Annotated in this window: 221 protein-coding genes (2 of these 221 only partly in view); 121 read left to right on the top strand and 100 right to left on the bottom strand. The window is 52.7% G+C overall.

The window, feature by feature from the left end:
• From PsAD5_RS16825 to dsrO, 4 genes are all read right to left on the bottom strand, one after another.
• Window positions 1–874 carry the 5' portion of a DUF1217 domain-containing protein gene (locus PsAD5_RS16825; protein ID WP_063292914.1) on the bottom strand. It extends 230 nt beyond the left edge of the window, so 874 of the gene's 1104 nt are visible here — the first part of the coding sequence; the start codon lies at window positions 872–874; its stop codon lies beyond the left edge, outside the window.
• 453 nt (window positions 875–1327) lie between these two features.
• Window positions 1328–4408, bottom strand: a complete 3081-nt coding sequence (locus PsAD5_RS16830; protein WP_063292915.1) for a molybdopterin-dependent oxidoreductase — start codon at window positions 4406–4408, stop codon at window positions 1328–1330.
• A 12-nt stretch (window positions 4409–4420) separates the two neighbouring features.
• On the bottom strand, window positions 4421–5404 hold the full coding sequence (gene nrfD, locus PsAD5_RS16835) for an NrfD/PsrC family molybdoenzyme membrane anchor subunit (RefSeq protein WP_063292916.1): 984 nt from the start codon (window positions 5402–5404) through the stop codon (window positions 4421–4423).
• Window positions 5405–5407: 3 nt separating this feature from the next.
• On the bottom strand, window positions 5408–6127 hold the full coding sequence (dsrO, locus tag PsAD5_RS16840; RefSeq protein WP_063292917.1) for a sulfate reduction electron transfer complex DsrMKJOP subunit DsrO: 720 nt from the start codon (window positions 6125–6127) through the stop codon (window positions 5408–5410).
• Between the two features lie 231 nt (window positions 6128–6358).
• Here dsrO and PsAD5_RS16845 point away from each other — a divergent pair, with 231 nt between their 5' ends.
• The 4 genes from PsAD5_RS16845 (at window position 6359) to PsAD5_RS16860 (ending at window position 8857) form a co-directional block, all read left to right on the top strand.
• Complete coding sequence (locus PsAD5_RS16845; RefSeq protein WP_063292918.1) at window positions 6359–6610, top strand: hypothetical protein; 252 nt, start codon at window positions 6359–6361, stop codon at window positions 6608–6610.
• A gap of 127 nt (window positions 6611–6737) precedes the next feature.
• Entirely contained in the window at window positions 6738–7451 is a 714-nt protein-coding gene (locus PsAD5_RS16850) for a sulfite exporter TauE/SafE family protein (RefSeq protein ID WP_193778159.1), read from the top strand.
• An 87-nt stretch (window positions 7452–7538) separates the two neighbouring features.
• Window positions 7539–8231 (top strand): ceramidase domain-containing protein, encoded by a 693-nt coding sequence (locus PsAD5_RS16855; RefSeq protein ID WP_063292920.1) that lies wholly within the window; start codon window positions 7539–7541, stop codon window positions 8229–8231.
• Window positions 8228–8857, top strand: a complete 630-nt coding sequence (locus PsAD5_RS16860; protein ID WP_063292921.1) for a DapH/DapD/GlmU-related protein — start codon at window positions 8228–8230, stop codon at window positions 8855–8857. Before PsAD5_RS16855 ends, PsAD5_RS16860 begins: the two co-directional genes overlap by 4 nt.
• On the opposite strand, the gene PsAD5_RS16865 is transcribed toward PsAD5_RS16860, so the two are convergent.
• Window positions 8838–9458 (bottom strand): chloramphenicol phosphotransferase CPT family protein, encoded by a 621-nt coding sequence (locus PsAD5_RS16865; RefSeq protein WP_063292922.1) that lies wholly within the window; start codon window positions 9456–9458, stop codon window positions 8838–8840. The two genes, PsAD5_RS16860 and PsAD5_RS16865, sit on opposite strands and share 20 nt — an antisense overlap.
• 162 nt (window positions 9459–9620) lie before the next feature.
• Between PsAD5_RS16865 and PsAD5_RS16870 the strand changes: the two genes are divergently transcribed.
• Window positions 9621–11228 carry a hypothetical protein gene (locus PsAD5_RS16870; protein ID WP_063292923.1) on the top strand — a complete coding sequence of 536 codons (1608 nt, stop codon included), beginning with the start codon at window positions 9621–9623 and terminating at the stop codon, window positions 11226–11228.
• Between the two features lie 29 nt (window positions 11229–11257).
• Here PsAD5_RS16870 and PsAD5_RS16875 read toward each other — a convergent pair whose 3' ends face one another.
• The 3 genes from PsAD5_RS16875 to PsAD5_RS16885 all read right to left on the bottom strand — a co-directional run bounded on the left by PsAD5_RS16875 (window position 11258) and on the right by PsAD5_RS16885 (window position 14478).
• Window positions 11258–11815, bottom strand: a complete 558-nt coding sequence (locus tag PsAD5_RS16875) for a cytochrome b (protein ID WP_063287933.1) — start codon at window positions 11813–11815, stop codon at window positions 11258–11260.
• Window positions 11816–11987: 172 nt separating this feature from the next.
• Complete coding sequence (locus PsAD5_RS16880) at window positions 11988–12668, bottom strand: response regulator transcription factor (protein ID WP_063287932.1); 681 nt, start codon at window positions 12666–12668, stop codon at window positions 11988–11990.
• Window positions 12649–14478: a sensor histidine kinase gene (locus tag PsAD5_RS16885; RefSeq protein ID WP_063292924.1), complete on the bottom strand. Its 1830-nt coding sequence runs from the start codon at window positions 14476–14478 to the stop codon at window positions 12649–12651. Before PsAD5_RS16885 ends, PsAD5_RS16880 begins: the two co-directional genes overlap by 20 nt.
• Before the next feature lie 225 nt (window positions 14479–14703).
• Here PsAD5_RS16885 and PsAD5_RS16890 point away from each other — a divergent pair, with 225 nt between their 5' ends.
• Both PsAD5_RS16890 and PsAD5_RS16895 read left to right on the top strand, forming a co-directional pair.
• On the top strand, window positions 14704–15066 hold the full coding sequence (locus PsAD5_RS16890; RefSeq protein ID WP_063287930.1) for a VOC family protein: 363 nt from the start codon (window positions 14704–14706) through the stop codon (window positions 15064–15066).
• Window positions 15067–15262: 196 nt separating this feature from the next.
• Window positions 15263–15916, top strand: coding sequence for a DUF4344 domain-containing metallopeptidase (locus tag PsAD5_RS16895; RefSeq protein ID WP_208988658.1), 654 nt, complete (start codon window positions 15263–15265; stop codon window positions 15914–15916).
• Window positions 15917–15935: 19 nt separating this feature from the next.
• Here PsAD5_RS16895 and PsAD5_RS16900 read toward each other — a convergent pair whose 3' ends face one another.
• From PsAD5_RS16900 to PsAD5_RS16920, 5 genes are all read right to left on the bottom strand, one after another.
• Complete coding sequence (locus PsAD5_RS16900) at window positions 15936–16307, bottom strand: nitrile hydratase subunit alpha (protein WP_057462313.1); 372 nt, start codon at window positions 16305–16307, stop codon at window positions 15936–15938.
• On the bottom strand, window positions 16304–16639 hold the full coding sequence (locus tag PsAD5_RS16905; protein WP_057462312.1) for a hypothetical protein: 336 nt from the start codon (window positions 16637–16639) through the stop codon (window positions 16304–16306). The genes PsAD5_RS16900 and PsAD5_RS16905 overlap by 4 nt, the downstream gene beginning before the upstream one ends.
• A gap of 54 nt (window positions 16640–16693) precedes the next feature.
• Entirely contained in the window at window positions 16694–17602 is a 909-nt protein-coding gene (locus tag PsAD5_RS16910) for an aminoglycoside phosphotransferase family protein (protein WP_063292925.1), read from the bottom strand.
• Between the two features lie 146 nt (window positions 17603–17748).
• Window positions 17749–18345: a HupE/UreJ family protein gene (locus PsAD5_RS16915; RefSeq protein WP_063292926.1), complete on the bottom strand. Its 597-nt coding sequence runs from the start codon at window positions 18343–18345 to the stop codon at window positions 17749–17751.
• Between the two features lie 235 nt (window positions 18346–18580).
• Entirely contained in the window at window positions 18581–19411 is an 831-nt protein-coding gene (locus PsAD5_RS16920) for a universal stress protein (RefSeq protein ID WP_063292927.1), read from the bottom strand.
• A 414-nt stretch (window positions 19412–19825) separates the two neighbouring features.
• On the opposite strand from PsAD5_RS16920, the gene PsAD5_RS16925 reads away from it, so the two are divergent.
• Entirely contained in the window at window positions 19826–20446 is a 621-nt protein-coding gene (locus PsAD5_RS16925) for a TetR/AcrR family transcriptional regulator (RefSeq protein WP_063292928.1), read from the top strand.
• 83 nt (window positions 20447–20529) lie between these two features.
• Here the strand turns inward: PsAD5_RS16925 and PsAD5_RS16930 are convergent, their stop codons facing one another.
• Window positions 20530–21030, bottom strand: a complete 501-nt coding sequence (locus PsAD5_RS16930; RefSeq protein ID WP_063287922.1) for a DUF417 family protein — start codon at window positions 21028–21030, stop codon at window positions 20530–20532.
• A 142-nt stretch (window positions 21031–21172) separates the two neighbouring features.
• Between PsAD5_RS16930 and PsAD5_RS16935 the strand changes: the two genes are divergently transcribed.
• The 3 genes from PsAD5_RS16935 to PsAD5_RS16945 all read left to right on the top strand — a co-directional run bounded on the left by PsAD5_RS16935 (window position 21173) and on the right by PsAD5_RS16945 (window position 23018).
• A complete protein-coding gene (locus PsAD5_RS16935; protein WP_208988659.1) occupies window positions 21173–21742 on the top strand; it encodes a TetR/AcrR family transcriptional regulator in 570 nt (189 codons plus the stop codon).
• Window positions 21743–21813: 71 nt separating this feature from the next.
• Window positions 21814–22152 carry a DUF1330 domain-containing protein gene (locus PsAD5_RS16940; RefSeq protein ID WP_063292930.1) on the top strand — a complete coding sequence of 113 codons (339 nt, stop codon included), beginning with the start codon at window positions 21814–21816 and terminating at the stop codon, window positions 22150–22152.
• Window positions 22153–22376: 224 nt separating this feature from the next.
• Window positions 22377–23018, top strand: coding sequence for an imm11 family protein (locus PsAD5_RS16945; RefSeq protein WP_063292931.1), 642 nt, complete (start codon window positions 22377–22379; stop codon window positions 23016–23018).
• Between the two features lie 153 nt (window positions 23019–23171).
• On the opposite strand, the gene PsAD5_RS16950 is transcribed toward PsAD5_RS16945, so the two are convergent.
• The 3 genes from PsAD5_RS16950 to PsAD5_RS16960 form a co-directional block, all read right to left on the bottom strand.
• The gene (locus PsAD5_RS16950) at window positions 23172–25202 is read right to left on the bottom strand and encodes a methyl-accepting chemotaxis protein (RefSeq protein WP_208986542.1); all 2031 of its coding nucleotides are present in this window, start codon (window positions 25200–25202) and stop codon (window positions 23172–23174) included.
• A 560-nt stretch (window positions 25203–25762) separates the two neighbouring features.
• Window positions 25763–29215, bottom strand: a complete 3453-nt coding sequence (locus PsAD5_RS16955; protein WP_063292933.1) for an indolepyruvate ferredoxin oxidoreductase family protein — start codon at window positions 29213–29215, stop codon at window positions 25763–25765.
• 337 nt (window positions 29216–29552) lie between these two features.
• On the bottom strand, window positions 29553–29978 hold the full coding sequence (locus PsAD5_RS16960; protein ID WP_063292934.1) for a cupin domain-containing protein: 426 nt from the start codon (window positions 29976–29978) through the stop codon (window positions 29553–29555).
• 128 nt (window positions 29979–30106) lie between these two features.
• Here PsAD5_RS16960 and PsAD5_RS16965 point away from each other — a divergent pair, with 128 nt between their 5' ends.
• Window positions 30107–30964: a LysR family transcriptional regulator gene (locus PsAD5_RS16965; RefSeq protein ID WP_208988660.1), complete on the top strand. Its 858-nt coding sequence runs from the start codon at window positions 30107–30109 to the stop codon at window positions 30962–30964.
• Window position 30965: 1 nt separating this feature from the next.
• Here the strand turns inward: PsAD5_RS16965 and PsAD5_RS16970 are convergent, their stop codons facing one another.
• A complete protein-coding gene (locus tag PsAD5_RS16970; RefSeq protein WP_063292936.1) occupies window positions 30966–32333 on the bottom strand; it encodes a hypothetical protein in 1368 nt (455 codons plus the stop codon).
• A 281-nt stretch (window positions 32334–32614) separates the two neighbouring features.
• Complete coding sequence (locus tag PsAD5_RS16975; protein WP_063292937.1) at window positions 32615–33205, bottom strand: TetR/AcrR family transcriptional regulator; 591 nt, start codon at window positions 33203–33205, stop codon at window positions 32615–32617.
• Window positions 33206–33292: 87 nt separating this feature from the next.
• Between PsAD5_RS16975 and PsAD5_RS16980 the strand changes: the two genes are divergently transcribed.
• From PsAD5_RS16980 to PsAD5_RS17005, 7 genes are all read left to right on the top strand, one after another.
• The gene (locus PsAD5_RS16980) at window positions 33293–33826 is read left to right on the top strand and encodes a redoxin domain-containing protein (RefSeq protein WP_063292938.1); all 534 of its coding nucleotides are present in this window, start codon (window positions 33293–33295) and stop codon (window positions 33824–33826) included.
• 154 nt (window positions 33827–33980) lie between these two features.
• Entirely contained in the window at window positions 33981–34382 is a 402-nt protein-coding gene (locus tag PsAD5_RS16985; RefSeq protein WP_063292939.1) for a nuclear transport factor 2 family protein, read from the top strand.
• 156 nt (window positions 34383–34538) lie between these two features.
• Window positions 34539–35309: an SDR family oxidoreductase gene (locus PsAD5_RS16990; RefSeq protein ID WP_063292940.1), complete on the top strand. Its 771-nt coding sequence runs from the start codon at window positions 34539–34541 to the stop codon at window positions 35307–35309.
• Window positions 35310–35383: 74 nt separating this feature from the next.
• A complete protein-coding gene (locus PsAD5_RS16995) occupies window positions 35384–35959 on the top strand; it encodes a hypothetical protein (RefSeq protein ID WP_063292941.1) in 576 nt (191 codons plus the stop codon).
• A gap of 39 nt (window positions 35960–35998) precedes the next feature.
• Entirely contained in the window at window positions 35999–36616 is a 618-nt protein-coding gene (locus PsAD5_RS28335) for an MBL fold metallo-hydrolase (protein WP_208988662.1), read from the top strand.
• Window positions 36600–36935: an MBL fold metallo-hydrolase gene (locus PsAD5_RS28340; RefSeq protein WP_208988664.1), complete on the top strand. Its 336-nt coding sequence runs from the start codon at window positions 36600–36602 to the stop codon at window positions 36933–36935. Before PsAD5_RS28335 ends, PsAD5_RS28340 begins: the two co-directional genes overlap by 17 nt.
• Before the next feature lie 169 nt (window positions 36936–37104).
• Window positions 37105–37491: a VOC family protein gene (locus PsAD5_RS17005; protein ID WP_063292942.1), complete on the top strand. Its 387-nt coding sequence runs from the start codon at window positions 37105–37107 to the stop codon at window positions 37489–37491.
• A 62-nt stretch (window positions 37492–37553) separates the two neighbouring features.
• Here PsAD5_RS17005 and PsAD5_RS17010 read toward each other — a convergent pair whose 3' ends face one another.
• The 3 genes from PsAD5_RS17010 to PsAD5_RS17020 form a co-directional block, all read right to left on the bottom strand.
• The gene (locus tag PsAD5_RS17010; RefSeq protein ID WP_057462294.1) at window positions 37554–37781 is read right to left on the bottom strand and encodes a hexameric tyrosine-coordinated heme protein; all 228 of its coding nucleotides are present in this window, start codon (window positions 37779–37781) and stop codon (window positions 37554–37556) included.
• Between the two features lie 149 nt (window positions 37782–37930).
• The gene (locus tag PsAD5_RS17015) at window positions 37931–38401 is read right to left on the bottom strand and encodes a DUF411 domain-containing protein (protein WP_057462293.1); all 471 of its coding nucleotides are present in this window, start codon (window positions 38399–38401) and stop codon (window positions 37931–37933) included.
• Window positions 38402–38454: 53 nt separating this feature from the next.
• Window positions 38455–38808, bottom strand: a complete 354-nt coding sequence (locus PsAD5_RS17020) for a hypothetical protein (RefSeq protein ID WP_063292943.1) — start codon at window positions 38806–38808, stop codon at window positions 38455–38457.
• A 237-nt stretch (window positions 38809–39045) separates the two neighbouring features.
• Between PsAD5_RS17020 and PsAD5_RS17025 the strand changes: the two genes are divergently transcribed.
• The 3 genes from PsAD5_RS17025 to PsAD5_RS17035 all read left to right on the top strand — a co-directional run bounded on the left by PsAD5_RS17025 (window position 39046) and on the right by PsAD5_RS17035 (window position 42497).
• Complete coding sequence (locus tag PsAD5_RS17025) at window positions 39046–39366, top strand: DUF1330 domain-containing protein (protein WP_063292944.1); 321 nt, start codon at window positions 39046–39048, stop codon at window positions 39364–39366.
• A 183-nt stretch (window positions 39367–39549) separates the two neighbouring features.
• The gene (locus tag PsAD5_RS17030; protein ID WP_057462290.1) at window positions 39550–40764 is read left to right on the top strand and encodes an MFS transporter; all 1215 of its coding nucleotides are present in this window, start codon (window positions 39550–39552) and stop codon (window positions 40762–40764) included.
• Between the two features lie 137 nt (window positions 40765–40901).
• Window positions 40902–42497 (top strand): ABC-F family ATP-binding cassette domain-containing protein, encoded by a 1596-nt coding sequence (locus PsAD5_RS17035; protein WP_063292945.1) that lies wholly within the window; start codon window positions 40902–40904, stop codon window positions 42495–42497.
• 41 nt (window positions 42498–42538) lie between these two features.
• Here PsAD5_RS17035 and PsAD5_RS17040 read toward each other — a convergent pair whose 3' ends face one another.
• The 3 genes from PsAD5_RS17040 to PsAD5_RS28675 all read right to left on the bottom strand — a co-directional run bounded on the left by PsAD5_RS17040 (window position 42539) and on the right by PsAD5_RS28675 (window position 45554).
• Window positions 42539–44758 carry a TonB-dependent receptor domain-containing protein gene (locus PsAD5_RS17040; RefSeq protein ID WP_084405991.1) on the bottom strand — a complete coding sequence of 740 codons (2220 nt, stop codon included), beginning with the start codon at window positions 44756–44758 and terminating at the stop codon, window positions 42539–42541.
• A 199-nt stretch (window positions 44759–44957) separates the two neighbouring features.
• Entirely contained in the window at window positions 44958–45395 is a 438-nt protein-coding gene (locus tag PsAD5_RS17045; protein WP_063293087.1) for a DUF488 domain-containing protein, read from the bottom strand.
• A 36-nt stretch (window positions 45396–45431) separates the two neighbouring features.
• On the bottom strand, window positions 45432–45554 hold the full coding sequence (locus PsAD5_RS28675) for a hypothetical protein (RefSeq protein WP_275078132.1): 123 nt from the start codon (window positions 45552–45554) through the stop codon (window positions 45432–45434).
• 148 nt (window positions 45555–45702) lie between these two features.
• Here PsAD5_RS28675 and PsAD5_RS17055 point away from each other — a divergent pair, with 148 nt between their 5' ends.
• Window positions 45703–46362 carry a helix-turn-helix domain-containing protein gene (locus PsAD5_RS17055; RefSeq protein WP_208988666.1) on the top strand — a complete coding sequence of 220 codons (660 nt, stop codon included), beginning with the start codon at window positions 45703–45705 and terminating at the stop codon, window positions 46360–46362.
• Between the two features lie 67 nt (window positions 46363–46429).
• Here PsAD5_RS17055 and PsAD5_RS17060 read toward each other — a convergent pair whose 3' ends face one another.
• Together PsAD5_RS17060 and PsAD5_RS17065 are read right to left on the bottom strand one after the other, a co-directional pair.
• A complete protein-coding gene (locus PsAD5_RS17060) occupies window positions 46430–47038 on the bottom strand; it encodes a hypothetical protein (RefSeq protein WP_063292948.1) in 609 nt (202 codons plus the stop codon).
• A 101-nt stretch (window positions 47039–47139) separates the two neighbouring features.
• On the bottom strand, window positions 47140–48048 hold the full coding sequence (locus tag PsAD5_RS17065) for a LysR family transcriptional regulator (protein WP_208988668.1): 909 nt from the start codon (window positions 48046–48048) through the stop codon (window positions 47140–47142).
• A 99-nt stretch (window positions 48049–48147) separates the two neighbouring features.
• Here PsAD5_RS17065 and PsAD5_RS17070 point away from each other — a divergent pair, with 99 nt between their 5' ends.
• Window positions 48148–48765 carry a flavodoxin family protein gene (locus PsAD5_RS17070; RefSeq protein ID WP_063292950.1) on the top strand — a complete coding sequence of 206 codons (618 nt, stop codon included), beginning with the start codon at window positions 48148–48150 and terminating at the stop codon, window positions 48763–48765.
• 110 nt (window positions 48766–48875) lie between these two features.
• On the opposite strand, the gene PsAD5_RS17075 is transcribed toward PsAD5_RS17070, so the two are convergent.
• Window positions 48876–49376 (bottom strand): AAA family ATPase, encoded by a 501-nt coding sequence (locus tag PsAD5_RS17075; RefSeq protein WP_063292951.1) that lies wholly within the window; start codon window positions 49374–49376, stop codon window positions 48876–48878.
• A gap of 348 nt (window positions 49377–49724) precedes the next feature.
• Between PsAD5_RS17075 and PsAD5_RS17080 the strand changes: the two genes are divergently transcribed.
• From PsAD5_RS17080 to PsAD5_RS17090, 3 genes are all read left to right on the top strand, one after another.
• Window positions 49725–50543 carry a TerC family protein gene (locus tag PsAD5_RS17080; protein WP_063292952.1) on the top strand — a complete coding sequence of 273 codons (819 nt, stop codon included), beginning with the start codon at window positions 49725–49727 and terminating at the stop codon, window positions 50541–50543.
• A gap of 94 nt (window positions 50544–50637) precedes the next feature.
• Complete coding sequence (locus PsAD5_RS17085; RefSeq protein ID WP_082596634.1) at window positions 50638–51075, top strand: DMT family transporter; 438 nt, start codon at window positions 50638–50640, stop codon at window positions 51073–51075.
• Window positions 51076–51093: 18 nt separating this feature from the next.
• On the top strand, window positions 51094–51942 hold the full coding sequence (locus PsAD5_RS17090; RefSeq protein WP_063292953.1) for an NAD-dependent epimerase/dehydratase family protein: 849 nt from the start codon (window positions 51094–51096) through the stop codon (window positions 51940–51942).
• An 11-nt stretch (window positions 51943–51953) separates the two neighbouring features.
• Here the strand turns inward: PsAD5_RS17090 and PsAD5_RS17095 are convergent, their stop codons facing one another.
• Window positions 51954–52493, bottom strand: a complete 540-nt coding sequence (locus tag PsAD5_RS17095; RefSeq protein WP_208981767.1) for a histidine phosphatase family protein — start codon at window positions 52491–52493, stop codon at window positions 51954–51956.
• 260 nt (window positions 52494–52753) lie between these two features.
• Here PsAD5_RS17095 and PsAD5_RS17100 point away from each other — a divergent pair, with 260 nt between their 5' ends.
• Entirely contained in the window at window positions 52754–53143 is a 390-nt protein-coding gene (locus tag PsAD5_RS17100; protein ID WP_057462073.1) for a winged helix-turn-helix transcriptional regulator, read from the top strand.
• A 4-nt stretch (window positions 53144–53147) separates the two neighbouring features.
• Complete coding sequence (locus PsAD5_RS17105) at window positions 53148–54113, top strand: D-2-hydroxyacid dehydrogenase (protein WP_063292955.1); 966 nt, start codon at window positions 53148–53150, stop codon at window positions 54111–54113.
• A gap of 6 nt (window positions 54114–54119) precedes the next feature.
• On the opposite strand, the gene PsAD5_RS17110 is transcribed toward PsAD5_RS17105, so the two are convergent.
• A complete protein-coding gene (locus PsAD5_RS17110; protein WP_063292956.1) occupies window positions 54120–55028 on the bottom strand; it encodes a DMT family transporter in 909 nt (302 codons plus the stop codon).
• A 214-nt stretch (window positions 55029–55242) separates the two neighbouring features.
• Between PsAD5_RS17110 and PsAD5_RS17115 the strand changes: the two genes are divergently transcribed.
• Window positions 55243–56439 carry an MFS transporter gene (locus tag PsAD5_RS17115; RefSeq protein ID WP_063292957.1) on the top strand — a complete coding sequence of 399 codons (1197 nt, stop codon included), beginning with the start codon at window positions 55243–55245 and terminating at the stop codon, window positions 56437–56439.
• A 41-nt stretch (window positions 56440–56480) separates the two neighbouring features.
• Here the strand turns inward: PsAD5_RS17115 and betC are convergent, their stop codons facing one another.
• Window positions 56481–57989, bottom strand: a complete 1509-nt coding sequence (gene betC, locus PsAD5_RS17120; protein WP_063292958.1) for a choline-sulfatase — start codon at window positions 57987–57989, stop codon at window positions 56481–56483.
• Window positions 57990–58146: 157 nt separating this feature from the next.
• Entirely contained in the window at window positions 58147–58695 is a 549-nt protein-coding gene (locus PsAD5_RS17125) for an RNA 2'-phosphotransferase (protein ID WP_063292959.1), read from the bottom strand.
• 177 nt (window positions 58696–58872) lie between these two features.
• Between PsAD5_RS17125 and PsAD5_RS17135 the strand changes: the two genes are divergently transcribed.
• The 8 genes from PsAD5_RS17135 to PsAD5_RS17170 all read left to right on the top strand — a co-directional run bounded on the left by PsAD5_RS17135 (window position 58873) and on the right by PsAD5_RS17170 (window position 66208).
• Window positions 58873–59259 carry a hypothetical protein gene (locus PsAD5_RS17135; protein WP_208986530.1) on the top strand — a complete coding sequence of 129 codons (387 nt, stop codon included), beginning with the start codon at window positions 58873–58875 and terminating at the stop codon, window positions 59257–59259.
• A gap of 32 nt (window positions 59260–59291) precedes the next feature.
• Window positions 59292–60017 (top strand): HupE/UreJ family protein, encoded by a 726-nt coding sequence (locus PsAD5_RS17140; protein ID WP_063292961.1) that lies wholly within the window; start codon window positions 59292–59294, stop codon window positions 60015–60017.
• Window positions 60018–60028: 11 nt separating this feature from the next.
• Window positions 60029–60796, top strand: coding sequence for a hypothetical protein (locus PsAD5_RS17145; protein ID WP_063292962.1), 768 nt, complete (start codon window positions 60029–60031; stop codon window positions 60794–60796).
• A gap of 586 nt (window positions 60797–61382) precedes the next feature.
• Window positions 61383–62453: a class II fructose-bisphosphate aldolase gene (gene fbaA / locus PsAD5_RS17150; RefSeq protein WP_063287890.1), complete on the top strand. Its 1071-nt coding sequence runs from the start codon at window positions 61383–61385 to the stop codon at window positions 62451–62453.
• 57 nt (window positions 62454–62510) lie between these two features.
• Window positions 62511–63404, top strand: a complete 894-nt coding sequence (locus tag PsAD5_RS17155) for a sugar kinase (RefSeq protein ID WP_063292963.1) — start codon at window positions 62511–62513, stop codon at window positions 63402–63404.
• Between the two features lie 559 nt (window positions 63405–63963).
• Window positions 63964–65169 (top strand): YadA C-terminal domain-containing protein, encoded by a 1206-nt coding sequence (locus PsAD5_RS17160; protein ID WP_063292964.1) that lies wholly within the window; start codon window positions 63964–63966, stop codon window positions 65167–65169.
• Window positions 65170–65187: 18 nt separating this feature from the next.
• On the top strand, window positions 65188–65685 hold the full coding sequence (locus tag PsAD5_RS17165; RefSeq protein ID WP_208981765.1) for an invasion associated locus B family protein: 498 nt from the start codon (window positions 65188–65190) through the stop codon (window positions 65683–65685).
• A 76-nt stretch (window positions 65686–65761) separates the two neighbouring features.
• A complete protein-coding gene (locus PsAD5_RS17170; RefSeq protein ID WP_063292965.1) occupies window positions 65762–66208 on the top strand; it encodes a PaaI family thioesterase in 447 nt (148 codons plus the stop codon).
• Here PsAD5_RS17170 and PsAD5_RS17175 read toward each other — a convergent pair.
• On the bottom strand, window positions 66199–66783 hold the full coding sequence (locus PsAD5_RS17175) for a TetR/AcrR family transcriptional regulator (protein WP_063292966.1): 585 nt from the start codon (window positions 66781–66783) through the stop codon (window positions 66199–66201). The two genes, PsAD5_RS17170 and PsAD5_RS17175, sit on opposite strands and share 10 nt — an antisense overlap.
• Before the next feature lie 180 nt (window positions 66784–66963).
• On the opposite strand from PsAD5_RS17175, the gene PsAD5_RS17180 reads away from it, so the two are divergent.
• The 11 genes from PsAD5_RS17180 (at window position 66964) to PsAD5_RS17235 (ending at window position 79666) form a co-directional block, all read left to right on the top strand.
• Window positions 66964–68094, top strand: a complete 1131-nt coding sequence (locus PsAD5_RS17180; RefSeq protein WP_063292967.1) for an efflux RND transporter periplasmic adaptor subunit — start codon at window positions 66964–66966, stop codon at window positions 68092–68094.
• Between the two features lie 3 nt (window positions 68095–68097).
• The gene (locus PsAD5_RS17185; protein ID WP_063292968.1) at window positions 68098–71328 is read left to right on the top strand and encodes an efflux RND transporter permease subunit; all 3231 of its coding nucleotides are present in this window, start codon (window positions 68098–68100) and stop codon (window positions 71326–71328) included.
• A gap of 372 nt (window positions 71329–71700) precedes the next feature.
• Window positions 71701–71880: a periplasmic nitrate reductase, NapE protein gene (napE, locus tag PsAD5_RS17190; RefSeq protein WP_057462105.1), complete on the top strand. Its 180-nt coding sequence runs from the start codon at window positions 71701–71703 to the stop codon at window positions 71878–71880.
• A 9-nt stretch (window positions 71881–71889) separates the two neighbouring features.
• Window positions 71890–72399: a ferredoxin-type protein NapF gene (locus PsAD5_RS17195; protein WP_057462106.1), complete on the top strand. Its 510-nt coding sequence runs from the start codon at window positions 71890–71892 to the stop codon at window positions 72397–72399.
• Window positions 72392–72730 (top strand): chaperone NapD, encoded by a 339-nt coding sequence (locus tag PsAD5_RS17200; RefSeq protein ID WP_057462107.1) that lies wholly within the window; start codon window positions 72392–72394, stop codon window positions 72728–72730. The genes PsAD5_RS17195 and PsAD5_RS17200 overlap by 8 nt, the downstream gene beginning before the upstream one ends.
• A complete protein-coding gene (gene napA, locus PsAD5_RS17205; RefSeq protein ID WP_057462108.1) occupies window positions 72727–75225 on the top strand; it encodes a nitrate reductase catalytic subunit NapA in 2499 nt (832 codons plus the stop codon). Before PsAD5_RS17200 ends, napA begins: the two co-directional genes overlap by 4 nt.
• A gap of 8 nt (window positions 75226–75233) precedes the next feature.
• Window positions 75234–75695: a nitrate reductase cytochrome c-type subunit gene (locus PsAD5_RS17210; RefSeq protein WP_063292969.1), complete on the top strand. Its 462-nt coding sequence runs from the start codon at window positions 75234–75236 to the stop codon at window positions 75693–75695.
• Between the two features lie 11 nt (window positions 75696–75706).
• Window positions 75707–76297, top strand: coding sequence for a cytochrome c3 family protein (locus tag PsAD5_RS17215; RefSeq protein ID WP_063292970.1), 591 nt, complete (start codon window positions 75707–75709; stop codon window positions 76295–76297).
• A 583-nt stretch (window positions 76298–76880) separates the two neighbouring features.
• The gene (locus tag PsAD5_RS17220) at window positions 76881–77768 is read left to right on the top strand and encodes a YadA C-terminal domain-containing protein (protein WP_063287989.1); all 888 of its coding nucleotides are present in this window, start codon (window positions 76881–76883) and stop codon (window positions 77766–77768) included.
• A 14-nt stretch (window positions 77769–77782) separates the two neighbouring features.
• Window positions 77783–78295, top strand: a complete 513-nt coding sequence (locus tag PsAD5_RS17225; protein WP_082596641.1) for an invasion associated locus B family protein — start codon at window positions 77783–77785, stop codon at window positions 78293–78295.
• A gap of 534 nt (window positions 78296–78829) precedes the next feature.
• Window positions 78830–79666 (top strand): methyltransferase domain-containing protein, encoded by an 837-nt coding sequence (locus PsAD5_RS17235; RefSeq protein ID WP_063292972.1) that lies wholly within the window; start codon window positions 78830–78832, stop codon window positions 79664–79666.
• 10 nt (window positions 79667–79676) lie between these two features.
• On the opposite strand, the gene eat is transcribed toward PsAD5_RS17235, so the two are convergent.
• The 6 genes from eat to PsAD5_RS17265 form a co-directional block, all read right to left on the bottom strand.
• Entirely contained in the window at window positions 79677–81044 is a 1368-nt protein-coding gene (eat, locus tag PsAD5_RS17240; protein ID WP_208988672.1) for an ethanolamine permease, read from the bottom strand.
• Between the two features lie 209 nt (window positions 81045–81253).
• On the bottom strand, window positions 81254–82027 hold the full coding sequence (locus PsAD5_RS17245) for a class I SAM-dependent methyltransferase (protein WP_193778160.1): 774 nt from the start codon (window positions 82025–82027) through the stop codon (window positions 81254–81256).
• Between the two features lie 299 nt (window positions 82028–82326).
• Complete coding sequence (locus PsAD5_RS17250; protein ID WP_063292974.1) at window positions 82327–84075, bottom strand: SulP family inorganic anion transporter; 1749 nt, start codon at window positions 84073–84075, stop codon at window positions 82327–82329.
• Between the two features lie 89 nt (window positions 84076–84164).
• The gene (locus PsAD5_RS17255; RefSeq protein WP_063292975.1) at window positions 84165–85838 is read right to left on the bottom strand and encodes a bifunctional protein tyrosine phosphatase family protein/NAD(P)/FAD-dependent oxidoreductase; all 1674 of its coding nucleotides are present in this window, start codon (window positions 85836–85838) and stop codon (window positions 84165–84167) included.
• 27 nt (window positions 85839–85865) lie between these two features.
• Window positions 85866–86750, bottom strand: a complete 885-nt coding sequence (locus PsAD5_RS17260; RefSeq protein WP_057462117.1) for an MBL fold metallo-hydrolase — start codon at window positions 86748–86750, stop codon at window positions 85866–85868.
• 148 nt (window positions 86751–86898) lie between these two features.
• A complete protein-coding gene (locus PsAD5_RS17265) occupies window positions 86899–87111 on the bottom strand; it encodes a YgaP family membrane protein (protein WP_063292976.1) in 213 nt (70 codons plus the stop codon).
• A 270-nt stretch (window positions 87112–87381) separates the two neighbouring features.
• Between PsAD5_RS17265 and PsAD5_RS17270 the strand changes: the two genes are divergently transcribed.
• The gene (locus tag PsAD5_RS17270; RefSeq protein ID WP_208988673.1) at window positions 87382–88587 is read left to right on the top strand and encodes a glycosyltransferase family 29 protein; all 1206 of its coding nucleotides are present in this window, start codon (window positions 87382–87384) and stop codon (window positions 88585–88587) included.
• A gap of 59 nt (window positions 88588–88646) precedes the next feature.
• Here PsAD5_RS17270 and PsAD5_RS17275 read toward each other — a convergent pair whose 3' ends face one another.
• The 5 genes from PsAD5_RS17275 to PsAD5_RS17295 form a co-directional block, all read right to left on the bottom strand.
• A complete protein-coding gene (locus PsAD5_RS17275) occupies window positions 88647–89315 on the bottom strand; it encodes a Crp/Fnr family transcriptional regulator (RefSeq protein WP_063287872.1) in 669 nt (222 codons plus the stop codon).
• A gap of 146 nt (window positions 89316–89461) precedes the next feature.
• Window positions 89462–90619, bottom strand: a complete 1158-nt coding sequence (locus PsAD5_RS17280) for a protein kinase domain-containing protein (protein ID WP_063292978.1) — start codon at window positions 90617–90619, stop codon at window positions 89462–89464.
• Between the two features lie 155 nt (window positions 90620–90774).
• A complete protein-coding gene (locus PsAD5_RS17285; protein WP_063292979.1) occupies window positions 90775–92388 on the bottom strand; it encodes a protein kinase domain-containing protein in 1614 nt (537 codons plus the stop codon).
• Window positions 92389–92547: 159 nt separating this feature from the next.
• Window positions 92548–93321, bottom strand: coding sequence for a crotonase/enoyl-CoA hydratase family protein (locus tag PsAD5_RS17290; RefSeq protein WP_063292980.1), 774 nt, complete (start codon window positions 93319–93321; stop codon window positions 92548–92550).
• A gap of 532 nt (window positions 93322–93853) precedes the next feature.
• Window positions 93854–94729 carry a hypothetical protein gene (locus PsAD5_RS17295; protein WP_063292981.1) on the bottom strand — a complete coding sequence of 292 codons (876 nt, stop codon included), beginning with the start codon at window positions 94727–94729 and terminating at the stop codon, window positions 93854–93856.
• A 296-nt stretch (window positions 94730–95025) separates the two neighbouring features.
• On the opposite strand from PsAD5_RS17295, the gene PsAD5_RS17300 reads away from it, so the two are divergent.
• On the top strand, window positions 95026–96048 hold the full coding sequence (locus PsAD5_RS17300; RefSeq protein WP_063292982.1) for a GSU2403 family nucleotidyltransferase fold protein: 1023 nt from the start codon (window positions 95026–95028) through the stop codon (window positions 96046–96048).
• Window positions 96049–96063: 15 nt separating this feature from the next.
• On the opposite strand, the gene PsAD5_RS17305 is transcribed toward PsAD5_RS17300, so the two are convergent.
• The 7 genes from PsAD5_RS17305 to PsAD5_RS17335 form a co-directional block, all read right to left on the bottom strand.
• Entirely contained in the window at window positions 96064–96342 is a 279-nt protein-coding gene (locus PsAD5_RS17305) for a hypothetical protein (RefSeq protein ID WP_153040724.1), read from the bottom strand.
• A gap of 525 nt (window positions 96343–96867) precedes the next feature.
• Entirely contained in the window at window positions 96868–97944 is a 1077-nt protein-coding gene (locus PsAD5_RS17310) for an alpha/beta hydrolase (RefSeq protein WP_063292984.1), read from the bottom strand.
• Window positions 97945–98185: 241 nt separating this feature from the next.
• A complete protein-coding gene (locus PsAD5_RS17315; RefSeq protein WP_063292985.1) occupies window positions 98186–98470 on the bottom strand; it encodes a hypothetical protein in 285 nt (94 codons plus the stop codon).
• 144 nt (window positions 98471–98614) lie between these two features.
• Window positions 98615–98878: a hypothetical protein gene (locus PsAD5_RS17320; RefSeq protein ID WP_063287863.1), complete on the bottom strand. Its 264-nt coding sequence runs from the start codon at window positions 98876–98878 to the stop codon at window positions 98615–98617.
• Window positions 98879–98911: 33 nt separating this feature from the next.
• On the bottom strand, window positions 98912–99649 hold the full coding sequence (locus tag PsAD5_RS17325) for an AraC family transcriptional regulator (RefSeq protein WP_208980887.1): 738 nt from the start codon (window positions 99647–99649) through the stop codon (window positions 98912–98914).
• Window positions 99650–100147: 498 nt separating this feature from the next.
• The gene (gene cyaB, locus PsAD5_RS17330; protein ID WP_057462130.1) at window positions 100148–100741 is read right to left on the bottom strand and encodes a class IV adenylate cyclase; all 594 of its coding nucleotides are present in this window, start codon (window positions 100739–100741) and stop codon (window positions 100148–100150) included.
• A 120-nt stretch (window positions 100742–100861) separates the two neighbouring features.
• The gene (locus tag PsAD5_RS17335; RefSeq protein ID WP_063292986.1) at window positions 100862–101461 is read right to left on the bottom strand and encodes a COG3904 family protein; all 600 of its coding nucleotides are present in this window, start codon (window positions 101459–101461) and stop codon (window positions 100862–100864) included.
• Between the two features lie 145 nt (window positions 101462–101606).
• Between PsAD5_RS17335 and PsAD5_RS17340 the strand changes: the two genes are divergently transcribed.
• Both PsAD5_RS17340 and PsAD5_RS17345 read left to right on the top strand, forming a co-directional pair.
• Complete coding sequence (locus tag PsAD5_RS17340) at window positions 101607–102209, top strand: TetR/AcrR family transcriptional regulator (protein WP_063292987.1); 603 nt, start codon at window positions 101607–101609, stop codon at window positions 102207–102209.
• On the top strand, window positions 102206–102652 hold the full coding sequence (locus tag PsAD5_RS17345; protein ID WP_063292988.1) for a hypothetical protein: 447 nt from the start codon (window positions 102206–102208) through the stop codon (window positions 102650–102652). The genes PsAD5_RS17340 and PsAD5_RS17345 overlap by 4 nt, the downstream gene beginning before the upstream one ends.
• 66 nt (window positions 102653–102718) lie before the next feature.
• Here PsAD5_RS17345 and PsAD5_RS17350 read toward each other — a convergent pair whose 3' ends face one another.
• The gene (locus tag PsAD5_RS17350; protein ID WP_063292989.1) at window positions 102719–103264 is read right to left on the bottom strand and encodes a hypothetical protein; all 546 of its coding nucleotides are present in this window, start codon (window positions 103262–103264) and stop codon (window positions 102719–102721) included.
• 157 nt (window positions 103265–103421) lie between these two features.
• On the opposite strand from PsAD5_RS17350, the gene PsAD5_RS17355 reads away from it, so the two are divergent.
• The 3 genes from PsAD5_RS17355 (at window position 103422) to PsAD5_RS17365 (ending at window position 105229) form a co-directional block, all read left to right on the top strand.
• The gene (locus PsAD5_RS17355; RefSeq protein ID WP_063292990.1) at window positions 103422–103799 is read left to right on the top strand and encodes a GFA family protein; all 378 of its coding nucleotides are present in this window, start codon (window positions 103422–103424) and stop codon (window positions 103797–103799) included.
• A 190-nt stretch (window positions 103800–103989) separates the two neighbouring features.
• Window positions 103990–104550, top strand: a complete 561-nt coding sequence (locus tag PsAD5_RS17360) for a hypothetical protein (RefSeq protein ID WP_063292991.1) — start codon at window positions 103990–103992, stop codon at window positions 104548–104550.
• Window positions 104551–104839: 289 nt separating this feature from the next.
• Entirely contained in the window at window positions 104840–105229 is a 390-nt protein-coding gene (locus tag PsAD5_RS17365; protein ID WP_063287855.1) for a MerR family transcriptional regulator, read from the top strand.
• A gap of 110 nt (window positions 105230–105339) precedes the next feature.
• Here the strand turns inward: PsAD5_RS17365 and PsAD5_RS17370 are convergent, their stop codons facing one another.
• Complete coding sequence (locus PsAD5_RS17370) at window positions 105340–105975, bottom strand: TetR/AcrR family transcriptional regulator (RefSeq protein ID WP_063292992.1); 636 nt, start codon at window positions 105973–105975, stop codon at window positions 105340–105342.
• Between the two features lie 254 nt (window positions 105976–106229).
• Between PsAD5_RS17370 and PsAD5_RS17380 the strand changes: the two genes are divergently transcribed.
• The 8 genes from PsAD5_RS17380 (at window position 106230) to PsAD5_RS17415 (ending at window position 113145) form a co-directional block, all read left to right on the top strand.
• Complete coding sequence (locus PsAD5_RS17380; protein WP_063292994.1) at window positions 106230–106928, top strand: putative metalloprotease CJM1_0395 family protein; 699 nt, start codon at window positions 106230–106232, stop codon at window positions 106926–106928.
• Window positions 106929–107161: 233 nt separating this feature from the next.
• Window positions 107162–107524, top strand: coding sequence for a DUF2946 family protein (locus PsAD5_RS17385; RefSeq protein ID WP_063287985.1), 363 nt, complete (start codon window positions 107162–107164; stop codon window positions 107522–107524).
• A gap of 260 nt (window positions 107525–107784) precedes the next feature.
• Window positions 107785–108156: a DUF2946 family protein gene (locus PsAD5_RS17390; RefSeq protein WP_153041400.1), complete on the top strand. Its 372-nt coding sequence runs from the start codon at window positions 107785–107787 to the stop codon at window positions 108154–108156.
• 35 nt (window positions 108157–108191) lie between these two features.
• Window positions 108192–109748, top strand: coding sequence for an ABC transporter substrate-binding protein (locus tag PsAD5_RS17395; RefSeq protein WP_063293090.1), 1557 nt, complete (start codon window positions 108192–108194; stop codon window positions 109746–109748).
• Between the two features lie 65 nt (window positions 109749–109813).
• Window positions 109814–110758: an ABC transporter permease gene (locus PsAD5_RS17400; RefSeq protein ID WP_063292996.1), complete on the top strand. Its 945-nt coding sequence runs from the start codon at window positions 109814–109816 to the stop codon at window positions 110756–110758.
• Window positions 110745–111614 carry an ABC transporter permease gene (locus PsAD5_RS17405; protein ID WP_063292997.1) on the top strand — a complete coding sequence of 290 codons (870 nt, stop codon included), beginning with the start codon at window positions 110745–110747 and terminating at the stop codon, window positions 111612–111614. The genes PsAD5_RS17400 and PsAD5_RS17405 overlap by 14 nt, the downstream gene beginning before the upstream one ends.
• Window positions 111608–112393, top strand: coding sequence for an ABC transporter ATP-binding protein (locus PsAD5_RS17410; RefSeq protein WP_063292998.1), 786 nt, complete (start codon window positions 111608–111610; stop codon window positions 112391–112393). The genes PsAD5_RS17405 and PsAD5_RS17410 overlap by 7 nt, the downstream gene beginning before the upstream one ends.
• Window positions 112390–113145 carry an ABC transporter ATP-binding protein gene (locus tag PsAD5_RS17415; protein WP_063292999.1) on the top strand — a complete coding sequence of 252 codons (756 nt, stop codon included), beginning with the start codon at window positions 112390–112392 and terminating at the stop codon, window positions 113143–113145. Before PsAD5_RS17410 ends, PsAD5_RS17415 begins: the two co-directional genes overlap by 4 nt.
• A gap of 70 nt (window positions 113146–113215) precedes the next feature.
• On the opposite strand, the gene PsAD5_RS17420 is transcribed toward PsAD5_RS17415, so the two are convergent.
• From PsAD5_RS17420 to PsAD5_RS17440, 5 genes are all read right to left on the bottom strand, one after another.
• The gene (locus PsAD5_RS17420) at window positions 113216–113641 is read right to left on the bottom strand and encodes a GFA family protein (protein ID WP_446737487.1); all 426 of its coding nucleotides are present in this window, start codon (window positions 113639–113641) and stop codon (window positions 113216–113218) included.
• Between the two features lie 5 nt (window positions 113642–113646).
• Complete coding sequence (locus tag PsAD5_RS17425) at window positions 113647–114684, bottom strand: phosphotransferase (RefSeq protein ID WP_063293000.1); 1038 nt, start codon at window positions 114682–114684, stop codon at window positions 113647–113649.
• Between the two features lie 84 nt (window positions 114685–114768).
• The gene (locus PsAD5_RS17430; RefSeq protein WP_063287846.1) at window positions 114769–115680 is read right to left on the bottom strand and encodes an SDR family NAD(P)-dependent oxidoreductase; all 912 of its coding nucleotides are present in this window, start codon (window positions 115678–115680) and stop codon (window positions 114769–114771) included.
• Complete coding sequence (locus PsAD5_RS17435; protein WP_057462147.1) at window positions 115677–116147, bottom strand: MaoC family dehydratase; 471 nt, start codon at window positions 116145–116147, stop codon at window positions 115677–115679. Before PsAD5_RS17435 ends, PsAD5_RS17430 begins: the two co-directional genes overlap by 4 nt.
• A gap of 7 nt (window positions 116148–116154) precedes the next feature.
• Window positions 116155–116988, bottom strand: a complete 834-nt coding sequence (locus PsAD5_RS17440; RefSeq protein WP_063293001.1) for an SDR family oxidoreductase — start codon at window positions 116986–116988, stop codon at window positions 116155–116157.
• A 347-nt stretch (window positions 116989–117335) separates the two neighbouring features.
• Between PsAD5_RS17440 and PsAD5_RS17445 the strand changes: the two genes are divergently transcribed.
• The 3 genes from PsAD5_RS17445 (at window position 117336) to PsAD5_RS17455 (ending at window position 120977) form a co-directional block, all read left to right on the top strand.
• Complete coding sequence (locus PsAD5_RS17445; protein ID WP_244271740.1) at window positions 117336–118595, top strand: acyl-CoA dehydrogenase family protein; 1260 nt, start codon at window positions 117336–117338, stop codon at window positions 118593–118595.
• 64 nt (window positions 118596–118659) lie between these two features.
• Window positions 118660–119850 carry an acyl-CoA dehydrogenase family protein gene (locus PsAD5_RS17450; RefSeq protein ID WP_063293002.1) on the top strand — a complete coding sequence of 397 codons (1191 nt, stop codon included), beginning with the start codon at window positions 118660–118662 and terminating at the stop codon, window positions 119848–119850.
• 11 nt (window positions 119851–119861) lie between these two features.
• Window positions 119862–120977, top strand: a complete 1116-nt coding sequence (locus tag PsAD5_RS17455) for an acyl-CoA dehydrogenase family protein (protein WP_063293003.1) — start codon at window positions 119862–119864, stop codon at window positions 120975–120977.
• 156 nt (window positions 120978–121133) lie between these two features.
• On the opposite strand, the gene PsAD5_RS17460 is transcribed toward PsAD5_RS17455, so the two are convergent.
• Window positions 121134–121925 carry an SDR family NAD(P)-dependent oxidoreductase gene (locus tag PsAD5_RS17460; protein WP_063293004.1) on the bottom strand — a complete coding sequence of 264 codons (792 nt, stop codon included), beginning with the start codon at window positions 121923–121925 and terminating at the stop codon, window positions 121134–121136.
• Between the two features lie 2 nt (window positions 121926–121927).
• Window positions 121928–122914, bottom strand: a complete 987-nt coding sequence (locus PsAD5_RS17465; RefSeq protein WP_063293005.1) for an NADPH:quinone oxidoreductase family protein — start codon at window positions 122912–122914, stop codon at window positions 121928–121930.
• 233 nt (window positions 122915–123147) lie between these two features.
• On the opposite strand from PsAD5_RS17465, the gene PsAD5_RS17470 reads away from it, so the two are divergent.
• Together PsAD5_RS17470 and PsAD5_RS17475 are read left to right on the top strand one after the other, a co-directional pair.
• Window positions 123148–125541: a plasma-membrane proton-efflux P-type ATPase gene (locus tag PsAD5_RS17470; protein ID WP_063293006.1), complete on the top strand. Its 2394-nt coding sequence runs from the start codon at window positions 123148–123150 to the stop codon at window positions 125539–125541.
• A 78-nt stretch (window positions 125542–125619) separates the two neighbouring features.
• Window positions 125620–126663 carry a helix-turn-helix domain-containing protein gene (locus tag PsAD5_RS17475; RefSeq protein ID WP_063293091.1) on the top strand — a complete coding sequence of 348 codons (1044 nt, stop codon included), beginning with the start codon at window positions 125620–125622 and terminating at the stop codon, window positions 126661–126663.
• Here PsAD5_RS17475 and PsAD5_RS17480 read toward each other — a convergent pair.
• From PsAD5_RS17480 to PsAD5_RS17490, 3 genes are all read right to left on the bottom strand, one after another.
• Entirely contained in the window at window positions 126660–127268 is a 609-nt protein-coding gene (locus PsAD5_RS17480; RefSeq protein ID WP_063293007.1) for a hypothetical protein, read from the bottom strand. The genes PsAD5_RS17475 and PsAD5_RS17480 overlap by 4 nt on opposite strands.
• A 109-nt stretch (window positions 127269–127377) precedes the next feature.
• Window positions 127378–127794, bottom strand: a complete 417-nt coding sequence (locus PsAD5_RS17485; protein WP_063293008.1) for an acyl-CoA thioesterase — start codon at window positions 127792–127794, stop codon at window positions 127378–127380.
• Window positions 127795–127825: 31 nt separating this feature from the next.
• Window positions 127826–128191, bottom strand: coding sequence for an STAS/SEC14 domain-containing protein (locus PsAD5_RS17490; protein WP_057462154.1), 366 nt, complete (start codon window positions 128189–128191; stop codon window positions 127826–127828).
• Window positions 128192–128443: 252 nt separating this feature from the next.
• Here PsAD5_RS17490 and PsAD5_RS17495 point away from each other — a divergent pair, with 252 nt between their 5' ends.
• The 8 genes from PsAD5_RS17495 (at window position 128444) to PsAD5_RS17530 (ending at window position 134189) form a co-directional block, all read left to right on the top strand.
• Window positions 128444–128704 (top strand): SHOCT domain-containing protein, encoded by a 261-nt coding sequence (locus PsAD5_RS17495; protein ID WP_063293009.1) that lies wholly within the window; start codon window positions 128444–128446, stop codon window positions 128702–128704.
• 673 nt (window positions 128705–129377) lie between these two features.
• Window positions 129378–129986, top strand: a complete 609-nt coding sequence (locus PsAD5_RS17500; protein WP_063293010.1) for a ferric reductase-like transmembrane domain-containing protein — start codon at window positions 129378–129380, stop codon at window positions 129984–129986.
• A 126-nt stretch (window positions 129987–130112) separates the two neighbouring features.
• Window positions 130113–130715 carry a peroxidase-related enzyme gene (locus PsAD5_RS17505; protein WP_063293011.1) on the top strand — a complete coding sequence of 201 codons (603 nt, stop codon included), beginning with the start codon at window positions 130113–130115 and terminating at the stop codon, window positions 130713–130715.
• Window positions 130716–130846: 131 nt separating this feature from the next.
• Complete coding sequence (locus tag PsAD5_RS17510) at window positions 130847–131173, top strand: ArsR/SmtB family transcription factor (protein WP_063293012.1); 327 nt, start codon at window positions 130847–130849, stop codon at window positions 131171–131173.
• A 45-nt stretch (window positions 131174–131218) separates the two neighbouring features.
• Window positions 131219–132268, top strand: coding sequence for an ACR3 family arsenite efflux transporter (gene arsB, locus PsAD5_RS17515; RefSeq protein WP_063293013.1), 1050 nt, complete (start codon window positions 131219–131221; stop codon window positions 132266–132268).
• A gap of 105 nt (window positions 132269–132373) precedes the next feature.
• Window positions 132374–132883 (top strand): NUDIX hydrolase, encoded by a 510-nt coding sequence (locus tag PsAD5_RS17520; protein WP_063293014.1) that lies wholly within the window; start codon window positions 132374–132376, stop codon window positions 132881–132883.
• Window positions 132884–132932: 49 nt separating this feature from the next.
• Window positions 132933–133550 (top strand): histidine phosphatase family protein, encoded by a 618-nt coding sequence (locus PsAD5_RS17525; protein WP_275078133.1) that lies wholly within the window; start codon window positions 132933–132935, stop codon window positions 133548–133550.
• 126 nt (window positions 133551–133676) lie between these two features.
• Window positions 133677–134189 carry an NUDIX hydrolase gene (locus tag PsAD5_RS17530; protein WP_063293016.1) on the top strand — a complete coding sequence of 171 codons (513 nt, stop codon included), beginning with the start codon at window positions 133677–133679 and terminating at the stop codon, window positions 134187–134189.
• On the opposite strand, the gene repC is transcribed toward PsAD5_RS17530, so the two are convergent.
• From repC to repA, 3 genes are all read right to left on the bottom strand, one after another.
• The gene (repC, locus tag PsAD5_RS17535) at window positions 134168–135469 is read right to left on the bottom strand and encodes a plasmid replication protein RepC (RefSeq protein ID WP_063293017.1); all 1302 of its coding nucleotides are present in this window, start codon (window positions 135467–135469) and stop codon (window positions 134168–134170) included. The genes PsAD5_RS17530 and repC overlap by 22 nt on opposite strands.
• A gap of 254 nt (window positions 135470–135723) precedes the next feature.
• Window positions 135724–136797, bottom strand: a complete 1074-nt coding sequence (gene repB / locus PsAD5_RS17540) for a plasmid partitioning protein RepB (protein WP_063287828.1) — start codon at window positions 136795–136797, stop codon at window positions 135724–135726.
• Window positions 136794–138014 (bottom strand): plasmid partitioning protein RepA, encoded by a 1221-nt coding sequence (gene repA / locus PsAD5_RS17545; RefSeq protein ID WP_063287827.1) that lies wholly within the window; start codon window positions 138012–138014, stop codon window positions 136794–136796. Before repA ends, repB begins: the two co-directional genes overlap by 4 nt.
• An 845-nt stretch (window positions 138015–138859) precedes the next feature.
• Here repA and PsAD5_RS17550 point away from each other — a divergent pair.
• Window positions 138860–139567, top strand: a complete 708-nt coding sequence (locus tag PsAD5_RS17550; RefSeq protein WP_208989126.1) for a GntR family transcriptional regulator — start codon at window positions 138860–138862, stop codon at window positions 139565–139567.
• A gap of 120 nt (window positions 139568–139687) precedes the next feature.
• On the opposite strand, the gene PsAD5_RS17555 is transcribed toward PsAD5_RS17550, so the two are convergent.
• Together PsAD5_RS17555 and gshA are read right to left on the bottom strand one after the other, a co-directional pair.
• Complete coding sequence (locus tag PsAD5_RS17555) at window positions 139688–140218, bottom strand: GNAT family N-acetyltransferase (protein WP_084405996.1); 531 nt, start codon at window positions 140216–140218, stop codon at window positions 139688–139690.
• The gene (gshA, locus tag PsAD5_RS17560) at window positions 140200–141804 is read right to left on the bottom strand and encodes a glutamate--cysteine ligase (RefSeq protein ID WP_063293018.1); all 1605 of its coding nucleotides are present in this window, start codon (window positions 141802–141804) and stop codon (window positions 140200–140202) included. Before gshA ends, PsAD5_RS17555 begins: the two co-directional genes overlap by 19 nt.
• A 786-nt stretch (window positions 141805–142590) precedes the next feature.
• Between gshA and PsAD5_RS17565 the strand changes: the two genes are divergently transcribed.
• Window positions 142591–143067: a hypothetical protein gene (locus PsAD5_RS17565; RefSeq protein ID WP_153040871.1), complete on the top strand. Its 477-nt coding sequence runs from the start codon at window positions 142591–142593 to the stop codon at window positions 143065–143067.
• On the opposite strand, the gene PsAD5_RS17570 is transcribed toward PsAD5_RS17565, so the two are convergent.
• Window positions 143064–143963: a LysR family transcriptional regulator gene (locus PsAD5_RS17570; RefSeq protein ID WP_063293019.1), complete on the bottom strand. Its 900-nt coding sequence runs from the start codon at window positions 143961–143963 to the stop codon at window positions 143064–143066. The two genes, PsAD5_RS17565 and PsAD5_RS17570, sit on opposite strands and share 4 nt — an antisense overlap.
• A gap of 121 nt (window positions 143964–144084) precedes the next feature.
• On the opposite strand from PsAD5_RS17570, the gene PsAD5_RS17575 reads away from it, so the two are divergent.
• Window positions 144085–144807: an SDR family oxidoreductase gene (locus PsAD5_RS17575; RefSeq protein ID WP_063293020.1), complete on the top strand. Its 723-nt coding sequence runs from the start codon at window positions 144085–144087 to the stop codon at window positions 144805–144807.
• A gap of 88 nt (window positions 144808–144895) precedes the next feature.
• Here PsAD5_RS17575 and PsAD5_RS17580 read toward each other — a convergent pair whose 3' ends face one another.
• Window positions 144896–146134, bottom strand: coding sequence for a serine hydrolase domain-containing protein (locus tag PsAD5_RS17580; RefSeq protein WP_063293021.1), 1239 nt, complete (start codon window positions 146132–146134; stop codon window positions 144896–144898).
• 214 nt (window positions 146135–146348) lie between these two features.
• Between PsAD5_RS17580 and PsAD5_RS17585 the strand changes: the two genes are divergently transcribed.
• Entirely contained in the window at window positions 146349–146702 is a 354-nt protein-coding gene (locus tag PsAD5_RS17585) for a hypothetical protein (protein WP_063293022.1), read from the top strand.
• Between the two features lie 29 nt (window positions 146703–146731).
• On the opposite strand, the gene PsAD5_RS17590 is transcribed toward PsAD5_RS17585, so the two are convergent.
• Entirely contained in the window at window positions 146732–147610 is an 879-nt protein-coding gene (locus PsAD5_RS17590; protein WP_208988675.1) for an AraC family transcriptional regulator, read from the bottom strand.
• Between the two features lie 343 nt (window positions 147611–147953).
• Here PsAD5_RS17590 and PsAD5_RS17595 point away from each other — a divergent pair, with 343 nt between their 5' ends.
• Entirely contained in the window at window positions 147954–148790 is an 837-nt protein-coding gene (locus PsAD5_RS17595; RefSeq protein WP_063287820.1) for a ferredoxin--NADP reductase, read from the top strand.
• Window positions 148791–148864: 74 nt separating this feature from the next.
• Here PsAD5_RS17595 and PsAD5_RS17600 read toward each other — a convergent pair whose 3' ends face one another.
• Window positions 148865–150025 carry an aromatic ring-hydroxylating oxygenase subunit alpha gene (locus PsAD5_RS17600; RefSeq protein WP_063293023.1) on the bottom strand — a complete coding sequence of 387 codons (1161 nt, stop codon included), beginning with the start codon at window positions 150023–150025 and terminating at the stop codon, window positions 148865–148867.
• A gap of 91 nt (window positions 150026–150116) precedes the next feature.
• Between PsAD5_RS17600 and PsAD5_RS17605 the strand changes: the two genes are divergently transcribed.
• Window positions 150117–150710, top strand: a complete 594-nt coding sequence (locus PsAD5_RS17605) for a TetR/AcrR family transcriptional regulator (RefSeq protein ID WP_063293094.1) — start codon at window positions 150117–150119, stop codon at window positions 150708–150710.
• On the opposite strand, the gene PsAD5_RS17610 is transcribed toward PsAD5_RS17605, so the two are convergent.
• Window positions 150707–152488 (bottom strand): ABC-F family ATP-binding cassette domain-containing protein, encoded by a 1782-nt coding sequence (locus tag PsAD5_RS17610; protein WP_063293024.1) that lies wholly within the window; start codon window positions 152486–152488, stop codon window positions 150707–150709. The genes PsAD5_RS17605 and PsAD5_RS17610 overlap by 4 nt on opposite strands.
• Window positions 152489–152777: 289 nt before the next feature.
• Here PsAD5_RS17610 and PsAD5_RS17615 point away from each other — a divergent pair, with 289 nt between their 5' ends.
• Entirely contained in the window at window positions 152778–153011 is a 234-nt protein-coding gene (locus tag PsAD5_RS17615) for a hypothetical protein (RefSeq protein WP_063293025.1), read from the top strand.
• Between the two features lie 8 nt (window positions 153012–153019).
• Here the strand turns inward: PsAD5_RS17615 and PsAD5_RS17620 are convergent, their stop codons facing one another.
• Window positions 153020–153586, bottom strand: a complete 567-nt coding sequence (locus tag PsAD5_RS17620; protein ID WP_057463867.1) for an invasion associated locus B family protein — start codon at window positions 153584–153586, stop codon at window positions 153020–153022.
• A gap of 129 nt (window positions 153587–153715) precedes the next feature.
• Here PsAD5_RS17620 and PsAD5_RS17625 point away from each other — a divergent pair, with 129 nt between their 5' ends.
• Window positions 153716–154069 (top strand): VOC family protein, encoded by a 354-nt coding sequence (locus tag PsAD5_RS17625; protein ID WP_063293026.1) that lies wholly within the window; start codon window positions 153716–153718, stop codon window positions 154067–154069.
• A gap of 112 nt (window positions 154070–154181) precedes the next feature.
• Complete coding sequence (locus tag PsAD5_RS17630; protein ID WP_063293027.1) at window positions 154182–154568, top strand: hypothetical protein; 387 nt, start codon at window positions 154182–154184, stop codon at window positions 154566–154568.
• Window positions 154569–154598: 30 nt separating this feature from the next.
• Here the strand turns inward: PsAD5_RS17630 and PsAD5_RS17635 are convergent, their stop codons facing one another.
• Window positions 154599–155861, bottom strand: coding sequence for a multidrug effflux MFS transporter (locus tag PsAD5_RS17635; protein WP_063293028.1), 1263 nt, complete (start codon window positions 155859–155861; stop codon window positions 154599–154601).
• A gap of 302 nt (window positions 155862–156163) precedes the next feature.
• Between PsAD5_RS17635 and PsAD5_RS17640 the strand changes: the two genes are divergently transcribed.
• Complete coding sequence (locus PsAD5_RS17640) at window positions 156164–157405, top strand: glycosyltransferase family 39 protein (protein WP_063293029.1); 1242 nt, start codon at window positions 156164–156166, stop codon at window positions 157403–157405.
• Window positions 157406–157413: 8 nt separating this feature from the next.
• Here PsAD5_RS17640 and PsAD5_RS17645 read toward each other — a convergent pair whose 3' ends face one another.
• Together PsAD5_RS17645 and PsAD5_RS17650 are read right to left on the bottom strand one after the other, a co-directional pair.
• On the bottom strand, window positions 157414–157863 hold the full coding sequence (locus PsAD5_RS17645; protein WP_063293030.1) for a GtrA family protein: 450 nt from the start codon (window positions 157861–157863) through the stop codon (window positions 157414–157416).
• Window positions 157863–159341: a UbiA family prenyltransferase gene (locus PsAD5_RS17650; RefSeq protein ID WP_084405997.1), complete on the bottom strand. Its 1479-nt coding sequence runs from the start codon at window positions 159339–159341 to the stop codon at window positions 157863–157865. Before PsAD5_RS17650 ends, PsAD5_RS17645 begins: the two co-directional genes overlap by 1 nt.
• A 498-nt stretch (window positions 159342–159839) precedes the next feature.
• Here PsAD5_RS17650 and PsAD5_RS17655 point away from each other — a divergent pair, with 498 nt between their 5' ends.
• The 6 genes from PsAD5_RS17655 to PsAD5_RS17680 all read left to right on the top strand — a co-directional run bounded on the left by PsAD5_RS17655 (window position 159840) and on the right by PsAD5_RS17680 (window position 165695).
• Window positions 159840–161468 (top strand): peptide ABC transporter substrate-binding protein, encoded by a 1629-nt coding sequence (locus tag PsAD5_RS17655; RefSeq protein WP_063287808.1) that lies wholly within the window; start codon window positions 159840–159842, stop codon window positions 161466–161468.
• Between the two features lie 94 nt (window positions 161469–161562).
• Window positions 161563–162486 (top strand): oligopeptide ABC transporter permease OppB, encoded by a 924-nt coding sequence (gene oppB, locus PsAD5_RS17660; protein ID WP_057463860.1) that lies wholly within the window; start codon window positions 161563–161565, stop codon window positions 162484–162486.
• Between the two features lie 11 nt (window positions 162487–162497).
• Window positions 162498–163427: an ABC transporter permease subunit gene (locus PsAD5_RS17665; RefSeq protein ID WP_193757828.1), complete on the top strand. Its 930-nt coding sequence runs from the start codon at window positions 162498–162500 to the stop codon at window positions 163425–163427.
• A gap of 11 nt (window positions 163428–163438) precedes the next feature.
• Window positions 163439–164293, top strand: a complete 855-nt coding sequence (locus tag PsAD5_RS17670; protein ID WP_063293031.1) for an ATP-binding cassette domain-containing protein — start codon at window positions 163439–163441, stop codon at window positions 164291–164293.
• Window positions 164294–164295: 2 nt separating this feature from the next.
• Window positions 164296–165156: an ATP-binding cassette domain-containing protein gene (locus tag PsAD5_RS17675; RefSeq protein WP_057463858.1), complete on the top strand. Its 861-nt coding sequence runs from the start codon at window positions 164296–164298 to the stop codon at window positions 165154–165156.
• Between the two features lie 131 nt (window positions 165157–165287).
• Window positions 165288–165695, top strand: coding sequence for a GFA family protein (locus PsAD5_RS17680; RefSeq protein WP_057463857.1), 408 nt, complete (start codon window positions 165288–165290; stop codon window positions 165693–165695).
• A 2-nt stretch (window positions 165696–165697) separates the two neighbouring features.
• Here the strand turns inward: PsAD5_RS17680 and PsAD5_RS17685 are convergent, their stop codons facing one another.
• Complete coding sequence (locus tag PsAD5_RS17685; RefSeq protein WP_063293032.1) at window positions 165698–166894, bottom strand: benzoate/H(+) symporter BenE family transporter; 1197 nt, start codon at window positions 166892–166894, stop codon at window positions 165698–165700.
• Window positions 166895–167184: 290 nt separating this feature from the next.
• Between PsAD5_RS17685 and PsAD5_RS17690 the strand changes: the two genes are divergently transcribed.
• Window positions 167185–168180 carry a UDP-glucuronic acid decarboxylase family protein gene (locus PsAD5_RS17690; RefSeq protein ID WP_063293033.1) on the top strand — a complete coding sequence of 332 codons (996 nt, stop codon included), beginning with the start codon at window positions 167185–167187 and terminating at the stop codon, window positions 168178–168180.
• 26 nt (window positions 168181–168206) lie between these two features.
• Here PsAD5_RS17690 and PsAD5_RS17695 read toward each other — a convergent pair whose 3' ends face one another.
• The 3 genes from PsAD5_RS17695 to PsAD5_RS17705 all read right to left on the bottom strand — a co-directional run bounded on the left by PsAD5_RS17695 (window position 168207) and on the right by PsAD5_RS17705 (window position 170801).
• The gene (locus PsAD5_RS17695) at window positions 168207–168866 is read right to left on the bottom strand and encodes an SDR family NAD(P)-dependent oxidoreductase (protein ID WP_063293034.1); all 660 of its coding nucleotides are present in this window, start codon (window positions 168864–168866) and stop codon (window positions 168207–168209) included.
• Window positions 168867–168935: 69 nt separating this feature from the next.
• The gene (locus tag PsAD5_RS17700) at window positions 168936–169865 is read right to left on the bottom strand and encodes a nuclear transport factor 2 family protein (protein WP_063293035.1); all 930 of its coding nucleotides are present in this window, start codon (window positions 169863–169865) and stop codon (window positions 168936–168938) included.
• A gap of 12 nt (window positions 169866–169877) precedes the next feature.
• Window positions 169878–170801 (bottom strand): alpha/beta hydrolase, encoded by a 924-nt coding sequence (locus PsAD5_RS17705; RefSeq protein ID WP_063293036.1) that lies wholly within the window; start codon window positions 170799–170801, stop codon window positions 169878–169880.
• 269 nt (window positions 170802–171070) lie between these two features.
• On the opposite strand from PsAD5_RS17705, the gene PsAD5_RS17710 reads away from it, so the two are divergent.
• The 6 genes from PsAD5_RS17710 (at window position 171071) to PsAD5_RS17735 (ending at window position 175567) form a co-directional block, all read left to right on the top strand.
• Window positions 171071–171697, top strand: a complete 627-nt coding sequence (locus PsAD5_RS17710; protein ID WP_063293037.1) for a class I SAM-dependent methyltransferase — start codon at window positions 171071–171073, stop codon at window positions 171695–171697.
• A 197-nt stretch (window positions 171698–171894) separates the two neighbouring features.
• Window positions 171895–172503, top strand: a complete 609-nt coding sequence (locus PsAD5_RS17715; protein WP_057462420.1) for a TetR/AcrR family transcriptional regulator — start codon at window positions 171895–171897, stop codon at window positions 172501–172503.
• A 148-nt stretch (window positions 172504–172651) separates the two neighbouring features.
• Complete coding sequence (locus PsAD5_RS17720; protein WP_063293038.1) at window positions 172652–173245, top strand: TetR/AcrR family transcriptional regulator; 594 nt, start codon at window positions 172652–172654, stop codon at window positions 173243–173245.
• Between the two features lie 61 nt (window positions 173246–173306).
• On the top strand, window positions 173307–173720 hold the full coding sequence (locus tag PsAD5_RS17725) for an Ohr family peroxiredoxin (protein WP_082596691.1): 414 nt from the start codon (window positions 173307–173309) through the stop codon (window positions 173718–173720).
• Window positions 173721–173767: 47 nt separating this feature from the next.
• Window positions 173768–174799 (top strand): NADP-dependent oxidoreductase, encoded by a 1032-nt coding sequence (locus PsAD5_RS17730; RefSeq protein WP_063293039.1) that lies wholly within the window; start codon window positions 173768–173770, stop codon window positions 174797–174799.
• Between the two features lie 90 nt (window positions 174800–174889).
• Window positions 174890–175567: a type 1 glutamine amidotransferase domain-containing protein gene (locus PsAD5_RS17735; RefSeq protein ID WP_063293040.1), complete on the top strand. Its 678-nt coding sequence runs from the start codon at window positions 174890–174892 to the stop codon at window positions 175565–175567.
• A 171-nt stretch (window positions 175568–175738) separates the two neighbouring features.
• On the opposite strand, the gene PsAD5_RS17740 is transcribed toward PsAD5_RS17735, so the two are convergent.
• On the bottom strand, window positions 175739–176287 hold the full coding sequence (locus tag PsAD5_RS17740; protein ID WP_208988677.1) for a TetR/AcrR family transcriptional regulator: 549 nt from the start codon (window positions 176285–176287) through the stop codon (window positions 175739–175741).
• 94 nt (window positions 176288–176381) lie between these two features.
• Between PsAD5_RS17740 and PsAD5_RS17745 the strand changes: the two genes are divergently transcribed.
• Complete coding sequence (locus PsAD5_RS17745) at window positions 176382–177701, top strand: DJ-1/PfpI family protein (protein WP_063293042.1); 1320 nt, start codon at window positions 176382–176384, stop codon at window positions 177699–177701.
• A gap of 140 nt (window positions 177702–177841) precedes the next feature.
• Here PsAD5_RS17745 and PsAD5_RS17750 read toward each other — a convergent pair whose 3' ends face one another.
• The gene (locus tag PsAD5_RS17750) at window positions 177842–181702 is read right to left on the bottom strand and encodes an autotransporter domain-containing protein (protein WP_208988678.1); all 3861 of its coding nucleotides are present in this window, start codon (window positions 181700–181702) and stop codon (window positions 177842–177844) included.
• Between the two features lie 337 nt (window positions 181703–182039).
• Here PsAD5_RS17750 and PsAD5_RS17755 point away from each other — a divergent pair, with 337 nt between their 5' ends.
• The 3 genes from PsAD5_RS17755 (at window position 182040) to PsAD5_RS17765 (ending at window position 184010) form a co-directional block, all read left to right on the top strand.
• Window positions 182040–182378: an MbcA/ParS/Xre antitoxin family protein gene (locus PsAD5_RS17755; protein ID WP_082831182.1), complete on the top strand. Its 339-nt coding sequence runs from the start codon at window positions 182040–182042 to the stop codon at window positions 182376–182378.
• Window positions 182375–183103: an RES family NAD+ phosphorylase gene (locus PsAD5_RS17760; protein ID WP_244272096.1), complete on the top strand. Its 729-nt coding sequence runs from the start codon at window positions 182375–182377 to the stop codon at window positions 183101–183103. The genes PsAD5_RS17755 and PsAD5_RS17760 overlap by 4 nt, the downstream gene beginning before the upstream one ends.
• A 151-nt stretch (window positions 183104–183254) precedes the next feature.
• Window positions 183255–184010, top strand: coding sequence for a hypothetical protein (locus PsAD5_RS17765; RefSeq protein ID WP_208988680.1), 756 nt, complete (start codon window positions 183255–183257; stop codon window positions 184008–184010).
• A gap of 179 nt (window positions 184011–184189) precedes the next feature.
• Here the strand turns inward: PsAD5_RS17765 and PsAD5_RS17770 are convergent, their stop codons facing one another.
• The 3 genes from PsAD5_RS17770 to PsAD5_RS17780 all read right to left on the bottom strand — a co-directional run bounded on the left by PsAD5_RS17770 (window position 184190) and on the right by PsAD5_RS17780 (window position 187863).
• Entirely contained in the window at window positions 184190–185002 is an 813-nt protein-coding gene (locus PsAD5_RS17770) for a hypothetical protein (RefSeq protein ID WP_063293045.1), read from the bottom strand.
• A 259-nt stretch (window positions 185003–185261) separates the two neighbouring features.
• On the bottom strand, window positions 185262–186635 hold the full coding sequence (locus PsAD5_RS17775; protein ID WP_063293046.1) for an alanine/glycine:cation symporter family protein: 1374 nt from the start codon (window positions 186633–186635) through the stop codon (window positions 185262–185264).
• Between the two features lie 313 nt (window positions 186636–186948).
• A complete protein-coding gene (locus PsAD5_RS17780) occupies window positions 186949–187863 on the bottom strand; it encodes a LysR family transcriptional regulator (protein ID WP_063293047.1) in 915 nt (304 codons plus the stop codon).
• A 105-nt stretch (window positions 187864–187968) separates the two neighbouring features.
• On the opposite strand from PsAD5_RS17780, the gene PsAD5_RS17785 reads away from it, so the two are divergent.
• Window positions 187969–188865, top strand: a complete 897-nt coding sequence (locus PsAD5_RS17785; protein WP_063293048.1) for an AEC family transporter — start codon at window positions 187969–187971, stop codon at window positions 188863–188865.
• A gap of 84 nt (window positions 188866–188949) precedes the next feature.
• Here the strand turns inward: PsAD5_RS17785 and PsAD5_RS17790 are convergent, their stop codons facing one another.
• Window positions 188950–191253: a hypothetical protein gene (locus PsAD5_RS17790; RefSeq protein ID WP_063293049.1), complete on the bottom strand. Its 2304-nt coding sequence runs from the start codon at window positions 191251–191253 to the stop codon at window positions 188950–188952.
• Window positions 191254–191622: 369 nt separating this feature from the next.
• On the opposite strand from PsAD5_RS17790, the gene mbfA reads away from it, so the two are divergent.
• Window positions 191623–192573 carry an iron exporter MbfA gene (gene mbfA / locus PsAD5_RS17795; protein WP_244272097.1) on the top strand — a complete coding sequence of 317 codons (951 nt, stop codon included), beginning with the start codon at window positions 191623–191625 and terminating at the stop codon, window positions 192571–192573.
• Window positions 192574–192579: 6 nt separating this feature from the next.
• On the opposite strand, the gene PsAD5_RS17800 is transcribed toward mbfA, so the two are convergent.
• From PsAD5_RS17800 to PsAD5_RS17815, 4 genes are all read right to left on the bottom strand, one after another.
• Complete coding sequence (locus PsAD5_RS17800; protein WP_063293051.1) at window positions 192580–193635, bottom strand: ABC transporter ATP-binding protein; 1056 nt, start codon at window positions 193633–193635, stop codon at window positions 192580–192582.
• A gap of 11 nt (window positions 193636–193646) precedes the next feature.
• Window positions 193647–194525 (bottom strand): carbohydrate ABC transporter permease, encoded by an 879-nt coding sequence (locus PsAD5_RS17805; protein ID WP_063293052.1) that lies wholly within the window; start codon window positions 194523–194525, stop codon window positions 193647–193649.
• On the bottom strand, window positions 194518–195399 hold the full coding sequence (locus PsAD5_RS17810) for a carbohydrate ABC transporter permease (protein ID WP_057462435.1): 882 nt from the start codon (window positions 195397–195399) through the stop codon (window positions 194518–194520). The genes PsAD5_RS17805 and PsAD5_RS17810 overlap by 8 nt, the downstream gene beginning before the upstream one ends.
• Before the next feature lie 140 nt (window positions 195400–195539).
• Window positions 195540–196811 (bottom strand): ABC transporter substrate-binding protein, encoded by a 1272-nt coding sequence (locus tag PsAD5_RS17815; RefSeq protein WP_063293053.1) that lies wholly within the window; start codon window positions 196809–196811, stop codon window positions 195540–195542.
• Window positions 196812–197091: 280 nt separating this feature from the next.
• Here PsAD5_RS17815 and PsAD5_RS17820 point away from each other — a divergent pair, with 280 nt between their 5' ends.
• Genes PsAD5_RS17820 through PsAD5_RS17840 form a run of 5 tightly spaced genes read left to right on the top strand, consistent with a single transcriptional unit; the run spans window position 197092 to window position 203937 of the window.
• Complete coding sequence (locus PsAD5_RS17820) at window positions 197092–197817, top strand: IclR family transcriptional regulator (RefSeq protein ID WP_057462437.1); 726 nt, start codon at window positions 197092–197094, stop codon at window positions 197815–197817.
• A 3-nt stretch (window positions 197818–197820) separates the two neighbouring features.
• Window positions 197821–198888: a Gfo/Idh/MocA family protein gene (locus PsAD5_RS17825; protein ID WP_063293054.1), complete on the top strand. Its 1068-nt coding sequence runs from the start codon at window positions 197821–197823 to the stop codon at window positions 198886–198888.
• Window positions 198889–198905: 17 nt separating this feature from the next.
• The gene (locus tag PsAD5_RS17830) at window positions 198906–200780 is read left to right on the top strand and encodes a thiamine pyrophosphate-binding protein (protein ID WP_063293055.1); all 1875 of its coding nucleotides are present in this window, start codon (window positions 198906–198908) and stop codon (window positions 200778–200780) included.
• Between the two features lie 2 nt (window positions 200781–200782).
• On the top strand, window positions 200783–202231 hold the full coding sequence (locus tag PsAD5_RS17835) for an NAD-dependent succinate-semialdehyde dehydrogenase (RefSeq protein ID WP_063293056.1): 1449 nt from the start codon (window positions 200783–200785) through the stop codon (window positions 202229–202231).
• Window positions 202231–203937, top strand: a complete 1707-nt coding sequence (locus PsAD5_RS17840; protein ID WP_063293057.1) for a dihydroxy-acid dehydratase — start codon at window positions 202231–202233, stop codon at window positions 203935–203937. The genes PsAD5_RS17835 and PsAD5_RS17840 overlap by 1 nt, the downstream gene beginning before the upstream one ends.
• A 55-nt stretch (window positions 203938–203992) precedes the next feature.
• Here the strand turns inward: PsAD5_RS17840 and PsAD5_RS17845 are convergent, their stop codons facing one another.
• Window positions 203993–205093 (bottom strand): TIGR03032 family protein, encoded by a 1101-nt coding sequence (locus PsAD5_RS17845; protein WP_063293058.1) that lies wholly within the window; start codon window positions 205091–205093, stop codon window positions 203993–203995.
• 99 nt (window positions 205094–205192) lie between these two features.
• Window positions 205193–207919 (bottom strand): autotransporter family protein, encoded by a 2727-nt coding sequence (locus PsAD5_RS17850; RefSeq protein WP_208988682.1) that lies wholly within the window; start codon window positions 207917–207919, stop codon window positions 205193–205195.
• 551 nt (window positions 207920–208470) lie between these two features.
• Between PsAD5_RS17850 and PsAD5_RS17855 the strand changes: the two genes are divergently transcribed.
• The 8 genes from PsAD5_RS17855 to PsAD5_RS17890 all read left to right on the top strand — a co-directional run bounded on the left by PsAD5_RS17855 (window position 208471) and on the right by PsAD5_RS17890 (window position 217169).
• Window positions 208471–209487, top strand: coding sequence for a cytochrome-c peroxidase (locus PsAD5_RS17855; RefSeq protein ID WP_063293059.1), 1017 nt, complete (start codon window positions 208471–208473; stop codon window positions 209485–209487).
• 11 nt (window positions 209488–209498) lie between these two features.
• Complete coding sequence (locus PsAD5_RS17860; RefSeq protein WP_063293060.1) at window positions 209499–211178, top strand: methyl-accepting chemotaxis protein; 1680 nt, start codon at window positions 209499–209501, stop codon at window positions 211176–211178.
• Window positions 211179–211465: 287 nt separating this feature from the next.
• Window positions 211466–212530 (top strand): cell division protein ZipA C-terminal FtsZ-binding domain-containing protein, encoded by a 1065-nt coding sequence (locus tag PsAD5_RS17865; protein WP_063293061.1) that lies wholly within the window; start codon window positions 211466–211468, stop codon window positions 212528–212530.
• Between the two features lie 172 nt (window positions 212531–212702).
• Window positions 212703–213932: an HlyD family efflux transporter periplasmic adaptor subunit gene (locus PsAD5_RS17870; protein WP_063293062.1), complete on the top strand. Its 1230-nt coding sequence runs from the start codon at window positions 212703–212705 to the stop codon at window positions 213930–213932.
• Entirely contained in the window at window positions 213929–215104 is a 1176-nt protein-coding gene (locus PsAD5_RS17875) for an FtsX-like permease family protein (RefSeq protein WP_057462445.1), read from the top strand. The genes PsAD5_RS17870 and PsAD5_RS17875 overlap by 4 nt, the downstream gene beginning before the upstream one ends.
• Window positions 215105–215113: 9 nt before the next feature.
• A complete protein-coding gene (locus PsAD5_RS17880; RefSeq protein ID WP_244272098.1) occupies window positions 215114–215833 on the top strand; it encodes an ATP-binding cassette domain-containing protein in 720 nt (239 codons plus the stop codon).
• 266 nt (window positions 215834–216099) lie between these two features.
• On the top strand, window positions 216100–216561 hold the full coding sequence (locus PsAD5_RS17885) for a c-type cytochrome (RefSeq protein ID WP_063293063.1): 462 nt from the start codon (window positions 216100–216102) through the stop codon (window positions 216559–216561).
• A gap of 2 nt (window positions 216562–216563) precedes the next feature.
• Window positions 216564–217169: a cytochrome b/b6 domain-containing protein gene (locus PsAD5_RS17890; protein ID WP_063293064.1), complete on the top strand. Its 606-nt coding sequence runs from the start codon at window positions 216564–216566 to the stop codon at window positions 217167–217169.
• A gap of 53 nt (window positions 217170–217222) precedes the next feature.
• Here PsAD5_RS17890 and PsAD5_RS17895 read toward each other — a convergent pair whose 3' ends face one another.
• The 4 genes from PsAD5_RS17895 to PsAD5_RS17910 form a co-directional block, all read right to left on the bottom strand.
• A complete protein-coding gene (locus PsAD5_RS17895; RefSeq protein ID WP_063293065.1) occupies window positions 217223–218314 on the bottom strand; it encodes a DUF2235 domain-containing protein in 1092 nt (363 codons plus the stop codon).
• 192 nt (window positions 218315–218506) lie between these two features.
• Entirely contained in the window at window positions 218507–219577 is a 1071-nt protein-coding gene (locus PsAD5_RS17900) for an ABC transporter ATP-binding protein (protein ID WP_063293066.1), read from the bottom strand.
• A gap of 23 nt (window positions 219578–219600) precedes the next feature.
• Complete coding sequence (locus PsAD5_RS17905; RefSeq protein ID WP_063293100.1) at window positions 219601–221808, bottom strand: ABC transporter permease; 2208 nt, start codon at window positions 221806–221808, stop codon at window positions 219601–219603.
• A 106-nt stretch (window positions 221809–221914) separates the two neighbouring features.
• Window positions 221915–222937 carry an ABC transporter substrate-binding protein gene (locus PsAD5_RS17910; RefSeq protein WP_063293067.1) on the bottom strand — a complete coding sequence of 341 codons (1023 nt, stop codon included), beginning with the start codon at window positions 222935–222937 and terminating at the stop codon, window positions 221915–221917.
• Window positions 222938–223250: 313 nt separating this feature from the next.
• Between PsAD5_RS17910 and PsAD5_RS17915 the strand changes: the two genes are divergently transcribed.
• Together PsAD5_RS17915 and PsAD5_RS17920 are read left to right on the top strand one after the other, a co-directional pair.
• Window positions 223251–224024 (top strand): response regulator, encoded by a 774-nt coding sequence (locus tag PsAD5_RS17915; RefSeq protein ID WP_063293068.1) that lies wholly within the window; start codon window positions 223251–223253, stop codon window positions 224022–224024.
• A complete protein-coding gene (locus tag PsAD5_RS17920; RefSeq protein WP_063293069.1) occupies window positions 224021–226618 on the top strand; it encodes an ATP-binding protein in 2598 nt (865 codons plus the stop codon). Before PsAD5_RS17915 ends, PsAD5_RS17920 begins: the two co-directional genes overlap by 4 nt.
• A 255-nt stretch (window positions 226619–226873) precedes the next feature.
• On the opposite strand, the gene PsAD5_RS17925 is transcribed toward PsAD5_RS17920, so the two are convergent.
• The 3 genes in view from PsAD5_RS17925 to PsAD5_RS17935 are tightly spaced (each overlapping or abutting the next) and all read right to left on the bottom strand, a layout consistent with a single transcriptional unit that may run on beyond the window.
• On the bottom strand, window positions 226874–228064 hold the full coding sequence (locus PsAD5_RS17925; RefSeq protein ID WP_063293070.1) for an NnrS family protein: 1191 nt from the start codon (window positions 228062–228064) through the stop codon (window positions 226874–226876).
• The gene (locus tag PsAD5_RS17930; protein ID WP_063293071.1) at window positions 228061–228873 is read right to left on the bottom strand and encodes an ABC transporter ATP-binding protein; all 813 of its coding nucleotides are present in this window, start codon (window positions 228871–228873) and stop codon (window positions 228061–228063) included. The genes PsAD5_RS17925 and PsAD5_RS17930 overlap by 4 nt, the downstream gene beginning before the upstream one ends.
• Window positions 228863–228939 carry the 3' end of an ABC transporter permease gene (locus PsAD5_RS17935; protein WP_084406000.1) on the bottom strand. 694 nt of this gene lie beyond the right edge of the window, so the window shows 77 of its 771 coding nt (coding positions 695–771); its start codon lies off the right edge, out of view; the stop codon is at window positions 228863–228865. The genes PsAD5_RS17930 and PsAD5_RS17935 overlap by 11 nt, the downstream gene beginning before the upstream one ends.

Raw genomic sequence — 228939 nt, forward strand, 5'->3', positions numbered from 1 at the left:
CCATTTCCTGGGGCATACCAAGAACAGTTCTTACAACTTGATAAAGAGCTGGTGAGCCGAGAATCTCATAGGCATCCGTGATATCTTTTGCCGTTCTTTGAAAGTTGAGTGCAAGTCTTACGCCTTCGTTCTGCTCACCTTCATCTTCTTCAAAGTTAACTTGGATATATTTTTCTATAATATTTTTAGTACTCTCAACGCGCTGCGCTTCCAGCCCATCTTTAAATTTCTCAACCGCATCTTTAAGTTCAGCAGGCTTTTTCAACTCATCCAGATCAAGATTTTCATCAAACCATTCAACTCGCTCTTCTTTTGGTCCATTGATGATTTCCTCAGGAATGTCGTAAGCTATTGTAACTACTTTATAAAGGGCTGGATCCGCCAGAAGCTGAATCGTCAAACCAACATTTCTCTGCATCTTTTGCAGATAGTAATCGGCAAGTCGGTCAACATCCTCAACTTTTTCACCTGGGACATTTGTATATCGGACAACTTTCTCATCCAGAGCTTCATTCTTACTCGACCAATCGAACGTACCTTCAATGGTTCCGTCTTTATTAAAGGGGAATGCTTCAGCCAGTTCCTTAAATCGACCATCGCTTAGCGTGTTCGCTAGCGCTTTTTCGTCTGACGTACCTTCAGTCAGAACTTTTCGGACCATGCCCTTCGCGTAGGCCATGTCTTCAAGGCCCATCGTTTTCATCATGAAATTATACAAGCGATAATCGTTTAGAAGATCGTCAACGGTCTCTACGTTCTTAAAATTTTCTTCGTAGTACTGAATCTCGCGTGCAATTTCTGGATCTTTTGCTGTTCGATCTTTTGCAGCAGGCAAGTCGCGATTAAGCACTGAAAATCGAAGATGAGTATCCATTGAATTGAACCCGATTACATAAAAACAGTTTGGGGTAGTCTGACTCGGTTGTCTTGTCTGAACCTGATGAACTTTGGTGCTGATCTTTTCTACGGACTGGTTTATTTAAACCATTGTAATGATTGCACTTCAGGCAGAAAAATCGAGCCATGCAGAGTTTGGTCCTGCCCAGTATCCAGCCTTAAGATTGGTTTTCTTGAGCTTCTCGTGATGTTGCAATGATTATTGGAGAATCGCCTCACGTAACCTCGTACCCCTTCTCCCACAAAAAAGACCTCCACCATCTTTGGCGAGGGTTGTCGGAGTTTTTCTGCCCGAGATGTGCCTCATACCGGGTTGGTGGGGCGTTTGGCTTTGGCTGTTTGTTGTTATCAGGCGCCGCTGGGGGCAGTGCCTGATGTTTTTGTTGGCGAATTCTTTTTACGAGAACCCTAGGTATTCTCCGGGGTTCGGCTAGCTCATTTTTTCTATACGCGCGGGGAGAGCCTGACGGGCGATGCTGCCGACGACGGGGTCGGCGAGCAGGGCCGGGCGTTTGCTGGTTGGGTCGGTGTAGCCCAGATCATTGCTGTTGGTGCCGAGGCCCCGCTCAGAATGTCCTTCCAAAATGACCTTTCCGATCTTGTGGGTGCGTGCGCCCAGTTCGCGGTGCCCGTAGCCGTGCTCAATGCCGATGGCACCCCGTGCGATGCCCTGGCGAACCAAGGCCTGCCCGCTGATACGGTTGCTTGGGGAGATGACGGTGATCCAGTCTCCGGTTTTGATGGAAAGCTGGTCCGCATCCACCGTGTTGATGGCGATGGCGTTGGAGAGTTTCAGATCATCCAGATACGGATTGCCTCCGGTACTGGAAGAGCGCAGCTGGGATTTGGTGCTGACAACGCGGAACGGCCATAGATCTGGCGGGAAAGTTTTGTCCACCTTAGTTCCATCAGCAAAGCTTGGGGCCTGCCATGTTGGGCAGCCAACAAACTTCTTGCCCGTCATGGAGTTTCGCGCGGTGCCGACAGTCTCGTTCCAGACCTGAATGCCTTTTTTGTAGGAGCGAGCAAATGTCTCGCCCTTGTAGGTTTTCGCCGCATCCTCATAGCGGCCACCTCTGTTGTAAACATAAGCAACACGGCGCCATTCGTCTGGCTTTAACGTGCTTTCTAAGTCCGCTCGGATGCGATCCACACCGGTGATCGTCATGTCGGCATCATCACTTTCTGGAACAGCTCCCCCGTCAAACGCCACGTTGGCACCGGCTCGCATCCAGAAATCCTCAGAGCGGTGCAGCGGGTGCAGGTTGCCGTCGGCATCCGGGATGGCTTTTTCTCCAAAGCCCGGCAAGTCCATGCGTTTGGCCACGTCGATGAAGAAGTTGTCCATGTCCATATGGCGTCCATCCGGTGTTGTGCCGGTCTGACAATCCACCACCGGCCAGCGGGCCGTGGAGACCTTGGTTGGCACACCGCCCCAGGCGGATGCCCAGCCCCATGCTTCGTAGAACACACGGTCCGGCACGATGTAATCGGCGAAACGAGAGGTCTCGTTGATGAATGGATCAATGGCGATGAACAGCGGCAAGCGCTTGGTGTCTTTGATCTTTTCTTTGACGTCGTTCTCCATGCCTGCAACACCGTAGACCGGGTTGGAGGACCATGTAATGACGGCCTTGGCTTTATAAGGATAGCCTTCCAGCACAGAGGTGAGCCATTGCGCGCCCATGGGTTGGGTGAAGGAATGCCATGGCGCCTGCGCAGGGTACGGGTTCTTGCCATCCGCAACCAAGCGCTTGAACTCGCTGGTTTTCTCGTAGGCGAAGCCACCGCGGCCTGCATCCACGCCTTTCACCTTCACCTTGCCGGGGAAGGCGAGCAGGTTATAGCGTGGGCCTTTTTGCACATCCTTGAAGCGACCGCCACCAGCTGTGGTGCCGCCTTTGGCGTTGAGGTTGCCGACCAGTGCGTTGAGCATGACGATGGCGTAGGCGGTGTAAAAGCCTGCTGCATGCATAGTGCCGCCGTGGCAATCGGCAGCTGCCTGTTTGCCAACGCTGGTGAAATCGCGTGCCAGAGAGATGATGCGTTCTTCCGGTACACCGCAGTCGGTGGAGTATTCAGCAAGTGTTTTGCGCAGTGCCTCCCGGCGCAGCAAGCTCAGACTGGTGGCTACGGGCACAGTAGAACCATCCAGAAGTCTCACGGTTCCCTGGTGGAACAGTGTGGCAGGGCGGCCCTTTGCAGGAGAAAGCTCTCCCGTTTGCGCATCAAGGCACATTGGTGCTTTTTGAGCATCTTCTTCCAGATCAGCTGTTACCATTCCTTGCCGCAGGAAGGAGCCGCCTTTTGGATGCTCGGGATCATCAATGACCAGATGCGTTGCATTGGACCAACTGGCCTCCCCTGCCGTCTGAGCTGCTGCGCCGGACGGTTGAGCCAGAAACTTGGCGTCATATCGTTCGTTTTCCATGATCCAGCGGATCATGCCCATCACCAGAGCCCCATCGGTGCCCGGCCTGATAGGAACCCATGTGTTGTCCTTGCCAAACGCATGATTTTGAGAGTTGGTGAGAACAGGGTCCACCACTGCATATTTGACCCCATCACGCCCACGGGCAGCGCCCATCAGCGTGCCCTGCAGCTTGTAGGGGTTGCCTGCATTGCCCGGGGCCGTACCGATGAACAGCATGTACTTGGCATGGCGATAGTCCGGCTTCAGGTGTGGCTGCTTCTTCAGGTTGTCCAACATGGCTGCATAGCCAGCCCGCATGGACAGGCCGCAATAGGAGCGGTGCCCCACAAAGTTGCGGGTGCCGTAAGCCATTTTGGCGAAGCGGGCAGCCATCATCAGGCGACCGTTTTTAAAGACCGGGATCACCACAAGTTGGTTGGCTTTTGGGCCGTATTCCGGATTTTCCGGATCAAGCGGTGTCTTCAGATCGCGGATCGCGCGCAGGCCTTCCACCTGGCCTTCCCCAAACAGGTCTCCCCCTTCAACGGTTTCCTCAATCAACTGGTCCCAGGAAATTTCCTTCCACTGGCCACTGCCGCGCTCTCCCACGCGTTTCATTGGCTTGAGAATGCGTTCCTTGCTGTTTTGCTTGGCGATGGCAGCGTTGCCGCGACCGCAAGCGGTGGAGCGTCCTGCAAGGCCTTGCTCATCATAGGCAGACAGGCCGGTGATCGCGTCTTTGATGGGCGTGTCGTATGGAATGTGCGGATTGGTGGAGAGTGGGCTGTACGGGTTTCCGGTGGCGCGCAGAATATCGCCGGAGGCTTTGTCGACCCGCACACGGATGCCGCAAACGCTGGTGCAGCCCATGCACATTGTGTAGCCGACCCGTTGATCGGGGTTAAGGATCACCTCTCCGGTTGTTGGATCAACCTTATATTCCGGTGGCAGCGCCCCTCCGGAAATGCCTTTGGCTTTCGCATCACCCAGCACGCCCTGATAGAAGTTTTTGCCCGTTTCAGCAAAGCCCCAGAAGGCAGCGCCAGCTGCGCCAAGAGCGGTTGCACCTTGAAGAACACCACGGCGAGAAATAGTCATAACTGGCTCTCCTTAGGCTTGAGTTTGCTTGCTGGCACGCACGGCCAGCAGGTTGATGAGAAGCGTGACAAAGATCAGGCTGAGGATCAGCAGGCCAGCAGACCCGGCAAGCGTCCGCAGAGCGTCCTGAGACAAAGCGGCTTCATGGCCGTAAAATGCGGTCTCGGTTTTGGACATGAGTTGCGCCCCGTTGAAGGTGGACCAGCGGAAAGCCAATGCCCCAAACACGGCCAGCGCCCCGCTTACACCGCGCAGCAGCAAAGAGGCCTTTGCACTCACAGCCAGAACCACTGGAACCACGACACCTGCGATGATGAATGCACCGAACAACCCAACAGGGGCATAGTCTGCCGCCAGAGTTGAGAGGTTGGTGTCGGTCAGCATCCAAAGGCCAAACGCGACCAGAGTTGCGGCACCTGTCACCACCAGCATGTAACGGCCATCACCCTTCTCACCATTGAGGCTATCAATGGTCATGGTGGCACCAGCACCGCTCATAAGGGCGGTCAGAATAAGCACAACGGGGAAGCCGAATGTGTTCCATACAGGACGCGCGGCAACCACGCTCATTTCACCAGCGGTGTACCCTAAAATGCAGAGGGCCAGAGCGCCAACAACCATGGTCAGCATGCGTTCACCGCCACACATGGGCGCGTTGCCACGACGGCCAGTCATGAATGCCAGCAAAAGCGTGGAGGCGATAAACAACGGCAGGAACCAGCTGCCCCACCACATGATGGAACCGGGTGCAGCACCACTGTAAAAGTGCATAAAACGTGCAGGCTGGTGCAAGTCTGCCAGCAATGGCAAACCGGAGGCCAATGCAAAACTGGTGGCGACAATCAGGGCGCCTTTGGCTTCTGCAACGCGCACAAGACGAGCATAAGCCAGCAGCAAAGCAGCCCCTGCGCCCGTTCCAACCAGCAGGAAGTAAGCGACCGCCCAGGGCCGCCAGACAGCTTCATGATCAAATGACATCAGATCAACAGCAGGCATAACTCACACCTCCCCATGTGCAGGCGTTTCAAGACCTTGGCGCAGATCACGGGCACCACCACCAACCGCAACGGTTGAGGCAAGCCTGTCATCCAGCCCGATGTAATAGACGTTTGGTCCCGTCTTGAATTCCGGTCGCAGGCCCCTGGTTTCATGCTGCGCCATCAGCTTGCGGATTTCGCTTTCCGGATCATTCAGATCGCCAAACACACGGGCGTTGCCAACGCAGGTTTCAACGCAGGCCGGCAGCAAGCCAACGGACGTGCGATGCACACACAACGTGCACTTGTCCGCAACGCCAGTTTTGTGGTTGATGAAGCGCGCTTCATAAGGGCACGCCTGCACGCAGTAGCCGCAGGCCACGCATTGCTCGGCATCCACCACCACAGCGCCCTCATCGGTTTTATAGGTGGCATTGACCGGACACACCGGAATGCACGGCGGCTCGTCACAATGGTTGCACAAGCGCGGTAACACGGCCTGACTTGGACCATCCGGGCCATCCAGCTCGTATATGGGGACAGCGGTACGGTGCTGGCCTGCGGGCACGTCGTTTTCAATGGTGCAGGCCACGGTGCAGGCCTGACAGCCGATGCATTTGCGTAGATCCACCAGCATGCCCCAGCGCTTGGGCTTTGCCTGTGCTCCAACAGCTGCCGGCGCTGCCACCGCAGCTGTTGAGCCTGCCATGGCCAGTTTGAGGAACTCACGTCTTGAATTCATGTCTCCCCCCGGAGTGTCACGGTTTGGGTTGTTCCCAAGCTACCGGGAGGCCAGCAACAAAAATATTGGGGAGGTTATCTGCGGACTTAGGGGAGTTCCCCTAGATGGGCGGGGCAACACCAGAGAACAAACCCCTGATCATCACAGATGCGCGTCTCATTCGTCCATAGGAGAGCAGCACATAAGTATGCCGCACAAACAAATGATCGTGGTGAATAAAGGAAAACAAACATGCCCGCTATCAATCTTACCGCTGCCTGGCAGGCCGTGCCTTCAGGCGTCTGGCAACCTCAACATCAGGTCGCTGGTGTTTGGAGAGACATCGATCGCGAAACATCAATTGCCTCAATCCCGTTGGTGCGGTCCGCACCGGGAGCTGGTGACCGCCCGATTTCTGGTCGTTTTACTGTGCCAGTTCATTCCACCTATCAGGCGCGCGTCTCTCCGCTCTCGCCCAACCCTGTCCGCCTAAACTCTGTTTAACCGTTTAGAGGAGCGAAGCTGTATTTTTTAATGCAGCTTCTCTTCAAGCAAATTGCATCATGAGGCAGTCGCTCTTATACAGATCAGAAGATTTTTCAGAATGTTCTTTTCTCCAAGGATTCCTCATTTGAGCATATTGATTATTGCCGTTTCTGGCATGCTTGCCGGGGTATTGTCCGGCATTGTTGGCACGGGGTCATCCATCATTCTCCTGCCTATTCTGGTGGCTGTGTTTGGCACCAAGGCAGCCATTCCCATCATGGCGGTTGCCGCACTCATCGCCAATTGCGGGCGCGTGATTGTGTGGTGGAGTGAAATCAACTGGCGCGCGGTGTTCTTTTACGCACTGCCGAGCATTCCCATGGCTGCTCTGGGCGCGAACCTGTTGATTGCCATACCGGAATCCGTTGGCAGCACCATCCTTGGCCTGTTCTTTCTGGTGCTCATTCCCGTGCGCTATCTGCTGCGCTCCAAAAACATCGGCTCCAAGCCAATCCACCTTGTGTTTGGCGGAACGCTTATCGGGTTCATCACCGGACTGGTCGCCTCTTCCGGCCCGCTTAGTCTGGCGGTTTTCTCCTCTTTCGGTCTTGTCAAAAGCGCGTTGATCGCAACAGAAGCGGCGGCTTCCCTGTTCGTGTTCGGCTCCAAGGCCGCGGCCTTCAGCTATCTCAATGTCATGAGCACGGACATCCTCATTGGCGGGGCACTGGTAGGCGGGTCGATCACCCTTGGCACCTATGCAGCCAAAGCGATCCTGAACAAGCTCAGCTCAAAGCATCATGATAGGATGATTGATCTGGTTCTGGCAGGCTCCGGCATCTCCATGATTATGCCTTGAATATTGCAGGTCGCACCCTACAATCGGCACACTTACAGATTTAGTCTTTCTGCTCTTTCAGCCTCTGACTTTCATTGAGACATTGCGATGCTTCCTGCTGACTATATTGACCTTTACTGCGAGCGAACCGCGCCGGGGTTCTGGAATGAACCGCTGAATGCGCTCAGCAATCTCAGCTTTATTGTGGCTGCTCTGATCGCGCTTTATCTGGTGCGTAAACGGGGCAACCCGAGCATCGCAGAGCTGGTGCTGATCGCGCTTGCAGCGGCTATTGGCGTTGGCTCATTCCTGTTTCATACATTTGCAAACACATGGTCAGAGTTGGCGGACGTTGTCCCGATCTGGAGTTTTGTAGCCTTTTACATCGTCACCGTGATCTATCGTGCGACCGGTGAAAACCTGTTCCGCACCTTGCGTGCCAGTGCCATTGCAGTGGGCATAACCGCCGCTATTTTCTGGTTCAGTTCGGATGCTGTATTGACTGATATTGATGCTGGCCCTGATCCGTTCAACGGCTCCCTGCAATACCTGCCAGCTATGGTCGCCCTGCTCATCGCAACCCTGCTGATGCACCTGCGCAAGCACCCGGCCCGGGCCTATATCACGCTCGCCACGGCAACCTTTGCGGTCTCTTTGATGTTCCGAACCGTGGACATGGCCCTTTGCTTCTCCGTCGCTTTCGGCACCCACTTCATGTGGCACCTGCTCAACGGCCTGATGATCGGCTTCCTCCTTGCAGCGCTGGTTCTCAAGATGCCGCCACAAGGAAAGGCTCAATGATCCGGTTGCGTGACTACATTGCGAACTGGGAGAGCTCACCACTCGCAGGACTTGGGCACACACCGTGGGCGATGACGACGAACGCTGCAAGCATCATTCAGGGCATGATCTCTCGCCTTGATAGCTCGTACCGCATCACCAACAGCACCGCTATTCACGAAAGCGCCGTGGTGGAAGATGGGGCAACGCTGAAAGACGCGGTGATCATCGGACCGAACGCCTTTGTGTCCTCCCGCAGCTATTTGCGCGGAGGCGTATTTCTGGATGAAGGCTGCGCGGTTGGCCCGTTTTGTGAGGTAAAGTCCAGCTTCATGTTCAAAGGCTCCAAACTCGCCCATCTCGGGTTTCTGGGAGATTCCATTTTAGGCGAAAACGTCAATCTGGAAGCTGGCGTTGTGGTCGCCAATCACCGCAATGAATGGACTGGGAAAGAGATTACGCTCCTTCAGGATGGCAACGAGATACCGACAGGTGTGAGAAAATTTGGCTCCCTGATCGGTGACAACAGCAAGGTCGGTGCAAACTCAGTTCTCGCTCCCGGCACCCTGCTGAAACCAGACAGTGTCATCCCCCGCTTGTCTTCAGTCGATCAGCAGGCGAAGCAGCTCATACCTGCGATGCTATAAGCTTGTCTCTGGCATTAAACTTTGCGCCTGACGCAATCACATTCAGAATTCTTTCCGCACACACTTCCGCACTCAGCGCCGAAGTGTCCAGCTCCAGATCATAAATCCCCGGCTTATGAACCTCTTCCTGCCAGCGAAGGACGGGTAACGGGATTTCGCCTTCCTCATTGGCCGTGAGATAGTTCCCATCACTGCCAGCTCGGCGCTGCATAATCTCTGCCAGTGGGCAAAAGACGCCGACGATCATCACGTCCAACCCTTCCAACTCCTTCAGATAATGCCCCCAGTTGCCGTCCAGCGCCGCATAGTTGTTGTGGTGGCCTAGATCAGCGATGACATCAAAGCCCAGCTCAGTATGAGCTGCGATGCTTTTGTAAAGCGCGTGATAGGAGCGGTAGATAAAGTCTTCCAGGTCAGGCCTTTCCCCTCCCGGACGCAGCCCTATCCCCGGCTTCATGTATTCCGGCGTCATGTGCTTGACGACGACGTCCACACCGAGATTTATCCAGGGCTCATCTGCCTGCTTTTGCAGTGCTGATACAATGGAACTTTTGCCAGACCTCGGTGCTCCATTGAGCAACACAATCCGCCCTTGTATCATCTGCTAGCCTCCCCTTTTCGAAGAGCATAACAAACCTATAGATTAAGACAAAACCCGTTCCACCCATCAACTCCTCCTTCACTCAGCTCGTGAAATTTGCCCGAAAACCAGCGCAATCAAGGCATTATCCGGCGCGTGGTTTGCTTTGGGTTGGAGAGGGTGATGCCGGTTGAGAAGCTGAGTGTTGAGCAGCAGAGATGGGCTGAGGATTTCTATCGGCATATGTCATGGACATTTCCGGAGGATGATCTGGTTGATGGAGACGAGGAAACGGGCACCCCAGATCCTGCTGTCACTGATTTCGAGCAGATTGCAGTGCTGGAGAAGAAAGTCGATGAGCTTTATGCGCAGGGCAACCTTATCAAGTTCTGCCGTGCCCTCTTTGGAGGCTTCAAGAAAGCACATAAAGCCACGCGTCAGGCAATCACCTCTGCCAAGTCCAAAAAAACGCGTGATATTCAGCCATTTGTTGCGGAGATAAACGCAGGCATCACATCGCTTAGTTTTTATGTAGGTGAGTTTGAAGATGCGCTTGCTGTGATTGGCGACCAAATTCCACTGTTACAAAACGCCCATGGCCAGCTTCAGCAACATCGTTTCCAGTTCATGGAATTGGCGGGCAAGCATAAGAACTACCAGAAAAAACTGCGCAACTTTGAAAGTGCTGATCAGGAGGTGCAAAAGCACTTTGACCAGATCACCACCCACCACCGCGCATCTCACGTGGACGATGCCAACAAGGCAATTGCCAGTTTTGAAAAAAGCCTGCTGAAGATGAAAGCGATAGTCGCGTGGTTGCAGGAAGCGCCCGTAATCCAGTCTGCAGCACCGGAGTTGGAGGCTTCGCTCAAGTTTGGCAAGAAGGTCACCAAAGCCCGTTCAGACTTACGTGCGTTTCACATCCGCTCCGGCTCGTTCAAAGACACCGAGGAACTGGTGATCTTCGAAAAACTGCATAACAGGGCGAGCGCCTACATTGTGGAAGCAGAGAAACTCTACGCCAAACGCGAATACCGCCGCGCTGAGGACATGCTTGATAATGCCAACATCACCATGACCGGGTTGGAAATTGCCTTTACCCGTGGCATCAACACAGCCGCTCAGGTGGAAGGGTTCCTGCAGGATGTGAAAGAGGCCCGGAAAGAAATCGATGGGCTGGATGCGCAAAAAGCCACGATCCAGAATCCGGAGCAGCTGCGCCACTACGAAGGCTATAGCGCCACCGCCTCAACACTTGCCATCCAGATTGAGCGGCTTCTAACCACCGGACGTGTGAAGGACGCCCGCTATATGCTGGAGGACCTGAACGCAACCATCGCCAACATGAAAATTGCGCTAGACCGTCTCAACCCGCCGCCAGAGAAGGTTAAACCAGAGCCAACCGCAGAAGCACCGCCGAGAGAACAGATTATCGAGGATGAACCTGTGCAGCGTCCACGGTCAACAAAACGTTCAAAGCGCGAGGAAGAAGCTGCCAGATACACAGCGCAGGTGGGCAAGGCGAAGAAAGATATCGTCGCCATGATGGTGCTGCGCAAAAGCGCCAAGTACAAAGGTGAGCTGGCGGACTTTCTGAGTTACAAAGCCATGGCGGACGATTCAATCGCGCGGGTGGAAGAGGCCATAAAACAAGACAATCTGGCAGAAGCCTCTGCCAGATTACAGGATATGAAGACCGCCATGTTCACGTTGGATGCGCTGCTCAAAGAAGCCAAAGCGCAAGCACAGGCGGATGCCGAGGGACTGCCCCCAATGCGCCCTCGGCGTTAGGGCTGCGATCAGCCCTCCCCCGCGTCCTGTTATTTTTTGCTGAGCAAACTCATGCGGCCCATGACGTCGTGACCATCCCAGTATTTGTGCTTGAGAACAGCGGCCACGTGCACAGCGACCAGTGCCAGCAAAGACCAGGCCAGCAACTCATGTGCTGTTGCAGTTGTGTCTTCCAGATTGATACCGGCGAAGGTTTCCATGGTTGGGAAGATCTTTGGCATACCAATGGTGAACCACTTCACACCGTGGCCGCCAAAATCAACCTCGGCCCAAGCAACCAGCATGGTGACGAGCGGCAGAAGGTACAGGCCCAGGTGACCCAGATGGGAGCCGATTTTTTCCCATGAAGTCAGGCCCGCAGGCAATGCAGGCGGTTTGTTGACCAAGCGGATAGCCACGCGCAGCAGCAATAAGCCCAGCAGGGTCACGCCCATAGAGATGTGGAGGTCAAACAGGCTTTCTTCCAAGGGGGTATCTTCCAGAGAATCCAGCTTCATGATGTAGCCGGTCACCCACATGGATAAAAAGCCAAGGGCCATTAGCCAGTGAAGGATCCGGGCGGAGCGCACATATTGTTGATCAGTCATAGTTTCTGCCAGTTCTTCTTATGGCAGCAACTTGTTGTTTGCAGTTGTGCTTCAGGCGCGTCTTAAACACCGCCTGGTTGCCGCCTCGTAACCCCGGCACCTCACCATGCTATCCTGAAGTTAACCTGAAACTTTGAGTAAAGTTTGCACCGCAAAGCTCCGAAATCCGCCTTTAAGCCTCTTCCACACCGCAACACCGGCCAGACCCTGTCGCGCGGTCGGCACTTTGGGTGAGCTGGTAAACGTCGACGAGGGTTTGCACTTCCAGTTTGGCGAGGACGTTGTGGCGGTGGATTTCTACGGTTTTGACGCTAAGGCCTAATGCATTGGCAATGCTTTTGTTTTGCAGGCCTTGTGCCAGATAACCCATCACCTCGCGTTCGCGGTTGGTGAGGCGGTCTACCTTCACTTTGGCCTGCGCTGTCAGGCAGCATTGGCTGGCGCGGTTTCGGGTCTCTGTGATCAGGTCTTGCAGTTTGTCGAGCAGGCCTTGCTCATCAAACGGTTTTTCCAGTACATCGACGGCGCCAAGGCTCATGGCACGCACACCATCACGCAGGTTCGCAAAGGCAGAGATGACGATCACCGGCAAGTGCTGGCCTGAGGTACGCAGCTTCTCTAAAAGCCCGAGGCCACTGGTGCCGGGGATGCGCATGTCGGTGATGATGACGCCAACGCAAGGGCGTAGATCAGAGCTCAGAAAATCATCAGCACGCTCAAAATCAACAGCCTTCAACCCGACAGACTCCACCAGACACACCAGCGCTTCCCGCATGGCGTCATCATCATCAATAATGATGATCACAGGCTCAGCCTCTGGTCCATAAAGCGGTTTAACTGGTTGTTGTGTCATGATTTCCCTCAGTTTGTGAGCAGCTTAGTGGTAGCCTCACTGTTGCGCATGTACCTGCCTCAAGCATCGGTTTCAGGGTCAACTCCCCATCGTGGCTGTCTACAATGCTAAGCGCGGTGGCCAGCCCCAAACCCAGACTGCCCTTGCTGGAATAAAACGGCTCAAACACCTTATCCTCCAGCTTTTTTGGAATGCCAGCCCCTTGGTCGCACACCATAAGCTCACAGGCTTCTGCAGTCTGTTCCAGCTGAATGGAGATCACTCCATCCTCAAGGCCAGCTTCCACCGTAGCATCAAGCGCGTTTTGCAGCAGAACCACCATGACCTGCCGCAATTGCACATCATCACAGCAGACGAACACAGGCTCATGGGGTGGGTTCCATTGCAGCTGACAGGCATGTTTGGCGGCGAAAGTGCGCATCAGCATCACCGTTTCATCCGCCAAATCGCGCAGGTCCACACGCCGCCGCGCCTCTGGCTGCTTGTTGAGGAAGCTGCGCATGGAGTTGATGAAGTCGGAGGCCCGATTGGCTTGCTCGGAGATGCGGGTCAGCTGTTTTTGCAGCGTTTCTTCATCCGCCGTACCACGGTCCAACCGCTGCCGCAGACTGTGGGCGAAGGTGGAGATGGCCCCAAGCGGTTGCTTTAGATCATGCGCCAGACTGCTGGCGAGGATGTTCATGGAAGAGACACGCCCGGCATGGGCCAGCTCGCTCTCCAACATCAGGTTGCGTTGCAGTGCGTTCGCCAGCTTGTCGCTTGCTGTTTCCAGCTGACGTGAGCGGCGGCGGACCAGAAACTCCACATGCCCGACATGCAGCAGAAAAGCTCCGCTGAGCAGGATAATCACGCCAAGCAGAAAGTAGTTCCGCTCCACCCAGTCCTTCAGGATCTGTCGCAGGTCCTTGTTGTAGGGGTAGAGCGCCAGATCGCGGTAAACGCGCTCAACCGCAGCATAGGAAACCGGCGCAATCCAGTTGGCGTGGCCGAGCCATTCATCCGTGCAGGCGCCATCTGGCATAGAAAGCAGGGCCTGCGTGATGCGCGTTGCCAGCTGAGGCGAGACGCCGGGCACCTTCAAAAACGCCCACCCCGGATAAAGTTCCGTGGTTCTGGCACAGGCAAACTCCGGGTCATACTGCTGGCCCAGAACACGAATTTGCGTTTTGTCCAGCTTGCCAGCGGCACTCATGCTCTCCAACAGACAGGCGCGGACAATGCCGATCTGCACGTCTCCCTTGACCACCGCCTCCACCACTGTTTGCTGCGGAAAGCCCAGTGGTTTAACGCGCAAGTCAGGCTCATCACCAAGGCTCTGCTGCAGGCTGTGTTTGGCAGCAAGATATCCGCCAAAAGCTTCTGTCGAGACAACGCCTGCGCTTGCGCCTTTCAGCTTTGTCAGGCCCGTGATGCCACTGTCCGTTCGCGTAAAAATCACCGACCCGAGGTCGTGCATCTCATTCTTATTGACGTGAGAGCGAGCACTGGCGATGCGGCTGACGCCCGCAATCCGTTCCAACTGAAACGAGTGACCGGGATTGGTGATGATGAAGTCCAGCTGGTCAGCTTGTTCAGCGATTTGTTGAAGGGTCAGAGGCAGATAGGAGAACTCCACATCCGGCAGCTCACGTTGTAAATGCTCAATGGTCGGTGCCCATGTGCGCTGGGTTTCCAAACTGCCGCGATAGGACAGGATGCCAACACGCACCATGTCAGAGCGCGCAAACACCGGACTGGCCGTCAGTTGGAGTACAACCAGCACAGCAAGAAAAAGTACAACACAAACAATGCGCTGAAGAAAGCTTCGCATGCAGCAGTTCCCAGGCTCAACGTATATTAGATAATCCGAAACAAACAGCGATCCTGCCGAATTGCAATAGGTATTTCACCTAGGGCGACGAAGCGCGGCAGGTTGTACCGCTTCTGCATTTACTTGGGGCCTGCCCTGTAGTTTACTCAGGGGAATGAAACTTTCACCTCTGCTGATTTTGAACACTCTGTCATTTACTGCAATCTATTAGGACCAGAACACCATATGATCGGCTATATCACTCTAGGTACCAACGACTTAGACCGTGCCTGTGCATTTTACGACGCCATTTTTGGGAAGATGGGTGCAACACGGGTCTTTGAAAACAACCGGCTCTATGCCTGGAGCTTTGGCGAGGGCAAACCACTCATCGTCCTCAACACACCTTATGATGGCGAAGACGCATCCGTTGGCAACGGCACCATGGTGGCTTTGCGGGTGGAGGATCGCGAAACCGTCGAGACCCTGCATACACTCGCCCTGCAACTGGGTGGCAAAGATGAAGGCCCTCCCGGTCCGCGAGGTGAAGCATTTTATGGGGCTTACTGCCGCGATCTGGATGGCAACAAGCTCAACTTCCACTGCTAACGGCCTTCAGATGTATCACAAAGCACAAAGGATTTGGCGAACCTGCGTAAACATGGCATTGGAATGATTATTCAGAGATTTCAAGTGCTCATACGGAAGGCCGCCAATGCTACGTTCTCTTCTTCTCACCGCGACTTGCGCAGTTTCGCTGCTGTCTCCTCTTGGTGCATAGGCTGATGAAGCAGAGAACGCCTTTGTGGAGGCCAACATCCTGTCGATCTTTTACCACGAGGTTGGCCATGCGGTGATCGACCAGATGCAGGTGCCGATCTTCGGGCAGGAGGAAGACGCCGCAGATGTGCTCTCCGTGCTGATGATTGACTGGCTCTATGAGGAAGAGGCCGCGCAGGAGCTCGCCTTTGACAGCGCATTTGGCTACATCAACGATCCCGAAGGGGAAGAAGAGGTGGCGTGGTGGGATCTGCATGGACCTGATCAGCAGCGCTACTACAACCATATCTGCCTGTTTTATGGGGCAGATCCGGATAAACGTGCTGAGTTGGCTACAGACCTGGAGCTGCCGGAAGACCGGGCAGAAATGTGCCCGTTTGAGTACGAGCAAGCTGCCAGCAGTTGGGGCGCTGTGTTTGATGAGATGAAGCCGGGCTCCGGCGTTGCGATGACTTTTCAAGCGGGGACTGGCGCGGACGCCGAGGTCATCAATCTCGTGCTTTCTGAGGAAATCAAAAGCCTGAAAGACGACATGTCTCTGCCCAACGAGGTCATCGTAAAGGTGGAAAGCTGTGGTGAGCCGAACGCGTTTTACGATCCTGAGGAGGTCTCCATCTCCTTCTGCACCGAGTTCATCCCGCACCTGAGATCCCTCTATCAGTCCAATCTGCGGAACTGATGTGCTTGTGTACTGGGGGTCATAACTTGAGCCCCAGTTTGCTGATCCAACTGTGGCGCATATCTCGAAGAGTCCATTTCAGCTCATCACTCGGGATGAAATACCCGCCGATGCCAGAGGAAAACAGCAGGTCATACGTGCGCTCGGTAGATTTGTGCAGCGCCTGCTCAACCTCATCAGCAGAGCCCTCCGGCTTAATGGGGATCATCATGCAGATGGTGTCGGGCTCTTGCTCAATCACCTCAACGCGTACGCCTGCATCAAACTCATAACCCGTTGTTTCGCCAAGCGTTCCTTTCGGATCTGCAATCAGGCGCTGGCGATACGCAGGATCGTTGATCATCCGTCGGTAGTCTTGCTCCGCAAAATCGCTGTTGTCGCGGTCTGTCATGCTTCCCTCTCCCCTTTCACGATGGAAGAGCGGATGCCAAGCAGCTTGACCTTGTTGTAAACCGAAGCAACCCAGACAAACATATCTCCGCTGGACCACAAATCCAATTGGTTGAGATCCAATGTTGTATCAAGTGCACCCTCTTGTTTGGCAGGGGGAATAGTCAGATAAAGCGTGTCTTTACGCTGCTGGAGGATCCGGACTTTAACGCTGGGATCAACCTTCACTCCCAGCTCCTTAAGCGCAGCAGCTGCATCGCGCTGCGCCAGTTTCGCGAATGCCGGATCCTCCCACATGCGCTGGGTCAACAACAACTCAAAGTCTCTTTCCATTGCTGCTCTTCCTGTTTGACTGCACAAGATCAGAGAGAGCCTAAAGGCAGGACCTTAAGTCTTCGTGGTAACAAGTCTTGCATCTGAGAGGATGGCTTCAATCACTGCTTTTGCTTCTCTTTGTTCCTCAGCGATATGGTCTTTTCTGGCGTAGTAGAGCGTGCGAACTGCCTTCCAGAGAGCCCAGCCTATGGCGCGATCCCAGGTATTTTGGTCGATGTTGACCGCGGTTTTGAAAATCTCGCGATTGACGCCGGAAAAGAACTTCCAGGTGATAACTAAGTCGCAGGCGGGATCGCCAACCGTGCATAAGCCGAAATCAATGACGGCACTGAGGCGGCCATCCCGTGTGAGGATATTCCCGTTTGAGAGGTCTCCCTGTACCCAAACTGCAGGCTTCTCCCTTTTAGACCGAAGCGCTTGCTCCCAGATCATCAGCGCTGCGTCGGCATCAATCAGGTCAGTCACACCAGAGAGGCAAAAACGGGTCTCCTCGTCATAGACGCTGAGGTCACCACCACGGTAGCAGTTGTGGTCTCCGGCTTCCGGCGCTCCTGTGGTATCGACAGCCCAGAGCGCATGCAGGAAGGTCGCGAGATCTCTCGCAAACTCGTTCATATCACGGACAGAATGAGCAGAGGCTGTCTCTCCCTCGATCCAGCGATAGACCGACCACGGATATGGGTAATCTGCATTTGGTTTGCCAAGGGCAGCAGGTGCAGGAACCGCCACGGGCAGATGTTTTGCCAGTTTTGGCAGCCAGTTAAACTCCTTCACGACCTGCGGAACATAGCCCGCAGCAGACGGCAAATGCACCTTCAGCTCATTGCCCAGGCGGAACGTGTTGTTGTCCCAGCCATCCTTCTCAACACGCTTGAGAGGCAGGGCGGCCCACGCGGGGAACTGCTCATCAAGCATCTTGCGCACCATCTCGGGCGCTATCGTCAAACGGCCATCACTCATTGAAACTCGCAATCACACATAAAAAATCAGCATTAAAAAAGGCGCGGTCGAGACCGCACCTTCAAGAAAGCAGAACTGAGTGTGTTTGCGAAGGGAAAGCCACAAAACCGGAGTAATCCCTTGAAAACTGTCGCTTTAAAGAAACACTAGGCGACGAACATCAAATAAAGGCCAAACAGCGCTGTAACCGCACCAAGCGCGCGCAGGAACATGCGTCCGCTGTTCCATTCGGTCAACGAGCCAAGCCCGATGCCGGATAAGCCAAGCGCGAAAGAGGAAACGGAAAAGCCGAGCGCATAGATCAACAGGCTGCTCGCATTGGCCTCAGTGGCATGCGCCGCACCGTGGAACACAGCAAACACGCCAACAATCAGCGCACCCACCACCACAGGCAGTTTCAGAGCGAACGCCACCAGCAGGCCGATCACGATAACAGACGCCAGAATACCCGTCTCCACATACGGCACAACAACGCCCATGTAACGAGCCCAGAACGCCATGAACATGACCAGCGTGAACACCAGCGGCCAGACAAGGCGCTTCTTAAGCAGAACCAGCGCAGCCCAAACACCAACACCAACCATGGTGAGGATGTGGTCCAGCCCGCCAAGCGGGTGCCAGAGGCCGTGAAGGAAGTCCGCTTTGGCCTGTGCCGTGGAAAATGCGGCAGCCTGAGCGGGCAGAGCAATCAATATCAATACTGCCAGAAGACCCGTTAAACCGGCAGTTTCTCTCAATTTCATCAGTGTAATTTCCAATATTGAGCGCGCGACGCCACGCGCAGTCTATGTCGTCAGGTATGGTGCAGGGTGACCGCACAAGGTGACGCCAAACTGACTTGTTTTCGGTGATCAAGCAATCAAACCACGTTCTTTTGAGAAAAACACACCGGATTGCTTGTAGAAAACATCATTGGAACTACTCAGTGAGAATGCAGCAGTAAAAAAGGGAGCCCGTGAGGCCCCCTTGGTGAGTGTCTTAGTGGGTCATCAGAACCGGGATCTTCATATCATGCAGCACGCGGCGCGTTGCCCCGCCAAACAGGTATTGCGCCAACCGGCTGTGGCCGTATCCGCCCATCACCAGCATGTCTGCGTTGAGACGTTCCACCGTGCTTAGCAGAGCTGCTGAAACGGAGCCGGAGACGTTGCTCATCACTTCCAGATGGATGTTGACACCATGGCGCTCGAAGTAACTACGAATATCCGTTAGTTCTGAATGCTTTGGCTCGTCATGCGGCGTGATCATCACAACAGAGACAGTGTCCGCATTTTGCAGCATAGACATGGAGGCATGCGCTGCGTTGGAGGCAGGGCCGGAGCCATCCCATGCCACAGCTATGTTTCTGGGTGCAAACGCTTTTTCATAGGCGTGCGGGACAATGAGCGTCGCGACACCGGTGTCAAACACCATCGCCTCAATCATGGCAGCACGCATCGGTTCCGGCTTGGCAGGATCATCCTGTCGTATCACGGTAACATCACTCAAACGCCCCAGATGCATCAGCTCGTCAAACGTGCCGCCAAGGGTGATGTCCGTGACGCGCGTTTCGCCATCTATGCCTGCACCGTCAAAGTGTTTTGCAAAGCCTTCCAATGACTTACTGAGTGTCGCGGCGGATTGTTCCTGCAAGCGCTGTTCATAATCTGGCGGCATTGGCCCGGCGGTACACAGGTAGTAGGAGGTCTCGTAGTTGGGCACGACGCCAATCAGATAGGCATCTGTCAGCTTGGAGAGTTCAACGGCAACGCGGGATGCGACCTGATCACCGGACGTGTCGGTAAGGGTGACGACTGTTTTGATAGACATATCTGAACCTCCAATTGACCCAATTCATGAAGCGCAGAATGCGAAAAGCACCCACCTGTAGCTCGAGTTGCCAAGAATACCCTTCCCGCCTCATAGAGTGATAGTTGGCCCCAAACAGCCACAAGTAAATTGGGTGCTATACTTAGCCTCCTACGAAATATTATAACCCTACGTACGCGCTATAACCTTAAGTCAACCTATGATAGACATAGACAAACAGAACAACAGGCTGATTTTTACATTTTTAATATTTGAAGGAGAACAGCACAAAACTGCCTTATTGTGCAGTCCGCCTGGTGGGTTTCAACGGAATCGGCATAAATTGAAATGTATCCAACTCATTGGATTTGCGTTTCTTTTTCTAAAGCCGAGCATCTGTGTTGAGGGCATTTTTGAATAATCTATAGTTTCAAAATGAGCTCGGACGAACCAGTTAAACCGGACATTCCAATTCCCGAACTCGAAAGTCTTTTTGATACGAGCATTCGTGTGTTTTTGGAAAAGGGGATTAAAGCTGCCACGATGAAAGACGTGTCGGAGGCGGTGGGCGTTTCTCTTGACACTCTGGAAGGCCGATTTACATCGAAACAGGGCCTGGTCGTCGCAGCACTCAGTTGGTACTACCTCAAATATAGCCAGCAAATGCAATCGGTTATGGCTCTGCATTCCGACATCTATTCCGCCATGCAAGCAGCCTTCATGGAATTTACCGAGCTGTGCTGCGATGAGATCAAAGCAGAGAAAGGCCTCTTCTGGCTGACGCTTATCGATCTTGGTTACGTGGATAAAGAGCTCTGGGAGCAGTTTCAGGGGCTGCAGTTCAATTGGGAAGATCAGATCCGCGACAAGCTCGTTCAATGCCAGAATGAACTCAAAGACCCGGGCGAGATCGAGCTGCTAACCGGGTACTTTATGCTCATTTTTGAAGGGCTCTACGAGATGGTAAAGTTCGGCATGCCCGAGGAGAAGATCTTCAAACTTATCGAGGTTTCACTGGAAGCTTTGGGGAGTAGAATGAAGACAGGCGGGCGGTAAAAGCCGGTACTTGCCAGCGTTTTGCGGGCAGCCCAATGGAGGCGTCATAGACGCCCCCATTTCAGTGCACAGTGAGGAGTTTTTTATTTTGCAGTTGCACTGAGGGCATTGCCCAGGGCGAACACGGATGCGAACAGCAGGACAATATCTTTCAAAAGGAACTGCCCCGGAATAACGGAGATCGCCAGCACGCCAGTGTCCGGAATGAACACGCCCGGCGTGGAAAAGAAGAAGCTGAAGGTCAACAGAAACGTGCCGATAGCACCAAGCGCACCGAAGACCGCGAATTTAGGCGCGAAGAAGCGTGTGGTGAGTAAAGCCGCGATGGTCAGCTCGGTAAGTCCGATGAGTTTGGACACAGCTCCTTCGGACAGGAATGAGTAAAGCCATCCAAGAAAGGGAGAATTCTCGACCAGTCCGCGAATTGCTCCGGCCTCATAAGCGGTAAACTTCATGCCACCAAACCAAAGGAACACGAGAATAAGGGCGGCGAAGATTCCGTTTTTCGCGATATCGGAGAACAAAGCACCCAGGGCGGCGTTGTCATCTGATTGAGTGGCAGGCGCGTGAGTAAGATCAGTCATTTCAACCTCCTGTGTTGAATTTGGTAGTGTGTTGCGGCGGGTCTTGCCAGCCTGTGCACTTAGGTATATGTATTACGGACCGATGTGTCCATAATGAATTACGGACTGATCGGTAACATTATTGTGAGCGGGAATTAATGTGATGGCGAGACCTCGGGAATTTGACCCCAAAACTGCGTTGGACAGAATACAGAGAGCTTTTTGGGAAAAAGGCTATCATGGCACCTCCATGCAGGACCTGGAGAGGATAACCGAGCTGAAGAAGCAGTCGCTCTACCGGGAGTTTGGCAATAAAGACGCCATGTACGCGCGGGCGCTGAAGCTCTACCACGAGCGAGATATCACCCATCTGGCACAGGTCATCTGCCGGGCACCCAACGCAAAACAACGGTTTGTAGATTTGTTTGAGGCTGTGCTGGAGCCAGTGCGCAACGGCGACCGCAGCGGTTGTTTCCTGTGCAACTCCGCCATTGAGCACGCCCATGATGATCAGCAGATCCAGCTCAACGCGCAGGAAGGTATCCAGAGCACGCAAGACCTGTTCAACACCGCCCTCGCCGTCTCCGAGCCCTACAAGAGTGATGATGCTTTGCGAAAGCAAAAGTCCATTCTATTGGCTGCAGGTTACTTCGGCCTGCGCGTCATGGTGCGCGGTGGCACGCCCTTGGCAGAGCTGGAAGAGACAGTCACCGTTCTGGTCGACACCATTTAGATGGGCCAGATTTGCTTAACAGGCGCAGTTATGTAGGCGTCGCCTCACTTTATAATTTCAGGATACTTTAAATGGCTGGTTATGTTCTTCACCACTACAATATTATCGACAGGTCGCGCATTGAGGAACTCGGCCCCAGATCCCTTCCTATTATCGAAAAATATGGTGGCGAGTTGATCGTCGCAACCCCAATAAAAACCCTTGCGGGATCAACATCCTACACGAATATGGTGATGTACAGATTCGAGAGTTTTGAGGCTGCTCTGACCTTCTATAACTCAGAGGAAATGGTGGAACTCAGAAAGTTCAGTAGCGAGGTCATCAAGGGATTTGCGACAGTCGTTCCGAGTCATTCGGAAACAGAAAGCGTTGTGAAATCAAGTTATTTCGCCAAAGAGGCCGCGAGTTGATCTTATTCCGCAGAGAATGCAACAGCTGGATGCAAACCGCTTTATCAGAGATGATCTTTTCTTTCTGCTTCGCACCATATTATCCTAACAATGCAAGTATTATGGTAGAACATATTTATTGAAGTAGGGAGTTCCGAAACCTCTTATTGGCCATCCGTTTATACTATACAGCGCGCCCAGAAGACAGGTGCGCCCAAGTTTTACCATACCGGGGGAATGCGTAAATGGCTTACCTGATTAATTTAGATTACAACAGCAGAGAACCTCAATTTGAGTTTCTGGATGAACCTCAAGATATGCCACTTTTTGGGCTTAGCAGTGGAAATATTCTTGATCCCAATCGTTTCCCGACCAAAGCAAAAGAGGAAACAAAGAAAAAGGTTATTCCCGATATCTTTTCCATGCCAGGACTGAATGCAGTCTCTCAGCGCTTCAAAGATCGGGTGGAAGAGTTTGAGCCGGGAGTTCATCAGTTTCTCCCACTTGAGCTGTTTAAGAAAACAGGTGAGCCGATTGATGGCAATTTTTACATCTTCAACTGCGGAAAACGTCTGGATGCGGTGTTGAACAAGCATTCTCCAGTGGGGTGGGGGAAGCCTGACGACTTTACGGGCAAGCCTAAGTTAAACATTCATAATGGCAATACCAACTACCTGAGCGTCTCTCGCATTAAGGGGCACCATTTTTGGTGTTCTGACTATCAACGCATTATTGGCGTTTATGTCTCCAATGAGGTCTTCAAGCGCCTTAGCAAGGAAAAGTTCAAATATTTCAAATTCAAACGCTGGCCCGAGCTTGATGAACCATGGTTGCCTGAAGAAAACATTGGCCCATTTCTCGAGTGGGAAGCCGCTCAACAGTATTGATCTGGCTTGAGTTAATGCAAGCCGAAACCGCAGATAGCGGTAAGTTGAAATTTTGCCATTCAACCACTTGATAAACATAGTTCGCCATTTCCCAACACAAAGGCTGGCAAAGCCTATAACCTCGCCAGCCGGATTTCTCATTAAGTTACAGCCTTATACGGACTGGACCTTGTAAAGGAAGTCATCGATCTGCTCACGCAGGTCAACAACCTCTTGCCGCACAGAAGAGGCGGTTTTGGAGACCAGGTCAGAGGACTGATTGGTTTTCTCTGCTGCTTGCGCCACCAGCACCATGTTTTCAGAAACGTTCTGCGTACCCGTTGCTGCCTGATGCACGTTTTCAGTGATCTCGGCAGTGGCCGCGCCCTGTTGTTCAACAGAGGCCGCAATGTTGGATGAAAACTCGTTAACCTGCCGGATGCTGGAGGTGATTTCCTGAATAGCTTCAACGGCATCCTTGGAGGAGCCTTGAATCTCCGCGATCTGCTGAGAGATTTCTTCAGTCGCCTTAGAGGTCTGGCTTGCCAACTCCTTCACCTCGGTTGCCACAACAGCAAAGCCCTTGCCCATCTCACCGGCACGAGCTGCCTCAATGGTGGCGTTGAGCGCTAGCAAGTTGGTTTGCTCGGCGATGTCCTGAATGAGATTGACCACCTCACCAATACGCTGCGCCGTGCCGTCCAGATCCAGCACTTTGGTGTTGGTGGCCTGTACTGCATCGTTGGTTTGGGTGATCACCTTGTTGGTGCGGGCAATCTGCTGCGCAATCTCTTCAATGGAGGTTGAAAGCTCCTCAGAAGCAGAGGCCACCGTCTGTACGTTCGCTGTTGCTTCTTCAGAAGCCGCAGAGGTTGCTGTGGTTTGAAGGTTTGTGTTCTCGGCAATATCCGCCAGATCTTTAGAGGTCTGCTCCAGCTCATCAAACCGACTGTGAATGACCGTCAGAGCGGTTTCTGCGGTGCCGGAGAACGCCTCAATCAGTTTGGATGATTCCTTCTGACGCTCCACCTCGCGCAAATGCTCCTTCTCAGCTTCTGACTGCAAGCTCTGGCGTTCTGAGACCGCAGTTACAAACACTTTCAAGGCGTTAGCCATCTGACCGATTTCGTCAGAGCGGCCAGTATACTGCACCTCATCGGAAACATTGCCATCAGCAAGAGATTGCATTCGGTGGGTCAGATTGACGATTGGACGGGCAATGGAGTTGCCGATGAACCATAAAATAATGCAACCGATCAGGCCGGAAACCACCGCTGCAATCAATGCCATATCGCGTGTATTGCGGGCACCGGCTGTCAGCTCCTCAGTGGTGACGGACATGCCGGCAAACCAGGACTGATCTGTCGTACCCAGTTGAAACTTCTCGAAAATAAACAGGCGGTCACCAACCTCTTGCATGTTCGCCTTGTCGCGGACACCGCTCATGATACTCGCAATAACCGGGCGGACTTTCTCGCCCAAAACAGAGCGGTCGCTGTGGCTGACCCAGAGCCCGTCTTCGCTGACCACGGCCAAACGGCCAGTGTCATAGAAGTTGGCGGCACCCATTTTTTCTTGCAGCTTGTCGAAGTCAACATCGATCACCACAACACCAACGGCCTCGCCTTTTGCGTTCAGGATCGGGTCCAGAACGGAAGCTGAGAGGATTTTTTTGCCTTCAACATCAAAGGTGTAAGGCTCAGTCACGAATTGGCTTTTCTGCTGTATCGTCCTGCGCATACGCCGTTGAACATCAGCGCGGCCAATGTCTGCTGTCAGGGACTGAACACTGCCATTTTCTATGTAGAAGTAGGGAACGAACTGGCCAGTGTCAGAAGCGTACTTCTTGCCAACGTAATCAGCATCTTTGCCTGCAACATCCGGCTGCAGGAAAACGGCGATGCCGAGGATGTCCGTTGTCCCGCGCAAAGCTGCTTCTGTCATGAGCGCGATGTTGGTGCGCGAAGCATCTCCGCTGTCGATCTCAGCGCCGTAAGTGCGTGCAAGTGTTGTGGAAATAACCTGCGACTCTTTTAAAAGATCCTGCGCTGTGACAGCCAGTCCGGATGCAACCGAGTTGAACAAGGCCCGGCTGTCTTGCTCAGCCGTTTGCATGCTGAGGTAGGTTCCGATCGAAATTACGAGCGATGAGGCAACGAGAAGAACCGCTGCTGATGCGCTGACAATGCGATGACTTAGTTTCATTTTCTGCTTCGCCATACTGTAGAAATCAGTACGGGTTCCGCCATCTCTCACTCATATGATGCTGGTTTCAACCACCTCTGGTTGATTAACCCTCTCCTTGCGTAAATACAACAATAGCCATTATTATAGTTTTGTTAATATTTATCTGAATTTATCATCATAATACATACAAAGATAAGCTTAGATCAGATATTATTCCTGATAGAGAACCCATTTTATTGGACAATACTAAAATAAAACTATTATCACTATTAGGGATTATCCTAAGTGCGCAATACATGCTTTGAATTTAAACTTTGAAAAATTCAAAACTACAGAGGTACTAGTACCTACAGCTTTCACTCAGAGCATCTCATCAACGGTAGGTTGCTGCCACGTCTCCGCGGCACGTCTTGAACTGAGGGAATAACGGCATGATCTTGTGCGACCCTGCAGAGGGGGCCAACTTTCTACAAAAAAACGCTGAGCCCGTTTGCGTTGCTATGTAAGCTCCAAAACCAAAACGGGGTGAAACCCGCAGACCTCACCCCAATTCCACCAATTATCTCAGAAGGTTACATTCAGGCAGGCACCTTCTCCTGCTTTGCGTTGTTTTGTGCGTTACTAAGTGCAGATATGCGTCGTTCGCGAAGCTTCAGCGCTTTTTCCGCATTGCCCGCACGGACGTGGCCATACCCGCGCACTTTCACCGGCCAACTCAACAGATCATGCGCAGCTTTCTCACCAGCCTCCGCCAAACGAGTGCAGACCAGATCCATGTCTGCCTCATATGATGAACGCATTTCATTTGCCAAAACGCGCTCCTCATTGTTGCGGAACGGATCAAGGAACGAACCGCGCAGACCTTTGAGGCTGGAGAGGACCGAGAATAACTTCATCATCCACGGCCCGAACTCAGTCTTCACTGGCAGGCCGGTCACACGGTCTTTTTTCGCAAAGGGACCGCCGCCAATGTGGAAGCGCACTTCCAGATCGCCCTCGAAAGTTTCCGCAAGGCTCTGCTTGAACTGTGGCTGTGAGAACAGGCGCGCGACTTCAAACTCGTCCTTATGCGCCAGCAGACGGAAATATTGCGTCGCGGCGGTGCGAAGTATCAGTTCGCCCGCTCCGGCCTTTTTCAGCGCAACCAGCTTTTGACGGTAAAACCTGCCAAGGCTGCTGCCTTGATACTCCTTGAGGCGGTTCACCCGGTCCTCAATCAGCTCTTCCAGCGGCAGCGGGCGGTCCAGCTTCACCACTTGCGCAACCGGTGCTCGTGCTTTGGCAACCCGCTCCGGGTCCAGCACCATCAGGCGGCCCCAGTTGAAAGCCTCGAAGTTTTTGTCGCGGGCAACACCGTTCAACTCAATGGCCTGACGGATGGAACCGAGTGTCACCGGAATGAGGCCGCGCTGCCAGGCGGCACCAAACAGCATCATGTTTGCCATCACCGCATCGCCGCACAGGTCTTTCGCAGCCTGCGTGGTGTCGAAATAATCCAGCCGGTCGCCAACAGCCTCGCTCAGCCGCGCCTGCAGGTTGGGCGTGTTGATGTCCCAATCCGGGTTCTTGGAAAAGTCGATGGTCGGCACTTCTTCCGTGTTCACCACCACCTGAGCGGACCCCTTGCGCAGTGTTATCAGCGTCTCGTCACCTGCTGTCACCACCAGGTCGCAGCCGATCACCACATCCGCTTCGCCAACCGCCAGACGGGCGCTTTGCAAGCCATCGGCGGACTTGGCGATGCGCATATGCGTCATCACCGCCCCGTACTTTTGCGCAAGGCCCGTCAGGTCCAGTGTAGAAACGCGGCTGCCATCCAAATGCGCTGCCATGGAGAGGATCGCCCCGATGGTGACAACACCGGTGCCACCAATACCAGTCACCAGCAGTCCTGTTGCGCCGTTGATTGCGGGCAACTCCGGCTCTGCCAACAGTTCATCGCCAACGCTTTCAATCTGACGCTCTGCAGGTGTGGTGGCCTTTTTCGGCTCTGCACCATGAATGGTCACGAAGCTTGGGCAGAAGCCCTCAACACAAGAAAAATCCTTGTTGCAGCTGGATTGGTTGATCTGCCTCTTGCGACCCAGAGGCGTTTCCAGCGGCTCAATGGAAAGGCAGCCAGACTTCTCACCACAATCGCCACATCCCTCGCAGATGTCCGGGTGAATGTAAGTGCGGACCTTCGGGTCCTCCCACTTGCCGCGCTTGCGCAAGCGGCGGCGCTCGGTGGCGCAGGCCTGATCATAAATCAACACCGTCACACCCGGTATCTCACGCAGATCGCGCTGCACCGCTTCCAGCTCTCGTCTGTGGTGCACCTCAACGCCTGCCGGAATGGATTGAGCTTCCACCCGTTCCACATCCTCGGTCACCACCACCACCTTCTTCACGCCTTCATTGAGCGCGGCGGTGATGAGCTGGGGCACAGATTGCTCCCCATCAACGGGCTGTCCGCCCGTCATGGAAACAAAGCCGTTGACCAGCAGTTTGTAGGTCATGGTTGCATCAGCCGCCACGGCCTGACGCATGGCCAGAAAGCCCGAGTGAAAATAAGTGCCATCGCCCATATTGGCGAACACGTGCGGCTCATCCGTAAACGGCGCCTGCCCCACCCAGTGCATGCCCTCGCCGCCCATTTGGGAGGGGGCCTTGGTCTTCACCGGGTCATTGAAATACGCAATGGTGTGGCAGCCTATGCCTGCCAGCGCGCGGCTACCATCGGGCACTTTGGTGGAGGTGTTGTGCGGGCAACCGGAGCAGAACGAGGGACGACGCACCGGCCCCGGCTTCAGCTTGATCGGCACCGGCACCTTGGCCTTAAGCCCGTCATCCTCCAAAAACTCCGCGATGGCGGAGGCCACCTGATTGGCCGCCAGAACGCCGGAGTTCGGCAACAAGCCCTTGCCCTGCACCTTTAACGATATGCCCGCATCAAACAGGATGGTTTTCAGCTGATCCTCAACAACAGGACGCTTTTCCTCCACCACGAGGATTTTCTTGAGACCTTTGGAAAAGGCCTCGATAATCTTGGGATCCAGCGGCCACACCATGCCGATCTTCAGGATGCGGATGCGGCGCTTTTCCGTTTCAAGAGACGTAAGGCCCAGCTCATTCATGGCCTGACGCAGGTCGGAGTAGGATTTGCCCGAGGCGATGATGCCCACCTCCGGCTCATGCGCATCGTGAGTGATCTGGTTGATGTTGTTGGCCTGCGCAAACGCCAGCGCGCGTGGAATCTTCTCTTCCAGCAGCCGCTTTTCCTGCTGCACGGGCAGGTCGATCTCACGAATCCAGACGCCGCCTTGCGGGTCTTTCAAGTCCGGCTTCACCACCTCAATGCGGTCCAGATCCACCTCCACGGTGGATGCGCTTTCCACCACATCCGTCACCAGCTTCACGCCCACCCAGCATCCGCTGTAGCGGCTCATCTCCACGGCCAGAATGCCGTAGTCCAGAATGTCCTGCGGGTTGGCTGGGTAAAGCACCGGCATGCCAGAGGCAATCAACGCATGGTCCGACTGGCCTGCCACGGTGGAGGACTTGGCCGCGTGATCATCCCCACACAGCGCCACAACACCGCCCTTGGGGTGCGTGCCTGCAAAGTTGGCATGGCGGAAAGCATCGCCAGAACGGTCCACCCCCGGCGTTTTGCCGTACCAGAAGCCAACCACGCCATCCTTGTTGCGCATCTTCATGTTGCCCACGTGCTGTGAGCCCCAGATCGCCGTTGCCGCCAGATCCTCATTCACGCCCGGCTGAAACACGATGCTGTGCTTATCCAGATGCAGCTGCGCCCGCCACAGCTCCATATCGTAACGCCCAAGCGGAGAACCGCGGTAACCGGAGATAAAAGCACCCGTATTCAGCCCCGCCAGCTCATCACGCATGCGCTGCTGCAACGGAAGGCGCACCAGTGCCTGATTGCCTGTGAGAAAAACAACACCGCTGGTCTGGGTGTACTTGTCATCCAGCGACGGGGCGTTGTGGCTCTTGGACGGGGTCGGCACACTGCTTTTTTCTTCAGAAACCATCAGGTAACTCTCACAAATGTCTGGCGTTGCCGGGGTGCGGCAGGAAATTATCTGCGATGAAAAGACCCAAGATTTTTTGGAGATTTGATTATGAGGTGCGGCCTACTCGCAATATTACGTAGACCCATACTGCATGAAATATCAGCGGATGTACAATAATCCCTTTGAATACAACAGATAACCAAACTGAACGCCCTGAAGCCTCTGATTTCCTTGAGACTTCAGCGTCCGCTACGGCAGTTTCGGCTAGGCTCAGCACACCGGCCAACACACAAAAATGGAGCCCGAAAGGCCCCATTTCTGATCGAAAACTCAAGCATTTACAGCATAGTCCGCCTTACTGCGGCAGCAGGACGTCGCCTTTGCCGTTTTGGACGACCAGCAGGATGCAGTCTTTTGGGCCGACGCAGGCGTCATCGTGGAACTCTTGCCCCGGCTGCATCACATGTGAGCCCACGGGCAGCACTTCTTTTTTGCCAGCGCGGGTGTGTTCCCACTGTCCCTGCACGGTGATGGCGTTGTAGTCGTTGGAGTGGCCATGCTCCCCCACGTGGAAGCCGCCTGGCATCTTCAGGTACATGCCATAAGGGCCGGTATCACGGTCGCCCCACAACACAGAAATGTGGATCGGCGTGTTGCCAAACTGGGTCCACTCAATGTCTTTCAGCTGGGTCATGTGGTCATCATCTCCACCAGCAAAGGCGGTGGTGGACATGGCAATCAAGGCTGCGGTGCTGATGGCTTTCAGGACTGTCTTAAACATGGCTAATCCTTGTAACTCTCTGTTTTCATGCGAGCAAAGAGATGTGCTCTCGGTGTGAGGCTGAGACTAGCGATTGCCCTGATCCTGTGAAATATGCATAGTTGCAGCGAACAAGGGCGGACATGCATATGAAACTGAGCGCAGACGATCTTCTGGTGATTATGCACCTGACCCGCGAGCGAACGTTGGAGAACGCCGCCCTCGCGCTTGGCAAGGACACCTCCTCTGTTTTTCGCGGGATCAAGCGCATTGAGGCCAAGGTGGGCGAGCCACTGTTCACCCGCTCTCGCGCTGGTTTCAAGCCCCTGCCTCTGGGTTTGGCGCTGTGTGAGCAGGCCGAGCAGATCCATGCAGGGCTTTCTGCCGCTGATGCCCTGCTGGGTGGTGAAGATGTCGGGCTAACTGGTCCACTGCGGGTAACAACCACCGACCTGCTGCTGCAAAGCGTTATCCACCCCCGCCTTGCAGCGTTTCGCGAAGCCCGCCCGAACCTGCAGCTGGAGTTCAACGTCACCAACAGCTTCGAGAACCTGAGCGAGCGGCGCTATGATGTGGCCCTGCGCCCCACCAGCCAGCCGCCGGATGATATGATCGGCCTCAGACTGGCCACCATCGATTATAAGCTTGTTGGTGCACCAAAATATCTGGATGGGTTGGGTGAGCTTGATTTTCAGGAGTTCTCATGGCTGATCCCCGGTGACAGCCTGCAAGCGCACCCGGCAAATGACTGGTTTCGCGGCAAAGTCCCCTCACCGGCCAGCCTCATCCGCTATGACAGCATGAGCCTGCTGGCGGATGGTATCCGCAATAGTCTGGGCGTCGGCATCTTGCCCGACATACCGACGCTTCTTGATGGCCTGCGCGATGTCGGAGAGCAACCCGCCATCTACCAGACCGACTTGTGGCTGCTCTACCACCCCTCAAATCGCGGCAATCTCAAGATCACCGCGTTTGATGGATTTGTGAGAGGGGCATTGGGGGCTTAGGTCAAAGGACGTCTGCCATCAGATTTCTCCGCACACCCCACTTGCGAGTTTCCAGAGCTTTGCGGCTGTTTTCAGAAAGATCACCCGCCAGCACAAACCGCACGTTTCTGGTCTTAACATCCTTGGCCGCAAGGCTTCTGGTCACGTTCCAGACGGTCTTTGCGTTGTAGGAGGTCCAGCTCAGATAGTCGTAGGGCAAAACGATGTTCGCCGTGCTGTCAGTCTGGTAAGCCACCACCACATCGTGATGCACTTCCACCTTCTCAATCTTGCTGTCATCATGCAAACGCCCCAGCATCTCAACCAGCATCAGCGCAGAGAACGCTTGCGGCCGGGACAGCGCACCGGACGCATGCTTCATGAGAACTTCAATGCCCTCAAGGTCTTTCGCCTCAATCACAAGGCCCGTGAAAATGGTCTTCTCCGTGGGTGTAAAGTGAGCGTTCAGCAGAACGCCCTCAGTGCTTTCCTTGGAGATGCCAGCTTCCGCCAGTCGCTCACGGTTGATATCGGCCATCTCGTCGGGTGTCTTCAGCAGCGTTTTTCTGGTCAGACTATCAGCCGTCTTAAGGCTGCTGATAATGATGCTGCCCACACCGGGCACAAAGCTCAGCCCCTGATCCACGCCAAACTGTCCCGCGGCATGATAGTTCGCCAGCTCCGTCAACTCATCACGCAACGGGGTGAAGTGAGTGTACGGATCCACCTTCATCTCAAAGGCCAGCTTGCGGATCGCCTCCGGACGGCCAAAGAAGCCGCTGATGAACCCGTCTTCTTCACGCTCCGCTGTTTCCGGTGGCATGTTCCCGCGCGTTTTCACAAAGGTCGCCGCTTTGCCCACGCCCTTGCGCACGGATTTCACCATGCCCTTGGCATTGCCATACACGTTCTTGGCTGCGGTGACTGGGGCGGTCACCGTTGTGTAGACCGACTTGATTGGCGTGATGACGGCTGTGCCTGCACTTCTGGCAAAGGTGACTGCCTTGTTTTTTTCGCGCAGTGCTGCCAGTGCGTTCAGCTCATGGACATGATCTTCCATAAACTGCTTGCCCTGCACGGTGTAGGCACCATCTTCCGTTTTGATTGCGAAGGTCAAATACCGCCCATTGCTCGGCGCCGCCTCGCTGATTGTGTAGTTTTCGCTCCGTAGCGGCACAGACAAAACATCTGCCGCTGCAAAGTACTTCGGCGGCTCTTCGAGCTTTTTAAACGCAGCCGGACGCTTCGCTGATTGCTCCGGCATCACATCACTGGCAGCTACTTCATTGTGCGAAGGACTATCAAACAACCCATGCTTATCCTGATGACTTGCACAGGCCGAAACAGACAAAAAAATAACAAGCGTAAATGGCTTTTTGGCAGATAACATAAGATCTCGTTGGCCCGGAGAGGAAGGTATATTAGCAGTAAAATCTCATAAGCTAGGTAGCGGCACAGTTATGCGGTAACGTGTTGTGATATTTATATTTTTTACAATTCACAGTATAGCTCTTGAAAAGAGACTCGGCAGCACTTCAAAAACCATACCCTCAGTTTCCAAAGCTTTCATGACAACGCCCCGCAAACTAAACTTTATCTGTTAAAACTCAGAATTTCGAACCAGCAAGTAAAGAAACGCGCAGCACTCTAGCCGCTGCGCTCAATCTCTCCTCACACCGCCAATATCATCTTCGCGCGGAAGGCAAGGCCAGCTTCTGTGGTGTCCTGGTCGAGTTCGGCGCGGGCGCGGAGGACCTGGCCCTGGCGCAGGTCGAACATCAGGCGGGCACGTTCTAATGAGGGGAAGTCAGCGGGCAGGTTGCCCAGCTCTTTTTCCTTGTCAAAGCGGGAGGCGAGACGCTCATCAGCTCCGGTTATCGACCCTTGAAGTCGCTCGGTGGTGCCTTCCACCTGACCCACTGTTGTTGAAACGCAGTTACCCAGAAAACACCCCTTGCTGCCGCTTTCGTGGTTGCTGGCGTAATCAATGGTTGAGCGCATGAAGGCGATCACTGCCTTTTTAATATCCGGCTCTGTTTCAAACGCGACCAGCGGTGCGCATCCGTCATCGTTGGAATAGCGGTCGATCGCTTCCAGATAGAGCTGATGCTTGTCTCCAAACACCGAATACAGGCTTGGACTGTTGATGCCCATGGCTGTCGTCAGGTCCTTCATGGAGGCTCCGTCGTAGCCTTTTTTCCAGAACACATTGATGGCAGCTTGCAGGGCTTCGTCTCGGTTAAAGTTTCTTGGGCGTCCCATTTATTTTGTACCATTCATTACAAAACGATTGACTCTTGTTTGAGTTAGTGTTTAATAACGTTCATTACAAAACTCAAGGAGGCTTTTGTGAAACATACAGCATTAGCAGCGGGACAGCCGTTTCCGCAGCTTACAGTGAAGGCTGTTGGTGGCGGCGAACTCTCGCTCGGCATACCTGATGCTGGCTTCGACTGGCAGCTGATTGTGGTGTATCGCGGGGCTCATTGCCCACTTTGCACCCGTTACCTGAAGCAGCTCAACGAAAAGCTGAGTGACTTGCATCGCCTTGGCATTGAGGCGTTGGCGGTTTCGGCAGACAGCCTTGAAAGAGCACAGCGCCAACTGGCAGATGTGCAGCCGGAGTTTCCGGTCGGATACGGTCTGAGCCTTGAGCAGATGCAGGAACTGGGCGTTTACATCTCCAAGCCTCGCTCACCTTTGGAAGCTGAAGCCCCCTTTGCGGAGCCTGCCCTTTTTGTGGTGAACGACAAGCAGGAGGTGCAGCTGGTAGACATCTCCAACGCCCCGTTTACACGGCCAGATCTTGGATCGTTGCTAGGAGGGCTGGAGTTTATCCGCAGCCCCGCCAACGCGTATCCGGTGCGTGGCACGTTTAAGTAAATCCAAGGTTTTTTGAGCAGTTTTCTGTAACTGCCAACCTCGTAAAACTCAACTAACACACTGCCCTATATGCCGACTTAACTCAGCCGTAACAAGGTCTGGGAACACTCGATAACACTCTGGTGGTCGTGAAAAGACGAAGAAAGATAAGAAAATGACAAAGGCAACGCACACTGCAGAAGGCATCCGCGCAGCAATGGATCACCTGATCGACCGCGCCACCAACTATGACATTGACGCCTTGCAAACCATCTATCACGATGACTTCCACACCACGCTTGTTGCGCCAGACAGCAGCGTGACCACCTTCAACAAGCAAGAGTTTATCGAGCACTTCCGCAAACAGGCTGAAGCAGGCAAGCACCAGCTGAACACATGGGCAGAATGGCACGATTTCCATATTCTCGGTGACACCGGCGTTTCTGTGCTAACCCGCAAACACAGCGGCATGAACAACGAAGAAATGAAGCTGCTCTGCAACATTGAATGGCGCTTTGAAGATGGTCGCTGGCAAGTGCTGCGCGAAGCAATCTTTATGCAGCCGCTGGACAGCTGATAGCAAGACTTCCCTTCCAATGAGCGACTTAGGGGACGCCCCTAAGTCAACACCGTGGCGGAGCAGAGGTTCCTCCGCTCTCTGGTCGCGCCGGAGCCTGAAGGCATGCGCTCATGGCGGTTTCGCCTTCTTTTTGAACCTCACTGGAGAATTCTTATGAGCAATCGTCTGGCAAACAAAGTTGCCTTCATCACCGGAGGCAACAGCGGAATAGGGCTTGCCACCGCTAAGGCCTTTGTGGCTGAAGGTGCAAACGTCGTCATTTTGGCCCGCACACAGGCAAAAGTGGATCAGGCAGTCGCCAAAATTAGTAAAAACGCAATGGGTGTTGTTGGTGATGTAGCCGATTTGCCTTCTCTACGCAGAGCCTTTGAGCAAGTCAAAGAAGTCTATGGCCGAATTGATGTTGTCTTTGCCAATGCGGGTGTTGCACCCGCAACCCCGCTGATTGAAACCGGCGCGGAACAGCTGGACCGTGTGTTTGACGTCAACTTCAAAGGCGCTTTCTTCACCGTGCAATACGCACTGCCGCTTTTGGCACCTGAGGCCTCCGTGGTGCTCGTGGGCTCTTGCATCAGCGAAATGGGCACGGCGGGTTACTCAGCCTATGCCGCCTCCAAAGCTGCGGTGCGCTCCCTCGCCCGCACGTTGACGCCAGACCTTTATGAGATCGGCGCACGCATCAACGTTCTCAGCCCCGGCCCGATTGATACGCCTGCTCTTTCCAACGGCGGGCTTACTGACGAGCAGGTGAAGGCCACAAACGAAGCCTTTGGCAATCTTCTGGCCGCAGGCCGCGTTGGACAGCCAGAGGAGATGGCAGCCGTCGCCGTGTTCCTCGCCTCCTCAGAGTCTTCCTTCATGCGCGGCGCAGATGTGCAGGCGGATGGAGGCATGAACCAGATCAGGCTGCCTCGCGCGTCCTGATAGCGGCTTAGACATGCTCGCCCATCCCGCAAGCGGGGTGGGCTTCTCATTCAACATTCTCAAGGTTTTACATCATGCCATCAGTCAATCCCGGCACTGTCATACTCAACGGCGAAAATCCTTTCATCTGGCTGAGCGAAACCAAAGACGGCCCACGCACATCCGAGGCAAGTCTCTGGACCATCACATATTCCCCCAAAGGGGCAGGCCATGCTCTGTTCATCAAGAGTGAACTGACCAACGATGAATGGCGCATCTACACCGACAATGTGGAGATGACCCGCTGGCTGCAATCCACCGTGCAGGGCATGCTGGGGCCAGACACCAAAGACCAGAGCATCCCAACCATCAACGCCGAGTTTGACCGAAGCGGTGACACCCAAAAAGCATGGAGCCAGACCATCCGCAGCGCAGAGGACGAGATCGTGATGTCATGGTTCGATATGCACCAGCCTCTGCTCGTCAGCGACGAGACTCTCAGCGATCTGCCGCTCCGCCCTTATGGCGTGAGCGCGGTGATGATCCCGGCGGAAAAGGCAGTGCTCACCGTCAATGGACAACAAGCCCGCGGTCAAATCTGGCCTATGGATCTGGATGGTCACCCCTTCACCACCGGCGCTCTGGCCTTCTCAGAAAGCTGGCGTGCGTAACCCCCACTCATCTCATCCACAAGACAACAGGAGATCAAAATGACACCGTACACAATGACCCGCCGGCGCGTGATGCTGACCTTGGCTGCCACGGCTGCCAGCACCATGCTGCCACCCATCAGTTTTGCAGGTGAGCTGGCCACCATGAAGCTTGGCGGGCTGGAACTTTCCACCTTCTCAGATGGTTACTTCAACCTGCCCAACAACTGGTTTGGCAATGCGAATGCGGAAATCCTCGCAACAGCAGGCGATCCTGTTGTTGTTGGCGCTAATGTCTGGCTGATCCGTGCGGGAAAACGGCTGGTGCTGGTTGATACGGGGTCAGGTGTCGTTTTTGCGGAGACAGACCCAAATGTAGGCAAGTTGGATGCCTTGCTCGCCGCACAGGGCATCAAGCAGGATGAAATCACAGATATCGTCATCACCCACATGCACGCTGATCATATTGGTGGATTGCTGGGTCCAAATGCCGGTGGTTTCAGCAATGCAAAAATCCATATGGCAGAGGCTGAATGGACCTTCTGGACAGACCCGGCATTGGCAGAACGCGTTCCAGATGAAATGAAACCTCTCGTCGAAGTCGCCCAAGCGATCGCAGCGCCTATCAAAGATCGCGTTATGACCTATCAAAGATCGCGTTATGACCTATCAAGGTGAAACAGACTTGGGGGACGGACTGGTGCTTGTGCCACTTCCTGGCCACACACCAGGACACAGCGGTCTGCGCATTGCTGGTGGCGGCAAGGAACTCTGGATCATCGGCGACGCCATCATCTCGGAGGTTTTGCAGTTCAGGAACCCTGAAATCACATACGGTCTCGACATCGATCCGCAGCAAGCCATCAAAACACGCAGGGACCTGCTCACTCGCCTTGCAGAAAGCGGCACCCCACTGGCAGCCACACACCTGAGCTATCCCGGCATGGGCCATGTCACGCAGGACGGCGATGGCTTCATCTTCAAGCCCCTGAGCTAATCGCTTGGGTCGCGCCTCACTTTGGCAGCAGTTCAGCCGGTTGCACGCACCTCTTCAAGCGGTGTGCAATCGGTTTTCTTGCTCAGGATTATCAGCTGGCTTAGCATGACCGCCTGTATTTTCAGGCGCATCATGCGCTGACAAGTCATTTGAGCAAGGTGATTTTGAGATGAAACCCACCAGCATTTCTGAGCTGACAGCAGAGTTTGGCGTGATCCTGTTTACGGAGAACTTTGAGCTCTGCGTGCAGTTCTATGAGCACACTCTGGGCCTGCAAGCTATTGAACGCACGCCGGATCTGGTCAATCTTCGCTTTGGTGGCAGCTATCTTATGGTTGAGCGCGGCGGGCACGGCAGCCCCACGCAAAAACCGCGCAGACAGAACTCGAGTGTCCTGCGGTTCAACACAGACGACATGGACACAGCCATTGAGCTCCTGAACGCTAACGGACTGGATGTTCAGCCGCAGTCATTCGACTGGGGCACAATCGCAGCCTTTACCGATCCGGATGGAAACCTGTGTGAGCTGAAATCCCCGGCCCTCGTGGAAGCGTGACAGAGCATCTCCCCGAAAACCTTAGGGCCATCGGGGATGTGTTTCAGCGCAGAAAGCTGAGCTTATTTCCAGTAGTTGTTGGCCGCTGCAACAGTGCTGAAGTGCTCAGCAATGGTTTGTGAAGCTGCTATCAGAGACTCTGAATCATATTCATACATCAAGCGCATGGCAGAGCGGACTTCGGCATCCGGCTGCATAAATTTGATAGCCATACGGGACAGTTTGACTGCAAGCTCATAGCCCTCTTGCGGGTTGGCTGTTTGCAGCGTTGGGAGCCAATTCTCATCCATAATTCGCATCCTTTTGATTTGGCGATTTTGGAAGAGTCAAACAGGCGAGAGACAAGCGCAATCTCCCCAATTTCCATTGGGATTTGTAGGAGGGGTGCCGTCATAGAAACAGGCAGAAGCACGCCGCTCCTGCCTGTAGTCGCAAAAGATTAGTTGCCGACCTTCTGGTAAACGGCAGGCTTTCCGCCAGTCACCTTAGGTAGCGCAAAAACGGTGTACTGAGTGTCCTCATCCGGTTCACCCATGCCCAGAGAACCCATTGGCATGCCCGGAACTGAGAGGCCTTTGATGTCCGGACGCTCCGTCAACATGCGGTTTACAGCATCCAGCGGCACGTGCCCTTCAATCACATATCCATCCACGATAGCGGTATGGCACGCTTCCAGATTTTCAGGCACACCCACCTGTTGTTTGACGCGGTAAAGATCATCCGTCTTCTTCACAGTCACATTGAAGCCCGCATCTTCAAGCGCATCCCCCCAAGCTGTGCAACACCCGCAACTCGGAGATTTGTAAAGCGTTACGTCCTTTTCACCTTCAGCATGCGCAGGCAGCATTAAAGCGCTTGCACCAAGAACAGCAGAGAACACACCAGCAAACAGATTAGTTTTGGAGATCATGAGTCTATCCAATCCAGTTTATTATTTATTTCAGTCAGTTAGAGTCTTGAGGTCTAAACAGCTGAATGGATTGGAGGCCTGTCTATACCGCTGATTTGAGCAGAGTACACCGGTAGCAAAACCGGCACAGACATGCTGGAGCTGCGGTATAAAGGAGAGATTGCATTGGTCTGATCCAGCAGCCCAAGCGTCGCCATACAGGCAGTCATACCTGTTGCCATGGCTGTCTCTGTTTCACAGCAGCAACAAGATGATTTATCAGAGATCATATGCTCCATGGCAGCTGCATTCTGCTCAACCAGAGCGAGCTTTTGTGCTGCACTGTTAGACGCCATTTCGCCCTGCATGCTCATGGCATAGGGCGTGGTGACGAACAGCGTCAATAATATGATCAGCACACGAAACATGGCTGCAACCTAAGGGCACATTACGGCAGTTTCAAGTTAAACTGTTGTAATCTCCTGCGTAGGACAGCGTGACATTTATGCGCACCAGATTTTTCATTTCTCCCGAAAAAACGCTTGACCTCAACTTAACTTGAGGAAGTACTTGAGTGTCATCTCATCACAAGCGGGCTGAGGCTGTTCCCCCCAATTGGCGTAATTTTGCGCTTTTGCCTCACCTGACTAAACTGGAGTACTGACATGAGTGAACCAAAAGCCGCCTACCTTGTTGCCAGCAGCTTTATGCCAAAAGATCATGGCTCAATCGACGCATATGGCGAAAAAGCCGTTCCACTATTTGAAGCTGCAGGTGGGGAATGCATCATCTTTGGCGGACCCGATCAGCCTTTTAAACATCTGGAAGGCGTATGGAACACAAACGCGCAACTGACGCTTTTCCGGTTCCCAAGTATGGAAGCCCTCAAGACGCTCTGGAACTCCCCTGAATACCAGGCAATCAAACACCTTCGCACAGACGTAATCCCGCCAAACTTCACGATTGCTGTGGAATCCAGCATCTAAATCACATCCCCCCAAAGGCATTAGGGCGCTCTGTCTCCCCAGGATACGGCAGAGCGCCAGCCTTCACGCAAAGCGTGCTGTACGGGCAACAGACGTGCTTTATTTCGCAGAAACGCTGGGTTTAGCAGACAGGGCCATGATCTGCCGATAGGCTTCAAAGATTGTTTCTTAGAGATTTTATTGATGTCTGTTTCACGCCCCATCCTGTTTTATCAACTCAGCCTCACCAGCTTTCAGTTCCCCCGTGCCATGCTGGGCGTGCTGTTTCCCTACCTTGTAACTGTCTACCTTGCTGAGAGCCCGGAACGGGTGAGCTATGCAATGACGGCTTCTATGCTGCCCAACCTGTTTGTGCTGCTGTTTGCCGGGGCCGTCGCTGACCGTCTGAACAAGCGCAAGCTGCTTGTTTTGCTGCACATCGCCAATGCGGTCCCCGTAATAGCGTTGACTGTGCTGCTTCATTTCGGCTTTGTCGGGTTTGAAGGCCTGATCCTCTTTGCGCTGCTCTCTGGCACCACACTGGCATTCGTTCAGCCTACGCTGGATGGCATGCTCAACCACATATCATCCATGCTCATCGGGCGCAGCGTGACGCTTTCCGTAGGGATGCTCTACCTCGTCACGCTGGCAGGCTTTGCACTTGCCAGCAGTGTGGAGTGGGTTGGTGTTGCACCGCTGCTTGCCATCTCCAGCACGCTCTTTCTGGTTGGCATTATAACAAGCCTGCGTTTGCCAGACACGCCAGCACTTGCGGCAAAAGAAAGACCCAGCATCCTTAGCGAAATTCGTGAGGGACTGGCTTTGGTGTTGTTTTCCAAAACCCTAAGATTGCCGGTGTTTCTGATGAGTTCAGCCGGCCTCATACTGGGCGGTCCCTATGCCGTTCTGGTGCCGCTTATGTTACGGGATACCTATCACGCCACAGGCTTTGACTTTGCGTTTGCCTTCGCTGTTTTCATGGTTGGCGGCGCATGCTCCAGCGGCTTGCTCCTCAAACTGGGAGCAATCAGAAATCCAGTCCCACTGCTTGTTGTGGGTTACAGCATGGGCGGCTTTGCACTGCTGTTTTGGGCGATGTCTCCACCTTACTGGGCTTTTCTTGGCAGCATCTTCTTTTGGGGCGTTGGCGGCGGTATCTGCCTCAACATGAGCCGCATCATCTTGCAGGAGCAGGCGCCCTCAACCCACAAATCCCGCGTGCTCAGCGTCATGTATCTGGGTGATGAAGGCGGTGCTCCTGTTGGCAGCCTTATAACTGGCGTGTTGATCACCACCCTCAGCCTGTCCAGCGCCTCCATCATTCCCGGCGTTGTGGTGCTCTTCATCTCCCTCCTCCTGTTGCTTGCGCTAAGCGCACGGCGGAGTGAGGCAAAAGCAACACAGGATGCGGGGCAATGACGGGCAAGCTGTATGTGCCTTGACTTCCCGTGCAAACCGCATAATCTCTGGCCCGATCAAAACGCGAGGAGATAAAGCGATGAACAAGAACAGGACAACACATTCAACCTGCCCTGTTTCTGTAAGAGTTCATCACCATGCCTTTATCTATCTCACTCAATCATCTGTCTTGCGCACGTCCTGACGGTACTGCACTTTTTTCTGATCTCAACCTTCAGTTTGCTCAACACCGCACTGGCCTGATTGGCCGCAACGGCACTGGCAAAACAACACTGCTGAACCTCATCAGCGGTGCGCTGACACCTGCTTCCGGCTCAGTTTCCGTGCAAGGGTCCGTCGGCTTGCTAAAGCAGCAGCTGCAAAGCGGACCAGAAGAAACACTTGCAGACCTGTTTGGCATCACCGAAGCTCTGCGCGTCCTGCAAAAGGCTGAGGCAGGAACTGCCAGTATGGACGAGTTGGCTCACGCAGACTGGACGCTGGAAAGTCGCATGGAAGCGGCCCTCGCCCAGATGGGGCTAGAAATTTCCACTGATCACCCACTCTCCGCTCTCTCCGGTGGGCAGATCACCCGTTGCAGGTTGGCGGCACTTCAGTTTCATGATGCAGATTTTCTGCTGCTGGACGAGCCTACCAACAATTTGGATGCAGATGGGCGGCAGGCTCTAGGCACCTTCCTCGCCAAGTGGCGCAAGGGTGCGATCATCGTCAGCCATGACCGTGCCTTGCTGGAGCAGATGGACTGCATTGTAGAACTGACCACACTGGGTGCCTCCGTGTTTGGCGGCAACTACAGCTTCTACAAAGCGCAAAAAGCACAGGAACTGGCTGCCGCTGAGCAAGATCTGGCATCTGCTGAAAAGCGTATTGGCGACCTGAACCGCAAGATCCAGAGCGTTGCCGAGCGCAAAGCTCGCAAGGATGGAGCTGGCCAACGCGCCCGCGCCAAGCGCGACCAGCCCAAGATCCTTCTCAACGCCATGCGCAACAAGGCTGAAAACAGCCTTGGAGAGAACGCTAATCAAGCATCCCGACTGCGCGAGGAGGCGGAACAGCACTCCAAAGCCGCCCGCGAAAAGATCGAGGTTCTGGAACAGCTCAGCATCAGCATCGCCTCCTCTGGTATTGCCAGCGGCCAGCGGGTGCTAACAACTGAGGGCCTGAGCGTGGGCTATGAGAAAGATCAGCCTTTGCTTCACGATTTTTCACTCGTGATAACGGGGCCGGAACGCATTGCCATCAAAGGCGCAAATGGAACTGGCAAGACCACGCTGCTGAAGACATTGACAGGTAAGCTCCCGCCCCTGTCCGGCACTTGCCAGCTGCACCCCTCTGCCCGCGTGTTGGACCAAAGTGTTAGCCTGTTGAACCCAGAACTGTCGGTGCTGGAAAACTTCCGCGTGTTGAACCCGGAGCAGGATGAAAACACCTGCCGTGCTATCCTCGCCCGTTTTCTTTTCCGCGGAGATGCCTCCACACAGCAGGTCCAAACCCTCAGCGGTGGCATGATGCTGCGCGCCGGCCTCGCTTGCGTGCTCGGCGCAGCCCAGCCCCCCAAACTGCTCATCCTGGACGAACCCACCAACCACCTCGACCTCACCGCCATTGAGGCCATCGAATCCGCCCTCACCACCTACAACGGCGCCCTCCTTCTAGTAAGCCACGATGCCACGTTTCTGGAGAGTATTGGGGTGACAAGAGAGGTGGTGTTGGGGGAGACGGTGAGGGTGTGAAACAAAAAAGCGGAGGCTCATCACCTCCGCTCTCAAAACGCTTAGAACTTGTAGCTCACTGAACTCTTGAAGTTGACGCCCTTCTCAGGCGCTGCTCCATCAGCAAAATAAGGGCGGTAGTTTTTGTTGAACATGTTCTCAATGGAAGCACGGGCCTCCAATCCCTCAAAACGCCCCTCTTTTGGAGTCCATGTCAGAAACACATCATGGACTGCATAGCCTTTACTCGGACGATACAGGCTGGTGTAGTTATCTGGCACCCGGTCCTGAGCATCGACAAAACGGCCCTTCCAGCCAAATGTGATGTCCGCTTCTGGTACCTTGTAGCCCAGGCTGACGACCAACTTTGCTGGAGCAACTTCAGAAACGTACTGGTCCGTGGTTGCATTGACGTCTTTAAGTGTCCCATCATGCTTACCCTGCATTCTGGAATACGCAATGCTGCCGAAGAACCGCTCACTGTCGTAATACAACTCGGCTTCAAAGCCCTGCGTATAGTAGCCAGCAAGATTTCCATATGTTGGCGCAGGAGCGTCGTAGCTTCTCGAGTTCTCACTCAACAATCGATAAATGTTGTTGGAGACATCATTGCGATAGATCGCCATACGACCAGTAATCGTGTCGTTCTGTATCAGCACATTCTTGAAGGTTGAAGCTACACCGATACGTTTGGCAGAAACACGCTCATTTTGCAGTTGCGTTGCCGTCGCACGTGAGCTGCCAACATCATAGAACTCATCAACCAGTGGGGCACGAAGCTTATAAGCATAGTCACCAAAGAGTTTGATGTTAGGTGTCAGAGAGTAAACTGCACTGATGCTAGGAGAGAATCCAAAGCGCTCTACAGTACCGTAATCATGGTTCATCTCTGGATTGTTATATTTAGGTGCAAGGTTGGCTTCACCTTTGGAATGAATGTAGTCATAACGCAGCCCCGGCGTCAGTTCTAATCCAGCAAAGCCAATCGTGTATTCACCCCAGGCAGACCAAATTGTCTGCGTTCCACTCGGAATATTATAAGCCTGCAAGTGCCCATCATTGTACTCAGGCCGCCCGACATAACTCTTCTTAAAAGCCATACTGTCGCGAATTTCGTGGCGCATTTGCACGCCATATTTCAGCGTATTTTCAAAGTCACCCCAATTAAAGGCGGAGGTGTTTTGAAGGTCCAGTTTGTAGATGGAATAGTCCAGTGTGCTGTCATCACCCCCGACATAAAGGCCTGCGCTATAGTCCGGATCAGAGACGGGTACCCGACGTGTGTCATGCTGGGCTGTCTTGGAGTAAGAAGCCTTGAACGCCAAATCAATAAGATCGCTGTCTGGGTTATATTCATAAGTCCCGCTCAATGAAGTATCCTTCATCTCACGGTCAACAGCCTGAGTTTTCAGGTATTCTTCCAAAGAGCCATACTTATTCAAAGACCACTGCGAAGCCGTAATCAAACCACGTCTGGCAGCCCATGGTTTGTAGTCATCGCTGTAAGAATGTATGCCACTTAACTCAAAGAAGTGGTCCTCACGCTCCAGGCTTGCTTTGAAGTGCCCAGTCAACATGCTACCCGCAGAAAGCGTCAGATCTTCGTCATTACCTGCAACTGAGTAGTCGTCGTTGGTTCGGTGCGTTCCAGCAACCAACACTTCAAAGCCTTGCTCCTCCGAGCGGGCATAGGTGGCAGCTGATTTTACGAGTTCATTGCCGTTGGAAGCAAAGCCGACTTTCGCAAAAGCGCCATACGACTGGCCATCACGCAACATGTCCGAAGCGCTCTTAGTTGTCATCTCAACAGAGCCTCCGAATGCACCATACTTTTCAGCGGATAAAGTACCCTTGGTGAGATCTATGACCTTAAGCAGTTCAGGATCGATAAAGACCGATCCCTGCTGGTATTTCTCAAAGGACTTTTGAGCGCCATCAATGGTGATTTCAATATCTTCTGTGTCACCAAAACCCATAATGTTGATGGATTGCCCGAGAACACGGCTGTTGCCGATCAACTCAATACCAGGGAGGCTGGAGAGCAAGCCAGGAATCGTCGCGGACTGAGTGCGGTCAATCAGGTCACTTGTGATTTCGGACTGCGCAATAGTGTCCTTGTTGTCTGTAGACCCGGTCACAACAATCGGGTCCAGCGCGTCGGTATCTTCGCCTTCTTTCGATTTATTGGATTGAGCTTGAGCAGATTGCACAGATAGTGAAAAAGCGCAGGCGACAAGCACTAGGGTACTGCAAGCCTGCTCCGGTCTCGGAGAGAACTTCATTATATTACCGATGTTTATAGAAAGAGAGATTGGCTTGCGGCTGGCCTCTAACTATAAAACATGAGGTATATAATCAAGTTTTATTTTTGGAGTTTTGGATAAATATTTCTCAACACTTGCAAGTGGTAGAAATCGATTCCTACAGTTCTGCGATAATTGACGCACTCACGAAATCTGAAACCAATCAGCTTCCCCGAAGTCAAAGGTGCGTCACCTTCAGTGCTCCGCCCCAGCGGCTGTTGAGGTAGTTGGCGACGAGGGAGCGGTGGCATTGGTGGGGGAGGTGTTCGGAGCAGAGGAGGCAGGCGCCTTCGAACATATCTGCCTTGAACTTGCCCTCCACCTTGCGCTGGGAGAGCAGGCCCATGAAGCGGTCTTTGAAGATGGTCCAGTCGCCCTTCTCTTTCTTGAAGGCTTTGAACATATCCTGATCCGGTGCCAGCAATGGCTCGTGCTCATAGCCGATACCGCCAATGGCCTCCAGGAAGAAGGCCAGATCATTAGACTTGGCAAAACCAGCCAGCTGAGAAGTGTTATTGAGGCGCACATCAATCACCTTCTTGACGCCCGCACTTTGCAAGCGGCCAAAGAAGTTCTCTGCTGTTGTTTTGGTGAAACCGATTGTTGTCAGGGTCATATCAATCACTTTATCTCTCAGCCAAGCAAGTCTGTTTTAGTTCATCCGCAATGCAGGCGCCATGCTGGTGATCAAAAGCAGGGCCATGCTCACGTTGAACAGAGCAATGCGATTGCCTTTTGCCAGCAGAGTTCGCAGGGCTGAACCAGAAAGCGCCATATGCTGATGCTGGGAATGTTCACCACAGCAAAGACCGCAATCAGCAACATCAAGCTGGTCATGTAGTTCTCAGCACTGGTGTAGGAAACAGTTACAATCAGCGCCACAGCCCAGGCCTTTGGGTTGAGCAGTTGGAATAGGAGATTTGTTGGCTGGCAGGGCTCTGCAAGATGGCTGTCTCCAAGTAGGTGAAGGGCCTGCAACAACCTCTCTGCTCTGCGGATTTTGTCAGTTTGATGAGGAGCTTGACCATCCGATCCTCTCCAGCCTACCGTCTTCCCTACGGCTACGCTTGCAGGATCTGGGCTCGGAGCCTTGGTTAGCAGCAACGCTCAAACTCATAGCCCTGGAAGCAAACTTTAACGGGCAAGGCTCTAATGCCATTTTAAACCGATTGATTGAAACAATCGCCATTCAGAGTACGCGAACGCTCAACGCCCAACCCAGCGAAGATGCACAGACAGGCTTTATCGCGGCGCTTGCTGACAAGTCCCTCGCGCGCGCAATCACCCAGATCCACCGCGCACCCGAGCAGAACTGGCAAGTCACCAGCCTAGCCGAAGTTGCAGGCATGTCGCGCGCCAGTTTCGCCCGCCATTTCATTCGGCGCGTGGGCAAATCACCCATGGAGTATGTGCGAGACTGGCGCTTGATGCGCGCGCGCAGCCTACTGACTGACACCAACCTCAGCAGCGATGAAATCGCCACCCGCTGCGGCTACAACTCCCTCCCCTCCTTCTCCAAACTCTTCAAAAAACGCTTTGGCATGGGGCCGGGAACATTTCGGAAGAATGGCGAGAGAGAGTAAGAACCCTGTAATTTATGAAGCAAAAGCCTCGGTATTTACCGAGGCTTTTGTCGATCATATTTATAATTTACTGATTATAAGTCATATTTGCTACAAGAGACGGAAGCTTCGTTTTCATCTGTTTAATCGCATATTTTTTTGTAGGCACCAGTTCCACCGTTACTTTTTCGTCGGAGAAATATCCGCCCTTTTCGCGAGTTACGAGCTGTATAGTTCCGATATGACTGATCTCATTTGCGCTAACTGTAAAGCTTGGCGCACGTTGAGAAAGCTGCTTAGATGATGCTGGTATGTATCCACCAGAGAGAAGCCCACCAAAATTTATTGAGTATTGTTCTTCACAAATTATCCTACTAATCCAATAATCTCCAGCTGGAAGCGCTTTATAGCCTGGTCTGGATAGTAAACTCTTAAATAAAACCGCCTCACCATCGCTAAACTTATAAACTGTGTTTGTCCTTTTACTCTGGAAAAACAAGATAGGCAGCCTGCACCGACGCGAGCCGTAATGCAAATCTGTAAACACTATGCCTTTGCCAGCTTTCAATTCTTTGTTTATTTCTGCAATGGCTTTTATGTTTTCCGTTACTTCGTTAGGGCCACCGCTAGTCGTAGTACAAGCGCCCAATAATAATAATCCAAGAATAGATTGCTTTTTTAACATTCCAACCAACATCAGAGTACTTTCAATTTAACTCAAAATCATCATGGCTGAAGAAAGCACCCAGAGCATACCCCAAGCTGAACTCGTAAATTTACTCAATTAATAGGTGTAGATTAATGCCAACCCCCAAACCGTGCTTGTGCTTCCGATACCACGAGATCGCGGAACCATTTGTGGGCGGGAGAGGTTCGGTTGCGGATGTGCCAGATGGCGCTGATGCCAACGTCGACGACAGGGGCTGGGCACTTGCAGGAGGCGAGGCCGGATTTTATGCCACCGCAGATCAGTTTGCGGGGCATGGTTGCAATCAGGTCTGTACCTGGCAGTGTCGCAGCAAGGGCGTTGAAGCTGGGGGCAGAATAGACCGTCTGCCGCTTGAGGCCCAACTCAGCCAATGCACGGTCAATGAATGTCACTTCGTCAGCGGTTACCAGCATGTTGGCATGCGGTGCCGCGACATATTTTTCCAGCGTGTCCGGAGCATCTCGCGTTTTAGGATCGTAGAACACCACAAACTCATCATCAAACAGCGTTTGCGCAACAAACTCATGGGAGTCTGGTGGTGGCAGCGGGGTGAACAGCAAATCGGCATCGCCATCCACCAGAGAGGCGACCTCGTGACGATGAGACAGGCGACAACGGAGAGTTACACCAGGAGCCTCCTGCCGTAAGCGCTTGATTACTGAGGGGATCAGCAGGTTATGGTCTTCATCACGGCAGTCGATCACAAAGCGGTTGGTTGCGGTGGACGGATCAAACTTTGACGGTTCACCGATCAACGCCAGCGTTTGCAGCAGCTCTTCCACCATGGGCATCAGAGCATCCATACGCTTTGTCGGCACCACGTTGCGGCCTGCTTTGACGAACAGCGGGTCTCCCAAAAGCCCCCGCACCCGTTCTAATCCATGGCTGACGGTGGACTGGTTCACGCCCATCATCTGCGCAGCCTGCGTCACTGATCCGCTTTCATGGATCAGCTTCAACATCATCAGGGCGCGGCCATCAAGACCTAAATAATTCATTTTCTGCATAGTTCTTATTGAATTAATGCATTTGTATTCATTAAGCCAGCCCCTCATGTATCGGCAGAACGCACACTCTCAATTTCAAAGGAACAAAATATGCAGGATAAGAGAGTTTCTGTCGCTGTTGCCTACCACTCTGGTTTTGGTCACACCGAAACGCTGGCGAAGTCTGTCGTCAATGGCATCAATTCAATTGAAAACGCAGATGGTGTGCTGGTCGATGTCACTGGTTTAAAAGGCGACTTTGCCATTTTGAACAACGCTGATGCCATCATTTTCGGTTCACCAACCTATCTGGGCTCTGTCAGCGGTCCCTTTAAGATGTTCATGGATGAAACCTCCAAGGTCTGGTTTGACCGTGGTTGGCAAAATAAGCTGGCGGCTGGCTTCACGGTATCGGCTTCACAGTCTGGCGATAAGATGACTACTCTCGTGCAGATGTCTGTCTTTGCAGCTCAGCAGGGTATGATTTGGGTTGGCGCCAACGATATGGCAGGTAATAACTCCAGTGCTGGCTCCGTTGAAGACATCAACCGCCTCGGTTCTTATCTGGGCATGATGGCACAAGCTAACGTGGATGAAGGGCCAGATGTAGCGCCACCAAATGCAGACCATCGCACGGCAGAATCCTTTGGCAAGCGCATTGCGGAAGCATCCCTGCGCTGGGGCAAGGCTCCGGCCACTCAACCACAAGAGCTGGAAGCAACGGCTTAAGGCTTTACTGACAACGTAAAAGTCGACCCTACAAAAACGCCAAGCAGCATAAACTGTTGTCTCAACGACTTTTGCAAAACTGGCCCCTCTTTGCCGAGGGGCCTTTTTCGTCAGGCGGCCTGAAAGTCGTGCAGGATGACATTGAAACCTTCATCAACGGTTGGCGCCTGAAAGTATTTGGTGAACTGCTCAAACTGAGCTTCACTGACCGTAAACTGATGCTCGCCTGCCTCATTACGGACCCAAAGGCGTTCCTTACATACCTCATCAGGCACGGAGAGATAATGCAGCTCGTGGGCGACATTAGCAGCCTCAAACAAGCTCTTCATCCACTTGCGATCCCGCATCGTGTTGGCCTGAAAGTCCAACGCAACAGAAACACCGTGCTGCAGCAGACCCACAATGTGCGGGCCAAGCGCTTTTTTCACGCGGGCAGAATACTTCACGTAGTCCTCCAGCGTATTCAACTCATCGGGAAAGAGCGTCGCGTTCCAATGATCTTCGCTGATCAGCACAGCATGATGATCATTCACCAAATGTGTGAGAAGAGTGGATTTACCAGAGGCAATCTTTCCGCATACCAGAAGCAGCTTTGTTTCCTGAGCAGTCATAATTACCTCCGTAAAAATCTATTCCAAAATTATAGATCTATCATACTCATATTCACCTCAGGTTGCACAATGTGACATAGCACCCCGAATCCATAAAAATCTTAGGCATTTCTGCCATTTATGCGAAGCCTTTACATGCATCACATCTCATAAAATAAGTATTTACACCTATTTATGAGTGAATAGATTTCCGTCAAAATGCCTGCCGCTGGCAAGTGAAGCATAAGGTGATAGCCCCCAATGCCAGCGGATACGGCTATCTTCCTTTGTCGAGGTACAAAAAACAATGGACGACGCTTCTGGTTGTCGACCGATCACCGGTGAGGTTCTGATCAGGGAGCCTTACCAATGATAGAGCTTCTCCTTGAGCCTCAGGTTTGGCTAATCTTTCTTACCCTGTTTGGACTAGAGCTGATTTTGGGCGTTGATAACGTCGTGTTCATTTCGGTTCTGTGTGAGCGCCTTCCCGCACACCAACGCACGATTGCCCGAAACCTTGGTATCGGACTGGCCGTGCTTGCTCGTGTGGGTCTTGTGTTCTCCATCAGTTGGGTGATGTCCCTCACCTACTCGCTGTTTCAGGTCAGCACCGTTGATATCAGCGGTCGTGACCTGATCCTAATTGGCGGCGGCGCATTCCTGCTGGCCAAGAGCGTGGCAGAGTTGAAACACCTGTTGGTGGCGAGTGATACCGAGCACGCGCCTCACCTGGCAAACGGCATGACGGTCGTGCTGCTGCAAATCGTGGCGATGGACGCCGTGTTCTCCATGGACTCGGTGATCACCGCTGTTGGTTTGACGGATGATTTGCCAATCATGGTCGCGGCAATTCTGGCATCTGCTGTTGTCATGGTGCTGACAGCTGGCGCAATCAACCAGCTCGTCACAAAGCACCCGGGCCTGAAAGCGCTGGCCCTGCTGTTCCTTATTTTGCTCGGTGGTCTTCTCATGACTGAGGGCTTCGAGATCCACATCAACAAGGGCTATGTCTACTTTGCGATGGCCTTTGGTTTGCTGTTGGAGATCGTCCACATTCAGCTGAGCAAGAAGATAAAGGCTGTTCAGGCACGCCGGAAGTCCAACATCCGGTACCTGACCAAGCCTTCAAGGCCGGGCCGGGTGGAAAACAGGCAAGCAACCCGCTTCGGCAGTTTAGCGAACCTATAGGGTTTGATCAGCATTTCTGCATAGGCAGAGCAGGTGGAGACCGATACAGAGGGGATTAGCTGCTCTAATCTCTACAAGAATCGGATCTCTGTCTGTGCTGGAATTACTCGCAATTTGCTTTATCGGTCTGCTCGGCGGTGTCGCCGTTGGCCTGCAAGCGCCTATGGGCGGTATTATGGGCCAACGCGTTGGCGGAGCTGCCGCCAGTGTCATCATTCATGCAGGCGGATTAATCGCTTCGCTTGCCCTGCTGTTTGCGCGCAAGGGTGAGCAGATCAGCGAGTGGCGCACCATTCCGTGGTACATGCTGGCTAGCGGTGTCTTTGGCCTCATTCTCTATCTCACCATCACGCAGACCCTGCCAAAGTTGGGCGCAACATCAGCTGTGCTGCTCATCATCGTCGGGCAATTAATGGCTGGCATGGTCATCGACCACTTCGGCCTCTTCAACCTGCCCATCCGCTCCATAGACCTCAGCCGCGCCCTCGCCGCCATGCTGCTGATCTCCGGCGCTTATTTGATGGTGCGGTAAGTCTCAGGAGCCTCAGAAATGCAGAAGGTCATTGTCACAGGAAGTTCTGGTCGCATTGGCAGCGAGATCGTCTTAGCTCTCAAGCCATCTTATGAAGTTATCGGCATAGATCGCGTCGCGGCACCAACAACAGCACACATTGCTGACATCTCAGATGCAAAGACGATGCAGCACCTCTGTCAGGGCGCGTTCGCGGTGATCCACTCAGCCGCTCTCCATGCACCGCATGTAGGCGTGTTCTCGGAGGATGAATTTCGCCGGATCAATGTAAAGGGTACAGTTGCGCTGGCTCACATGGCGCGTGCGGAAGGTGTTCAGCGTTTCATTTTCACCAGCACCACAGCTCTTTACGGTCAGGCCAACACGCTTGCAGACAAAGCAGCCTGGATCACAGAGCAGATAGAACCACAGCCACGCACGATCTATCACCGCACCAAATTAGAAGCCGAAAACCATTTGGCACCACTGGCAAGCGATACGTTCAAGGTGAGAGCCCTGCGCATGTCACGATGCTTTCCGGAAGATTCCGCCCTGATGGTCGCCTATCGGCTCCACAGAGGTATCGACAAACACGACGTTGTCGCAGCGCACGTGGCTACACTCACTGATGACGGAAAAGATTTTGATCGCTTCATCATCTCCGGACAAACGCCCTTCCTGCTTGAAGATGCGGAGGAGTTGAAGATAGACGCGCCTGCCGTTATCGCCCGGCGATCCCCCGCGATTGTAAAACTATTTCAATCACAAGGCTGGACATTGCCCAAGTCGATCGACCGTGTTTACGACGCCAGTTATGCGAAGCAAGAGCTGAACTGGGAGAGCAAGCACGACAGCTTTAATTTCGCTGCCACGCTTAACGCTGTCTGATAGATACGCCCTTACACCAGCACCTGCTCAGCCCCCTCGGAAAGGTGATAGATACAGCCCTGTTTACAGGAGAGCTGCAGGAGTTCCAGTATGTTGAGGCCCATATAGAGCCCGCGTAAAATGATGGAAGTCATGCCGTGTGTAACTACAATGGCAGGCTCAGTCAGCTCCTCCAGAAAGTTCTGGACGCGTCCTGAAATCGCTTCGAAGTCTTCGCCTTGCGGACTCGCGAAGTACCAGAGACCACTCTCGTAGCCATCTCCGACTAGGTTCTTCACTTCCTGCCTCTTCAGACCTTCCCAGGCGCCCAAGTGGATCTCCTTCAGCCGGTCATCCAGCTTCTGCTCAATCTCTGGCCCCAGTGCCAACTGCGCCGTGTGCACTGCGCGGGGCTGAGGGCTAACGAACGCAGTAGACGGCAGGGCGTCAACACGTGAGAGAAGCTTGCTTTGCAGCAGAGCTTGCTCCTTGCCCTTCTCTGTGAGTGGAGAATTCTGGTGCCCCTGAAATCTGCCCGCTACGTTCCATTCTGTTTGACCATGCCGAAGCACGAAAATTTCCGGGTATCTCGCCAAAAGACCATCCAACTCAAATCATATAAATCGAAGCTACAGATATTGGCGGGAACCTGAAGGCGTGTCCAGAGCGTTTTGAGAGGGCTCAAGCCTTACGCAAGGCTAACTGTTAGGCTGAGCTTATTCAGCTCTAGCTCACTGAAACTTCGTTTGATTTTGATTAAAAGCTGATATAGCACCTGTAAGTGTGCGTCCTACCCGCATCACGAGTGATACGAACAAGCGTGTAAGCAAAAATGACAAGTGACAGTGCAGCTCATATCGGCTCAATAGAAGCAGTCGCCACCACCGTAGCAATCATCGGCGGCAAGTGGAAACCGATCCTGCTCTACCATCTCGTAACCGGTTCCAAGCGTTTTTCCGAGTTGAAAAAACTGATGCCCGGCGCCTCCGACAGGATGCTCACCCGTTCTCTTCGAGAACTGGAAGAACACTTCATCGTTCGCCGTGAGGTGTTTGCTGAAGTGCCCGTGCGCGTGGAATATTCGCTGACCAAAGACGGTTTATCGCTTATTCCGGTTCTCAACGCCCTGAGCGATTGGGGGCAGGCCCGCAATGGCGTGGATGATGAGAGTGCCGAACCATCCTCCATCTTTGACGCATTGCTTCCAACATTTTCAGGGTAACCATATGAAGATTGCTTTTCTGGACCGCAGCACTATTGGACCGAGCGTCCACATCTCCAAACCAACCTTTCCGCATGACTGGGTGGAACATGACAACACCTCTCCTGAGGAAGTGCTGGAGAAGCTGCACGGGGTTCAGATCTGCATCACCAACAAGGTGCCTCTTTCCGCCGATGTGCTGAAGCAGCTGCCAGACCTGAAGCTGATCTGCATTGCAGCAACAGGCTACGACAAGGTGGACATCGCGACCTGTGACGAGCTGGGCATCGTGGTGTCCAATGTGCGCGGTTACGCGGTCAATACCGTTCCGGAACATGCCTTCGCTCTCATCTTCGCTCTGCGTCGTTCGCTGGTGGGATACCGCGAGGACGTGGTCAATGGCGAATGGCAGAAGTCAGGCAAATTCTGCTTCTTCAACCACCCGATCAAAGATCTGTCCGGCTCGCGCCTGGGCATCATTGGCTCAGGTACATTGGGCAAGGGCACCGCGCGGATCGGCGAAGCTCTGGGTATGGACGTTGTATTTGCCGGGCGCAAGGGAGCAACAGATGTCCGCTCTGGCTACACCGCCTGGCAAGAGGTGATCACCAGCAGTGATGTCATCTCCCTGCACACGCCGCTAACTCCAGAAACACGCGGTATCATCTCCACGCCTGAGTTTGAGGCGATGCATCAAAAGCCGATCCTCATCAACACGTCTCGTGGTGGACTGGTGGATGAAGCTGCTCTCGTGAAGGCGCTCAACAACGGCCAGATCGCGGCAGCGGGATTTGACGTGCTGACCACAGAACCACCGCAGGAGGATAATCCCCTTCTCAGCATTCTGGAGCGCCCGAACGTGATTGTAACCCCGCATGTGGCCTGGGCATCAGAGGAAGCCATGCAAACCCTATGGGACCAGCTGATCTCTCACATGGAAAGCTTCCAAAAGGGCACGCCAACCAACGCTGTTGGCCGAACAGGCAGTTAAAGCCTCTTAGCTGGCAGCCATGACGATGCCTACCCCACCAAGGGTAACAAGCACGCACCCTGCCAGCTCAATCGGCGTAATCTTCTCGCGAAAGAACATCCATGATGCAGCCAGCGTAAACACCAGCTCAATCTGAGCCAGTGCACGCACATACGCCACTTGCTGCAATGTCATTGCCGTAAACCAGCCGATGGACCCGGCAATACCTGCAAGCCCAACTAGGCCGGACAAGCGCCAGTTCCGGATTGCTGCGCGTAACTCTGCAGGACAGGTCACGGTCATCCAGCTGCCCATAACAACGGTCTGAAACGCTGTCACACACACCAGCGTAAACGCCGCCTGCAGCAAGAAAGAGTCAGCCTCAACGGAAAGCGAAGCTGTGCGGTAGAACGCGGCGGATGCCCCAAAGAACGCTGCCGATGCCAGACCAATCAATGCTGGTTTCCCAACCAGAGTGGACAGCACCATAGCCCCTGTTGGACGTTGCTTCCCAAAGCTGATGAACAACACCCCGATGATCCCTAGCGCAATCGCGCCCATGCCTAGCGGTGTCAGTTGCTCTCCCAGCAAGATAAAGCCAAAGAGTGCCGCCTGAACCGGCTCAGTTTTGGAATAGGCCGTACCGACAGCAAAATTGCGGTAAGAGAACAGGTGTACGAGCAGGAAGGTGGCAATTATCTGCGCCAAACCGCCAAACGCAGCAGCCCAGTAGAATGTTGTCCCCACATCGGGAACGGATTCTCCTGTTAGCTTGAGGATCACAGCAAGGTAAAACACCGCAATAGGGAAGCCAAAGCCGAAACGAATAAACGTGGCTCCTGTGGTTCCAATTTTGCCTTTTAGGTGCTTTTGCAGTGCCGACCGCAGGTTCTGGCTAAACGCCGCTGCAATGGTGATTGGAATCCAGAGTTCCATTTTGATTTATCCTCAATCCAACACATCCAGCATACGGACAAAGCCCTATATGCTCCATAGGTTTCTTGAGGCTGAACAGTCTGCGAACTCACCAACTCTTGAGAAATATAGAACAGTTATTCGAGTGATAATAGCGGCGTGATACCTGCCCAATTAAATAAAGATAGTTTTTTCTTTCTAAATATGCTCCATTGAACTGCAAGGGGGAAACGGGATGAAACTGTCTGTTTTGGTGTTCGCAAATTTTATTGCATCCATTGCCATGGGGATCGCGCTGACCATCGTCCCCTGGGAACTGTCAAGGTCTCTTGGCGGTGAGAAAGTCCTTGCCTTTACAGCAACCTATGCCACTGCTTTGCTGATCTTTCTCGCACCAGTCTCCGGCAGAGTGGTGGACAGGTTCTCACGTCGCTCAACCCTGATGATTTGCATCGCGATAATGGCAGGTGTCTTACAGATTGCATCCGTCGCCTATGGCAACTCATTTCTTAAAATCGCCAGTTTAAGCACGTTCTACTTCGCCTCACAGGTCTTCTTTCTGTTCTTCTACAACGCCCTGACAGCGTTCATTCAGGAAGTGTTTGCGGAAGGTGAGCGCGGAAAAGTCAATGGCTGGATGCAGGTGGAAATGCAGGCCTCCACCTTTGTGGTGGGTCTGTTGATGATCTACGCTGTGAACAGCAACGACTTCCAGTTCCTGTTGCAGTTGAACAGCGGCCTGATGCTGCTTTCCGCCCTACTGTTTTGCTTCATTCCTTACACACAGCAAGCAAGACCGGCCCGTGCACGCGTTTCCCGCACCGTCTTCCGCAGTATCTTCAAACGGAAGGATTTGGTACTGCTGGGAGTTTGCGCCAACATTACATTCGTGGCTGTTATGATGCTCAACCTAGTGCATCCCATCTATTTGAGCGGTGTACTCAAACTGGATGTATCCGCCCTTGCAAAACTCTCTATTTCCTATGGCTTAGGAGCAGCCCTCTCCGGCTTTCTCATCAGCCGGTTCGTTTCAACAGGGTCCGCCATAAGGATAATGCGCATTTGCCTAACGGTCTTCAGTCTTGCGCTGCTCACAATCAGCCTGTTCCCAACTCTTCCAACCATTGTAATTGGCATGGGAATACTTGGTGCTATGGGGTCAGCCAATCGCGTCGCTTTCAACACATATGTTATGAGCAAGGTTGAAAAGGATATTTTTGGCAGCTACCTCTCTGTCATCAGCTCCCTGACCTACGTCCAGCGAACCCTCTTCGGTTTCCTGCTCTCCATGCTCATCGTGGGGTTTCCTGCCTCAAACTACTATTGGTTCGTCTTCGCCATCAGTTGCTTCGGGCTTCTCTTGCTGCAAATACATGCTGTACTTGCTTCTACGCAAAAGCTGGAGCTCAGCGAACCTATTGAAGTCAATTGAGGTCGTTTCTGTGGGACCTCAATCAACCCCTCCAACTAAAACTAATCGCCTCTAGGGAAGCGCTGGCTTTCTTCTAAAATATTCAGATCCATGTGGTTGCGCATGTAGCGTTCGGAGGCTTTTTGCAGGGGCTGGTAATCCCAAGGGTAATGTCCGCCCTGACGAAGCGCTTCATAAACGACCCATCGACGCGCCTGACTGGCACGAACATCTGCATCAAAACGGTCCAGATCCCAACGCGCAGCAGCTTTTGTGCGAAACTCGTCTGCGACACTTTGATGTTCAGGGTCTTGAGCCAGATTATGAAGCTCATGTGGGTCTGCTTCCAGATCAAACAACTGATCTTCATCCAACAGGCATTTGTTGAACTTCCAACGGCCCTCGCGCAGTGACACCATAGGTGCATAAGAAGCTTCCGCCGCATATTCCATCGCAACAGGTGAGGTGCGCGTCTCACCCTGCCCCAGTCCAACCAGCGTTTCTCCGGTGGTCCACGGCATCACCTCTGCCATGCTGATGCCCGCCAAGTCACATAGCGTCGGGCACACATCAATGTTGCTTACGGGTGTCGTCACCAAACCGGGCTCCATCTGTGGAGCAGAAACCATCAAGGGCACGCGTGCGGAGCCTTCAAAGAACGACATTTTGAACCACAAACCGCGCTCACCGAGCATATCGCCATGGTCTGAGACAAACAGGATGATCGCTTCTTGCCTCGTGCTCTCCAACGCAGTCATCACCTCACCGATTTTATCGTCGATATATGAGATATTCGCAAAATAAGCGCGGCGGGACCGGCGGATGTCTTCCTCTTTGATATCAAAGGAACGCCAGTCATTGGCATCAAAAATGCGTTTTGAATGCGCATCGTGCTCCTCGTAAGGCATTGCGGGAACCTCTGGCAGAAGATGCTCACAATCCTCATAGAGATCCCAATATTTCTTCCGTGCCACATAAGGGTCATGCGGATGAGTGAATGATACCGTCAGGCACCATGGCCGCTCATCATTGCCCCGCGCCAGATCATAAACCTTACGCGTGGCGTGGTACGCGACCTCATCATCATATTCCAGCTGATTGGTGATCTCGGCGGTGCCAGATCCGGTTACAGACCCCATGTTGTGATACCACCAGTCAATCCGCTCACCTGGCTTGCGGTAGTCAGGCGTCCAACCAAAGTCAGGCGGATAAACATCTGTGGTCAACCGCTCTTCAAATCCATGAAGCTGATCGGGGCCAACAAAATGCATCTTACCCGATAAACAGGTCTGATACCCTGCCCGGCGCAGGTGATGCGCATACGTCGGCAAGGAGGATGCAAACTCTGCCGCATTATCATAAACACCAGTCGCACTTGGCAACTGACCTGACATAAATGAGGCCCGTCCCGGCGCACACAGCGGAGACGCCGTATAGGCATTCTTAAAACGGGTCGAACGCTCCGCCAGCTTCTTAAGGTTCGGCGCATGCAGCCAATCAGCCGGACCATCAGGAAACAGAGTTCCGTTCAACTGATCGACCATAAATATCAGAATGTTTGGTTTGCTCATTGGGTACCGGCTGAAATCTGGTGAGAAGGAGTGACCTCCACGCTCAATCACCTACGCTCTGGCATCATCGCCAAGCGCAAGAACTGAAACGCGAGTCAGTAATACCCCCTATGCATACAACGTCAGTCAGGCGATGAATAGAGACCCTAAGCGAAGGTTATCTCGAGATAAACTCGGGTATGACAACATCTGTCAGCCATACCCCGTTGTCGGATTGATAGAACTGCACACCGCTATGATGCATTCGTTCTGAATCGACCAGAAGCACAATGGGCTTGCCATGGCGTTGACCAACTTTGATCGCTGTCGCTCTGTCTTGGGAAAGGTGAACGTGATGACGCGATTGGGCCTTCAGGCCTTGCTTCATAATTGAGTCCCAGTTTTGCTCAGCTGTACCATGATAAAGGACGCCTGGCGGCGTCACGGGGATAAGTTTCAGATCCACTTTGACGGAATGTCCCTGATTTGCGCGGATGTGAATTTTATCATCTGACAGCTTAAAACGTTGCTTGTCGCTTTCAATCACCACTTGCTCAATCATTTCAAATGTCAGCTCGACCTGAGGTTTTGCACGTTCGATCAACTCGTTGATGTTTGCCCAACCTTCCGGGTCAAGCTGCAAACCGATTTCCTCTGGCTTATGTCGAAGGATGAAACTTAGGTACTTGCTGGCCGCAACGGCATCGGTATTGTTTATTTTGGGCATGAAGCTTCTAACTTTTTCTTGGCAATAAATACGAGAATCATTGATAAGCTATCGTGGTAGCATGGGTTTTCCAAGGCACTCAACTTTCCTGTCTTTTTCTCTGCCAAGGTCCATGGTATTGCCATAGTCCTCTGACTATTCAGCGCATTCCATGTTTGAGAGTTGACCGACAACTGCATGCCGTTTCGTGTTGTGACATTGCTGAGATCTGCCCTGCTCACGTGCATCACTTTGATGCTCGTGTTTTCTGTCATGGGCCGGCCAACGCCTTCGCATGATCTGGGTGCTCTGGCGCAAACCACCTATCAGCAGCATGTGGTTGCGGACACGCATGATCAGGAAGCAGGCCACAGCCACGACGTGTTTGAAGATGACCTGCAAATCTCCGGACATCTGCACGGACATAATTCTGCTGATCATTCTCATGAAGCACCGGCTGAAGCACATTTCACGCGTCCTGTGATTTCTGCTGAGGTTGGCAAGCATGTAGCGCAGCCCGTCAAAAGCTTGCGATATGACCTCGCTTCAAGGCTGGAGCGCCCTCCCCGACCATTCCTTCTGTAGCACCAATCCTATAAACTACAGATGGATTTTCCATGACATTTCCTCTTCAGCGCGCAGGCGCTGAGCGGTGGACGCCCGTGCGTTTGCTGCTGCTTTCCTGCATCCTGCTGCTGGCACTCACGTTGCCTGCGGCAGCCCATGGCATCGCGACCGGTGACAAGGGCTATATTCAAGAGATCTCCGGGATCAACATCATCCCCTTCATGTATCTGGGGGCCAAGCACATGGTCACGGGGTACGACCACATCCTGTTCCTGCTTGGGATCGTGTTCTTCCTCTACAAGACCAAAGACATCGGCGTTTATGTGAGCCTGTTCGCGATCGGCCACTCCACCACGATGCTGCTTGGAGTCTACTTCAACATTGGCATCAACGCCTACATCATTGACGCCATCATTGGCTTCTCAGTGGTCTATAAAGCGCTTGATAATATGGGCGCCTTCCGGGTCTGGTTTAAGTATCAGCCCAACACCCGCCTCACCACACTGGTCTTCGGGTTCTTTCATGGCTTTGGCCTGTCCACCAAGATCCTCGAATACGAGATCTCACCGGATGGTCTGGTGCCAAACCTCATCGCCTTCAATGTGGGCGTCGAGCTGGGTCAGTTACTGGCCTTGAGCGGCATTCTCATTGTCATGGGCTATTGGCGGCGCACGCAGACCTTCTGGCGTTACGCCTATTCCCTGAACACCACCATGATGACAGCAGGCTTTGCGTTGGTAGGATACCAGCTCACGGGCCTCATTCTATCTTTTTAATGTGAGGCACCATGCATAATACAACTCCACCAAAGCGCACTGAGCTGCCATCTTCCGCGCAGCTGAAACGCTCCACCATTATCGCAGCGTTGTCTGCTCTGGCTCTTCTCATCATAGTTATCCTGCCCTCTGAATACGGGGTAGATGCCACCGGCATGGGCCGCGTTCTGGGCCTGACAGAGATGGGTGAGATCAAATCCCAGCTGGCAGAGGAAAGTGCAGCCGATGCAGCGGCTACTGCGGCTTCTGCACCGACAGCCTTCACTCAGCCAGCGGCAACCACTTCACCGGAACTGACCAACCGCGTTGACGAGATTGAACGCAAGCTGGCTGAGGTGATGCTGAAACAGCAGTTGCGCGAGCGTGTGACTGCCACCTCCCGCCGAGTTGACACAAAGACTGTTGCACCAGCGAAAACTGTTGCTGCAGTACCCGCGGCTCAACCTGTTGCCCCGACACCTGCCATCAAAAGCGATCAGACCACCATTCAACTTGATCCCGGTCAGGGTGTTGAGGTGAAGCTGGTGATGAAGGCCGACAAGAGTGCAGCGTTTCGCTGGACAGCAAACGGAGGCACATTGAACTTCGACACACACGGTGACGGGGGTGGTCGCTCCATCTCCTATGTGAAAGGACGCGGCGTGCCGCAGGATGAAGGACAGATCACGGCAGCATTTGATGGCAACCATGGTTGGTTCTGGCGTAACAGAACTAACAGCCCTGTTACTTTATCACTGCAAACACGCGGAGAATACGAGTCGTTTAAACGAGTAAAGTAAGCGACTCATCAAGTTGACCTAATCGTCAATTCGGGTGGTTTTTCTGTAGTGTCCCGGCAAAATGCCTGCAAAACCGAAAAATCACCCGGGTTTTCCCCTTAAGCGCACAATATTCGGCGACAATCTGTCATGGGGTTCAATACCTATTACTCGAGGTAATACTGATATATGTCTCGCCAAAGCGCTTTGGTACAAATAATATTGCAACTAACCCGCACGTTCCCCTCAGTTAGTTTGTGATTTGTCATTTGAGGGAATTTTAAATCGTTATAACGTGGTCAAACCACGCTTTCGTGCGATTGCATCAACTACGTATTCCTACTTATTTCATTCCAACGCGTTTCGATGCACTTTCCCTTCAAATCTTTTTGCACCCGGTGAAAAGTTTTTCACCTGCAAGGTTTGCCGCCACCCTCGGCAAGCCTAATTCGGGGCCTTACTGCCAGCTATACCCCCTTTTAGCTGGTGCGTAACAACCGAACCACATGAGTAAAAGCGAAGTCCGTTCCCTGCTGTTATAGACAGCATTCCCTCCTCCCGGGCTTCGCTTTTTACTCACTCAACATGCGATCGGGAGACCTTTAAGGTGACGAAGCTGCGTCCAGGCGTCATTTTTGGCGAAGAATACAAAACCCTCATTCAGGCAGCACGCGAAGGGCAGTACGCTCTTCCAGCAGTAAACGTAGTTGGCTCCAACTCAATCAACGCAGTGCTCGAAGCTGCAGCAGCCAACAAATCCGACGTAATCGTACAGCTCTCAAACGGCGGCGCACAGTTCTATGCTGGAGCAGCCATGCCGGATAGCTTCCAGGCCCGTGTTCTTGGCGCAGTTTCCGCAGCCCAACACGTGCACCTGCTGGCAAAACACTATGGTGTATGCGTTGTGCTCCACACAGACCACGCAAACCGTAAGCTGGTGCCTTGGCTGGAAGCTCTTATCTCGCACGGTGAAGACTACTTCCGTGCAAATGGTCGTCCACTCTTCACGTCTCACATGCTGGACCTTTCTGAGGAAACTCTGGAAGACAACCTGTCTGAAAGTGAGCGCTTGCTGAAGCGCATGGCTCCACTGCAGATGAGCCTTGAGATTGAACTCGGCTGCACCGGTGGTGAAGAAGACGGCGTTGGTTCCGACGACGACATCGGATCTGACAATCCGAAACTGTACACCCAGCCAGAAGACGTACTGGAAGCGTACAACCGCCTCGACCCACTGGGCCACTTCTCTGTGGCAGCATCCTTCGGCAACGTGCACGGCGTGTACAAGCCAGGCAACGTGAAGCTGCGCCCTGAGATTCTTCGTGAAAGCCAGAAACTGGTTCGCGAAACCCACGGTCTGGGTGAAAACCCACTGCCACTCGTGTTCCACGGTGGTTCCGGCTCTGAAAAAGCAAAAATCGCAGAAAGCCTGGGCTACGGCGTGTTCAAAATGAACATCGACACCGACACCCAGTTCGCATTCTCCGAACAGGCGGGCGCTTATGTGTTCGAAACGCCAAATGCGTTCAAACACCAGATCGACCCAGAGACCGGTGTCCCTTATAAGAAGGTCTACGATCCGCGCAAGTTGCTGCGTGAAGGTGAAAAAGGAATCGTCACTCGTTTGACAGAAGCCTTTGAAGACCTTCGCAGCACTGGTAAATCCCTGGCGCAGTAAGAATGACCTCACAGGCCACACGTTGGGGGTGTGGCCTGGACTTTAATGGAGTACAGGATGAAAGCGCTATTTATTGGCCAGTCCTATATTGACGTGACCTTTTTGTCAGAGACCATGCCGGAAGGTGATGAGAAGGCAATTGCTCAGGATTACGCCGTCAGCTTTGGTGGCAACGCTGTCACCGCGGCTTTCGTCTGCGCAAAGCTGGGCATCTCACCTGACCTGCTGTGCTCCATGGCAGATGACTGGTTGTCTCGCATGTTCCGCGACATGGCGGCCAAGTATTCCATTCCGATCCACGGTGCTAAAGTGAAGGAAAGCTCTCTCTCCTTCATCATGCCAAAGGATGGCAAGCGTGCCATCGTGCGTTGCCGTGACAACGACTTCCTGCATCCGGTTCCTGAACTCAACCTCGCTGGTTGTCAGGCGCTGCATGTAGACGGTCACATCCCACACGCTGCTCTGCATTACGCAAAGCTGTGCCGCAAGCATGGCATCCTGACGTCTCTGGATGGCGGTGCCGTTCGTGAGAACACCGAGGAGCTACTCGACTACATTGATGTCGCGATCGTTTCTGAGCTGTTCTGTGAGCAGCTGGAAAAATCCCCGGAAGACACACTGGAATACCTGCGTGCCAAAGGCGTGAAGGTCGGTGGTGTCACTCAGGGCGAAAAAGGCCTGCTGTGGTACGAAGACAAGTGCCCGATCAAGCGTTTACCAGCTCTGAAAGTGCCAAAAGAACGCGTCATCGACACCAACGGTGCGGGTGATACCTTCCACGGCGCCTATGTTTACGGCTACCTGGCAGACCCTCAGGGAACCTGGGAAGACCATTTCAAACTGGCTCGTGCGGCTTCCGCACACGCCATTCAGTTCCTCGGCAACGAGGCCTCTCTGCCAACCGTCCTCGATCTGGACAACGTGCAGAAAAACTTTCCTGCGAGCGACTAATCTAAGCGGCTTTGCCATGGGTGAAGCCATTTAGAGCCAAATAAAAACAATAAGAACGAACAATAACAATAATAGGCCCCACACGGGCACATGTTCATGTGGCGCTCGCACACTCAAAAAGCCCCGTCTCTTTATGAGGCGGGGTTTTTATTTTGTCTTTTTCATATGTAGCGCCAAAGATCCGGACCAGCTTCCCTTAGTTATTGTCAACTATACCCCCTTGATTCAGGCGGATTAGAAAAGGTGGAAAACCCCAGTCTGCAGATATTTTTTGCAGGATCACACCAGTGAAAACCAAGATATCTCTGGCTTCTCATTCCCGACTTTTAATAACGTTGAATATTACGGGCTCAGTTTCACTAATATTCTTCACGAATTCCAGAGAATATAAGTAAGCACATGATGAAGCCCATTGATCGCAGGCTTCTTTCACACAAACACAAATTGCATACAAACAACTGCTCGCCTGACGCGACAGAACAATTTCTGCATGCCAATTACACAGTTTCCGGCAGCAGTATTTAGCTCAGTTTCTATTGTTTAAAACAGGGTTTATACTATGACTCATCTCAAATATTCATGTGCTCTGGTCGCCTTGCTGGCGAGTGCAGGCATGGCACACGCAGGCACAATTACTATCACCACAGATGGCAGCAATGTGGTGACTCATTACACAGGCTCGTCAGACAACGCTGACACAGCCCTTGTTGAGACATCGCAAACCGGTATTGCCGACAGCGCAGACGTTGATCGCATTTTCGCAAATGAAATCAAAGGCAACGCCGCAGATATTGCCAGTAACAGCCAAACTATTTCCGACTTTGAGACCCTGTTTGGAACAGTGCAGACAACAGCACCAGCGGCAATATCTGATGGCGTTAAAGATCCGCTGAAGAACAACACAGGCACGCCTTTGGAAGAAGTCCGCGATATTGAAGCTGCGCTCAAAGATGGCGCAACAGCCAAAACCGAGTGGAAAGCTTACCTGGACCACGTTGAGGCAAAAGCAGCTGCTGGCGAAGAGATCACCATGGATGCTCCGACAGATCCAGTGGCGGGTGACTTCACAAGCGGCGCGCTGCCTGCGAACATGGCGGCAGATCTGGGTACGCTTGATACTGCAGTAGACAACTACGCGGCGGAGCAATTACCACACGAGAACTACAGCACCTTCACCACGGCCAATGGCGCCAATGCATCTGGCCGTGCAACAGCTCAGGCACTGGAAAGCGGCGAAGGTCTGGCGAATGGCATTCTGGCATCCTTCAACGCGGTAGATGCTAAAATTGGCGACATCAGCACATTGCCAAGCGACCTTCAGGCACCAACCCCGGCGGATACCACCGTTGTCTCGGCTGTGACCAAGCTCAACGAGAAGGTCGGCTCTCTGGCTGATCTGAACTCCACCTTTACCGGCACAGCCCGTAACAGTGTTGTGGCAGCAGTCAACAGCAATGCTGAGCGTATTACTGCCAACAGCGCAGCTATTTCTGACAACAGCTCCCGCATCGTTTCATTGGAAGAGGACGTTGATGAGCTGCAGTCCGGTGTTGCCATGGCAATCGCGATTGCCAATGCGCCGATCATTCAGGGCGGTTACAACGGCCTCTCCCTCTCTGGTGGTTTCGGGCACTTCAAAGGCAAGTCTGCTGGTTCTATGAAAGCCGCCTTCATGCCAATGGACAACATGGCGATCACCGCCTCCGTCGCGACCGACTTTGACGACAACGTCGCCGCCGGCGCAGGTCTCGGTTTCTCATTCTAAGTTTTCAAGGAGAGGCACATGAGCCGACTTCTTTCATTTTTCTTCGTAGCCTTCGCCATGGTTTTCCATGGCGGGGGTGTTCTCGCACCCACTTCTGCTCAGGCAAAAGAGGAGTGGTCCGTTCAATGCAGCAAGCAACAATGTCAGATGTACGCCGAGATACGGCTGCAAAACGGCACCTTGTTTAACAACATCGCGTTTCGCAAACTCAATGCCACCACATACGCGGGCATCCTTAAGCTGCCCCTCGGTATTCACATCCCAAGCGGCATCAACATCGGCATTGATGAAGCGGCGATCATTCAGGCCAAGCTGATCACCTGCAATCCTGATGGGTGCGAAGCTGCCTTTACAGCAAATCAAACGGTGGTGGATTTTCTGAAGCGGGGAGACAAAATGTCGATCCTCGTCCGCAAGGCAGGAGATCGGAAGCAGCTGGCTCTCAATTACTCCCTGATCGGCTTCACCCGTAACTGGAACGCATTCCACAAGCGCATGGAAATGCTGACACCGTAGCCAGAAGGCCAAATAGATTTCTTAGGAGGAGTAAGTTATTGATATGCCTTGCACCTGTGGGAGGACCTAGGCAGCCGTGACATACTCATCCAACACCGACAATTCCATATCCATTCGCGATGAAACCGAGTTTCAGCGGTTTATCGGATATGAGCTGGAGCTTTTCCCAAAGGAAGGCACGGCAATCTGTGCGTTGGATATTGATGCCCGGTTTGCCAATCGCAGTGGAGTGGTACATGGGGCGATTGTGACCATGTTGCTGGACAATGCCTGCGGTGGATTTTGCAACGCAACGGTGGATCCCACCGGGAAGCAACCGTTTGTGACGCTGTCACTGACAGTCAACTTCATCGCACCTGCCATCTGCAAGCGGTTGGTTGCGAAGGGCAAAGTCGTTGGTGGCGGCAAATCAACACTCTTTGCCGAGGCGGAGTTGTTTGACGAGAATGATCAGCTGATTGCAACGGCCACCGGCCCTTTCAAACGCGCACCACAGCGCGAGATGCGGCTTGATCAGTCTTGAGTCTCGCGGGGCTTTGGTCCGACGCCATCAAAGAAGGTCGTCATGAGCAATGCCGTGACTTCTCCGATATCCGCCTTTTCTTTCACGATCATATCCCAGGCAGAAAACAACAGCACGTCATAGGTATTCATCACCCACCGCGTCGGCAGCTCCTTGCGAATGTCGCCATCTTCTTTCGCTTGCTCAACCGAGGTGATTGTCTCTTGCTCCATAAGGGCATAGCGTGGATCTTTGCTCAGAACGCGTTCCCCATCCAGCCAAAAAGAGGAGAGGAAACGTAGCCGGTCTGCAAGCGGAAGCATCAGCTCAACAGCCCGCATCATCGCTTGCTTCCCGCGAAGACCTTCTTTCTCCATAGGCGTCAGCGCGTGAATAATATCCTCAAAGCTGACCTTCAGGACCTCCTCAATCAACGCTTCCCGAGACGCAAAATGTCGATACAGCGTGGCGCGACCAATCCCGGCAATCTCAGCGATCTCCGTTAGTGAAGCCATTGGATTTACTGGTAATTCTGCCAAGCCAGCTTCAATCAGGGCCCTGCGGGACTTAACAGCCCTTTTATCACGCAATAACATTTCATCCTCATTTTATGAGACGCACTTGTCTCACATATAATTATTATGATACACAACCTTCTCATAAATCAAGATCAGAGATGATCTAGAGGCGTTCACTCAGCGATAATCGGGCATTCCGTAGGCCTAAACCAAACTCTGAAACCTGCCTCAATTAAACATATTGCTCAGGAGCACTGAATGTCCAAACGGATTGTGTGGTTGTCAGCGGCATTGGTGCTACTGGGAACTGTCGGTACCTATGTTCTTTCGCTTGAAGACACAAGTGATGTCGACATCGGAGAAAAGGACGTTGTTCTGCCTGTGGTCAGCTATGTGACTGCGCAGGCAGCCGATAACACCGGACATATTTCTGTTTTTGCCGAAGTGCGCCCGCGTTGGACTGCGGATCTAAAGGCGCAGGTCTCTGGCAAGCTGTTGTCCGTGGCTCCTCAGGCCCTTGAAGGTAAGAAAGTCTCCAAGAATGAGGTGATGGCGCAGCTGGAAAAGCACACTTACGAAGCCCAGCTGGAAGATGCCAAATACCAGCAGTCGACTGCAGAATTCAATCTGAAGAAAAAGCAGAACAAGCATGTGCTTGCGCTGAAAAACTGGCGCGCAGTGAACCCGAAGGAAGCCCCACCGGAAATGGCCGTCCATATTCCGGAACTGCGCGTTGCAGAAAAAGCATTGGAAGCTGCTGTCCAGAAGGTAAAAGTCGCGCAGTATGATGTGAACACGACCACCATCAAGGCCCCCTTCAGCGGGTTTGTGACAAAACGCCATGTGAGCATCGGCCAAAGCATCTCTGTAGGCGATACCTTGTTCACCCTGTTGGACGCTGAGCAGTTGGACATCACCGTCTCTCTGGACCAAGCCCAATGGAACCTGCTGGAAAAGGCGTGGCAGGAATTTCCGGCGAAGATCTATAATGCTGACAAGGAACTGGTCGGGCTTGCCAGAATCCAGCGCGGTGGTGGCTTCCTTGACCCTAAATCGCGACGTTATCAGCTCTTCCTCGAGATCGTGAAATCACCAGAAACCACTGTTTTGCCGGGCGAGTTCGTGAAAGTTGAACTGCAGAGTAAAACAGTCAACGACAGCCTGAAATTGCCTGCGACTGTGCTCACTCAGGAAGGGTTCATCTGGTTCTTAAACAACAAGGACGAGCTGCAGCGCTTTGAAGCTTCTGTCGTGTTCCGCAATGACACAGACATCATCGTGAAGATGCCGAATGAGCTGCAAGAGATGGATGAGAAGCGCGTTGTTCAGCTGCCGATGGCCGCGTTCTTACCGGGCCAGCACGTCGCCCCAACTCCAGCGGGGCACTAACACATGGCGTGGCTCACAAACTGGTTTATTCGAAACCCGGTCGCGGCGAACCTCATCATGGCGTTCATCTTGATTGTCGGGGTGTCCTCTCTCATGAACATCCGTATTGAGGGCTTTCCCAAGCTGCCTGCGGATACCGTGACAATCACGACCGAACTGCCCAACGGCTACACGGAGCAGGTTGATAAGCAAATCACCCGCAAGGTGGAAAAGGCGCTGGAAGGCCTGAGCGGCGTCAAAAACATCAGCTCAATTTCACAACCGGGTTCGTCTGTTGTCTCCGTTCAAAAGACAAGCGACACCAAACTATCCACCTTGCTGGATGACATTCGCTTGAAAATTGATGGCATTTACAATCTGCCGAAGAAAGCGGAACGGCCTGTCATTGAAAAACAGAGCATGGATATGCCAGCCATGTTTGTGCAGGTCTACGGAGATGCGGATTTCAAAACCCTACAGCGCATCGCTCGTCAACTGCGCAACAAGCTGCTGGCCAGCCCAGAAGTTTCTCGCCTCAAACAATGGGGTTTGCAGACCGAACAGATCAAGATCGGTTTAGAGCCATATACGCTGGAACGTCTGAACCTGACCCCTGAGCAGGTCATGAACCGTATCCGCGAGTCTTCTCTTTACTATCAGGGCGGAACGCTGAAGACCGAAGGCGGCTATATCTCTTTGCGCGCAGATACTCAGGCCTATTATAAAGCCGATTTTGAGCGCATTCCGATCATTGAGTGGGAAGACGGCACCACAACCACTCTTGGCGATATTGCCAAGGTGGAAGACGCCTTTGCTGACATTGATATGGAAGCACGCTTCAACGGCAAAGAGTCCGTTGGATTGGAAGTGCTGATTGGTCGCAAAGACAACCTTATTCATGTCTCAGAGGATGTGCAGGCCATCATAGCTGACTTCCGCACAACTCTGCCGACTGGTGTACAGGTGGGGATTTGGGGCAACTCCAGTGATTACATCGAGGATCGCCTGAGCCTGCTCAGCTCCAACGCGTTTCAGGGTCTGGCTCTGGTGGTGTTGATTCTGTCGCTGTTCCTCAACATCAAGCTGGCCTTCTGGGTCGCGATGGGCATTCCAATCTCTCTGGCTGGTGCGTTTGCTGTGGCGACAACTGGTTGGGTCGATTATTCACTCAACGACATCACAACCTTCGGCCTCATCATCGCACTTGGTATTCTCGTTGATGATGCCGTGGTGGTTGGTGAAAGCGTCTTTGAGCAGCGCAAACGCTATGCGGACCCGCGCAAAGGTACGGCGGCAGGCGTACATAAAGTGGCCGTTGCGACGATATTTGGCGTGCTGACAACCACGGCGGCATTCTTCCCGATGCTGCTGATGAACAGTGAGCTGGGTAAGATCCTCGGCAGCTTCTCAGGCATTGTTATTCTGGCTCTGTTGTTCTCCCTTTTCGAGAGCAAGTTCATTCTGCCCGCTCACCTCGCTTACATCTCTTTGGAGGAGAAGAAGCAGAACATCTTCTCGCGAGGCTGGGGTAAGGTGCAGGGTGTGGCTCGTGGCAGCTTGTTCTGGTTCCGCGACACCATCTATTTCCCGGTGCTTAGATGGGCCATCCGGCAACGTTATGCGGTTCTGGTTGGCTTCATTTCTGTGGCAGTGCTCGTGTTCGGCCTGATGTGGAAGGGCAAAATCCATTCTGTCTTCTTTCCGGAGATTCCCGGTCAGTACATTGTGGTGAACATGGAGATGGATCCACGCGCACCGTTCGATCTGACACAGAACAACATCTCCACGATTGAAAACATCGCAAATGCTGTTGACCGGCAATATGCCGAGCAGCAGCCGGACGTGGGCGGTGTGTTCCAAAACATCTTCCGCATCGTATCCGACAGCACAAATGCCACCATTTATGCTGAGCTGCGCCCGTTGGACGAGCGCGGGGATGCAAAGACAAGTGACATTTTGCGCGACTGGCAGGACCGCACCGGTACTTTGGAAGGTGTTTCCAAACTCACCTTCTCGGGCTTTGAAGAGATCGGTGGTGGGTTCAAGATCCGTTTGTTCGGTGAAAACTCTGAGCAGTTGCAGCTGGCAAGTGAAGAGCTCATGACAGAGCTTGGCAAGCGAGCTGGCGTCAGCAACCTGCGCGACACGTTCAAAGCCGGCCAGCCAGAACTTCGCCTGACACTGAAACCGGAAGCACGTCATCTCGGTTTCACACCAGAGCGGCTGGCAAGTCAGGTGGCGCACCAGTTTGGTGGCGGGGAAGCACAGCGCATCCAACGTGGCGATTCAGAGGTTCGCGTGATTGTTCGCAACACGCTGGATGCACGTGATGCCATTGAGGACCTGTTGCAGTCCCGTCTGCGCGGGGCCAACGACAACTGGGTCACGCTGCAATCAGTTGCCAACATCGAAGCGCGTTATGTGCCCGGATACGTGCACCGCAGAAACGGCGATCAGGTCGCCACAATCGAAGCTGACATCAATAAACAGATCGTTGCTCCTGCTGAGCTGGGTCAGGATATCTTCACCTCCGTTGTGCCCCAACTACAACAGAAGTATCCCGGTGTTAAAATCAAGCAGGGTGGCGAGCTGGAGGAAATGGGTGAAGTTAAGGGCAATATGAACCGCGCCCTTCTCATCACCTGTTTCCTCATCTTTGTTCTATTGGCGATCCCGCTGAAGTCCTACTTCAAGCCGTTGATCATCATGTCCGTGGTTCCGTTTGGAGTGGTCGGTGCAATCCTCGGCCATGCCATCATGGGCATCCCGTTCAGCATGATGTCGATCTTCGGCTTGCTGGCTTTGATCGGCGTGATCGTCAATGACTCTCTCGTCATGGTCACGCACTACCTTCACCTGCGTGAGGACGGTGTAGACCATATTGAAGCAACGGAGCGTAGCGGCGTGGATCGCTTCCAGGCGATCTTCCTGACAACAGCAACAACGGTCGCCGGCTTGATGCCGCTCATGAGCGAAACTTCCGAGCAGGCCATGTACCTGATACCAGCAGCCGTCTCTCTGGCATACGGGGAGATTTTCGGGACACTTATTACTTTAATCCTGATTCCAGTACTGGTCGCAATTGCGGAAGATATTCGCGTCTTTCTCTTCGGCAAACGCGATAAGGCATTGGAATATGCGCAAATGGAGCGAAAAGAGGCCCTGGAAGCGGAGGAAAAACACGCGATTTCAGAAAAATCCCCAGAGAATGACAAAGATACAAAACCTGAGGGTTTTCCTCTAGAAAAGGCCTAAACGGACCTTACGACACGGCCTCCCCTTGCGGAGGCCGTTTGCTGTTGAGGACTGCCCTAACGAAATCTGCTAGTTAACCCACTGTGAATCCGCAGAATTCCAGCATTAAATATATATAAGAAATCACTTAAGTATTGAATTTCGTAATATTAGAATATTCTAATATAAATTATATATTAGAAATGCAGCATGCACTTATATATTGCGGAATATCAAAGAGAAAAAATCTACTAATCCGGAATTGATTGCACTCAATTTGTGCTTTTTACATTTACTCTAGGTTCCTGCGCGTACGAGCGGGCACGTATAACGTTACGGTGTCTGCTCCAATCAAATAGCTGCAAGAGGCGGCTGTTAGTACGGAGTACGCACATGGCTGGCTTAAGCCAAAATACCCAGACCACCACTCCAGCAGTGAGCAAAGGCCGCGAGAGAGTAGCATTCCTGTTTCTGGCAGTTGTTCTTGCGCCAGTTCTGATGACTGCAGCTGTTGGCGGATACGGCTTCCTTATCTGGATGTCGCAGATCCTGTTTGGCCCACCGTCCTTCTAAGAGGTAGTCGTGGCCAAATTATCCCGCAGAGCATTCTTTACCCGCTTAAGCGCTACCCCAGAGGTGGTGTCTCCGGTTCGTCCGCCTTGGACAACGGAACAGCGGATTGAAGACAAATGCATCGGCTGCTTTGAATGCGTCAAAGCCTGCCCGGAAGCTATTTTGTTCAGCGCGGATAATCGGCCTTACCTCAAAACCGGCGTTGGAGAATGCACGTTCTGCGAAGAGTGCGCAAAAGCGTGCCCAGAGGAAGGTCTGTTTGATCTGACTGTGGCACCCTGGAGGCTCACAGCAGAAATTCAGCAAGGGGCATGTCTGCTTGGAAAGGGCGTTTCCTGCCAGACCTGTACCGACAGCTGCGATCCAAGAGCCCTCCGGTTCGATATGCGTGTCGCACCTACAGGAAAGATTCAACTGGATGCAGACCAATGCAATGGCTGCGGAGCTTGTCTCATTTCCTGCCCCGTAGATGCGATCGTCATGAACGACCAGAGCCGAGAAAGTTTAGCAAATGCGTAATGCAACAACCGTAGAGCGCGAAGAAGAAGCCGGTGTCTGGCACATTTCAAGTGTGCTGCTCCAGGCCGATCCTGCCAAGCGAGAGCAGATATGCGCTGCGATTGAACAGATACATTCTGCTGAAATTACAGAAGTATCTGACTCTACAAAGATAATTGTGACGCTGGAAACACCGAGCGAACGCGACCTCGCGAACGCATTGAGTGACATGCAGCAGTTAGATGGCGTGGTTACTGCTTCGCTCATCTTCCACCAAACCGACACCACCGACCTCAATTCAATTGTGATTTCTGATCAGGGTGACATGCAACCCGAGGGGACTTGCTCATGATTAAACTAACAAGACGCGCTGTCATTAAGGCGCAGGCTGTTGCAGCGGCAACTGCCGCAGCCGGGGCAAGCCTTCCGGCGCAAGCAGCAAACATTGTAACGGATGCAAGCAAAACAGACCTGAAATGGTCCAAAGCTGCTTGCCGCTTCTGCGGTACCGGTTGTTCCATCATGGTTGCGACCAAGAATGACCGCGTTGTTGCAACACATGGTGATGCTCAGAGCCCGGTTAATCGCGGCCTGAACTGTGTGAAAGGTTACTTCCTTTCCAAGATCATGTACGGCAAAGACCGTCTTGAGCAGCCACTGCTGCGTAAAACCGATGGCAAGTACGACAAAGAAGGCGAGTTCGAGCCAGTATCCTGGGACGAAGCTTTCGACATCATGGCTGTTAAAGCAAAAGAAGCCATGAAGAAGAACGGCCCTTACGCGGTTGGCATGTTCGGCTCAGGCCAGTGGACGGTTTGGGAAGGCTATGCAGCTTCTAAGCTTTGGAAAGCTGGCTTCCGCTCCAACACCATTGACCCGAACGCACGTCACTGCATGGCTTCTGCTGTAGGCGCATTCATGCGTACCTTCGGTATCGATGAGCCAATGGGTTGTTATGACGATTTTGAGAACGCAGACGCATTCGTGCTCTGGGGTTCCAACATGGCTGAGATGCATCCGGTTCTGTGGACCCGTCTGACTGACCGCCGTCTGTCTAACCCGGATGTTAAAGTTGCTGTTCTTTCTACATACCAGCACCGCAGCTTTGACCTTGCTGACATCCCAATGGTCTTCACTCCACAGACCGATCTTGTGATTGCGAACTTTATCGCAAACTACATCATCGAGAACGAAGCCGTAGACATGGACTTCGTTAGCAAGCACACCAACTTCCGCCTTGGCAATCAGGACATCGGTTACGGCCTGCGCCCTGAGCATCCACTGCAGCAAGCAGCTAAAAACGCTGACAAAGCTGGTGGTTCTAAGGAAATCAGCTTCGAAGAGTATGCAGAATTCGTTAAGCCATACACTCTCGAATACGCTGAGAAGATGTCTGGTGTTCCTGCAAACCGTCTGCTGGAGCTGGCAAAGCTTTACGCCGATCCAGACAAAAAGGTTATGTCCCTTTGGACCATGGGTGCGAACCAGCATACCCGCGGCGTTTGGGTCAACCAGATGTTCTACAACATCCACCTTCTCACCGGCAAAATCTCCAAGCCAGGCTGTGGTCCGTTCTCACTAACCGGTCAGCCATCCGCTTGTGGTACAGCACGTGAAGTTGGTACCTTCTCACACCGTCTGCCAGCAGACATGGTGGTGAAAAACCCAGCTCATCGTAAGTACGCTGAGAAAATCTGGAAGCTCCCAGACGGTACTATTCCGGCAAAGCCAGGTTATCACGCAGTTCAGCAGTCCCGTATGCTCAAAGACGGCAAGCTGAACTTCTACTGGACCCAGGTCACCAACAACATGCAGGCTGGTCCTAACGTTGTTGAAGAGATCTACCCAGGCTGGAGAAATCCAGAGAACTTCGTGGTTGTTTCCGATCCGTACCCAACAGTATCCGCAATGGCTGCTGACCTCATTCTGCCAACCGCAATGTGGGTAGAAAAAGAAGGCGCTTACGGCAATGCTGAACGCCGTACTCAGTTCTGGCACCAGCTGGTTTCTGCTCCGGGCGAGGCAAAGTCTGACCTTTGGCAGACCGTTGAGTTCTCCAAGCGCTTCAAAGTTGAAGACGTATGGCCTGAAGAACTGATTGCAAAACAACCAGAAGTACGCGGCAAAACTCTGTTTGACATCCTGTTTGCAAACGGCAACGTCGACAAGTTCCCGCTTTCTGAAACCAGCGATGAATATAAGAACGACGAAGCAAACGACTTCGGCTTCTACATTCAAAAAGGTCTGTTCGAAGAATACGCTGCCTTTGGCCGTGACCATGGGCACGATCTGGCACCGTTCGAGCGTTACCACGAAGAACGCGGCCTGCGCTGGCCTGTTGTGAATGGCAAAGAAACCCAGTGGCGCTTCCGCGAAGGGTCTGACCCATACGTTGGCGAAGGCAAGGGCTACGAGTTTTACGGTCATAAAGACGGTAAGGCACGCATCTTCGCGCTTCCTTACGAGCCGCCAGCAGAAAGCCCGGATGAAGAGTATGATTTCTGGCTCTGTACAGGCCGTGTGATTGAGCACTGGCACACTGGCACTATGACCCAGCGCGTTCCTGAGCTGTACAAAGCTGTTCCAGATGCTCTGTGCTACATGCATCCTGATGATGCAAAAGCGAAGGGTCTGCGTCGTGGTTCTGAAGTGCGCGTTGTTTCCCGTCGCGGTGAAATCACAACACGCATCGAGACCCGTGGCCGTAACAAGCCGCCAAAAGGCCTCGTGTTCGTACCGTTCTTTGATGCAAGCCAGCTCATCAACAAGGTGACACTGGATGCAACAGATCCTCTTTCAAAACAGACCGACTATAAGAAGTGCGCGGTCAAGATCGTAGCCGTGTGAGGTACGCCATGAAACTTCTGAAACTCCTTGTAGCCAGCTTTATCGCTGTGTCTGTCTTTGGTGGAGCAAGCTCATTTGCTGCTGACACCATCTCCGAAATGCGCAACGCGGACATCCTGACTCAGGATGCCGCACCGCGGATCCCGAAAGTGGTGAACTCTGACGAACGTCAGGTGCGTAACTACCCTGAGCAGCCACCATTGATCCCTCACAAGATCGACGGCTACCAGATCGACAAGCGCCTGAACAAATGTATGACTTGTCACAGCCGTACGGCAATTGAAAAGTCTCAGGCACCAATGATCTCCATCACGCACTTTATGAACCGTGATAATCAGTTCCTGGCGTCTGTTTCCCCTCGCCGTTTCTTCTGCACCCAGTGTCATGTGCCTCAGACTGAAGCCAAGCCACTGGTTGAGAACACCTTCGTTGACGTTGATGACGTGCTCGAAGGTAAGGCCGGCAAGTAGGAGCACACCGTATGTTTTCAGCTATCAAACGGTTCTGGCAGGTTATCCGCAAACCTAGTGTCCATTACAGCCTCGGCTTTTTGACACTTGGCGGGTTCGTCGCTGGCATCATCTTCTGGGGTGGTTTCAACACCGCCCTGGAAGTCACCAACACAGAAGAATTCTGTATTGGGTGTCACGAAATGGAAAACACTGTCTATCAGGAACTCAAGACCACCATTCACTATACCAACCGGTCTGGTGTGCGTGCGACTTGCCCTGATTGTCACGTACCTCACAACTGGACCTCCAAGGTTGCCCGTAAGATTCAGGCATCCAAGGAAGTTTATGGCAAGATCTTCGGCACAATCAGCACACCGGAGAAATTCGAGGACAAGCGTCTTGAGCTGGCAAGCCACGAATGGGCTCGCTTTAAAGCCAACGACTCTCTTGAATGCCGTAACTGTCACAGTGAAGAATCCATGGACTTTACACGCCAGAGCCTGAGAGCTTCTGAGCAGCATGAGAAATTCCTCGTGACTGGTGAGAAGACCTGTATCGACTGCCACAAAGGCATCGCACACAAGCTACCTGATCTGAGCCTGCTGAAAGAGGGTCATTAAGAGTGAAGCTTGCTTGATTGGTTACGGTCAAATCTCGCAAATTCACTCAAGCAAAGACTTTAGAACTCAATGCGTGTTTGCAAGTGCGCGCGGCGAGTTCTAAGACCCATCACATGCTCAGACAAAAGAACCCCGCGGTTTGAAACCACGGGGTTTTTTCTTGTCCACATTTATTCCATAATTTTATCAATTAAAATTATATGAAATATACTCATGAGGAAAATTTCTGAAAAATGCCTCAGAGTCACCTCAATTCCCGCAATTTTGCGAGAGTTTACAAATATTAACCATTGCAAGTCTTGCCTGAAATTTTTTGAATATTTTCACCCTAGGGTTACTCCTAATTTCCTTAGGGAAGGTCTCCAGCCTTATACCAGTGCTTTTTAACACTCCGATAAAAACTGGGGGCCATATGCTCCTTAAAAATCGAGCGTATTAGAACACACCCCATCTGCAACCCATTGTTTTTGCGGAACTAATAAACTCGTCCTCAATTCAGGTGTACGTGCATGACGTTGCAGCTGAAAACTTTAGACCGGGCAAAGCACATACAAGCTTCGCCCCTCTGAAAGGACATAAAAAGATGAACGCTTTGAAGCTTTCTGCTGCAATCGTGGCCCTCGTTGCCGGCATGAGCACCGCTCAAGCTGCAAAAATCGATGTTTCTGATGGCACTGTGACAACGAATGACAAAACAATTACCGTAGATGCAGGAACAGATGCTGAAAGAACTGAGTTCCATCCTGGTCAATCTGGTAGAGCAACAGATATCACTGCAACCATAAGTGATATTGATGAATCAGATTTAAGCGGTACGCTCGCAACAAAGATCAATAATAAGGCAGATCAGAGCGCACTGAATGCTCAAGCAAAACGCATCACCAGTAACGATAGCGACATTTCACGTATCAAATCTGATATTGGTCACACCAATCGTCGCATATCTAACAACACTAGTCGGATCTACGCCAACGCTAGAGACATCGTAGGTAACAAGAGAAACATCCAAACTAATCGTGCCTTCATTGGTTCAAACGCACGCGGTATCCAATCTAATCGCGCATTCATCGGTTCGAACGCACGCAATATTCACATTAATCGGGCGTTCATCAGTTCAAACTCCCATCGTATCGATACCAACAAGCAGAATATTGCGACCAATACCGCCAATATCTCCACAAACGCCGCAAACATCTCTTCCAACACCTCCAGCATCGTCTCACTGGAACAGGATGTTGACGAGCTGCGCAGCGGTGTGGCGATGGCGGTGGCGATTGCCAATGCGCCGGTCCTTCAGGGTGGCAAAAACGGTATCTCCGTTTCCGGTGGTTTTGGACACTTCAAAGGCAAAGCTGCATCTGCTCTGAAAGTGGCGTTCCTGCCAACCGAGAACATGGCTGTTACAGCTTCTGTAGCCACAGACTTCAGCAACAACGTCACTGCTGGTGCTGGCCTGGGCTTCTCCTTCTAACAAGGATGTAGATCATGAAACCAATCTGGATCCTGCTGACAGCGGCAATGCTCTTTTTCTTTCAGGGTGTAAATGCGTACAGCACCACTGAGCCTTCCAATGAAGAGGATTGGTCAGTCAAATGCAGCAGTGACCTGTGTCAGGTCTACGCTGAAATCCGGCTTGAGAACGGTGCGCTGGTAAATTCCATCATGTTTCGCAAACTCGAAGCAGATGTGTATGCAGCTATTATCAAGCTGCCGCTCGGGATCCACATCCCCAGCGGTATCCAGATTGGCATTGATGATGATGCCTTGTTCGACGCCAAGCTGATCACCTGTCAGCCAGACGGGTGCGAGGCGGCGTTTAACGCCAACAAGACCATCGTCAACTTCCTCAAACGCGGCAAGGCCATGTCCATTGTAGTCACCAAGACCAATGACCGCAAAAAGCTGGCGCTGAACTACTCTCTGATCGGCTTCACCCGCAACTGGGAAGAGTTCACCAAACGCATGGCAGTCTTGCTGCCAGATGAGACAACCGGCTGATTTGCCCTGCCAAGACCCATGGTTGAAGCTTTAAGCTTTGGGGTCTATATTGAGGAAGATAGGAACGGGAGGCTCTCGCCCCCCATTCCCGTCGCTAGATGACTTTAATAAGAGCTCGGAAGAAGATGGTCAGTCGATTCCGGGCTCTTGTCATGCGCAGCTTAAACTTAAGCTTAATCGCAAGGTTCATCCAACATACCACCTCCTTACCAGGCCTTGCTACGATCGGAGTGCCTAACTCTCTCCGATTGCGCGGACTGACACGCGCTGCTGCTTTGCAAGGAAGTGGCAGATAGCAGCCTAACAAGCCCGCAAACACTGCGCGTCCCCGGATCATCTCCCGCACAAAACACCTAGCTTCATCTTTGGGTATCAGGTCTCGCAATCTCATGAGGCTTCCCGATAACTCGCGTGAAAAGCAGCCATCGCTTAACGCTTTGTTTTGTCTGTCAGACCATGAAGTTTGCCCCTGCTGTACAGCGTAAACTAGGATTACACAGAGCTATAACGCGCAGCAGCAGGAGGGTGACGTCGTTGACCGACCGAGTGAAGAAATCAGAGCACCTCTCAAACATCGCCGCCTTTTATTCCGGCAAGCTTGCGGACACGAAGGGCAGAAACACCTTCCAGCAAGCACTGGCTCCTGATTATGATGCGCAAGAGATACCCGAGCACTTGCTCGGGTCCAGTTTCGGCTGTGGTAATCCGCTGGCTTTCTCGCAGTTCAAAGAAGGGGAGACGGTGCTCGATCTTGGCTCCGGCGCGGGACTGGATCTTATCCTTGCCGCCGAGAAGACAGGTCCATCGGGTAAAGTCATCGGCATTGATGTCAGTGAGGATATGATTGCGCTGGCTAAACGCAATTGCGAGCAGCATGGCCTCCATAACATTGAACTCCATCAAGGTGTTATTGAGCATCTGCCATTCCCGGTTCAGTCCATGGACTGGGTCATCTCAAACTGCGTTATCAACCTGTCCACCGACAAAGCTGCTGTGTTTTCTGAGATCAACCGCGTGCTCAAGCCGGGCGGCAAACTTGTGATCTCAGACATGCTGGCGGAGGACTTACCGGACTGGCTGCATATGCATCAGGATCTTCTGTCCGCCTGTATCTCTGGCGCGGTCTCAGAAGCAGCTTATTTGGAGTACGCAGGAAACAGCGGTCTCACTGCGCTGACCGTTCTGGACCGTATGACCTATGAGGATGCCGTCCTGAAACAGCTCATCAAAGACGAGCTACCCGTTGCATTGGATGAACTGGCCAAACAACTTGGGCTTTCAACAGATGTAATGCTGGACAAGGCTGTCACCGAACTCTCAGGTAAAGTGAAGGCCATCAAGCTCTATGGCGAAAAGCCAGCGTTAGGCTGAGGTGAGAGTCTTAAGCCCTTCTTCGACCCAGCAAAACATAATAGCCAACACCCAGCCCCATGAGGGCCAAAGCAATCAACGCAGCCACAAGATCATACGCAAAGCACGAAGTAAGTGCCAAAAGCGAAAGAGCGAGCGTTACATACGCCGTTTTTTGCCCACCCGGCGCACGATAAGGCCGGTGCAACTCGGCATAATCTCGTTTTAGCAAGATATAACTCACGCTTTGCAGCGCATAGGAGAGCGTCGCACCGATCACTGCAATGTTGATCATTAACTCTCCTTTACCCGTCAGCGAGCAGAGGAAGCCGATCACACCCGGTATTATCAGCGCCCAGTGTGGCACCTTTCGTGAGCTGATCGCGGACATGAACCGGGGCAAATATCCTTCTCTCGACATGGCAAAGACCAGGCGGCTGTATCCAAAAATGATAGAGAAGAACGAAGCAATCAGTCCTGTAAGCCCGATCAGATTGACTATGGCGGCCAGAACGGAATCTTCGCCGAACACATGATCAAGCGCATCTACCAGTGGCGCGCCGTAATCTCCCACTTCCACAGCGGTCGCAGCACCGGGAATAAACACAACAATAAGCAGCCCATTGGCCAGTAGAAACAACATGGCCCCAATGATACCGCGCGGCAGATCAACCGCTGGGTTCTTGGCCTCCTCCGCTGCAAGAGGTACGCCTTCCACCGCTAGAAACAGCCACATGGCAAACGGAAGGGCTGCCCAGACTGAAACTTCATCGAATGCCAGCAGGTTTTGCTGATCAGAGCTGAAATGAACAGAGGCCGCCAGATTGGCAAAGCTGAAATGCGGCACCAGCGCCACCAACGTCACCACAATCGCCAGCACAGCAAAAGCCGTCACAACCAACATAAAACGCAGGGCCTCACCAGCTCCAAGCAGGTGCACACCGATGAAGACCACGTAAAACACTGCATAAACCAAGGGGCCATTGATACCCCAAAGCGCTTCAAGATACTGTCCAATGAAGATCACAATCGCGGCTGGCGCGATGGAATACTCCAGCAAAACCGCAAGCGCCGTTGCAAAGCCGCCTGTATCTCCCATCACCTTCCGCGAGATCCGATAGCCCCCTGCGGCACTCGGCAAGGCGGCAGACATCTCTGCAAGGCACAGAACAAGGCAGAAATACATCAGCCCCATCAATACCACTGCGATGACCATGCCGAACCAGTTCGTCACCGCAAATCCATAGTTCCACCCGGCAAAACTGCCCGAAATCACATAGGAAACCCCGAGTGTCGCCAGCAAAAACCAGCCTGCGGCTCCCTTTTGAAGCTGTGATTTCTCTTCGTGTTTCATTGCAATTGATGCCCATGAACGGATCGAAAGCCTGGAGTAAGCCACCAGCTTACTACTCCTGCCCCAACGCCCAACACCCGCTATTTCTCTCGGACTGCCCCTAAGCAACAGTTGGCGTAATGTTGACCCTCTCGTCTTTTCTGCATTAATTCCCATCAGCGGGAGTGTATTGAAACGAGCAGCCTGATCATTGGCGAGGATATTCAGGCTCAGCTAGGTTTTTGGGATGACCTTTGCATTGGGAGGGCCGAAGCTCACTTAATCCTAGCGATTGTCAAATGGGTTTTGACTTGAAATGTCAGTTGACCCTCGCGATTAGCATGAGGCTGCAAAAGGGCTTTAAGTTCATTGTGAAAGTCTTGGCGGCGGACGCCCAGCTTTGCCAGCGCGAAAGTATCACGCGAATGCTGGCACAAGATAAAGTCCTCAACGGTTTGCCGGAAAGGCTGCGAAACATACTCTTTGGTTTCAAGGAGATTGATATAGTCCAAATGTTTGGCTTGGGTCGCCCGCCATTTGTTAGAATTTACCTCTTCACCTGTGATTTGAGACACCCATTTTGCCAAAAATTGTTGCCACTCATCATGCCACGGCGGCTGAAACGCTGCATCGCCCTGAATGATTGCAAGAATATGATTTTCACTTAAGTGGTTTGCAAGTTTAGGGAACAGCCTGCTTGGTTCCATCCAATGGATGCTTGATGCAAAAGTGACTGTGTCAAACTTACCCGTCAAAGGCGCCCTTTCGGCTGTCGCCTCCACCCATTCAAGGTTGTCTGTCCCACCGTTTTCCAAGGACCGGCCTAATTTGATCATGTTAGCGGAGGGGTCGACGGCACAAACCTGATCAAAGACTTTCGTCATTGGTCTGGCAATTTTGCCCTCGCCGCAGCCCAGATCCAATAAGCGGTGTGTTGCGGAAGACCGATCAATGATGCACTCGTAAATTTGCTGAGCGTAAGGAGGGCGGCGCGGGTAAAAACCGGCAACTTCAGGTGCTTTGAATGTGGCCCCGGCAATGTCGGACAATGGAATTTCTCCGAAAAAAGGCGCACCATCCCTAGCCTCGTTACCAAGAGAGAGCTGGTATGCTTTAAGTGTATGATTATACTCAATTGCCCTGCGCCGCTTGAGTGGTTCGACTTGAACGTTAGTGCATAGTTGGCTTTTGGTCCACAGGCACGCTGCTCCTGCGAATGCCTGTGAGCTGATGAATGGCGGCAAGTAGGAGAGCTGGATCATCTCGTTGCTAACTACACCCCCGAACATAAAAACCCCGTGGAGGGGATCCACGGGGTCTCTTGGGTCTGCCTGATAAGGGGGGTGAATCAGGCAGGCGCCTGAGCGGTTTGGCGGGTACAGACGGAGGCGAGCTCCTCTTGGGCCTGATATTGGGAGAGGAACACTTTGCCCGTCAGCTCATCAAGAAAGTGCGAGCGTTGCAGGCGGTCCATTACCGGGCCTTTCACCTCTGAAAGGTGCAGCGTGATGCCTGCGTCTTGTAACCGGTGATTGATGGCTTCCAGAGACTCCAAAGCACTCAGATCCACCTCATTCACCGCAGAACATTGCAGCACCACATGCTTGAGGCACTCATCATCCACCGCACGGTCGTAGATGTAATCTTCCAGAAAACGCGCGTTGGCGAAGTAGAGGCTTTCATCAATGCGGATAGTCAGCAGCTCTGGCGTTGTCAGCACTTCATGCCGGTTGATATTGCGGAAGTGCTCGGTCCCCGGCACCAGCCCAACCTCTGCAATGTGAGGCCGGGAGGTTTTGTAGAGGTAAAGCCCAATGGAGAGGATCACGCCTGCAGAAACACCTGTCTCAACACCAAAGCCGAGGGTCAGCAAAATGGTGGCAGCCACGGCTGAGAAATCAGACTTGGAGTAGCTCCAGCTGTGCTTAAGAATGCTGAAATCCACCAGAGACAACACAGCCACAATGATGGTTGCAGCCAATGTGGCCTTGGGCAGGAAGAAGATGAGCGGTGTGAGGGAAACAGCAGCAATCGCCAGACCAACCGCCGTATAAGCACCAGCAGCAGGCGTTTCAGCACCCGCATCAAAGTTGACCACGGAACGGGCAAACCCACCCGTTACAGGATAACCACCTGTGAAGGCTGCTCCAAGATTGGCAGCACCCAGACCAATCAGCTCCTGATCAGGATCGATACGCTGACGCTTTTTGGCTGCCAGCGTTTGCGCCACGGAAACGGACTCCACAAAACCAATAATGGAGATCAGCAGCGCAGGTATAAACAGTGCGCCGATCAGCTCACTGGAGAAGCTTGGCATGCTGAGCGGCGGCAGGCTTTGCGGCACAGCACCGACAATCTTTACTCCGGCTTGATCTAAACTGAAGATCCACGCCACAGCTGTCGTCACCACCACGGCAGCGACCGGTCCAGCCTTGGTCAAAACATCTGCAAGGCGTGGCTTCAGGCCCATGTTCAGCAGCATCGGTTTCATGCCCTTGCGCACCCAGAATAGGAACAAAGTGGCCGAAACACCAATCAGGATCGTCGCCAGATTGGCTTCGCCCAGATGATCCCAGATGGAAAAGACAATCTCCACCAGCGTATGCCCTTTCGCATCCACGCCCAGAATGTGTTTGAGCTGGCTGCTGGCGATCAAAACACCTGAGGCCGTGATGAAACCGGCAATTACAGGGTGGGAGAGGAAGTTGGCAAGGAAGCCGAGTTTGAACACGCCCATCAGCAGCAAAATACCGCCGGACAGCATGGCAAGGGTCAGTGCAGCAATGGCATAACCTGCTGTGCCACTGTCTGCGATCTGGCCAATCGCGGCTGCCGTCATAAGCGAAACAACAGCGACAGGGCCCACGGCCAGCGCACGGCTGGTGCCGAAGATGGCGTACAAAATAATCGGTAGAATTGACGCATAAAGCCCAGCTTCCGGCGGCAGGCCAGCGAGCAAAGCATAAGCAAGAGACTGCGGGATCAGCATGATCGTCACAATCACTGCTGCAATCATGTCATTAGAAAAACTGTCTTTATTATAGTTTCTGCCCCAAGTTAAAACGGGCAAATATCGCCGAAAGGCCGAGGAGAACATGGGTCTGCCTTCAAAGTGCATAGATTAATCCGGGGAAGCAGCTCCCCCGGATACATGATATTAATTCAGCAAAGGCCGCAATGCTTATTTTAGCTAGCGCTAACCTTCTCAGGCTTGATCATCCATTCCTTGCCGCGCAGCATTGCCCACCAGTAAACCGGTGGCAGGATCTGCTCTTTCAGGATCCAGGCTGCGCGCGTCGGCTTGGTGCCATCCAGCAGCCATGTCGGAAAGCTTGGCAGCAAGGTGCCGCCGTACCCAAACTCAGCAAGCACGATCTTTCCGCGCTCCACGGTCAACGGGCAGGAGCCATAGCCGTTGTACATCGCTGGTTGTGAGCGACCTTCGATGTCTGCAACAAGGTTTTCGGCAACGATTGGTGCTTGCATGCGAGCTGCGGCAGCTGTTTTTGCATTGGGTGCGTTCATCACATCACCCAGCGACCAGATGTTGCTGTGCGTTTTGTGGCGCAGCGTTATATGATCCACATCCACCCATCCAGCTGCATCCGCCAGTGGCGAGACACGGATGAAGTCCGGTGCAGATTGCGGTGGGCACACGTGGATCATGTCGAAGTCAACTTCCACCCGCTCAACCGGCGTGTCCGGCTTGGCCACATCAAACCAGGCCTTCTTCCCAGGGCCGTCAATGGCGACCAGATTGTTGAAGAAGTTGAGGTCTGCGTTGTACAGATCGATGTACTTCTCCAGCGCAGGTACATACTCCTTCACACCAAACAGCACGCCGCCCGCATTGTGGAACTGAATGTCGATGTTCTTCAGCACGCCTTGCTTGCGCCAGTAATCACCGGAAAGGTAAAGCGCTTTTTGCGGTGCTCCGGCGCATTTAATTGGCATCGGCGGCTGGGTGAAGAGCGCACGGCCCTCTTTCATGTTGCTCACCAGTTGCCACGTGTAGGGTGCCAGATCGTAACGATAGTTGGAGGTGACGCCGTGCTTGCCAAGCGTGGAGACCAGCCCTTCCACCTTGTGCCAGTCCAGCTTCAGACCGGGGCACACCACAAGGCGATCGTATTTCACGACGCGGCAACCATCCAGAATGACCGCATTGTCTTGCGGTTCAAACGCAGCCACCGCGGATTTAAGCCAGTGCACGCCTCGCGGAATCAGCGAGCCCATGGTTTTAGCGGTCTGGGAGGCATTGAAGATGCCACCGCCAACCATGGTCCAACCCGGCTGATAGTAATGAATATCAGCAGGATCAATGACAGCGATCTCAAGATCGCTCTTACGGGATTTCAAACTCGCGGCCACGGCAATGCCAGCAGCACCGCCGCCCACAATCACCACATCAAACGAGGCATCTGCACGGTCCGTTGGTGTTCTGCCTCCATTGGCAATGCGGCGCACGACGCCTGCCATGTCATAGCCAGCGGACTTAGTGGCTGCCAGAATATCGGCCACGGTCAAAGTCTCAGCCTGACTGAGAGACCACAGCGTGGCACAGCGCGTGCCAGTGCGGCAGTAGGCCAGCACCGGGCGCGGAATTTCGTTCATGGCCTTGCCAAAGGCCTCGGCGTCTTCGTCAGACACCTTACCGGAAATAACCGGCAGATAGCGTGTTTCCAGACCCAGCTTTTTCGCAGCTGCTTCAATCTCGTCAAACACCGGCTGGTCTGCACCTTCCCCGTCCGGACGGTTGCAAACAATACTGCGGAAGCCCAGGTCCGCGATCTTCTGAACGTCTTGCGCAGTAATCTGCGGACAGACAGAAAGTGATGAGCTGATACTCTTAATGTGCATGATGTTTCCCCTCCTCACATCATCAGATCAAAGTGCGTTGACTGGCACTTTGAGCATTGGAACGCCGTCTTCATCGGTCGGCACTGCACCTGCACGCATGTTCACCTGCAAAGACGGAATGATCAGCTTTGGTACGTCCAGCTGTGCATCACGCTCGGTGCGGAATTTGATGAAATCTTCGCGGGAGTGGCCTTTACCAACGTGGATGTTATGTTCTTTCTCCGCGCCCACTGAGGTTTCCCACTCAATGTCGCGGCCATTCGGGCCGTAGTCGTGGCACATGAACAGGCGCATCTCGTCAGGCAACGACAGTACCTTCTGAATGCTGTCATAAAGCGTTGCAGCATCTCCGCCCGGGAAGTCCGCACGAGCAGAGCCGCCATCCGGCATAAACAGGGTATCGCCCGCAAACGTCGCATTGCCCACAACGTGAACCATGCAAGCGGGAGTATGACCCGGTGTGTGAATGGCAAACGCAGTCATGGTGCCGATCTGATAGCTGTCCCCGTCCTTGAACAGCTTGTCAAACTGGCTTCCGTCGCGCTGGAATTCAGTTCCTTCGTTGAACACCTTGCCGAATGTGTCCTGAACCACGGTGATGTTCTCACCAATGCCGATTTTGCCGCCCAACTTCTCCTGAATATACGGAGCAGCAGAGAGGTGGTCGGCATGAACATGGGTCTCAATCAGCCATTCAACCGCCAGGCCATTGTCCTGCACGTATTTGATGATCTCATCCGCATTGTCATAGGTGATGCGGCCCGCTGCATAGTTGATGTCCATAACGGAATCGACGATGGCAACAGAAGATGAGGCAGGATCCTTCACTACATAGCTAATTGTATTGGTGCCGGGGTCAAAAAAGGCCCTGACTTCAGGCTCGACAGCCATGTTCACGGGGTAGTTCGTCATAACTTCCTCAATAAGTTAACGCGTGCGCAGTGGCGGTCGATGGTACGTGCACTTGTTTGTTTTCGTGTTCGACCGCCTGCACAGCCGCCTAAGCATTTCTTATTATATTTTTTTGTCGGAAATCAGTTTGTGATCTCCGGAAACATGCTTAAACGCGGCAGGTTTTAATTCCAAAAATGGAGTAGAACGGGCAAATCCGCACGGCGGAAACCAGCAGCATTACAATGCCAACAATGATTGCGCCATAAAAGAAAAGTGGCTGCAGAAACAAAGAAATGTTGGTAGACAACGGCAGTGCAATCAGCACAACACCGACAATAAAACGAAGAATGCGATCAATAGTTCCAACGTTAGCCATCATAGTCTCGTCCTCCAGGTACGTGGCCTAACGGATAACGAGTCTTCGCAAAGGCTTCAGTGACGAAGTCACCAAACTCCGCTCCAAACCCTTCTTTTCTTCGAAGCGCCTTAAAAATCAATGCGAAATGCCCAAAGGTCATAATGCCAGCTGGCTATCCCAGAACAATCCATAGGTTTCAGAGATCCAATTTCTGGCTAGCATAGCGTTGAAGGGCACAGCCGGAAGATTCGATTGCCCGAGGCGTGCGCCAGAAAGCAGTTGGGGTTCCAGTTGACCGAAGTCTCCGTAGCAAACAAAGATTTTTACACTCAGCTTCACAAATCAAACCCCGGGTACGGCACCTCCTCATCCTACCTGATGGACGTTATCCTGCCGCTGGCACAAGACGTGAAGCCTGCAAGAATTCTGGATTACGGCTGCGGAAAAAGCTCATTGATTGAAGAGCTTGCGGCGAACCTGCAATGCACCTCACACCGCTACGATCCTTGCATTTCAGAATACAACGATATGCCCGATGGGCGTTTCGATCTTGTCCTGAACACAGATGTGCTGGAGCACGTGCCGGAGGATGAACTGGACGACGTTTTGGCGGACATTCAGGCCAGATCAGACAATGTTATCTTCCATATCCCAACCCTTTACGCGACAGCCTTGTTGGCGGACGGCTCCAACGCACACTGCACCGTGCATTCAGCACCGTGGTGGCAGGAGAAACTCTCGCAGCACTTCCCGTATGTTGAGGTTTTGCGCAGCACTAATAACGACCAGCAATTTTATGTCACGTGGGACGCCTCTGCTGAAGCGCGGCAGAACCTGAGACAGGTTTACCGACAGCGCAGGCGCGCCAACTCGGTGGCAAAGCGCAAACACATTCTGCGCATGCTGCGGATGAAGATGTTGAAGGGGTACGTGCCGAAACACGAATTGCAGAACGATATTGCTGGCAAACGCATCGCCGTCGTTGGCAACGCACAATCCCTCAGCAACAAAGAGTATGGACCTGAAATTGACGGCCATGACATCGTGATCCGGCTGAACCGCAGTACAATTCCGCACACCAAAAGCCATGGGCAGAAGCTCTCATGGGTGGCAACAAGCCTCGATATTCCCAAAAGCTTTGTGTATGGCGAGCAGGCGCGGCGGGTTATCTGGACACCGGCTGAACGTAGTTTCTCTCTGCCCCATTGGCTCGCCAGACATAACGATGTTGTCTACCTGATGAAACCCGCAGAGTTGAGGAGTTATCAAGCGCGTACAGAGAAGAAGCCGAGCACCGGTTTCCGCCTATTGGGCCTGCTGGAAGAGCTGGGCGGCTACAAACATATCAACATCTACGGCTTTGACTTCTTCGCCTCCCCCACAAACACCAACCACATTGAGCCCAGCAAGGCGCGGGCGGATCATGATTATGACCGCGAGCATCATGAAGTTCAAAAATGGATGGCTCGCGACCCGAGGGTTTCTCTTAAACTCTGAAGCCTAGTTTTTACGCGTATTCTCATCCTTAAATCGAAACCGCGTTTCGGGAATACGCTCTAGGCTTTTGCCAGAACTTCCAGTCCAGCGCGGTCAACAATCTCGATGGTTCCGCGGGATTGGGTTATCCAGTCACGGCGCTGGAACTCGCGCAGCTGGCGGGAGATGACCTCGCGCGCCGTGCCCAGTTCTGCTGCCATTTGCTGGTGCGTGGTGGCCACCTGCTTGCTGCTGCCAGCAAGTTCCAGCAGTTTTTGCGCAAGGCGGATGTCCATGCGTTGGAACGCAATCTCTTCGATCACCAAAAACAGATCCGTGATGCGCTTGGAGTAGGCGGAGAACACAAAGCGGCGGAAGGTTTCGGATTGGGCAATGAGATCATCAAACACCATGCGCGGAATAGCGACCGCCTGCGTATCCGTTTCCGCGATGCCTTCTGCTGAATAATCCTCATAGGCCAGCAGACAGGCCGTCGTTAGCACGCAGCTTTCACCTGCATGCACACGGTAGAGAATGATCTCGCGTCCACCTTCAGAAAGCTGCTGCACGCGCACGGAACCTGAAAGCAAAAGCAGGAGGTTTTCCGGGGCTTTACCAGGACCAAAGATGATGGTGTCGGCAGGCACAGAGACAATGGTGCTACGATTAACCAGAATGTCCCTGATGTGATTTTCCAGCTTGGAAAGGCCTTGGAATCGATCGATCCAATTGGCAGCAGCGGTTGTCATGGTTTCCTCCCGAAACGCCCCCAAGAATGCGTATATTCTTGGCATAGTGCATAAAAGCGTTTAGCGCAATCAGGGCCTTTAGCAGAAGAATAATCTAATGACCCTGTGCTACCAGCTGCATTCAGGAATAAATTTTCACTTCAGCCTTATTCTGCGCGTTCGCCGACAACACCCAAAGCCTCTTCAGCTGACAAGCGCTCTTCCGGAGATAGCTTCAGCAAACCTTTAATCGCGCCCTTGATGTTGTCCGGTGTGCCGTCCAACCGCGCTTCCAGCTTTTTATCCAGCAAAGATTGATCATTGCTGCTGCCACTGCGGAACTCCTGAAGTTCATCAATCAGCTCCTGCTGCGCATTTTTGCCAGCAGCTGCCGCAACAAGCACAAGACCACCTGCCCAGGAATCCACCTTAGAAGACAGCTCGGCCCCATCAACAAACCGTTCAGGCGGCTGGTTGTTTGGCGTACCGCCTATCTCCATTTCAAAATGCTGGCCATCCTCACAATCGGCGGCAACACCCTCATGCGCCGTTGCATAGTCAAAGCTGGTGATCACCGGTTCTGTGCTGTCTTCCTCGCGAAACTGAATGGTGTCGATGTTCAGATCCTGATGGAAGATGTTCCGCTTTTGCAAAAACGAAACTCCGGCCAGAAGGCCCCCGGCGAAGTCGTTGAGCGGCTCTTCATCCATGCCTTTGTCTTCTGGGAGACGGTCATCCAGCGACCCACCCTTCAGTTTTTCACGGATGGCGAATGGCTCCCCGAACTCCGTCAGGCCTGCGCCTTTCAGCTTCAGAATATTCTCACTGCCGGGCGCCTGATCAAACTCACCAAGTGCGGTGAGAATCTTGGCTTCGTGCACCAACAGCTCAGCCCCGACAAAGGTGGGCGGGGAATCCGGTCCGGCGGAATACGCGTTTGGCCGCTTGATCACAGCATCTTCCATGTACGGATAGTCTTGCACCACGCCAGACGCATCATAAGACAGCACATTTTCCGCATTGGCCGCACCGCCTGTGACAGGAGGACTGACCTTGCCTGTCACATCCATGGCATGCTCTTCAGAAATGCCAAACATGTTGCCATAGGGCTGTTTGCCACCATTTGTATTGCCATGTTGAAAGGCCGAGGGCACGGAGTCCGGCTCAATGACCATGGTTCCGTCTGGTTTGGTTTGCACCTTGATGGGGCTGTTATCCGGAGGCGTTTCACGTGCGTTTGCAGAGCCCGCTGCAGCTTGTGCTGGCGGCAGATCAATGCTCAGGACTCTGGCGACAGCTCTCATCCACGTGTCATAGTCAGCCATTGTCACCTCGGAAAACGTCACCAGCCTTGCGAACCACTCGAGATCTCCTCGTTTCAGCCTGCAGTATCGGGAAGTATCGTTGTTCGCCTATGCGCTGAAAAGCAAACAGCCAAAACAGCGTATAGGCAGCCCTACCAAAATAATGAGAATTGCAGCTACTGCTGCTCATCCTCTGGCTGATCTTCAATCAGCGCCAATGCTTGCTCAGCGGTCATTCGCTCATTCAGATCGATCTTCAGAAGTCCTTTGATCACGGCCTGAATGTTTGGCGGTACATTTGCGATGCGCGGCTCAAGAAAGGCATCATAAAGCCCCTGATCTCTGCGTCCGTCTTGTGCACGAAACTCTGCGGTCTCATCGAGGAAAGCTTGTCGCCCCTCATTACCGATTGCCGCTTGTAACATCAGAACTCCGCCATTCCAGGAGTCGATCTTGCCGGTCATCTGGCCATTTTCATCGTATACTTCCGGCGGTTGAATATCGGGAGAACCACCTCTCCTATAGCCAAAGTCCCGGCCATTTTCGTGGTCAGAGGCAATGCCCTCATGTGCTGAGGCTGTATCAAAATCACTGATAACCGGCACAGTGCTGTCATTTTCGCGAAACAGAATGTTATCAGCCTTCAGGTCCTGATGAATGATGTTCCGATTTTGCAAAAACGCCATGCCAGAGAGAACGCCCTTTGCAAAATCATTCAGTTGCGGCTCTTCCAGACCGCGATCATCAGGGATACGATTTGCAAGTGTGCCGCCATTCATTTCTTCCATGATCAGGAACGGATCACCAAACTGCGAAATGCCAGAGCCTCGATATTCGATGATATTCTCTGCCCCCTTCGCATCTTTAAAATGAGAGAGAGCGGTCAAGATTTTGGTCTCATGCACAATCTGATCGGCACCAACAAACTGCAATGAACCATTTGCCTCTTCCATCGCATGGCATCGTTTGATAGCGGAATCTTCAATATCCGGGAACTTTTGCAGGTATCCTGTCGCGCCACTCGCGAACACACTTTGCAGCCGCTCGTTGCCAACCTTATTGGGCGGTGTGAGCAGACCTTCTACATTCATCGAATGTTCAGTAGGTTCATAAGTCACCTTATCACGCCGACCTAAACTGCGTTCCCGTTTGGCTTTAATCGTGGCTGGAACAGAGCGTCGATCAATAACCATGGTGCCATCATTTTTCCGGTTCAGGCGGATAGGGCTACCTGCCTGCGGCATCTCGTTGTAAACCCGGCGTTCCGGTGGCTGCTCGCCCTCTCCTGGCTGCGGATCATGCTGGTGCAACTCGCGATGCTCGGGCCGTTCCAGTTCCTCAAATTCCTCGTCATCCATATCCTCCTGTTCGCCCGCTTCATAAGGTGGCGGAGGATCGTAAGGCGGCGGGGCCTCAAACGGGATTTCCGGTTGCCGCAAGTCTACACCGCGCTGCTCAACACCCCGCTCAATGTCGCGTTCGTCCTCATCATCTCCAAGCGCCAAAAACTCGCCTTGCTCTTCGATAATGCGGCCTTGCTGATCGTGCGTGGGCCGTTGCTCAATGCCTTCCTCGATGTTTTCCTGCTCTTCATCCTCAACGATGGCCATAAACTCGCCGCGCTCTTCCTCAGGCCCATCAACAATCATGTCTTCAACGGCATTGTCACCTTGCGGAGGGATCTCACCCAGCCGGACATTCAATGCCCGTTCCACAGCATCCAGCCATTGCTCTTGCTCTGGCGGCAGGTTTTCCTGATTTCCAGCGGGGTTTTGGGGTTGGGCAGGCACGGCATTCCTCCGACAATCGGTCCTGAGAGATACAATATATCATGCGAAGAAAAATGCCTTCCGCTAAGTAATGTTTATTGGAGTTTAGGTGTAGGCAGTCTTAGCGAGGCCCGCAAAATTGTGCAGCCTGCGTTTACCCAGTCGCAATCAATGTGCTCGTCAGCTTTCTACACCTACCCCGTGGCGTCCCTTGCCGTGGCTGAAAGCCGTTGCGCCGGAAACGGTCTCTCCGCTGGAGATTACCGAAAGGCCGCGCCGCATCTCGTTCCTGATCGCTTCTGCTTCTGTCATGTCCCACTGTTCAAACATGGAAAGCCGGTCACTGCGCATGCACATTTGCGGAAATTGCGCCATATGCGCCGCCAATTCCTTCGCCCTGGTGAGAGCCTCCCCGTCTTCCACCAGGCGATTGACGAGGCCAAAAGCCACGGCTTCCTCGCCGCTCACACTGCGTCCTGTCAGGATCATATCTGCGGCGCGGGATTGGCCGATCAAACGCGGCAGGCGGATGGTACCCATATCAATCAGTGGCACGCCAAACCGCCGGCAATAGACGCCAAACACCGCAGATTTTCCGGCAACGCGCATATCCGCCCAAAGCGCCAGCTCCAACCCGCCAGCCACTGCATGGCCCTCAATCGCCGCAATCACTGGCTTTGATAGCCGCATTCGAGACGGGCCCATCGGCGCGAAATCGCCTTCCTCTTGCAGGGTATTAAGCTTGCCTTCTGAAATGGCTTTAAGGTCAGCCCCAGCGCAGAACGTGCCTTGAGACCCGGTGAACACGGCAACGGAGAGGCTGTCGTCCTCATCAAAACGAGTAAAGGCATCCACCAGCAGCTGCGCCGTCTCCCCATCCACCGCATTGCGCCGTTCAGGTCTATCCAGCGTAATAACCGCCGTCGTCCCCTCAACCTCAAAACCAACCGCCATAAACCCCTCCCCTGAAATTCAGGAGAAGCCTAACAGAACTTGCCAAGCCCCGTCAGCCATTCAAAGGTGGAGTGTGGGTCTCTATTTGGCAGAGCGTTTACGGGGGATTTATTGCTTGGGCTTTCTTCTAAAGATACGCCCAAGCACGACATCTAAGACCTTTTCGAGGGCAAAGAAGGCTGCACCTGTTCCCAGTATTATGAGGATGGGAATGCGTGTGAGAAAATACAGAAACTCTCAAATGACAAGAAGCCAGCCAAGTATGCCTGTAACCACAAGTGTTTTACTAGGCCTCTTCTTTCCGCCTTCATTTTCCAATAGCTCCTCCCCTCTTCCCGACCTAAACAATATTTGGGGAGAGGATCCAATATTGCAAGTATAGGTTGTTTCTACACTCAAAGCATTTGGGGGTTCGGGAAGATTGGTCATGTGGCTATCGGTATAGACATTTTCAAATCAAAATGTCTATACCGATTCTGAGCATCCAGATCTTCAGAGCTGCGCCAGCAGCAGGCGCAGCTTCTCCAATATTTTACAAGCTGAAGGACGCCAGAGCGCTTGGAGATGTCGCATTGACCAATGAGAAGACCTGTTTGGCGAGCTCAGTCTGAACGTGCTGCGCTTTCTCGCGCGCCAGATCTAAATTCATGTCCTTATCAACGTTTGCGGCAGCCTCAGAATCGACTGGTTCCGCTGGCTGAGACAACCCAGCAATCTTCTCATCACGGATCACACTAATGCTGTTATAAGCCTGATCAAGTGCACCTTGCCAGCTAGCAACGGCTTCTCCCAGAACACTTACAACGCTCTCGGCATCATCACCCTCAAGCATCTCTGAGAAATCGAATGTAAGTACGTTTATCCCTGCCAAACCTGCATTTTCAGCAGCTTTCCCTTGAAGAACCCAAGTCTGCACGCCAGTTAAATCGTTTGGCTCACCATCAGTGCTATCTGGCAGAATATTTACCAGCTCCTCGAGAAGGTCCTCATTCCGGAGGAAGGGATTGGCTGGGTTAAATTCTATGCCATTAGCAAGAATGCCCTGCATGCCTTCCTGAAAATTTCCAAGGCGATCAGCAAGACCTGAATAGTCTCCGTTGTTTTCCGCAAGTGAGGAGTTCATAGAGGTAAACGCGGCTCGAAGTGGAGCAAACTCAAACTGAAGTTCCGCAGCATGATACTTGAGCGACATCTCTGCCAGCACATTTCTAGTTTCTTCAGAAATCAGGCTATCCGAAGTTCCTTCACCAATTGCAACAGGCTTAAAGTCAATCCCTGATGCGTTCGCTCGAAGGGTCTTGAGGCCCTCATCGGTCTCCGGTTGCACCGCAGAGGAGTTGGGTAGCTGCACAGGGTGCTGTGTTTCGAACAGCTGAACACTGCTAGTATTTAAATCAACAGAATTCATGTTTCTGTCCCTCTCTGGAAATAATGGGACATCTCGGTAAATCCGAGTCTGCAGAAGAGCATCATGCACTTTCATCGAAAGTCTGCAGCAAACCTGACAACGGAATCTATTTCAAAGAAAACAACGCAATCAAAGCTGCAAGTATTCTACCACAATACATGCATAAATCACATGAATTATAATAAGCCACGCAGTTCATTACTTAGGAAAATCGATTTCATCAGGTCCGGCCTCAATACACCTGGAACTATATAATGGTATAGACACTTTAGGAACAAACTGTCTATACTGCCTACATGACAGATCTTCCTCTCGCCTATCAGAATCTCGCCGCCGATTATATTCAGAAAACGCATGATGACAGCAGGGCTTTGCGGGGCTCGGTTTATCAGCAGGCGAAGGGGAATGTGGAGAACATTTTCGTCAAGATGCCGGTCGGTGCCGGGCGCAAGAGCCTGTATGTGGGGCCAGCGTTGCAGCCGGAAACACAGGCGAAGGTCGAGCAGATCAAGTATGCCAGCGAGCGGGCGCGAGCGCGGCGTAAGGACCTGAGCGTACTCAACAAAGTCGGTGTGCTGTCGACACACAGCTATGCGGGCCGCGTGCTGGATGCCATGGCCTATCATGGCCTGTTCCGCAATGGCGCCATTCTGGTGGGGACGCTGGCTTATCAGTGCTACCCGCTGCTGTTGGGGTGTACGTTACCATCCACACAGTTGGCGACGGATGATGCAGATCTGGTGGCTGCCTCACTGGCCATCAAAGCAGATGAGGGCATCGATATGCTCTCGATCTTGAAAGACGCCGACCCGAGTTTTGAGCCTATTCCGGAACTGGACGGACGCGCCAAGCCATCGCGTTTCCGCTCTCGCATCGGGTTTGTGGTGGACTTGCTGACCCCAACCCGCAAGCGCGGCGAAAAGCAACCGCTGGAGCTACAGGGGTTGGATGCGGGAGCCATGAGCCTGCAATATCTGGCTTGGTTGATTGACGAGTCCACACCTGCCGCCCTGCCCTTCGGGGCGGGCATTCCGGTGTATGTGCCACGACCAGAACGCTATGCCGTGCACAAGCTCATCATCTCACAAAAGCGCGCGCATACAGCGACAAAGGTGACGAAGGATCTGGCACAGGCCAAAGCTCTGATCGAGGTCATTGGGCGCACCCGCCCCGGCATGATCAGCGACGAACTGCTGGCGGCACAATCCCAAGGCAAGCAAGGTTGGAGCGATCCCATCGTAAAAGCCATGAAAGCCCTCTGGCCCGACGGTTCATGGCAGGAACACCCTGAGTTTGAGGAGTTTGTAGAGGGACTGTAGGCCCGCTTTCAAAACTCACGCCATGAACAGATTGCTGATGTTGCAGTCTTGCGAAAGATGCCCTTTCTCCCAAATGGAATAAACAATATTCCCAGCAGTATTGAGGACAGAAGGCCCTAACTCATTTCCGTTCATATCAACGGGCACAAAATGAAACTGCTGAGAAGTGTTTGTACCGCCCCTATCAAAAATCCGATAGCACATATCCGGCTTCAGCTCTCCGTCCATCTGTCCTTTGATAAACGCGGTTTTCAAATACCCGTAGCTATCAAACTCACCGTTTCCAACCCACATAACACTCCCCTTAGTATTGGCCTCACTAGCATCAAAGCTGAGAGTATCGCCTGCATACATACAGAGCATCTCTACCTTTATAGGGAGCTAAAGTCACGATAGCAGCACACCGACCTCTGAGCATTCAGGGGGCTTACTGCCCCTCAGGTTTCTTGAAGACTTAAGGAAGACGCGTTATATTAGGCAAGTGGAACGGGAAGCGCTAACTCCCCGCTCCGGTTGTTAGGTTATCCTAAAAAGAGCCCGAAAGTAGACTGCCAGTCGTCTTCGGGCTCTTTTTACTTTGAACCTCAATTCAAATCTCACCTAACCACCACCTCCTTTGACCAGGCTTTGCTTCTGTCGGAGTGCCTAACCTCTCCAATTGCACGGACTGGCGCGTGCTGCTGCTTCGCAAAGGGGTGGTATAGGAGAGCCTATGCTGACAGGAACAGACCGACAACATTATGATTTATCTAGCTTATTATCACTGGTTTATTTTAAAGGGCGAGATCTACTAGTTTCGAGTACTCTCAGCTCACACCCTCAACTCGCCTCAGTCACACTCACATGTTTCATCAGGAAAGCATGGAACACCGCGTCAAACTCCTCCGGCTTTTCGATGTAGGCGGTGTGGCCGCAGTTCCTGACCACGTAACGCTCAACGCTTCCACCATTTGCCTCATAGCGGTCCAGCGCTTGGGAGGTCTGGGTGACCATCGGCTGCGGTGGGAAGGCCTCTTCGCCGGGCCAGCTGGGGAGGAAACCGAGTTTGCCTAATGAGCCCAGATCAAACATGGAGGCATCAGAGACAACGAGATCATCCGCGCCATGCACCCAAAGCACAGGCGGTTTGGCCTCAACATCACAGAACCCCAGAGGGTTTGCCTGACGGGTGGGTACAAGTGCATTGGTGCTGCCATAACGGCCCGGAGCGACACCCGGCCAATTGGGCGAGGGCACCACATCCCCCGGATAGGATTTGTCGCCGGTATGCTGCGCAAACACGGTTGTCATGTAATCGCCTAGCCGCGTGGGCTGGAAGGGCGGCTTCCAGACAAACGTATTGAGGATGTTGCGCGGAGAAAAATCACTCCCCGTACTGCTGTCTTTGCCCATAAGCAGCTTCACAAACTCAGGGTTCACCGCCGCAGCCCCGCTGCCTGCCCCGTCTTCAAAACACGGCGAGCCATCCGCTTTGCAGCACCCAAAGCCAAAGGGAGAGGACGGGCTGACTTGCGTGAGAGACAGCACTCGCTGCGGATAATCAGCAAGAAACTGCCAGAGCACTCCGCCGCCGAGCGAGTGGCCAACCATATGCGCAGCCTCAATCCCCAACTCGTCCATCAGCGCGGCAAGGTCATCGGAAAAATCCTTGGTGCCACGGGTTGCATCCACCACAGCGGCAGGGTCAGCGCCTGCATACCCGCGCAAATCTGGCGCAATGGCACGAAAAAACTCGGGCAAGCGCTGCATAGTTTCTTCAAACCACGTGGCAGCAGAAAGACTGCCATGAATAAAGAAGATCGGCACACCGTCTTCAGGGCCAGAGAACAGCACCCGCGTGGTCAATCGCTTAGATTGAACAGACCGCGCTTCGAGAAGTGTTGGAATCTCAATCATCTTCACCCCAATGCTTTGGTGCACATTACGAGCTGGCCCAAGGAAATGCCTGGGACAAACACGCAGGACCAACGGCTTAAAGCAGTTTCGTTGCCCTCAAATAAAGGCAAACCACCTCAAATAGCTAAAATTTGAAGAATGATGGCGGCGCGAATGCACCAATGTCAAGATACCACGCCATGCACGTATGGTGGGCAGAAACGGGAGAGCAGGCGACAAAGGCAGAGGCGTGCGGTTCCCGTCACCGTGCCCGCTTGGCAGGTGTCGCGAGGGCTTTGATTTCCAGCAGGGCTTTTACTGCGATTTTGCGACTGGTCAGGCTGAGTTGCCGCTGCCAGGCGTCTTCATGACGCGACCAGCGGAACGCATTGCTCTTTAAGATTCGGCAGATCTCCTCGCTGGGTTGCTCATCAAACACAAACTGAATGCGGTTGATACGCGGGTTTTCTCTCACCGTCAGCCCAGAAATACGAATGCTTCCCGGTTCAACCAGTTGCTGTTGTTGCCGAGGATTGTCTTGGTGCATAGCCTCGATCCTTTTTCTATATGCTATTCCTGAACAGACAGAGACGGGATGCCAACGGGCAGGTCTGATCTGATGCCAGTTAATTGACCCGTTGAACTCCCTCTCCGCATCACCCGGCACAGGGGCGTGGTGCTGCAATCACCCTCAATCTACGTAGGTAGGGTCACCTGAATGTTGAAGCAGGGCGAGAACCCGTAGACTGCGATCCTGCAGGTCCTCATTGTGTCCCATAATTGCGTGATTGATAGTGAGCAGCATGTCGTATTCCCGTGTGTGCTCCAGCCGGCTAGTCAAAACGATGTTCAGAGCTTCCACGAGGTTCTTCAATTGGCAGGATGCAAGTTGAAGGCCTTCTAATTCCTGATGAAAAGAGGTTTCGTCCTCTCTGATAATATTCAATTCCGACATTCCGCCTCACCCCGTATTTTTTAAATTAATGACCTATTCCGTGTTTTTATTATCCCGCGAATGCCTCCGGTATTTTGCAGGAGACACCCCAAACTGCCGCGTGAACGCGCTTATGAAATTGTTGTAGTGGCGATAGCCAATGTGCTGCGCGATTTTAGAGAGCGAGGCATCGCTCTGCTCAATCGTTTTGCGTGCAATCTCCAGCCGCTCATTGCGGTAGACCTCAAAAACCGTCCCTCCGAAAATCTTCTTGAAACCGCTGTTCAGGCGCTTCTCGCCAAGGTTCACTTTGTACGCCAGATCACTCAAAGACAGCGGCGTGCTGAGGCTGCCCATCAGCAGCTTGTAGGCTCGCTGCACACTCGCCACTTCGTACTCGTTAAGCATTCCGCCAGCCGACACCTGATTGCTGAGAAAGTTGGCTTTCAGAGCCAGCAATTGCAGCACGGCGCCTTCAATAAACAGGTTCCGCATGGTCCCAACCAGCGGACTGCTGATCACAGACCGCACAAGCCGCCGCATCTCTGGTGTCGGGCGAAACTCCAACAGGTTAAACTCCGGCTCGCTTCGCTTCAGAAACGGAAGGAACGTGGCAGGAATGTCGTCTTCAAGAGCCCGTGCGAGGAACTCCTCTGAAATTGAATAGGAGAGCAACTGCAGGTCGGTGCCGCGCGCAATCTGAAATTTGGTGGTAGAGGGGCCGTATCTGACAAAATTAGCCCGATCCGCACTCAGACTAAATTGCCCAACCCCGGAGACTGTTGCAACCAACGAGCCTTGTAAAAGAAAATTTCCGGATATCGTGCAGGCTTCGTTTCTAAAAGAAGTATAACAAGCGCTAAAATCCCGTTTTGGAAGTATTTTGGCAATCCGAACCTGAAGCTCTTGGTTGTATTCAATATTGCTAATTATAGCAGAGACGTTTTCGTTGTTTACGTAGAGTGGAGCAGATGCGTCAAAGTACTTTCTGAAATGACCGTCACGTATATAGGTCCACTCTGATTGCATTAAATATTCCACTCATAACTATTCCAAAAATAAATTCATTATGCATTTATACCTAGTGCATAATTTTAGTATCAACTAAACAGCGAAACTTAACCCCAGTATTACCCTTGCGAATATTTTCGGCCTTCAAGAATAGAAAAACGGGCACAATTACTTACGGGTATGAACACCATAGTTTTCAAATGGATGCGCACAGGCCCACAGTACACACCCCGCAAATGGGTGTGTTTTAAAGCTAAATCAGTAAATCCTGAAATGAATTCAGGCCTTTTTCAAAGCCTGCTGCATGGCGCGGTAGGATTGGGTTTGCAGGGCGTTTGAGGAGAGGTTGAAGCTGTTGGCCAGTTCGCCGATCTCCTGCTCGTGCTGAGATAGCATGTCGGCGTCATCTGTCATGATAGCCAGTTCAACAAAACGGCCAAGGTCAGGGACTTCATCCAGCGTGATGTGGAACTTGCCGAGAAAGTAGATGTCGCGCTTCTTTTCCAGCCGCTCGACCTCCTCAAACCCCAAAGACAGAATCATGGCGTTCGTCTGATCTGCATCTGCCATATCCATGGAGATACATTTGTCCGGCCCCGGCCCTTTGCTGATCCAGAGTGCACGGCCTGACGGGCGCATGACACGCAGCACGTGTTGCTGGTTGTTGTTGGCAAGGCGCCTGTCTGCAAGGTCATAAAAGATGTCTTGCTCGGTATTGCCAAGGGTGAAGGGCACGGCTCCACGCGCTTCCAGCTGACTGCGGATCACTTCAAGATCGGCAACAGCGTATTTGCGCTCCACTTCATAGATACCTTTGAAGTGATCCCCCGGATCACACAGCATGCCTTTGGTTTGAAGATCGGTCCCAGTCATCACAGGCTCCCTAAGCTCATAAGAGTATCCTTAAAAAGCGTTTGAGAGGGATGCAAGAGCGGAAGCATCACGGACCACTGTTACGTGACCCGTGATGTATGTTTGTGTCGCTAAAGGCCCTTATGGTCGGGAGGCATATTGGGTGCCGACCTTGTAGCGCTTCATCTCGCTGTCGGTCATCCAATGCACATCTTCCGGCGGCGCGGCTTCCAGTGTGTACCAGTAGAACAGCGGATCGATGCCGATGTTTTTGTAGTACTTGAGATACTTCTCGTGCTCCTTATGCGTTTTGGACAAGTCCAGCGCGTTGTAATCCTCAGCACTCCATGAATGCACACCAATGCGCGCGCCCTTCACCACAACTCGCTTTTTACCCGCAAGGAAGAAGTCCGTCCCACCAGACGCGATAATACCGTTTGACGGAATAACCGTGGTCAGCCCGCGTTCATGAACTATGCGGCCCGCCTCCAGATTGGCGTAATCATCATCGGAACCCGGTACATCCACCATGACGATGCGTTTGATCTTCGGGTTCTCATCCAAAGCCGCCCGCAAATCAATCGGCGTGGACGAGCTGATGACTCCATTCATCAGCAGTTCTCCATCCACGGCCTCAAACCGTGCAATCTCGTAGTCATCTTCAATCGAGCCACACCCGGCCAGCACCAGCACCAACAACGCCGCTGCGGGCCAAACTATCATCTTCTTCAAAGCCACCATTCCAAATCCATCAAGTCGTTCTTGTTGGCCTAGTGCTTCTCATAGGTGGGATGAAGGCTGGGTGATCGTCTGCTTGCTTATCAGTATCACCGTCTCCTGTGGGATTGATTTGATTCAGAACGATCATTCTGCTATCAACTGAGTCATGCCAAGAAAAGCCAACATAACCACACAGAACCTGACCGACCGCGCACTGGAGCATTTTTGGGAGAACGGCTTCCATGCCTCCTCCCTAGATGACCTTGTGAAATCAACAGGGGCCACCCGTCACGCCATTTACGGCGCATTCGGCGGCAAAAAGCAGATGTTCCTCGCGTGTTTCCAACGCTATCAGGACCTCGTTGTCTCACCGGCGTTCACTCAGGTAGAGCAGCCTGATGCAACGCTGGAGCAAGTCGCAACCTATTTTGAAGCGCAGATCAGCCGGGCGGAGGAAACCGGCCTTCCGGGCCCGGGATGCTTTGTCGCCAACTCAGCAACCGAGGTTGCACCGCACGACACGGACGTTCTGGCCAAGGTGGAAGAACACAACGCCCGCCTCAAGCTGGGTTTTCTCAATGCGTTGCGCAACGAAACGCCTGCACCGCACCAGCTGAGCGCTGAAGAGCTGGAATTGCTTGCGGGAGTGCTGGTGGTGTTCACCAACGGCCTCTGGTCCACCTCCCGCCTCACCCAAGACGGTGATTTTCTGCGCGCCAGCACCAGACAATTTTTGGAAACCATCAGAACACGGATTTCGGCCCCATGACTGCTATCGCTCCCCCAAATCTCAAAGGAGCCTTCTGGCTCGCCCTGCTGCTAAACCTGCTTTGGATCAATGCTTCCGAGGTCTTTCGCTATTTCGCCTTCGTCATGCCATTGATGCGCAGCTCACTTCCGCAAATTCAGGACGTAGCCCCCATGAACCTGCCGGTGTTTATGATCTGGGGCGTGTGGGACACAGTGCTGGTGCTCGCAGCAACCGGCCTCAGCTGGGTGCTGCTGGAACGGTTCGGCCCAACCATCCGCAACGCGCTTTACGCAGGCAGCGTAATCTGGGCAACAATCTTCGTCATCCTCTGGCTTGGCCTTTGGAACATGAACCTGGCCACCACCCAAGTCGTCCTGACCACCTTGCCGCTGGCCTGGCTGGAAATGATCGTATCCGCCCTTATCGTGAGATGGATGATGGTGCGGGGCTGTTTGGATTGAGCCACTTCAAGGATGCTGGCAAAACTCTCGCCAACATCCAAAAGCAATTCCAATCGGGCACAAAGCCTAGTTTTTCATCTTGTCTGTCTGATGCAATACGACTTGCGCCAAGCCACCTGATTGCGAGCCAGAGACTTCAACCTCAACGCCTTTTTTGACATAGCGATATCTATACTTGCTGTCGCTTTTTACTTTTTTCCAACCACGCTTAACCAGCTCACTTCTTATCCAGCCGGCCAGCATATACACGCCACCACCAACACCGTTGCTGGTCACCATGCAACGGTCAATCCAAGAGTGGAAGACAAAGGTCACCCCCCTTGAACCCGGGAATCTGCTGCCTCCTTCGTCCTTCGGACGGAAGTAGGCAGGAAAGCCCAGACCAAAGGTTGGCTTGTATCCATACTTTGCAAACTTCGCTTTATCTGGTGCTTTGTTACTCGCCGCAAAATCGATACATTGGTCGATAGCTCCGCCGATTGAAGCAGAGAATGTTTTGTTGCTGCGATCAACAATCTCTTCAACGGTTGGGCGAGGGCCTTGTTGCGCGGTTGTGGTACAACCTGCAGCTAACAAAGATAAAGCCAGTACGGCACAAACATGTTTTTTCATTTTCTCACAAAGGGCTAGAGAATATTTTTATGCTAAATGCATATTTATACTCTGCGCTTGCCCCAACCTTATTAGTGTAAAGCGCTGCTCTAAACTTCCTTGCCCTCAATACATGTCACGCAGTACCCTGCCCGACGGATAACGGGGGAGTGTTGAGATGAAGCAAATCACGGGTGGGTGTTTGTGCGGGGCGGTTCGGCTTGTGGCATCTGGGGAGCCGGACAGGGTTGGCGTTTGCCATTGCATGGATTGCCGTAAACATCACGGCGCCGTTTTCCATGCCTCGGCGGTCTATCCTGAGGAGAAGGTCAGTATTGAGGGTAAAGTGAACGCCTATCAGGGCCGCTTCTTCTGCCCAAAATGCGGATCTTCCGTCTATTCAACCAGTGAAGGCGAAGTCGAGGTCCACTTGGGCGCTCTGGACGAACCCAACCAGATGACCCCAACCTATGAGCTCTGGACCACCCGCCGCGAAACCTGGCTACCAGAGTTCCCGGTTGCAAAAACCTATGAGAAGGATCGTGTTGAAGAGTGAAAAGGTTGCAGTCACGCTTCAGCAAGAGCGCTGTACCCCTCTAATCATTTCTTTCTATAAATCCCTCAAAAAACATCTAATCACGACCTTTAAGCCTAACAGAAATCAATCTCTTGATCGTGCTTCAAAACCCAATGACTATAGCCTTGAGCGTTTCACTTGAGGAATGTCTATAAAGAGGTTGCCGAGGATGCCAACTGCAATAAAAGCACCTGAACTCCCCAAGAAGTGGTCGAGTAGCAGTATTCCAAGCGAACATGAAGCAAAGCAAAGTATCAAGATCCTTCAGGCTCGCGCGAAACTGGCCGGAGATTCACAAGCCCGCAAGCTGGCTGATCTAACGCTGCAGAAACTTGGAAATTTTTTGTTATTTGAAGCGAAAAAAGGGGATCAGAACAAGCAAAAGCAAGCGGATGAAATCAAGCCAATGGTCATGAAGCTCTTTGAAAAGGCGCATGAACTAAGTGCTCGTTTAAAGTTGCCATCCGGGTCTTTTGTTGTGCGGGTTGCCAAGCAATCCAAGCCAAAATTTTATCACAACGCCTCAAGTGCCGGAAAAAAGGCCGTTTGGACTTTTAGATACGAAGATGTGGGATTACCATCAGTGAATGGGACATTCGATATCACCATGGACCGCAGCTATGCATCCTTAAAAGGGGATGAGAACAAACAGGCCAAGAAGATTGGTGATGAAGCTGTTGCTGAAACAAAGAAGATTACAAAATCAAGAGACGTAAAGCTGGTGAAGTAAAGCGCTCAGCTTGTAGCAGAGCCCCATTCATGAAGCATATCTTCAATGGCAGTCTGGTTTCGGCAATGCCAAATGCACTGGTTTGTGGCGCTTTCCAAACAGGTCCTGATATTGCGGCGAAGTCTTGAACCATTTTTGAGACTGCGAACTGCGAAGCGGTATTGCTGAAGCGGCCAGTCCGAGTTTCCTGCAGGCAGTTCCCGGCGTGTCTTGCCGATGTTGCGCCACGGACGCGCTATCAGGCGCCATGTCCTGACCAGCTCAAGTGGATCAAGGCAGGAGTGATCACATGTTCGCGATTGGCGAAGCGTCTAAGCGCAGTGGCGTTGCTATTGAAACGATCCGTTATTACGAGCGCGAAGGCATAGTTATCAAACCTGCCCGCGGGGATAACGGACGGCGCGCCTACTCCGAAAAGGAGATCGGGCAGTTACGCTTCATCAAACGCTGCCGGGATCTGGGGTTCACCATCAAAGATGCACAAGCGCTTCTCAGCCTCGGTGAGCAGCAAGACGAGAACTGCAAAATCGCTCATGACATGAGCAAGGCGCATTTGGAGTCTGTCCGCCAAAAAATCGAAAGCCTTCGACAGTTGGAAAAAGCGCTCGAAGAGCTCATGGGAAACTGCGCTAGCGGTAATCTGCAGTGCCCTTTGCTGGATCGTCTGCACGCAGACTGAAACGTCTAACCGGCCTAATCCGTAAAAACATAACAACGCAGAAAAACGCTAAATCGCGCAAAGCAACGCACATTTCAACGCAAACGAGATATCCCCGTTTAGCGCGGGGGTTAAGTCTCTTCCAGCAGCGCTGGATCAGCCACCACGGCGCGCAGCACCAGGTCAGAAACGCTGCGGGCGATTTCTTTCAGATCCTTGTCGGTTTGCTCGGCGCGCGGTGAGTACCAGAAGCATGGGCCGTTCATCAGGATGATGATGGAGTGCAGTGTGATGGAGACCGATTGCTTTGCAAACACACCAGCCTCAATGCCTTCCGTCAGCACACCGCGATACAGGTTCTCATAGGCACGGCGCATTTCGATGATTTGCTCGATCATCTGTGTTTCATGAGGCTTGGCCGCGCCACGAAAAAACATGCGGGTGTCTTCGCTGACAACACGGTGATAGCTCAGGAACTTGAGGATGCGCAGCACATGGGCAATGGACATGGCGCGCAGCTTCTCGACAGGGGGGATGTGTTGCGCTGCAATGGGGCTAACCCGTTCCATAAGCAGGGAAACAGAGCGCAGGCGGACGGCATAAAGCAGTTCACCCTTGGAGCGGAAATGGTGGTAAACACGCCCCTTTGTAGACCCAAGCAGACCGGCAATGTCATCAATGGAAGCCACATCCGGCCCCATTCTCATGAAACACTCCGCAGCAGCGTCCAATATCTCCTGCTGAGACCGGCTCAAATCTTCGATCATTCCCGTATTCCCCTAAAGGCTCCCGCTGCCTTCCCTTTAACGCAGTTTACTTGCAATCTGAATCCGACAAACTGCTTTAAAGCATCTTTCTTGCGCCCAGTCCTACCCGAATACCAACAGGCACATTTCAGGAATGCGCTGTAAATACACAGGTTTACAGCCTCCATCTGAGCCAAAACCCTAGCATACCTAACGAAATTGTGTATCAGAAATTCCTTTACCTGAAGCACCAGTCCCTAGTATAAGTTCAACCTATGATAGATGGAATTGGATCCTCATTTACCGGACTGGCTCGCTCAGCGTCTTACAACGCAGTTCAGCCCGCACGCGTAAACCAGCAGGAATCCACGTCTTTTTCCGTTGAACATGCGGTTCCAAAAGACTCCGTCACCATCAGAAGCGACCTTTCTGCCAACCCGGTAGCGGCCTCCTCTTCCTCTGAAAAGTCCAAGAATGAAAACGGACAGCTTTCCGATGGAGAACAGGAGCAGGTTCAAGAGCTTAAGACACGTGATGCGGAAGTTCGCGCGCACGAACAAGCCCATGCAGCAACAGGCGGTGCCTACGCTGGAGCGCCGAGTTATACCGAGACTCGCGGCCCGGATGGTCACAGCTATGCCATTGGCGGCGAAGTCTCAATCGACTCTGCCCCCGTTTCCGGTGACCCGGAAGCCAGCATTGCCAAGCTGAACACGGTCATCGCAGCAGCCCTCGCGCCCGCTCAGCCATCCGGTCAGGATCAGGCCGTTGCAGCGCAAGCCCAGACGAATCTGGCACAGGCCTATACCGAGCTGCGCGAGAAGAACCTTGGCGGCAGCGAGGAAGAGCAGGAAACCAGCGAAATCAGCGGGTTACAATCTCTGTTGCAGGTTCAGGAATATCCTGAAACCGCCTCTGATCCATCTGCATTGCTGCTCAATGCAACTCAGGCTTATCAAGCCGCGGCAGTTTAACGCTCACCTGAGCATTCTTCACCCAGCAGCAATCCTCAGCACCCCACAAGCGTGCAACAACGCCATGAAATCATGATGTTTTTCGGAGTTTTAAAATAACTCTACGAGCTAAATACCTGACAGAACTTGTTAAAATATTTTCATAGAGTCGCAGTGCATATAAGTAAAAGTCATTGACTTGGTTTTTGTAGTGGCCTAAGGCGGAAATGTACTTAGCGTCACTCGAGTTTGCTGTGAAACTGACAAAAGCCAAAGCGACTGTATTTGCTGCACTGTTTGTGTTGATGCAGCTTGTTGCGCCTCCCGGCATGATGGTGTCCGGCGGTGAGGACGGCTTTGAGATTGTCATCTGCACCGCGCAAGGTATGCGAACAGTCCTTCTTGACGAGCAAGGCAACGAACTCCCGCAAGCTGAAGAACAGAAGGCCTACGACAACTGCGCATTTGGCAGTGTTGTTGCAAAGGCCCTCAGCACGTCTCCTCACACAGAGTTTGGCGGGTCACCCCTTCCTATCGATGTAGTTTCACTGCCAACAAGCGTTGCGCTTGCTGAAACAACAGTGCGCATCGCAGCACCCAGAGCACCTCCCGTCTGAGCATAAATTGGTTTGTCCCAGCCTTTCTTATTGTGGCTAATTTGCTGACATAAAAGGGCTATTTTCTCAAAGGACATTCCTGTTCCGTCATGCAAACCCATGGCAATTTCAGGTTTTCTGCAGGCTGCTTGTAGAAAAACCAGCGCCACATTTGCATGCATTCGGACCTGCAGAGCTCAACGCCTGCAACAGCTCATCCCTCAATCTCGGCAATGTCTGAGGTTGGCTCTGATTGCTCATCAAATGCAAGGTGCGTTCACTTGGCTTTGAAACCATCCACCGTACTGGCCTGCTGGCTCGCAACATGGTTTGTGATCCTGCAGCTTGTTGCGCCACCCGGCATGATGCCGCGCGCGGGCGCGGATGGTTTTGAAATTTCGATCTGTACTGCACAGGGCCTTCAGCAGATCTTCTTTGAAACTTCTGATGAGGATGAGGAGCAAAAAGACAAAAAGAACAATGCGTTCTGCGTTTTTTCCCTTGCCGCGCTAAAGTCTCCTTCTTCCGCTCCTTTGGGCGTGTTCATCCTTGAAATCACTCAACCGAAGCATGTCTTTGCCCACAACGAGGTGGGACACTACGCAATTTTGCGGCGAAGCCATGCTCCAAGGGCGCCTCCTGTCTTTGTCTGATTTTCGCTCGATTACAGATAATGATTGGAACTGAAATGAATAAATTCAAGCAACTCCTTGGCGTCAGCGGTGTGCTCGCAGCGTCTCTTCCTGCTCTGATTTCCGGCGTGCCAACAGCACAGGCGGAAGACATTCAACAGCTGCGCATTGCGGTGAAAAAAGATCGCTACAGCGTCGACCCGAAGAAGTTCAACTTCACCACCCGTCGACCAGCCGGGCAGATTGTTGAAACGGCTGTTAAACCAGACGAAAACTTCATTCCGCAAGGCGTGTTGTTTGAGACTTGGGACTACAAAGACGGCATTTACAGCATCAAGCTGCGCGAAGGCATCAAGTTCCACGACGGGCAGACCTTTGACGCCAAAGCCGCCATTGATGCGCTGAAGCTGTACGATCAGGGCCGCTCCGACTTCCTGCAGATTGATCAGGAGAGCTTTGATCAGACCGGGCCTTACACCTTCACGTTCAAGTCCGAGATCAACTCCTCTCTTGTCATTGAAAACATGACCCACCGTGGGGCATCGCTGTTTTCCATCAACGGTGAACGTGCAGAAAATCCAATTGGTACAGGCCCTTACCTGCTGGATAGCTACAAGCCAAAGCAGTCCATCAGCATGAAACGCAATGCGGATTATTGGGGGGATGCGCCGAAGGTTGAAAACATAACCTATCATTTCATTGCAGATGATCAGGTGCGTTTGCTGGCCCTGCAGAACAAAGAGGTCGACATCGTCGCTGAAGTCACTCCTCAGATGCTGCTGAGCCTGCCAAAAGACGGTTCCGTGGTGGTGCACCAGTCTCGCCCAATCCGTTACGTGGCGCTGCTGACCAACCTGCACGGCAAAGCGCCATATGACACGCTGAAGGACAAGCACGTGCGGGAGGCACTGGCTTATGCCATCAACCGCGAGCAGCTGGCACAAGTGCTGTTCAACGGCAAAGGCGTTGTTGCAAAAGGCATTTTGCCAGACTGGATGTTTGGTCTTGGCGACAAGCACGTGGACGGCTTTGACTACAACACCCAGAAGGCAGAAGCGCTGCTGGATGAAGCTGGCTGGACCAAAGGCAGCGATGGCATGCGCAGCAAAGACGGCAGGCCGCTGAAACTGCGCCTTGTAGCCGCTTACCCGAACGTTTCCAGCGTACGCCCAATGCCAGAGCTGCTGGAGCAGATGTTCCGCGGCATCGGCATCGACATTGAGCTGGTTCAGGTTGATGATTCAGGCGTTTACGACGACACCTATCTGGCAACCGGAGAAGCGGATCTGTACATGGAGTTTGCCTCCAACAACAACGCAGACCCAACCTACCTGCTGTACAACCTGTTCCACTCCAAAACCCCGTGGGGCTACCAGTACACCGCACCGGGTGGCAAGCTGGACACCATCCTCGACAATGCCCGTCAGGCGCAGAGCCGCGAAGAAGTCATTGAACTTGTTCGCGAAGCGCACCGCGAAATCGTGCAGACCAAACTGGCTGCTATTCCAATCCTGATGGTGCCAAACTTCAATCTGTCCCGTCCGGGTCTGAGCATCCCGATGTTCGAGCACGCTGACTGGATCGATTACGGTCAGGTTATCCAAACCAAATAAGAGATGCGCAGCACAGGTCATTGCAACACCATGATCTGTGCTGCCTTTTCACGAAAGATCAGCACATGAAGCAGTTTGTTTTCAAGCGCACGCTTTCGGGAATTCCAACTCTGTTTGGCATGACCCTGATTGGTTTTTTAATCATCGGCCTCACCCCCGGTGATCCTATTGAGATGGAGCTGCGCCGCCTGGGCGTGTCGTTCACCGCGGAGCAGGTGGAGGCGCTGCGGGTGGAATATGGCTTGGATAAGCCCCTGATCCAGCGCTACTTTATCTGGCTGCTGGACCTGTTCCGGCTGGATCTGGGCACCTCCATAGCCTCAGGCCGTCCTGTGTTGGAGCTGTTTAAAGAGCACCTGCCCATCACGGCAACGCTGTCCGTTCTGGCATTCGTCAGCTCGCTGGCCTTGTCATTGGTGCTTGGCACAGTAACTGCTGTATCACAGCGCACATCGGTCTCTACCAGCCTTTACGTGCTGACCATGTTTCTGGTCTCCGTGCCCTCCTTCTGGCTGGCACTGTTTCTGCTGGCGGTGTTCGCACTGGGTCTTGGGTGGTTCAAACTGCTGCAATTCGGCAATGCGCAGGACCTGATCCTGCCCGTGATCACGTTGACCCTCGGCAACGCGGCGGTGATGAGCCGCCTTGTGAGGGAGCGGATTATCGCCGTGATGAGCGAAGATTACATCCGCCTTGCCATCACTAAAGGCCTGTCACGCCGCGCTATTTTGGGCCGTCACGTGCTGAAGTCCATTCTGCCGCCACTCATCACCAACTGGGCCATCTCTTTCGGTTCCCTGCTGGGTGGGTCTGTGATTATCGAGAATATCTTCAACCTGCCCGGTCTGGGGCAACTGGCGCTGCAAGCCATCGCGGAGCGGGACTTTGCGATCCTGCAGGCGTATCTGCTGTTTATGGGGCTGGTGTTCTTTCTGGCAAACTTTGCGGCGGACCTGACGAACCATTGGCTCATGCCTCACATCAAGGAGGATGACCATGGCGTACGTTGATAGTGCAAAATCTACCCCCCTCTCGCGGGCAACACAGCTCCTCAGAGGCAGAACCACATTTTTGTTGGGTGGGCTCTTCCTGTGCTTCTTCATCATGCTTGCCATTGGCGGCGAAGCCTTCGCCCCCAACCCACCCAACCAGATTGACCTGCTGCACCGTCTCAGCGCTCCCAGCCTGACTTACCCAATAGGAACCGACCATCTGGGCCGGTGTATCCTCTCCCGCCTGATGGCAGGAACCGCACTCTCCCTTGGCACAGCACTGACAACAGCCGGACTTATCCTCGCCATCGCCCTGCCCGTGGGCCTGCTCTCCGCCCTTTGCAAAGGCTGGGTTGATGCGGTTTTGATGCGGATTGCGGATATCTTCCTCGCGTTTCCCATGCTGGTGTTCGCCCTCGCCATCATCGGCTATCTGGGCGCCTCCCTCACCTCCGCCGTCATCGGCGTCGCCCTCGCCTGGTGGCCCAGCCTCGCCCGTTTGGTCCGCACGTTAACGCTGGAAGCCGCCTCCAAAGAGTACGTTTTAGCCTCCCGCCAATGCGGACAAAAGCCGCTCAGCATCATCGGGCGGCACATCCTTCCGCAAATCTTACCCCCGCTGCTGGTGGTTCTTTCCCTTGAAATGGCTGGGCTATTGCTGGTGCTCTCCTCCCTCAGCTTCCTCGGCCTTGGCGCACAACCACCTGCTGCGGAGTGGGGCGCCATGCTCAACGAAGCACGGCCTTTCTTCGCAGAGCGCCCAAGCGTGGTGCTGGCACCCGGCATCGTCATCATCCTCGCCGTTCTCAGCTTCAATCTGGTGGGCGAAGGTATCCGCTTTCAGCTGGACAAGAGGAAACCCTACAGATGGTAGAAATCCCCCTTCTTCAGGTGCATAACCTCACCATTTCCAACAGTGCGCAGAACAACGAGCCGCTGGTTGAAGGCGTCAGTTTTGATCTTGCAACCAACCAGAGACTGGGCCTGATTGGCAAATCCGGCTGCGGTAAGTCATTGACCTGCCACGCGATTACAGGCGCGTTGCGTGCTCCTCTGGCAGCTTCAAGCGGGTCCATCCGGTTTCGAGGCAACGACCTTCTGGCAATGCCGTTTGCTGAGAAACAGAGGATCAGAGGCACAGGCATCTTCTGCATTTTCCAAAGCCCCGGCAGCGCATTGCACCCCAGCCTGACCATTGAAACACAACTGCTTGAAACTGCTGGAAACGTCTCACTGCACGGTCAATCTGCACACCATGCTCTCCTTCAGGCACTCGAAGCGGTTTCACTGCCACAGCACTGCCTGAAGCAATACCCCAATGCCCTGAGCGGCGGCATGAAGCAGCGGGTGATGATGGCTATGGCTTTGATTTTAAAGCCAACTATTTTGATAGCTGATGAGCCGACCACTGGCCTTGATGTCATCACCGAGCACGAAACGCTAGAGGCTCTCAACGTGGTGCAACAGGAAACCGGCTCCGCTCTGCTGTTCGTCAGCCATGATCTGCGCATTGTCCGCCAAACCTGCACCTCTGTGCTGGTGATGGACGCTGGCCAACTCGTTGATGCCTGCGATCTGAACCAACCAATCGCCCCGGATTGCCACCGTGCGACCGCAGAAATTACAGACGCTATGGAAAGACTTCAGCTATGACCATGCAAGCAAGACACCTCTCCATCGCCTATGGCTCCAATCAGGTGCTTTCCAAAGTCAGCCTAACCCTGCATCCCTCCTGCACAACCGGCCTTGTAGGCCGCTCCGGCTGCGGAAAGTCAACGCTCGCCAAGGCGATGACGGGGATCATCCCCGCACCGCATGAGACGCTGTTTCACAACGACCAGATCTTCTTCCCCGACCTCAGCAAAACCGGAGATATCATCCACTACATGTGGCAGGACCCTCTGGCAGCTTTGAGCCCTTTCTTGAGTGCACTGGACCTAATCTGCGAGCCGCTCAAAGCCATCCATAAGCTGCCCAAGGCTGAACGCCAGCGACAGGCACAAGACCTGTTAGATAGGGTTGGGTTGGATGCAACCTGCGCAGCCAAGCGACCACATCAGCTTTCTGGTGGGCAGTGCCAACGTGTTGCGCTGGCACGCGCTTTGGCGGTTAAACCGCGGTTTCTTGTGTTGGATGAGCCGCTCTCCGCGCTGGATCTGGTGACGCAGGAGCAAATAACCCCCCTGCTGCGCAAGGTGCGGGCAGAGATGAACATGGGCCTCCTGATCATCTCACACGACCTGCAAACACTGGCAAAACTGGCCGATGACATCGCGGTGATGGATGGCGGAAGGATTGTAGAACACAAGGAAACACAAGAGTTTTTCGCAGCCCCTGAGCACCAGCTCTCTCGCCGTTTTGTCGAGATCTCGAAGTACTCAGCCCCTGCGGCTGCCCTTAACTGAACTTCGCTATCATGCCCGCCTAACCCTATTTAGGCGGGCATTGTTGTTTGTGGAGCACTTCTTTTAGGCTTCACGCCTTCTCAGGCTTCCAGTCTGGCTGGGTTTCGAAGATCGCCGCTGTTTCTGGCAGGGCATCCCAATGCGGTTTGTCGCGGTCAAAGATGACGACCTCAATTTCCAGATCATCCGCGTTGTCCATGGAACCGAGCGGCAACGTCATGTGGTCAGGTGCGTTGGTGTTGCGGCCATAGATCGGACTTCCGCAACCTGGGCAGAAGGCTTTGGTGACTTTTGAGCCGTTGGCAGAGGTGTAAAGATACTCGCCCAGCTCGCCGGAGATATTCACCTGATCAGCCCGGAACATGGCACCAACCGTATGGCCGGTCCCACTCACCCTGCGGCATTCCTCACAATGACATTGAGCCGTAACCACCGGGGCGCCCTCAATTTTGTAGGACACCGCCCCGCACATACAACGCCCGGATCGCTTGTTCACACTCGTTACTCCACCAGTTCGCCAACCACCTCACACGCCATACCGGCGATGAGAGGGACAGCTTTTCGCATCATTTCTGCGGCTTGCGGGTTGGAGGCGTTACCCGCTTCCGCACGGGCCACAACCCCTTGAAGAATAGCGGCTAATCGGAACATAGAGAACGCGAGATAGAACTCCCAGTTCTCAATCTCGCTAAGCCCGCGACGCATACAGTACTGGCGTACGTACTCCTCTTCAAGCGGAATACCGAGCGCCACACGATCCAGCCCTGCCAAACCGCGCAAACCTTTGAAAGACGGCAAACGCCACTGCATGCACTGGTAGGCAAGGTCCGCCAGCGGATGGCCAAGCGTAGAAAGCTCCCAATCCAGCACAGCCACAATCCGTGGCTCTGTGGGATGGAAGATCAGGTTGTCGAGTCGGTAATCCCCGTGCACCAGAGAAGTCGAACCATCATCCTCCACCATGTTCGCTTCCAGCCACTCCATCAGCCGGTTCATGGCTGGAATCATGACGGTTTCTGAGGCCTTGTACTGTTTGATCCAGCGTCCGGTCTGCCGCTCAAAGTAATTGCCGGGCTTGCCATAGTCCATCAGACCAACGGCATTGGGAGAGACATCATGCAGCGCGGCCAACACCCGGTTCATCTCTGCGAAGATCGCCATACGCTCTTCATTAGAGCACTCTGGCAGCGCAGGATCCCAGAAAATCCGCCCTTCAACATACTCCATCACAAAGAACATTGTGCCGATTGGAGAATCCTCCGCAGACAAATGATAGGTCTTGGGCACAGGCACATCACTGCCCGCCAGAGCCGTCATCACCTGATACTCGCGATCCACCATATGGGCGGATTTCAGCAAGGTTCCCGGAGGTTTAGCCCGCATGACGTAGGTCTTGTCAGAGGTCGCCAGCTTGTAAGTTGGGTTGGATTGGCCGCCCGGAAATTTCTCAATCTCCAGAAGCTCACCAAACTCCGGTATGTGCTGCTTCAGATAGGCCTGTAGCGCTGGTTTCTCTAATGTATGCAAGGCGTTCGTCATGGGCTCCCCTCCTCCATGAAACATCCGGTTGCCTGACGGTTCTTCCGTCCCGTGAACAGTCAGGCTCCTTATCGGCTTTTAGGCTCAGGCGTTGGCCATTGCCTTTACCAGCTTGGCGACACCTTCCATGGCGCTGTTCACCGGCTCCGCATCCGTGCGGTCAGCAATACGGCCCCAATTGGCAGAAATTGCCTCTGGTGTACGGTTGCCCTCAGCCAGATGAATGCCTTGTGTTTCAACCATTTCGGCTAGTGTGTAAGTGCCGGCAGCGGCCACAAGCACCTTACGGGTTGGCGCAGCCTCAGAGCACAGGAACACCACTGCAGGCGTGATGTTCTCTGGCGCAAGCATCTTCAGCGTGCCAGCATCCATAATAGTTTCTGTCATGCGTGTGCCGGCAGAAGGTGCGATGCAGTTGATGTGAATGTTGCTTTTTGCCCCTTCAAGGCCAAGCGTATTCATCATGCCCCAAAGGCCCGCTTTCGCAGCGCCGTAGTTCGCCTGCCCAAAGTTGCCATAGATGCCGGATGGAGATGTAGTCATGATGATGCGGCCATAGCCCTGCTCTTTCATCACGTTCCAGACGGCCTTGGTGCAGAGCGCTGCGCCATTGAGGTGCACGTCTACCACTTTGTTCCAGTTGGACATTTCCATCTTGGCAAAGGATTTATCGCGCAAAATGCCAGCGTTGTTGATGAGAATATCAACGCGCCCGAATGCTGCAACAGTGTCCGCCACCATAGCGTTGACAGCAGTCTCATCCGTCACATCCGCAGCATTGGCGATTGCTTTACCGCCTGCTGCTTTGATCTCCTCAACAACCGTTTCAGCAGCGGTTGCGGACGAACCGGAGCCATCAACAGAACCGCCCAGATCATTCACCACCACCGCAGCGCCGCGCGCAGCAAGGTCCAGCGCGTAAAGACGACCAAGCCCACCGCCTGCGCCCGTAACAATCGCTACCTGACCGGCAAAATTTATCGTGTCCTGCGTCATGCAGCTACCTCCTCAAAAAACGTCATTGTCAGCCATTGTGCGACCAACGCGGGGCTTTCGACACCCTCAATCTCAATTGAAAGACCAAACTCCTGAAGGATCTGACCATCTCCCTTGCGGGTCAGATTATCCAGAGTGAAACGTCCCCGAATGCGCTTACCACTGGCGACAGGATGTAAAAAGCGGATTTTATTGAAACCATAGTTGATGCCCATGGTCCGCCCCTTCACATCCGGCAGGGTTTCTATGGCGAATTTGCTGGCGAGTGAGAGTGTGAGAAACCCATGGGCGATGGTACCGCCAAACGGGGTTTCAGCCGCGGCGCGCTCAGGATCCATATGGATAAACTGCTCATCAAAGGTCAGTTTGCCAAAGGTGGAGATCATATACTGATCCACCTCCACCCAGTCAGACAAGCCGATCTGCTGGCCAACCCGGGCCTCAAGTTCTTCTATGGTCAGTTCCATAAGCCCCTCACTGTCCAAACAAATTGGTGCCTGTGGCGATATGAATGCCACCATCCAGCGGGATCACTTCTCCCGTGACATAAGACCCGCCTTTGCCACAAAGGAAGAGCGTCGCGCCCGCGATGTCATCAGGGTGCCCGATCCGGCCAAGTGGCACGCCTTTCCCGACATGCGCTGCTTTTTCGTCCGTTCCCGTTGCAAACGCTGTCATGTTGGATTGGAACGGTCCTGGCGCGAAACCGTTGAATGTAATGTGTTCTTTCGCCAGTTCTTTTGCGAGGATACGCGTCAGCTGGTGCACTGCGGCCTTTGAGGCTGAGTAAGAGTAAGCGCCATCCCCAATCGGCGTGGAGCCCATGACCGAGCCCAGATTGATAACCCGGGCCGGATCTTCCGGTCGTCCACTGGCTTTCAGCTCTGGCAATAGCGTCTGCGTCAAATGGAACAGGCCTGCCACGTTGACATCCATCACCTTCTTCCACGCAAAATACGGGAAGGTGCCCAGTGGCTCACCCCAGGTGATGCCAGCATTGTTGACCAGAATATCAAGCTTTGGACTGCGCTCACGCACAGTTTCAGCAAGAGCCAACACGCCCTCTTCAGAGCCAACATCTCCCTGAAACGCTTCAACAGATCCGGCAGCCGCCGGATTGTTGGCTTTCAGGTTCGCATTGATCTCCTGTGCTGTCTTCTCAACCACGTCCAGCTTGCGCGAGCAGATGAAGACGCGGGCGCCACCTTCTGCCAGTGCAGTGGCAACCATGCGGCCAATGCCGGTTCCACCACCTGTTACCAGCGCTGTTTTGCCAGCGACACCAAACAGTTCCTCAAGATATCCCATGAAGACACCCTACCTCCCATAGTGTTCTTCGATCTGCCACCGCCTCTCACGCGACTTGATTCAGGCGTTTCTTCATTCAGATACCGCCACCCACGTTTTGGGGAGGCCACCTTAAACCAATGGTCAAGCGTGCTCATCTTCGCGCGCAGTTGACAACATACTCAGTAGTATGTTTCCGTATATCAACAGTTGTAAAGCAAAATTTTTAGCTCGTTTCTTTTGTCTCTCCGGCCTGGGATTTTGATTTTGTGTGGGAGCTCATGATCACTTATCCCTCTGATAATAAGTGGAATTTCCCCACGGGTCTGTAAAGATAAAAGAGCTCAGATGTCTTGGGAGGGTCAATCATGAGCGACACTTTATTAGCCGAACGTCCAGCTATGGACCTTGGAGTAAGCCAGCGTGTAGCGCCACTCATGGAACAAGTGCGCAGCATGGTTCGCGATGAAATCATGCCCCTCGAGGATGAATTTCATGATGAAATTCCAGTGGGAGACCGCTGGCAACATACTCCGCGGCAAACAGAAATTCTGGAAAGTCTCAAGGCCAGCGCACGCGCCAAAGGCCTTTGGAATTTCTGGCTGACAGACTCCAAGCGCGGCTACGGCCTCAGCACCGTTGAATACGCCTATCTGGCTGAAGAGATGGGCAAATCTCCGCTCGCACCAGAAGTATTCAACTGCAACGCCCCTGACACCGGCAACATGGAGGTGTTTGAGCGCTATGGCTCCGAGGCGATGAAAGAAACCTGGCTGAAGCGCATGCTGGAAGGCAAGATTCGCTCAGCCTACCTGATGACTGAGCCAGACCACGGCTCATCCGACGCCACCAACATCCGCATGTCCTGCGTGCGAGATGGAGACCATTACGTGCTGAACGGCGAGAAGTGGTGGTCTTCTGGCGCTGGCGACCCGCGCTGTGCGGTCTACATCACCATGGTTCACACCCCGACAGACGGCACCAAGCATCAGCAGCATTCCATGATCGTGGTAGACGCCAACACACCGGGCATCACCAAGCTGCGCCCGATGCAGGTGTTTGGCCATGACCACGCCCCTCACGGACACTTGCACTTGCGGTTTGAGGATGTACGTGTCCCTGTCGAGAATCTGCTTCTGGAAGAAGGGCGCGGTTTTGAAGTGGCACAAGGCCGCCTTGGACCGGGTCGTATCCACCATTGCATGCGAGCAATTGGACAAGCGGAACAAGCGCTTGAGCTGATGTGTAAGCGCTCCATCAACCGTGAAGCCTTTGGTAAGCAGCTTTACAAACTGGGCGCCAACTTCGACATCATCGCAGAATGCCGCATGGAGATTGAGCAGGCCCGCCTCCTCTGCCTGAAAGCTGCATGGATGATGGACAATGCCTCCGCCCGCGAAGCAGCATTCTGGATCAGCCAGATCAAGGTGGTCGCCCCGCGCATGGCGCTCAAGGTGACGGATGAAGCCATGCAGATGTTTGGCGGTCAGGGCATCTCTCAGGATACCCCACTGGCAACCAACTGGATGAACCTGCGCACCTTGCGCTTTGCGGATGGCCCGGATGCCGTGCACCGCAACTTCATTGGCCGCTCTGAGCTGCGCAAACACACTCAGGAAAAGATCTGATAAGGCAGGAGAGCCACCGCTCTCCTTATCCTTTGCATCTGCACTCCAAAACAGGGAGAACGCAATGACATCACTTGATGACTTCCGCATGGAAACAAGGGCTTGGTTGGAAGAGAACTGCCCGCAAGACATGCGCAAGACAGTCACCACAGAGAGCGACATCTGCTGGGGTGGCCGCAACTGGACCTTTAAGTCCGAAGCACAACAGCAATGGCTGGAGCGCATGGCCGAGCGTGGCTGGACCGTGCCAAGCTGGCCGAAAGAGTACGGCGGCGGCGGCCTGAACGGTGACGAAGTCAAGATCCTCAAAGAGGAGATGACGCGTATTAACGCCATGTCTCCACTGGAAAGCTTTGGCATCTGGATGCTTGGTCCCGCTCTGCTGAAATACGGCTCTCACGAGCAAAAGCTGCAGCACCTGCCCCAGATTGCCCGCGGTGAAATTCGCTGGTGTCAGGGCTACTCAGAGCCCGGATCCGGCTCCGATCTGGCATCAGTCCAAACCAAAGGCGTGGATATGGGCGACCACTTCCTCGTCTCCGGCCAGAAGATCTGGACCTCCTATGCGGATCAAGCTGACTGGATCTTTGCTCTGGTGCGCACCGAACCGGATGCGAAGAAACACAAAGGCATCTCGTTCCTGCTGTTTGATATGACCAGTAAGGGCGTTTCCACCAAGCCGATCCGCTTGATTTCCGGCAGTTCTCCGTTCTGCGAAACCTTCTTCGATGACGTGAAGGTGCCTATGGAGAATGTGGTTGATGAGCGCGGCAACGGCTGGACAATCGCCAAGTATCTGCTGACCCATGAACGCGAAATGGTCAGCAATCTGGATGCGATTTTTGGCGGTTCCGCTGGCCTTTATGAGACTGCGATCCACTCAATCGGGCTGGATGAGACAGGCCGATTGGATGATCCGCTCCTTCGTGCTGATATCGGGGAGTTCCTGATTGATGAGATGGCGCTGACCGCACACCTTGCTGCCGCAAAAGACTTCCACCGCGCAGGTAACCAGCTGGGCGCCCGTTCTGCAGAGCTGAAGTATCTCGGCACAGAACTGAACAAACGCCGCCAGAGCCTCGTTGTACAGGCTGGAGGGCTCGAAGCCTTGTCTGGGCCGGAAGAGAACAACGGCATCGGCAATCAGTCTGCTTCTTGGCTGCGCTCTAAAGGCAACAGCATTGAAGGCGGCACCTCGGAGATCATGCTTTCCATCATTTCAAAAGCAGTGCTACGCCTGCCATCATTGGGTTAAGGAGAGAAAACATGGAACTTTTCAGCTCTGAAGAAACCCTTCTGAAGGACTCCGCCTCTGGCTTTATGGCAGAAAACGCCTCCGTGCAGGCACTGCGTGATCTGCGCGACCAGAAAGAGGCGCTTGGCTTCAATCAGGAGCTTCACAAAACACTGGCCGACATGGGCTGGTTTGGCATGTTGCTGCCAGAAGACGCAGGCGGATACGACTTTGGCCACCGCGCTGCGGGCCTTGTGGCTGAGGAAATGGGCCGCAACCTGACGGCCTCTCCGTTCCTCTCCACCGCTGTTTTGAGTGCAATTGCACTGCGCCAGTCTGGTGGGGATCATCTGAGTGAGTGGGGACCAAAGATTGCCGCTGGTGAAGCTGTTATTGCACTGGCAATCGACGAGGGAGCAAAGCACAACCCATCCCGCATCAAAGCCACGGCAGAACCGGACGGCAACGGCTTCATTCTCAACGCCAGAAAACGTGCGGTGTTTGATGGTTACAACGCCGACCGGCTGATTGTTGTTGCAAAAACCGGCGAAGACACTGGGCTTTTTCTGGTAGATCCAAGCGCGGCGGAAGTTGAGGTAGAGCGCAACGCTATGCTGGACAGCCGCAATGCCGCAAACATTCAGATCAGCAATTTGCATCTGGATGGCAAGGATTTGCTGTGTCCGCTTGATAAGGGCACGACCGTTCTGGAAGCCACGCTCCGCTCAGGTCGTGCGATTGCAGCGTCAGAACAACTTGGAGTTGCAAGAGAAGTTGCAGAGCGCACAACGGCATACCTGAATGAAAGAAAACAATTTGGTGTTCCAATCGGCATGTTTCAGGCACTTCAACACAGAATGGCCGACCTTTATTGCCAGATTGAACAAACAGCTTCACTCGTCTCTTTCGCGTTACGCGCAATAGATACAACCTCCGATAAGGCAGAGGCTCTTTCCCGAGCAGCCAAAGCCAAGGTTGCTAAAGTTTCTCGCGTGGCAACAGAAGAAGCGGTGCAGATGCATGGTGGAATCGGTATGACCGACGAAGTTGACGTCGGATTGTTCATGAAACACGACCGGGTGTTAACAGAGATGCTGGGTGACAGTGCTCACCATATAGACTTTCTGCTAAAAACACGGGGTCTTTAACTGTATAATCCGTAATTCTACTTGTGATTATTTCTAAAGTAACTTCATAATTGAAGCCATCTGGTCCACCCCTTTGGATCAGCGAGAGCCAGTCCGCAACAGCATTGCCCGGTGTTGCAGACTGGCTCTTTCCATTTTTGGCTAACCAAAACCATCTCAGATCTTCATACCCGGCATGTTGAGGGAGGATGTGTTTCCGCCATCAACAGCGAGGGCCTGGCCGGTGATGAAGCTGGCATCGCGGCTGGCAAGGAAAGCGATTGTTGCTGCAACTTCAGCAGGATCACCATGCCGACGCAGTTCCGCTCTTGAGCCGAGCCTGTCTTCTTTGCCAACACTGCGGGCGTGATCAAACACAGGTTTTGTCATGCCGGTCTCAATAAGCCCCGGACAAACCGCATTCACACGCACGCCGTGCTCGCCAAAATCGCAGGCAGATGTTTTTGTAAAATTGATGAGCGCAGCTTTGGAAGCACTGTAGGCATTCCCGCCAGCACCGGCTCTGATTCCAGCAACGGATGCAGTATTCACAATAGAACCGCGGCCTGAAGCCTTGAGTTGCTCGCGGGTGTACTTGGTAAATAACATTGCGCCGAGTACATTCACCTCATAAACTTTGAGCCAGTCGCTAAAGTCCTCATGGCTGCCGCCCCAGGAACCTTCGCAGATGACCCCGGCATTGTTGCAAAGAACGCTTATACCGCCAAAGGTGTTCTCAACGGCATCCACGCAGCTCTCAACCGCTTCTTCATTCGCAACATCAACGACATAGACCCGCGCACGGCAACCTTCTGGCAACAGCCCTGCGGTTTCATCAAGGCCGTCCTCATTCAGGTCCACCAGAGCGATCGCGGCCCCTTCTTCCGCCAGTCGGATCGCGGTTGCGCGGCCAATGCCGCTGCCTGCGCCCGTAATCAGGGCTGCCTGACCTGCAAATCTGGGTTGCATCTTCATTCCCTCCCGGTTTCCAGAACAACCTTGCCTACCACACGTCGCTCCATGAGGTCTCGAAGCGCCTGAGGAGCTTCCTCCAGAGAATAGCTCTTACTAACAGTCGGGTTGATTTTGCCTTCCTGGAACCATTTAAACAGCTCTGAGAAGTTATTAAGGTCCTTATCCGGCTCCCTCATGCGGAACGCCCCCCAGAACACGCCCATAACAGCACAGCCCTTTAGCAGAGGCAGGTTGGTGGGGATTGATGGGATATCGCCAGCAGCAAAGCCTACAACCAATGCGCGACCATTCCAGGCTGTTGAGCGGAGTGCCTGTTCGAAAAGCTCTCCGCCAACCGGATCGTACACAACATCAACGCCAGCCTTGCCCGTGATCTCCTTAAGACGCTCTCTCAGGTCCTGCGTGGAGTAGTTGATCAGCTCATCCGCACCTGCTTTTCGCGCAGCTTCCAGTTTTTCGGCAGAGCTGGCCGCAGCAATCACCTTGGCACCCATGACTTTGCCCAGCTCGACAGCCGTGAGCCCAACACCACCGCCAGCGCCCAACACCAGCAGTGTTTCTCCTGGTTGCAATTGTGCACGTTGCTTCAAGGCATGCATGGACGTGCCATAGGTCATCGTAAAGCCAGCAGCAACATGAGCAGACATAGCTTCAGGCCGCTTCATGACAGCAGACGCATCAACCACAACTTCTTCTGCATAGCCACCTTGTTGCAGCAGAAGCGCCATCACCGGATCACCCGGCGCAAACTGAGTGACGCCCTCACCCACCACCTCAATTCTGCCAGCAACCTCACCACCTGGCACAAATGGCATTGGCGGCTTGATCTGATATTTTCCCGCAATCACCAGCGTATCAGGGAAGTTGACGCCCGCAGCTTCCACCGCGATCCGCACTTGCCCTTTTTTCGGCTCTTTACGTTCAACGTCTTCCACACGCAGAGCCTCTGGTGGTCCGTATTCTGAGCAGACAACAGCACGCATGATTTCCCTCCCAAATCAAAACATACCCGTGAGTATGTTACGGAAACACAGTGAGCGCAACCACAACGCTAGGCGCAAGTCCCCTCCCCTCTCAGCAAACCTGAATAATTTGAGCAAGACGCTTCGCAATCAGGAAACCACGGTTCATGGAAGCTCTCCTTGTTCTCATCATCCGTTTACATGCAACAGCGAAGATATTCCCATGATGAGTGCTCAATCCATGGAAAGACCGGATGGCTGAACAGGATAAGCCCAGCTTAGCTGATGAATTCAAACGCCTGGAAAGCTCACCGGAAGGACTGACGGGATCAACCGCATCCAACCGGCTGAAGCAATATGGCCCCAATGCGCTGGAAGAAAAGAAGACCAGCAAACTGGCTCAGCTGCTTTTGACATTCTGGGGGCCTATCCCGTGGCTCATCGAAATTGCGGCGATCCTGTCAGCCATCATCGAGCACTGGGCCGACTTCACGATCATCCTGTTTATGCTGATCCTCAACTCTGGCATCGAGTTTGTTCAAAGCAGCAAAGCAGCTGACGCGCTGGCGGCACTAAAATCATCCATGGCACTCAAAGCCCGTGTGAAACGAGACGGGAAGTGGGCTGACATTCCAGCAGAGGAAATCGTTCCCGGTGACATCATCAATCTGGAAAACGGAGACATCATCCCGGCAGACTGCATCTTGGAACGAGGGCCATACCTTGCGGTCGACCAGGCAGCCCTGACGGGCGAGTCTCTCCCGGTCGATAAGCAGATCGGTGATGTGGCGTATTCCGGTTCAATCATTAAACAGGGCACCATGCAGGCACTTGTGACTGCGACGGGTGGCAACACATTCTTTGGTAACACGGCAAAGCTGGTTCAGTCCGCGGGCAACATTTCTCATTTCCAGAAAAGCGTTCTGGGCATTGGCAAATTTCTCATTCTTGGCACAGCCTTGCTTGCTGCGCTCATCATCGTCAAACAGCTTTATTTGCAGCAGAGCATTCTGGGCATCATTGAACTGGTGCTTGTGCTGGTGATCGCCTCAATCCCGGTTGCGATGCCCGCAGTTCTATCTGTCACCATGGCTCTGGGTGCACTCACACTTTCCAGAAAGAAAGCCATCGTTTCGCACCTTCAGGCGATTGAAGAGCTGGCAGGGGTGAATGTGCTGTGCTCCGACAAAACTGGAACGCTCACCAAAAACGAACTCACGCTTGGCGAGCCAGTTCTGTTTGACGCGAAGAGTGAAAAAGAGCTCGTCGTCATGGCGGCCCTTGCATCCAGTACAATAGAAAAAGACGTCATTGATCACCTGATTGTCAGCAAGGCTGAGCGGGGTGTACTGGAGCTTTACAAGCAAAACACATTCACGCCGTTTGATCCCGTAAGCAAACGAACGGAAGCGGGCGTCTCTGGTCCAAGCGGAGCGTTCAAGGTCATCAAAGGTGCACCGCAAGTGGTCATTGATCTTTGCGCAAATGCACCGGAGGAGAAGGCCGCTGCCAGCAGTGCCGTGCACGAGTTTGCCGTCAAAGGCTTGCGCACACTCGGTATCGCCAAGACCAACGAAAACCACGAGTTACGCCTGCTTGGGATCCTCTCTCTTTTTGATCCACCTCGCGACGATTCCAAAGCTGTGATTGAAGAAACCCAGAATGCCGGAATCACCGTGAAGATGGTGACAGGTGATGATATTGCCATCGGCAGAGAGATTGCCGGACAGCTGGGGCTGGGCACCTCGCTTGAAAGCGCCAGTCAGGTGTTCTCTGAGGCAAAGGACATGGACAACCTGCCAGCCAACATCCGCGAGGAGATCGTCAACGCAGATGGCTTCGCCCGCGTCTTTCCCGAGCACAAATACGGTATCGTCAAAGCGCTTCAACAGTCCGGAGATTACGTCGCCATGACAGGTGACGGCGTGAACGATGCCCCGGCATTAAAGCAGGCAGATGTGGGTATTGCCGTTTCAGGTGCAACAGACGCCGCCCGATCTGCCGCTGATCTGATCCTGACGTTGCCCGGTCTGTCCGTCATCACAGATGCAGTAATAGAGGCACGAAAAATCTTCGCGCGGATGATCAGCTACGTTGACTACCGCGTGGCTATGACGATCAACCTGATGGTGTTCGTCTCAGCCAGTGTGTTGCTGTTGGAAGAGGTGCCCCTGACCGCCATCATGATTGTGATGCTGGCATTGCTGGACGACATCCCAATCATCACCATAGCCTACGACAACACAGAGGCTGCACCAGCTCCGATGGAATGGCAGCTTGGAAACATGTTGCGCACAGCAACGGTGCTTGGGCTCATTTCAGTTGTCGAGAACTTCGCCCTGATGATGGCCTCCCGGCATTGGCTGGATGTACCCGCTGCGGAGTTGCAGAGCGTCATGTTCCTGCAGCTGGTTGTCGCCGGGCATTTGTTGTTGTTTGTCTGCCGGCATGATCACTGGTTCTGGCAGGCACCACGCCCTTCAGCGAAATTGCTAATGGCAATTATCACCACGCAATTGCTTGCGGTTGCCATCTGTCGATCCGGCTTCCTTGTTCCCGCGATCAGCTGGGACTTGATCGGCATCGTCTGGGCACAAGCCATCCTCTGGATGTTCGTGCTGAATGTTGCCAGAAAGCTCTGCCGCTAAAAGAAGTGCAACACGCTCTTTTACTCGCCACGCAGACAGACTAGATATAGAGCATTGTCCGCAATTGGAGTTGGCGCGTTGCCGAGCTTACCCCTTCCCTTTTTCACTGCCCTGTTTTTGTGTTTCATCCTGTTACGCCTCATGGTCGGGTATGGACGAAAAATACCGTCGCTGCTCGTGGCGACTATCAGCCTTTATGCAATTCAATCTGTCCTACTCGGTATCAAATGGGGGATGGGTGGGCTCCCCCTCTGGTCGCTCATAGGGCTGGCGTTGTTGTTGCCACCCGCGACCTGGCTCTCATTCCTTCAACTCACTGATCGCCTTTCGAAGAAGGCTGTCGGCTGGACGATTGGCGCGACAGCTGCAACTCTTAGCTCTCTCACTCTCGCACCCGGCTTCAACGCCCCGGTGCTGATTGATCTTACAAGTGTTGTTGTCTATCTCGGCTACGGACTGTTGTTCTTCCGGTCTGCAACGACCAGGCAGTGGGAATGGGCCAGCCATCTGCCCATCGATCAAATGCTCCCGGCACGCCAGACCCAGCTGATCGCAGGCGCTATTTTCTCAACTTCCGCACTTGTTGACCTCGTCGTAGCAGCGGACTTTGCCGTGAACAAGGGGACCAATGCAGCAACCATCGTTGGCACTGCAAACCTCTTCATGCTGCTTGCACTGGTCACAATCGCTGTTCTGTTTACTCGCAAACCAACGACTACACCGCAGTTGCCAGAACCTGAAACAACGACCGCATCAGCCTCCGAGGAACAGATTGTGCTGGTCGAAGCTCTCGATCAACTCATGCAGAACGAGCACCTGTACCGGGATGAAAACCTCTCCCTCGACAGGTTGGCTCGCAAACTCCGTGTGCCGGCTCGCCAGATTTCGACAGCTGTCAACACAGTGCGTGAGATCAACCTGCCGCAATACACCAATGGGTTCCGAGTGGCTGAAGCCTGTCTTCTGTTAGAGACAACGGACAAGCCCATCACCACCATCATTTACGATGTTGGCTTTACAACGAAGTCCAACTTCAATCGCGAGTTCCAACGTGTCACAGGCAAGAGCCCGAGTGTATGGCGGAAGGTGAGCCGTACTGCGCAGAGTGTGGAGACGGCCTAAAAGATCTCTAGCAGGATGCTCGTGGCGTGCTTCCACCCCTTCGCCAAGTTGATGCTGGACACGAGCTTCTCAACATTGATGCGGATGTTTTCCTTTGGAACATCTGCATCAAATTTCAGATAGACCGCGGCCATCTCTCCAACCAAATCGAAGCGCGAAACACTCCCGTCGAAATAGATGACAGACTTCTCTGAGGTGATAGCGAAGTCCTTAAACTGCCCCACAAAGTCACCCGCTAATCTGTCCATCTTAACGCTGATGTTCATCGAATTCGGCAGCCTGAGCGTCGCCGCCGGGTCGCACCAACCAAGCCTCCAGGACCCGCGTCTTTCAAATTTAATGGTCATAAGACCGTCTTCATTCTTGGATGTTGTAGCGGTTAGAGAGCAACCTCTTGCATCGCTTGTATCAAGCTTGATGTCGCTTGAAATGCTATTGCCTCCGACGATGCGCAGACCCAGATTGCTTCCTGAAATCGCGATCGAATGCACACCTTCAGGGCTGAGTGTCTCAGAGGTTTCCATGCCTGTTGAGAATGTGACGTAAGCCGCAATCGCTATTACGCCAATCGCGATAAGGGCTTTGGTGCTGTGCTTTGTTGCCATTTGATAACTCCATGATTTGCCTGTTGGAACCATGGGAGTTTGGCGGATTGCCTGCGACCTAGAACGCGATTTAGGACCAGAATAGCCTTCCTGAAACACGATGGAGGACTTAGTTCCCCTCTACGAGAAGCGCTGTAGCCGCCGCCCGCACGTCTGGCGGAAACGGGCAGGCATGGCGGGCTTCCCTATCCAAATGCGCGCATATCAATTCAGTGGTCGCAATCAATTTCAGCGTTTCAGTATTATGCATTTCATGGAGGATATAGAGCGTCTTTTCATGAATGTCCGTCACCCCGGATCGACACACAAGCAAGTCTCCTGCCAGCGCTTCGGCATGGTATTTCGTGGTTTGTTGAACGGCAGCCATACCCCTGTTGTACTCTCGAAAATAGGTAGCGCTTAGCCCGGCTTGTGAGAACAGATGCCAGTTGGCCTCATCGAACTTCTCGGTGTACCACTGAACATTCATGTGTCCCATATGGTCCAACTGATAGGGGTAAACTACACCGCGATAGGTCTCTATCAACGCTCTGTCCTCACCGCCCGATGGGCCTAATTTATTCTCTGACCCACTCCCAGGCCTTGTCGAGATTTGCCATATCGAAGTGCTTTTCACCTATGCCAAGCATGGCTGCAAACGGACTATCAATCGCGACGAGCCACTCCCAAATCTTCCGATCAGAGACTATTGCGATGCGATGAAAACTTTTGATGTGGGTCATCGCCCACTTCAAATCTTCGTAGCCAGCTTCAATGCCCCACTTCGCTTGATCGTTCAAAATCACCAGCACACTGACATTTGCATGTTTGTCAAGGACGTTCTCAACCTGCGAAATCAGCTCCATTTCTTCGTTAAGATCGACCTTTCCATCCACCTCAAAACCGAGGATGTTCTCCGAACTTTCTGGGAGTTTTTTGATCATTCTGGCACCTCTTTTTCCTGTCAGTATGCTACCTGAACCACGCCTTCCATCCTGTTTCATTCCACGGATAGTTTCGACGTAAATTGGAAATCTCTTGCCAATTCGAAAAGTTGACAGCTGTCCACTTTTATAAAAGTGTAACCGTTATCCGCAGGTGAAGCGGTTGAGACAGTTGATTACAAATGTAATTTGAAAGCTGTGCCGGTACTCCCCATTCTAGTGATGTCTAATAAATATCCCAAGGAGATCACTATGTTTCATCAAGCAGGAATGCACGGATTTCACTTTTTCCCATTCCCAATCACTCTAATTCTCCTGCTCATCATCGGCTTTTTAATCGCCCGGTCCTACGGCTATTTCGGAGGTTCCAACACTGCTCGCAAGGTTGAACCTGAAGAGCCAAAGTCCCAAACCTCAGAAGCTCTGGACATACTCAGCAGACGTTTTGCGACTGGCGAAATCGATGAGGAAGAGTTCCAGAAACGTTCTCAGGTTCTGCGTTTGAACCTGTAACATCCTCCAACATCGGCACTCAATTCGGGCAACCTGAGTGCCGATATCCCTTCCAGAGCAATGTTGTCAGTTGGCAACTCACACGTATTCAGCTCTGATGACCCGTCCGTTTGGTAGGTTAAAAACCTGCACATCTCGCGCAAAGCCGATAAAACCGAGTATCAATCCGATGCTTTGAGGCCCAGTTTTCCTCTCATACTATCCAAGCCAACATTCGCAGCACACAACTCACTCAACAGTCTGTCGCAGATTTGCGGCGGGTTTCTTTTCAGAGGCCCTCAGCTGTTACTGCTGTTTGCAACCACGTTTGCATCAAAAACAACGCAACTCTTGTTAAAGTGTAATAGAGGAAGCCTTTCGCTAAACACATGCAGAAAGGACAGTTTGCGGGCCATTGTCGGAGCTTCTTAAATTATCTAATGCCTCCAATATGTTGGGCCATAACTTAACCGACACCACGAAGCAGCTAGATCTCTAACCCAACCAAGTTCCACGACATTTTGTTACATCTGATTTCTTGCGGAAAAGACAGAGCTGATCCAGTGTTTAGACAAGGTTGAACGCGAACTCCGCAGTCGCAATCGGCCGCACACTGCTGACTTCCCACGTACCCCAACACCGCGAAATCAGCAGTGTGCACCTTACAACTCAGTGCAAACTCATCCGGGCGACCATGTCTTACCTTCGAGCAATTTGGAACTCACCATTTACCTTCTGGTCTATCCTTGCACTCCCGGGGCTTGCTATCATCGGAGAGCTTCTCCGTGAAAGCGACAAGTTGGAGCACCTTCTCCTTCCAACTGGAGAGTTTGCCGCTCGTTTTCTCATCATAAGCCTCATGATCACGTCGCTGATGTTCCTGACAAACGGTCAACGATGGGTGCGTTGGCTGATGGCACGGCGGCGGTATATTGGCGTAGCTGCAGCTTGCTATTCAGCTCTGCATGTCGCTATCTACCTGCTGGATAAGGGATCTCTTGGCCCTATCCTGCAAGATCTCGTCAAAATCGGGATCTGGACTGGATGGCTGGCTTCTCTCATTTTCATTCCGCTCACAGTCACCAGCAATGATTGGTTCATCGCCCAGCTCGGATCCAGATGGAAGAACCTTCAGAAACTTGCTTACGCAGCAGCAGTCCTCGTGTTCGCCCATTGGGTCCTGGTAGACTACAAATTTGGGCCAGCACTGGTGCATTTCACACCGCTTCTACTCTTAGAGCTCTACAGATATGTGCACGTCACCAATAAACGAAAAGAGCGTAAGCTCTCCGCCCACGCTTAAATCCCAAGCAAGCCTCCAACTAAGCCCGCCTCTTCCCAAAGGCGGGCTTTTCTTTGCTCTCCTTTTGTAGTGAGGACAGTTCCTTCAATCACAGTTAAGCTGTTGAAATGGAGGAGGGACCATATAATGACTACAACCGATTTTCAGAAAATAGAGAGCGCAAGCCTTACGCATCCGACTGCCTTGAAGCTTAGCCTGCCAGATCCATTACCTGATGATATTCAGGAGCTTTTTGGGAAATGTCAGAGCAAACTCGGGTTGATCCCGAACGTGCTGATTGCCTTCGCACATCGACCAGAAAAGCTCAGGGCGTTTTCTCAGATGTATAATGAGCTCATGCTTGGAGACTCTGGCATTTCCAAACTGGAACGAGAGATGATTGCTGTCACCGTTTCGTCGATCAATTCCTGCTGGTATTGTCAGGTCGCCCATGGCGCTGCTGTTCGGGAGTATTCCAACAAGCCGGAACTGGGTGAAGCTATGGTGATGAACTATCGCTATGCTGATCTGACTGACAAGCAGCGTGTGATGCTCGACTTTTCTACAAAGATTGCGAAGACGTCCTCTGAGATTGTTGAGGGTGACCGGCAAGGCCTTCGGGATATTGGGTTCTCGGAAGAAGACATCTGGGACATTTGCGAAGTCGCGGCCTTTTTCTCCATGTCCAACCGCATGGCCTCTGCAACAGGCATGCAGCCCAACCCAGAGTATCACTCCGCAGCACGATAGAAGTGAGCAGGGGAGGGGAGTTTCAGCTGTCAACTCGGCTTCAAAAAAGTTGACAGCTGTCAACACAGAAAGGCCTTGCCAGTGGGTGAGGAGAGGAGTATATCGTGTATCGACGATATACGGAATCAACGATGACAGAAAACACCTGCGTTACGGAATTTGCACCTGCCTCTTTGAATGAAGCAGAAGAAGAAAAGCTCGCCGTCCAGGCCAAAGCCCTGGCGCATCCAGCGCGTGTCCGCTTGCTGAAGATTATGGCGGCTCAACCCGGTTGTGTCGGTGGAGATCTCGTGAACTCTATCGGTCTGGCGCAATCCACTGTGTCTGAGCATCTTCGCATACTGAAGGATGCAGGCTTCATACTGGCGGAAGTTCAGCGCCCGCGCATTTGTTATTCAGTCAATCGGTCTGAGTTGAAGAACTTCAACTTCCTCTTTGAGAGCAGCTTCAAACTCTAAAATTTATCGACATTCATCGTCTATCGACGATAGGCAGGAGAAATCATGGGTACTTTTGAACGCTACCTCTCAGTCTGGGTAGGTCTTGCAATGGCTCTGGGGGTAGGGGCAGGCCTCCTTCAACCTGGCCTTTTTCAGATCATCGGTGACTTGCAGGTCGGCGGGATCAATCTGGTCATCGCAGTTCTGATCTGGCTTATGATCTATCCAATGATGGTGCAGGTCGAGTTCACCGAGGTTCGCAATTGCTTTGTGAAACCAAAGGGCCTCATCGTAACGCTGGCCATGAATTGGCTGGTGAAACCCTTCACCATGGCAGCTCTGGCCGTGCTGTTCATGCGCCATATCTTTGCGCCGTTCATTCCGGCAGATTTGGCGGATCAATACATCGCAGGCATGATCTTGCTTGGCGTTGCTCCTTGCACAGCGATGGTGTTTGTCTGGTCGTATCTAACAAAGGGCAATGCAAGTTATACGGTGGCTCAGGTTGCAACCAATGACCTGATTATGATCTTTGCTTTCGCGCCAATCGCGGCGTTTTTGCTGGATGTCTCAAACATCATCGTCCCATGGGATGTATTGTTGGTTTCAACCGCACTGTTTGTTGCGTTGCCATTGGGGGCAGGGTGGTTGACCCGGCTCGGCCTCAAAGACAAACAACACCTTTCTTCATTCAGTGCAGGGATGAAACCATTCTCGATTGCAGGTCTGGTGGGCACGGTGTTCTTGCTGTTTGGTCTTCAGGCGGACAACATCATTTCATCACCAGCAGACATCGTTCTCATCGCGATTCCGCTTCTCATCCAAACTGTCCTGATTTTCTTCGTCACCTACTTCTGGATGCGGAAGTGGCGCCAGCCGCACAATGTTGCAGCACCCGGCGCGATGATCGGTGCGTCGAACTTCTTTGAGTTGGCCGTCGCTGTTGCTATTAGTCTGTTCGGCGTCACCTCCGGAGCAGCCTTGGCAACCATCGTTGGTGTACTGGTTGAGGTGCCGGTGATGTTGGTGCTGGTTTCTTATGCCAATCGGACTCGCGGGCAGTTCTCTAAAGACGATCAGGTCCCGGCTTCAACAGCTCATTCCAAAACTTAAGCGTGAGGGCAGGGGAGTGATCTCCTGCCCTTCGTCTCTCTTGGTTTTTCGTTCTTCTCTGAGTATGCTCATGGTCTATTGCACCAGTTATTTTATGAGCAACTTATGACCCCCAACAATATTCCCGTTCTCAGCAACGGCGTTTCCGTTTTTCTTCTCGACCTGAATGCAGAGGAGCCGCAGGTCTTGCTTATGCGCCGCGCTGATACTTTGCTCGGCGCCTGGTGTCAGGTCGCAGGCAAGGTTGAACCAAATGAGACCGGCTGGGAAGCAGCATTACGAGAGGTGAAAGAGGAAACCGGTTTGGTCCTCACCGAACTCTGGTCTGCTGATCTGTGCGAGGAGTTTTATGTTGCGGAAAAAAACATCATCCAAAAACTGCCAGTATTCGTGAGCTTTGTTTCCAGCGAAACGCCAATCACCATCAATGAGGAACACGATGCCTATCAATGGTTTTCATTTGATGATGCCATGGAGCTGTTCAGCTTTCCCGGCCAGCGCCGCGTTCTTGAATATCTCCAGGCCGAGTTCGTAACACGCAAAGCAAGCCCACATCTTCGGATCGAGTTACCGACACAGCAGAATGAGGACGCCAGCGAAGTTTTGAGCTCCTGACACTCCACATTCTCTATTCATGGAAGTGCCGGAACTCTGGTGGTATTCAATGCTGAACGAACTCATTCTTCTGAGACACGGTGAAAGTGAGCACATGCTGGAAGGTGTTGTGGGCGGTTGGACAAATTCGACACTTACACCTCTCGGCGTCACTCAAGCAAAGCAAACTGCCGATTACTTGGCAAAATCTGTTCCAACTCCTGCCTTTCAAATTTTTACCAGCGATCTGACACGCGCAGTGCAAACTGCGGAATGGATAACTCAGAAAACCGGAAATCCGTTCACCAAAGCCGGGCAGTTGCGTGAATTGAACAACGGCGTGGCAAAAGACCTCTCAAAAGCAGAAGCCCAGAAAATCTGGAGCTCACCAACCGAACCAGTTCTTGATTGGATTCCTTACGATCAGAGTGAAAGTTGGCGGATGTTGTATTCTCGAATTGCGACCTACATGGAATTCTTAGCGAATGCCAACATGGAGAGGCTCATAATCATTAGCCACGCAAACTCCATCATTTGCATCATCAACTGGTGGCTTGGCCTTTCAAGCGATATTCACCTACAGAACATTACGCACGACATCAGACCCTGCAGTCTCACGCATTTGACACGAGAGAAGGATGGTTCTTCCAGAGTGGCAAAATTAAACGATGTAAGCCATCTGATGTGATGACCAAAGATCTAGGTTCAACCTAGCGATGTTAAGGAGGAGGCGGGTAATTGACCACCAGGATAAGAGATAAATCTGCTTCTCTTGGCTTAATCTGAATCCTTTACCATTTTCAATGAGACCATTATGTCCCAAGTCCCTGTTTTTTGCGACGCCGCAACCGTATTTCTCATCAACAAGAACACTGAAGAGCCACAGGTTCTCCTGCTTCACCGCCTCAAACCACCAGTTCATACCTGGAGTCAGATTGTTGGGGGTATCGAAGCAGGAGAGACAGCCTGGCAAGCAATGCTACGCGAAGTGAGAGAAGAGACTGGCATAGTGCTCGACAACCTTTGGTCCGCAGATGCTGATATTCGTTTCTACATCCCAGAAAAGAACAGCTTCGTAATTCTGCCAGTGTTTGTTGCAGATGTTCCTCACGATACCCCAATTACGATCAATGAAGAGCACGATACCTATCAATGGTTTTCCTTTGCGGATGCAAAGGCGTTGGTGAGTTTTCGGGAACAACGCAATATGCTTGACCTTATCGAAGACGAATTCATCACCCGCACACCAACACCACACTTGCGGATCCATCTACCCCATCCGCAAGAAACCGGCATTGCAGACCCTTACCCCAGAGCCAGTCCATAAAGCGACTTGTGCAGGGCGAGTTTTCCGTCCTTGGCGCGGTCAACACAGGCGCGGAAGTAACCCGCCGGTCGCGAAATGCCTTCAGGATCGCGCAGGGTTTTTTCAACCGTCACCACCAGAACCGCCGCAGCCATTTTTTCGCCCAGTGTCACAACCGCTTGCTTCCAGCCATCTTCGGAAAGGCCAATCGCCAAACGAAGCTGCTCGCCAGACTGCGCAAGCTCGAACCAGCTTGAAAACTGCATGCCCAGCATTTCCTGGGTCTCTGTTGTTGCGCTATCAATCAAACCAATGGAAATAGCAGATAAATGCTCACTTAAACCGTTATCTAACTGACCAGATTGCCGAGATTGCAATTGAGCTGGAGCATTGGATTTGGCAGAGAATTTGCTTGATTGGTCTTTTTCAAGAGCAATCTTCGAAGCTTCGTTAGAAGCGGAGTTGGTATTTGAGTAGCCATCGTTAGATGGCTGCCGTATTTTACTATTTATATGAGTTTGATGGGTTGTAATATTATAAGGGGTGACATCAATGTCATGGTCGCCTGACATTTTGGCATATTCATTGAAATCTAAAGCAGTTTGCTCGTCCCCGGTTTTGTCTTCTGTGAGCTCTTCCACAAGCAGTTCATAGAGTTTTGAAACCTTGTCTGCCCGCTCAAGAAGCAGCATTGGCGTTTCCATAATGGCAGAGAGTTCTTCCAGGAACACGGTACAATCCACGCCTTCGCTTTGCCCGGTCCGGCAAGCGTCAACGATTGCGCGAGACAGCCGGTTAACAGTCCGCTTTGCTTCCTGCTCTGCCCGCACCCGTGCTTGAAACTCTTCCCCAATCCGTTTGATCTCATCAATCCGCTGGCGTGCCGGCGAAAAGTCAAAACCATATCCACGGTCAATCTCACCACTTGCACCATTGCGGTAGATAAAACGACGGCCTGTTGAACTGTCGCGGTATGCCAGTATGCCCACCTCAACCAGTCGCTTAAGTGCACGGATCACGGTGCGCGTGGAGCGGCACACGTATTCAGCCAACTTGTCATTGGAGATCGCGACCAGCGGCCGGCGGTCCTGTTTCCAGTCATCTGCCCGTGTCAGGCCGATCAGAATATCGAGAATATGGTAGGCGGTACCATCAATCCCCAGAGCAGGGGCTGCCTTTTTTAACGTGATCGCCACCTCGGCTTTTGTTGTTTTGACGATATCATTCGCCATTGCCAGTCGCTGGCTTTCCAACATGCCGGGTGTCATTTTGCGAAAGGACGCAACACCGGTGCTTTGCATAGCTAACCCATTCACCGAGGGAAGACCCAAGGTGTTATCCAAGTAAGATTGGGGATTGAGCGCCCGAAAAAGCAAAAATGCGCCACAAAGGGTTTCAAGAAAGCATTGCTGACTTGATTCGCACCGCGCGTTCGTCGTAGGATGATCGTGCTAAAGATGGTCCTCGACGAGTGCTCTTCACTCTCTTGGGCGACGATTTTAGGGCCTTGCTGATTGCCGTCAGCAGGGCCTTTCGTCATTCAGGGGTTACACCATCAGGCATCCTCCCCCTTCGTGTCTTCAAATTTGGCAATCAGACCGGGCAGCTCTTTCAGCAAGAAGGAGCCAAAGTCACTCTGCGTTTTGCTATCAACGGAGAAGACGGTCGCTTTGCCAGTGTGCTTGACGAGCACATGCTTGTTTCCAAGCCATTCAGAAGATTTCGCGGCGCGGGTATGAGCTGCAACAGCAATCTCACCAGAAGAGGACGCAGAACCTGCCTCCATCTCGCTTGGCGTTTCCTGCAGCAGCTGCAACACTTCGCTAAACCGCTCATCGCTGTGCAGCTCTGTGAATGAGTCCAGCGCAAACAGCGAGGCAATCGCTTTTTCGTGGTTTGGCGCCAGCTGGCCCTCGTGGAAGAAACTTGCCATCTCTTCCCAACGTGGCCGTCCGATTTTTGGGGCAGGCCCAATCACACGCAAAAACTCCTCAGGCATGGTTGCCGCCAGCTTGCGGAGTTTGGAAACGAGAGACTTGTCTTTGCCAATGGCTTTGACAATGAGCGTCTGCGGGTAATCTTGCGCAAGGCGGAATACAAACAGGCAGGTTTCAATGAAACTCAGGTCTTTCCGTTCATGGTTTTCCTGGCCTTGAGCAACCAACAATTCTTCATCAGAGAGCGGCTTGATGACACCGCGGACGGGCTTGCCCAAAGCGCGGCAGGCTTTCCAACGACGGTGACCATAAGCAATCTGGTAGATGCCGTCTTCATCTGGCGCAGGACGCACCAGAATTGGCACTTGCTGTCCAGTCTCCGCAATAGACTCTTTGAGCGCCTCAAATGCCGGATCAAACGCAACTTCCATACGGTCCGCAACAAAGGAGGGTTGAACCTGTTCCGTGTTCAGTTCCACCACATTGTCGGAGGTCGCCATTTGCGTGTTCAGCGTTTTCAACTCTTCACGCAGTTTGTCGCGTTCGTCTTTGATCAGGTTGATCTCGGCTGCGCCAATAGCACCGGACGACAAACGGGGGCGAGGCGCTGTTGCATCCGCAACCATGCCTGCCATACCGCCGCCTGAAAACAGCGTGTCTAATGCGTTTTTCCGGTCCTTAGCTTTGTTCATAGTGTTCGACCCCAAGAGCTGCGGAGAAGATCTTCAATTTCACGGTTTACCGAATCCATGGATTCAAGCGCACGCTTAAGCGTTTCGCGGCCAATGGCGCCCGGTTCCAGTTCGTAAAGCGATTTCTTTTCAAGGCCCGCATTGGCAACCGCGGTGGATTCCAAAGCGGGCGATGTCAGCACATCCTCACCAAAGAGGGCACGTAACAAGCCAACCACACGGGTTTGCGGGCTGTCATTTGGATTGTGACGGGTCACAAGGAAACGCATCCAATCCAGATTCATTTCGCCGCCATTGTTCTCAATCACGGCCATCAGGTCAGAACTCATGCCGAGGAACTGGTTACAGCTTGCAAGGTCCAGCATCTGCGGGTGCAGCGTGATAAGCAATCCGGTGGATGCAAACAGCGCGCCCAGTGTGAGGAAGCCAAGCTGTGGCGGACAATCGATCACAACAACATCGTAGCGATCATCAACTTCGTTCAGAACGTTGCGGATGCGGCGGAAGAAGATGTTTTCGCCGGTAGATGCGCCAGAAGCGATCGCTGTTGGCACAATGTGCTCGAACTCAGCCAGCTCAAGGTTGGCCGGAACCAGATCCAGATTGTCAAAATAAGTCGGGCGGATTACGTCACCCAGTGTCCGACGGCCTTCATCATAACGCAGAGCACCAAACAAGGTGCAGTTTGGCTCAACATCAAACTCAGGCTGCACACCAAACATCGCGGAAAGCGAGGCTTGCGGATCAAGATCAATCGCGAGCACACGGTAGCCGCGCAGAGCCAGATAATGGGCAAGATGCGTGCTGGTAGTGGTCTTTGCGGAGCCACCTTTAAAGTTGGCGCATGCAATCACCTGCAGCTTTTCACCGTCGCGACGGCGCGGCAGGATATTAACGGCTTCATCGCCTTTTTTACGGGCGGCAAGCACTTCACGGATCGCGTTGATCTGCTGCAACGTGTAACTGCGGCGGCCATTGGCAAGGCGGGTCGGCGTCGGGCCTTCGCCGTCCAGATCCAGCTGGCGAATGGTGCTTTCAGAAACACCGATAAGACGGGCAACATCGACAGAAGAGAACGAGCGCAGCAATTTATGCGCTTCAGGCGGATAAAGTTCTTGTCTTAACCGGTGCAGCTGGCCAGAAAGGAGCTGCGAATAACGGGAGATCTTCTCAGACGGAGTTTCCTCACGCAAAAGAGTGTTGTTGCCGTATTCCACTTCGCTTAGCCCTCAAACGGTTCTAGTCATCTACAAACGGAAAGTGCGCCCATATGGCCCGTGTTTGCGTCGAAAGGGTAACCAACCTGTAGTTCAGTTCAATCCCTTTTTGGTTAATCCTCATTAACACTTATGATCAGCGTTTTTCTGAGAGGCATAATATCTATTATTTTCAATTAGTTATGCTGTTTCAAAAACTCAAAAACGAGGCGTGCATAAAATCGACAAAACAACCGATCCATTTCTCCAGAAACATATTCATGCGTCAGCTCGCTCCGACTCAATCATCCAGCTTCTGATTCTCACGCCTCCTCACAGAGCAATAACACTGCGTGGAGTAGGGAGGATAAGTTTTCTGAAACACCAGAGATAAGCTGAGCAATTCATCGCGTATTGGGGGGAGATATTTTGCGATCTATAAGTGATTTCCACTTAGAGCGTTGCTAATAGTTTCTGCCGTTTATACGCGAAGAAGTGAGCCGGCAGAGTATAGTTGAGATTATTTTATTAAAATAGCGAATAAACTCTATTTCTGTTCATCGAACTCTAAGTAAGTCTGATTCATATGCTCAATGAATAAGACCGTACTTACACATTTTTTTAAAAATAATCGATAATTCGACGATATTTCCAATAAAACGCTCTCGTTTTATTGGAAAGTTATGTCATTCCTACGCAATTTCATTGCTTTTATAGTTCAGATATTGTTTTACAATTGATGTAATAAGAAGGCCAATTCATATTTGCAATTTAACTTGGCCGGATAACAAAACAAATGACCTAGTTTCCATACCGACGAAAAGAAACGCCAAATTGCATAGATAATAATTGTAAGGCAGATAACTTTGAAAATAGAGGATACCTTAGAAAGAGCCGTAACATCGGTCACTGCACAAAACGTCCCGTCATCCGCCTCTCTCATTGACAGGGCCTACGCGCACCTGCGGGCGGCAATTTTGTCTGGCCAGCTTGAGCCGGGCAGTAAATTGCGCATTCGCGAGATGTGCAGCACATTTGATGTTGGGCCTACACCTGTACGCGAAGCACTTTCCCGTCTGGTGTCTCAAGGACTGGTTGCCACGCAATCTCATAAGGGATTTTATATTCCAGAACTTTCGCAAAAAGAGTTTCAGGATATTATTGATCAGCGCCGCCTTCTTGAAAGCGCAACGGTGAGAACCGCCGTTGAAAAGGGCGACGCTCAGTGGCGCGAAAGCGTGCTGGATGCCTACCATGCTCTGCAGGAAATTGAGCGGACATGGCAAGCTTCACGGCGTGATTTCTGGAATGAATGGGAAGAAGCCAACCGCGTGTTTCATATGACGTTGGTTGAGGGAGCAGGCTCCAGTTGGGCAAGCCGGTTCCTGCATATGCTTCATGACCAGTGCACCCGCTACCGCGCTGCCATGCGCCGTGCCGGGTTTATTTCAGAAGGCGTTCAGGATGATCACACTCAGCTGATCAATGCTGTGCGCACTGGGGACGGTGAACTGGCCGAGCAAACGATCAAAGCACATGTTGATCGTCTACCTGCTCTTTGCATGCCATCTTAGAGCGCGTTCCGTTTGATTGGTTTCAATCAGACGACAAGAATTCGCTCCACCAAAGATATTAGAGCGCGATGCGTGAATGTTAATGATCGCGACGTGCTCTAATGGCTTGATATATTGAATTTATTGTCGGTGAGAGACTTGTTCTCCCACCGCAATAGCCGGTGAGTGATCCAGAATTGCCTCTGGTGAGCGCAAACGCTGCCAGGTTTGATGAGCATCAGCCTGTGCAGTGATATCCTCGTATCCAAGCGCGCTGTAAAACTTCAACGCAGGCTGATTGATGCGGTGCACTTTCAACTCGTGCCTGCAGCCATAATTTTCCAGCAAAAACTGAAGTGCCTTTCGCCCGAACCCGCGTTTGTGGTGGGCGTAGTCTATGTACAGCGAATGCAGGAAGTGCTCTGGCGTGAAGTAGCCAATGAAGCCGATACGCTCTCCTGCCTGCTTCAAGACCCAGACATCCTCCCCCTCAACAAGGCTTTGAAACTGGCTGGCATCTACGAGGCTGGTGTAGTCATAGGCAAACGTACGGCTCGCTACGCTCTCATAGAGCGCAGCGAGCACGTCGTGGTCGTCAGATGTGTAGGGCTGGATTTGGAGCAAGCCTTGCCTTCCGTGTTCAGGGTCAGGCTTTACTGGCCGTCCAGACATTCTGGCGGCAAAACTTCCGTTTTGTTCTGCGAATCCAGGAAATGATCGAAGCTGTGGTTACTCGCCTGCGTTTCAACCTGCTCATAAGCGGCGCGGGACTGAGACACCATCGCGTCCTGGAACTTCAGACGTTCACCAGACAGCGGCATCGCTTTCAGGTGGTCCGACTGGTTCTTGGAAAGATCAGCGATGAAGCCGGTGTAAGAGCCCTTCTGCTTCACGCCCTTGAGAATTTGAGCAGATGGTGTGAGCTCAGGATTGTCCAGCTTGGCCGCTTGTGCGTTCACAGCATCTGTATGGCCTGTACCACCGTACACTTCATCCATGATCTGAGCTGTCAGACGCATATCATCAAGAACCTGATGGCCTGCTTCACGCAGTTCCATACCACCATCCCCGTAGGCTGGTAGCATCAGGTTTGGCAGACGACCCTGCCAGGCAACCATGCGCTGCTGATCGTTGAGCGCCTGCTGCTCTCCAGAGGAGATACATGGAGACGGAGCAAGGGTCATATGGGTCAGGAAGGCATTGAGGAAGTGCGCCTGCTGCTCACAAATCCCAATCGGATTGAGCGGATTGATGTCGAGAGAGCGCAGTTCGATGTATTCAACACCACGGCGACACAGCGCAGCAATCGGGCGCTCGCCTTCCTTGGTGTTTCGCTTAGGCCGTGCAGAGCCGTACAGCTCGTTTTCAAGCTGCAGCTGGTGCGTGTTGATCTGCTTGTAATCGCCTTCTTCCGCCACACCAATTTGCTCGTACTGGCGCACAGACGTTGCAAGAGCGCCGCGCAGGCCTTCAATGTAATCGCAAAGAGAATTGTAGTGAATGTCCAGCTCACTCTGCACGACGCTGGTGTAACCCAAATCGCTCATGCGCAGAGACGTTGCATATTCGCCGAAATAAGTGTCATCACCCAGCATGGACAGGGTCGGGTGCGGGGAGGCCAGATAGCTTTTGTCTACGGCAGGAGAAGCCCCAAACAGGTAAAGCACCAGCCAGCCATGACGTTGCAGGTTACGGATCAGGCCGAGATACCCGGCACTGCGGAAGTCCTGAAGGCTTCCGCCGGAGGTACACTGCTCATGAAACTCGTGCCAAAGGCCATCGGAGATGGAGAAGTTGTAGTGGATCCCGGAGATCGTCTGCATACGCTTGCCATAGCGATGCGCCAGTCCCTTGCGGTACAGCGTTTTGATCTGCGCCGCATTCGAGTTTCCATACTCCGCGATGCGGATCGTCTCATCACCGGCGATTTCCGGCGGCATGGACGCATTCCACAAATACTCGCCATCATCCGTCTTACGCGCTGCAAAAGCCTGCAGTTCTTTCAGAAAATCCAGGCTCTCTGCAACAGAATGCACAGCAGGTGTGATAAACTCCACCTGAGCCTCAGAAAAGTCTGTCGTGATAAATTTGTGCGTTAGCGTTTTACCCAGAGATTCCGGGTGATCACGCAATGACATAAAGCCATCTCTGCCAACACGCAGAGCTTCTTTTTCGATCCCCACGCGGAGTTCAGCAAGACCTTTTCGTACTGTGCTATTTTCCAACAGCTTCAGCGTGGCTTCACCTAATTTTGTCATTCTCGTTCCGTTAATCTGCGCAAAACGGCTATATGGGCTCAAAGTATCCTTGTGCACCTTTCGGTTCACTCTCTCATAGATACTTCCTAATTTCGTGGATGCAAGAGTACAAAACCTGTCGAATTTTCCTTAGTGTTTTATGCGCAACGTCCATCATTAATGCGTGAACCAAGTTCAATTCGAGAATAAAATTAAACTGAGAAAATGAAGAAATTACCCGTCTGACTATCAACATGCCAACAAGATGTATTCCTTAACCCGCTTCAATAATCAAAAAAAATATACTTTGGCAAAGCACAGCCTATCCACGACCTAAACTGCTGATTTCACCATGAAAGCTCCAGATTATCTTCACTAGCAAAGACATAGAACAGGAAACAGCACACTTGCATGCACCGAAATACAATCCTCTGGTTCATAAAAAAACCGAGCATTCCTAAACCGCCTTACAAAGTTCGTGTGCATTTTGAACACTCTATCTGATATTTCGAACGCCGTGCATCATGCTGCACAGCCAGAAACTTCCATGCAAACCTTACTCGGCATCTAAACTTTGCTTGCTTTAAGCTGAAGCATTCTCAGGAAAGTCACAGTCGCTCATCCCGCATAAAACAGTCTGGTCCTTGCGAGTATTATCGAGAGTTACGGCGGGTCTGCTTGCAAAATCTTCAGTGGATCCAGTGTTGGATAACTCCTTGTCTTTCGGTGAGGTCACCACCACTCCTCACCATTTTTGAGGCTATCAGCAAAACAACCTCAGCAATTCTTATGGGTGTCATCCTTTTCATGTGCCCGTTACCTTTTGCAGATCGTCCTGAAGAGGCCCACGACTTGCAAATCAAGCTCCCTTTAAGCACTCTCGCAATCACTCTTCCCCTCCTGGCAGGGTGCGTTTCTGATGAAGAGCGCCTGCCACAGGCCTATTCGCCCTCCATAGAGATTCCACCGGGGGCAACGCTGATTACGGTCAACACCACGCCTGATGGTGCCTTCTGTTTTCTGGAAGGGTATCGGTCATCCATCTTTGTAAAGCACACGCCCGGCCCGATGGTTGTTCCTGCCGGATTTGAGAGCAGAAATCTCATTTGCGAGTTGAAAGGCTACAAAACCACACAAGGCGCTGTGCTCCCCGGCCCACCACCGCCAGATGGAGACAAGATCATCATCCAGCGTGTTTTCATTCCGGTTGGCGTGAATGTCCCCAACTCCAGCCCCGCAGGCGCTGTTGTGCCAGATGGCTTTGTTGGCACATACCGCCGTTAACCCAGCACCGCCTCATAGCGGGTTTTGAAGTTGGCTGTGAGGTAATTCATCAATTCCCGCACCCGGTGCAGTTGGTGCCGTGTTGGCGGGCTCACCAGCCAAAGCGGTGTTGTCTGCTTCCATCCGGACAGCATTTCCGTCAACTCGCCGCGTTTGATGAGTGCATCGGTGTAAACATCCGCAAGGCGTGCAACCCCCAAGCCCGCAGCGGCTGCCTGGCACATGACGCGGCCATTGGAGATCTGGAATCCTTTTTCCGCCTGCACCACAATGCGCTCTTGTCCGCGCGTGAAAATCCATTCCTGCACACTGCCGGAAATGAAAGGTAGACCTTTCAGATCAGAAGGATGTCGGATTTTGGAATGAGCTGCCACAAAGGACGGGGACGCCACATAGCGGGTTGTGATGGTGTGCAGCTTGCGGGCAATCAGGGTGCTGTCTTCTAAATCTCCCATCCGCAACACAAGATCGTAGTCGGTCTCCAGCAAGTCTTCCCGAATGCTGGAAAAATCCAGTTTCACCTCAATCCCCGGATTGGCGTGCTGATACTCAATCACCAGCGGTGCAATCAGCTCCTCTCCAATCAAACCGCCCACAGCGTTCATACGAATGGGGCCCGTGAGGCTGTCCGTCGCCTGCGATGCCAAATCAGATGCATCTTCAATCTGCTTCACGCCGGTGCAGCACATTTCATAGTAACGCTCACCAATTTCAGTCAGGCGCAGTTTGCGGGTGGTTCTAAACAGCAGCTGCACATCCAGCTGCTCCTCCAACTGGCTCACTTGTTGGCTTAAGCTTGCTTTTGAAAGGCCCGTTTCATCAGAGGCTAAGGTAAAACTGCCATGTTCTGCCACAGCCAGAAACGAGCGAAGGCCATTCCAGTAGATATTGTTCATCTCAGCCTAACAATCATTTCGGATTACCCATATTTATCAGCGTGATCATTTTTGTACAATCGCCGCAACACGACGCAAGTTCATCTTGCTCAAGAAAAAGCTAACTAGGCAGGAAAACAAAATGACAAAGCCACTAATCATTATCACCGGCGCAAGTTCCGGCATTGGTGCAGCGATTGCGACATCTTTCAGCGCTGCTGGTCATCCTCTTCTTCTGCTTGCACGCCGGGTTGAGCAGATGGAAGCTCTGGGTCTTCCAAACACACTGTGCCGCGGCGTTGACGTCACCAGCCGTGAGCAGCTGATTGCAGCTGTTAAGGAAGCGGAAGAGAAATTCGGCCCTGCAGACGCACTCGTCAACAACGCTGGCTGCATGCTGCTGGGCGATCTGTCCGTTCAGGATCCAACTGAATGGGACCGCATGATCGACCTGAATGTGAAGGGTGTTCTCAATGGCATCCACGCAGTTCTGCCAGGCATGAAAGCGCGTAAAGGTGGCTCCATCATCAACGTCAGCTCCATTGCAGGCCGCAAAACATTCCCTGCACACGCAGCTTACTGCGGCACTAAGTTTGCCGTTCACGCCATCAGCGAAAACCTGCGTGAAGAAGTGGCAGCAGACAACGTGCGCGTCATGACCATTGCTCCGGGTGCGGTACAGACTGAATTGCTGTCTCACACCACATCTCAGGACATCATTGATGGTTACGAGCAGTGGAAGAAAGAAATGGGCGGCGTACTGGACCCACAGAACGTAGCTGACACTGTGATGTTCGTTTACCAGCAGCCACAGAACGTCAACATCCGCGAAGTTCTGCTTGCAGCAACAGGCCAGCCTGCATAACGCAGAGCAACCAAGATTTTATAAAAGCCGGCTCTTTCCCAGAGCCGGCTTTTTCTATGGAGCGAATTCTTATCAATCAGAACGCGTTTTAAGAGTTTGGCACGTCGCTCAAATGACGGGCGATGGCCTGAAACAGCGCGATCGACTTCATCTTCACCATCTCCTTATCGCGTTGATAAGAGGGATAGGTCGAGGTCTTAGCGATCACCACATTCCGAGCCGGGTTGATGTAAAGAAACTGACCGTGAATACCGATTGCGGTGAAGTCACCCTGATCAGAGTCCAGCGGCAGCCACCACTGATATTTGTAGCCAAGCGGTGAGGGGCTCTGCGGATTGTTGTAGCCCGGCATCAAGCGCGGCTCGTCCGGCGTGACCGATGTGTTGATCCACTCTTCCGACACGATGCGCTCGCCTTTGTGGTTCAAACCACCACGCTCCAGCACCATTCCCACACGCAGCATATCACGCAGGCGAATGTTCACCCCGCCAAAGACAACCGGTTCACCTTCCTGATCCACCATGATTTCAGCGGAGGATTCAGCACCGATCTTGGACCATAGCTTTTCGTTGAACCACTCTTTGTAAGGTTTGCCAGTCGCTCCACGCAGCACCCAGCCCACAACATGCGTATCAATGGAGGAATAGCGATTGTAAGTGCCCGGCTCCAGCTCACGCGGCACATCCTTGGTGAACTCATCCTGAGAGCCCAGCAGGATTGCGACGACAGACTGGACGATGTCTGAATTCAGATCGGCGTAGTTCTCGTTCCAGCGGACACCCGACGACATTTCCAGCACGTCCTTCAGACGAACACCGTCATAAGCCGTACCCTTGAGCTCCGGCACATACTTGACGACCTGATCTTCCACACTCTCGATATGCCCTTCATCCAGTGCCACCCCAACAAGGATGGAAGCCATGGATTTGGAGACGGACATCTGAATGGCATGAGTCTCCGCGGTGTTGCCGCGATCATAATACTCATGGATCAGCTTACCATTGTGCATGATGGCAAGGCCGGTGGTGTGAGAATCCAGAATGTAATCTGCTGTAGAGGCTGCCTCGCCCTTATACATAAAGGTCGCTGGCATCGGTGATACCTGATGCGCCCGCGGCAACTCATAGGTCTCATCTGGCGCTTTCACCGAGGTACTGGAATACTCTTTGTAAAGCGACCTGAATTTCTGATCGATGTTCTCAGGTTTGAATGCATCCGCATAAGCCATCACGGCACGGATCTCGGCAATGTCTTGCCGGAAGTAAAAAGCACCCACCGCAAGCAACAGCACAACGGCCAGAACACCCCAGCCAATCTTCTTCAACATGACGTCCCCCCATTCGCGGTGAAAGGTCAAAACCTCCAGAGCGAACCCAAACCTTACGCATAGGTTAATCGCTTGTAAAGCGAGCCGCTGGCAACTTAAGAGCGGTGTATTACCCAATTAAACGCAATTAAAACATAAGCGCTCACACAACCTTTGCGGGTTTCCTGTTTAATGGCTGCGACCTTCTTTTCTCCAAGTGGTGGGAGCAACTGGTATGCAGACAAAAGCAAAAACAACCCTTCTTGCACTGAGTTTCCTCGTTTTCTCAACAGGTTACGGCCTCGCGCAAATCAACAACTTTGCGGATGATCCTGTCGCAAACGAAAACGCCAATCCCTTAAAGTCAGAATACCCCGATATTGTAAGCCCAGTTTCTGATTGTCCCGACATCGCAGAAAAATACCGCACCGGCGGCGCTGGCGCCGATCCATTGGGCTATCCGCCGAACTTTGGTTTCACCAACATGTCCGCCGCTGATCAGGAGGCCTGCATCAAGGAAATCAACAAGGATGGCAACATCAATGAGAAGCAGGAAACCCAGGAAGAGAACAACATCCTGCAGAATTGAAGATGGGCTCATGCTTCTCTAAGAGGTTGTTATTGCAACGGTAAATAGATCTCGACAACGAGATCTTCAGGAGCGGTGTTGGTTGGGCTGTTCCAAAACACCTCATAACATGGATGGTCCGCGGCCTCTTCACCTGAGTTCGGCAGCCACACACCATAAAGGTAACAGAAAGCCGCCTGCAAACCTGCATACGGCCCCTGATGGCGTAGCACAGCACAGCGTCCAGATGGAATGCTATGTGCTTCAAGTCCCTCAGTATTTTCAAACTGCGGCGGAACAACAGCACCCACACGAGAGCGTAATTCATTTGGCGGGACGATTGAAGGATCGTCATAATAAATGCCAACAAACGGCCCACATTTACGGATCACACCACGAGAAGACAGCATCGCAGCTAACTTACTGAAAACTATACCCATGTCAGAGTAGGGGCCGCGATGATAAAGGACCTGCAATGTCTTTTCAGGCACATCTCTGATTTCCACCGGATGCATCGAAAAGATACCGTTTTTTTCCGAGGCAACCGCAGGAGCAACGCTTTTATCCTCACGGAACTGACCGGGCGCAACGCCATATTCTCCCTTAAACGCACGAGAAAAACTCTGTGCACTCGGGTAGCCATATCTCTCCGCAATCTCGGTAACAGCTTGTTTTGTCTGGATAAGATCTAACGCGGCTCTATTCAACCGGATGCGGCGGATTGAGCTCGCCAGCGTTTCACCGCGCATGCTCTGGAAAACACGATGCCAGTGAAAACGCGACATGCAGGCAACATCAGCCAATGCATCAAGGCTAAGATCACCATCCAGATTTTCATAGATATATTCAAGAACACGTAGCATTCGATTCTCATAGGCCGCCTTGTTCTGCTCCGCTTTCACGCTCCAGCTTCCTCTGTCTGTTGTCATTTCCACCCTTACAACACAAGGGGAGTGAACATATCTTGCTATTTTGACCTTGAAGCAGGCGAGTTGGGGTGATTCATGAACAAATCGAGGCAATCATTACTGGCGGCTTGCTTTGAGTAGTTCCACCTATTGCTGCATTCACTTACCAACTCACCTTACACGCTTTCTTTCAGAAACTGACAGTTCTTTGAGCCCCGACGGTGACTTAGTCACTTTCACGAGCAAATTTCTGAAATTTTACTTATAAAACGGTTGCTTTTCGGACCTTGGCTCGGATAAAGCGGAGGCAACAACTGGCCAAGTATCGGGCTATGGCCTAATCAAAACAATCTAAGGATTGCAAATGACCGACGCAGCGTTGGCCCCAGCTCCTGTGCTTGATCAGGAAGCCAAGACCGAATTTCCTATTCCAGCAAACGTATTTGCTGAAAAAGTAGTGTCCGTTAAACACTACACTGACCGTCTGTTTAAATTCCGCATCACGCGCCCAAGCTCCTTCCGTTTCCGCTCTGGCGAGTTTGTCATGATCGGCCTGCCAAATGCTGAGAAGCCGGTTTTCCGCGCATACTCCATTGCAAGCCCATCCTGGGATGAAGAGCTGGAGTTCTTCTCCATTAAAGTTCAGGATGGTCCGCTGACTGAACATCTGCAGAAGATTCAGCCAGGCGACACCGTTCTTATGCGTAAGAAGCCGACCGGCACGCTCGTAAATGACGCCCTGATCCCAGGTCGTCGTCTTTACATGTTCTCTACCGGTACAGGCGTTGCACCGTTCGCATCCCTGATCCGTGATCCAGAAACCTATGAAAAGTTTGAGGAAGTTATTCTGACCCAGACTTGCCGCGAAGTGAATGAACTCACCTACGCGAAGGAACTGGTTGAGGAAGTGAAGAACGATCCACTCGTTGGTGAATTCGCAGCTGGTAAACTGCGCTTGCATACAGCAGCGACCCGTGAGCCATATCCTTGTCAGGAACGCATCACCACTCTGATCGAAAACGGCAAGCTTTTTGAAGACCTTGGCGTGCCAAAGCTGGATTCTGCGATTGACCGCGGCATGATCTGTGGTTCTATGGAAATGATCAACGACACCAAGGCGATCCTTGAAAAGCATGGCCTTGAAGAAGGTTCCAACGCAGCACCATCCACATTCGTGGTTGAGCGCGCGTTCGTTGGCTAAGCTAAATGCTTTGAATTTTTGCGAGAAGCCCGCTGTACATGCAGCGGGTTTTTCTTTTGTCTGCACTTTGCAATTTATGCCTCTTCCGTCATTTTCATTGCATCTTCAAGGACCTGGTTAAACCGATCAAGTGCCCCCTCAAAACGACCGAAAGTCAGATGCGTGTTGGCACCGGACGCAAACCCTTGCTGAATCTCTTCGCCCAACTCAAAATCTTCAATGAGGGTCGTTGAGGTGATCGCCTGATTGCGGACCCAATGCTTCTGCATTTCATCAGTTTGCGGCATAGAATTCGGGACCAGTGTCGCCAACCGCACCCGCGTACGGTCAACGGCCAGCGGTTCACAATGCACCCAAACGATATGGTCTTGCTGAACAAGCAGCTGCGTTCCCGGCAAGACAGAATAGATGATGTTGGCGTGCTCACGAAGTCTCCACTCCTCCGGAGGTTTATCTCTCAATTCAAACAGAGTGATGCGTGGTAACACGGACCGCATGTTCCCTCCCAACATCTGATAGCTGGACAGATTCTCCGGAAAGTACGGGCCAATCGTTTTGCGGTGGGCTACGCGGAAATGATAGGCTTCGATCCCACCTTCAATCAGCGTCTTCCAATTGGCAGCAATTTCAAAGGTTTCTTCAACCGCAATTCGGTGATCAGCAAGCTCCAGCCAAGACAGGTCATCGGAGAGTGGAGCGAGGCTCTGTTGGATTTCCTCCACATGTGTGACGTTCGGATCAGCGATAACCCAGATAAAACCATGGGCTTCCAGAACTGGAAGTTCCTTCAGGCCATATTGAGAGCGATCCAGATCCGGAAAGCCTTGTTGCTCCTGTGGCACCGCTACCAAGTCGCCTTGGTTGGACCATGTCCATGCATGGTACGGGCAGGAAAACCTTTGTTTACAGCCAGTTTCCTCTCTCACCAGCTTAGCACCACGGTGGCGGCACACGTTGAGGAACGCATGAGCTTTGCCCTTGGCATCTCTGGTCAGAAGAACAGGCCGTCCGGAAACGGATCGACTAAGGAAAGCGTTTGCTTCTGACAGTTCTGCTGATTGCGCAGCGGCGACAGGCTTGCTGCGAAACAAAGCGGTCATTTCCTGAGCAAAGCGATCAGAACAGTTGTAACGCGTCACCGGGGAGTGCGTGACTTTCTCATCCAGAAACTTTTCCTTTCTGGCATCCAAACCAAGCAATTCAGCAATCAAGCTAATTTCTTCATCCCGTGTCATGGCAAATCCTCCACTTACCGATCGGTAAGTATAGACTTACCACTTGGTAAGTTGTCAAGTTTATCCTATACAGATGGAAAGGGAGCAGGATTTGGATCAGCACGCAGAAAGCCCCAGAACACGTTACATCACAACGGCAAGCGCGGTCTTCGCACAGAAGGGCTATCACGCTGCAAGCCTCGCAGTCATTGCAGACAGGCTTGGCGTGACCAAACAGGCACTGCTTCATTTCTTTGGCTCAAAGGCTCGGCTTTATGAGGAGGTGCTGAGCGCGCTTTCTGATCGGCTGCTATGTTCAATCGAAAACGTCGAGGGAACTACACCAGAAACTAAGCTGCGCATATTCTTCCTCCACCTCTCAGAGGATGCGCTTTGCAATGTGGAGGACACGCAGCTGGTCGCCCGAGCTCTGCTGGATGCCCAGACCACCTCCGAAAACTGGCCAATGAAACCATTTCTGGATGCTCTGGGCGCGCTGGCTCACAAGACGAAGCGATGGTCAAAAGCCTCAGATGCTGAGCTCTTTTGTTGGATTTACCAGCACATAGGTTCAATCCAACATTTTGCTATCTCACAGACCACACTCAAGGGCATGTATGGAAAAGAAGCTTTCGACGTGCTGAAGGAGACGCATCAGGCACAACTCCGTGTGGCTCTTGCTGATCTGGAGGAAGACCCGGTTTAGCCGTTCAACTCAAGCCGCTCGTGAATTTGAGCAATCTCATTTTTCCATTGCACTTGCAGGTGAGGTGACTGCCGGTTAGGCCGCCGCGACAGATCCGCTTCCATCAGCGTTTCCAACTCAATCAACCGCTCTAGCAGTTCATCTTCCCCAGAATGATCTGTTTCAGGCGCCGTATCCTCAATCCTACTCTCAACAGCAGGTTGCTCAATGACAGCAGCTTTGATGGCTTTCACCTGAACTTCTGCGATCAACGCATACGCGGCATCCACATCATTGACTTCCTGCAGACGCCCATTTTGCACGACCCAGAACCGGTTACACGTCGCCTCCACCAGATGCCTGTCGTGCGAAACCAACAAGAAAGAACCGTTAAACGACTGAAGTTGGTTTGAAAGCTCATTACGTCCGTAAAGATCCAGATGGTTGGTCGGCTCATCAAGCATCATTAGGTTGGCTTGCACCTGAGACAGAGAGACAAGCAACAAACGCGCACGCTCACCGCCGCTCAATTGCGAGACTTTCTGTGACAACTGATTGTATTTGAAACCAGCCGCAATAATGGTCTTCTCGCAATCAGGAACTCGCAGATCAACCCCGAGGGCTTCTCCGACAGACACCATCCCCTCAACCAGATTAGCTTCCCCCGGAAGCTGTTGAAGTGTCTGATCATAAAACGCAATCCGGCATCGTGGATGAACCCGGACGTCGCCTGCCTCACTCGTCCGCTTCTCCCAGCAGCAGCGCAACAGGCTGGATTTACCCGTCCCGTTCGCTCCCATAACCGCAATCCGGTCACCGGGCCGCACAGCAATGTCATCGACATTGTATAGGAACACATCCGCCACAGGCGGCGTCACGTTCAGGTCGTTCAACTGAACCAGGCGGTCAGCCTGAATTTGCTCTCCGGCAATGGAAAGGTTCCACGGATAAGCCTCGACGGCATCAGTCTGGTCGTCCTTCATGCGGTCGACCATCTTTTCCATGGACTTGGCTTTGCGTGACAGGTCCTCGTTGTCGAACGTTCGCCCCCAATCCGCAAGGCGTTTTGCACTGGCCTCAACGCGCTTGATCTCTTTTTCTTCAGAGTCACGCCGGGCGATACGTGCTTGGGTCAAAACTTCATGTTCTGCCAAGGCCTTCGTGCAGGGCAGGTCAAAGGCATTTAGTTTGCGATCCTGAAGAATCCATGTGCGATTGGTGACGGAATCGAGCAGGGTTGCATCGTGTGAGATCACCAGAAAGCTGCCCTTCCATGATTTCAGGAAGCCTTCGAGCCACATGATTGTTGGCAGGTCCAAGTGGTTGCTTGGCTCATCCAGCAACAGCAAATTCGGCTCAATCATCAAAGCACGTGCCAGCATGAGGCGTGTCATCTGACCACCGCTGAGGTCCTTACAAAGCACTGTGGACTGGTGAGGCTCGAATCCCATTTCCGGCAGCATCACATCCACCTTCCAGTCCATCCAGTCGCGCTTATCCTTTGGCAAAGCCTCACGAACCGCCTCAGCCAGCGTCAGTTCCATCAGTTGTTTGGGAAGATGCTGCTCAACACAGGAAACGACAGCAGCACGGGAGACCGAGATGCTGCCCTCGCTAGGCTCACCGCGACCAGCGAGGATGTTGAGAAACGTCGACTTACCGCACCCGTTGTGGCCTACCAGCCCAATCCGGTCGCCTGCATTCAGCCCGAAGGACAGATTTTCAAACAACACACGCTCTGGCGACTGCTGCCACAGACCACTGCCGGTTATCAATGGATTGCTACTGGACTTCGCCATGGGACCGTGCCTCCCAACACATAAAACACTAGGAAACGGATTAGAGAAAAATTACGGAGCTTCCAAGAGGGCGAGAGGTGTAATACAGCAAAGACACTTCAACTTAAGGGAGAACAGAGGATTTCACGTCACACATAATCACAAAAAACAGTGTGAATCCCTTGAATAACCGCCGCAAACTAGGGGATCTTGCTCACATGCGGTTTGCAGAGCTGTTCTACATTGCAGAAAAGACTGATGGCAGTGTCACTGCCATAAATTCCAGCATTTGAAAGAATAGAAAGCTTACATGACGACCTCTATGCAACCCTCATCAAACCCCAAGCAGAGCATTGGAGTGGTATTCTCCGTTGCCGCATCCGCGCTTGCCCTTACAGCTGCAATTGGCCTTGCCTATCTTGCAAATCCGAACCCGGCTTCAAAACTGCATCTTGCCAACACTGAAGTCTCACATTGCACCGTTGCCGGCGCTACAGCTGTTTTGGGTCTTCGCGGTGAATGGAACTGCATTGCTGCGCAGTGACCACAAGCTTACTTTGAGTTTTGCGCTCGCATCTCGTTGTAGGCTTTTGTAAAACCGGTGGCTGAAAAGTTGATGCCAACCTTTTTGCCTGCTCTGGACATCATCACAAATCGTCCTTGATCTTTTGCAGCTTTCATCGCGTTGATGAAGGCCTCTTCGGTTTTGCCTTCAATCACACAGCCTTGCGCCATACAGCGATTGACCCGTGCAACCGCCTGAAAATCACCGATGTTCACGCCAACACCCGGAGCCAACAGAAAATCGAGCGGCAATACATATTGCACCATATCGCTCTTTTCTTTGGGACTGTAGGTGAGTGTCATCAGCAGAATATTCTGGCCACTCTCATTATGAACCACGCGCTGCTTAATCTGGCAGCTCATGCCATTCACGGCGGGGTCATAACACTCCAGCATCCAGTCTCCGTGTTGCTGCGTGGTGACCTTGGGACTGCTGGCAACAGCCGCATCACCTTTGGGGGCTGATTGAGCAAAGCCCGGCGTAGCACCAAGAAAAGCAACAACTCCCAGAGCAAGAGCTGCAATTGTACGAAGGGGAAAACCAAAAATCTTCATTTGAATATCTTGCTTGCAACTATAACGATAGGACTGAGTTATCTATCTCACCAAACTAGTTTTGTTGCAATATTGGAGATTTGCGGGAGGTCTTTGGGAAAGAGCCCCTGTTTTCCTTAGGGATTTGAAATTATGAAATCTGGAAAAATCAATTACATCGAGTTGCCAGCTGCTGATCTGGAAGCCGTAAAGGCGTTTTACACCAATGCACTCGGTTGGACTTTCGAGGACTACGGCCCTGACTACGCTGCCTTCAATGATGGTGACTTCAATGGCGGTTTCTTCAAGGCAGACCTGTCGTCCTCCACCGCAAGCGGTGCGGCGCTTGTGGTGCTTTATGCCGAAGATTTGGAAGCTCTGCAGGACACACTGGTGAAAAACGGCGCAAAAATCTGCCGAGAGATCTTCACCTTCCCGGGTGGGCGCCGGTTCCATTTTCTTGACCCCAACAACAACGAGCTTGCTGTGTGGTCAGACAAATAACAGGCGAAGGCATCGCTGACCTGTAATATTAGTGGGGGTGAATTGAGGGATTCACCCTTCTCTATGAATAGGCGTAGCTTCCAAGCGAAATCCAGTTTCTCAGGAGATTCGCGTGCGGTTCGCCAAAGCATCAGACGCCGGTCAGTTCAGCCCACTCAGTTCTAAAGGGGCTTCTCTCGGAGTTCTCATTGCATCTGCAATGCTCCTTGTCGGCTGTCAATCCAATGTTTTTGGCCCCGATCCGTCGAACCCTCCCTCTGATGCATATGTTGTTTCTATCGAAACCAAGCCATCTGGCGCGCAATGCATTTTGGATGGATATGCTGAAAACCTACACGTGAAAAGCCCCGGACAGCTCGTCATTCCAGAGGAATACAAGGACGCGCAAATCGTGTGCACAAAGGAAGGTCACGAGGAAGTCCGCGATGACTGGTACCCCGGTGCAGACGTAGAAATGCCAGCTGTTTCCTGGGTCAGGACACTTCCAAAGAAACAGTAGTTTCTATCTCTTGAACTTTCCTAGCAGCGCTTATGCGCTGGCCTCAGCTGAGATCGTATTTGACGATGCGATCTTCTCTGCCTTCTGCACCCTTGCACCAATAACCACCAGCACAAGTGCGATTCCGCCAAAAACGCAGAACGCAAAGGACAATGGCAGCAAGGTCTGATCGTAAAAACGCCCAACAATCACAGAGAGGATGAGCGCAATAAACGTGGTGGTCGCGCCAACCAACGTTGCAGCCAAGCCAGCGATATGCCCGAGTGGTTCCATGGACATGGCGTTCAGATTTCCGTTCAACATCGGCTGACAAAAGAACGCCAGCGAAAGATAGGTCATGAACAACCACAGATCAGGCGTAGTATCAATGAGGAGCAGATACATCGCAAAGCTGAGGCTGGTGACAATCTGAATTGTCAGCGCAGCACGGCACATGTTCTGTAAGCCGATACGTCTGACAATACGGCCATTGACGATGGACGCCATGCCAAACACGACGGCAATTCCGGAGAAATAGAGCGGGAATGTTTCGTGGACGTTGAAAATATCTGCAAACATCGGCTGAGCAGTGCTCAGATATGTCATCATCGTACCAAAAACAAAGCCTGAAGCCGCTGTATAGTACAGCGTCGCTTTATGGCTTACGACTTCTTCGAGACCTTCCCAAAGCACTCTGGGCGTAATTACCCGGCGATTTTCCGGTTTCAGTGTTTCTGGCTGACGCATTGCCAGCCAGATGCAGCCCACAGACGCCATAATCAGCATGATGACAAAGATTGCCCGCCATCCCGCAGCAAACAGGATGCCTTGACCAATCAACGGCGCTAATGTGGGCACAATAATAAACACTGCTGTTACAAACGACAGGATGCGCGCCATTTCCGCGCCGACATACTTGTCGCGAACAATCGCCATAACAACTGTGCGGTGAGCGCTGGCTCCGACACCTTGAAGCAGACGCCCGAAAATCATCATAGGCAATGATGTCGCCGTGGCTGCAAGGACGGCGCCAATTGCGAAAACAACAGACCCTGCATAAACCGCCGGCTTTCTGCCAAAGCGATCAGAGACGGGGCCAAAAACAAACTGCCCCAGGCTTAATCCAAGAAACAGCGCAGAAATGATGAGCTGGACGTTGTTGGAATTTCCGACATTCAAATCTTTGCCGATGACTGAAAACGCTGGCAGCACGGCGTCAATCGAAAGCGCAGTCAAGCTGGTCAGCGTAGCCATGAGGGCAACAAATTCAACCGTTCCCAGGCTCGCACCTGCGGTTTTCGGAGAGTCCGACATCTGGATATTCCTGTTTCAATCCTGGCCGTTTTGAAGGTTTATTTTTAAAAACCAACACCATGGATCTACCGCGATTGCGGCATAGTCTGTGGGAGCAATATCTTTCACCTATCAGGCAACAAACGTGAAATCAAGAAATGAGATGAATTGTAATCAATGACGTTCCTTGAGGAGTTAGCACCGAGAATGTCTTTAGTGCGGTTACTTGTGCGAGAGCCTCGCGTCAATTTTGATCCCCTTACGGATCTTTAAGAAGACACTAGGATTCGTGATGTTATTACTCTCCCATATTTGGGGGTATTATGATTTCGATTGACCGTTTTAGAGGCGCACTCCTCACAACAATTCTTGCTGGTCTGGTTTCCATTCTTCTGGCAGTCATTATTTTCCGCATGATTGGGGAGCAGCCAGAAACCAATTCTTACGCCTTACTTGCAGAGGCTTTTTTGCAAGGCCGCTTTGAGGCTTCGCGCTGCTTTGATCTGGACTGTGCGCTTTTCGAAGACAAGATCTTTGTCATATTCCCCCCCGTACCAGCCTTAATCGCTCTGCCATTTGTGGCACTGTTTGGTGTAGGGTTTCATCATTTTATTGCTCTGGGACTGATTTGCTTTTTCATTACCGGCTTGGTGTGGTGGCAAATTACGCGCAACTACCAGACGGACTACCGACTGGCTCTATTGCTTGTCGCAGCGTTTCTTTTTGCGACACCGCTGCAATACACCGTGCTCCGCGCCGATGGTGTCTGGTTCTTTGCGCAAGCTGTCGCTGCGATGTTGACGTCACTGGCACTCTGGTCAGCGCTCATCAAGAGAAGTGCTTGGCTTGTGGGATTGTTTATCGGTCTCGCATTCCTCACCCGGCAGATGAGCATTCTTTACATGCCGTTCCTTTTTGTTCTGATGACCCCACCGGACAGGTCCATCTTTGCAATCAATGCTGAGAGTATTGGGCGCCTGCTCAAACTCGCAGTCTTTCCTGCAATCGCGGTAGGCATCTACTTTGCTTACAATTACGCCCGCTTCGGCGATCCTATGCAAACTGGATATGCATATATCTTCCCACCAGAATGGGATGCATTGGGTGATCCATCTGCAAAATGGATTGAGGCCCGCGTTCAAGAGCTGGGTCTGTTCCATCCGGACTACCTGCTCTTCAATCTGGTCCACTTTTTCGTGCAAGGACCGGATGTAGAGTTTTCAGGCAAGTATCTGACGAAGATCAGCGGCTTTGGCGACAAGGGTATAGCGCTCTTCATCGGCGCCCCGTTCCTGCTTTACTTCTTCCTCGCCAAATGGAACCGGGAATACCTTTTTGCAGGGCTGACGATCACTCTCATAGCAGGAGTGACACTGTTCTACCACTCCAACGGCTTTTCTCAGTATTCCGTGCAGCGCTACGTGCTGGACTGGCTCCCGCTCATGATGCTCTTCGTTGTGCGCACCGTGCGACAAGACAACATGGGGATTTTCACGATGCTTGTGGCGCAAGCTTTGTTTCTCAACGTCGCCATGCAAGCGCTTGCTTTTGCGGCAAACGGTTGAGCCAGGTTCTATCGGGATTTGCGGAAAGTGATCACCTTATGACCCAGATAGTTCGTCACCGCTCCAACAGCGATGGCAACACCATGTGCGAGTGCTTGCGCGATAAAGAGCGGCAGGGTTGTCATGAGCATTGCATTTAAACCAACAGACAGCCCAAGCACGATGAGAGCAGAGAACAGGTTCACCCCAAGAAAGATCAGTACCTGTCGTTTGATGCTCTCGGGTTTCTGCGCCCCTACAAACACAAAATGCTTATAGAGCGTGTATCCAACACTCATTCCAATGAAATAAGCCAGCAACACCGCCAGCCAGAACGGCATGAACACAGACAGTGCAATCCGCAACAGCCAATTTACAAAAGCAGCAAGACCACCAGCTAGCAAAAAGCGGATGATCTGCCTGAACTCTGGGCTGGTGTCATAAGAAGATTTCAGCGCAGCAAGGCGAGCGGCAACCATCAGATCAAATAGCCTCCGAACCAGGCAAACAAGAACAGAATGGCCAGAATACCACCAAGCACGAGGCTCTGCTTATCCTTTAACGCGAAGACCACAGGATCATCGTTCAACTCCAGTCTCTGGCATTTCAGCCAAACGCGACCAAGCCAAAGAAACAGAATGGGTGGCATGCCCCACAAAAGCACAGCTGCAGAATAAAAGTTGGCGTTGAATGCTTCATTGGTCAGGTAAAGCACCATAACCAGCGTTGCAGCCAGTCCACTTGCCGAGCCGAGTGCAAGCAACATCGGCAAATCTCTGTTTCGATACCCGCGCCCGGACATCTCCCCATTTGTACCAGCCTCCACATGGCGGCCAAGCTCCGTATGGCGTTTTGCCAAAGACAGCGAGAGGAACAAATACATAGAGAACACAAAGAGCCAGGGGGAGGGCGGCACATCAACCAGCGTTACACCAACCCCAAGACGCATTGTGAACAGTACGGCCAAAACAGCGGTATCGAGCAATGGTACGCGCTTCAGATAAAAAGAGTAGGCAACCGTTGTTATTAAATAAGCGAAAAGCCCCAGTACGACGAAGGGCCCTAACGCCGCCCCGATAGCAAAGCTCAGAGCAAACCCCAAAGGGATAGCCAGCATTGCATGGGCAATCTTCAGCTTGCCCGATGCCAACGGCCTTGCCTTCTTGCTCCAATGCTGACGATCTGCTTCAAGATCCCAAAGGTCGTTCAACAAATAAGTGGAGCTTGCAAGAATGCCGAGAGCCACAAAGCCCAGTACCGCACTCGCCCATGCTTCAGGGTTCAAAGCCTGACCACCCAGAATAAGAGGCACAAAGAGCAGTGTGTTCTTTGCCCACTGGTGGAGGCGCAAACTCTTCAGGAGAGGCCGAAAAAAACCATCAGGTCTTGCAAAGGTCTTTTCGACCTCACCACATCGCATCGCTTTTTGAGATAAACTGTCGGAAGGGTGAACGATTAAGGAGCGGACAGCGCTTTTAAAGACAGGCAGATCGGAAATACTATCACCAGCATACGCAAAACCATCCGGGAACCTTTGTTCCAGATAGTTCGCTTTGTTGCCTGATTTCAGATTGATCTTGCCGTTGCTGGCGTGAACTTCATTAACAAAACCGAGCCGATTAGCAACTGCGATAGCCAGAACTTCATCAGCGGCAGTCGCCATATGAACGTCACGTCCTTTACCAGCTTCTGCACGAGCATAGGCAACAACATCTCCGTTCAACGGCAGATTATCGATTTTTAAATCTACGCGAATGGCCAGTTGCTGTTTTACATAAGCGCGCCCGCGAATGAGCCAATAAAAAACAACGAATAAGTTCAATGGGTTGAATTTGAGGAACAGAATGAGTGCTTCAAAAAAGCAATCCGTCCGTATCAGCGTGTGATCAAGATCTAAAATAAGCGGCAGTTGTAATTCAGGTTCCGCCGACCTCTGAAGTCTCTGAATATCTTCCATATGCCCCACCCGAAGACTCTGCCCTGCAAAGAGTATGGGTTATGAATACCTAACTAATTACTCTCAATTTTGGTTAATAGTGTCTGCGAATGATTCAGATGTTTTTTCTTGGAAATTTTATTGGACGCAAAACTACTTAAAAAGCTTACAAAGCCTAGGATTGTGCAAGGTTCATAGCCAAACGATCTAGCTACATTTCCCCCAGGATATGATGCAGCGGGCATTTCTTGCGAAGAATACAATTGAATAAGAGAAAAACTACGTTAGAGTGCGTACCGGGATATGCGTATCTGCCAGCAGCGAGGGGAACTGAGCATAAAGCCACTCGTGGGGAGCTGCTAACAGGCGAAATAATTTCTATTTTGCGTTGCTCTCAGGAAAATATGCAATTTTTTGAGTTTGCCCTTCAATTGAGGTGAACTCTAGATCCTATTGAGAAATGTATCCAAGTCGGCGCTGTTGGGGAACAGGCGACCGATGTAGTGAGGAGATTCCTAGATGAAATTCAGCAAAAGCTCTCTTTTGGCGAGCGTAGTCGGCACCGCATTGCTATCTACCTCTGCATTTGCTGCCGGTGTTCATCCAGAAACAGGCGAGAAACTCGCTGACGACCAGACTTTCACATACCGTATTCTCGACGAGCACTCTTCATTTGACCCACAGGTCAACGAAGACGTATCTGGCTCCGAGATCTCACGTAACTTGTTTGAAGGTCTTTACAGCCAGGACAACCTTGGCAACCTGGTACCAGGTGTTGCTCTGAGCCACACTGTTTCTGACGACAACCTGACTTACACGTTCAAGCTTCGCGACAATGCTAAGTGGTCCGATGGCAAGCCTGTAACTGCAGGTGATTTCGTATATGCATGGCGCCGTTTGGCGAGCCCGGAACTCGCATCTCCATACCAGTGGTATGCTGAGCTGATGTCCGTTGAGAATGCAGACGCGATCGTTAAAGGCGATATGAAGCCAGAAGAACTCGGCATCAAAGCTATCGACGATCACACTCTTGAAGTAAAGCTGACAAAACCACTGCCTTACTTCACTGCAATGACCACACACTCCAGTACTTTCCCATCTCCTAAATGGGCGATTGAAGCACATGGCGCTGCCTGGACTAAGCCGGAAAATATCGTTTCTAACGGCGCTTATAAGCTGGTAAAGCACGTTCCGCAGGAAACTGCTATTATGGAGCGTAACACCAACTACTGGGACAACGAGAGCACAATCATCGACAAGGTTGAAACCCTTGTAATCAACGATGAAAACATCGCTCTAACCCGTTACCTTGCTGGCGAAACCGACCGCACCGAAGTTCCTGCAGGTCAGTTCCCACGTTTGAAGAAAGAGTATCCAGATCAGGCTGTGGTTTTCCCACGTCTCTGCTCTTACTACTACACCTTCAACCTGTCTGATTCCGGTCCGGAAGAGTTTAAAGATGTTCGTGTTCGCAAGGCACTGGCATACGCTCTTGACCGCCGCGTCATCACCGACGCAGTTCTTCAGGGCGGCCAGTTCCCAGCTTACACCTTCACTCCTGCTGTAACAGCTGGCTTTGAAGTTCCAAAAGTGGACTTCGCTGGTTGGTCCCAGCAAGAGCGTGATGCAAAAGCGAAAGAACTGCTTGAAGCTGCTGGCTTCACCAAAGACAACCCGCTTGAGTTTGACCTCGTTTACAACACTTCTGAAGGCCACAAGAAAATCGCTATTGCGATGACCCAGATGTGGAAGCAGAAGCTTGGCGTTAAAGTCAACATGAACAACATGGAATGGAAGACATTCCTGAACGAGCGTGGCAACCAGAACTTTGAGCTTGCTCGTGGTGCATGGTGTGGCGATTACAACGAAGCATCTACCTTCCTTGATCTGATGGATTCAGAATCCGGTTACAATGACGGTAAGTTTGTGAACGCTGAAGTTGATGAGCTGCTGTCAGGCGCAAAATCAACTGCAAACCCACAGCCAAACTACACTCGTATTGAAGAGATCATGTCTGCAGAAATGCCAGTCATTCCGATCTACCACTACACCAACGTTTACATGATGAACGCACAGTTGAAAAACTGGCCGATCAAAAACGCTGAGCAGAACTGGTACGCTAAAAACCTCTACAAGGTTGCGAAGTAATCCAGCAATCAAGAGCACCGGTGTCCCAGACGCCGGTGTTTTTGCATCTTTTTGTTGCTGAATCACCCGTTCTTCATACGAGACACTAATAACAATGCTCAGCTACATCCTACGAAGAGTGGCTATCGCAATTCCTACATTGCTGCTGCTCATAATAATCTCATTCTTGCTCATGCATGCGGCACCCGGTGGCCCATTCACATCCGAGCGTCCGCTCCCTCCTGCGGTTCTTGCCAACATTGAGGCCAAGTATGGCCTGAATAATCCAATATATGTTCAAATCGTCAACTATATTGGTGGAATCATTACAGAATTCGACTTCGGCCCATCCTTTAAGTACAAGGACCGAAGCGTAAATGACATCATCGCACATGGTTTTCCAGTCACACTGACCTACGGCTTCCTGTCGTTTGCAGTCGCAGTCATTGTTGGAGGCGCGCTAGGTATCGCAGCAGCGCTCAAACAGAACAGCTGGCTTGATTACTTTGCCGTTGGTGTTTCTATCGGTGCACAAGTGCTGCCTAACTTTGTTATGGCACCAATCCTTGTTCTGGTGTTCACGTTGTGGCTGGGCTGGTTGCCTGGTGGCGGCTGGAACGACGGACAGTGGAACCACCTGATCTTGCCGGTGATCGCACTTTCTACCAGCTACATGGCATCCGTTGCGCGTTTGACGCGGTCCTCCATGCTGGAAGTGTTGCATACCAACTTTATCCGCACAGCCATGGCTAAAGGCCTGCCGTATAGAGTTATCATCTTCAAGCACGCGCTTAAGCCTGCTTTGCTGCCAGTCATGTCTTATCTCGGCCCTGCGTTCGTCTCCATGATCACAGGTTCCGTTATCATTGACATGTACTTCTCAACCGGTGGTATCGGCCAGTTCTATGTGAACTCAGCACTCAACCGAGATTACGCTGTGATGATGGGCATCACGATCCTCATCGGTGGTCTCACCATTCTCTTCAATCTCATTGTCGACATCCTGTACGCATGGGTCGACCCGAAGATTAGATACTGAGGGCTGAGCACATGATGGTAGATGTTCAAAAAATGGAGCAGTTGGCAGACAATCTGGCTGCTCAAGAAGAAGTCGTAGGGCGTTCTCTGTTCGCTGATGCCCGTCGCCGCTTTTTCAAAAACAAGGCTGCAGTGGTCAGCCTGATCCTTTTGTGCGGTGTATTCCTGTTCTCAACCCTCGGTCACATGATCGCAGTTTGGTCCAACGAAGAGATCGATTGGGGTATTCTGGGTCAGATCGCAGAGCTCGGTGCACCAAACCTCGAGAACGGTCACTATTTTGGGGCCGATGAACTTGGTCGGGATCTGTTCGCTCGTGTCATTCAGGGAACTCAGATCTCGCTAATGGTCGGCATCGTCGGCGCCTTGATCGCTGTTATCGTTGGCACATTGTACGGCGCGATCGCTGGTTACTCTGGCGGCAAAGTCGACAACGTGATGATGCGTATCGTCGATATTCTGCAGTCCATTCCTTACATGTTTGTTCTGATCCTGCTGCTGGTGGTGTTCGGGCGTTCAATCTTCATGCTCTTCGTGGGTATCGGTTTGATCTCCTGGCTTGATATGTCTCGTATTGCACGGGGACAAACGCTGACGCTGAAGAACAAAGAGTTTGTTGAAGCTGCAATCGCGACTGGCGTAAAGCCGATTACGATCATCCTTCGTCACATCGTGCCGAACCTGCTGGGCGTTGTGGTCGTGTACTCAACCCTTCTGGTCCCACAGATGATCCTGACCGAGAGCTTTATTTCGTTCCTTGGTCTGGGTGTTCAGGAGCCTAACACCAGCTGGGGTGCGTTGATTGCTGAAGGCGCTGGAACAATGCAGTATGGCACGTTGTGGCAGCTGGCATTCCCAATGTTCTTCTTCATCATCACTCTGTTCAGCTTTTTCTTTATCGGCGACGGTCTGCGCGATGCGCTTGACCCTAAAGACCGGTAGGAGGTGAAATCGTGGCACTCTTGGATATCCAAAATCTACGGATCACCTACAACACTCCGGACGGAGTGGTAGAAGCCGTAAGAAACGTAAACCTGCAAATCGACAAGGGCGAGACCCTCGCGATCGTGGGTGAATCCGGCTCTGGTAAAAGCCAGACGGCCTTCGCGACCATGGGGCTTCTGCCTCATAATGCGCAGGTTTCCGGATCGATTAAGTATCAGGGTCAGGAGATCATCGGGCTTTCTCATGAGGGAATGAACAAGCTTCGCTCCAATGAGATCGCAATGATCTTTCAGGACCCAATGACCTCCCTAAACCCGTATTTGCGCATCTCGGACCAAATGGCTGAGACGCTCATTTACAACTCGCCAGACGGCAAGCGCATGAAGAAGAAAGATGCGATTGCTGAATGTGTGCGGATGCTCGAAGCAGTGAAGATCCCGAATGCAAAAAACCGCATTCATCTTTACCCGCATGAGTTCTCCGGCGGCATGCGTCAGCGTGTGATGATTGCAATGTCTTTGCTGTGTCGTCCAAAACTGCTGATCGCAGATGAGCCGACAACCGCACTGGATGTGACCGTTCAGGCACGCATCATGGATCTGCTGGTGGAACTTCAGGAAGAGTTCCACATGGCGATTGTTCTCATCACCCATAACCTCGGCATAGTGGCAGGCTCCTGTGAGCGCACCATGGTGATGTACAAGGGTGAGGTGATGGAGCAGGGCTCTACCGTAGATATCTTCGGCAAGCCAAGTCATCCATACACGCAAGGTCTGCTGAGCGCTGTTCCACGTCTGGACCAGGACGAAGAACGTCTGGTTACGCTGGATCGCAGCTTTGAAACCCAAATGGCGGAGGGCTGATTTTGAGCACGAAAGAGCCAATCTTATCCGTTCGCGACATGCGGGTGGAATTCAAAATCAAAAAGCAAAATGCTTTGCCTTGGCATCAGCCAGACATTCTGCGTGCGGTTAAAGGTGTTTCCTTTGATCTGGCAGAAGGGGAAACCCTCGGCATCGTTGGTGAATCCGGCTGTGGGAAGTCCACTCTTGCCCGTGCGATCATTCGTATGATCCCATCTCAGGGCGGCGAAGTGTTCTGGCAAGGCCGCGACCTGATGAAGATGAACGAGAAAGACCTTCTGGCGACCCGCAAGGAAATCCAGATGATCTTTCAGGATCCTCTCGCATCACTTAACCCACGTCTGACTGCTGGCCAGATCATCGCGGAACCGCTGAAAACGCACTATCCGAACACATCCAAGGATGAAGTGAAGAAGCAAGTGCGTGAGCTCATGGAGAAAGTTGGTCTGTCCGCACGGATGATCAACCGCTATCCGCACGAGTTCTCTGGCGGGCAGTGTCAGCGTATCGGAATCGCGCGTGCGCTGATCACCAATCCTAAGCTGATCATCTGCGACGAGCCTGTTTCCGCGCTTGACGTATCTGTTCAGGCACAGGTGGTGAACTTGCTGATGGACCTGCAGAAAGAGCTCGGCCTGTCTCTGCTGTTCATTGCACACGATCTGAGTGTGGTGAAGCACATCAGTAACCGCATTATGGTTCTTGAGTTTGGTGACATCGCTGAGATCGGCGAAGCACATGACGTGATCCACAATCCGCAGAGCCCTTACACCAAAGAGCTGATCAATGCGGTGCCGATCCCTGATCCTATTGCGGAACGCAAGCGCATCGCGGAACGGCGTGCGTTGGAGGCAAAAGCCTAAAAGAATTTGTATCCTGGATACAACAGACGGCGGGGCAAATGCTCCGCCGTTTTTTTATGTTTTGCATTTGAAGACCGACGCTGCCACATTGCCGCTCCAACCAGTTATATCTGCCCTTCAAGGCCATCATTATGCGCGAAACTCATAAAGGCTCCTGCCTGTGCGGGACCGTTCAATTTCAGATTCAGGCCACCTTTAAGAAGTTCTATTTCTGCCACTGCAGCTATTGCCGCAAAGGAACCGGCTCCGTTCACGGCTCCAATCTCTTTTCCTTTGATGCAGATTTCGCCTGTACCAGTGGAGAGGATTCCATAAAGTCCTACAATGTGCCGTCCACCCAGCACCGCAGAAGCTTTTGCGAAGAATGCGGCTCTCCAGTGCCCACACATGATCGCGAAAACAACTTCCTCGTTGTGCCTGCCGGGTCACTGGATACACCTGTCGATACCCAGCCGACCGCGCACATCTTCATGGCCAGCAAGGCAAATTGGGATGATCATCTGGAAGACGTCACGAAGTTTGATAAGTTCCCTGAGTAGTCCTAGGCTTTGTCTGTAACCTGTTCACTCGGCGAGCCCTTCTGCTTCCAGTCCATCCAGAACTTAAGCCCCATACCGACCAGAAGCCCCCAGAATGCTGCCCCAATGCCAAAGAAGGACAGACCGGACGCAGTGATCAGGAAGGTCAGAATGGCAGGCTCACGACTTGGCGCGTCTTTCAGCATGCTCTGAACCGAGACGGTGAGTGTTCCAATCAACGCCAGTCCGGCAACACCGCCAATCAAAATGCGCGGTGCCAGTTCAACCACACCGACAAACCCGGCAGAGAAGATGCCGAAGATGATATAGACAACTCCCGCAATCACTGCGGCCCAATACCGCTTTGCAGGGTCTTTGTGAGCATCCTCATTGGCACATATGGCAGCAGTGATGGCAGCAAGGCTGATCCCGTGCCCGCCAAATGGTGCACTGAGGACGGAACCAACACCTGTCCAGCTGAAAAGCGGCCCGGGAACGGGCTGATACCCAAAGGAACGAAGGATCGAGACACCCGGAATATTCTGGGACGCCATTGTGACGATATAGATCGGTATGCCAATCCCAATCAAAGCAGAGAGTGAGAACTCCGGTATGACAAACACGGGAGCTTGCACCAGCTTCAGCGAGGTAAGGCTTGAGGTATCTGCATGGAAATAAAGCACAACAAGGAAGGCCAACAAAGCAGCTGGAACGGCCAGTAACTTGTTAATCTGCCCCGCAACAAACCATGCCAGCACAACAGGCAAAGCGAGGGCAGGGATCTCGGCCACCGCTTCAAAGGGTACAAGACACAGTGGCAGGATGACGCCTGCCAGCATGGCTTGGGCCAGAGTAACCGGGATCAGGCCAACAATGCGGCCCAGAGGCTTCCAAAGCCCAGTTATGACCACAAGCAACCCAGCAAACACAAAGGCACCGACAGCGGCTGCAAATCCGCCCTCTGGAAGACCGGAGGTCGCCAACAACGCGGCACTGGGTGTGGACCAGGCGACGGAAATGGGCACACGCTTCCACAAGCTGAAGCCGATACCGCAAATCCCCATGGCGATGGCAAGTGCCATAAGGCCAGAGGTTGCTTGTTCTGCACTTGCGCCAACCCCGCTCAATCCATGCAACACAATGGCAAATGAACTGGCGAACCCAACAAAAGCAGAAAGAATACCAGCGCTGGTCGCACTAGCTGAAAGGGAGGAAGACATTAGGGCCCTGCAACAAGCTGTTGGCGTGAACCTCTCAAATTTGGGGAACAGAGAAGCCGCGCGAGGCGTGAGGAGATCTACTGGTAATGCTAACAGCCATGGTGCTGTGAGCAAGCCTTCAACCAGCACATTTATTTGAATTTTGCTCAACAAACACGTGTAGGGCATCATCCCATTGAAAATACTATAATTTATCAGGACCCAATTATCGGGAGAGGTTTTTCAATATTTACGTCCGAAGGCAGCCTGATAGGCTTTTCCAATCTTTGGCGGTATTGCGGATTGGCCTCATGTTCTCACTTGATGATCGGCGCAGAATTCTTGTGACAGGAGGTTCAGGCTTTCTGGGCTCCTATCTCAGTGAGACCCTTTTGGAGGCAGGGCATGAAGTGCTGTGCCTCGATAACTTCTTCACCGGCACCCGCATGAATGTGGAACATTTGCTGGATCACAAACGGTTTGAGCTGTTACGACACGATGTGTGCCAGCCGCTGTTTGTTGAGGTGGATGAAATCTACAATCTCGCCTGTCCGGCTTCTCCCGTTCACTATCAGTTTGACCCTGTGCAGACCACCAAGACCAGCGTGCTTGGTGCCATCAACATGCTGGGGCTGGCAAAGCGGGTTAAAGCCAAGATCCTGCAGGCCTCCACCTCTGAGATCTACGGTGATCCGCAGGTCCACCCGCAGCCGGAAGAGTATTGGGGCAACGTCAACCCCATTGGCGTACGCTCTTGTTATGATGAGGGAAAACGCTGCGCAGAGACGCTGTTTTACGACTACTACCGCCAGAACAACATCAACATCAGGGTCATGCGGATTTTCAACACCTATGGCCCGCGTATGCACCCCAATGACGGGCGTGTGGTTTCCAACTTCATCATGCAAGCGCTGACAAACAAGCCGATCACTCTGTATGGCGATGGCATGCAAACGCGGTCTTTCTGTTACCGGGATGATCTGGTGGACGGGATGATCAAACTGATGAATGCACCGGATCACATTTCCATGCCGGTCAACATCGGCAACCCCAAGGAATTCACCATCAAGCAACTTGCAGAGCTTGTGCTGGAGCTAACCGGGTCCAAGTCCCGGATCATCAGGGAGCCTCTACCTCAGGATGATCCGCTCCAGCGCAAACCTGACATCACCCGCGCCCGGGATTATCTGGGCTGGTGCCCAACCACAGAGCTGCGCGAGGGTTTGGCCAAAACTATCCAATACTTTGAACAGCTTATGTCCAAACAAGGAGAGACAGAGGCAAAGAAGCTTATGCCTGCGGAGTAGGGTAGCTCTTTCGCAAATGCAGTTTTCTACCACCCCATCGGGTGATGGTCGCTGAAGAATCCGCCATTTGGTCCGGCTTCTGGCAGTGTGGCGAGCCATATTCCGGTTTCGGCACCTTGCTCTGGTGTCCGTGGCGCAGTTTCACCGCCCATTCGGGTTGCGACCCATCCTGGGCACATGGAGTTGATCTTCACGCAAGACGGCAGTTCGCGTGAAAGCGCAAGGGTTAGGGCATTGAGCGCTGCTTTCGCCACGCCATAAGCGCCGGGGCCAGCCAGCCCTTCAGTGAAAGACCCCCAGTTGGAGCTCATGTTCACAATGCGCCCGTATTGCCTGTCGATCATAGCTGGAGCCGCACGTCGGATCAGGTGATACGGACCATGCACCATCACTTGCATGCTTTGTTCAAACTGTGCAGGGTTTTCCAGCATCGGCTCTTCATAGAGAACACCTGCGTTGTTCACCAAAACATCAATAGTCCCAATATCATCAAAGGCCTGTTCGATGGAGCGCAAGTCCGCAACATCCAGATGCACATGCCCGCAGTCAAGCTGCTTGGCAGCTTCCGCGCCTGCTTCCGCATTGCGCGAGCCTATAATGACGTCAAGGCCTTCTTTTTTCAGTCCTTTTGCGATGGCATACCCAATGCCCCTGTTACCACCGGTAATCAACGCACGTCTGGCCATCTGGCACCTCTGATCAGTTCACACCAACATTCACTGCAATTAAATAAGTAATTCATTTTCATATTATCATCAAGGCTCGCCAATGAGAAAGTGATCCGGGTCTCTTCCCTCATCCAAGTCGTAGGCAAAGCGGAAGGGTTCTGGGTTAAAGTACTCGCGATAATACTGAATTTTACCATGAGGCACGTGGAACAAGCCGCCATAAATCTGGTTGTATTCCCGTCCTGTGGTCAGAATCTCGACCTCACCCGTAAACTCCGCAAAGAGCCATTCAGGCGACATCATTGGGTAGAATTTCAGGTTGGAGGTGAAATCCGCTTCTCCAGCATTTTCCGGCCACGCGCTGTAGTGCTTGATCAGGTTGGCCTTGCCTTCCACCACATCTGGAAAGCCATCAGGCGAGTAGGGCATATCTTGCACTGCCCTTTCAGACCAGACATCGGCAAGAGCCTCCATATCCTTATTTTCCAAAGCTTTGAGGAACTTAACGACAGCAGCTTGCGCCTTGCGTCGTTTCAGGAAAGCAGGTGGATGGGCTTTGGCTCTGTTCTTGGCTGTCTCCAATATATCACCATTGCCATTCTCACTCTTCAGCACAAAACTATGCTTGAAGATACGCCAGTGATTGCTGCGCTTATGCAGGCGGAACTGATAGAGGCCCTCGACCTCCCAAACCTTGTCACCGACATACAGCTGCCCCGCAACCGAGCACGAGGCGTTGGCGATGCCTTCCTCGATGCGGATATTGAAATCATTGAGAGAATGGCGCATCAGGTCGAACCCCGGCAGCAGCTCTGCCCAGTCCATCAACTGTTGTTCCCGCGTCTTCTTATGCGCTGTGCCACCAAGCAGCGAGCTGTAGTCCATCTCCACGTGGTCGCTATAAAGCAGGCCAAGGCTCTCATAATCCCCCCGATCAAAACAGTTCACAACGCCTTCCAGCACCGTGGTTATGGCGGCGGTGTCTTTTGCTGTTTCAAGGTCGGACGGGTCGCTCATCGAAGATCCTGCTCAAAGCGTGGAAAGGAAGTGTTCAGCGACAGCTTCCAAAGCCCGGTCAATGGGTTGGGTCTTGTCATAAAAGTCAAACTGGCGGACATCCTCAAACCACAACGTTGTCGCCCGGTCACCCATACGTCGCGCAAACTCCTTTGCGCCTTTGGGGATCGCGGCAGCCTCACTGTGTACAATCAGGGTTGGTTGATTTTGCTTGTCCGCCGTGTGCACACCATCAAACGTTAGCCACGCTTCCCACGAAGCCAGATTGAACTTGTTGTCAAACTCCGGGATCAGGCCACGGTCTTCCTCGGTGTAATACTCCACGTCAAACATCAGTGCGGTGTCATCAACTTTACTCGCGGCTACAATGTAGCGCGGCTCTTCATGGGTCAGCGCATCGCGGCCCACCTTCATCAAGTTGCTGACGCCTTCCACACCGCCGTAAACCTCTGAGATAATTTCCGAATTATGAAGCCAGGGAGCGACAAGTGCCAGTGAGTGGACGTGCCGGTTTCCACCTGTTGCAGCGCTCATGTACCCTGCTGAAGCACAAATCCCCAATCCGCAGATCCTGTCCGGATTCACATCCAGGCATCGTCCCATAAAATCAATAGCCGCGCGAATATCATCCGTCTTGCGGACAGGGTCTTCCAGATACTTGGTTTTGCCATCATGCGCAGAAAGACCCCAGCCACGAAAATCGAATGCCAGCGCTACAAAGCCACGCATGGCAAGCTCAGAGGCGTAAAGACCTGCCATCTGCTCTTTCACTGAAGTCCAGGCTCCGGTGACCACAACCCCGGGAAGCTTGCCATTGGGCGGTCTTTTTTTCGGGAGGTAGAGATCTCCGTGCAAGACTTCACCGTGACACTCAAACTCCACGGGCCGTACTTCAACCTTGTCCAGATTATTACCGAGCTTCTTCCTCTCAGGCATTGGCTGATCCTTGGTTCTTTGCGCAATTGTTAAAGACTAGGATCAACCAAAGACCAGAACAGGCCTTTAACAGGCAACATGGGCTTGTCCGCATCGTAAAAACGTAACTGCACGAACACTGCAAAATCGCTTAAACTCCTAGCAGACCAGAACCGGACGCTGGGTCATTCGCACAATCCATTGAATGTAGTTTAGAATTAGCTAAATTATATATTGCTTTCTTAGCCGGCTACTCCCATATAAGCCGTGTTGCAGAAACGAGGCCTGAGATGAACGAGAAAGTCGCGCACTGGAATGCGGTTTATGATGCTCGCGAAGAAGAGTATCTGACCTGGTATGAGACCCAGCCAACACTGTCTTATCAGCTCGTCACCCAGCATCTCAAACTTGGCGAAACCTTCATTGATGTGGGTGGTGGCGCCTCTAAACTGATAAGCATACTGCACGCTGCAGGTTATGGACCGCTTGCCGTTCTCGATATCTCATCTGTCGTGCTGGAAGCTGGCAAAGAGCGTCTTGGCGGCGTTGCGGATGATGTAGAGTGGATCAACGCGGACATTACCACCTGGACACCAGAGAAGACCTATCAGGTCTGGCATGACCGGGCTGTCTTCCATTTCCTCACGGAGATTGAAGACCAGAAAGCCTATATAAACGCGCTGGTTAAGGCTGTTCCCGTTGGTGGCACTGCAATCATCTCCAGCTTTGCTGAGGATGGTCCTGAGAAATGTTCCGGTCTTCCTGTGCAGCGGTACACTTCGCGCACACTTGCCGCGAAACTCCAGGCGCTTGCGCCGGGTGTCTTTGCGCTGACAGACGCACAAACACATACTCACATTACGCCAAAGAAAAACCAGCAGAATTTCCAGACAAGTGTGTTCGAGCGCGTTGCGTAATATGTAAAAGACCGACTTGAGAACCCTGTAAGCCCCTATTAGAACGGCGGAATTCAGCAAGCGATCTATATTTATCAGAAATCATAGATGGCGATTTACCATCATCTTGGCAAAATGTTGTCCCATCATGTGTTTCTAATCAGACTGCTTGCAGAGTTGAGTATGTAGCAGGCGACGATTTGGGAAAGAGGCGAATTATGAGTGATACGAACAGGTCCCACTCCGAGTATTCAGAGGACTTCCTTGTACCTGCTTCCAAATCTTCCATTCTCGAAGCCGCTATAACCTGCTTTGAGAAGTTCGGTTACTTTGAGACCACTTACGCTGATATCGCCGCAAACGCTGGCCTGAAGGTGAAGGATGTAACGCAGGTCTTTCCTACGAAAGATCAGGTACTTGCCGAATACATCACCACCTATGAAGATGCCCTGCGCATTCAGCTGGATGACCATGACAAGGACGAGGAAACGCAGCTGCAACAGATTTACTTCATCTGCAAAACAGCGCTGATTTTCCTGCGCACCCACAGGGTGATCACCGCCATCTGGTTTGAGTTCTATCGCCACAACGTGGCCAAGGTGGTTCTGCGCCGCTTCTTCGGGCAGATCAAAGCCCGGCTTTCCGATCTGGTCAAGGAAGGCATAGAGCAGGGTAATATCAAAGAGAAAGACGAGCACGACGTGGTGGAAGCTATAATCGCTCTCGTCGAAGGGACTTTGATCATTTCCCGTCTTGAAGAGTCGACAGACTTCGAACAGCGCTTCGACAATTCATGGTCGATCATGGAAGAGGGGCTGCGGGCATAACTCAGCCCCGGCCTTCACCCCAATCATCAACAATCCCCGCTGGTCCACTCAGGGAATTACCCGCATTGAAGTCCTTGTGAATAGACGTCATAAGGGATATTCCGAAGTGGGCTAGACGACCGGTCTATTTTTAATTAAAACACACCATATGAAGATGAAGAAAAGCGAAGCCACAAGACTACACATCTTGGAAACCGGACGTAAGTTGATAGCAGAGCAGGGTTTTTCCAGCATGGGCCTGAGCGTACTGTTAAAAACCGCCGGCGTTCCGAAAGGCTCATTCTATCATTACTTCGAGTCCAAAGAGCACTTTGGTTGCGTACTCGTCCAACAATACCTAGATGAATATATGAGAAGCTTGGATGCCCTGCTTGCGACAGAGGCTCTGAGCATGCGTGAAAAGCTGTTCCAGTACTGGCACCTTTGGGAGAACTATCAACACTCCGAGGATGCATCGAAGCACTGTCTGATCGTAAAGCTAAGCGCGGAAATAGCAGACATTTCTGAAGATATGAGAGAGCTGTTGGCCCAGATGACCACCAGAGTAGAGAAACGTTTAGGCGACATCATAGAAGCCGGCATCAAAGACGGTTCTATAGCACCCAAGTTAGAAGCCAGAATGGCCGCTCAGGTGCTCTACCAGATGTGGCTCGGCGCCAGCCTCATCGGAAAAGTTACACGAGATAAGAAACCACTCCAGAAAGCACTGGAGGTCACAGAAATAATGCTGCCTGCTGCATAACGCCATCAACCCGTATGAACCCTAGTCCATCAGACGCCAGTCCAAAATCTAAGGTGAAGATATGAAAGTCTTCTATGACACTGACACTACAGCAGAAAACGGACGCTCCGCCAAACCGACGTTGAGCGACGAAGCTGCTAAAATTCGAGTGACCCCTCCAGGAGTTGAAGGCCCTGGCATTACACCGGAAGAACTCTTCGCAGTGGGTTATGCCTCTTGCTTTGAGCATTCGCTAAAAATGGTTTCCGGACACAAGGAATACCCGTTGAACTCCATTGAAGTGCGTGCCGAAGGCAATGTTATCGAAAAAGCAGAGGGTGGATATGTGCTGGATATTGACCTGCACCTGGAATTCTCTGGTTTGACCCGTGAGCAAGCCGATGACGTGATCCAGACAGCACACACACTTTGCCCGTACTCCAACGCGATTTGTGGCAATGTTGACCTGCGCGTTTACACCAAGCTGAATTCATAAAATCTAATAATAACAAAGCATTACTGACATTAATTGAGGAACCTGAAATGCCGCAGAATACCGAAGTGAACCGCCAGATTGTGCTGGCGGAACGCCCTGTCGGGGCTCCAACATCCAAAAACTTCCGTCTTGAGGAAGCCGCTATCCCGACACCGGGTGAAGGCGAAATGCTGCTGCGTACGGTTTATCTGTCTCTGGACCCGTATATGCGCGGTCGTATGAGCGATGCCAAATCCTATGCAGATCCGGTGGAAATCGGGGATGCCATGGTCGGCGGAACTGTTTCTGTCGTGGTGAAATCCAACCTGAAGAACTTCAGCGAAGGCGACTGGGTGGTGAGCCTGGGTGGTTGGCAAGACTACTCAATTTCCAATGGCGAGATGGTTTTCAACCTTGGCAAAGAGCCAGCAATGCCATCCTGGGCACTGGGTATTATGGGCATGCCGGGCTTCACCGCCTACGCTGGCCTGTTGGAAATTGGCGAGCCGAAACCGGGTGAAACCATTGCTGTTGCAGCAGCTTCCGGCCCAGTTGGCGCAACCGTTGGCCAGATCGGCAAGATCAAAGGCTGCCGCGTTGTTGGCATCGCAGGCGGTGCGGAAAAGTGCAAGCACGCCGTTGATAACCTTGGTTTTGACGTTTGCCTTGACCGCAACTCTCCAACCTTTGCGCAGGACCTGAAAGCTGCTTGTCCGGACGGAATTGACGTTTATTTTGAGAACGTTGGCGGTGCTGTGTTTGATGCGGTTTTGCCGCTTCTCAACGCAAATGCCCGTATTCCGCTGTGTGGATTGATCTCTCAATACAACGCAACAAGCCTGCCGGATGGTCCGGATCGTATGGGCCTGTTGATGGGCACTTTGCTGGTAAAGAAAATCCGCATGCAGGGCTTCATCATCTTTGACAGTTTCCCAAATCTTTACCCTAAATTCGCAGCGGATATGCAGCAGTGGATTGCAGAGGGTAAAGTGAAGTACCGCGAGCAAATGGTAGACGGTTTGGAAAATGCGCCGGAAGCTTTCATGGGCCTCCTGGAAGGTAAGAACTTCGGCAAACTCGTCGTAAAAATCGGCGACTGATCTCAAAACGAGAATAACAAAAACAACACGAACACCAGTGCCACGGCACTGGTGGCTACTCCCCCTATGCCTGCTGAAAGGTAGATCACAATGAACGTGCTTATGGTCCTCACATCCCACGACAAGCTGGGCAACACAGGCGAAAAGACCGGTTTCTGGCTGGAAGAGTTCGCGGCCCCTTACTACGTCTTCAAAGACGCTGGCGCGACAATCACTCTGGCCTCTCCTGTTGGCGGCCAGCCTCCGCTGGACCCGAAAAGCGACCTGCCGGATTTCCAGACTGCCGCAACTGACCGCTTCAAGGCAGATGCAGCTGCAAATGATGCTTTGGCCAACACGGTGAAACTAGACGGTGTCTCTGCTGATGCATTTGACGCTGTGTTTTACCCGGGTGGCCATGGTCCGCTGTGGGATCTGGTCGATAACACAGCCTCTATCTCTCTGATCGAGCAGCTGTATTCCGCTGGCAAACCAGTCGGTGTTGTCTGTCATGCCTCCGCCGCACTGGTCAACGCTAAGGCTGCAGATGGCTCTGCGCTGGTCAACGGCAAGAAGGTCACTGGCTTTTCCAATACAGAAGAAGACGCTGTGCAGCTGACCGATGTTGTGCCGTTGCTGGTGGAAGATGCCTTGCAGGAAAAAGGCGCGATCTATGAGAAGGGCGCTGATTGGGGTTCTTTCATTCTGGAAGATGGCAACCTGATCTCCGGCCAGAACCCGGCTTCCTCTGAAGCTGCAGCAAAAGCAATTCTGGCGCGTTTGAGCTAACCCTCCAGCGTACCTCGAACATGAAAACCGGTGCGGAGTTATGCTCTGTGCCGGTTTTTTATTGTCCGCTCCATGACGGGCATAAGTCCCGCCAGTTCAGTTTGCGTTCCTTTGTGCGTTCGTTTGCGTTCTTTACGTTTTGCGTGCGTTGCAAAGTAAAATAAGCCGCTCTTACGCAGCCTGCCTGGCACCTAGCAGAGCTTTGACCACCGCCTCCATCTTTTCTGAATAATCCTTCGCATCTGCAGAGGTAACAAAGACCCCTTTGGCAGCCAGCACGAGGACCATGGTCGTCTCTGCAGGAGAAGGCGAGAGCTGTCTGCTTTCGATGAATTTTTCTAAGCAGTTTTCAAAACGGTCGATGGGTGTTTCTGCTCTGGATGCGACCAACTGCAAACCGCCCTCCAATATGTCAGCCCCATGAGGCGACTGGCAGACCATCGATACGTGATCCCCGCCCCACCGCTCGAACGCCTCCAGAATAGCATCCAGCGCAGCATCGGGTGGTGCGTTGTCCAACACGGCGATGGCCGTGTCATTCACCTCAGACATAAACTCCAGCAGTGCCCAGTCACGCACATGATCTTTCGTCTTGAAGCGATTGTACAGCGTCTGCCGTGTGACCCCGACAGCCTCTGCCAAATCACTCATGGTTGTCTTGTGAAGGCCGTAGTGGCTGAGCAGCTCGACCACGGGCTTGTAGTTGATCATCGATGCCATTTGACTCTTTTTACATTTTTTATATAACTTGTCAAAATTGAATGACGAGAATCTTTGGTTCGGCTCGCCCCACTGAAGGAAATGGAGTGTCCCCATGAAACGCTATCGTATCGGTTATGTTGCAGTGCCGGGATTCAATGAAGCCGAACTTGGCGAAATGCAGGCCGTTCTGGGTATCAATCCACTCAATCGCCCCAGCATTATTGGCGCGACCACAAAACCAGTAACTGGTCAGCATGGTCTGACCCTTGTGCCGGATCGTGTCTTTCAAGACCGCACACCACTCGATGTGCTGGTCATTCCAGACATTCCGACAGCGGCACAGGATGATCCCGCCTTCCACGCTTTTCTGACTGATCAGTGCTCGCGGATTGCCTACGTGGTCGCCTCAAGCGGCGGCGTTCTTGCGCTTGCCAAGGCCGATGTGTTGGAAGGCAAAACCGCAACTGCAGATGATCAGGGAACAAAATTGCTGGCTGACTATGGCGTCAAACCAGTGTTTGAACGCAGGGCAGTGGTGGATGGCAAGTTTTACACCGCAGGTCATTCCACAGGCATGATTGAAGCTGCCTTCATGGTGCTGGAAAAGCTACGCGGCACCAGCTTTGCCAAGTTTGCAGAGCTGACACTGGAATACGACCCGCACCCTCAGTTCACCGCTCACACTCCAAAAAAGCCAGTGGATCTGACAGCTGGCGATGCCCCAACTATCGCTATTGCACTGCCCTCAGGATGCTATTTGCCAGACTTCCTGGGGGCAGTTGAAGTTTTGAGTGCGTTCCCCAACTCTAAGCTTCATGTGGTCTCTCACGACAAAACTCCAGTGCAATGCTTGCTTGGCCCCAAGGTCGTGCCAACCACCACCTTTGCCACGTGCCCGCAGGTTGACTTCGTCATTATGGGCGCAACACAGCCAATGCTGCTGAAAGACAAGGAACTGCTGGATTTCATCCGGCGACAGGAACCTGCTGCAAAAGGCATGATTTCCGTCTGTGCAGGAACATTGGTGTATGCAACAGCTGGCATTCTGGATGGCAAAACAGCCACCTCCAATTTCCATCACACCCCGCTGCTGGACAAACTCGGCGCTAAATCCAGCGGAACAGAGGTGGCGGTTGATGGCAAGTTTTACAGCGCGGGCCCTGCCATCGGCTCCTATGAAGTCGCGCTGAAAGCAGTCCGTGACATGTATGGAATAGATATCGCGCACCACATTGAGCAAAACGTGCTGGAATACGCACCCAAGCCAGTCTTTGGCGTCGGCTCGCCGGAAAAGGCAGGCAAGTGGCTAGCCCGTATCAGCAAATACCTCATCGCAGCAAGCTTACCCTTTTACCTGAGCGCAGGCCGCAGAGGGGCCAGATATGTCAAATCTCAGGCATCAGCGAGGCTTTTGAAACCAACAAGCACTTGATCGGCCTTTGACCCTATCGCTTTTCAAAGACAACGGAACACTGAGTGAGTTGGCCGAGTGTACACTCCACACCCTACGCTTCCCTTGGCCAGCAAGCATACTGGAGCACCCAAGCCGCTCCAGTATGCACTCCCGTTTAATCAGAATTTATAGGAGACACGCCCGAAGAAGGCTGTATTTCGGGTGTTTTCGCCGTACTCTCCCAGCACACCAACAGAAGCCCCAAAGTTGCCTTTGGAGTATTCCAGTGAGGCAGAGGCACGCGCCAGTGTCTGGTCACTATCGCTGGTCACAGACGCCTTACCGTTTGCACCTGAACGCAACACCTCCTTAAACCCGCCATCACCCAAAACCTGACGCAAGCCAGCACGCAGATTGGCTTTCAGCTCACCCTCCTGCACCTGATATGTGCCTGCCCAACCGAGGGAGGCATCAACTGAGAACTGGTGATTGTTGATAGCGTCATAGCTCACATCCGGCACGCCCTGATTGTCGACGCCGAATGCACCGCGAGAGTGCCAAAGATGGCTCAGTCCAACTTCCGGCATGAAGGTGTTGTTGCCATACTCCCAGATGTACTTGGCCGCGACACGGGTCAACAGGTTCTGGCTGTCATAGGTCTCGCTCGCCTGTGCTGAACCATCCTTATAGGTGTTGCTGGTGTGATAGAACGTGCTTTGCCCGGTAAGCAGCACCGCATCTTTGCGATATGCGCCCTGTACACCAAAGCCATAGGTATCGACCGTTTCTTTGGCCTGATCATAGATACCGTTGAAATCCAGTGCACTGTGACCGTAAAAGACGTTCGCCCCAACAATCAGATCCGGCGAAACGACACGATTGTAACCTGTCACCACACCTGTGGTGCTGGCGGAGTAACCCAGATCACCATCCAGATTTTGCTGATAAAGATGAAGAGGGGCTGCATAAAACACACCATACTGCTCAGCAAGGTGTGGCTGGCTTACCATATCAGCAACAGCTTTTTCTGCATCTGATGCCGGCTTACCGTCATAGGCCAGCAGCAAACCTTCTCCGCTGGCGCTGTCTCCCTTTAGCATCAGGTCTGTCAGCAACCCTTCACCAATGCGCTGCGTGGCATCAATCACCCCACGCTGCTGCTGCGCGACCAGCTGAGGACTGGAGACTTCCGGCGCATATCTGAAGATCACCTCTTGATTGGTGGTACCCCAACTGCTTTCAACAGCCTCAGCACTCCAGCCATGGCCAACAACACCGCTTGCATCCAGTTGAGTAAACTGCTGAACATCCTGACCAGCAACGAGATCCGGGATCTCATAGGCCACATCTATCTTCGTCGAGTTGGAAAAGTGCACATGCAGCGTGGCATTGTTGAACGTCACATTGTTGGGATCATCCGCCTGGATGGTCCCGCTGAAGTTCTCATCCAAATCATCCCGGAAGAGGATGCCATAGGAGTTTACGGTCAACGCATTTGATCCGGCATGCACCTGATAAGCCTCGGACCCCGCGCCGCCAGTTGCGGTTGCTACAATCAAACCGCTGTTGTTGAGGGTCGTTGCGCCGTTGAGCACAACACCATAGGCGAGGGCTTTATCCTGCGTTCCGTTGGCCGTACCAGCCGTGGCAGAAACTTCAATCAGGTTTGTATTGGTGAACTCACCTTTAACACCGGAGAGCGTTGTGCCTTCTATATATCCGATACCGAAGGCACGCGCCGCGCCGTTGGCTTTCGCCGCATTCAGGCTTTCTGCTTTTCCCCCAAAGGCCCGTACAAAAATCGTCCCACTGTTGGCTTCCGCATCCCCCTTGATCCCGACCGCGAGACCTTCGGCATTTGCGATTTTGTCGCCTCCCGTGGTGGCAGTTTTGCCCTCAGCTCGTGCTTCGATCCAGCCTTTGTTCTCACCGCCAAGTGAGCCATCAAGAGCTGACACGTCGGCATAGCCATAAGCGTTACCACCCACTGAACTTGCAGCTCCGCCGGTTGCCTTCGCAACAACGATACCTAAATTATCGGTGGTCACATTCGGGTCGGTATTACGAATGCCGTTGTAGACACCAATCGCTTCAGCAGACGCACTCGCATTCCCGATGCTGGTAGTTGTCGCAGAGCCGCCCTCCGCCAACGCAAAGATGCGACCTTTGTTGGTCCCACCAAGTGCCCCAAAAATCCCCATAACACGCGTCGTTACTGAAGCATGGCCGGTTCCGACAGCCTCGGCGATTCCACCATTACCTTCAGCTCGAATCAAACCAGAGTTATCTTTAGTCAGCCCATTGTTGTTGGCATAAACATTTGCACCCGCTTCGGCGGAAGTAGCGCCATTGGCTGTCGCTGTCCCGCCCTGACCAAATGCAATAACATCGCCGCTGTTGCTGCCGTTTATGTAATCGTTGACACCAACAGCAATGGCAATTGCATCAGCACCATCCCCCGTGGTCCCATCGCTAATCGCGGTTCCGGCAAAAGCTTCAACGCGAATTACACCAGAGTTGTCGCCTTCGAGCCTGTTTTCGAGACCAAAAGCAAACGCATTGGCGTTGGCTATGAGGCCAGAAGCGGTTCCGGCACGAGCACGAATATTAATCTCACCCGAATTATCATCATTCAGGTTGAATTTTGTACCAGAGGCTTGAGCAGATGCATCCGCATTTCCGTTTTCAGAGGTCGCCTTAGCATCCCCCCCGGCAGCATTCACGAGAATGAGACCGCTGTTCGCTTTGATATTTCCACTCACACCCACCGCCAGCGTTTTGGAGTTCGCAGCAGCACTGCCGGTCGTTTCTGACTGACCAGCACTCGAAATCACGCTTATCCGGCCCGTGTTACCAACCTGAAGATCTCCCTGGATGCCATAGGCATCAGCAGCGGTTATGGCTTCGCCATCCGCTGCGGTCGCTTTGGTGTATCTGTTATCAGCATCGACAAGAATGAAGCCACTGTTGCCTTCAACATGACCCTTCACGCCAACCGCAAGTGATTGGGAATTTGAAGTAGCACTACCGGTCGTCTCTGACCGACCAGCACGTGAGGTCACATCAATCTGACCCGTGTTACTCCCTTGAAGATCTCCATGGATGCCATAGGCGTCAGCAGCGGCTTTGGCTGTTCCACCTGCTGAGATCGCTGTGCCATTTCTGTTATCAGCATCAACAAGGATAGTCCCGCTATTCGCTTCCGCATCCCCTTTTACGCCGATAGCAAGAGCATATGCATCAACATCTCCTGCACCTTCAGAGGTAGCCTGACCTCCTTTCGCGAGAATGCTGATCAGACCTTTGTTGGCCCCTTCAAGATCGTTGTCGATGCCAGTGATATCGGCATCAGCATCCGCGGCGCCTGAGGCGGATACAGCTATTCCAGCATGGCCCTCAACCTTGATGGTGCCGATGTTGTCTCCCTCAACATCCAGATAGGTGCCAAAGCCCTCAACGCTCGCATCTGCCTTGCCGCTTCCGTTGGCTGTGGCCGAACCTGCCTGAGCATAACTGGAAAGCGTTCCCAGGTTGTCGCCCATCAACCGGCCATCAATGGCCTTCACATTCACTTTTACACTGGCTTTGCCAGTGCCCGATGTGGTTGCACTTTGACTGGTGCCTTTGACCGAGATTGTCCCGATATTGTCTATTTCCAGCGTACCTTCAACACCATCAATGGTGATCGCTGCATTCGCACCGCTGTTCGGGTTTGTACTGCTATCCGCAAGACCACCGCTGACTTCAACAGCAATCTCACCAGAATTGTTCTGGGTAATATCGCCTTTAATGCCACGGATGGTTATTTCTGCACTCGCATCATTCCCGATAGCCTCGCCGCCGGTCACACTCACCTGCAATTGCCCGGAGTATTCTGCGATTGGGCCAGTGATCACTTGCGTGTCCAGCGCAGCATCGTTGGGCGCGGTCTGAGGTGCAGTTATATGAACCGTCTGCGCCATAAGCGGTGCTGCGATGACGATGTTTGAAACAAGCGCAAATATGGAAACACTGCTCAAACTGCGAGATTTATAAGTCACGGCCCCACCCCAACTATTTTATATTCGTATTTTTATCGATAATTATAGATACCCCTCTCACACATCAAGGCGGACGCTTGGTCATCCACGCCTATATTAGTTATTGCGTATTTTAGGATGTACTCCATTAAACTGCTACTTTAGGTTTTTTATATTTCTGATTTCGCGTATGCCCGGGTTCAGATTCTTGACATTTGACGCCAAAATCATAATATGGTGCCATATGTCATTGCGCTATTCAGCTGGTTTGATGAGAGGGAAGATGCCTAGCCTTCGTAAGATTGAACAACCTCTGGCTCCCGGTGGACCAAAGTTTACCGAGGAAGAAGTGCATGCCATGCAGCGGGCGGTGATCAACTTGTTTGAGCGCTGGCAGTTGACGGATGAGCAGGCCACTTTGCTGCTGGGAGACATTGCCAAGCGCACCTATCAACGCTGGAAGACCAGACATTATGGCCGTGTCAGTGTGGACCTTGCGGCGCGCCTGTCCAATCTGCTTGGTATTCACAAAGCGCTTCGCCTGCTGTTCAGTGATACCAACCGCGGGTATGGCTGGGTGAAACGCGCCAACACTGACTTTGACGGCAGATCTGCCCTTGAAATTATGATGGGCGGACAACTCACGGACTTAATGCGCGTGCGCAGATATCTTGATGCGCAGCGAGGCAACTGGTGACCACATTAACTTTGGTGGAGACGGACCTGAAAGCTCCTGAAACACATGTCAACTGGCCCAAATATTATCGGTTGGTCAACTCGGCCTACCCACCCATAGATTTGTTTGAAGACATTGCCGATCCCGCAGATTGGGAACTTTTGGCCGCTGCAGAGAGCCGCACCAATCCGCGCCTTGCAGAAACCATCGGCAATCTGGATCTCGTACCCGTTGAGCGGCGGGTCAATGGAACGGGGTCTTCCTATCTGATGGCACCATTCACCCATGCCTCTCCTGACCGGACTGGCCGTTTCCATGATGGGTACTTCGGCGCTTTTTATGCCGCCAAATCTTTTGAAACCGCGCTGTTCGAGACTGTGCATCATACCGGAAATTTCTATGCCGCCACGCAAGAGGCACCGGGCTGGATTGCGCAGATGCGCGAGTTGATCGGCAGTGTTGAGGCTAAACTTGCTGACGTAACAGATCCTCGTTTTGAAGTTCTCCTCCACCCGGATGATTACAGCGCTTCTCAGGTCTTCGCACGCAAGCTGCTGGAAGATGGTGGTGATGGCATTCTCTACCCAAGTGTGCGGGACGAGGGCGGTTTGTGCATTGCCGCGTTTTATCCCGACGTGGTGGAAGCTCCACTTCAGGCCCGGCATTTCAGCTATCACTGGAGCGGTGAGGCGATTGATATGATCAAGGACCTGAACTCAGGCGAAGTCTTCGAGATCGCTGATTAACCGCTAACACCCTACAAAATAGGCTAGATTTTCCACGTAGATTCCCTTGCGTCAAATATTGCAGTTTTGCGACTTTTATTTCCAGAAAGAACAGCGCCACGCAGGTTTGGGCTACTAGCATCGCACTATTGATTTTATAAGGACAATAATTGTGAGCTTTTTCAGCAGTAGCGGCGGAACCTACAGCTTCTCCAACTACAGCGTTGCAAAGTATATAGGCAATGGGTCGTCGTCGATCAGCACACGAACCAATCAGAGCGTTTTGTCGCTGGATGATGAGTCGAAAGACAAGACAAAGACGCCTGACTTAAAGCCGACCTCGGATACTGCCGTTGATGCGCGTGCCAAGCTGACCGATCTTTATGGCGACCTTGATACAACCTCCAGCAAGTACAAGGATGACATCGAAGCGTTTCGTAAAGACATCTTTGATGATCTGGAGTTTGACCGCGAAACCCTCCACCTGATCGCCAGCAATGAAAACGGCTATTTCTCTGATGAAGAGATAGAGGCCGCAAAGCAAGTGATGCAAGAGCAGCTTGACGAGATCCTGAAAAAAGACGCTCCCGAGGCTGGACCGACTGCGGACAATTATCTGTCTCTTTTGAAGTATCTGGAGGAAGAAACCTCCGCAGAAGAGCAAAAGTCCTTCGAGTGGGCAGAAAGCAAAGCCAGCGCTCAGGCAGCTTACAAACGACTATCAGGTGGTAAGGAGAGCGATCTCTTTTCAAATGATCCGGTCGTCAGCTTGCTCACCAAAGCCCATGAAGACCTCTTCGACGCGCAGAAAACCAATCCAGACGCAAAACTGGAATCCATGTCCGCTTACGATTCTGCTCAGTACCAGTGGGAGCGGAACAACAACAGTTACGATTCATACAGCCCGCCAGACGCGTGGTGGAGATAAACTGCTGCAATGACACGAAGATCCCTGCTGTAAACGCGGCAGGGGTCAGGCAATGCGCTGACATTGAAGCAGCATCGGAAAGTCCTTACCCCAAAAATCTATAAATTCTTCCAGTGGCTCAAATCCAACAGATGCGTAAAACTTCCGCGTCTCCGCATAGGCCGCGTGTCGCCCCTTCTTCAGAAGATCGTCTTGATAACCTTCTCCGTCCCTACGACTAGATCATCAATTTCTTCTTTTGTTGGTTCACGTCCTTTAGCATGATCGCAGATATTACGAATATCAGCGAGATGCTGAATGAAACGCCACTGCGGAACCGTCGTGACACTGGCGTCTTTGAGCAATTGGCTCAGGTCTGAAATTCCAGGATTCTTCTTGCGCACAGTTATCTTGTGCGTGGTACAAACGTGATGAAGGTGCTTTTCGATAACCACGCCACAAATTGCACCCGAAGCCCGAAGATAACCTGCCTTTGCCAAAGCACCCGCAGTCTCAACTTCGCTATCAAAAAGATCAGCTTGTAAAACACTTTTCAGATCCATCAATGTTGAATCCAACGTAGCCTTGGCGGCTTTCACCATATTTAGTTGTTGCTTGAACTCAGGTATCGCCGCAGATTGGTCCGCTATAACGTCTCCACCCCGAGTAGTCCGTAGCCCTTGCAAATAGTCTCGGATCATATAGTTTTGGAAATCAATACTTTTGCGGCCCTTGGGAATTTCAAAATACGAGATAAAGTCGGCTAGTCTATCTGGCATAACTTGCTTAATGAGCGCCTGAGCCTTTGAGTACCATCCCTGATATTCACTCTCAAAATCTGGGAGCTTCCTTATGATCTCATCCAACTCTTTCTCATCACCCTCGACCAACGGTAAATAGGCCTCACGAAACTTTCTCGGTGTACAGTCATTATGCATCGCCTTCACCAGTTCGTTACCGTCATCAATTAGCTGATCTAACTCCTTAGAAAATTTCTTAGTTCTCTCAGTCATTTGTGCCTCGCTGGTCAGTTAGGCAATACAATCAACTCTTAGTTGTAACTTGTCAATAACACCCTTGACTCAAGCTCCGCACATGGCTGTAAACCACTTTGCTTAGACAGCAGCATAGAGTTGTTACAAGCTAACTTTTTAACCTGATCCACCCGATCTTTGAGATTGAAATCACGCAGGCAATCTCATAGACCGCAGCACATACAAAAATGGCCCGGCGATGATGCCGGGCCATTTTTTTTGAAAACTGTGTTTTCTCTTATTCAGCCGGAGCTTTTTCAGCGTCCTCAGTCTCACCATCTTCGGAGAAGAACTCCTTAGTGAGCTTGAAGACAATCGGGCTGAGAAGTGCCAGCGCGATCAGGTTTGGAATGGCCATCATCGCATTCAGCGTATCAGCCAGCAGCCAGATGAAGCTCAGCTCCGCAGTTGCGCCGAAGTAGATCGCAACCACCCAGAGGATGCGGTATGGCTTGAGCGCGCGTGGCCCAAAGAAGAAGCCAACGCATTTCTCACCGTAAAAGCTCCACCCCAGAATGGTGGTGAATGCAAACACCGAGAGCGAGATCGCAATCAGGTAGCCACCAACACCTGGCAGAGATGTTTCAAATGCCAGAGAGGTGAGCGCTGCACCGGAGGAGCCAGAGGTCCACACACCGGATGCCACAATCGCAAGACCAGTGATGGTACAAACGATGATGGTGTCGATGAACGTGCCGAGCATTGCGATCAGACCCTGATTAACAGGGCTCTTGGTTTCAGCAACCGCGTGAGCGATTGGCGCAGAACCCAGACCAGCTTCGTTGGAGAAGACGCCACGGGCAACACCAAAGCGGATCGCAGCCCAAACAGCAGCACCAGCAAAGCCACCTTCAGCAGCAGTGGAGGTGAATGCCTGAGCAAACACTGTCTGCACAGCAGCACCGATGGAATCGATGTTGATGATCAGAACAACAAGGCCAGCTGCGATGTACGCAATAGCCATGAACGGAACCAGCTTGCCGGCAACGTTACCAATGCGCGTTACTCCACCCAGAATAACAGCAGCGGTGAGTGCCATCAGGACAACAGCGGTTGCCTGTGCCGGAATGCTGAAGTTCTCATTCAGAACGTTCGCAACACTGTTGGCCTGTACGCCGTTACCGATGCCGAACGCGGCAACAGCGCCGAATGCAGCAAAGGTTGGCGCAAGCCAGTACCACTTACGGCCAAGACCGTTTTTGATGTAGTACATCGGGCCACCAACAAAGTTGCCAGCGTTGTCACGCTCACGGTATTTCACCGCGAGGACAGCTTCGGCATACTTGGTTGCCATGCCCACAAGAGCAGTCATCCACATCCAGAAGAGAGCGCCAGGCCCGCCCAGGAACACAGCCGTCGCAACGCCTGCAATGTTACCTGTTCCAATTGTAGCTGAGAGAGACGTCATCAACGCATTGAAGGGGCTGATTTCACCACCACCTTCGCCTTGGCGACCTTTCCAGAGCAGGCTAAAGCCCGTGCCCAACTTAAAGATGGGCATTAGTTTGAGTCCGATCTGGAGAAAAAGTCCTACCCCGAGAATGGCTATAAGCATCACAGGGCCCCAAACGATAGAATTGATTTCGCCTAGGATATTCGTCATTGTTTCCATGGTTAGCCTCCCACCATGATTTTTATTATGATTTAGTTTACATCCTCGGCATGCATATGGAATACATCTACAATAGAACTATTTCAAACTTTTCTGTTGTTTTTCAATTAGTTAATTTCAAATTACGTAGTTTACCTACGGTCATCACGAAAATTTTTGGTGAAAATTTCGCGCCTGACGGGCGTAAATTATCGTTTTCAACCGACCACCCGGTACAGTTTTGGAAAATTCATCCCCGGAATCGTAACTTATGAGCATATCCTGATTAACTAAGATAAGAGAGTTGCGGCACTGCCCCAGGGGCAGGGGAAAATTACTCCTCCCGATAGATCTCCTGCTCGGCAAATTCCCAAAATCTGGTCACCGCGCTGTTGCTGGGTGTTGTTGGCAGGCGGGTAAGGAATAGGCTACGCGGGGCAGGGGGATCAAGCGGCAAGACTTTCACGCCATCCAGATCCTCAGGCAGTGCCAGTTCTGCAATAATAGAGCAGGCAAGGCCCGAGCGGACCACCGCCAGAATGGATGTGATCTGCTGAATGGAGTGATCCACGCGCGGGTCTATATCTGACCGGCCAAACCATTTCCGCACCAACGGCTCACTGCCTCCCTTTGTCATAATGAAGGGCTGCCGCTGAAAAGCTTCGGCGTTCATGTGTCGCGGCAAGTTCATATCATCTGCAGTGATCGCGACAAGTCGGTCACAGGCGATGGACAGACTCTCAAACTCCTCGTCTCCATCCAGTCCCGGCACGACAGCCACATCCACCTCACCGCGTCGCAAAGCTGCGATGATTTCCTGATCCTGCGCCTCACGCAGTTCGAGCGCAATGCCGGGATAGTGGCGTGAGAAGCGCTTCATGACATGAGGCAGGAGCCGTGTGGAGGCCGAAGGGCCTGAAGACCCGATGCGCACACGCCCGCCTTTGTTCTGGCGCAGGTCATTGATGCTGGCCAGTGCGTTTTCTTCTGCCGCTTGCACGCTCAGGGCATATTGAGCGATCAGCTTGCCCTCATCCGTCAGCTGCACCGGTTGCGCACCACGGCGAAGCACCTTTACGCCAAGCCGCTTTTCAAGCTCTGCAATGGACTGGCTGACGGCAGACTGGCTCACCCCCAATTGATGCGCGGTTTTGGTGACTGACCCAACCGCCTGCAATAAAGGCAGAGCGCGCACGGCAAGTTCTGGCAAGCGCATTGCAAATGAGTTGAGGCCATCAGGCTTGGTCATCAGGTGTCACCATACATTATAAGTTCAGCTTATTATTTTATAGTCCTTCATTAGCTTAAGACATAGCAGCAGGAAAGACCAGCCAAACCGGTAGGGAGAGCGCACGTGGGGATCGCGATGGCATTGCTGCCAAGTCTGGGCTTGCTGGCTTTGGGCGGCGTGTTTGGCAAACGTCTGGATCAGGCCACATGGCGCGGCATTGATACGCTGAACTTTCAGTTGCTGTTTCCAGCCCTGATGTTCTCCGCTGCAGCAGCTCGCCCCATCAATCTGGATGATGCAGCCATCATCGGATTGGGCACCTGGGGTATTTTAGGGATCGGCTTGCTGCTTGGCTGGATGTTGCGCCCGTTTGGTCCAACACAGTTTTTGGATTTCGCCGCTGGTTGGCAAACAGCGTGGCGGTTCAACACAGCCATCGGGTTTGTGGCCATCAATGCGTTGGATGCGGACAGTGCCTCGCTTATGGCCATCGCCATTGGCTTTGCGGTGCCAATGGCAAACCTGATGGCGGTGACAGCTCTTTCCATGGGCAAAGGTCTTGGCTTGCGCAAGGCTGCGGGAAAGGTGGTGCTCAATCCATTCTTTCTGGCAGCCCTTAGCGGTGTTGCGGTGGGTTTGAGCGGATATCCGCTTCCCTCAGTCCTTTCGGAAGGTCTCAATCAACTGGCTCTGGCCGCCATCCCCTTAGCATTGTTGGCGATTGGAGCGACACTTGATTGGCAGGGACTGATGAAGCTGGATATCTATACGGGTGGGTTGAACTCCATAAAACTGTTGGCCTTGCCCTGCATCGCCTGGTTTATGGTGCACAGCTTTGACATTCCCAAAGAGCAGGCCTCCGTACTGGTGCTGTTTGCAGCTTTGCCCACCGCTTCAGCCGCTCACGTTCTGGCCGCGGCCTTTGGGGCGGACTGTCGCCAACCAGCCACGCTGATCGCTCAATCCACCTTGCTCTCGTGCATCAGCCTGCCGCTTTGGATTGCCTTGCAAACCGGATAAGAAAACGGGCCCTGCGGCAAACCGCAGAGCCCAAGCCATTAGATAAGGAAGGTCATTCGTCATCTATGAGCACATGATGCTCATTTATGCGGCTTGTTTAAAAGCCGTAGGCTTGAATTCCAGAACCCAACAGGCTTCCAGCTTGTTTCTCTTCCAAGGCAGGAAGGAACGGATGCGGTACTTCACCTGACGAAGTTCCAGATAGTCCGGCAAGCTAGCACCGGGGCCAGCAGACTTCTGAATAAGGTCTGCCCAGTCACGTGCCAGTTTGGTTGGTTCTTCAACGATTTGCATTCCGTCGCTCTTTTCACCGGTTGGTTTGGAGATCAGCTGTTTGTAAACGGATGGGTTCAGCAAGGCCTTCAAGGCGCCGCTCAAACCATGCAGATCTTCACCAAAGGCCTGATCATCTTCGTCAGCGATGTTACCGGCATTTTCCTTGTCTTGATCAGTTGGCTCATTCAGTACAGCACTGCTTGCTTCCGTCTTGCCGTGTTCCACTTCCTTGATCACGATATTGTACTGATCCTTCTTGCCACCTTCCATCGGTGTAATTTCAACCTGGAACATGGCTGACCAGGGTTGTTCCTTTGCCCATTTCAAAATCTTGCGAATGCTCGTTCCGTTGCTCATCTTGGCCATGACTTCCTTCATGGCATGGTCCTGTAAGCTGCTGATCGCATCATGTGCATTCCCATAGCTTTGCAACAGGCCGTCACCCTTGGAGCTGAGGAACTCGTCCAGATGGCCTCTCTTGTCCTGAATGTCGCTGCTCTTTTGTGACTGATCTTCTCGCAGATCAGACATGTTGAGAGCCAGATCGCCCAGATCACCTGCAATAGCTCGTGGCAGATTGTTGATCAGGTTGACCTCGGCAACAGTGTCAGAGGTTGGCTTCTGTTCCACAACCCAGGCCGTTTTCACGGTGTCCGTGTTGGAGAAGAAGCCCTTCTTGATGTCGTGATAGCGGATCTGCTTCAAAGTCATGTAATCAGGCAGCTGATCACTGATGTCCCGGCCACTTGCCTGTGCGCGAGCGAGGGTTTCACCCCAGTTCATTGCCAGATCACTTGGCTTTTCGACAAATGGCACGTCATCATTGCTGGCTTCACCCGTAACCTTTGTGGTCAGGGCCTCCATCATTTTTGGTGAGCGCAAGCCGTTGAAGATCAGCTCAGGATTGGCCATGAGCTTTTCTTTGGACAGATTTCGCTGTGCTAGATCGGTGCTGCTGTCGATATCCAGACCGTCGGCATCTTCATTTCCCGCAGGGCTGTCGCGCAGCTGCGCTTCAATGTTGAAGAACTCACCCTTGGTGGTGATGCCGATATCAACCAGCTTTGCCCATGGCTGGGTGGCAACCCAACTCATGGTCTTGCGTGGGCTGTTGGTCTGGGCAAGATGGTCGTTGACCATGTTCTTGGCCATCTTCGCAAGGCCGGAGGCTGCATTCAGGGCGCGGTCGTTCTGCTCTGCCAACTCATCAACGGCAGAATCTACGGTCTGGCCAAAGCTGATGGCAGACTGAACGTCGTTTGTGGTGTTCAGCGCCATACCCAGCTGCCGGGCAACAGCCATGCGGTATTCAACAACTTCCTGTTCAATTTCTTCCAGCTTTTGCCGTTCACTGTCAGAAACCGCGTTTTCCTTCGCATTGTCGATGGTGTCGCTCATAGCTTTGCCGAAGGCATGCTGGCGGTACAGCTCATTGACATCTTTGACGAGTGCATTCCCAAGCTTGACCATATTCTGGCTCATAAACACCAGCATTTCGCGGTGGGCCGGGGTCAGCTGCTTAGGGTTGGAGTTGGCTGCATTCTGCAGGAATTCATTGAAGCGGGGATCATCTGCCTGGCTGTCAAAAATTTCCTTGGCGACACTCCGGGACTCTTCCCTCAGTTCCTTCTTCAGATCACGGGTGAACTGCTGCTTGACCATCTCATCAGCTTTTTCCTGAGGCATGCCCAGAACATCTTTCACATGATGTTCCCATTTGGCGGCTGAAGGGTCAGCATAAGCTGTTGCGAGAGGGTCTTTTAAGAAATCCTCTTTCTTCTGCTGGAAGGTGCGCAAGCGGTCTAACCGCTCACGAAGCGTTTCGGATTCCGGCAGGCCAATTTCCTCAAAGACAGCATGGACCGGCATTGGCTTTGCGCCAGCGGGCCGTTCTGGAGGTGGGGTGTCGACGACGACATAGTCGCTCAAATCCGGGTCAGCAGTTCCATTGCGTTGGTCATGACTACCATGAACGCCATTGATCTGCTCATTTGAGGTTCTTGCTGTACGATTGGTTTGGTCCCCGTTTTCCTCGGGGAAGTTCCAATGCATGTTCTGGTAGACTGCCTTGGCCCAATCGTGCTGTTCAGCATTCAACTTATTTACAGGCATGACACGTCTCCTGCTAACTAAGTTTTGTTATTGGCTAATAAAGTTGTGCTCCTCCTATCCGTTTATTTTAAGGCATGGAATCGACGTTAGTATAATAAGTTAAAGCTGACTAAACCGGTCTGCTCAAATGCAACCGTTCTTTGCATTTAAACCGACATTGCCGATCACGTTTTCCCAAAAACATCAATCACATCTGTTGATAGCGCAATCAATGGCGCGGCACTCAATTCTCCTCATTTGCCACGCCAGCCCGTTCAAATTTGCAGTTTATTTGAGGGACTGAAACCGCCTGTTTGCAATGAAATCTGCTTAGGATCTGCGCGAAATTGCAAAATAGAAAGTTCATGGATGTTGTATCTGACGTCACGCATGCGATTTTCTGACCTGAGCGAGCAACAGGTACTGGCTCTTGCCATCTCGTCAGAGGAAGATGACGCTCGCATCTATCGGGGGTTTGCAAAACGATTGCAGGATGATTATCCGGGAACCGCTGCCGTCTTCGCTGACATGGCCAATGAGGAAGATCAGCATCGGATCTCGCTGATCGAGCTGCACCAAAAACGCTTCGGCGACACGATCCCTTTGATCCGCCGCGAACATGTCTCCGGGTTCTATGCCCGAAGCCCCCTCTGGCTTTCCGCACAGCTGACGCTCGATCAGATCCGTCATATCTCCGAGAACATGGAGACGGCCTCCCGCACATTCTACGAGAACGCCGAAAAGAAGAGTACGGATGCAGATACCCGCCGCTTGCTGGGCGACTTGGCAGCGGTGGAAGCCGATCACCAGAACAAAGCCCGCACCTTGTCACAAACTCATCTGGCCTCAACAGGAGAGCAAGAGGAAGAAACCGCGCACCGCAAGCTGATCCTGACCCTGATCCAGCCGGGTCTTGCCGGGTTGATGGATGGCTCCGTCTCTACACTGGCGCCCGTGTTCGCAACAGCCTTTGCAACAGGCAACACATGGACCACGTTTCTCGTTGGCCTTGCAGCCTCCATCGGCGCGGGTATTTCCATGGGCTTTACGGAGGCTGTCTCGGATGACGGGCAGATTTCCGGACGAGGCTCGCCAGTCTTGCGCGGCGTTGCATCCGGCGTGATGACAGCTCTTGGTGGGCTGGGCCACACCATCCCGTACCTGCTCAGTGATTTCTGGGTGGCCACGTTCATCGCGTTTTTCGTTGTGGCGGTTGAGCTCTGTGCGATTGCGTGGATCCAGAGCAAATACATGGAAACGCCGCTCTTGCGGGCGACGTTTCAGGTTGTTCTCGGTGGCTCACTTGTGTTTGCCGCCGGTGTCATTATCGGCGGTGGTTAAACGCCCTTACAGGGATGCCCCACCTTCAGCAAACACATGCAGGAACTCACGGTTCACGGAAACCGGCAACATATCCCCCTCACGCACGGTGATGGAATGGTCCACCCGCATGGTGATTGGATCGGAGGAGAAGCTGGTTTGCAGGTAGGCGAGGGACTCAGACCCAAGCTCTTCAACCAGTTCCACCTTCGCAGAGAAATCACAGGCCTCAGTATTGGTGATGCTCATGTGCTCCGGACGAATGCCAAGCGTGATCGCCCCATTCGCTTCAGCCCTTTGCGCATCATTGATGTTGAAGCCATCCAGCTGGATAGCCCCCTGCTGCGCAGTCGCGCCGATGAAGTTCATGGACGGCGCACCAAGGAAGCCAGCAACGAACTTATTCGACGGACGCTCATAAAGATCAATCGGACGCCCGACCTGCTCAATCACACCATGATTGAACACCACAATCCGGTCCGCAAGGGTCATCGCCTCGGTCTGGTCATGGGTCACGTAGATGATCGTCGCGCCCAAGCGCTTGTGCAGGCGAGCGATTTCCAGACGCATCTGCACGCGCAGTGCGGCATCCAGATTGGACAGCGGCTCATCAAACAGGAACACCTGCGGATTGCGGATGATCGCACGGCCAATGGCCACACGCTGACGCTGCCCACCGGACAGCTGACGCGGATAACGCTCCAGCAGATGAGTGATCTGCAGGGTCTCCGCCACATTGCTCACGCGGCGAGCCACCTCATCCTTCGCCATCTTACCAAGACGCAAGCCGAAGCTGATGTTCTCGGAGACGGTCATATGCGGGAACAGCGCATAGGACTGGAACACCATTGCGATTTCGCGCTTGGATGGATGGGCACGAGTGACGTCTTTGTCGGCAATGTTGATCTGGCCGGACGTGACATCCTCCAGACCTGAGATCATGCGCAACATGGTGGACTTGCCGCACCCGGATGGTCCGACGAAGACAATGAACTCACCCTTTTCAACCTCAAGGTCCACCCCATGGATGACCTCCAGATCTCCGAATGACTTTTTGATGTTTTTCAGTGACAAACTACTCATAATGTCCCCGATTATCCTTTCACGGCACCCATGGTCATGCCTTTGATAAAGAAGCGCTGGAAGAACAGGAATACGATCAGCGTTGGCAGGCTGGCGATCAGCGACATAGCGCCCTGAATGCCCCAGGCAACGGAGTATTGGCCCTTCATGAACACGAGCCCCAGCATGATGGTGCGTTTCTCGTCAGACTGGGTGAAGATCAGCGGCCAGAGGAAATCGTTCCAGATCCAGGTGAATTGAAGCGTCGCCAGCACTGCAATGGCTGGCAGGCTGATGGGCAGTGCAATCTTGGTCAGCACTTGCCATTCATTGGCCCCTTCCAAAATCGCCGCCTCACGAAGTGGGTTTGGTACGGTGGCGAAGAAATTGCGCATCAGCAGAGTACAGATCGGAATACCCAGCGCAGTGTGCACGATGATCATCGGCCACAGCGTATCAATCAGCCCCATCAGGTTGAACAGACGGAACAGCGGGATCAGGATGACCTGCGGCGGGAAGAACATGCCGGACACCACCAGCAGAAACACCAGATCACTGCCTTTGAACGGCAGCTTGGAGAACACATAACCCGCTAGCGTGCCAAGCCCGATGGAAAACGCCGTTGCCGGCGCGGCCACGAGGAACGTGTTGAGCATGTAGCCATGCACCGCCGGATTGCTCAGCACCTCAACATAGTTGCCCCAGTACATGCTGCTGGGAATGGCCCAAAGGTCACCAAGCGCAATATCCCGCGTGGTTTTAACGGAGGACAGCAGCACGCCAAAGGTTGGCGCAAGAAACAGGATTGCCAACGTAAACAGGCAGATGAAGATGACAACAGGCCACGGATTGAACCGCTTCGGTGCAACATATTCACCGCTGGCACTGCCCAGACTAGCCGTATCAGCCATAGATTTCGTCCACCTTTTTAAGCTGTTTGAAATAGAGGCGAATGATGGTCAACGCGACGAGGAACAGCACCACAGAGATGGCGCTGCCATAACCCATCAGGTACTTTTTGAAACTCTCGTTGTACATGTGCATGGCCAGCGTATCAGAGCTGTTGAACGGCCCGCCGCCGGTCATGATGTACAAAATATCAAAGCCCTTCAGCGAGTTGATCACGCTCAGCGCCACAACAACCACGGTGGCCGGTGTCAGCAGTGGCAGGATGACGTGGCGGATGCGTTGCCATGTTGTGGCGCCTTCCAGCTCACACACTTCCAGCAGATCACCGGGAATAGCCGTCAGGCCTGCAAGATAGATCACCATAGACAGACCGGTTGCCTGCCAGGACCATGCAACGATGACCGAGTAGAGCGCACTGTCTGGTTTTGCCAGCCAGGCGTAGTTGAAGCGGTCGTTGGTGACGTATTCAATTATGGAATTCAGCAGGCCCCAGTCGGGCTGGTAGATCCACACCCAGACCTGACCAACCACAACGGCAGAAAGACAGATCGGCAGATAAAAGATGGTTTTGAAGATCGGGCCGCCGGGCACGTGGCTGTCAATCAGCAGCGCCAGCGAGAGACCAAGAATTGTTGGAAGCACAACCGCAATGGCCATCCAGATAATCGTGTTTATTGCCGCAGACATGAAGAGCCGATCGGAAAACAGCTTTCCGAAATTCTCAAAGCCAACGAAGTCATAATTGTCACTGAAACCGTTCCAGTTGGTAAAGCCGTAATAAAACGAGCTTAGGAGCGGCCAGATGATGATCAGCGCGAATACGCTGAGGGGGAGCGCCAAAAGGGCAACGCGCCAGAATGTGTTGCTTTGATTCATACCCGTCTCAGAAAAAGCCTGCCTCGCAGTGGTGCATATCTATCTCCCCAAACCAGCATGGCTTGGCGGGAAATACGTGAAGCTATAGAGGCAAGCCGACCGCAATCATGTTGCGACCGGCTCTGTTTTAAGTGTGATGATTATTCGGCAAACGCGCTTGCTGCGCTGGCCTGTGTTTCATCCAGAATGGCATCCACTTTGGATGGATCATCCATGAAGCGTGCGAACATGGACAGCCCAACTTCCGCCACTGGCGGAGGCGTGGACAGGTCGTAGTTGAACGCGAAGGTCTGTGCAGCGTCGATGGTGTCGAGCGCTTTGAGCATCACAGCGTTGTAGTTGGACTTGGCAACATTCACGTTGGCAGAAAGAGCGCCCTGAATGTTGGCCCACTTGGCCTGTGCTTCCGGATCAGACACCAGATACTCAAGCAGCTGCTCAGCCCCTTCCGGGTTCTTCGCATTTGCAGAGATCACCAGACCATCAACCGGACCAACAACCGCGTTTGGAACACCAGCTGTCACTTCCGGGAATGGGTAGAAGTCATAGTCTTCACCCGGCTTCAGGCCGATGGAGTTCCAGTATCCGGTGATCCATGTGCCCATCAGGGTCATGGCCGCATCACCACGAGCAACCTTGTCAGAAGCATCAGTCCAGCTGTCTGCATTTGCATTTTCAACAAAGTAGCCTTTGTCGACCATGCTCTTCCAAAGACCCATCGCCTTTTTAACTTCAGGATCGGCATAAGAGGCTGTGCCGTTCATCAGTTTTGCGCGGTAGTCAGGGCCCGCTGTGCGAAGGATCAGATAGTCAAACCAGAACTGTGCAGGCCAGCGGTTCTTGGAACCAAGCGCGATAGGGGTCACGCCGTTTGCCTTCAGCTTCTCACAGGCTGCGAGGAACTCATCCCAGGTTTTTGGAGCCTCAAGAATGCCAGCCTTTTCCATAACAGCTTTGTTAAAGAACAGACCGGAGTAGTGGTAGCCGAAAGGCACCAGATAACGTTCGCCATCATACTTGGTTGCACCGTCCGCAACAGACTTGGCGACAACGTTGTCCAGACCGGCTTTGTTCCACATGCCGTCGATCGGGCGCAGATCACCCGCATCAATGACAAACTGCGTTCGTGCGCCAGCCCAGTATGAGAAAACATCTGGCAGTGCGTTGCCCGCCGCGCGCACCAGAATGCCGGTCTTGAAATCTTCATGACCGATTGGGCTGTCTTTAACGGTGATACCGGACTTGGCTTTAAAGCCCTTCAGAATGTCCTTCAGGCCTTTCTGGCCCAGCTCACCGGTGAAGTAGTGAGAAATGGTGACTTCGTCCGCTGCAAATGATGGAACCATGGATGCTGTCGCCATAACGGGCGCAAGCACCGCAGCAAGCAAAAGTTGCCTTCTGCGCTTATTCATATTTCAATCCCCTCCCAAGAGTTTGCATATGTTTCACAAATTCATTTCGTCAATAAGTTGCCTTATGTGCAACAAAACTAAATATATGCCCCATTTCGCCGCGCATTTCGTAAAATGTCAAGCTTATTTTGTACAAAAATACGTATACTGCCCCTTGCACTCCTGTAAAACCTGTGTCAATTCTGAGTCCAGATGCTGGATTTTTGTTGCCCTATGTTTAACTTTGTGTAATTAGTTGTCCATATTCCAACTTTTTCCAGTGTGTGAATGGAGATTGACGTTGCGCCTTTTACAATCGCTATCCCGTGGACTTCAGACGCTCGACTATCTTGCCCAGCAGGCTAAACCTCTGCGGCTTACGGATATCGCGAGTTACCTTGGTGTCGACAAGTCCAATGCGACGCATATTCTGCGTACTTTGGTTGCATGCGGTTACGCTACGCAAGGGACTGACAGGCGTTACGCAGCAAGCGAGAAAATGACAGGTTCTCAAGGGTCTGGGCCAACGGCGGAGGCCATTGTTGCCGTTCGCCAGCAGTGGCAGCCTATCCTGAAGCAGCTCACCCGCGAGACGGGCGAATGCTCTCACATGGCTGTGCTGGCGAGTTCACAGGTCTGGTATGTGGATAAAATCGATTCTGAGCTTCCGCTCAAGGTCGATCATCCCATCGGATCGTTGGGACCATTGCATTGCACCGCCCTTGGCAAGGCCTTTCTGGCGTTTGGTGATGCGCAGGCAGAGCAGGAGCTGAAGCAGTTCACCCCTGTGACCCTGACGGACCACACCGCCCTTGCAGCAGAAATCTCCAAAAGCAGAGATCGTGGCTACGCGATTGACGACGAAGAATTTACCTCCGGCATCCGCTGCGTTGCGGGACCGGTTTTTGATGAGCATGGGGTGATGATCGCCGCGATCGGCGTTTCAGGACCGACAGTTCGAATTGATGACAAGCGCTTTGAGGAGCTTGGCGCGCTTGTTCAGAAAATGTGTTTTATGAGGGAGTAAAGGATGGGGAACCAGCCGGTTCGCGTTGCCATTCTGGGCACAGGTCGTATTTCGGATTTGCATGCCATTGAGTATAAGCAGAACCCGAAAGGCAATATTGTTGCCTTGTGTGATCAAAACGTAAAGCAGGCCCAGTCTCAGGCAGAGGCATGGGGCGTTGATGACCCGATCATCAGCGATGATTACAGAGAGTTACTGGCCCGCCCAGATATCGATCTGGTAGAAATCCTGCTGCCACACCATTTGCATTTGCAAGCCGCACTGGATGCCATCGCAGCTGGTAAGATGGTCTCGCTTCAAAAACCCATGTGCATGAACATGGAAGAGGCTGACATTCTTGTTGAAGCCGCTGAAAGCTATGACCGCCCTTTCAAGATCTTCGAAAACTTCATCTTCCATCCCCCTGTCCTGAAAGCCAAAGAGCTGGTGGATGCAGGCGCGATTGGAGACCCGATTTCCATTCGCATCAAGTCCAACCCCGGCAAGAGTAAAACCGCGTGGAAAGTGCCTGCTGCAGCCAACGCATGGCGGCAGATGAAAGACATGGCTGGCGGCGGCCCGCTGGTGTTTGATGACGGACACCACAAATTCGCGCTTGCCTGGCACTTCATGGGCATGCCGTCTGACGTTCACGCCTTTATCGGTCAGACCGAAGTCTTCAAAGGCATCTATCTGGATGCTCCATCCATGGTGTCCTTCCGCTTCCCCGGCAACAAGATCGGCAATCTGGAGGTGGTTTACTCTCCGGAGCTGGAAATCGCGACCAAACACTACGCACAGGATGACCGGGTCGAGATCACCGGAACCCAAGGCGTTCTCTGGATCAACTGCGGTCATGGGTCCATTGGCGATCCCGCCCCGCTTATTCATTACCGCGAAGGCAACGTCACCGAGTACCGCGATATCTATGCGGGTTGGGAGCAGAGCTTCGTCAACTCCACACGCCACTACCTTGATGCCATCACCGAGGGCGGCGACCCGATCCTGACAGCACGGCAAGGCCGCGATGTCTTAAGTTTTGCGCTGGCGGCAGAAGAGTCTGCACGCATTGGCCAGACAATCAGCTTCTAAGCGGCAGGAGTACAGAGATGTCTTTATCTGTTCCGGGCAGCATGCAGGAGCGCGCCAACTGGCTTCAAGCCCAAGGCGGGCTGGAAGCTGCCATCGCTGCAGGCCATTTTGCTGAACAAGTGACCATGACGCTTTCCGAGGCGCTGGTTCTGGGCCTGATGCGTCAGGGCGTCACCAAGTATCTGGCAATCTTCGGCCATGGCTCTACCGAGCTGGGCGAAGTGCTGCGCATTTATGAGGACGCTGGCCTTGTGCGCACATGGCAGTTCCGCAATGAAGTAGAAATGGCCCATGCAGGTACAGCCCTGCGCTGGGTTTATGGCGAGGTTTGCGCGGTTGTCACGTCCATCGGGCCGGGTGCTTTGCAGGCTATGGCGGGTTCTTTAGCAGCCACCTCCAACGGCATTGGCCTCTATCACATCTATGGTGATGAGACGACCTTTGGCGAAGGCTACAACATGCAGCAGGTGCCAAAGCCACAGCAGGGTCTGTTCCAGCAGATCACGTCAGCCATGTCTCAGGCCTACACACTGCACACGCCAGAAGCGCTGCGCAATGCTCTGCGCATGGGTGCCAGCTGCGTCTATCATCCGTTCAAGGCAGCCCCGTTCTACCTGAACCTGCCACTCAACACCCAACCACAAAAACTGGATATCCGGCTGGACAGTCTGCCGACTGTTCCAACCTACGAGCCAACCATTCCAGCCGTAGACCATAACCTGCTGGAAACGGTGGAGCTTCTAAAGTCCACGAACAAGATCGCCATCAAAGCGGGCGGCGGCTCCCGTCCGTTCGCTGAGGAACTTCGCGCCCTTGCCGAAGCCTCTGGTGCAGTGGTGGTGGAATCTCCGGGCTCTCTGGGCATCCTGCCGGATGCACATCCGCAGAACATGCATGTGGGTGGCTCGAAAGGGTCCATCAGCGGCAATCACGCCATGCAGGAAGCAGAGCTTCTTGTTGCCATAGGCTCGCGCGCTGTGTGCCAGAGTGACTGCTCCGGTATGGGCTGGCCAAAGGCGAAACACGTCATCAACATCAACGCCGATCCGATGGATGTGCAGCACTACGCCCAAACCACGGCATTGAACGGAGACATTGGTGAGGTGGTGAAACTGCTGCTTGCTGAGCTCGCAAAAGGTGGTGTCGCCAATAAAGCTGACTGGCTGAAAGACTGTGCTGCAAAGAAAAGCGAATGGACTGCCTTCAAGGCAGATCGCTATGCAGCAGGGCGGGTGAGTGACCTCATGTGGGGGCAAGGGGTCCTCACCCAGCCTCAAGCCATCAAAGCCGCTTCTGATTTTTGCAAAAAACACGGCGCCCTCAAGCTTTTTGACGCGGGCGACGTGCAGGCCAATGGCTTTCAGGTGGTGGAAGATGACCGTGTCGGCGAAACCATCACCGAGACCGGCGCTTCCTACATGGGCTTTGCAGTCTCCGCTCTCATCGCAGGCGGCGTGGCGGACGAGGGAAAATACTCTGTCGCATTTACCGGAGACGGCTCCTTCATGATGAACCCTCAAGTGCTGATCGACGGTGTGGAGCATGGTGTTCACGGCACGGTTTTAATCTTCGACAACCGCCGCATGGCTGCCATTAGCCACCTTCAACTTGCTCAGTACGGCAAGGATTACCGCACCAATGACGGTGTGGCTGTCGATTACATTGCCATGGCGAATGCGGTGGATGGCGTGCTTGCGCTTTCTGGCGGAAACAGCGCGGAAGATTTGAGTGACGCACTGGAAAAAGCCAGAGCACACACAGGTCTCAGCGTGGTGCATGTGCCGGTTTATTACGGAGAAGATCCGGCGGGTGGCATGGGCGCTTATGGCAATTGGAACGTTGGCAACTGGTGCGATGACGTTCAGGACAAATATTTGGAAATGAGCATTTAATCATGACAGATGCGAAACTTCTTATCGGCGGAGAGTGGGCGCCAGCCAGCAACGGCGAAACCCGCGATGTACATAGCCCGGTCACTGGCAAAGTGATCGGCACCATTGCCGCTGCAAGTGCAGACGACATTGCCAGCGCTTTGAAACTGGCAAAGGACACCTTCCCGAAATGGGCTGCGGTTCCGGCATGGGAGCGCGCCAAGGTGCTGCGCAAGGCCGCTGATCTGATCCGCGAACGGACGCAGGACATTGCCCATGTAATGTCCCTTGAAACCGGCAAACCACTGGCAGAGGCCATTGGTGAGACCGGAGCAGCAGCAGCCCAGTTTGAATGGCAGGCAGAAGAGGCCAAGCGCATCTACGGCCAGACCATTCCGGGCCGCAATGCTGATGAACGCCTGACTGTAAACTACCAGCCAGTCGGTCCATCTCTGGCACTGTCTGCCTGGAATTTCCCGGCCTTGCTGCCCGCCCGCAAAATTGCGGCAGCTCTGGCAGCTGGGTGTTCTGTCATTGCTCGTCCTGCCTCTGAAGCAGCCGGCCCATGCTTTGCCATTGGGCAGGCCCTGATGGATGCTGGCCTGATGCCGGGGGCTCTGACTATCTTAACAGGCGACAGCCGCGCGCTGGCTCCAGCGCTGATCAATGCGCCTGAAATCCGCAAGGTTTCGCTGACCGGCTCTGTGCCCGTAGGCAAAGACGTGATGCGGCAGTGTGCGGATGGCATGAAGAAAGTCACCATGGAGCTGGGCGGTCATGCCCCTGTGGTCATCCATAAGGACTTTGACCCGATTGCAGCAGCCCAGAAGCTAGCAGCCACCAAGTTCCGCAATTGCGGTCAGGTTTGCATATCTCCAAGCCGCTTCTACGTGCACTCTTCCATCGCGCAGGAGTTCGCCGAAGAGTTCGCCCGCTATGCAAAGTCTCTCGTGGTCGGTGACGGATTGGAAGACGGCGTCAACACCGGTCCACTGATCCGTCAGCGCGCCGTAGACCATGCATTGCGGCTGACAGAGAATGCCATCGCAAAAGGTGCGGACTTGCTGGCAGGTGGTAAGCAGCCAGCAAACCTGCCCGATGGCAGCTTCCTTGAGCCGACGGTTTTGATGAATGTGCCGGACGATGCCGCGATCATGATTGAGGAACCTTTCGCTCCAGTCGCCCCGATCTCCACCTTTGATGATGTGGAAGACGTGATTGAACGAGCCAACAACACCCCGTTTGGTCTGGCAGCCTACGTGTTTTCTTACGACAGCGCTTTGGCACTCAAAACCGCTGATCGACTGGAAGCTGGCATGGTTGGCATCAACGAGACGCTCCTTGCAACCGCAGAAGCACCGTTTGGCGGCAACAAGGAAAGTGGCTTTGGCCGTGAGGGTGGTTCGCTCGGCATCATGGATTACCTTGTTCCGAAATACACCCGCCACCTGCTAATCTCCCGAGAGATCTGATGAGCAAAAAAGTACAGGGGCTGGAAAACGGCCTGACAAACTATGGCGACAAGGGCTTTGCCCGCTATTTGCGCCGTTCCTTCGCCAAGTCCATGGGCTACACGGATGCAAGTCTGGACAAGCCAATCGTCGGCATCTGTTACACCGAGAGCGGGTTCAACAACTGCCATAGACATTTTCCCGAGATGCTGGAAGCCATTAAACGCGGCGTGCTGGCCTCCGGCGCTCTGCCGGTGCCGTTCCCGATCATGTCTCTGGGTGAGGTGTTCCTGAGCCCAACCTCCATGGTCTATCGCAACCTGATGGCCATGGCAGTGGAAGAGATGATTACCGCACAGCCGATGGACTCCGTTGTGTTGATGGGCGGCTGTGACAAAACCGTTCCGGCCCTGTTGATGGGGGCAGCTTCCGCTGGCAAACCAGCCACCATGGTAGTGGCTGGCCCGATGATGACAGGTCGTCACAAAGGCGAGCGCCTCGGTGCTTGCACCGACTGCCGCCGTTTTTGGGCGCAATACCGCGCAGGCACGGTGGATGAGCCCGAGATCAACCAGATTGAAGGCCGATTGGCGACCACCGCCGGCACCTGCGCGGTGATGGGCACCGCCAGCTCCATGGCCGTGATTGCTGAAACTCTTGGCATGATCCTTCCGGGTTCAGCTGGCATCCCGGCAGTGCATGCCGACCGTTTGCGTAACTCAGAGGAAACCGGTGTTGTCGCCGCCAAAATGGCACTTTCTGAGAACGCCCTGACACCAGACAAAATCATGACGCGTGAAGCGGTCGAGAACGCTCTGCGCGTATTACTCGCCGTTTCTGGTTCCACCAACGCAATCATCCACCTGACGGCAGTTGCTGGCCGTCTTGGCATCGACATTTCACTGGACCGCATGAACCAGCTTTCTGATGAGACACCCGTGGTGGTGGACCTGAAGCCGGTTGGTCAGGGGTACATGGAAGATTTCCATTCCGCTGGCGGTCTGGATGGTGTTCTGGACGCAATCAAAGACAAAGTGCATCGCAGCCCAATCAACATTGAAGGCGTGAGCCTAGGGGATCGTCTGGATGCACCAAAGGCTGATCCGTTTGACCACAACGTGATCCGCAAAGCTGACAATCCAGTTGACCCGCAAGGCGGCCTGATCGCGCTGAGTGGCTCACTGGCACCAGAAGGCGCAATCCTGAAACGTGCTGCCGCAACGCCTGAACTGCTGGAGCATGAGGGCAGGGCGGTTGTGTTTACGTCTCTGGAAGACCTCGCCAACCGCATCGATGACCCTGATCTGGACATCAACGCCGATGACGTCATGGTGCTGCAAAACGCAGGCCCGCGCAGTCCATCTGGCATGCCGGAAGCAGGCTATCTGCCAATCCCGAAGAAGCTGGCCCGTGCTGGTGTGAAGGATATGGTGCGTATTTCGGATGCCCGCATGAGCGGCACAGCCTTCGGCACCATCGTTCTGCATGTGACGCCGGAAGCTGATCTGGGTGGGCCGCTGGCACTTGTGCAAAACGGCGACCGCATTCGCCTCTCTGCCAAGGCCAAAAGCATCGACCTGCTGGTTTCAGAGGAAGAATTAGATCGTCGCCGTGCGGCTTTCACCTCACCAAACCCGGAACCAGCCCGCGGCTATAAGCAGCTTTACCACAACACGGTTTTGCCAGCGACAAAAGGCTGTGACTTCGACTTTTTACAGAAGGTCTGAGCGCCTTTATAAACGCGAGTGGGCAGGGTTTCTCTGCTCACTCCTCTGCACTGGGTCACGCAATTTCCGCTTGTTTTGAAGTGCTGGCGATTGTGCGCAGATTACTCATTTCTGAGGAGGTTGGAGACGCACCAGACGGCAGGCGAACTCCCGGCAAAGTGCACACATCTAACATCTCTTTCACCACACCTCTAAACCGGATCCACTCCACCACATCCCCTGTGGCAAGGTTGATGACCTGTACTCCGCACCATGGGTCCGCATCACGTTTCTTCAACTCTTCATCCAACGGCAGGCCTTTGAATGAACCGTCACGCGGCAGGGAAAGGCCAACGATGGCGTGATTGTTGTGAAACGCCAGTCCGCGTGCAAACCCTGGCAGGAAACAACGCGGCTGAAACGTGCCGCTGGCAAGGTCAATAGTGCCAAGATAGCCCGTGCCTGAGTTAACCACCCACAGCTCACCCTTATGCCAACGCGGTGAGTGCGGCATGGAGAGCTTTTCGGTAATGACCTCATTACTGGCAATATCGATCAGGCAGCCGCCTTCCTCCTGGCGATCCCGCCACCCGTTGATCACGTCCGCCCTACTGACCATGGTCACATAAGCTGGTTTGCCATCCCTGAGTGCAATGCCATTCAGATGGCATCGATCCTCAGCAGCGTGTTTGGAGATGAAATCAGGTGTCCACCAAGGGGCAAACGAGTGGATGGGATGCAAGGTTGAGAGACAGGAGTACATGGTGTTTGCAAAGACGATACTGCCATCGTCCAGGGCCACGATGTCATGAATGTCCAGATCACCCGTCGTATGCGCAACACGAGGCACATAATACTTATCCGCATCTCCTATACGCTGGTCTTGTTCCAGAATATTCTCAAACCGGATCACCTGATTGGCTGTACCGAGGATCAACCGTTGCGGTTCTGCCCAAAGGCCCATGGCGCGGCCCGTGCCGATGGCATGAAAATGAATACCGCCACTGGGTTTGACACCAACCAGAAACAACTGCCCTGTTTGATAGGAGGAAATGGCAAGCGAGACCTGATTGGTGCTGAGCCAGATTGCCATGCCACGAGAGCACGAGATATCGTTAGGCTCCAACCGCGCCACTGGCTCTGCATTTTGCGCAGGGTTGTTTGCTGAACCAACCATCTCATCCCCTTTTAGATTACACTTGCAACAATCTGGGACTATAAGCCCATCCCGCAGGAGGGGCCTCAGCGAGTTATGAGGGCTCGATATCTACGAGGCTTAGAATTTGATCGTAAAATCTAACTCGATGACATGAATGGTCGCGTTGTCACCAAACTGGCCATTGTACTCTGCATTTACAAAAAGGTTGTCAGCAGCGCGGGCATCAAGGCCAACTTCCAGCTCAAATGCATCCTGCGAGATTGGTGCCCCATCCACGCCAAAGGCAGTGCTGCCCGCAAAGGCCAGCAAGGCCGAAGGATCAACATCTCCATAGGCGTGGCGCCAGCTGAGGGCTGCATTGACGTTGAACAAGTCATAGACGTTATAAGCACCCCGCACACCCAGATTGGTGAAGGTGCTATCAAAACTGCCGCCTTGTTTCGTCAAGGCCGCTGTTCCGCCATTCTCCGCAAAGCCATCTGTGTGTACGTCGATATAGGAAACACCAAGGAAAGGCTCAAACGCGAACGCCTCCATAACAGGAAACTCATAGTTGGCCTCGGCATAAAACTGCCAGCCGCGGCCTTTATAACTGCTGTGCTCACGCTCGTTGATGGTCGAGAAGTCCACCGTTCGCGACCCTTCAAGGAAGTGCCAGTTGTAAATACCCGCCAGAACAAAGCCGATATCTTTGGCTACGGTCTCTCCATAGATGCCGATGGACCATGTTGTTGCGGAGCCGCTGGAGGAGCGCGCATCTTGCTTCACGTTGGTGCGGCCATAACCACCCAGAACACCCGCGAGCGTTTCCTCGGCAAATTCCCGGTCATACCCAAAGAGCAAACCGCCCAGACTGTTATCCAATGACGCGGTATCACTGGTTCCAAACGTGTTGGACCATGCCCCGTAACCGATGCCCCAGAAGTCGTTTCGGCGATCTTCTTCCGGCTCTATGGGATCTTCCGGAGCAAGCGCCGCTGTAATGGAACCAAGGGAGGCGTCTGCATTGCGGATACGGTTGTTGATCAAGGCCATCCGGCGGTAATTGTTCTCAACCAATGCCCCTTGGATGGAGGCATAGATTTCACCGGAAAGATCATCATAGGCCGCCCGCGCTTCAGCTCCATTGGAAAGAGCAAGCACTGCTTGAGGCAAGGGCGCAGAAAGTGGCAAGCTGTCCAAGCCAACACACGCTGCCGAGCGTTGGTTCTCCGTCTCTGCCAAACCGCAGAAGTTGCTGGCAAGTTCTGCCGCGCTGAGTGTGACCGTGGTTGCGCCGTAGTTCAACGTCCAGTCAATGAACAAGGTATCTTCCACACTGTCAAACGTTCCGGTGATACCGCCAGCCGCATCAACAATGGTAAAGGTACCAACAGGTGCAAACGTTGCTCCGCTGGTTCGCACTACACCGCCATTCAACGTGCCATCACCGGAAACATCCAATGTATCGCTTGCAGTCATTCCCGCATTGAACGTGACGATATACGTCCCATTAGCATCATTTTGGAAGTCACCTGTGATATCTGTTTCCTGAACAACATCATCTCCTCCTGGAGAGAGAATACCGGCGTTGGTGAGTAAACTACCTGCACCCAGAATGACCTCATCCCCTGAGTTAAACTTTGCTCCACTCAGGTTGTTGAACGCGTTGGTGCCCGCATCTAAGTCGATGCCATTGGTTGACGTGAGCGTGCCGGAGTTGTTGATCGTGTCATCCCCAGTCCCGCCTTTAATGTCGTCAACAACGCCTGAGATTGCGTTGGTACCAGTCAGGGTAAACGTCGTGTCACCGACTGTTTGAATGTTAATGCCAAACGATTGTGCATTGATGGTGCTATCTGTCAGATTGACCTGAAAACTATTCGCTGGATTATTTCCGTCGGCAACCAATATCCCATCCGAGTTTGTACCATTGGCATTGATCGTTCCGCTGTGTGTTACAGTCGCGGTGTTCTCGGAGTACACTATGATACCATGCGCGGCGTTACCACCTGTGGTGATGGTACCATTTTGGTCGATCGCAACAGCTCCAACGCCACGAGCACGAGCAAAAATACCATGCGAGCCGATACCGGATGTGGTCAACGTTCCAACATGCGTGATGCCAACATCTCCCGTCCCATCAGATCGTGCAAACAAGGCTGTACTTGATCCGTCCGTTGTGTCGACATTACCGGTTTGCGTGATGGTTATGGCACCTGTACTGCCACCTTGCGTGGTCGCATAGATCCCTTGAGCATAGTAATTGCCAGTATTGGTGATATCACCGGTATGGGTGATCGTGATCTCTTCAGACAAAACGACTTCAATGCCTCGGCTGTAATAGCCATCCGTCGTAATATCACCGGTATGTGTGATTGTTACTACATCAGCGTTCCTCACATCAACACCAGAGGCGTATTGGCTTATTGTCTGAATACCACCATTGTGCGTGATGGAGACATCACCAGCCACAGGCTCTACCTCAATCGCGTTCCGGCCATCTGTCGAGATGACAAAATCACCTGTATCACTGTTGATCGTGATATCGCCGTTGGATTCAAACAGAATACCTGGAAGAAAAAAGGAGGGTGTGATGTTTGTCGTTACGTTTTCGATGATCAGATTAGTGTAAGTTCCGCCCGCTCCCCCATCGATATCAACCCCAACCGACAAGTCGCCCGAACAGGTTACTGTTGATCCGCTGATGGAACATTGGGGTTGGGGTGACACAGATTGCGCGCGCACTGGCATGATTGCCACGCTCGGCAGCACAATGATGGCCGTAGATAGAAGAAGAGACTGATAGAGACCGCCGGTGTTCAACATCCGTGCAGGTCTGAAAGATGTGACGACGCCGCTCATTTAAACCCTCAGACTACAAAAACTAAGGCACTTAAATCTCTCGAGATACGCCGAGTACTGGTCTCTTTCGTCTGGCAGTGTGCAACTATGCCAAACAGATACACGTCAACAGGTTCACCTGAACTGCGAGTGGATGCCTTATAAGCGCAGACAAGCGATTTCGTTAACAAAGAGTTAAGAGGGGACAGTAGCGAGGCACACTCTTGTCACAAGCTTTGAAAAGTGGGGGCACTGGTTCAGCTGGATTCAACTGACGAGGGACATAAGAGATTCTTAGCGGAGTCAAGCTGTAGAACTTACCCCTTCATGCATGCGCTGAGCATATTGAGAACGCTCCTGAGACACTATCGCGTCAGTTCAATACATGTTTTGCAGGCAATCAATGCTTCGTAACTCACTGTAGAACCGCAGTTTTTAGAGTCATCAGTGGAAAGCTATCTAAACTCACATCACATATCAGTGAAGGTGCCTAATCAAAACAATCGATAAGGCATTCATTAACTCTTGCTCAGCTAGGGGATCTCCCTTGTATTTGCTTAGGGGAGAGCATCATGTCATTTCTAGGAAGAGTTGCAGGCTATGTGTCTGCTGCCGTTGTGTTGGGGCTGACCTCATCTCCCTTGAGTGCTGCAGACATCAATTCGCTGAAAGAGCAATATCGCCGACCGTTGGAAATTCCATTTCCAGAGAACGCCCCGTATTCTCCGCAGATGGCAACGCTTGGGAAGATGCTGTTCTTCGATCCTCGCTTGTCTGGTAATAAAAACATCAACTGCGTCAGCTGCCACAACCCGTCCTTCGGTTACGAAGTGCCTGTTCCGACCGCCGTTGGTTCCGCCAACACTCATCTTGGCCGTCAGGCTCCAACAGTCCTCAACGCCGCCTGGGTTGCTCCGATGTTTTGGGATGGCCGCGCCGAAACGTTGGAAGAGCAAGCTGCCGGACCAATCACCAATCCGGAAGAGATGGACGGCAAGTTTGACACCATCGTTGAGATTCTTGACGAGATTCCCGGTTACAACAAGTGGTTTGGTCTCGTCTTCCCACAGGACGGCATCACACGTGACACTGTGCTGACCGCAATCGCCACCTATGAACGCACGGTTGTTTCCGGCTGGTCTCCGTTTGACCGTTGGGTTGAAGGTGAGGAAAATGCTATTTCTTCCTCCGCCAAACGCGGGTTTGAGCTGTTTAACGGCAAAGGCGACTGTGCGGTCTGCCATACGGGTTGGAACTTTACGGACAACAAGTTCCACGACATTGGCACGCCGACAGAAGACATTGGCCGCGGGCTTTATGAGGAAGACAACCCCAAAGCCCAATTCGCTTTCAAAACCCCAGGCCTACGCAACCTGACGTACCGCGCCCCATTCACCCACAATGGCAGTATTCCTGATCTGGAAACCATGATCGCCCATTACAATGCTGGCGGCATCGAGCGTCCATCCAGGTCCGAGCATGTGCGCCCGCTTGATCTGTCTGAACGGGAAGTTCAGGACCTCAAGGCATTCCTTGTTTCGCTGACCGCCGAGCGTACTGAAACGCCAATGCCAACACTGCCAAACTAAGGGCCGGATCCATGACTATTCGCAGTAAAATCTTCATTCCGATCCTTAGCCTCATTGTCGTCGCTATGGCACTGATGGCATTCCTTGTCTGGCAGGCAGCTGAAGGCCGTGAAAACCTTGGCCGTGTGACGCTAAAAGCGCTGGAAGCACAGCGCCTTTCCTTCACCATTGTCAACGATTTTGAGCACGCCAAAGAGGTCGTCGATACAGCACTCGCCATGACCACGTTCATTGAGCCCGAAGAGTTTCGCCGTGAGTTTAAAGACATCAACGCATCTCTGGGCATGGATATTGAGGAGACGCTAGAGGTCGCGCTCAATGACGAAATGCGGCAGGCCGTTCTCTCAGCACAGACCAGCTTTAAAAACTGGAGTAAAGATGCGGCTATCCTGCTGGGTATTACACCATCCCGCATGATCCCAACCAAAGAGAAGATCGAGCGCCACAATCAGGCTCTTCGGGCTTCCATCAACGCGATTGTATCATCCACCGTTACCGCCAGTCAGTCAGCACTTGCACAGGCCAATGCGGATGCACGGCGGCTGAACATCATTTCTTTCAGCCTTGCATTGATCGCAGGTCTTGGCGGACTTGGTTTTGCTCTCTGGCTGGCTAACAGCCTCAGCAAACCAATCGTTTCGCTCACTTCTAAAATGGATGAGCTTGCCTCTGGTGCTGTTGATGTGAACCTCAATCTGGCTGCCCGCAAAGACGAAATCGGCAAGATGCAGGATGCGGTCATGGTGTTCCGCGAAAACGCCATCGCCCGCCGCGAGTTGGAAGAACGTGCAAAGACCGAACGCTCCCGTGAGCAATCTCGCCAACAGCAAAAAGAAGAGGTTGTCGAGCAGTTCCGCGTGGTTTTGGAACGCAATGTATCCATGCTTTCTAACCAGTCTATGGAAATGCGCAGTTCCTCTGAGCGCTTGTTCGATGTGGCCAATCAGGCAACCCAGCAGGCCAACAGCGCAGGCGAAGCCTCTGCCAGCGCGTCACAAAACGTGGAGACCGTTGCAGCGGCAGCGGAGGAGCTGTCTGTTTCTATCCAAAAGATCTCCAGCCAATCCACACGCGCCAATACACTGGTGACGTCTACCTCTGAAATCGCCCAGACCACGGACAATGAAGTCATTGCCCTTGCCAAGTCCGCTGAGCAAATTGGCACCGTTCTCAACCTAATCCGCGACATCGCCGAGCAAACCAACTTGCTGGCGCTCAACGCAACCATTGAGGCTGCACGGGCAGGGGACGCGGGCAAAGGCTTTGCTGTGGTAGCAACAGAGGTGAAAACCCTGGCAAGCCAGACAGCGCACGCCACCGAGGAGATCTCAGCGCAGATCAACGACATTCAGAGTTCAACCCGCAGCACTGTGGAAGCCATTGGCTCCATCACGGCGGCGGTAAAAGAGATCAGCGAGCTGACATCCTCCATCTCTGACGCCGTTGAACAACAACAAATGGCAACCGCAGAAATTGCTGAAGCTGTTCAGGCAGCCTCCGACGGAACAGCATTAGCCGCCAGCAACGTTGTCTCCGTCAGCGGTGCAATCAACGAGACAACCACAGAAGCCGGAGCCGCCAACCAGTCCTCAGCCCTGCTGGAACAAGTCACCAACGACCTCTCCGCCGAAGTAGACACCTTCCTCACCCGCATCGCAGAAGAGGACACCCCGCAGGCAGAAATAGCTTAAGTGAAACGAATAAAACCTGAACTGCAGTAACAGGCAGTTCAGGTGAAGTCGCGCTCTTCTCAGAGAAAGCGAAGACAGAAAAATCAATACGAAGTTTCGATTATTGAGTGCCACCGAGATATCTGACTGGCTACAATCTTATATTGACTGCGCAATTAGATGCCGCAAATACTGCCTAGAGTAGCTTGAACTAAAGAAAGCTACTTTGTGAAGTCTCTCCCCAACTATCTTTCAACGAGATTTTCTTGATCTTGTGTTGGGCAGTCTTTGAAGGAAGCTGGACCAAAATGATGAAGTTGCTAAGGAAACTTTTTTCATCAAAGAACAAGAACATCCAGCAAACACCCTCAGATTTGAACATAGGTGATTTAGAAGAGGTTCCCTCCAGTTTATCTGGTGAGAGAGTCGAAAAAGCTATACCTGGAACCGCCAAACTTCCACGTATAATAGATCTGATCCCACCACCAATTACTCTGCCTCAGGAGTTAAGCGGTCAACCTCTCGAAGACCAAAATGTCGAACCAAACTGGAATATCGACATTATCTCTCGCTTCAAGGCCCGCGAAGTTTTTCTCTGTAAAGCTCTACGAAGTGCTCTCGAAGAAATCCCTCCCAGCTTAGAGCTGACACCGGAGTTTTATGTCGTGACACCGAAGGGCATAACAACATACTTAAGTTCTTCAGATGCACCAACTGAGGGGCAAGAGTTGATTGCCAGCTGGTCCCCACATGAGTTCTCCGAGACAAGCCCTGAGATCGTTCTAAAAGCGCAAGAGGCACTGAGCTCATTTCTTACATCGTTACCCTTTGGCTTTTCGTCCTCAAGTCTCAGCGAAGATTATATCCTTGAAAAATTCGAACGCGTTGAGACGATCAACAATCTGGCACCAGATTGTGTAAGCATTACCGCCTACCTTGATGCAAACCAGACTTTTGATGGCAAAGAGGTATGGAACCTATTGCACACAATGGGGTTCAAATGGGGAGATATGGATTGCTTCCAGTGGGAAGACCCGACAGGACAAACTGACTATCTAATCTGGATCGAACCGAATGACGGTAAGATAGGATATGTCCTACCGGAGTTGGTCGCATCAGGTGAGCAAAACTTTATTGAAGTAACCTTTAGCATCACGCCTCCTCTGACCCCATCAGCTGTACATGTTTTTGATCAACTGATGCGAGCGGTCACAATGTTCCAAGAGAAAACGGGCTGTAACTTATCTGCACAAATTGATGATGAGTTCGCTGATAGCCCTGACGAACTAAGAGAAGCAGTCGTTGAACTTTGCGCGGAACTGGAAGAATTGAACTTGAAGACGGGATGCGACGAAATTAGCACCGTTCGATAAACTCGCTTTCGTTGGAATAATCAGATAGCTCCGGTGTTACTCGAGCATCACCAAACACACCCAAAACTCAAATTCCACCTGAGTTACAAATCCGTACAATTTTTGGGTTGCGTGATTTTCATATTAGAATATTAGAAGGTAATAATTAACAAGTCACAGCAGAGGTGGTCCTGTGACCCATCACAATGCGCCAAACGAAGATTTGCCTTTGGAAGATACGGGCATTTCGTCTATTTCGGGTAATGCTCGCAAGGGCTTGCCATTCAAGCGGATTATTCTGCTTGTCCCTGTCTTCATTGCTATCATGTTCACCGGTGGTGTCATGGGCATGTACTTCCAACCCGCTGGCCTACGCCTGTTTTATGAGATGACAGGGCTAGAGCCGGGCGGTGGAAGCAATCAGAAAATTGCCGTTCCAATCAACACGACAGTGACCAAGGAAGACATCAAAGCGCTGGAAGCAGGCGCTGTGGTGGCGCTTGGTAAGCTGATCCCGCGGGACGGCGTTTCTACCATAGCCTTGCCATTCGGAGCAGGGGATGCCCGCATTGTGGAGTTGCCAATCTCAGTCGGTGATTGGGTTGAGACAGGCACTGTGCTCGCCTTGTTGGACAATCGCCCTTCACTGGAAGCCAGTGTTGAGGCAGCCAAGGCGGAAATCGCGGTTTCTGAAGCTTCCCTCCGGCAGGTGCAGCTCTCTATCACAGCCAGTCAGGTGGAGAACGAAGCCGATCTTAACCGTTCCAAAACCAACGCGGATCTGTCACAGGCGGAACTGGAGCGCACCAAGTCTCTGTTTGCCCGCAAGGTGGTTACACAAGCTCAACTGGACCGCGCAGAAGCTGAAGCCGAAAGCGCTTTACTGGATGTAGCTCGCAAGGTGGCAACCCTGCAGCGTTACAGTGGTTCAGCCGATCTCTCTCAGGCGGATGTAGAACTCGCCAAACGCAAGTTACAATCTGCTGCAATCGCTTTGCGCACCGCTGAAGTAAACCTCGAGAAATCTGTTGTCCGCGCACCGTTTGATGGCACCGTGCTGGATCTGCTGGTGCAACCCGGCGAGCGTCCATCTTCTGCAGGCCTCATTGAGTTTGGTAATACCCGCGAAATGACAGCTGAAATGGAGATTTACCAGAACCAGATTGGCCGTCTGAACATCGGCGATGCCGTCATCTTACGCGCAGAAGCTTTGACGCAGGAACTGCGCGGAACGCTGACAGAGATTGGGCTGATCGTCGGACGACAGAACATCATTAGTGTTGACCCCGCCGCAAACACGGACGCCCGAGTGGTCACAGTTGTTGTGACGTTGGACGAGACATCATCTGAACTGGCGGCGAATCTCACCAACCTGGAAATCCTCGGATATTTTCAGCCAGCAAATGATGAGGTAACCAAGTGACCCGTTTTCTCACATGGGTGCTGGGCCGATTGCCCATTGGTTGGTTGCAGCTGACGCACAACAAAGGCCGCTTTGCCGCCGCGCTGGCTGGGGTGGCTTTTGCCAACGTGCTGGTGTTCGTGCAGCTCGGTATGATGGGAGCTCTGACTGGCTCCACTTTGCAGCCTTATGAGCTGTTTGAGGCAGATATTCTCATTTCCGCATCTGATGCCAAGTCTCTTACCGAAGGCGGCAATGTTGCTCGTGTGCACATGCTGCAAGCGCTAACTCTGCCGGAGGTCGCAGCAGCAGCTCCTGTTTACATTGCCAAGGTGGACTGGCGCGTGCAGAAAGACCAGATCGCTGGTTTGCAACTGGTTGGGTTACCCATCGAAGCCATTGATTTCATGGCTCCGGTCCTTCGCCCTCAGTTTTTGCAGTTGGCTTTGCCCGATACTGCACTGGTGGACCGCAAAACACGTGGTGGAACAGAGGAATTCTTCAACTCACTTTCACCTGAAACACCCGCTGTCTTTGAAATGAACAACCGTCAGATCAAGCTGATCGGCACCTTGCAGATTGGCGCTGGTTTTAGTGCAGATGGCAATTTGGTGATGTCTGACCAGAGCGTCTTGCGGCTCTCACCCTCCCGCAGTTCCGGAGCACCAGACCACATATTGCTGAAGGTGCAAGAAGGTGCTTCTGTTGAGCGTGCGGTTGAACTGCTGAAGCAGGTATTGCCTACAGACACCTTGAAAATCCGCAGTTTCGCCAAAGCAGCATCCGACGAACAAGCCTACCAAACCTCAGAAAAGCCAGTGGGCATCATCTTCGGGTTTGGCACCATCATCGGCGTGCTGGTGGGCATCGTCATCGTATATCAGGTTCTCAGCACGGATGTGGCCGATCACCTGAAGGAGTATGCAACCTTCAAAGCGATGGGGTTTAGTGAAGGGTTCTTCCTCAGCATCATCTTTGAGGAAGCCATGGTCCTTGCAGTGCTTGGGTTCTTCCCCGGGGTGTTTGCTGCCATGGGCATTTACAAGATGCTGGCATTGAAATCCGGTCTGCCAGTGGGGCTCACCCTGGCGCGGGCGCTCATTGTCTTCCTCGGCACGTTGGCCGCCTGTGCGCTTTCTGGAACCATTGCAACGCGTCGATTGGCTCATGCTGATCCAGCTGACCTGTTCTAGGAGGTTCTGATGATGACATACACACCACATGCTCCAATCAGCGTCTCCGGTCTCAACCATTGGTTTGGCGAAGGAGAAGCCCGCAAACAAGCCATATTCGACGTTAACTTCGAGATCGAAAAAGGTAGCCTGACCGTGCTGATGGGTCCGTCCGGGTCCGGCAAAACCACGCTATTGACGCTCATGGGTTGCCTACGTGATGTACAGAAAGGCCAACTCGCCTTACTGGGACATGAACTGCACAGTGCAGACGAGACGATGAAGATCATGTTGCGGCGACGCCTTGGCTTTATCTTTCAGGCGCATAATTTGCACGAAAGCCTGACGGCGACCCAGAACGTACTGATGGGGTTGCAGGTTCACCAAAACGGCGTGAAGGCAACCGTTGATGCGGCACAGCAGGAGAAGGCTGCACGGCATATGCTCAGCATTCTGGGCCTGGAAGATCGCAGTGATTATCTGCCCGCCCACCTTTCCGGCGGACAAAAACAACGCGTTGCTATCGCGCGCGCACTGGTTTCCTCACCAGATATCATCTTTGCAGATGAGCCGACGGCTGCTCTGGACAAGGACACCGGGCTAACAGTGGTCAAGCTGCTCAAAGAGCTGGGAGAGAAGCGTGGCATCACCACGGTGATGGTCACTCATGACAACCGTATCCTGCAATTGGCAGATCGTATTCTGACCATGGATGAGGGGCATCTGGTTGAGGAAGCTGTGACTGCATGATCTCTCAAACGAATACATGCAAGCGCCCGTTACACCTTGCGACAAACTATTACAACATTCCCGTTGAAGCGATAGTTGGCTCAACTATTCTAACCTCAAGCAAGCTCAAATCATTCTTATACGGGTATATACATAACTAGAACAAGCAAAGACAAGAAATATACAATGGCAGCCAATGCGATGCCAGAAGATTTATTTCAAATAGAACAATCAAAACAAAAACACCCCCATCAAATACTAGGAAACCACCAAACACGGAGAAATCCATGCGTAAACTATTGATCACTGCGCTGGTCGCTATGACTGCAACTTCAGCTTTTGCGGCAGACACAACCAAAGACGACGTCGTAGAAGCCCGCCGCGCTTACTTCACCCTACTTGGGCATGATATGGGCGCTCTGGCAACCATGGCAAAAGGCGAAATTGAATACAGCCCAGAAAAAGCCAAAGCAGCTGCAGGCAACATGATGACAGTTGCCAGCTACAACGCAGCAGGCCTTTATGTTCCAGGCACATCCAACGCCGACCTACCAGGCAAAACCCGCGCCCTTCCGGTGATCTGGGAAGACATGGCTGGCTATCAGGCCAAGGGAAAAGAATTCTATCAGGCACTTGTTGCATTGAATGATGTCGCTGGCGAAGGTCGTCCTGCATTGGGTAAAGCACTCGGCAAACTTGGCGGCACCTGCAAAGGCTGCCACAAAGAATTCCGCGCGAAGGACTTCTAAAAATGACGGTTGCGAGCACTGATCATTCCTTGGAAACGCAGAAGAAAACAGGAGCCTCTGTTTGGGACCTGCCACTGCGCCTGTTCCATTGGCTTTTCGCGGGCAGTGTTGCCGCCGCGTGGGGTTTGGGCAAGTTTGGACCAGACGTGATGACGCTGCACTTCTGGTTTGGCTATGCAGTGCTCGCCCTCATTGCGTTCCGTCTGGTCTGGGGGTTCATTGGCTCAGAGACAGCTCGTTTCTCAAGCTTTGTTTACAGCCCCAAAACGTTGTTCTCCTACATCGTAAAACTGCCAAAACGGCAGGCAAGCAACTGGAAGGGACATAACCCGCTTGGCAGCCTGTTTGTCTTCCTTTTGCTTGGAGTGTTTGGAGCGCAGGCGGCACTGGGACTGTTCGCAGATCCGGAGGACTACATCAATGTTGGGCCATTGGCCTCGTGGGCAGGCATCGACAGCGCCCGTACGGCATTGGCGTGGCATGGCATATTAGCCCGTGCAACGCTTATCCTAGTGGTTCTGCACGTGGCAGCGATCTTCTTCTACCGTTTGTGGAAGCGGGAAGATCTTGTCACCCCAATGATCACAGGCTATCAAAAAGCCAAGTGATCTTCGCAATAAATCAGGCCGGGCCAGCAACATCTGCTCCGGCTTTTCTTTGCCTAAGAGGTTTCAGTTTCCCGCGCTTTAGCCGTCCGTTTGATCGGCGGCTCCTCAATCGGGTTATTTTCTATCATCCAGGGTTTGTAGCTGATCTCCGGATTGTTCGCCCGCTTAAGAACACTCGGATGAACGTGCGGCTGCCCGCGTTCTCGTGCGTTCAGATCCAACCGCGGCCACATTCTTTGCTTCACTTTGTAGATGTACTCAAAGATGCCTTCACGCGGATTATGGATCGTGCCTGTCTCATCCGGATTCAACTTGGCAACCAGCGCTTTGCGACTGCTTTCATGAATGCGCAAGCCGTTTCGTTCTACGTGCTCCAGCATCCAATTAAATGTGATGTCTGAAAGTCGGGAATCCTCATAACCACCGCCAACATCGGTGTGCACACCTGCAAACCAGGTTTGCTGCATGATCTGGTTTGGCGCGGTACTCTCATTCCACAGGACAGGATGGAACACCTCACGCTCATCATCAATGGATAAGGCATGGTAAGCATTCTTCACGGCTACAGGCAATGTCAGGTCATGGAACTCATGTTTGAAGCCGGGGAGCTTGTTGACGGCAGCGGAAAGGGGTTTCCAAGGCAGCCCAAGCGCTGCGACCGTATCCCACACGCCGATAAACTCAATGTCTGCCCACATATTGTGGTGCCTTTCGCGAAATTCCTGTGCTTTGGCTTTTCGCGCATGACAATCACTGATCTGGTAAATCTTGTAGGCTTTGGCGATCAGTTCTGGTCGGGATTTGGGTAGGATGCCGAACATCTCGATGAAACCTGCAAGGCTGCGCACGGTGGTGGCGCCGCGGCTGAAGCCGAACAGATAGATCTTATCCTTGGCCTGATAATTCTCGAAGATGAACTGATAGCATTCCATCAGGTTCTTGCTGATACCAAGCCCAGTGGCATTGCCCAGTAAACGCGTAACACGAGAGCGGTGCGCTTTCGTGCCCAATCCGCGATCATAAAACAGCACTTGCCGTTTGGTTCTGTTTTCGCAAATCCTGAAGAGCTTATAGACGTTCGTGTCCGGGCCTTCGCCGCCCTCCTGACCGGTTCCGTCTGAAAACACCACTATGTTCTTCACCATGGCCTACCTCTCAAAACTGCAGTGTCACTTAAACTTAATCAGCAAACGCAGGTAAGTACAGCTTATGCGAGTATCTACACCTCATGCACCCCACACATTCTCATGAGCCAGACAAAAAGAAACCCGGAGAGGGGGATCTCCGGGCTTCTGTTTTAGAAGAGAGGGTTCGGATGGAGGTGGCCGTCCTAGCCCTTATGCTTCTGGCAAAAAGGCCAGCCCCTCTTCTTTGAGGTGGATGAAGGCTTCTGCACCTGTTGGAATGACCGTTGCACTCAGGTTGTGATCAATGGCGAACAACTTGCCAAATCCAGTGTTGAGGGAGTACTGGATCTGGTTGCCGAGATAAGCTGCGTAAGCAATGCCCGCAGCGATGCCATTGGTCCCATCTTGTGTAACGGTGATGCCTTCTGGACGGATCGCCAGCTTACCGTGCTGACACGCCGGACCAGAGTAAGGCAGAACAACAGAGGCCCCACCAACTTTCAGTGAAACTGTGCCTTCACTGAAACCTGCAATCTCACAATCCACCACGTTTGCATCACCAATAAAGTCAGCAATAAACGCGGAATTCGGCTGGTTGTAGAGCTCTCGCGGAGTACCAGACTGTGCAATCTCCGCTTTATTCATCACGATGATGCGGTCAGAAACAGCCATCGCTTCTTCCTGATCGTGCGTCACATAGACAGCGGTCAGGCCAAGCTTTTGCTGGATTTCGCGGATCTCTTCACGTACATGACGGCGTAGCTTTGCATCAAGGTTTGAGAGCGGCTCATCAAGCAGCAGAACCTCAGGCTCCAGCACAACAGCACGAGCAACTGCCACACGCTGCTGCTGGCCACCGGAAAGCTCACTTGGCAGGCGCTCACCATACCCAGCCAGACCAACCATAGCCAAGCCTTCTTCTGCTTTGGCTTTGGCTTCCTTGGCAGGCACCTTATTGACACGCAGGCCGTAGGACACGTTGTCGACCACGCTCATATGCGGGAAGAGTGCGTAGGACTGGAACACCATGGACACGTTGCGGTACGTCGCCGTTAGATGCGTGACGTCCTTGCCACCGATGTAAATAGTGCCTTCAGTTGCAGCTTCCAGCCCGGCGATGAGACGCAGAGTGGTGGTTTTGCCGCAACCACTTGGGCCCAAAAGAGTGACAAGCTCGCCCTGCTGGATTTCCAGGTTGAGAGGCTTCAGTGCGGTGACAGAACCGTATTTTTTGACGACATCCCGGAACTGTACAGAGCCTGCTTTTTGCATAATAGACATGATTTACTCCAGAAACTCCAGGACTAAGCTGAAGCCAGCTCTTTGTTTTTGTTTGAGGTTTGCAGACGGTTCTGACGACGCAACTTGCGCTGCCCAATGACGACCTGCAGCAGCAGGATTGCCACGAGCATGGTGATGATCAGCACAGAGGAGTACGCAATCGCGATGCCGTACTCGCCATGTTCAACACGGCCCACGATGAACGAGGTTGCCATGTTGTGGCGCGCACTCACCAGGAAGATCACCGCACTCACAGAAGTGATTGCACGAACGAAGCTATACGCCAGAGCTGCAAGGATCGCTGGCCCCATCAAAGGCAGGATCACCTTGCGAACAGTGGTGAAGCTGTTTGCTCCAAGCGTGATGGAGGCTTCATCAAGGCTCTTATCCAGCTGGGACATAGCCGCGATACCACCGCGCACACCCACTGGCATGTTACGGAATACGAACACGATGATCAGGATGATACTGGTGCCAGTCAGCTCAATTGGTGGTGTGTTGAAGGCCATGATGTAAGCTACACCAATCACAGTGCCCGGAATTGCAAAGCTGAGCATTGTGCTGAACTCAAACAGGTTCTTGCCAGCAAACTTCTGACGCACCAGCAGGTAGGCAGTGAGCAAACCAACAACCGCGGTGAGAGGTGCCGCGATGGTGGAGATGGTCAGCGTGGTGAAGTAGCTGTCCCACGCCACACCCGTCCAGCGGATACCGTTATTGAAGCTGACAGAGAATGCCCGAATGTAGTGATCCAGCGTAAAGGTGTTATCGTAACCCCAAAGCTTCACGAAGCTGCCGAATACGATCATGGAATAGACAACAGCTGTGAACGCAGCCCATGGCAATGCAAAGCCGTAGCATGTCCATTTAAGCGCAGAGTTCAGCGGCGAATGCTGGCCGGAGTCAGCCTTGCCTGTCACAGTCGCATAAGATTTTTTGCCAAGCCACAAGCGCTGCGCCACAAAGGCAGACAGGGTGAGCATGAGCAAGACGACAGCCAGAACAGCTGCTCTGGATGGGTCAGCCACAGCACCGACAATGGCAAAGTAGATCTCAGTAGACAGGACGTTGAAGTTGCCGCCCAACACCAACGGGTTACCGAAGTCGGCGATACTTTCAATGAAACCAAGCAGGAAGGCATTTGCCAGACCTGGGCGCATCAAAGGCCATGTGACGTTCTTGAAAGTCTGCCACTGACTTGCGTTGAGGGTTTGAGAAGCTTCTTCCATGGATGGGCTTACGCCCTCAACCACACCGATGAGCACAAGGAAAGCAATCGGCGTAAAGGAAAGCAGTTGCGCGAGATAAATGCCGGAGAAACCGTAGAGCCAACGGCTTTTCGAGATGTCAAAAACATCATGCAGCACATCTGTCACTACACCAGCACGGCCGAACATGAGGATCAGCGCCAAACCAATCACAAAGGGAGGGGTGATGATTGGAATAATGGTGAGGATGCGCAGCAGCTTTTTCGCAGGAAACGCGGTTTTGGTCGCGACCAGCGCAAAGGCGAGGCCGAGGAGGGTTGTACCAGCACCGGTAAGCACTGCGAGAAAAACGGAGTTCCAGGCCGGACCGCATGTTCTGCCACCAGCAAGGCAGGCAAGGCTCCAGATATCGCTGGAAAAGAAACGCCCGAAGAAGGCAGTTATGTCGATGCTGCCATCTGACACTTGAAAAGCGCGGATGAGGATTTGGGAAACCGGATAGAAAACAAAGGTAATCACCAAAGCAATAATGAGGCCGATGCTGCCAACGATGAACGCATCACCGCGGCCCTGACCAAGACCAGAAATGCTTGTGGTGAGGATAAAGAGGAGAGCCCCGGCGGTTATCATCGCCCCAGAGCCAAAGCCAACTTGACCGGCTGCCACTGAACCGAAGTTGAGGGCATCAACGAACAGTTCCGGCCCGACTCTGCCAATTGCAAAGCCCTGCGCAAACAACAGAGCAAGGCCTGTCATAGACAGAATAACAAGGGCCTTTGCCCGGGTTCGCTCATCTTTCAGCAAAGCAAACGACAGGCCGATACCGACGAATGCCAATGCTAATGGAACAAACCACCAGCGGCCATAAAGCAGAGCTTGGAAGAGGGCAGGTGCAGCGTCTTCGCTAAGGAATTCGCTGAACAACCAACTAAAAGACCAAAAGCCGCTTTCTACTGAGTACCAGGGAAATATGCAAAATCCCACTATTCCGGCGGCGAGCCAGAGCGCAATTGTCTTTCGCATGATGTTGATCCGAGAGTTTTGTATTGGCGCGAGCGCGAATACGATGCAACGCATATGGGGTGAAGGGCGGACAGAGAATAAGTCCGCCCTTCAACGCTCGATTTACTTAGTGAGAAGCGTTTTTAACTTCTACGTTCCAGCGCTTTAGCAGGCGCTCACGAGTGGAACGCTCACCATATGTTGCAAAGTCGTAGTCGATCAGCTTGATGCTTGCCAGATCTGGGGACTCAGGAGCAACGGATGCTTTGGAGTTGGAAGGAACCTGGAAGGACTTCACTTCAATAGAGCGGGACTGAACTTCTGGACGCAGAGCGTATTCTACAAACTGTTTTGCCAGCTCAGGGTGCTTTGCACCTTTGATCACGCTCACAGCGCCAACTTCGTAACCAGTACCTTCACATGGCGCCACGATCTTCAGCGGGAAACCGGAACCTGCCAGCTTAACCATGTCATGCATGAAGCCGATAGAGATGGTGGTTTCACCGCGAGCAGCAGCTTTACTTGGTGCCGAACCGGATTTTGTGTACTGGTTCACGTTCTTGCCGATTTCAGTCAGCAAACGGTAGGCTTCATCTTCACCGAACAGCTGAACGAAGGTTGCCAGCTCAGTGTAAGCAGTGCCGGAGCTGTTCGGGTTCGCAACCTGAATTTCGCCGGTGTACGCAGGGTTTGTGAGGTCTTTCCAGCAAGCTGGAGCAGGCAGGCCGCGCTCTTCCAGAACTTCAGCGTTATACGCAATGCCGAGTGCGCCAGCGTAGATGCCAACAGTGCCGCCATTGGAGATTTTGTGCATGTTGGATGCCCAACCCAACAGGTCGCTGGTATCAACGCCTGGATCCTGTGTCAGGCCCTCAAATGCTGCGATCAGGTGTGGATCGCCAGTACCGCCCCACCATACGTCAATCTTAGGGTTGCTTGCTTCTGCACGTACCTGAGCGAGTGTTTCGCCAGTGCTTTTGCGAACCATCAGAACTTCATTACCGGTTTCATCCTCAAAACCGCGTGCCATCAGCTCACACCAGTCCTGCTCAGCACCGCAGACCATGTTGAGTTCTTCAGCAGAAGCTGTTGCTGGAAGTGCAGCAAGAAGGCCAACAGCAGCAAGACCACCTAAAAGAGCGTTTTTCATTATCTTCTCCCAAGTCTAAACGCATGTAGGTGTAACAACTTACAAGTACACCCACATATTCCCGTAACTTGATTTGAAAATTACATGAAACATCACAGGAGTGCTTATGCTTTACCGTTAAGTATGTTCTTATTTAGCAGATATATATTTTAAATGTTACATTTATTACAGAATTGAGTTACATATGAAATATTAGAATTATTGATGGGAAGGCACTTTCACGTGCATTGTCGCCGCAATCTGAAGAAAATCAAAAACGACCTCCAAGTATGCGTCTGGGAGCATGGTACGGGTTGCGAGGAAGGTTACATAAATGACCGAGAGTTGGGATAGGTCACCCTCAAAGGTAGCTGTCGTTGATGACGACCCGGCTATTCGCGAGGTCTTGCAGGAACTGCTGCATGAATATGGATTCCAGGCACTGCCGTGTCACGGAAGCAAAGAACTCATCGCGCTCAAAGAGCTGGAAAGCCTTGATCTGGCAATCATCGATCTGAAGCTGGATGGTGAAAGCGGCATGATGCTCGCACAGCGCCTACGCACGTCCTATGACTTCCCGATTATCCTGCTCACGGGCACGGGAGATGAGGTAGACAAGATCGTTGGACTGGAAACCGGTGCTGATGACTTTTTGATGAAGCCGTTCAATCCGCGAGAACTGATCGCCCGCATTCGTGCGGTTCTGCGTCGTTACAAGCGCAACGTTCCTGCAGAACCGGAGTCCACAGTCGCGCTCGCTGCACCTCAAGCTCTCAGCGCTGGGATCATTCCTCTCGGTGAACTCTCTTTCATCTGCGATGAGCGGCGGTTACTGGACAAGAACCTACGGGAAATTAGCCTGACAAACTCTGAGTTACGCCTTCTGGAGTTTCTCATAGAGAACCCGAACCGCCCGATTGATCGCGTAGAACTACTGGAGTATCTAGGGGGCGATCTTTCCCGCTATATGGACCGCACCGTCGATGTTTTGATCCTGCGTTTGCGCCGGAAGATTGAGGCCAATCCATCCAAGCCGGTCTTTTTGCAGACCCGTCGCGGTAAAGGCTATGTCTTTGCGCTGGATGAGACCGCAGTAGACCTGTCATGACCTTTCTGCCCCAACGCGTGAAAGCTCTGCTTTCCATCAAAACACGTTTGCTGGCAGCCATCACGCTGCTGACTTTTGCAACTTTGTTTGCAGGGTCGATCGCGTGGTACTGGCTGGACCAAGCCAACGTGAAGCTCGTTGGGCATTACCAAAAAACCATTGAAGCAATCGCAAGCTCACTCCAACTGGCTAATAAATCGGCAGGTCTGGTGAGTTCAGCTCCCTTCATCCTGAATCTTTCCTCGGTCTATCAGATCGAGAATGAAGGCTCTCGCTTGCTTGTTGAGCTGAGTAAGGCAGAACAGCAATATCGAGACAATTTCCCACTTGCACGGCAACAGGGCAGTCTCGGGCGTTTTCTGCCGCAAGTGCAGCAAAACCTCTCGCTCATGCGCTCTCAGGTGGCTGTGCTGGTCAACGCAGCCCAGCAAATCAGCGAGTCTGAGGATCAGGTTCGTACCCTGCTTGTTGACCTCTCCAAGATGGAGCGCCTTGCAGTCAAGAACTCCTCCACGTTTTACCAGAATGCAGAGGAACGTGAGGCCTGGCAAGGAATTGGGCAGGCTGCCAACCTATTGATTTCCGCCGCACATGTAACTGATTTCCTCAGTCTGGGCGAGCTGCGTCGCCGCTATCATCTGCAAATGGCTGAGTTGGAGGGCATAACTGCCCTTGAGGTTCAGGAAGCCGTTGCAGCACTGAAGACAATAGCAGAGGACAACGCAGGCCTTTATGCCATTCGTCATCTGGCGATGGCGGGACAACTGGAAGCCCGCAACGCGCTTTTCAAAATCAAATCCAGCGCGCAGGTGATCAACCAGCTGGTTGCTGAGTTTGTTCGTCTGTCAGGTGAAGAAATCTCCAAGCAACGGCAAGAAACATCCTCTTACATCTCCAGTGCACAGCTCGTTGTGCTGCTCACTGGCATCGCAAGTATTCTTCTGGCTTTGATGTCAGCGCATTACATTGCTGGTTACGTGACCAAGAACATCAATCACATCTCTCACGCCATGTCCAGCCTGGCCAAAGGAGATCACACCACCGTGCTCCCACGACCTGCGCGGCAGGATGACGAGATCACGCGACTGTTGCATTCCTTCCGCATTTTTCGCGCCAATTCCATTCGGTTGCGCCGTATTTATGGCCAGTTGCAACGCAAGACAGAGCTGTTCGAGACCACCTTTAACTGCATCGCTGAAGGGCTGGTTCTGACCAACGATGCCCATGATATGACGGCCTGGAACCCACGGTTGGCAGCAACGCTTCGCATCAATGAAGCAGAGATTGAAAAGGCCAGAGACATCCGCGTGTTGATCCAGAACTCCGGGTTCAGATGGAAGGATGAGAACGTCCGTCCACATGGCACACGCTTCCGCTTTGCAGAACTGATTGATGATGACGGCATCCTGATCGAAGTGCGCAAAAGTCCCTTACCAGAAGGCGGTGCAGTCTGGTCATTCTCTGACGCAACGGACCGTCGCTTTGTTCAGGAACAGGCACAACAAAAACAAAAGCTCGAAAGCCTTGGCCAACTAACCGGTGAAGTGGCCCATGACTTCAACAACATCTTGACCAGTATCTCTGGCAGCGTCGGAATTATTGAGCGCAAAAGCTCCAAACTCATTGATCTGAAAGGCAACATCCAACGCATTCATAGCGCGGTAGAAATGGCCACAAATCTAACCCAGCGCCTGCTTGCCTTTGCCCGCAAACAGCACCTTGAGCCAGAAGTCGTTGAAATCAACTATCTCATTGAAAGTGTGGCCGAGATCATTTCATTGAGCATCGATGAGCGGATCATCCTGACGACAGATTTGCCGGAGGAAGCAACCTATGTGCGCATCGACCCTGGCCAGCTGGAAAGCGCACTGCTGAATCTTTGCATCAACAGCTCCCACGCCATTTCAGATGCGGGTACGATTTCTGTTCGGGTTGTGGCCAACGGGTCCGAGAGTGTTTCCATAAGTGTGACTGATGACGGATGCGGCATGGATCAGGAAACGCTGGAACGCGTTTACGAACCTTTCTTCACCACCCGCCGCACATCTGCAGGGTCTGGACTTGGGCTGAGCATGGTGTTCGGTTTTATCAAGCAATCCGGCGGGCAAATGGGCATCACCAGCGAGAAGGAGGAGGGGACAACAGTGACCCTCGTCATTCCGCAGGCACCACTGGAAGATTTGACGCCTAACACCGCGATTACGTTTGACCAGCCTCGCCGCATTCTGGTGGTTGAGGATGATCTACAAACCCTGTTGCGCGCCAAGACCATGCTGAAAGAGATGGGACTCATCTGTATCGAAGCCAACAGCTACGGCTCCGCTAAAGTGCTCATTGAGAACGGAACCAAGTTCGACATTCTCTTCACAGATGTTCAGCTCGAAGATGGCAAAATCGGCTGGGATCTGGCCGAAGCCAGCATCAAAGCCTGCGCAGACCAAAAAGTGGTTGTCACCTCAGGGCGCTTCCCCAAAGCACTGGAACCACAAACACAAAACCTAGAGCGGATCACACGACTGGCCAAACCTTACAGCAAGGAACAACTGGCCGAAGCTTTGCTCAGCCAGATACAGCAGTTTGAGGCTGCCGGCTAAGACACTGCTTCAGTGTCTGTCTTCCGCCCAGAGCGCATCAATAAACTGGTGTTGATCACAGCCAGCATGACAAGCTTGCGAGAGAGCATAACACCGCGCATCGTGGCAAAACTCTCTGTCTTTTATACTGCAGCCCTTGCCAGCTGATACTGCGTCGCCGCACTCAGGCGCAAAGGCATTTGAAACAAGACCTTCAGAAAGGTCGGTTTTCTTCGGTTCAAACAATCTCGATAAAGAAAGCATAGTCAGTTGCCTTTATTCTACGAAGTTTTCGCGGAGAACCACGGGCACAAAGTGGATCAGATATAGGGTTAAAGCGAGTGCAAACAGGAGCCAGGCCAGTAGCATCACATCCAGATCAGGGAAGAGCAGTGGACCGAGAGAGCGGGCCAGACAGGCGCTTATGAGAGACAGGATCGCGGCGCCTAGTAACTTTGGAAGTTTCAAAGAATAGCCCGCATGTCGCAGACCCGCGATGGTCAAAACCATGAAGGTTGCCAGAGACAAGCCGCCGATGAAGATCATGTGCTGACCGGAAACATAAGAACCTGCAGAAAGCAGCCCAAGCAACCCGCCGGCCTCCAATGCAAAGCCAGTTCCAAAGAACCAATAGACCAGGTAGAGCGCTTTCGCGAAGGTGGTTCGCAAAGAGCCTGCCACATGCCAGTCCTGCAAGATGTTGAGCACCGCACAGGCAGAGGACAGCGCCAGCCATCCTTGCAGAGCATCAGAAACACCCAACACCTTGGCAAGAGTAAACGCGGAGATGCAGAACAGCGCCGCACGCCTCATTGGTGGACGAGGAACAAAAACGGCGCCATCATCTCGCGTGGCCAACGCATCATTCACAATCACCATGGAAACCGGAGCAAGAGCCGTGAGGACCATCAGGACGAACGCACCTTCCGCAATCGCAAGTCCCTTATTGAGAACGCCAATCTCCAAGTATTCCCAAAAGCACACAAGCTGGGCTGTGCAAAGCATAAGCACCGACCACATAAGATGCCGCATCTTGGCACGCCATAGTCGGGGCAAGATAACAATCAGTAGCGCCGCGGGAAAGAAAGCCTGAACCACGAACACGACAGTCGGCGAAAGCACACCAAGCATCCAGAACGCGATACGTCCTGCCAACCAAAGTGCCCCCAAACCCGCCAATTGTGCGCCCGCAATCTTCGGTGTGTTTGACCAGGAGGGCACAGCAGTCGTCAAAAAACCCGCCATTGCGCCCGTGAAAAAGCCAAAGAACATCTCATATTGATGAAAGAGAAGAGGGTCTGCATCCAGCGGCACTGGCAGGACATCTGCAAGCACAAGTCCCCACACGACGATGGAGAACACGGCATAGAGTGCTGATAGCGGAAAGAAGACCCGGAAACCTTCAGAGAACACCGGAGCATCAAAGAACGAGGCCTGTTGGCGAGGTGTATGTGCAAGATCCGTCATACCAGCTGCTCCCAGTTGCTCATGTTAAACAGCTGCGCAATCCGGTCATCCGCCAGTAAGCTTGCCTCAAGTTCCAAAAGGTTTCGACGCGTACGCTCGGAGCGGGTCAATGGCACCTCGTACTCCTTGGCAAAATGCCCCGGATCTGGCGCCATAATCAAAACACGGTCACTCAATGCCAATGCTTCGGTCACATCATGAGTGACCATTAAGACAGAGCACTGTTTTTCATCAACTTCATGCAGCACAAGCCGGTAAAGATCGCGGCGACGGCCAATATCGAGTGCGCTGAAAGGTTCGTCTAAAAACAACAGGTCAGGCTCCACCGCCAGTGCACGGGCCAACGCACCACGCTGGCGCATGCCACCGGAGAGCTCTGAGGGATACTTGATCAGATCATCCTCAGTGAAACCCATGGCATAAGCAACGGTCCGCGCTTTTTTCATACGCTGGAACTTAGAGAGTTTTTGCCCCTGAAGACCAAAGCTGATGTTGTTCAGAAGGCTCTTCCATGGCAGCAACCTGTGTTCCTGAAACAGGATCGCCGTTCGATCCTCAGTGCTTGAAATTTTCCCCGTGCTTGCCTCAATCAATCCCGCTGCGATGCGCAGAAATGTCGACTTCCCGCAACCGGATGGACCGATGATGCTGACAACTTCTCCTTTTTTCAGCTCCAGCGCACTCGGCGCCAGTGTTTGCTGCAAAGGATGGTAGCGGTGGTCTTCCACTGAGACAGATAAAACGGATGGCTTTGTCTCTGCTGAGCCTCTTGGCACAACGGAGAGCTGGGGAGCTGCATCATTCAGCATGCTTCCAACCCTCCACATAGTCTTTGACAGGGTTGAGCAACATACCTTCGATGACCAGCAGCAGAC

Origin of the sequence: Pseudovibrio sp. Ad5, from assembly GCF_001623095.1 — a bacterium.
Taxonomy (GTDB): Bacteria; Pseudomonadota; Alphaproteobacteria; order Rhizobiales; family Stappiaceae; genus Pseudovibrio.

What these genes read in the sequence shown, in the direction of transcription:
- PsAD5_RS16830 (WP_063292915.1), bottom strand. Translation starts at nt 4,408, where the DNA reads ATGACTATTTCTCGCCGTGGTGTTCTTCAAGGTGCAACCGCTCTTGGC.
- nrfD (WP_063292916.1), bottom strand. Translation starts at nt 5,404, where the DNA reads ATGCCTGCTGTTGATCTGATGTCATTTGATCATGAAGCTGTCTGGCGG.
- dsrO (WP_063292917.1), bottom strand. Translation starts at nt 6,127, where the DNA reads ATGAATTCAAGACGTGAGTTCCTCAAACTGGCCATGGCAGGCTCAACA.
- PsAD5_RS16845 (WP_063292918.1), top strand. Translation starts at nt 6,359, where the DNA reads ATGCCCGCTATCAATCTTACCGCTGCCTGGCAGGCCGTGCCTTCAGGC.
- PsAD5_RS16855 (WP_063292920.1), top strand. Translation starts at nt 7,539, where the DNA reads ATGCTTCCTGCTGACTATATTGACCTTTACTGCGAGCGAACCGCGCCG.
- PsAD5_RS16860 (WP_063292921.1), top strand. Translation starts at nt 8,228, where the DNA reads ATGATCCGGTTGCGTGACTACATTGCGAACTGGGAGAGCTCACCACTC.
- PsAD5_RS16865 (WP_063292922.1), bottom strand. Translation starts at nt 9,458, where the DNA reads ATGATACAAGGGCGGATTGTGTTGCTCAATGGAGCACCGAGGTCTGGC.
- PsAD5_RS16870 (WP_063292923.1), top strand. Translation starts at nt 9,621, where the DNA reads ATGCCGGTTGAGAAGCTGAGTGTTGAGCAGCAGAGATGGGCTGAGGAT.
- PsAD5_RS16875 (WP_063287933.1), bottom strand. Translation starts at nt 11,815, where the DNA reads ATGACTGATCAACAATATGTGCGCTCCGCCCGGATCCTTCACTGGCTA.
- PsAD5_RS16880 (WP_063287932.1), bottom strand. Translation starts at nt 12,668, where the DNA reads ATGACACAACAACCAGTTAAACCGCTTTATGGACCAGAGGCTGAGCCT.
- PsAD5_RS16885 (WP_063292924.1), bottom strand. Translation starts at nt 14,478, where the DNA reads ATGCGAAGCTTTCTTCAGCGCATTGTTTGTGTTGTACTTTTTCTTGCT.
- PsAD5_RS16890 (WP_063287930.1), top strand. Translation starts at nt 14,704, where the DNA reads ATGATCGGCTATATCACTCTAGGTACCAACGACTTAGACCGTGCCTGT.
- PsAD5_RS16900 (WP_057462313.1), bottom strand. Translation starts at nt 16,307, where the DNA reads ATGACAGACCGCGACAACAGCGATTTTGCGGAGCAAGACTACCGACGG.
- PsAD5_RS16905 (WP_057462312.1), bottom strand. Translation starts at nt 16,639, where the DNA reads ATGGAAAGAGACTTTGAGTTGTTGTTGACCCAGCGCATGTGGGAGGAT.
- PsAD5_RS16910 (WP_063292925.1), bottom strand. Translation starts at nt 17,602, where the DNA reads ATGAGTGATGGCCGTTTGACGATAGCGCCCGAGATGGTGCGCAAGATG.
- PsAD5_RS16915 (WP_063292926.1), bottom strand. Translation starts at nt 18,345, where the DNA reads ATGAAATTGAGAGAAACTGCCGGTTTAACGGGTCTTCTGGCAGTATTG.
- PsAD5_RS16920 (WP_063292927.1), bottom strand. Translation starts at nt 19,411, where the DNA reads ATGTCTATCAAAACAGTCGTCACCCTTACCGACACGTCCGGTGATCAG.
- PsAD5_RS16925 (WP_063292928.1), top strand. Translation starts at nt 19,826, where the DNA reads ATGAGCTCGGACGAACCAGTTAAACCGGACATTCCAATTCCCGAACTC.
- PsAD5_RS16930 (WP_063287922.1), bottom strand. Translation starts at nt 21,030, where the DNA reads ATGACTGATCTTACTCACGCGCCTGCCACTCAATCAGATGACAACGCC.
- PsAD5_RS16935 (WP_208988659.1), top strand. Translation starts at nt 21,173, where the DNA reads ATGGCGAGACCTCGGGAATTTGACCCCAAAACTGCGTTGGACAGAATA.
- PsAD5_RS16940 (WP_063292930.1), top strand. Translation starts at nt 21,814, where the DNA reads ATGGCTGGTTATGTTCTTCACCACTACAATATTATCGACAGGTCGCGC.
- PsAD5_RS16945 (WP_063292931.1), top strand. Translation starts at nt 22,377, where the DNA reads ATGGCTTACCTGATTAATTTAGATTACAACAGCAGAGAACCTCAATTT.
- PsAD5_RS16950 (WP_208986542.1), bottom strand. Translation starts at nt 25,202, where the DNA reads ATGAAACTAAGTCATCGCATTGTCAGCGCATCAGCAGCGGTTCTTCTC.
- PsAD5_RS16955 (WP_063292933.1), bottom strand. Translation starts at nt 29,215, where the DNA reads ATGGTTTCTGAAGAAAAAAGCAGTGTGCCGACCCCGTCCAAGAGCCAC.
- PsAD5_RS16960 (WP_063292934.1), bottom strand. Translation starts at nt 29,978, where the DNA reads ATGTTTAAGACAGTCCTGAAAGCCATCAGCACCGCAGCCTTGATTGCC.
- PsAD5_RS16965 (WP_208988660.1), top strand. Translation starts at nt 30,107, where the DNA reads ATGAAACTGAGCGCAGACGATCTTCTGGTGATTATGCACCTGACCCGC.
- PsAD5_RS16970 (WP_063292936.1), bottom strand. Translation starts at nt 32,333, where the DNA reads ATGTTATCTGCCAAAAAGCCATTTACGCTTGTTATTTTTTTGTCTGTT.
- PsAD5_RS16975 (WP_063292937.1), bottom strand. Translation starts at nt 33,205, where the DNA reads ATGGGACGCCCAAGAAACTTTAACCGAGACGAAGCCCTGCAAGCTGCC.
- PsAD5_RS16985 (WP_063292939.1), top strand. Translation starts at nt 33,981, where the DNA reads ATGACAAAGGCAACGCACACTGCAGAAGGCATCCGCGCAGCAATGGAT.
- PsAD5_RS16990 (WP_063292940.1), top strand. Translation starts at nt 34,539, where the DNA reads ATGAGCAATCGTCTGGCAAACAAAGTTGCCTTCATCACCGGAGGCAAC.
- PsAD5_RS16995 (WP_063292941.1), top strand. Translation starts at nt 35,384, where the DNA reads ATGCCATCAGTCAATCCCGGCACTGTCATACTCAACGGCGAAAATCCT.
- PsAD5_RS28335 (WP_208988662.1), top strand. Translation starts at nt 35,999, where the DNA reads ATGACACCGTACACAATGACCCGCCGGCGCGTGATGCTGACCTTGGCT.
- PsAD5_RS28340 (WP_208988664.1), top strand. Translation starts at nt 36,600, where the DNA reads ATGACCTATCAAGGTGAAACAGACTTGGGGGACGGACTGGTGCTTGTG.
- PsAD5_RS17005 (WP_063292942.1), top strand. Translation starts at nt 37,105, where the DNA reads ATGAAACCCACCAGCATTTCTGAGCTGACAGCAGAGTTTGGCGTGATC.
- PsAD5_RS17010 (WP_057462294.1), bottom strand. Translation starts at nt 37,781, where the DNA reads ATGGATGAGAATTGGCTCCCAACGCTGCAAACAGCCAACCCGCAAGAG.
- PsAD5_RS17015 (WP_057462293.1), bottom strand. Translation starts at nt 38,401, where the DNA reads ATGATCTCCAAAACTAATCTGTTTGCTGGTGTGTTCTCTGCTGTTCTT.
- PsAD5_RS17020 (WP_063292943.1), bottom strand. Translation starts at nt 38,808, where the DNA reads ATGTTTCGTGTGCTGATCATATTATTGACGCTGTTCGTCACCACGCCC.
- PsAD5_RS17025 (WP_063292944.1), top strand. Translation starts at nt 39,046, where the DNA reads ATGAGTGAACCAAAAGCCGCCTACCTTGTTGCCAGCAGCTTTATGCCA.
- PsAD5_RS17030 (WP_057462290.1), top strand. Translation starts at nt 39,550, where the DNA reads ATGTCTGTTTCACGCCCCATCCTGTTTTATCAACTCAGCCTCACCAGC.
- PsAD5_RS17035 (WP_063292945.1), top strand. Translation starts at nt 40,902, where the DNA reads ATGCCTTTATCTATCTCACTCAATCATCTGTCTTGCGCACGTCCTGAC.
- PsAD5_RS17040 (WP_084405991.1), bottom strand. Translation starts at nt 44,758, where the DNA reads ATGAAGTTCTCTCCGAGACCGGAGCAGGCTTGCAGTACCCTAGTGCTT.
- PsAD5_RS17045 (WP_063293087.1), bottom strand. Translation starts at nt 45,395, where the DNA reads ATGACCCTGACAACAATCGGTTTCACCAAAACAACAGCAGAGAACTTC.
- PsAD5_RS28675 (WP_275078132.1), bottom strand. Translation starts at nt 45,554, where the DNA reads ATGGCGCTTTCTGGTTCAGCCCTGCGAACTCTGCTGGCAAAAGGCAAT.
- PsAD5_RS17060 (WP_063292948.1), bottom strand. Translation starts at nt 47,038, where the DNA reads ATGTTGGTTGGAATGTTAAAAAAGCAATCTATTCTTGGATTATTATTA.
- PsAD5_RS17065 (WP_208988668.1), bottom strand. Translation starts at nt 48,048, where the DNA reads ATGAATTATTTAGGTCTTGATGGCCGCGCCCTGATGATGTTGAAGCTG.
- PsAD5_RS17070 (WP_063292950.1), top strand. Translation starts at nt 48,148, where the DNA reads ATGCAGGATAAGAGAGTTTCTGTCGCTGTTGCCTACCACTCTGGTTTT.
- PsAD5_RS17075 (WP_063292951.1), bottom strand. Translation starts at nt 49,376, where the DNA reads ATGACTGCTCAGGAAACAAAGCTGCTTCTGGTATGCGGAAAGATTGCC.
- PsAD5_RS17080 (WP_063292952.1), top strand. Translation starts at nt 49,725, where the DNA reads ATGATAGAGCTTCTCCTTGAGCCTCAGGTTTGGCTAATCTTTCTTACC.
- PsAD5_RS17090 (WP_063292953.1), top strand. Translation starts at nt 51,094, where the DNA reads ATGCAGAAGGTCATTGTCACAGGAAGTTCTGGTCGCATTGGCAGCGAG.
- PsAD5_RS17100 (WP_057462073.1), top strand. Translation starts at nt 52,754, where the DNA reads ATGACAAGTGACAGTGCAGCTCATATCGGCTCAATAGAAGCAGTCGCC.
- PsAD5_RS17105 (WP_063292955.1), top strand. Translation starts at nt 53,148, where the DNA reads ATGAAGATTGCTTTTCTGGACCGCAGCACTATTGGACCGAGCGTCCAC.
- PsAD5_RS17110 (WP_063292956.1), bottom strand. Translation starts at nt 55,028, where the DNA reads ATGGAACTCTGGATTCCAATCACCATTGCAGCGGCGTTTAGCCAGAAC.
- PsAD5_RS17115 (WP_063292957.1), top strand. Translation starts at nt 55,243, where the DNA reads ATGAAACTGTCTGTTTTGGTGTTCGCAAATTTTATTGCATCCATTGCC.
- betC (WP_063292958.1), bottom strand. Translation starts at nt 57,989, where the DNA reads ATGAGCAAACCAAACATTCTGATATTTATGGTCGATCAGTTGAACGGA.
- PsAD5_RS17125 (WP_063292959.1), bottom strand. Translation starts at nt 58,695, where the DNA reads ATGCCCAAAATAAACAATACCGATGCCGTTGCGGCCAGCAAGTACCTA.
- PsAD5_RS17135 (WP_208986530.1), top strand. Translation starts at nt 58,873, where the DNA reads ATGCCGTTTCGTGTTGTGACATTGCTGAGATCTGCCCTGCTCACGTGC.
- PsAD5_RS17140 (WP_063292961.1), top strand. Translation starts at nt 59,292, where the DNA reads ATGACATTTCCTCTTCAGCGCGCAGGCGCTGAGCGGTGGACGCCCGTG.
- PsAD5_RS17145 (WP_063292962.1), top strand. Translation starts at nt 60,029, where the DNA reads ATGCATAATACAACTCCACCAAAGCGCACTGAGCTGCCATCTTCCGCG.
- PsAD5_RS17155 (WP_063292963.1), top strand. Translation starts at nt 62,511, where the DNA reads ATGAAAGCGCTATTTATTGGCCAGTCCTATATTGACGTGACCTTTTTG.
- PsAD5_RS17160 (WP_063292964.1), top strand. Translation starts at nt 63,964, where the DNA reads ATGACTCATCTCAAATATTCATGTGCTCTGGTCGCCTTGCTGGCGAGT.
- PsAD5_RS17165 (WP_208981765.1), top strand. Translation starts at nt 65,188, where the DNA reads ATGAGCCGACTTCTTTCATTTTTCTTCGTAGCCTTCGCCATGGTTTTC.
- PsAD5_RS17175 (WP_063292966.1), bottom strand. Translation starts at nt 66,783, where the DNA reads ATGTTATTGCGTGATAAAAGGGCTGTTAAGTCCCGCAGGGCCCTGATT.
- PsAD5_RS17180 (WP_063292967.1), top strand. Translation starts at nt 66,964, where the DNA reads ATGTCCAAACGGATTGTGTGGTTGTCAGCGGCATTGGTGCTACTGGGA.
- PsAD5_RS17185 (WP_063292968.1), top strand. Translation starts at nt 68,098, where the DNA reads ATGGCGTGGCTCACAAACTGGTTTATTCGAAACCCGGTCGCGGCGAAC.
- napE (WP_057462105.1), top strand. Translation starts at nt 71,701, where the DNA reads ATGGCTGGCTTAAGCCAAAATACCCAGACCACCACTCCAGCAGTGAGC.
- PsAD5_RS17200 (WP_057462107.1), top strand. Translation starts at nt 72,392, where the DNA reads ATGCGTAATGCAACAACCGTAGAGCGCGAAGAAGAAGCCGGTGTCTGG.
- napA (WP_057462108.1), top strand. Translation starts at nt 72,727, where the DNA reads ATGATTAAACTAACAAGACGCGCTGTCATTAAGGCGCAGGCTGTTGCA.
- PsAD5_RS17210 (WP_063292969.1), top strand. Translation starts at nt 75,234, where the DNA reads ATGAAACTTCTGAAACTCCTTGTAGCCAGCTTTATCGCTGTGTCTGTC.
- PsAD5_RS17215 (WP_063292970.1), top strand. Translation starts at nt 75,707, where the DNA reads ATGTTTTCAGCTATCAAACGGTTCTGGCAGGTTATCCGCAAACCTAGT.
- PsAD5_RS17220 (WP_063287989.1), top strand. Translation starts at nt 76,881, where the DNA reads ATGAACGCTTTGAAGCTTTCTGCTGCAATCGTGGCCCTCGTTGCCGGC.
- PsAD5_RS17225 (WP_082596641.1), top strand. Translation starts at nt 77,783, where the DNA reads ATGAAACCAATCTGGATCCTGCTGACAGCGGCAATGCTCTTTTTCTTT.
- PsAD5_RS17250 (WP_063292974.1), bottom strand. Translation starts at nt 84,075, where the DNA reads ATGTTCTCCTCGGCCTTTCGGCGATATTTGCCCGTTTTAACTTGGGGC.
- PsAD5_RS17255 (WP_063292975.1), bottom strand. Translation starts at nt 85,838, where the DNA reads ATGCACATTAAGAGTATCAGCTCATCACTTTCTGTCTGTCCGCAGATT.
- PsAD5_RS17260 (WP_057462117.1), bottom strand. Translation starts at nt 86,750, where the DNA reads ATGACGAACTACCCCGTGAACATGGCTGTCGAGCCTGAAGTCAGGGCC.
- PsAD5_RS17265 (WP_063292976.1), bottom strand. Translation starts at nt 87,111, where the DNA reads ATGATGGCTAACGTTGGAACTATTGATCGCATTCTTCGTTTTATTGTC.
- PsAD5_RS17275 (WP_063287872.1), bottom strand. Translation starts at nt 89,315, where the DNA reads ATGACAACCGCTGCTGCCAATTGGATCGATCGATTCCAAGGCCTTTCC.
- PsAD5_RS17280 (WP_063292978.1), bottom strand. Translation starts at nt 90,619, where the DNA reads ATGGCTGACTATGACACGTGGATGAGAGCTGTCGCCAGAGTCCTGAGC.
- PsAD5_RS17290 (WP_063292980.1), bottom strand. Translation starts at nt 93,321, where the DNA reads ATGGCGGTTGGTTTTGAGGTTGAGGGGACGACGGCGGTTATTACGCTG.
- PsAD5_RS17295 (WP_063292981.1), bottom strand. Translation starts at nt 94,729, where the DNA reads ATGAATTCTGTTGATTTAAATACTAGCAGTGTTCAGCTGTTCGAAACA.
- PsAD5_RS17300 (WP_063292982.1), top strand. Translation starts at nt 95,026, where the DNA reads ATGACAGATCTTCCTCTCGCCTATCAGAATCTCGCCGCCGATTATATT.
- PsAD5_RS17305 (WP_153040724.1), bottom strand. Translation starts at nt 96,342, where the DNA reads ATGTGGGTTGGAAACGGTGAGTTTGATAGCTACGGGTATTTGAAAACC.
- PsAD5_RS17310 (WP_063292984.1), bottom strand. Translation starts at nt 97,944, where the DNA reads ATGATTGAGATTCCAACACTTCTCGAAGCGCGGTCTGTTCAATCTAAG.
- PsAD5_RS17315 (WP_063292985.1), bottom strand. Translation starts at nt 98,470, where the DNA reads ATGCACCAAGACAATCCTCGGCAACAACAGCAACTGGTTGAACCGGGA.
- PsAD5_RS17320 (WP_063287863.1), bottom strand. Translation starts at nt 98,878, where the DNA reads ATGTCGGAATTGAATATTATCAGAGAGGACGAAACCTCTTTTCATCAG.
- cyaB (WP_057462130.1), bottom strand. Translation starts at nt 100,741, where the DNA reads ATGACTGGGACCGATCTTCAAACCAAAGGCATGCTGTGTGATCCGGGG.
- PsAD5_RS17335 (WP_063292986.1), bottom strand. Translation starts at nt 101,461, where the DNA reads ATGGTGGCTTTGAAGAAGATGATAGTTTGGCCCGCAGCGGCGTTGTTG.
- PsAD5_RS17340 (WP_063292987.1), top strand. Translation starts at nt 101,607, where the DNA reads ATGCCAAGAAAAGCCAACATAACCACACAGAACCTGACCGACCGCGCA.
- PsAD5_RS17345 (WP_063292988.1), top strand. Translation starts at nt 102,206, where the DNA reads ATGACTGCTATCGCTCCCCCAAATCTCAAAGGAGCCTTCTGGCTCGCC.
- PsAD5_RS17350 (WP_063292989.1), bottom strand. Translation starts at nt 103,264, where the DNA reads ATGAAAAAACATGTTTGTGCCGTACTGGCTTTATCTTTGTTAGCTGCA.
- PsAD5_RS17355 (WP_063292990.1), top strand. Translation starts at nt 103,422, where the DNA reads ATGAAGCAAATCACGGGTGGGTGTTTGTGCGGGGCGGTTCGGCTTGTG.
- PsAD5_RS17360 (WP_063292991.1), top strand. Translation starts at nt 103,990, where the DNA reads ATGCCAACTGCAATAAAAGCACCTGAACTCCCCAAGAAGTGGTCGAGT.
- PsAD5_RS17365 (WP_063287855.1), top strand. Translation starts at nt 104,840, where the DNA reads ATGTTCGCGATTGGCGAAGCGTCTAAGCGCAGTGGCGTTGCTATTGAA.
- PsAD5_RS17370 (WP_063292992.1), bottom strand. Translation starts at nt 105,975, where the DNA reads ATGATCGAAGATTTGAGCCGGTCTCAGCAGGAGATATTGGACGCTGCT.
- PsAD5_RS17380 (WP_063292994.1), top strand. Translation starts at nt 106,230, where the DNA reads ATGATAGATGGAATTGGATCCTCATTTACCGGACTGGCTCGCTCAGCG.
- PsAD5_RS17395 (WP_063293090.1), top strand. Translation starts at nt 108,192, where the DNA reads ATGAATAAATTCAAGCAACTCCTTGGCGTCAGCGGTGTGCTCGCAGCG.
- PsAD5_RS17400 (WP_063292996.1), top strand. Translation starts at nt 109,814, where the DNA reads ATGAAGCAGTTTGTTTTCAAGCGCACGCTTTCGGGAATTCCAACTCTG.
- PsAD5_RS17405 (WP_063292997.1), top strand. Translation starts at nt 110,745, where the DNA reads ATGGCGTACGTTGATAGTGCAAAATCTACCCCCCTCTCGCGGGCAACA.
- PsAD5_RS17410 (WP_063292998.1), top strand. Translation starts at nt 111,608, where the DNA reads ATGGTAGAAATCCCCCTTCTTCAGGTGCATAACCTCACCATTTCCAAC.
- PsAD5_RS17415 (WP_063292999.1), top strand. Translation starts at nt 112,390, where the DNA reads ATGACCATGCAAGCAAGACACCTCTCCATCGCCTATGGCTCCAATCAG.
- PsAD5_RS17425 (WP_063293000.1), bottom strand. Translation starts at nt 114,684, where the DNA reads ATGACGAACGCCTTGCATACATTAGAGAAACCAGCGCTACAGGCCTAT.
- PsAD5_RS17430 (WP_063287846.1), bottom strand. Translation starts at nt 115,680, where the DNA reads ATGACGCAGGACACGATAAATTTTGCCGGTCAGGTAGCGATTGTTACG.
- PsAD5_RS17435 (WP_057462147.1), bottom strand. Translation starts at nt 116,147, where the DNA reads ATGGAACTGACCATAGAAGAACTTGAGGCCCGGGTTGGCCAGCAGATC.
- PsAD5_RS17440 (WP_063293001.1), bottom strand. Translation starts at nt 116,988, where the DNA reads ATGGGATATCTTGAGGAACTGTTTGGTGTCGCTGGCAAAACAGCGCTG.
- PsAD5_RS17445 (WP_244271740.1), top strand. Translation starts at nt 117,336, where the DNA reads ATGAGCGACACTTTATTAGCCGAACGTCCAGCTATGGACCTTGGAGTA.
- PsAD5_RS17450 (WP_063293002.1), top strand. Translation starts at nt 118,660, where the DNA reads ATGACATCACTTGATGACTTCCGCATGGAAACAAGGGCTTGGTTGGAA.
- PsAD5_RS17455 (WP_063293003.1), top strand. Translation starts at nt 119,862, where the DNA reads ATGGAACTTTTCAGCTCTGAAGAAACCCTTCTGAAGGACTCCGCCTCT.
- PsAD5_RS17460 (WP_063293004.1), bottom strand. Translation starts at nt 121,925, where the DNA reads ATGCAACCCAGATTTGCAGGTCAGGCAGCCCTGATTACGGGCGCAGGC.
- PsAD5_RS17465 (WP_063293005.1), bottom strand. Translation starts at nt 122,914, where the DNA reads ATGCGTGCTGTTGTCTGCTCAGAATACGGACCACCAGAGGCTCTGCGT.
- PsAD5_RS17470 (WP_063293006.1), top strand. Translation starts at nt 123,148, where the DNA reads ATGGCTGAACAGGATAAGCCCAGCTTAGCTGATGAATTCAAACGCCTG.
- PsAD5_RS17480 (WP_063293007.1), bottom strand. Translation starts at nt 127,268, where the DNA reads ATGGCAACAAAGCACAGCACCAAAGCCCTTATCGCGATTGGCGTAATA.
- PsAD5_RS17490 (WP_057462154.1), bottom strand. Translation starts at nt 128,191, where the DNA reads ATGATCAAAAAACTCCCAGAAAGTTCGGAGAACATCCTCGGTTTTGAG.
- PsAD5_RS17495 (WP_063293009.1), top strand. Translation starts at nt 128,444, where the DNA reads ATGTTTCATCAAGCAGGAATGCACGGATTTCACTTTTTCCCATTCCCA.
- PsAD5_RS17500 (WP_063293010.1), top strand. Translation starts at nt 129,378, where the DNA reads ATGTCTTACCTTCGAGCAATTTGGAACTCACCATTTACCTTCTGGTCT.
- PsAD5_RS17505 (WP_063293011.1), top strand. Translation starts at nt 130,113, where the DNA reads ATGACTACAACCGATTTTCAGAAAATAGAGAGCGCAAGCCTTACGCAT.
- PsAD5_RS17510 (WP_063293012.1), top strand. Translation starts at nt 130,847, where the DNA reads ATGACAGAAAACACCTGCGTTACGGAATTTGCACCTGCCTCTTTGAAT.
- arsB (WP_063293013.1), top strand. Translation starts at nt 131,219, where the DNA reads ATGGGTACTTTTGAACGCTACCTCTCAGTCTGGGTAGGTCTTGCAATG.
- PsAD5_RS17520 (WP_063293014.1), top strand. Translation starts at nt 132,374, where the DNA reads ATGACCCCCAACAATATTCCCGTTCTCAGCAACGGCGTTTCCGTTTTT.
- PsAD5_RS17525 (WP_275078133.1), top strand. Translation starts at nt 132,933, where the DNA reads ATGCTGAACGAACTCATTCTTCTGAGACACGGTGAAAGTGAGCACATG.
- PsAD5_RS17530 (WP_063293016.1), top strand. Translation starts at nt 133,677, where the DNA reads ATGTCCCAAGTCCCTGTTTTTTGCGACGCCGCAACCGTATTTCTCATC.
- repC (WP_063293017.1), bottom strand. Translation starts at nt 135,469, where the DNA reads ATGCAAAGCACCGGTGTTGCGTCCTTTCGCAAAATGACACCCGGCATG.
- repB (WP_063287828.1), bottom strand. Translation starts at nt 136,797, where the DNA reads ATGAACAAAGCTAAGGACCGGAAAAACGCATTAGACACGCTGTTTTCA.
- PsAD5_RS17555 (WP_084405996.1), bottom strand. Translation starts at nt 140,218, where the DNA reads ATGTCTGGACGGCCAGTAAAGCCTGACCCTGAACACGGAAGGCAAGGC.
- gshA (WP_063293018.1), bottom strand. Translation starts at nt 141,804, where the DNA reads ATGACAAAATTAGGTGAAGCCACGCTGAAGCTGTTGGAAAATAGCACA.
- PsAD5_RS17565 (WP_153040871.1), top strand. Translation starts at nt 142,591, where the DNA reads ATGTGCCCGTTACCTTTTGCAGATCGTCCTGAAGAGGCCCACGACTTG.
- PsAD5_RS17570 (WP_063293019.1), bottom strand. Translation starts at nt 143,963, where the DNA reads ATGAACAATATCTACTGGAATGGCCTTCGCTCGTTTCTGGCTGTGGCA.
- PsAD5_RS17575 (WP_063293020.1), top strand. Translation starts at nt 144,085, where the DNA reads ATGACAAAGCCACTAATCATTATCACCGGCGCAAGTTCCGGCATTGGT.
- PsAD5_RS17580 (WP_063293021.1), bottom strand. Translation starts at nt 146,134, where the DNA reads ATGTTGAAGAAGATTGGCTGGGGTGTTCTGGCCGTTGTGCTGTTGCTT.
- PsAD5_RS17585 (WP_063293022.1), top strand. Translation starts at nt 146,349, where the DNA reads ATGCAGACAAAAGCAAAAACAACCCTTCTTGCACTGAGTTTCCTCGTT.
- PsAD5_RS17590 (WP_208988675.1), bottom strand. Translation starts at nt 147,610, where the DNA reads ATGACAACAGACAGAGGAAGCTGGAGCGTGAAAGCGGAGCAGAACAAG.
- PsAD5_RS17595 (WP_063287820.1), top strand. Translation starts at nt 147,954, where the DNA reads ATGACCGACGCAGCGTTGGCCCCAGCTCCTGTGCTTGATCAGGAAGCC.
- PsAD5_RS17600 (WP_063293023.1), bottom strand. Translation starts at nt 150,025, where the DNA reads ATGACACGGGATGAAGAAATTAGCTTGATTGCTGAATTGCTTGGTTTG.
- PsAD5_RS17610 (WP_063293024.1), bottom strand. Translation starts at nt 152,488, where the DNA reads ATGGCGAAGTCCAGTAGCAATCCATTGATAACCGGCAGTGGTCTGTGG.
- PsAD5_RS17615 (WP_063293025.1), top strand. Translation starts at nt 152,778, where the DNA reads ATGACGACCTCTATGCAACCCTCATCAAACCCCAAGCAGAGCATTGGA.
- PsAD5_RS17620 (WP_057463867.1), bottom strand. Translation starts at nt 153,586, where the DNA reads ATGAAGATTTTTGGTTTTCCCCTTCGTACAATTGCAGCTCTTGCTCTG.
- PsAD5_RS17635 (WP_063293028.1), bottom strand. Translation starts at nt 155,861, where the DNA reads ATGTCGGACTCTCCGAAAACCGCAGGTGCGAGCCTGGGAACGGTTGAA.
- PsAD5_RS17640 (WP_063293029.1), top strand. Translation starts at nt 156,164, where the DNA reads ATGATTTCGATTGACCGTTTTAGAGGCGCACTCCTCACAACAATTCTT.
- PsAD5_RS17645 (WP_063293030.1), bottom strand. Translation starts at nt 157,863, where the DNA reads ATGGTTGCCGCTCGCCTTGCTGCGCTGAAATCTTCTTATGACACCAGC.
- PsAD5_RS17650 (WP_084405997.1), bottom strand. Translation starts at nt 159,341, where the DNA reads ATGGAAGATATTCAGAGACTTCAGAGGTCGGCGGAACCTGAATTACAA.
- PsAD5_RS17655 (WP_063287808.1), top strand. Translation starts at nt 159,840, where the DNA reads ATGAAATTCAGCAAAAGCTCTCTTTTGGCGAGCGTAGTCGGCACCGCA.
- oppB (WP_057463860.1), top strand. Translation starts at nt 161,563, where the DNA reads ATGCTCAGCTACATCCTACGAAGAGTGGCTATCGCAATTCCTACATTG.
- PsAD5_RS17665 (WP_193757828.1), top strand. Translation starts at nt 162,498, where the DNA reads ATGATGGTAGATGTTCAAAAAATGGAGCAGTTGGCAGACAATCTGGCT.
- PsAD5_RS17680 (WP_057463857.1), top strand. Translation starts at nt 165,288, where the DNA reads ATGCGCGAAACTCATAAAGGCTCCTGCCTGTGCGGGACCGTTCAATTT.
- PsAD5_RS17685 (WP_063293032.1), bottom strand. Translation starts at nt 166,894, where the DNA reads ATGTCTTCCTCCCTTTCAGCTAGTGCGACCAGCGCTGGTATTCTTTCT.
- PsAD5_RS17690 (WP_063293033.1), top strand. Translation starts at nt 167,185, where the DNA reads ATGTTCTCACTTGATGATCGGCGCAGAATTCTTGTGACAGGAGGTTCA.
- PsAD5_RS17695 (WP_063293034.1), bottom strand. Translation starts at nt 168,866, where the DNA reads ATGGCCAGACGTGCGTTGATTACCGGTGGTAACAGGGGCATTGGGTAT.
- PsAD5_RS17700 (WP_063293035.1), bottom strand. Translation starts at nt 169,865, where the DNA reads ATGAGCGACCCGTCCGACCTTGAAACAGCAAAAGACACCGCCGCCATA.
- PsAD5_RS17705 (WP_063293036.1), bottom strand. Translation starts at nt 170,801, where the DNA reads ATGCCTGAGAGGAAGAAGCTCGGTAATAATCTGGACAAGGTTGAAGTA.
- PsAD5_RS17710 (WP_063293037.1), top strand. Translation starts at nt 171,071, where the DNA reads ATGAACGAGAAAGTCGCGCACTGGAATGCGGTTTATGATGCTCGCGAA.
- PsAD5_RS17715 (WP_057462420.1), top strand. Translation starts at nt 171,895, where the DNA reads ATGAGTGATACGAACAGGTCCCACTCCGAGTATTCAGAGGACTTCCTT.
- PsAD5_RS17720 (WP_063293038.1), top strand. Translation starts at nt 172,652, where the DNA reads ATGAAGATGAAGAAAAGCGAAGCCACAAGACTACACATCTTGGAAACC.
- PsAD5_RS17725 (WP_082596691.1), top strand. Translation starts at nt 173,307, where the DNA reads ATGAAAGTCTTCTATGACACTGACACTACAGCAGAAAACGGACGCTCC.
- PsAD5_RS17730 (WP_063293039.1), top strand. Translation starts at nt 173,768, where the DNA reads ATGCCGCAGAATACCGAAGTGAACCGCCAGATTGTGCTGGCGGAACGC.
- PsAD5_RS17735 (WP_063293040.1), top strand. Translation starts at nt 174,890, where the DNA reads ATGAACGTGCTTATGGTCCTCACATCCCACGACAAGCTGGGCAACACA.
- PsAD5_RS17740 (WP_208988677.1), bottom strand. Translation starts at nt 176,287, where the DNA reads ATGGCATCGATGATCAACTACAAGCCCGTGGTCGAGCTGCTCAGCCAC.
- PsAD5_RS17745 (WP_063293042.1), top strand. Translation starts at nt 176,382, where the DNA reads ATGAAACGCTATCGTATCGGTTATGTTGCAGTGCCGGGATTCAATGAA.
- PsAD5_RS17755 (WP_082831182.1), top strand. Translation starts at nt 182,040, where the DNA reads ATGCAGCGGGCGGTGATCAACTTGTTTGAGCGCTGGCAGTTGACGGAT.
- PsAD5_RS17770 (WP_063293045.1), bottom strand. Translation starts at nt 185,002, where the DNA reads ATGACTGAGAGAACTAAGAAATTTTCTAAGGAGTTAGATCAGCTAATT.
- PsAD5_RS17775 (WP_063293046.1), bottom strand. Translation starts at nt 186,635, where the DNA reads ATGGAAACAATGACGAATATCCTAGGCGAAATCAATTCTATCGTTTGG.
- PsAD5_RS17780 (WP_063293047.1), bottom strand. Translation starts at nt 187,863, where the DNA reads ATGACCAAGCCTGATGGCCTCAACTCATTTGCAATGCGCTTGCCAGAA.
- PsAD5_RS17790 (WP_063293049.1), bottom strand. Translation starts at nt 191,253, where the DNA reads ATGCCTGTAAATAAGTTGAATGCTGAACAGCACGATTGGGCCAAGGCA.
- mbfA (WP_244272097.1), top strand. Translation starts at nt 191,623, where the DNA reads ATGCGATTTTCTGACCTGAGCGAGCAACAGGTACTGGCTCTTGCCATC.
- PsAD5_RS17800 (WP_063293051.1), bottom strand. Translation starts at nt 193,635, where the DNA reads ATGAGTAGTTTGTCACTGAAAAACATCAAAAAGTCATTCGGAGATCTG.
- PsAD5_RS17805 (WP_063293052.1), bottom strand. Translation starts at nt 194,525, where the DNA reads ATGGCTGATACGGCTAGTCTGGGCAGTGCCAGCGGTGAATATGTTGCA.
- PsAD5_RS17810 (WP_057462435.1), bottom strand. Translation starts at nt 195,399, where the DNA reads ATGAATCAAAGCAACACATTCTGGCGCGTTGCCCTTTTGGCGCTCCCC.
- PsAD5_RS17815 (WP_063293053.1), bottom strand. Translation starts at nt 196,811, where the DNA reads ATGAATAAGCGCAGAAGGCAACTTTTGCTTGCTGCGGTGCTTGCGCCC.
- PsAD5_RS17825 (WP_063293054.1), top strand. Translation starts at nt 197,821, where the DNA reads ATGGGGAACCAGCCGGTTCGCGTTGCCATTCTGGGCACAGGTCGTATT.
- PsAD5_RS17830 (WP_063293055.1), top strand. Translation starts at nt 198,906, where the DNA reads ATGTCTTTATCTGTTCCGGGCAGCATGCAGGAGCGCGCCAACTGGCTT.
- PsAD5_RS17835 (WP_063293056.1), top strand. Translation starts at nt 200,783, where the DNA reads ATGACAGATGCGAAACTTCTTATCGGCGGAGAGTGGGCGCCAGCCAGC.
- PsAD5_RS17840 (WP_063293057.1), top strand. Translation starts at nt 202,231, where the DNA reads ATGAGCAAAAAAGTACAGGGGCTGGAAAACGGCCTGACAAACTATGGC.
- PsAD5_RS17845 (WP_063293058.1), bottom strand. Translation starts at nt 205,093, where the DNA reads ATGGTTGGTTCAGCAAACAACCCTGCGCAAAATGCAGAGCCAGTGGCG.
- PsAD5_RS17850 (WP_208988682.1), bottom strand. Translation starts at nt 207,919, where the DNA reads ATGAGCGGCGTCGTCACATCTTTCAGACCTGCACGGATGTTGAACACC.
- PsAD5_RS17855 (WP_063293059.1), top strand. Translation starts at nt 208,471, where the DNA reads ATGTCATTTCTAGGAAGAGTTGCAGGCTATGTGTCTGCTGCCGTTGTG.
- PsAD5_RS17860 (WP_063293060.1), top strand. Translation starts at nt 209,499, where the DNA reads ATGACTATTCGCAGTAAAATCTTCATTCCGATCCTTAGCCTCATTGTC.
- PsAD5_RS17865 (WP_063293061.1), top strand. Translation starts at nt 211,466, where the DNA reads ATGATGAAGTTGCTAAGGAAACTTTTTTCATCAAAGAACAAGAACATC.
- PsAD5_RS17880 (WP_244272098.1), top strand. Translation starts at nt 215,114, where the DNA reads ATGATGACATACACACCACATGCTCCAATCAGCGTCTCCGGTCTCAAC.
- PsAD5_RS17885 (WP_063293063.1), top strand. Translation starts at nt 216,100, where the DNA reads ATGCGTAAACTATTGATCACTGCGCTGGTCGCTATGACTGCAACTTCA.
- PsAD5_RS17890 (WP_063293064.1), top strand. Translation starts at nt 216,564, where the DNA reads ATGACGGTTGCGAGCACTGATCATTCCTTGGAAACGCAGAAGAAAACA.
- PsAD5_RS17895 (WP_063293065.1), bottom strand. Translation starts at nt 218,314, where the DNA reads ATGGTGAAGAACATAGTGGTGTTTTCAGACGGAACCGGTCAGGAGGGC.
- PsAD5_RS17900 (WP_063293066.1), bottom strand. Translation starts at nt 219,577, where the DNA reads ATGTCTATTATGCAAAAAGCAGGCTCTGTACAGTTCCGGGATGTCGTC.
- PsAD5_RS17905 (WP_063293100.1), bottom strand. Translation starts at nt 221,808, where the DNA reads ATGCGAAAGACAATTGCGCTCTGGCTCGCCGCCGGAATAGTGGGATTT.
- PsAD5_RS17910 (WP_063293067.1), bottom strand. Translation starts at nt 222,937, where the DNA reads ATGAAAAACGCTCTTTTAGGTGGTCTTGCTGCTGTTGGCCTTCTTGCT.
- PsAD5_RS17915 (WP_063293068.1), top strand. Translation starts at nt 223,251, where the DNA reads ATGACCGAGAGTTGGGATAGGTCACCCTCAAAGGTAGCTGTCGTTGAT.
- PsAD5_RS17920 (WP_063293069.1), top strand. Translation starts at nt 224,021, where the DNA reads ATGACCTTTCTGCCCCAACGCGTGAAAGCTCTGCTTTCCATCAAAACA.
- PsAD5_RS17925 (WP_063293070.1), bottom strand. Translation starts at nt 228,064, where the DNA reads ATGACGGATCTTGCACATACACCTCGCCAACAGGCCTCGTTCTTTGAT.
- PsAD5_RS17930 (WP_063293071.1), bottom strand. Translation starts at nt 228,873, where the DNA reads ATGCTGAATGATGCAGCTCCCCAGCTCTCCGTTGTGCCAAGAGGCTCA.